Origin of the sequence: Nocardiopsis sp. NPDC006139 (genome assembly GCF_040614155.1) — a bacterium.
Taxonomy (GTDB): domain Bacteria; phylum Actinomycetota; class Actinomycetes; order Streptosporangiales; family Streptosporangiaceae; genus Nocardiopsis; species Nocardiopsis changdeensis.
The window spans coordinates 1-229,812 of record NZ_JBEXTT010000009.1 but is presented as its reverse complement, the minus strand read 5'-3'; the positions used below and the strand labels follow the sequence as shown (position 1 = coordinate 229,812).

The window sequence follows — 229,812 nt, the reverse complement described above, 5'->3', positions numbered from 1 at the left end:
GCCGAGGCCAGGAGGGTCCGTGTTCCGTAGGTCAGCCGTGAGGCGGACGGGGTGAGCACGTGGAGCGTCCGCTGCCGGGCCCAGGTGGCGACGGCGTCGGCGAGCCAGGAGGAGAACGGCACCACCGGCCGGTCCTGGACGACCAGGAGGGCGCGGTCCGCGGAGCGTTCCGCCGCCGGGTGCTCCGTCTCCTCCCACAGTCCGGCGTCGGCCCTCCCCGAGGTCCACACCGCGCCGCCGAGCCGCAGCACCAGGCCGTCGGCGAGGTCGTGCGCCGCCTTCCGTCCCGCCTCGTCGGGGCGGGAGCGGATCTCGACCCACCAGCAGGGGGCGGGCAGGTTCGCGGCGAGGTCGGAGCCGAGGAGGCGGTCGACCTCGTCCCGGTTCTCCACACGGAGCCCGGGCTCGAAGGTGGCCAGGAGGCGGCCGTCGGCGTCCTTGATCTGGAGGAGGTCGGTGTCGTCCCGGTACCTGTGCAGGAACAGCTCGGGGTCGACGCGCCGGAGGGCCCGGGCGACCGCCTGCTCGTCGGGTTCGGCGGCCACCAGGGCGACGACGTCGTAGCTCAACGGCACTCCTCGGGGCTGGGGACGGACCGGCCGTGAGGCGGGCGGGTCACCGTGCGCCGACGAGCATACTCATAACGTTACGAACCGCCCGTTCCGGGTCCGGCGGGCAGGCGGGAGAGGGCGGCTTCTCCGGCGGGACGCCAGGTGGGCTTGCCTCCGGGGAGGCCCCGGTCGCCGGCGCGGCCGATGGCGATGAGGTCGAGGGCGCGCAGCAGCGCCCACCCCCGGGCGCGGCGCACGGTGGCCGGGTCGGCGCGGGCGTACGCGGAGAAGAACGCCGCGTCCGCGCCCGCGGGCAGCAGGAGCCAGGCCGCCGAGAGGTCGGTCGCCGGGTCTCCGGCGCACATGTCGCCGAAGTCGATCACCCCCGCCAGGGTGCCGTCCGCTATGACGGTGTTGGCCGGGTGCAGGTCGCCGTGGATCCACACCGGCGGCCGGTCCCAGGCGGGGGCCGCCAGCGCGTCGTCCCACACCCGGCGGAGCCGGTCGGTGCCGCCGCCGGGGCCCAGGGAGTCCAGGCCCCGCTCGGCCGCCTCGGCGAGGTGCTCCAGGGGGACGCCGCGGTCGGGGCCGAGCGGCGCGTCGTCGGGGGCCCGGCGGTGGAGGGCGGACAGGAAGCCGGCCAGGGCCCCGGCGGCGTGCGGGCCGCGGGTGATCGGCGACCGGTCGCCCGGGCCGCCCGGGACCCAGGCGGCGACGGACCACGTGTCGGGGAAGCGCACGGTGGGCTCGCCGACCCGGACCGGCACCGGCACCGGCAGGGGCAGGCGGGGCGCCAGCAGCGGCAGCCAGCGGTGCTCCTTCCGGAGCAGGGAGGACGCACGCGGCGTGCGCGGCAGGCGCACCGCCAGGCCCTCGCCGAGCCGCCACATCCGGTTGTCCCAGCCGCCGTCGACCAGCTCCAGCTCCAGCCCCGCCAGGTCCGGGTGCTGCTCCTTCAGCAGCCCGCGCACCAGCTCGCCGTCGAGCGTGACGTCCTCCATCGGCCTCCCCTTCGTCGTCGTTCCGCCTGCTCCGTGCGGTGGGCCGGTCGAAGGCCGCGCCCGGAGGGGGCCCTCGAGGATCCGCGTGCGGGCGGGGGCCTCCCGCCCGCCGGGTCCGGGTCCGGGTTCGCGGCGCCGCTCGACGAGTGCCTCGACGGCGGGGCCGCGGGGCCTCCGGGGCCGCTCATGGCGGGCCTGCGACCGGACGGGCACCGGAGCGCGGGTATCCGCATACTCCCGGTCGGCGCCCCGCGCGGCAACCCCCGGCCCGGGCGGTTCCGGGCCTTGTGAAAACGAACAGCGCTCGTTTAATGTGGCCCGACCACCCCCCGAGGAGGCCGCCGTGGGACGACCGCGCACCCCCCTCCTGAGCCCCGAGCGCATCACGCACGCGGCCCTGGAGATCGTCCGCGAGCAGGGCGACTTCACCGTCGCCGGGCTCGCCGCGCACCTGGGCGTGCGGGTCTCCTCGCTCTACAACCACGTCCGCTCCAAGTCCGAGATCATCCAGGCCATCCGCCGCGACCGCCTCCTGCCCGCGCTGGAGCGGCTCCGGGACGAACCCGATCCCCGGCGCCTGCTCGAACTGCTCGTCCTCGACTACTACGACTTCCTCAGCCGGGTCCCGCAGCTCGTCCCGCTGCTCGTCTCCGAGCCGATCCGGCAGCCGGAGATGCTCGCCTACTACGACCTGATCGCCCGCTCGATCGCCCGCATGGGCGTGCCCGAGGACGAGGTCATGCCCGCCCTCGGCCTCCTGGAGGGCTACGTGCTCGGCGCCGCCGTGGACCTGGGCTCGGAGCCCTTCGACCCGCGGGACACGGACGGGGCGCCGCACCTGGGCGCGGCCCTGTCCCACCGGGACGCCGACGACCCGCGCAGGCTCCGCTCCTTCGAGGCCGGCCTCGCGATCGCGCTGCGCGGCCTGGCCGCCGGCGCCCCCTGAGCGGACCCGTCCGCCCCCCATCCCCCGAGGAGACCGCACTTGACGAACATCCTGATCCGCGACGGTGTCCTGTTCTCCGGCGGACGCCTCCTGGAGGCCACCGCCCTGGCCGTCCGGGACGGCCGGATCGCCGCCGTCGGCACCGAGGAGGAGGCCCGCGCCGCGGCCGGTCCCGGCGCCGCGGTGGTCGACGCCGCCGGCGGCCTGGTGACGCCGGGCTTCGCCGACGCCCACGTCCACGCCTGCTTCGGCGGGGTGGAGGCCGCCCGCTGCGACCTCACCGGGGCCGCCACCGCCCGGGACTGCCTGGACGCGATCCGCGCCTACGCCGACGCCCACCCCGACACCCCCGGCGGCTGGGTGCTGGGCGGCGGCTGGGGCATGGCGCTGTTCAGCGGCGGCACCCCCACGCGGGAGCTGCTGGACGCGGTGGTCCCCGACCGGCCCGTGTTCGTCATCAACGCCGACCACCACGGCGCCTGGGCCAACAGCCGCGCCCTCGCCCTGGCCGGGGTCGGCGCCGACACCCCCGACCCCGCCGACGGCCGCATCGAGCGGGACGCCGACGGCACCCCGTCGGGCACCCTGCACGAGGGGGCGATGGACCTGGTCGGACGGGTGGTCCCGCCCACGACGGCGGCGGAGTGCGAGGCCGGTGTGCTGGCCGCCCAGGAGTACCTGCTCTCGCTCGGGGTGACCGCCTGGCACGAGGCGATCGTCGGCGAGTACGCCGGGTACCCCGACATCGCGCCCGCCTACGCCGCCCTGGCCTCCGCAGGAAGCCTGCACGCCCGGGTGACCGGCGCGGTGTGGGTGCCGCGGGGGCTCGCCCCCGACGGCGTGGACGACTTCGTGGCCGGCCTGCGCGCCCGCCGGGACGGGCCGGGTCTGCGCCTGGACACCGCCAAGATCATGGTGGACGGGGTCGCCGAGAACCGCACCGCCGCCCTGCACGACCCCTACCTGTCGCCCTGCGCCTGCGGCGGCCCCGAACGCGGCCTCGCCTACTTCGGCCAGGACCTGCTCGACGCGCTCGTGCCCGCGCTCAACGCCGCCGGGATCGCCGCCCACTTCCACGCGATCGGCGACCGCGCCGTCACCATGGCGCTCGACGCGGTCCGGCGCGTGGCGCCCGGGCACCGCGCCCGGGTGCGCAACCACCTCGCCCACCTCCAGGTCGTCGACCCCCGCGACGTCCCCCGGTTCCGGGAGCTGGGGGTCACGGTCAACATGCAGGCCCTGTGGGCGTGCGTCGAGGAGCAGATGACCGAGCTGACGCTGCCGCTCCTGGGACCCGAACGCGCCCGATGGCAGTACCCCTTCGGCTCGCTCGCCGCCGACGGGGCGGACCTGGCCATGGGCTCGGACTGGCCGGTGTCCACCCCCGACCCCTGGCAGGCGGTCCACGTCGCCGTGAACCGCCGTTCGCCCGGCGACACGGCGTCCCCGCCGCTGGAGGCGGGGGAGGCGCTGACTCTGGCCCTGGCGCTGGAGGCGTACACGGCCGGATCGCACCGGCTGCTCGGGTTCGCCGACTCCGGCCTCCTGGAGGCGGGAAGGGCCGCCGACCTGTGCGTCGCCGACCGGAACCCCTTCGCGGGCCCGCCGGAGGACGTCCACCTCACCCGCAACCGGCTGACCGTCCTGGACGGGCGGATCGTCCACGGCGGCTGAGCGGAGCCCCGGCCCCCGCCCCGGCCCGCCCGTACCCCGCGCCCGGCGCGGCCGGGCGCGGGCCGGGGCGCCGCGGTCGTACAGGACCCGCCGGGTACCGTCCGGGTCCGGCGGAGGATGGGCGCACCCCTCCGGGTCCCCGGGCTCAGGTCCGGTTCTCGGCGCTTCCGGCCAGGATGGGCTGGTCGACCAGCCGGGACAGCACCAGGGTGCTCTTGGTGCGGACCACGAAGGGCTCGGCGCCGATACGCTCGATGACCTCCTCCAGGTGCCGGGTGTCGCGCGCCCGCACCTGGACGATGGCGTCGGCCTCGCCGGTGACCGTGCAGGCCGAGGTGATCTCGGGGTAGGCGGACAGGCCCGTGCGGATCTCCCCGGGGGAGGTGCGCGCCCGGCAGTACAGCTCGATGAACGCCTCGGTGGTCCAGCCGACGGCCTGGGGCTCCACCACGACGGTGAACCCGCGCACCGCGCCGGACTCCACCAGGCGGTCCACCCGCCGCTTGACGGCGGACGGGCTCAGCCCCACCTGGCCGCCGATCTCCGCGAAGCTCATGCGCGCGTCCGCGCCGAGGATCGCGATGATCCGCTCATCGACACGATCAAGACGCATGGTGTCCCTTTGTCCACTTCTGATGCCGGCGGTCACATCGTACCGGCGCGTCCCCAGGTGAGCCGCCGTGTCGTTTCCTATGGTCACTGATGGTGACATGGACAATGCATATGGTCGCAACGCCTGGGCGAGGGAGTGGACACGTGCGAGCACCGTCTCTGACCGTGATGTCGGGGGTCCTCATGGCCTCCCTGGTGGCGGCCCCGGCACCCGCCGCGGCACAGGCCCCCGCCCCGGAGCGGCCCGGGACCACGCGCATCGACCAGAAGGCCCTGCGCTGGGGGCCCTGCGAGGACCTCGACCCCGTGGGCGACGAGACCCTGGAGTGCGCGACGCTCACCGTCCCCATGGCGCACAACGGCCGCGGCCCCGGCGACCCCGTCCGGATCGCCCTGTCCCGGGTGCCCGCCACCGGCGCCGCCGAGCACACCCTGCTGGTCAACCCGGGCGGGCCGGGCAGCGCCGGGCGCCGGTGGGCCTCCTACACGCACCTGCGCATGTCGCCCGAACTGCGCGAGGTCTACGACGTCGTCGCCTTCGACCCGCGCGGCGTGGGCGCCTCCACCCCGAGGATCACCTGCGACCCGGAACACTTCACCCCGCCGCGCCCCGACGGCGTCCCCGCCGACCCCGGGGCCGAGCAGGCGCTGCGGGCCGACGCCGAGGAGTACGCCCGGTCCTGCGCGCAGAACACCGGACCGCTGCTGGACCACATGCGCACCGAGGACATCGCCCACGACATGGACGCCATCCGGGCCGCCCTGGACCTGGAGCGGATCGACTACCTCGGCTACTCCTACGGCAGCTACCTGGGCACCGTCTACTCCGCCCTGTACCCGGACCGGGTGCGCTCGCTCATCCTCGACAGCGTGGTCGACCCCGACACCCCCTGGTACGAGAGCAACCTGCGCCAGAGCCTGGCCCTGGACCGGTCCGCCCGCGACTTCTTCGGCTGGGTCGCCCGCCACGACGCCGCCTACGGCCTGGGCACCGACGCCGACGCGGTCGAGGAGGCGTACTACACGCTGCGCTCGGAGCTGGCCTCCGAGCCCGTCGACGGCGTGGTCGGGCCGACCGAGCTGGAGAGCGCCGTCATCGTCGTCGCCTACAGCGGCGCCTCCTGGCCGACCGTGGCCGCCGCCCTGTCCGACCGCATCGTCGACGGCGACCCCGCCGCCCTGAAGAAGCTCTTCGACACCTACGGGGAGCAGCCCGACGCCGACACCGACACCGGGTACGGCGGCTACCTCGCGGTCCAGTGCACGGACGCCCCCTGGCCCAAGGACTGGGACACCTGGCACCAGGACGCCGAAGGAGTGCACGCGGCCGCGCCCTTCATGGGCTGGCACAACATCTGGTACAACGCTCCGTGCGCCACCTGGGACGCCGAGGTCGAGGAGTGGTTCCAGGTCGGCGACGGCGCCTACGAGCACCCCGCCTACCGGGGCGACGCGCTCATCGTGCACGCCACCGGGGACGGGGCCACCCCCGTGGAGGGCTCCTACTCCCTGCGCGACCGGCTGCCGGGGTCGGCGCTGGTCGTCGAGGAGGGCGGACTCACCCACGGGGTGACGCTCACCGGCAACGTCTGCGTCGACGAGATCGCCCGCGACTACCTGCTGGAGGGCACCCTCCCCGAGCGGACGGGGGGCGAGGGGCCCGACGCCGTCTGCCAGGCCCGGCCCGAGCCGTCCCCGCGCACCGCGCAGAGCGAGCCTTTGGTGGATCGCCCGGGGACGTCCGGGTGAGCGTGGAATAGGCTGGAATCAGCGCGAACGGACCTGATCCCGCGGTCGCGGAGCCGACGGCGGGCGGATGGGGGAGATGCGATGCTGCGGACCTCACCGGTGAGGATTCTCGGCGAACGGGACAGGGAGGCCGTGCGCGCCCTCCTGGACATGGATCCGGTGGGGAACGTGTTCGTCACCTCCCGGCTGATGGCCGCGGGGATCTCCGCGGGCAACGGGACCGAGGTGTGGGGGCACGTCGAGCACGGCCGCCTCACCGCGCTCTGCTACTCCGGGGCCAACCTGGTCCCCGTCAACGCGGGCCCCGCGGCGATCCGCAGCTTCGCCGACCACGCCCGCTGGCGGGGCAGGCGCTGCTCGTCCATCGTCGGCCCGGTCGACGCGGTCAGCGACTTCTGGCAGCAGGTCACCCCCGCCTGGGGGCCGGCCCGCGCCATCCGCGCCAGCCAGCCCGTGCTGGAGATCTCCGGCGAGCCCGCCGTGCCCGCCGACCCGCTGGTGCGCCGGGTCCGGCGCACCGAGCTCGACATCCTCGTACCCGCCTGCGTGGCCATGTTCACCGAGGAGGTCGGCGTCCCGCCGGACTCCGGCGACGGCGGCGCCCTGTACCGCGCCCGCATCGAGGAGCTGGTGCGCACCGGCCGCGCCTTCGCCCGCATCGAGGACGGCCGGGTCGTCTTCAAGGCCGAGGTCGGCGCGGTCACCCCGCAGGCCTGCCAGATCCAGGGCGTGTGGGTCCACCCCGACCTGCGCGGGCAGGGCCACTCGGTGCCGGGCATGGCCGCCGTCGTGCGCCACGCCCTGGCCGAGATCGCGCCGCGGGTCACCCTGTACGTCAACGACTTCAACACCCCGGCCCGGGCCGCCTACCGGCGGGTCGGGTTCCGACAGGTCGGAGAGGTCATGTCGGTGCTCTTCTGACCGGCGGCCGCCGACACCGCCGGGAGAAAGGGACCGCGACGGTGCACGGTGTCTACATAGCGTCCAGCGACGCCGAGGGGGACAAGCGCCCGGTCGCGCTCGGCCTGGCCGAGCTGCTGGCGGGGACCGTCGACACCCTCGGCGTGTTCCGGCCGGTGGTGGGCGCGGGCGAGCGCGACCCGCTGGTCGAGACGGTCCGCCGCAGGTTCGGGGTCGCGGCGCCCTACGAGGAGTGCACCGGCGTGGTCTACGACCGGGTCCGCGACGACCCCGAACAGGCCATGTCCGAGATCGTCGCCGCCTACGGGGCGCTGGCCGCGAAGTGCGCGGCCGTCGTCGTCATCGGCACCGACTACACCGACGTGGCCACCCCCACCGAGTTCGCGTTCAACGCCCGTGTCGCCGCCAACCTGGGCACCCCGGTGCTGCTGGTGCTCTCCGGCCGCGGCCTCTCCGAGGAGCAGGTCCGCGGCGCCGCCGCGGTCGCCGAGGCCGAACTCGCCCGCGAGCACGCCGCCCCCCTGGGCACCGTCGTGGGCCGGGTCGACCCCGACAGGGTCGCGGCGCTGCGCGCCGCCGGGCCCTGGTCGGTGCTGCCCGAGGTGCCGGGCCTCACCGTGCCCACCGTCCGCGACCTGCAACGGGCCTGCGGCGGGCGGCTGCTGTTCGGGGAGGACAAGCGCACCGGCCGCGAGGTGTCGGGCATCCTCGTCGCCGCCATGTCCCTGCCGCACATCCTGGACCGGATGCGCGACGACAGCGCCGTCATCCTCCCCGCCGACCGGGCGGGCGCGGTCCTGCCCGCGCTCATCGCCGCCCACCTGTCCCCGGACTTCCCGGCGATCGCCGGGGTCTTCCTCACCGGCGACACCGACGCCGACATGCCCGAACCCGTCTGGCGGCTGCTCGCCGGGATGCACGTGCGGGTCCCCGTCATCGCCACCGGCCTGGACACCTTCACCGCCGCCACCCTGCTCGCCGACGTCCGCGGCGGCGGCGCGCCCCTGCCCGACCACAAGATCGAGTCCGCGGTGGCCGCCTTCGACTCCGGCGTGGACGGGCCCGCCCTGCTCGAACGCCTCCAGGTGGCCCGCACCGACACCGTCACCCCGCTCATGTTCGAGTCCACCCTGCTCGGCCGGGCCCGCGCCGACCGGCGGCGCATCGTCCTGGCCGAGGGCACCGAGGAGCGGGTGCTGCGCGCCGCCGACCTGGTGCTGCGCCGCGACGTCGCCGACCTCACCCTGCTCGGGGACCCCCGCGAGATCCGGGCCCGCGCCGCGGACCTGGGCCTGGACGTGGCCGCCGCCGACCTGGTCGACCCGGAGGCGTCGCCGCTGCGGGACGAGTTCGCCGCCGAGTACGCCCGGCTGCGCTCCCACAAGGGCGTCACCGAGCAGCTGGCCCGCGACACCGTCGGGGAGGTCTCCTACTTCGGCACCCTCATGGTCCACCTGGGGTACGCCGACGGCATGGTGTCCGGGGCGGTCCACACCACCGCCCAGACCATCCGCCCCTCGTTCGAGATCCTGCGCACCTCGCTGGTGTCCAGCGTGTTCTTCATGTGCCTGGCCGACCGGGTGCTCGTCTACGGCGACTGCGCCGTCGTCCCCGACCCCACCGCCGAACAGCTCGCGGAGATCGCCTCCGCCTCCGCCGACACCGCCGCCCGCTTCGGCGTGGACCCCCGGGTGGCCCTGCTGTCCTACTCCACCGGCGCCTCCGGCAGCGGCGCCGACGTGGACAAGGTGCGCACCGCCACCGACCTGGTCCGCGAACGCCGACCGGACCTGCCGGTGGAGGGCCCCATCCAGTACGACGCGGCCGTCGACCCCGGGGTGGCCCGCACCAAGCTCCCCGACAGCCGGGTGGCCGGGCGCGCCACGGTGTTCGTCGTCCCCGACCTCAACACCGGCAACACCCTGTACAAGGGCGTGCAGCGCAGCGCCGGCGCGGTCGCGGTGGGGCCGGTGCTCCAGGGGCTGCGCCGCCCGGTCAACGACCTCTCCCGGGGCGCGACCGTGCGGGACATCGTCAGCACCGTCGCCATCACCGCCGTCCAGGCCCAGGCCGGGGACTGACGGGGGCCGCCGGACGGCCGCGGAGGTTTCGCACACATCGGTGTCAGAACGGGGTCGGAGGCGGTTTCGCGGCGTCCCGCCACGGTTAGCCTGCAAAGGGCGCCGATCGCGCTTTTCGTCACCGCACCCCGAGAGAGCGCCGATGACCCTGCGCAACCCGACCGGCCGCACCCGCCTGTCCCTGGCCTTCCTCCTGGCCGCCCTGGCCGTGCTGGGGCCGCTCAACATCGACATGTACCTGCCCGCGTTCCCGGAGATCTCCGCCGACCTGGGCGCCGGGGCCTCGCAGGTCCAGCTCAGCCTCACCACCTGCCTCGTCGGGCTGGCGGCCGGCCAGTTCATCGTCGGCCCGCTCAGCGACGCGTACGGCCGCCGCGGGCCGCTGCTGGTCTCCCTGGGCCTCTTCGTGCTGGCGTCCGCCGTGTGCGCGCTGGCCCCGAACATCGCCGTGCTGGTGGCCGGCCGCTTCCTCCAGGGGCTGACCGCCTCGGCCGGGGTGGTGCTCTCCCGCGCGGTCGTGCGCGACGTGTTCGACGGGCACGAGCTCACCCGGTTCTTCGCCCTGCTCATGGTGATCAACGCGGTGGCCCCGCTGGTGGCGCCGGTGGCGGGCGGCGCCCTGCTGTGGCCGGATTTCACCGGGTGGGAGACCGTGTTCTGGGCCCTGGCGCTGCTGGGCGTCGCCATCGTCGCGGTCACCGCCCTGCGCCTGCCCGAGACCCTGCCCCGGGAGCGGCGCACCCCCGGCACGGTCCGGGGCACCCTGCGCAGCATCGGCGGGCTGCTGCGCGACCGCGTGTTCCTGGGGTACGCGCTGGTCACCGGGCTGCTGCACGGCGGCAGCTTCGCCTACGTCGCCGGGACGCCCTTCGTCTACCAGGAGCTGCACGGGGTGTCCCCGCAGGTCTTCGGGGTGCTGTTCGGCATCAACGGGATCGCGATCATCGGCGGCAGCTGGGCGGTGGGCCGGTTCTCGCCGCGCTTCGGCGAACGCCGCCTGCTGGTCACCGCCGTCTCCGTGGCCGTGCTGGCCACCGGGGTGCTGCTGGCCGCGACGGTGTTCCAGGGGCCGCTGATCGCCCTGGTCGTCCCGATCTTCGTCTACATGACCTGCATGGGCATGATCCTCACCGGCTCGTTCGCCCTGGCCATGGAGGGGCAGGAGCGTCGGGCGGGCAGCGCCAGCGCCCTGCTGGGCGCGCTGTCCCCGCTGTTCGGCGCGGTGGTCGCGCCCCTGGTGGGGCTGGACGAGACGACGGCGGTGCCGATGGGCGCCCTGCTGTTCGGCACCTCCGCCGTCGGACTGCTGGTCCTGGTGGCGATGACCTCCCGGCGTCCCCGCGTCCCCGTCGCCGAGGCCTGAGCGGCGGTGCGGGATCCCCCGGAGGTCCGGCGGGCCTTCCGGGACCCCGTCCCGGGCATTGCCAACGTGTTGCATGTCACATGGCTCTCCCTGGGGCCCGCACTGTTTCCTTTGTCTGCATCGGGGAGGACACGTGACGGGGTTTTGTGGCCAATCCCAGGCAGGGTGAAGGCGGGTGTGCTGTTCTGGACTCGGCACACCCTTGTCTAAGGTGAGTGCAGGCGGCGCAACCCGCGCGCCCGACGCGGGTGATTGGAGTGACCGGATGGCTGAGGCGAGGCAACTCCGGGAATACGTGCCCGCGGAGGTACCCGAGAACGCGGAACCCGCCCCCATCGAGGGCGGCGACCTCACCGGCGGCGCCACCGACCACACCGTGTGGAGCTGCGCGGGCAACCTCACCGCCGTCCGCTCCGTCCGCGCCCGCGTACGCGACTTCCTCGCCCGCATGGGCCACTCCGAGACCGTCCTGGACGACGCCGAGCTCGCCGTCAGCGAACTGGCCACCAACGCCCTGCTGCACTCCCGCTCCGGACAGAGCGGCGGGGTCATGACGCTGTTCATCCGCTCCGACGGCTCCCGGCTGCGCGTCGCCATCGCGGACCAGGGGGAGCGCGCGGGGGAGGGCGGCCACACCCGCGAGGACGGCGACGACTTCGGCCGCGGCAAGCTCATCGTCGACAGCTGCGCCACCCGCAGCGGCGAGTACTGGAGTGAGGCCACCCACGTGGCCTGGTTCGAGATCGAGGACCCCCGTCCGGGCCTCCCCCTGGCGGGCGACACCGTCTGAGCCCCGCGGGCGCCGCGCACGGCCCCGGACCCCCGCCCCGAACCCCGTCGGGACGGAGGGCGGCGGCGTCAGGCGGTCAGGCCCGGGGCGGCGATCCGCTCGGGCTCGGGGGCGCAGCGCACCGTCACCCGGCGGCCCTCCGGAGCAGGGCAGTCCGCCCCCGTCATCACACAGGCCCCCGTCCACAGCGCCAGCGCCACCAGCGCGGCCCGCGTGGCCTCCTCACCGCGCTCGTCCACGGCGACCACGTCCTCGGCGGTCAGCGACAGGTGCTCGCGCAGCGCGACGAACCGCGCCATCAGGTCGCTGTGCGGGTACAGCGTCGTCAGCAGTCCCGCCCCGGTCTCCTCATAGCCCAGGATGCCGTTGTCGAACAGCCCCCGCGAAGGGCTGTACCCGGTGCCGTCCGGACTGGGCCGCAGCAGGTCCTCGAAGGGCGTCGTGCCCAGGGCGTCGCCGAACGCGATGACCTGCCGCACCCGCGAGCGCTCGGCCAGCTCCAGCGCCACGGGCGCCAGGTCGGCGCTCACCACCAGCAGGCGGGCGTCGGTCTCGGCCAGGGCCGCGCACTGCACGTCGGTATCGGAGGCGGGGGACAGGGGCAGGGCCCGGCCGCCCACCGCCATCACGGTGTAGGTGGCCAGGAACCGCTCGGGCGAGACCGGGGCCAGCACGCCGACCACGTCGCCCAGGCACAGGCCCCGCTGGCTCAGCCCCGCGGCGGCCCGCTCCACCGTGGCGGCGAAGGTCAGCGCGTCGACGCGCGCCCCCCCGCCGCGGATGCTGCCGCCCAGGCCCGGGCGCAGTCGCAGGCGCTCGCACAGCCCGCCGGTCAGCGAGCCGATGGGGTCGTCCCGGCGCGGCAGGTTGCGCCCCGGTCGTCCGGTTCCAGAAGACAGCCCTACCCCCATGCGTTCCCCCAGTTCACCCTGGTCGCGGCGGTACCGCCATCCGGGCTCGTCACGCCCCCTCCACGTGGCGAGCCCGGCGGCGCCGCACCGGCCGGTCCGAGCGAGGTCCCTCCCCAGGTTCCACCTCGCGCCGGTGCGGGTTCCCACCGGCCCCGGGAGTCCTCCCGGGGCTGACGGTCCGCCGGGATTCCGGGCAGCGCACCCGGGCCGACGGCCGTTCCCGGAGCGCCCGGACCGCGCCACCGAAGTGCCGCGATCGCGTGCGTTCCATGGCTGGAAGCCTAGCGCGTTCACGGTCGGATGCACATGCATATTGCTATGCAGATGCATATGTAGATTCAGTGCCCAGGGGCCGGTACAGGCCCCGTTCGCGGGGGTTTCGGAGGAACCGTCAGTCCCGTCCCCCGTGGCTCTGCATCCACGCCGCGATCTGCGTGCGCGAATGGAAGCCCATCTTTCTGTTGATGTTGGCGATGTGCCGGGCGGCGGTCGCCGGGCTGATGAACAGCGCCCGCGCGATCTCCGGGTTGCTCCGCCCCCTGCTCACCAGCCGGGCCACCTCCAGCTCGCGCCGGGTCAGGCGCTGCTGGGGCGGCGTCTGCGGCGGGGGAGGCGGCGGGGCCGCGGCGGTCCGCGCCGGACGGGCCGCCCGGGCGGGCGTGCGCCGGGGGGCGGGGGACGGGCTGCGCCGGGACGGCGGCCGGCGCCCCTCCTCGGCCAGGCGCTCGGCCTCGCGCACCGCCTCGGCGGTGCTCAGCCCCCGGCCCTCCTCCCAGAGGGAGACCAGGCGCTTGCGGCGCCTGCGGGTCTTCTCCTCGTCGCCGAAGGGCCAGGGTGCCGGGGGTACGGACAGCCCCAGCCGCTCGCGCATCTGCACGGCCGCCCCGGCGATACGGCAGGCGGCGTCGCGCATGCCGACCGCGAACGCCACCCGGGCGATCGCGACCAGCGCCCGGCCGACCTCGGCCCGCTGGCCGGCGGCGTGGCTCAGCAGCAGTCCCTCGCTCAGGTAGTCGCAGGCCTGCTCGACCCGCTCCTGCGCGTACGCCACCCTGCCGATCCCGGCCAGGCAGCGGGCCTCCTCGGCGGAGGCGCCGATCATCCGCTGGGTGTCCAGCGCCTCCCGGTAGCAGCGGTCCGCCGTCACCAGGTCCCCGCCCAGCTCGGCCGCGCGGGCCTGGCCGATGAGGGTGACGCCCACGCCCCAGCGGTGGTCGATCCCGCGCAACAGGGTCAGCGCCGCGTTGTAGTGCTGGTCGGCGGTCTGGTGGTCGCCCTGCTGGGCGGCCAGCGCGCCCCGGGTGCCCAGGGCGATCGCCTCGCCCCACAGGTCGCCGGACTCCCGGCACAGCCGCAGGGCCTCCTCCACCCGAACCGCCGCCCGGTCGGGCACCCGCTCGCGCACCTCCACCAGCGCCAGCAGGTTCAGGGCGGTGCGCACGAACATCTCGTCGCCCGACTCCCGGCACAGCCGCAGCCCCTCCTCGCCCAGGGACAGCGCCAGGGCGTGGTCGCGGCGCACCCGCGCCAGCTGGGCCCGGCCCACCAGGGCGCGCGCCCGTGAGGGGGCCTTCTCGGCGTCCTCCAGGTCCAGGAGGAGGTCCATGAGGTGGGCGCCCTCGGAGTAGTCGTGGTGGCTCACCCAGTGCGCCACCAGGCTCGACGCCAGCCGCAGCCCCGGCTCGGCCCGGCCCTCCCGGTGCGCCCAGCGCAGCAGCGAGCGCAGCGTGTCGAACTCGGCGAGCACCCGGCGCCGCCCGGCGTCGCGCTCGCTCCAGGGCATGGCCCGGCTCGACTCCAACCGCAGGCCCAGGTCCTCGGCCAGCCGGGTCATCCGGTCCAGCAGCCGCTCCCGGAGCAGGCCGTCCTCGCCCGCCTCGGCCAGCCGCTCGGCGGCGAACGCCCGCACCGCCTCGGGCAGCCGGTACCGCAGCCGCCCCTCGAACTCGCCGGTGACGGTGATCAGCGACCGGTCCAGCAGCGACGCCAGCAGGTCCAGGACGTGCTCCCGGGCCAGGCCGTCGCTGGCGCACACCTGCTCGGCCGACTCCAGATCCCAGCCGCGGAACACCGACAGCCGCCGCAGCAGGACCCGCTCCGGCTCGGGCAGGGTCCGGTAGACGAAGTCCAGGACGATCGGCAGCACCTCGCTGCGGGCCACCGCCTGGCCCGGGCCCGGCCGGAACTCGGGCGAGGCCAGGTGGGCGCGCAGCCCCTCGGCGAGGGCGTCCGGCCCGATGCCCGGAGCGCTCCCCCCGAGCACCTCGATGCCCAGCGGCACCCCGCCGGCCAGGTCGCACAGCACCGCCGCCGTCTCCAGGTCCTGCCGGGACGGGTCGAAGCGGGGGTCGCGGATGCGCGCCCGGTCCAGGAACAGCCGCACCGCCTCGGAGTCGGCGGGGTCGGGCGGCGGGCCGTTGCGCGAGGCCACCGGCAGCGCCATGGGCGTCATGCGCCACACCGTCCCGCCCGACAGCCGCACCGGCTCCAGCGCGGTGATCAGGATCGACACCCCCGGGCAGGCGGCCAGCAGGGTCTCGCCGATACCGGTGACCGCGTCAGCCACGGGGTCGCAGGCGTCCAGCACCAGCAGCAGCCGCCGGTCGCGCAGCGCCTCGACCACGGTCGTCGCCAGGGGCTGCCCCGGCTCCTCCACCACGCCCACCGCCTGCGCCACCCGGGCGTGGACCTCCAGCTCGGTGTGCGCGTCGGTGAGGTCGGCGGCCCACACCCCGTCGGGGAAGGACGCGGTGGACTGTTCGGCCACACGCAGGGCCAACCGGGTCTTGCCGATCCCCTCGGTGCCGCACAGCGTCACCGAGCGGCTGGACTCGAGCAGCCGCAGCAGGCTGCTCAGGTCCCGCTCACGGCCCACGAAGCCGGTGCCCGGCCGAGGGAGGTTGTGCCGCGCGGGCGCGGTCGAAGATGCCATGGCCTTCACATGTCAGGGCGGTCGGGGAGGTCCTCACCGTGGTGGGGGTCGCTGGCAAGGGGACGACTTCGTAGAGGGGGTGGTCGGAATCTCTGTCTTAGCGCCTGTACGCGCGGTGTGCAAGTGCGGTCGGAGCGCGCCGGTCCCTTCATGTCCGATCTCGGGAGGAAGCCCAGCCGGTCAGCTGGGTCCGCGAGGAAATCGAGAGTTTTCTGAAGATGTTCGCGATGTGCCGGGCCGCCGTCGCCTGGCTGATCGTCAGCCGCTCGGCGATCTCCCTGTTGGACAGCCCCTGCTCGACCAGTTCGGCGATCTCGCGCTCGCGCGGGGTGAGGGTCACCGGCTCGGCCGGGCGGTCCGAGGAGCGGGGGAAGGCCAGGGCGCGGTCGCGCACCTGCTCCAGCGGCAGCGACCGCCAGGCGTTCCAGGCCTCGGCGGTGCGGACGGGGCCCACCCGCTCCTCGACGGCCGACCGCAGCCGCACGGTCTCGGCCGAGGGCCGGTCCAGGGCCGTCCGCAGGTCGGCGGCCACCCCCGTCAGCGCGGCGGCCCGCTCGGCCTCCTCCTCGGCCAGCGCCAGCTCGCCCAGCGCCTCCAGCGCCCGGGCCACCGCGATGCGCTGCCCGGAGGTGAAGCTCACCCGCAGGCAGGAGGCCAGCGGCTCGCGGGCCTGGAGGATCAGGCCCTGCGCCAGGTAGAGCCGGCCCAGCTCCCGTGAGCAGTGCGCGGTGGCCGGGGCGGCGCCCAGCTCCTCGAACACCGCCAGGGACTCGGAGAACAGGTCGCGGGCCCGCTCGAACTCGTCCTGCTCGGCGGCGATCGACCCCAGCACGTGCAGGCAGCGCGCCACGCTCCACCGGTCGTGCAGCTTCTCGCCCAGCTCGATGCAGTGCCGCAGCAGCTCCACGGCCCTGTCCGGCTCCCCGCGCCGCCGGGCCAGCTGGGCCAGCACGCCCAGCGCGGTGGTCTCGGTGAGCGGGTCGCCGTCCTGCTCGGCCCAGGCCAGGGCGCGCTCGGCGTGCCGGCGCCCCTCGTCCAGGGCGTTGGTGCGCAGCGCCAGCGCCGCCATGGTGGCCAGCGCCGAGGCGGCGGCCCCCGCCTCCCGGCAGGCCCGTGCCGCCTCCAGGGCGCACATGGCCAGGGTGGACACCCGCGGCGCCACGTCCAGGTCCAGCCGCAGCTCGGCCTGGAGCGCCAGCGCGCGGGCCCGCAGCTGCGGCGACTGCCCGTCGGGGTCGGCGGCCAGCACCGACTCCAGGATCCGCCCTCCGGCGGCGGCCTGGTCGCGCACCAGCCAGTAGGGGCGCAGCGCCACGCACACCCGCAGGGCGTCGTCCACCCGGCCGCGCGAGAGCGCCCACCGCACCACCCGGGCGTGGTTCTCCCGGTGGTGGTCGAGCAGGCGGAAGTGGGCCAGCCGCTCCGACCAGCCCATCGGGGACCGGGAGCCCTCGGCCGCCGCCTCCAGGCGGGTGACGCAGAAGTCCAGGTACCGGGACCAGCGCTCGTCCTCGCCGCCCTCCGCGGCCAGGTGCTCGGCGGCGTAGGCGCGCACCGTCTCGGTCAGCCGGTAGTGGGCGGTGCCCTCGATCTCGGAGTCCACCATGATGAGGGACTTGTCCAGCAGCGAGAAGTGCAGCGGCAGGATGTCGGCCGGGTCCACCCCGTCGCCCGCGCACACGTCCTCGGCCGCCTCCAGGTACCAGGTTCCGAACACCGACAGGCGGTGCAGCAGCGCCCGCTCCGGCTCGTTCAGCAGGCCGTGGCTCCACTCCAGGACCGCTCGCAGCGTGCGCTGGCGCGGCGGCAGGTCGCCGGACCCGTCGCTGGTGAGCAGCTGGAACCGGTCGTCCAGGCGGCGCAGGATCTGCTGCACCGACAGCACCCGCACCCGGGCCGCGGCCAGCTCGATGGCCAGCGGCATGCCGTCGAGCAGCCGGCAGATCTCGGCGATGTGGCCGGAGTTCTCGCGGGTCATCTCGAACCCGGAGCGGGCCGCGTGCGCCCGCGTGACGAACAGCCGCACCGACTCGTAGCGCTGGGCGTCGCGCCGGGGCAGCGGCGCCGGGTCGGCGGAGTAGGGGTCGGTGGGCGTGGGCCGGGCGGGGAGGGACAGCGGCGGCACCCGCCAGATGCTCTCCTCGGGAACGTGCAGGGGCTGGCGGCTGGTGGCCAGGATGCGCACCCGCGGGCAGTCGCGCAGCACCGCGCGGCACAGCCGCCCGACCGGGTCCACCGCGTGCTCGCAGGTGTCCAGGAACAGCAGCAGGCTCTGGGTGCGCAGGGCGGTGATGACCGCCTCGGTCGTGGTGCGGCTGTCGTCCTCCACCGCCTGGAGGACCCCGGCCACCGCGCGCAGCACCTGGTCCTCGGTGGTGGCCTCGCTCAGGTCCACGAAGCGCACCCCGTCGGGGAACCGGCGCATCACGCGCTCGGCCAGGTGCAGGGCCAGCCTGGTCTTGCCGATCCCGCCGGTCCCGGTCAGCGTGACCATCCGGGCGGTGCCCAGCAGGCGGCCCAGGTCGACGATGTCGCGTTCACGGCCGACGAAGCGGATGAACTCGCCGGCGGACAGGGGCAGGTTGTGGCGAGGGGGAGACATGGCCTCGATTTGCATAGGACACCGAACGGTCCGCGGCACGGGCCCGTCCGGACCCGGGACCGCGGAGAACAGTCGCACCCAGTGTCGCACTTCTCCCCGCGCCCTGTCCCGGGAATGGCCGCTTCCGGCACGAGCGGTCGGAAACCGCCCATGCCGGTCGCGTTCGCGTCGTGGACCGGCTACTCTGTGCGGTCGCCCGGCGACCAGGACACCGGGTCCGCCGCCGCCTGCTCGCCGCTGCCCATGTCCTTGACCTCGTGGCCGCCGTCCTCGTCGAAGGGCGGGAACCACACGAAGGGGATGCCCTTCTTCGAGGCGTACTGGATCTGCTTGCCGACCTTGGCGGTGGAGTGGAACACCTCGGTGTTGAACCCGCGCGAGCGCAGCAGCTCGCCGACGGCCAGGGCGTCGCGGCGCCGCTCGGCGCCGGGCACCACGACCATCACGTCGGTCGGGCAGATCCGGCCGCCCCCGATGCGCCCCTCGGCGACCAGCTTGGCGAAGATCCGGGTCAGGCCGATGGAGATGCCCACGCCCGGCAGCCTGCGGCGGATGAACTGCCCGGCCAGGTCCTCGTACCGGCCGCCGGCGCAGATGCTGCCGTAGCCGGGGTCGTCGTCGAAGGACGCCTCGTAGACCGTGCCGGTGTAGTAGTCCAGCCCGCGGGCGATCGACAGGTCGGCGACCACCGCGCCCTCGGGCAGGTCGGCCAGGTCGTCCAGGACGAACGACAGCTCCTCCAGGCCCTCCTCCAGCAGCGGGGAGGAGACGCCCAGCCCCCGCACCCTGTCGGGCACGTCCGCGCCGGTGCCGCGGACGCGCGCCAGGGCCAGGCAGGCGTCGGCCTGCTCGGCGCTCAGCCCGCCCCCGGTGAGGATCTCCCGGACGCCGTCGTCGCCGATCTTGTGGAGCTTGTCCACGGCCCGGATGACCATGATCGGGTCCTTGACGCCCAGCCCCTCGTAGAAGCCCTGGAGGACCTTGCGGTTGTTGACGTTGAGCGTCCAGGCCGGGATGTCCAGCCCGCTGAGCACCCGGTGCACGATGCGCGGCAGCTCGGCGTCGAAGTGCAGCGGCACGGAGTCGACGTTGATCACGTCGATGTCGCACTGGGTGAACTCGCGGTAGCGCCCCTCCTGCGGCCGCTCGCCCCGCCACACGCGCTGCATCTGGTAGCGCTTGAACGGGAACGTCAGCTCGTTGAAGTGCTGGGCGACGTACCGGGCGAACGGCACCGTCAGGTCGAAGTGCAGCCCCAGCCGGGCGTCGGAGTCGTCCTTGGGGTCGGACTGGAGGCGGTGCAGGGTGTAGACCTCCTGGGAGGTCTCGCCCTTGGCGGTCAGCACCTCCAGGTTCTCCACGGACGGGGTCTCCACCGACGCGAAGCCGAAGGACTCGAATCCGGCGCGGATATGGTCCAGCCAGCGCTGCTCCACGGACCGGACCTGGGGGGTCCACTCGGGGAAACCGCTGATCGGGGCTGGGCGGACGACGCGCTGATCGGACATGCGGAGTTCTCGGCTCCCTGGAAGTCGTACGTGGAAAGCCCCCGAACGGGGGCGTGACCATCCTACGGCCACAGGGGGTGCGGGCACGGCCGCCACCGGCCCACGTGGACGGTTGTGGGCCGGTGGGGCTCCGGCGGAGGTCGGGCGCGACGGCTCCGACGCCGAAGAGCGGGACGTCGGTTCGCCGGCCGCGCGTCCGTGAACGCCGCCGACGGCTCCCACTGTGCGGTCGGGTGCTCGTGCCAGGAGTCGGTTCCGCGACCGCGTACACCGTGCGGGGGCCCTGCCCTCCACCGTAGACGCCGTGGGCGGTGGCGGACAGGGATCGGCGCGGCCGGAAGCGGCCGAAAGCGGTCGCTCACGATGTCGTAAAGTCCGCCTCCCGGGGTAGAGTTCTGTGCTTGTCTGATCACTCTCGGTTCCCGGAGGGGAGCGGATCGCCATCGGACGCCCCGGGGGGCGCGATGGCGCTTCGCGCTGCCCGGGACCCCGCCCCCGCCGGTGTGAGAAAGCGGACCCGCGCGGCGACTGTGCCCAAAACGCCGTCCGGCACGGCCGTCCGGTGTTAGGTTCCAGGGGCGGCGACCCCGCGCGGTCGGCTGAAGGAACCCGTGAAGGTCCGCGGGGAGGCCGGACCCGGGGGCGTCGCGCCCCTCGCTAGCCCGGGCCGTGCGAGCCGCACCCGTCCGTTCGGACCCGGCACTCTCGCTAGGACTGTGACTGTGATCGATCCAGCCAACACCACGAACGACGTTCAAGCACCCGGCGCGCTGTCCACCAAGATCATCATCGCCGGGGGCTTCGGCGTGGGCAAGACCACGTTCGTCGGCGCCGTCTCGGAGATCCCGCCGGTGCGGACCGAGGCCGCGGTGACCGCCGCCAGCGCCGGGGTGGACGACCTCTCCCACACCCCGGACAAGCAGACCACGACCGTGGCCATGGACTTCGGCCGCATCTCGCTCGACACGGACCTGACCCTGTTCCTGTTCGGGACCCCCGGCCAGCAGCGCTTCTGGTTCATGTGGGACGACCTGGTGCGCGGGGCCCTGGGGGCGGTGATCCTGGCCGACACCCGCCGCCTGGAGGACACGTTCCAGGCCCTGGACTACTTCGAGCGCCAGTACCGGCTGCCGTTCGTCGTGGCCGTCAACGAGTTCGACCCCGAGGCGTCGATGTACACCGCCGACGACCTGCGCGACGCCCTCGACCTCACCCCCGACGTCCCGGTCGTGCGCTGCGACGCCCGCGACCGCAGATCGGTCGTGCGGGTGCTGGTGACCCTCGTCAAGCACGCCATGGCGGTGGAGGCCCGCCAGAGCGGGGGGAGCCGGCTCGTGGTCTGATCCCGGTGCAGACCGGCCGCCGCGTCCGCGCGGCCGGTTCTCGAACGTGCGCGTTCGGGGTCTTGTGGGGTGTGTGTCCGGCGTTACCCTGTGGTGGTGTTCGGACGAATGGCGGAAAGCGTGCGCCGTCTGCTGGGTAAGCCCGGCGCGGTGGATCTGCGGCCTTATACCAAGCTCCTGTCGGCTATCGAGGCCGAGGAGGATGGTCTGCGCGAGCTCGACGACACCGAGCTGACGGACAGGGCCATCGAACTCGGCACCGGCGACCTCCCTTACGGGCGCGACGACCTCGTGTCGCTGTGCGCGGTGGGCCGCGAGGCGGCCCGGCGCGCCCTCGACGAGCGCCCCTTCGACGTCCAGCTGCTGGGCGTCATGTCCCTGCTGGACGGGCACGTGGCCGAGATGGCCACCGGTGAGGGCAAGACCCTGACCGGTGCCCTGGCCGCCGCCGGCTTCGCCCTGCGCGGCCGGCGCGTCCACGTCATGAGCGTCAACGACTACCTGGCCCGTCGTGACGCCGAGTGGATGAAGCCGCTGTACGACATGCTCGGCGTCACCGTCGGGTGGATCACCGAGGACTCCACGACCGAGCAGCGGCGCGCGGCGTACTCCTGCGACGTCACCTACGCCCCGGTCAGCGAGCTGGGCTTCGACGTGCTGCGCGACCGCATGGTCACCGACATCGCCGACCGCGTGGTCCCCGAGCCCCACGTCGCCATCATCGACGAGGCCGACTCCGTGCTCGTCGACGAGGCCCGCGTGCCGCTGGTGCTGGCCGGCGCTGCCGAGCGGGTCGACGCCGACGTGGAGATGGCCGACATCGTGCGCACCCTCAAGCCGCGCATGCACTACGAGATCGACGGCGAGGGCCGCAACGTCCAGCTCACCGACGCCGGGATCGACGCGGTCGAGAAGGCGCTGGGCGGCGTGGACCTGTACGCCGAGGACGAGTCGTCCCTGCTGCCGCAGGTCAACCTGGCGCTGCACGCCCACGTGCTGCTCCAGCGCGACGTCCACTACGTGGTGCGCGACGGCGAGGTCCGGATCATCAACGAGTCCCGCGGCCGCATCGCCCTGCTCCAGCGCTGGCCGGACGGCCTGCAGGCGGCCGTCGAGGCCAAGGAGAAGGTCGCGGTCAGCGAGACCGGCGAGGTGCTGGACTCCATCACCGTCCAGTCGCTGATCCTGCGCTACCCGACCCGGGCCGGGATGACCGGTACCGCTATGGCGGTGGCCGAGCAGCTGCGCGAGTTCTACGAGCTCGAGGTCGCGGTCATCCCCTCCAACAAGCCGAACGTCCGCGAGGACCACGGCACCCACCTCTTCGCCACCCGCGAGGAGAAGGAGGACGCCCTCATCGAGGAGGTCGAGGAGGTGCACGCCACCGGGCGTCCCATCCTCATCGGCACCCAGGACGTCGCCGAGTCCGAGCGGCTGGCCGAGCGGCTGCGCAAGGCCGGCCTGGAGTGCGTGGTCCTCAACGCCAAGAACGACGCCGACGAGGCCGCCATCATCGCGGAGGCGGGCACCCACGGCGCCATCACGGTGTCCACCCAGATGGCCGGCCGCGGCACCGACATCCGCCTGGGCGGCAGCGACATGGCCGACCGCGACCGGGTGGTCGAGGCCGGCGGCCTGTACGTCATGGGCTACGGCCGCTACCCCAGCAGCCGCCTGGACGGCCAGCTGCGCGGCCGCGCCGGGCGCCAGGGCGACCCGGGCGACTCGGTGTTCTTCGTCAGCATGGACGACGACGTGGTGGTCAACAACGCGTCCGAGACCTCCGGGTACTCCACCGACGACCGCGGCGAGATCACCGACCCGGCCTGGCTGTCGATGGTGGACCACGCCCAGCGGGTCGCCGAGGGGCAGCTGCTGGAGGTGCACCGCAACACCTGGCGCTACAACCAGCTCATCGACGTGCAGCGGGACGTGGTCCTGGAGCACCGCGAGCTGGTCCTCACCGGCGACGAGGGCGACCGGCACATCAAGAAGGACCGTCCCGAGAAGCACGCGGAGCTGGTCGAGGAGGTGGGGGAGGAGGCGGTCGCCGACGCGGCGCGGCTCATCACCCTGTACCACCTGGACCGCGGCTGGACCGACCACAACGCGTTCCTGTCGGAGCTGCGCGAGGGCATCCACCTGCGCTTCCTGGGCCGCCGGGACCCGCTGGACGAGTTCAACCGCGACGCGGTGCCGGTGTTCAAGGGCTTCCTGGACGACGCCCGTTCGCGGGCCGCGGAGAGCTTCGAGGAGCTGGAGGTCGAGGACGGCGCCCTGGACGTCTCCGAGGTGGGCGTCAAGCGGCCGTCGATGACGTGGACGTACATGGTCCACGACCACCCGTTCAGCTCGGCCCTGGAGGCCGTGGCGGGCCGTCTCAAGGGATTGATGGGGAACAAGGGGAACAAGTAGTTTCCAGGGGCACGTGTTCCGGGGGACGCGTGTTCCGGGGAGATCTTCCGGGAACGCGTGTTCTCGGGGGTTCGTGCCCCCCGCTTTTCCCTGGTGCGGGTCGGGACTTTGGTCCCGGCCCGCACTTACTTTTGTCGGCTACTCTTCTGAAAAGCCTCCGTGGCGGGGGAATCGCCATGCGGAATTGACCGGTGCGGGTTAACATGGCTGCGTTTTCCAGAGAATCCGAGACGGTTGGGACAGAAACTGCTGTGGTCCACGAAATCGGCGCGCAGGAAAAGATCAGTTACGGACGCAATGACCGCTTCCTCGGCGGCCCCGTGGGCGGCGGCCAGTTCTGGATCGACGAGGACGGCCGGGCGGTCGCCAAGATCGGCGGCCCCAAGGAGTGGCGGCCCACGCCGATGATCGACGTCCGTGTGGGCGACGTGTTCAGTGTCGGCGGCCAGGTGTGGAGGGTCACCGATATCGTCGACGCGGAGTCCCCGTCCGCTTATCTGCTGGCCACGCGCATTAGCTGAGTTCACGCCCGCCGGCGGGCCGGCGGGCACCCCTGTTTGCTTGGGCCGGGAATCGCAACCCCGTGCAACCTTTACGGAAAGGTCGCACAGGGTGACGGTTCCCGGTTTTTCGTATGTGGCATGTTTTCTCCCGGTGAGTGTCCGGTAACGGTGAGCGCCGGTGTCGTCGCAGGTCACGGCGGGTATTTCGGTCGGCGTCGGGGGAATCGAGACGCTCCGGTTATCGGAAGGGGGGTGTCCGTGTTACCGCCGCCTCGTTAACGTCGTTCGGGCAGGGCGCGCCCCGTTCCGGGCCGCCGCGCCCGCCGCCCCGTGGCCGGTCCCAGGGGCTGTCCCCCGCCCCTGGGCCTGGCCTCCCCGCCGTCGGCGGGGGCCTTCTGCTTCCGCCTTCCCGCCCCGTTCCCGCCTCCGGGGACGGCCTTGACCTCGCCCGGGGGAGGGCTCATAACCGGTTCCAGTGCCATCTGGCGGAAGGAAGTCGTTCCCCTGCTGGGGAAGTGCTGCCCTGCGGGGCTTGCATTAGAACGAGTTTCAGTATTACGCTCAGGCCATGCCCGGCCCGGTGAGGGCGTCCGGTGGTTCGGTCACCCGGCGCCAAGGACGGCCGGTGAGGATCGTCGCCCGCCGAGACCGGATCGCGCCCCGGGACCGGCGGGCGGCGGCCGTCTCAGGCCAGTAGGCGCGAGATCTCCTCGAAGGTGGGGCAGGGCCAGGCCAGTCCGCACCCCGCGCACGTGCCGCCCTCCTCCTCGACGGGGTGGTGCAGCCGCAGCAGTTCCGCGCACACCCCCGCCAGGGCCGCCACGTCGTTGCGCGCGTTCGCGTAGAAGGCCACGTCGTTGATCCGGGACAGCGGGCTCTCGGAGCCGCCCCGCGGTATCCCGACCGTGTCGGGCTCCCAGGGGACCGCCCGGGCCGAGCGCTCCCGGATGCCCTCGACGCACCGGAGCAGTAACGCGTGCTCGGTGGCACTCCCTTTCGTCGGCCTGGTGAACGGCATCGCCGATCTCCCCCCAACGGGTGGATGCGCAGATACATCTAGTGACTCAGCGTATACCTATCATCGCGCAATGTCGCGACACGGGGAGGAGTGCACGGGAGCGGGCTGCCCCCAAGGGGAGGGGCAGCCCGCCGGGAAGGGGGTCGGGTACGGGCTAGCCGCAGCCGCCGCCGCAGGCGCACGAACCGCCGCTCTGGCAGCCGCACCCGCAGCCCGAACCGCAGCTGCAGGCGCTCGGGGGAGTGGTCAGGGGGTGGGTCATGATCCCTCCTCGGATCGGTCCGGAGTCCGGTCCACCGCGCCGGGCGGCGCGGTTCCCGACAGATGACGTGCCCGGGGCCGGGCTTTCCCAATCCGGGACGGTGTCCTTGACGAATCCTGACCGACACGCCGGGGCCCCGGCGGCCCGTCCCCACCGGCCCGGGCGAATCCGGGCTCAGGCGAAGAAGCCCGGGGAACGGCTCGGGCGACGCGTCATTCGGTAGAGCCAAACCTGGCCGATGAGCATGACCGGAATGGCGGGGGCCAGCACCGACCACACCAGCACGGCGGTCGTGTCCGGGACCGGGGCCAGCGGCAGGTCTCCCACCACCGCCACCAGCACGCCCGGCACCGCGATCGCCACCGCGGAGGTGTGCCGGGACAGCATCGGGCCGGACAGCCCCGCGGTCGCCGCCAGGGCGGCCGCCAGCACCACCGCCGGGACCACCGCCGCCGCGCCCACTCCGGCGCCCGACAGCGGGGCGGACACGGCGGTGACCAGGGTCCCCGCCAGGGCCGCCAGGGCGATCCGGCGGGTGTCGCGGGCGGCCACGTCCGCGCTCTCGGCGTCGGACTCGCCGACCAGCCGCTCGGCCCCGAAGGCGGCACCCCGCAGCGCGAACAGCAGCACCACGGTCAGCGCGCACGGGACCGTGAACAGGGAGACCCCCGGTTCGCCGGCGACCAGCGACGCCAGGACCCAGCCCCAGGAGAGGGCCAGTGTCCAGCTGCCCGCGACGACGGCGCCGTCCCACAGGGCCGCCCACCCCGGGCCCGGCACCCGCGAGCGCAGCCACAGGCCCGCGTCGCGCACCAGCAGCCCCGCGGCCAGCGCCACCAGCACCGGCCACAGCCGCGCCACCACGTGGTGCTCCACGGACGGGAACAGCCCGGCCAGCACCCCCACCAGGGCCACCAGCCACACCTCGGTGGCCAGGAAGTAGGGGGCGATCGCGGCCACCACCCGGCGCCGCTGGTCGGGGCCGCGCGCCACGCGCGGCATCAGCATGCCCAGCCCCACGTCGGCCCCGGCCAGCACCAGGTAGCCGACGACGAACAGGGCGAGCAGAAGAGAGGACAGGGAGGAAAGGACGTCCGACATGGCACGGCTCCGGTTCAGAACGTGGGGACGGGGGTGGAGGATTCCGCCGGGGCGGCGCCGTCGTCGCGGCGCTCGGCCAGCGGGCCGCCCTCGGGGCCGCGCCGGGCGAACCGCACGAGCAGCCACCAGGTCGTCCCGGCCAGCAGCGCGAACGCCAGCGTGAACAGCCCGAAGGAGGCCGCGGCGGCCGCCGGGGACATCGGCGTCACCGCGTCGGCGGTGGTCAGGTGGTGCACGACGGTCCACGGCTGGCGGTTGGTCTCCCGGAACACCCACCCGCCGACGCTCGCCAGGTAGGGCAGGAAGGGCAGTACGGCCAGCGGGTACAGCGCCCCCCGCAGCCTCCGCGCGCTCTTGGACACACGGGCGATCACCCAGCCCAGCAGCAGCACCGGCCCCAGGAGGAACATCAGGCCCCACATGCCCATCATGAAGACCTCCGCGGCGGTCCCGACGCCGGCGTGCACCCCGCTGCCGGCCGCCTCGATGGCCTCGATCTCCGCCGCGGAGTAGGTCTGGCCGCTGGTGGGCGGGTCCTGCCCGAACAGACCGAACTGCACCCCGCCGAAGCCCGCCACCGGGATCGGCAGCAGGACCATCACCAGCGCCCCGTAGCCGATGCCGCGCGAGAACATCCGCTGCGGGTCGTTTCCGCGCCGCAGGTGGTAGGCGCTCGTCGCGATGATCACCGCCGCGCCCACCAGCAGGGCGCCGGTCACGATGTGCCCGAACGCCATCGTCGCCGCGGGGTTCGTCATCAGCGCCACCGGGTCGGTCAGGTGGGCGACGCCGTCCACCATCTCGAAGCCCACCGGGTTGCGCAGGAACCCGTTGGACACCAGCACCCACCAGGCCGACAGGTACGCCGTCGCGGTGACCACCGCGAAGCACCCCAGGTGCGCCCAGCGGCCCATCCGGTCCCACCCGAAGATCCACAGCCCCAGGAACGTGGACTCGATGAAGAACGCCGTCATCGTCTCCAGGGCCAGCGGCGCCCCGAAGGAGTAGCCGTACATCTCCTGGAGGCCGCTCCAGTTGAGCGCCAGCTGGAGTTCCATGACCAGTCCGGAGAGCACGCCCATGCCGTAGTTGACCAGGTACAGCCCGCCCCAGAAGCGGACCGCGGACATCCGCTCCCGGTCGCCGGACAGGGTCGCCCGCAGCTGGGCGGTGAGGATGTAGGGCGCCAGCCCCAGGGTCAGGGCCACGAACATGAAGTGCGTCGCCGCCGTGAACGCGAACTGGAGCCGCGCCAGGAGGAGGGGATCGTCGAACATCGCAGGGCCTCGTGATCGTCGTCGGGAATCACGAGAAGCATCCGCCGCGGGTCCGGTCCCGGGCATCGTCCGGCGGAGGGCTTTCGCCCGTCTCCCACGGGGGTAGCCGGCCCCGGGGCGCTACTCCCGGGGGGTTACGGGGGTCCCCTAGGGGTTCCGTCCGCTCCAGCCGGGGGTCACCAGCGCCGACTCGTAGGCCAGCACCACCAGCTGCGCCCGGTCCCGCACGCCCAGCTTGACCATGGCCCGGCTGACGTGGGTCTTGGCCGTGGCGGGGCTGAGCACCAGCTCCCGGGCGATCTCCTCGTTGGACAGCCCGCGGCCCACCAGCGCCACCACCTCCCGCTCCCGGTCGGTGAGGCCGTTCAGGCGCGGCGACGGCTCCGCGTTCGCGCGCGGGCGGCTGGTGTAGTCCGAGATCAGCCGCCGGGTGATCCCCGGCGACAGCAGCGCCTCGCCCCGGTGCACCACCCGCACGGCCTGCAACAGGTCGCGCGGCTCGGTGTCCTTGACCAGGAACCCGCTCACCCCCGAGCGCAGCGCCTCGAAGATGTACTCGTCCAGGTCGAACGTGGTCAGGATGATGATCCGGGTCTTCTCCAGGGCGGGCTCGGCGATGATGCGCGCGGCCGCCGCCAGGCCGTCCACCCCGGGCATGCGGATGTCCATGAGGACCACGTCGGGGCGTTCGGCGCGGGCCAGCCGCACCGCCTCCTCGCCGTCGGCGGCCTCGGCGACCACCTGGATGTCGTCCGCGCTGTCCAGGAGGGCGCGGAAGCCGGCCCGCACCAGCGCCTGGTCGTCGGCGAGCAGTACGCGGATCAACGTTCACCCCGTTCGTTCTTCGGAACCCGTGATCGGCAGCCGGGCCCGCACCCGGAATCCTCCACCCTCCAGCGGGCCCGCGTCCACCGTCCCGCCGACCAGGGCGGCCCGCTCGCGCATGCCGCTGATGCCGTTGCCCGCGGCGGGGGAGCCCAGGGTGCCCCGCCCGTTGTCGGCGACCTCCACCACCACCGCGTCGGGGAGGTAGTCGACCAGCACCGTGGCCCGGTCCGCCTCCGCGTGGCGCACCACGTTGGTGAGCGCCTCCTGCACGGTCCGGTAGGCGGCGGAGTCGGTGCCCACCGGCAGCCGCACGGGGGTGCCGGCGACCTTCACCTCCACCGCGATCCCGGCGCCCCGGGCGGCCTCGGCGACCTCGTCGATCCGGTCGACCCCGGCGACGGGGGAGCGCGGCGCGCCCTCGTCGGCCGCCCGCAGCACCCCGAGGATGGCGCGCAGCTCCACCAGCGTGTCCTTGCTGGTCTGCTTGATGGTGGCCAGCGCCTGGGAGGCCCGCTCCGGCTCGCTCTCCATCAGGTACAGGGCGGTGCCGGCCTGCACGTTGATGAGCGAGATGTTGTGCGCGACCGTGTCGTGGACGTCGCGGGCCAGCCGCAGCCGCTCCTCGGAGGCCCGCCGCAGCAGCTCCTCCTCCCGGGTGCGGCCGGCCTCGGCCTCTCGCTCCCGGTCCGCCTTGAGGTACTCCTGCCGCCAGCGCACCACCTCGCCGGCGCACAGCAGCACCAGCACCCACCCGACGATGCCCAGCGCCTCGGGGCGGAACGTCTCGTTGGCCGCCAGTTCGTAGCCGTTCACGGCCAGGAACTGCACGATCCCCAGGGTCCAGCCGAACGTGCGGTACCCCCACCGGACCAGGCTGTAGAGCATGACGGCGGTGCAGGCCATGACCACGCCGTCGGGGAAGCCCAGGGGGTAGTAGACGGTCGCCGCGCTCACCGACACCAGTCCGACGGCGCAGGGGAAGGCGGTGCGCCACAGCAGGGACAGGGAGGCGACCGCGATGAGCGCGTACCCCCACGGCCAGGGGTCGCGCGCACCGGTCGCGGGATCCGTCATCTGGACCACGAACGTGCTGCCCGCCGACAGCAGGAGCAGGCTCAGGGCGATCCAGGTGTCGGTCCGTGCGGGGCGCGGGAGTAGTGCTGTCACACCCTCGACGGTACGGCCCGCACGTAGGGGTTTCCGTCCTCCCCCGGGAGGCGATCGCGGCCCCGCGCCTACTCCCCGCGGAGTACCCCGCCGCCCCGGGCGGCCGGAGGACGGCGGTCAGAAGACGCCGTCGGGCGGTGCGGGGGAGTCGACCGCGCCGGTGTCGCGCACCGGGCCGCGGCCGGAGGCGAACCGGTCCAGCTCCTCGCCGGAGAGCAGCCGGGCCATCTCCGGGTCGCGGTGGGCCCGCCGGGACAGCTCGTCCACCGGCAGAGGCCCGTGGGACGCGGTCAGCACCAGGTTGCCGAACCGGCGGCCGCGCAGCACCCCCGGCTCCGCCGACAGCGCCACGTGCGGCAGCACCTCCCGGACGGTCGCCACCTGGCCGCGGGTGTGCGCCAGCGCGCCGCCGTCGCCCACGTTCACCGCCAGCAGCCCGCCGGGGCGCAGCACCCGGGCGGCCTCGGCGTAGAACTCCACCGACGTCAGCCGGGCCGGGGTGCGGGCCCCCGCGAAGACGTCGGACACGATGAGGTCGGCGCTCGCGTCGTGCCGGGCCGCGATCCACTCCCGGGCGTCGCCGATCCCCACCCGCAGCTGCGCGCGCCGGTCCCAGGGCAGCCGCCGCCGCACCAGCTCCACCAGCGGGGCGTTCACGTCCACCGCCCGCTGGCGCGAACCCGGACGGGTGTGCGCGATGTAGCGGGCCAGGGTGAGCGCCCCGGCGCCCAGGTGCAGGGCGTCGACCGGTTCCCGGGCGGGGGCGACCAGGTCTGCGGCGTGCGCGATCCGCCGCACGTAGGAGAAGTCCAGGTGCCCGGGGTCCGACAGGTCCACGTGCGACTGGGGCGTGCCGTCCACCACCAGGAACCACGATTCGGCCCGGTCGGCGTCGGCCAGCAGCTCCATGCCCGGCGCCCCGACGACCTCGTCGTCTTCCCGTGTCCCGCGTCCGCCCATGTCCCCGTCCCGTCCGTCCCGGTGCGGCCCCCAGCGTAGCCGTCCACAGGTCGGGGAATCGCCGCGCGCTGCGCCCCCCGGTGGCGCTAGCCTGGGGTTCCCCTGATTCTTTCGAGTTGTTCCAACACCCGCGCCCCGGCCGGGGCGCGTTCACCGAGGAGTGGCCGTGCTACTGCGGATGTCGACCCTGTTCCTGCGCACCCTGCGTGAGGACCCGGCGGACGCCGAGGTGCCGAGCCACAAGCTGCTGGTCCGCGGCGGCTACGTGCGCCGCGCCGCCCCCGGCGTCTACTCCTGGCTGCCCCTGGGCAAGATCGTCCTGGAGAACGTCGCCCGCGTGGTGCGCGAGGAGATGAACGCCATGGGCGGCCAGGAGCTGCTGCTGCCCGCGCTGCTGCCCAGGGAGTACTACGAGGCGACCGGCCGCTGGGAGGAGTACGGCGACACCCTCTTCCGCCTCCAGGACCGCAAGGGCGCCGACTACCTGCTCGGCCCCACGCACGAGGAGGTCTTCACCCTCCTGGTCAAGGGCGAGTACTCCTCCTACAAGGACTTCCCGGTCATCCTGTACCAGATCCAGGAGAAGTTCCGCGACGAGGCCCGGCCCCGGGCCGGCGTGCTGCGCGGCCGCGAGTTCCACATGAAGGACTCCTACTCCTTCGACATCGACGACGCCGGGCTCCAGGAGTCCTACGACAAGCACCGGGCCGCCTACATCCGGATCTTCGACCGGCTGGGCCTGGAGTACGTCATCGTCAAGGCCACCTCCGGCGCCATGGGCGGCTCGGCCTCCGAGGAGTTCCTCGCGGTCGCGCCCACCGGCGAGGACACCTTCGTGCGCAGCACGGGGTCGGACTACGCCGCCAACGTCGAGGCGGTCACCACCCCGGCCCCCGCCGCCCTGCCGGTCGAGGGGCTGCCCGAGGCGAAGGTCCACCACACCCCGGACACCGCCACCATCCGCACCCTCGTCGACTTCCTCAACGGTCTCGACCTGGGCCGCGACTTCAGCGAGGCCGACACCCTCAAGAACGTCCTGGTCAAGACCCGCGCCCCGGGCTCGGACGAGTGGGAGCTGCTGGCCGTCGGCCTGCCGGGCGACCGCGAGGTGGACTTCAAGCGCCTGGAGGCCGCCCTGGAGCCCGCCGAGGTGGCGCTGCTGGACGAGGCGGACTTCGCCGCCAACCCGTTCCTGGCCAAGGGCTACATCGGCCCCCGCGCGCTGCTCGACAACAAGGTCCGCTACCTCGTCGACCCGCGCGTGGTCACCGGCACCGCCTGGGTGACCGGCGCCGACCGGACCGACCACCACGTCATCGACCTGGTGGCGGGGCGCGACTTCACCCCGGACGGCGTCATCGACGTCGCCGAGGTCCGCGACGGCGACCCCTCCCCGGACGGGCAGGGCACCCTGTACACCGCGCGGGGCATCGAGATCGGCCACATCTTCCAGCTGGGCCGCAAGTACACCGACGCCTTCCAGGTCGACGCCCTGGGCCCGGACGGAAAGCCCAAGCGCATCACCATGGGCTCCTACGGCATCGGCGTCTCCCGGGTGGTGGCCTCGGTCGTCGAGCAGTCCCACGACGACAAGGGCATCATCTGGCCGCGTGAGATCGCCCCGGCCGACGTGCACGTCATCGGCACCGGCAAGGGCGACCAGATCGAGGAGGCGCTGCGCATCGCCGGCGAGCTGGAGGCCCGCGGGCTGCGCGTGCTGGTGGACGACCGCAAGGGCGTCTCGCCGGGCGTGAAGTTCACCGACGCCGAGCTGCTGGGCGTGCCCACCGCCGTCATCATCGGCCGCGGCCTGGCCGACGGCGTGGTGGAGCTGCGCGACCGCGCCACCGGGGAGCGCGAGGAGGTCGCCCTGGACGCGATCGTCGAGCGCGCCGCGGCCGCCTGCCGCGCCTGACCCGCGCCGGAACGGCCCCGCCCGCAACCCCGGGCGGGGCCGTTCCGTCAGTCCGTGTCCCTGCCCGCCCGGCGCCCCGAGGGCGCGGGAGGGCGGCGGGCGCTAGGCCTCGTCGAAGCCCGGCAGGGCTCCGGGCTCCCCGCCGCGTTCGACCACCCGCACCGCCGCCTCCTGGAGGCCGCGGGCCCCCGCGGTGCGCAGGTCGGTGTCGCGGGCGGCCGACAGCCACGCGTAGGCGCGGGCCGTCGCCTCCTCCAGCCCCAGCAGGAAGGCGTCCAGGGCGGCGTCGTCGCGCGACGCCGGCAGGGGGTAGGTCGCCAGCGCGGGCGCCGGGTCCACACCCGCGGCCACCGACAGGGCGTGCAGTTCGTCACGCAGCGCCTTGTGCACCAGCGCCGCCTCCCCGGCCCGGGTGCGGTAGTCGAGGTCGCCCCCGGCCCCGCCCGCGAACTCGTACCCGTACACCGCCGCGTGCTCGGCGGCCAGGGCCTCCGCCAGGGCCGCGGGGCCGTCGTCGGCCGCCTCGACGGACAGGTCCGCGTCACTCACCGGGCACCGCCACCTTCCATCGCTCTCTCCATCGCCCGGCCGCTCACGCGCGCGCCAGCAGGTGGGCGTGCACGGCCTCGCAGGCCCCGATACCACTGATCAGCTGGGCCAGGCCGGGGTCGGACACCGCCGCCGCCTGGTCGATGCGGGCCGCCGCGGCCGAGGCCTCCAGCACCCGCAGCCCCTCGGCGTCGGGCGCGGTGTCCGGGGCCGGGTCGGTCGGCTCCCCGGACGGGGCCGCCGACTCCTCCGCCGCCGAGTCCTCGGGCAGCGCCGCCGTCAGCGCGTCCACGTGCTCCAGGTGGTGGGCGCGCAACCGCTCCAGCAGGTCGGACGGCCCCGAGCCGGTCTCGATCGCCGCGGCGTAGCGGGCCGCGACCAGCTCCTTCTCCCACAGCAGCGAGCGGACCACGTGCTCGTCGGGGGTCACGTCGGCCGGATACCAGTCGGCCCCGCCGCACCCGCTCAGGCCGACGGCCCCGGCGACCGCCGCCGCCGCGCCCAGGACCGTACGGCGGCTGACCCCGACCTCGCCCACGCGCTCTCCCCTCCGTGCCCGGCCCTTTGCCCCGCACCGCCCTCGGCGCCGGACGCCCGGCCTCTTCGTTCTCGCGCTCCCATCTTTCCACGCCCGGCGCCGGAACCGGTCCCCGTCCACACCCCCTGCGGGACAGGGCCTGCGGGTCCGCCGGGACACACCCCGACGCGCCCCCGCCACGGACGGCGACCTGGAAGGGGTCCGGGTGTGGATACCCTTGCACCACGACCGCCGTCGTACGCGACGCGCGGCCGGTTCGCGTCCCCGAGCGGGAGCGGACCCACCAGTCGAAGACTTACGTACAGAGCTGGACCGCCCCGTACACCGGCCCGAAGGCCGCGCGGGCGGGATTCTCGCCTTGAAGGGGCACACCACATGGGAGCGCAGGCGCGTGAGGAGCGCATCGCCGAGCTGCTGGAACCCGTCCTGGCCGCGGCCGGGCTGGACCTGGAGGCCGTCGAGCTGACACCGGCCGGCAAGCGCCGGGTGCTGCGCGTGGTCGTGGACTCCGAGAACGGGGTGGACCTGGACACCGTCGGTGAGGTCAGCCAGGAGGTCGACACGGCCCTGGAGTCCTCCGACGTCATGGGCGAACTGCCCTACGTCCTGGAGGTCACCTCCCCCGGGGTGGACCGCCCGCTGACCCTGCCCAGGCACTGGCGCCGCTCGCGCGGGCGCCTGGTGCAGGCCACCCTCGCCGAGGGCGGCGGGATCACCGGTCGGGTCACCGAGGCCGACGACGAGGGCGTCACCCTGGACGTCGAGGGTCGTCCCCGCACCTTCACCTACGCCGAGATCGGCAAGGGCAAGGTGCAGGTGGAATTCCGCCGTGCCGCCGACACCGACGCGGCGGACTAGAGGGGGAGCCCCGTGGACATTGACATGAGCGTTCTGCGCAGCCTGGAACGCGAGAAGGACATCTCCGTCGAGCTGGTCGCCCGGGCCATCGAGGACGCGCTGCTGATCGCGTACCACCGGGAAGAGGGCCCCGACAAGAAGGCCAGGGTCGAACTCGACCGCTCCACCGGGCACGTCACCGTGTGGGTGGCCGAGCTGGACGAGGAGGGCGACGTCGTCGGCGAGTCCGACGGCACCCCCACCAACTTCGGCCGCATCGCGACCTCCACCGCCAAGCAGGTCATCCTCCAGCGCCTGCGCGACGCCGAGGACGAGCTGACCCTGGGCGAGTTCGCCGGGCGCGAGCACGACATCGTCTCCGGCATCATCCAGCAGGGCAAGGACCCCCGCAACGTGCTGGTCGACCTGGGCCGGATCGAGGCGGTGCTGCCCCCGCAGGAGCAGGTGCCCACCGAGACCTACACCCACGGCGAGCGCCTGCGCGCCTACGTGGTGCAGGTCCGCAAGGGCCACCGCGGCCCCTCGGTGACCCTCTCGCGCACCCACCCCAACCTGGTGCGCAAGCTCTTCGAGCTGGAGGTCCCCGAGATCGCCGACGGCACCGTGGAGATCGCGGCCATCGCCCGTGAGGCCGGCCACCGCACCAAGATGGCGGTCCGCTCCAACCGGGGCGGCGTCAACGCCAAGGGCGCCTGCATCGGCCCCCTGGGCAGCCGCGTGCGCAATGTCATGGCGGAGCTGCACGGAGAGAAGATCGACATCGTCGACTACTCCGACGACCCCGCGGTGTTCGTCGCCAACGCGCTGTCCCCGGCGCGGGTCAATTCCGTGGAAATCCTCGACATGGCCGCCCGGGTGGCCCGGGTGATCGTTCCCGACTACCAGCAGTCGCTGGCGATCGGCAAGGAGGGCCAGAACGCCCGCCTGGCCGCGCGTCTGACCGGATGGCGCATCGACATCCGCTCCGACGCGGAGGTCCCGCAGGACGCCGACGAGGCGGAGGACGGGACCGGTGCGGGCGGTCGCGGCGCCGCGACGGACGGTTAACGGGTCGCGGTCGTGGCTCGACGCGATATGGTTGCCGAAGACGGTCCCGACCGTCCCACGCGCACGTGTGTGGGGTGCCGGTCGCGGGCAGTCCAATCCGACCTCGTTCGGATGGTGGCCGAGGGCACGGCCGTCATCCCCGACGTTCGGGGTCGACGTCCGGGTCGCGGTGCCTACCTGCACGACGATCGGCGCTGCCTCGAGGCGGCCGAGCGCAGGCGGGTGTGGTCACGCGCCTTTCGGAGGGGACCGGGCGACGGTGGGTGGGACGTTTCACGTGTGGAGGCGCTGTTCGGTGTCACCCCGCACGACCCGCCGGCGGACCCGTCCCGATAGGGTTGGAATGTCCGGGCCGGCCTCCGGGTTGTAGTGACCGAGGTCGGCGTGCAGTGCTGCGCGCTGCACGAGTTGTGTACGGCCCATTGTTGTGTAGCGATGAGGAAGCAGGTCGAGATTGCGATGAGCGCCTGATGAGTACGCAGCGATGAGTACGAGCTAACAACGGTCCGGCACGAGCCCATGTCCCGGACCGAAGCTGAAGGAGAGTAGTGGCGAAGGTCCGGGTGTACGAACTCGCGAAGGAGTTCGGAGTAGAGAGCAAGGCCGTCCTGGCCAAGCTCAACGAGATGGGCGAATTCGTCCGTTCGGCGTCCTCGACGATAGAGGCCCCCGTCGTGCGACGCCTGCAGGAAGCTTTCAACAACGGGAACGACGGCGGCAAGAAGGGCGGGGCTCCCAAGCCCGGCCCGCGCGCCGAGTCCTCCGCGGCCCCCAAGCCGGGGCCCGCGCCCAAGCCGGGCCCCAAGCCGGGTCCGGCCGCCAAGCCCGCCCCGCAGTCCCCGGCCGCGCAGCCCCCGTCCTTCCAGGGCGAGCCCGCGCGTCCGGCGGGCCCCAAGCCTGGCCCCAAGGCCCCGCGCGGCGAGTCCGGCCAGCGTCCCGGCGGTGCTCCGCGCCCCGGACCGCAGGGCCGTCCCGAGGGCGGCGCCCCGCGCGGCGACCGTCCCGAGCGCGGTGAGCGCCCGCAGCGCGGCGACCGCGGTCCGCGTCCCGAGGGCCGCAGCCCCCGTCCGGGCCCGCGCCCGGCCGGTCCGCGCCCCGGCAACAACCCGTTCCAGACCAACGCCTCGGGCATGGGTGCCAAGCCGGCCCCGCGTCCGGGCGGCGGCGCCCCGCGTCCGGGCGGTCCCAGCGGCCAGGGCGGTCCCCGTCCCGGCCCGCGTCCGGGCCCGCAGGGCGACCAGCGCGCTCCCCGCCCCGGCGGCGGCGCTCCGCGTCCGGGTGCTCCCGGCGGGGGCGGTCCCCGTCCCGGCCCGCGTCCGGGCCCGCAGGGCGACCGCGCCCCGCGTCCGGGCGGTGCCGCGGGCGTGCCGCGTCCCGGCGGCGCGGCCGGCGCCCCCCGTCCCGGTGGCGGCGCTCCGCGTCCGGGCGGTCCGCGCCCCAGCCCGATGAACATGCCCTCGTCCCGTCCCGCCCCGGCCGGCGGTGCCGGTCGCGGCGGTGCCGGCGGCGGTCGTCCCGGCCCCGGCGGCCGCGGCCGCGGCGGCGCCCCCGCGGGTGCCGGCGGTCCGCGTCCCGGTGGCGGCGGTGGCGGCGGTCGTCCCGGCGGCGGCGGTGGCTTCGGCGGCCGTCCCGGCGGCGGTGGCCGCGGTCGCGGCGGCGGCACGGCCGGTGCGTTCGGCCGTCCGGGCGGTCGTCCCGGGCGTGCCCGCAAGTCCAAGAAGCAGCGGCGTCAGGAGTTCAACGACCTCCAGGCCCCGTCGTTCGGCGGCGTCAAGATCCCGAGCGGCAACGACCAGGTCATCCGCCTGTCCCGCGGCGCTTCGCTGTCCGACTTCGGCGACAAGATCGACGTCAACCCGGCGTCGCTGGTCCAGGTGCTGATGCACCTGGGCGAGATGGTCACCGCGACCCAGTCCCTGCCGGACGAGACCCTGGTGCTGCTGGGCGAGGAGCTCAAGTACCGCATCGAGGTCGTCAGCCCGGAGGACGAGGACCGCGAGCTGCTGGAGTCCTTCTCCATCGAGTTCGGCGAGGACGACGGCACCGAAGAGGACCTGCGTCCCCGTCCGCCCGTGGTCACCGTCATGGGCCACGTCGACCACGGTAAGACCCGACTGCTGGACACCATCCGCAAGACCAACGTCGTGAGCGGCGAGGCCGGCGGTATCACCCAGCACATCGGTGCCTACCAGGTCGCCACCGAGGTGGACGGCGAAGAGCGCAAGATCACCTTCATCGACACCCCCGGTCACGAGGCGTTCACCGCCATGCGTGCCCGCGGTGCGAAGGTCACCGACATCGCGGTCCTGGTGGTCGCGGCCGACGACGGCGTCAAGCCGCAGACGGCCGAGGCCATCGACCACGCCAAGGCGGCCGAGGTGCCGATCGTGGTGGCGGTCAACAAGATCGACGTCGAGGGCGCCGACCCCCAGCGGGTCCGCGCGCAGCTCACCGAGTACGGCCTGGTGGCCGAGGAGTACGGCGGCGACGTCCAGTTCGTGGACATCTCCGCTCTCCGCGGCACCAACATCGACGCCCTGCTCGAGTCGATCGTGCTGACGTCCGACGCGGCCCTGGACCTCCAGGCCAACCCGGACATGGACGCGCAGGGTCTGGCCATCGAGGCCTACCTGGACCGCGGCCGCGGCTCCACGGCCACGGTGCTGGTCCAGCGCGGCACGCTCAACGTCGGCGACTCGATCGTCTGCGGCGACGCCTACGGCCGCGTCCGCGCCATGCTCGACGAGCACGGCCAGAACGTGCAGAGCGCCGAGCCGTCCCGTCCGGTGCAGGTGCTGGGTCTGACCAACGTTCCCAGCGCCGGCGACAGCTTCCTGGTCGTCAAGGACGACCGGGTGGCCCGCCAGATCGCGCAGCAGCGCGAGGCGCGCGAGCGCTTCGCCCAGCAGGCGCGGTCGGCCCGCCGTGTCACCTTCGAGACCTGGCAGGACCACCTCAAGGAGGGCGAGCGCTCCGAGCTGCTCCTGCTCATCAAGGGTGACATGTCCGGTTCGGTCGAGGCGCTCGAGGAGTCGCTGCTCAAGATCGACGCGGGTGGCGAAGAGGTCAACATCCGGGTCATCGGGCGCGGTGTCGGTGCGATCACGCAGAACGACATCAACCTGGCGGCCTCCGCCGACGCCATCATCATCGGCTTCAACGTTCGGCCCGAGGGCAAGAACAGCGAGCTCGCCGACCGCATGGGCGTCGACATCCGCTACTACTCGGTCATCTACCAGGCCATCGACGAGGTCGAAGCCGCCGTCAAGGGTCTCCTCAAGCCCATCTACGAGGAGGTCAAGCTCGGTTCGGCCGAGATCCGCGAGGTCTTCAAGGTGCCCCGGATCGGCAACATCGCCGGTTCGATCGTCCGCGACGGCATCATCCGCCGCAACTCCAAGGCGCGGCTCATCCGCGACGGGGTCGTCATCTCCGAGAACCTCACGGTGGACTCGCTCCGCCGGTTCAAGGACGACGCGACCGAGGTCCGCGAGGGCTTCGAGTGCGGTATCGGTGTCGGCTACAACGACATCCGTATCGAGGACGTCATCGAGACGTACGAGATGCAGGAGAAGCCCCGCGACTAGGAGTCGCGAGGCCTGATCCACCGGGGCCCCGGACACGAGCTGTCCGGGGCCCCGCCTTTGACGGTTCACAACACCACAGGTGATCACTTGTACGTTGGGGCGCTGACCCTGGACGTCCTTCTGGGCGACGTCCACTCGCTCAAACAGAAGCGTTCGGTGGTGCGGCCGGTCATCGCCGAGCTGCGCCGCAAGTTCTCGGTGTCGGTCTCCGAGGTGGGAGAGCACGACCTGTACCGTCGCGCCAAGATCGGCGTCGCGGTGGTCGCCCCCACGGCGGCCCACGCCCGGGAGCAGATGGACACCTGCGAGCGCTTCGTCGCGGGCCGTCCCGAACTGGAGCTGCTGTCCGCCAGGCAGCGGCTCTTCAACGAAGAGGAAGACTGACCATGGTTGACGCCGCACGCGCGCGCAAGATCGCCGACCGCATCCAGCGCATCGTCGCCGAGATGCTGGACCGACGGATCAAGGACCCGCGCCTGGGATTCGTCACCGTGACCGACGCGCGCATCACCGCCGACCTGCGGGACGCCACGGTGTACTACACGGTGTTCGGCAGCGCCGAGGACCGGGCCGCCTCCGCCGCGGCGCTGGAGAGCGCCAAGGGCCTCATCCGCAGCGAGGTGGGCAGGCAGACCGGCATCCGGCACACGCCGAGCCTGACCTTCGTCATCGATGAGGTGCAGGAGAACGCCCAGCACATCGAGGAGCTGCTGGTCAAGGCGCGGCAGTCGGACGCCGAGGTGGCCCAGCGGGCCACCGGCGCCAGCCCGGCGGGCGAGGCCGACCCCTACAAGGCGCCGCGTGAGGCCGAGGACGACGACGAGGACGAGGAGTAGCCCTCCCGTCCCGTGCCGCGGGGAGACCGCGGCCGGAGACGCCGGCCGGGGACCCTCCGGTCCCCGCCGCACGGGCGGCGGCGCTGCGCCGCCGCCCGTTCCCCTTTCCCGACCCCTTCCCGAGGAGACCGATGGCCGAGAGCGGCGTCGTGGTGATCGACAAACCCGCCGACTGGACCTCGCACGACGTGGTCGCCAAGACCCGCGGGCTGGCCCGGACGCGCCGGGTCGGACACGCGGGCACCCTAGACCCGATGGCCACCGGTGTCCTGGTGCTGGGGATCGAGAAGGGCACCAAGCTCCTGGGCCACCTCACCCTGACGGAGAAGGCGTACGACGCCACCCTCCGGCTGGGGCTCACCACCAACACCGACGACGCCGAGGGCGAGCCGGGGGAGCGGGTGGACGCCTCGGGGGTGGCCGACGAGGCCGTCCACGAGGCGGTGCGGGCGCTCACCGGGGAGATCATGCAGGTCCCGCCGCAGGTCAGCGCGATCAAGGTGGACGGCGTGCGGGCCTACAAGTCGGCGCGGAAGGGTCAGGAGGTCGAGCTGAAGGCCCGCCCGGTCACCGTCTCCGCGTTCGAGGTCACCGGCATCCGCCGGGTGTCCGACGAGGCGGGGACGTTCGTGGACGTGGACGCCTCCGTCGTCTGCTCCAGCGGCACCTACATCCGGTCCCTGGCCCGCGACGCGGGCGCCGCCCTGGGCGTCGGCGGCCACCTGACGGCGCTGCGCCGCACCCGGGTGGGCCCCTACGACCTGGCGCAGGCGCGCACCCTGGACCAGCTTGCGGAGGAGTTCACCCAGGTCCCGCTGGCGGAGGCGGTCGCCGCGGCCTTCCCGTCGCGCGCGCTCACCGAGGAGGAGACCCGGCGGGTGCGGCACGGCAACCGGATCGACCCCACCGACCAGGGGCGGGGGCCCATCGGCCTGTTCGCCCCCGACGGCCGGGTGATCGCGCTGGCGGAGAACCGCCGCGACCACATGAAGCCCCTGGTGGTCTTCGAACCCGCCTAGTCCGTGTTCCTTTGAACCTCCGCTGCGCTTCGGCCCGCCCGTAGCCCACCGCCCTCAACGGACGGCCTAGGGCCGCGGGCTTTCCTCGAGGACCGCTCCTCCGGGGCCTCCCGCCGGGCGCCTCGCGAACCCCCGGCGGCACAGGAGAGCGTTCAAAGAACAGGCATCAGACGGCGGGGGCCTCGGCGAGGAAGCCGGCCAGGGCGGCGGTGAGTTCGGCGGGGCGCTCCACCGAGGGCACGTGCCCGGTGTCGGGCAGCTCCAGCAGCCGGGCGCCGGGGATCCCGGCGTGGTAGAGGTCGGCGACCTCCTGGATCTCGCGCACGTCGGACAGGCCCTTGACGACCAGGGCGGGCACGCCGACCTCGGCGAGCCGCCCGTTGGCCGGCGGGTCGATCCACTGCGGCGTGTTGGCCGGGGAGGACCACAGGCGGGCGAACAGCTCGCGCAGCATCAGCAGGCTCAGGTCCCAGGACTCCGGGGGGAGGTCCTCGGGGGAGCGGCCGGGGCCGGCCACCATGAACCGGGCCTGCGCCTGCGCCATCGCGGCCACGTCCGCGGGGTCGGGTTCGGCGTTCCCGGCCCGGTAGCGGGCCAGCCGCTCGGGCGGGACGGCGGGGCCGACGGCGGCGGCCGCCGCGTCCGTGAACGACTGCGGCCACCGGTGGCCGGACATCCCCGGGCAGACCAGGGCCAGGGCGCCGACCCGGTCGGGCGCGGCCAGCGCGGCGTCCACGGCGTGCGCGCCTCCGTACGACGCGCCCACCAGGGCGGCCCGGTCGATGTCCAGGGCGTCCATGAGGTCGAGCAGGTCGCGGTGGTGCTCCACCGGACCCCCGTGGTCGGCGGAGCCGCCGACCCCGCGCCGGTCGTAGCGCACCACCCGGTGGTCCGCGGCCAGCGCGGCGAACTGGTGGTCCCACATGCGCCGGTCGGCCAAGCCCGCGTGCAGCAGCACCACGGCCGGTCCGTCGCCGGCCTCGTCGTAGGCGAGTCGGGTCGAGCCCGTGTCGATCATCGGCATCCGGGCAGGCTAACGACCCCTTCCGCTCCCTGTCGACCCCCTTCTCCCCACCGCAGAACCCCGGCGCCCCCGCCGCACGGCCCGTCCGGGCACGGGCGCCGCGGGGGGCTCGTGTCGGCGGGCGGGCGGCGGACGTGGCAGGCTTGGGGCGAGGGGGCCGCAGGGCCCTCCGCCTGGCCTCGTGACGAAGGGGAGTCGGACGTGCGGCGATGGGACGGGCCGGAGGGCGTGCCCTCCGGATGGGGGCGGTCCGTGGTGGCCGTCGGTGTCTTCGACGGTGTGCACCGGGGACACCGGGCCCTCCTGGCGACCGCGGTCGAACGGGGCCGGGAGCTGGACCTGCCGGTGGTCGTGGTGACCTTCGACCCGCACCCGGAGGCGGTGCTGCGCGGTGTGACCCCGCCGGTGCTCACGCCGGTGGAGCGGCGGATCGAGCTGCTCGGCGGGTACGGGGCGGACGCCGTGTGCGTCATGCCGTTCACCAAGGACCTTTCGGCGCGCACCCCCGAGGAGTTCGTGCGCGGCCTCCTGGTCGACCGGCTGCACGCCGCGGCCGTGGTGGTGGGCGAGGACTTCCGGTTCGGGCACCGGGCCGCCGGAGACGTGGCCGAGCTGGCCCGCCTGGGCGCGGAGTTCGGCTTCACGGCGGACGGGGTCGCGCTGGTCGCCGACGGGGAGGCCATCACCTCCACCCGGGTGCGCGGCCTGCTGGCCGGCGGCGACGTCGCCGGGGCCGCCGCGCTGCTGGGGCGCCCGCACCGGGTCGAGGGCGAGGTCGTGCACGGCGCCGCGCGCGGCCGCGAGCTGCTGGGCTTCCCCACCGCCAACATGGACCTGCCCCCCCACACCGCCGTCCCGGGCGACGGCGTGTACGCGGGCTGGCTGAGCCGGGTCGAGCCGGTCCCGGGCCGCGAGTCGCGCTGGCCCGCCGCGATCTCGGTGGGCACCAACCCCACCTTCGACGGCGCCGAGCGGACCGTGGAGTCCTACGCCCTGGACCGCGACGACCTGGAGCTGTACGGGGTGCGGATGACCGTGGACTTCACCGAGCGCATCCGCGGCCAGGAGCGGTTCGACCGGCTGGACGACCTCATCGTCGCGATGCGGCGCGACGTCGAGCGCTGCCGCGCCGTCCTGGGGGTCTCCTGAACCGGGGAGACCGCCCCCACGCTGCGTGCACGCCCGCGCCCTCCGTGTTTGCGGTAGGGTGGAGTCGTCCACGTGTGCCCCGCACGAGGTCACGGTAGCGTGACCCGAGGGGGAGCGCGATGTCCTCCCGCCGTCGGCGGGAGCCGCGCGGCACACCCGACGGTGACTGTTCGTACGCGTGGTCACCGCGTCTGACCCCGGTCCCTTCCGGCCGGGTTCGCCCTGCGTACCGAATCATTGAGAAAAGGAACGACGTGTCGATCGACGCCGCCACCAAAGAGAAGATCATCGCCGAGTACGCCACCGGCGAGGGCGACACCGGCTCCCCCGAGGTCCAGGTCGCGCTGCTCACGCACCGCATCACCGAGCTCACCGAGCACCTCAAGGACCACAAGCACGACCACCACAGCCGTCGCGGCCTGCTCCTGATGGTCGGCCGTCGCCGCCGTCTCCTCAAGTACATCGCCAAGCAGGACATCACCCGCTACCGCTCGCTGATCGAGCGCCTGGGCCTGCGCCGCTAGGACGTCGGAGGGAGCGGCTTCGGCCGCTCCCCCTTTCTTAGTAGGGTGTACGTGTCGGCGGTCACCGCCGCACCCGCACGCCAACTGAACAGAGACCACCCGCGCCCATCACTCCCTCGGCCGCAGAGTCGAGGCCGGTCCTCGGTAGTGGCCTCCGGAAGGTCCCGTCACGGGACCCCGTGGGCTTCGATCGATGACCGGCCGTCATCAACTCCGGGGCACGGACGCGGGGAACGAACACACGCGCCGGACCAGCGGGTCCGGTGCATCCCAACGCGAACACGTGTAGTAGGAGGTCGCCCATGGAGGGCGTTTACTCTGCCGAAGCCGTCATCGACAACGGCAAGTTCGGCACCCGTACCATCCGCTTCGAGACCGGTCGCCTGGCCCGCCAGGCCGCCGGTTCGGCGACGGTGTACCTGGACGACGAGACCGTCGTGCTGTCCGCCACCACCGCCTCGAAGCGCCCCAAGGACAACCTCGACTTCTTCCCGCTGACGGTGGACGTCGAGGAGCGCATGTACGCGGCCGGCCGCATCCCCGGCTCGTTCTTCCGGCGCGAGGGCCGTCCCTCCGAGGACGCCATCCTCACCTGCCGCCTGATCGACCGGCCGCTGCGCCCGTCGTTCAAGAAGGGCCTGCGCAACGAGATCCAGATCGTCGAGACGATCCTGGCCCTGCACCCGGACCACCTGTACGACGTCGTGGCCATCAACGCAGCCTCGATGTCCACCCAGATCGCCGGGCTGCCCTTCTCGGGTCCGATCGGCGGCGTGCGCGTCGCCCTGATCGACGGCCAGTGGGTCGGCTTCCCGACGCACTCGGAGCTGGACAACGCCACCTTCGACATGGTGGTCGCCGGCCGCGTCCTGGAGGACGGCGACGTCGCGATCATGATGGTCGAGGCCGAGTCCACGGTCCACACCCTCAAGCTGGTCGCCGAGGGCGCCGTCGGCCCCAACGAGCAGACGGTGGCCGAGGGCCTGGAGGCCGCCAAGCCCTTCATCAAGGTGCTGTGCCGCGCCCAGCAGGCCGTCGCGGACCAGACCAGCCGCGAGGAGGGCGAGTTCCCGATCTTCCTCGACTACGAGGACGACGTGTACTCCGCCGTCGACTCCGCCGTGCGCGAGGACCTGTCCAAGGCGCTGACCATCGCGGACAAGCAGGACCGCGAGGCCGAGCTGGACAAGGTCAAGGCCGCCGCGGCCGAGAAGCTCGCCGAGGACTTCGAGGGCCGCGAGAAGGAGGTCTCGGCCGCCTTCCGCTCGCTCACCAAGAACCTGATGCGCGAGCGCGTCCTGCGCGACAAGGTCCGCATCGACGGCCGCGGCCCCAAGGACATCCGCCCGCTGTCCGCCGAGGTCGGCGTGCTGCCGCGCGTCCACGGCTCGGCGCTCTTCGAGCGCGGTGAGACCCAGATCCTGGGCGTCACCACCCTGAACATGCTGCGCATGGAGCAGACGGTCGACACTCTCAACCCCGAGAAGACCAAGCGCTACATGCACAACTACAACTTCCCGCCCTACTCCACCGGTGAGACCGGCCGGGTGGGCTCGCCCAAGCGGCGCGAGATCGGGCACGGCGCCCTCGCCGAGCGCGCCCTGATCCCGGTCCTGCCCTCGCGCGAGGAGTTCCCGTACGCCATCCGCCAGGTCTCCGAGGCGCTGGGCTCCAACGGCTCCACCTCGATGGGCTCGGTCTGCGCCTCCACCATGGCCCTGCTGTCGGCCGGCGTGCCGCTCAAGGAGATGGTGTCCGGCATCGCCATGGGCCTGATCAGCGAGGGCGACGAGTTCGTCACCCTCACCGACATCCTCGGCGCCGAGGACGCGTTCGGCGACATGGACTTCAAGGTCGCCGGCACCCGTGAGCTCATCACGGCCCTGCAGCTCGACACCAAGCTCGACGGCATCCCCGCCGAGCAGCTGGCGCTCGCGCTCCAGCAGGCCCGCGGCGCGCGCCTGGCGATCCTCGACGTCATGCAGGAGGCCATCGAGCGTCCGGCCGAGATGAGCCCGAACGCTCCGCGCATCCTGACCGTCAAGGTCCCCGTCGACAAGATCGGCGAGGTCATCGGCCCCAAGGGCAAGATGATCAACTCGATCCAGGACGAGACCGGCGCCGAGATCACGATCGAGGACGACGGCACCATCTACATCGGTGCCACCGACGGCCCCTCGGCCGAGGCCGCCCGCGACACGATCAACCAGATCGCCAACCCGACGATGCCCGAGGTCGGCGACCGCTACCTGGGCACCGTCGTCAAGACCACGACGTTCGGCGCGTTCGTGTCGCTGCTGCCCGGCAAGGACGGCCTGCTGCACATCTCGCAGATCCGCAAGCTGCACGGCGGCAAGCGGATCGAGAACCTCGACGACGTGATCAGCATCGGCGAGAAGATCCAGGTCGAGATCCGCGAGATCGACGACCGCGGCAAGCTGTCGCTGGTCCCGGTCGAGGTCGTCGAGGCGGAGGCCGCCCAGGCGGCTCCGGCCGCTCCGGCCGAGGGCGACGCCCCGGCCGAGGCCGAGGACAAGGACGGCGACAACGGCGAGGGCGCCCCGCGCCGGCGCCGCCGCCGCTCGAGCAGCCGCTCCGAGAACACCTGATCCGCTCTGAACACGTGAGGGGGCGGTCGCACCGTGGGTGCGGCCGCCCCCACCGCGTATCCTCGGGCGGTAGGTCCCACGCACACGACGCGAAGAAGAAGGATTCATGAGTTCTGTCCCCATCGCCGCCGAGCAGGAGCCGGGCACGACCGTGACGCTGCTGGAAGCGGACGGCGGCTCCGGCCTGGTGCGCCGGACCGTGCTGCCCGGCGGACTGCGCGTGGTCACCGAGCACATCCCGGGCGGGCGCTCCGCCGCGTTCGGGATCTCGGCGACCACGGGCTCGCGCGACGAGGACGCCGCGCACGCCGGTTCGGCGCACTTCCTGGAGCACCTGCTGTTCAAGGGGACCCGGACCCGGTCGGCGCTGGAGATCTCCGCGCTGCTGGACGGGGTGGGCGCCGACCACAACGCCTACACCACCAAGGAGCACACCTGCTACTACGCGAAGGTGCTCGACCGCGACCTGCCGCTGGCCATCGACGTGGTCGGTGACATGGTCGCCAACTCGGTGCTGGACGAGGGCGAGGTGGAGACCGAGCGCGGCGTGATCCTGGAGGAGATCGCCATGTACGAGGACGAGCCCGCCGACCTGGTGGACGACGTCTACGCGGCGCACTTCTTCGGGGACACCCCGCTGGGGCGGCCGATCCTGGGCACCATCGACACCATCAAGGCGCTGCCCCGGGAGCGGATCGCCGAGCAGTACCGGGACGCCTACGTCCCCTCGGAGCTGATCGTCACGGCGGCCGGGAGCCTGGACCACGACCTGGTGGTGGAGCAGGTCCGGGAGATGTTCGCCGAGCGGCTGGCCGCCGCGGGCGACGCCCGCCCGGCGGGGCCGCGCATCGGCGGCGGCCCGGTCCCCACCTTCGGCGGCCAGGTGGTGCAGTCGCGCGACACCGAGCAGGCGCACATCATCCTGGGGTCGGAGGGCATCATGCGCACCGACCCGCGCTGGCACGCGCTGCGGCTGCTCAGCGCCGCCCTGGGCGGCGGCATGTCCTCGCGCCTGTTCCAGGAGGTGCGCGAGAAGCGCGGCCTGGCCTACGCGGTGCACGCCTACCACACCGGCTACGCCGACACCGGGACCTTCCAGATCTACGCGGGCTGCCTGCCGGAGAAGGCCGACGAGGTCATCGGGGTGTGCCGGGACGAGCTGGCCAAGGTGGCGGCGTCGGGGATCACCGACGAGGAGCTGCGCCGGGCCAAGGGGCAGATCCAGGGCTCCCTGGTGCTGGGCAGCGAGGGCACCAACGCCCGGATGGGCCGCCTGCTGGGGCACGAGCTGAACCACCCGCGCCACTTCTCCATCGACGAGGACCTGGCCCGGTTCGACGCCGTCACCGGCGCCGAGGTCGCAGAGGTCGCCGCCGAGCTGCTGTCGCGCCCGCGGGCGCTCGCGGTCATCGGCCCCTACGACGAGGGCCGCACCTTCTGACCTACCGGCCGGCCGTACGGGCCCGCACCCCGCACCGGGCGGGGCGCGGGCCCGCGGCGCGCCCGGTCAGCCTTCGAGCAGGGTGTCCCCGACGTAGCCGCCCTCGGCACAGCCCGGGGGGACGGCGAACACGGCCGAGCCGACGGCGGTGACCCACTCGTTGAGCAGGTCCAGCTCGTCCAGCCGGCGCTGGATGGGGACGAACTGGCGGACCGGGTCGGCCTGGTAGGAGGCGAACAGCAGCCCCGCCTCCGGGGTCCCGTGGTCGCGCAGGTCGTAGTTGTAGCCGCGCCGGAAGATCCGCTCCTCGGGGTCGTCGGTGCGGGAGCGGCGCACGTGGGCGAAGTCCGCGATCACGGTCAGCCCGGTGGCGTCGGTGGCCGCGAGGTCCACCTCGGCGTGCTCGCCGCCGCCGGTCAGCGGCGCCCCGTCGGCCAGGCGGCGGCCGATGACCGCCTCCCGGGCGGGCCGGTCCAGCTCGTCCCAGGTGTCCAGGTGGGTCTCGATGCGCCGCAGCACCAGCCCGGTGCCCCCGGAGAGCCAGGCCGGTCCGGTCTCCCGCCACACCAGGTGGTCGAAGTCGGCGGTCCCCGGGCGCGGGTTGACCGTCCCGTCCACCTGGCCCATGAGGTTGCGCATGGTGGTGCCGTCGGCCTCGGAGCCGTGGGCGCGCCGGAACCCGCTCTGGGTCCACCGGGGCTCGGTGAAGGCGCGCGCGTCCTTGCCGAGCATCCGCACCGCGTGCGCCACCGTCACCGGGTCGTCGGCGCACACCTGGACGAACAGGTCGGCCTGGCCCCAGCGCGGGTCCAGGTCGTCGTGGTCGAACTCCGGGAGCGGCCGCAGCCAGTCGGGCACGGCGTCCGGGTCCACCCGCTCCACCAGGCCCGGGCCGAACCCGAACGTGACGGTCAGGCCCGCCGGGACGGTCGCCAGCTCGGGTTCGGTGTCGGCCAGGGCCGGCTCGCCCCGGGTCAGGCGGGCGGCGTCGTCGCTGAGCAGCCGCATCAGCCGGCGCACCCCCTCGGCGTCCACGTCCCGGCCCAGGTCGAAGGCGGTGAACGCGGCGTGCGCCTGCGGCGGGGTCTCCACCCCGGCCTGGCGGGGCCCGTGGAAGGGCACGGTCCGCTCCCCGTTGAGGGGGAGCGCGGCGGCCTGCGGCGCGGTCGGCGCGCCGGCCGCCCAGCGGTGGGCCAGCGCTCCGCCGACCGCTCCCGCGCCGGCCGCCGCGCCGCCCAGGAGCAGGCCGCGTCTGCTGACGGTCCGGTCCATCAGTGGTCCCCGCCGTCCCCGTGGTCCCCTCCGCCGTGGCCGCCGCCCTCGTACTCCTCGTTGGCCCCCGCGTACTCCTTCACCGGGGCGGTGAACTCCGCCGTCGACCCGTCGGCGAACTCCACCGTGACGGTGGCCTCCGTGCCCGCTTCCAGGTCCTCCGTGAGGCCCATCAGCATGATGTGGTCGCCGCCGGGCGCCAGGGTGCGGGTGCCCCGGGGCTCCACGGGGAACCCGCCGTCGATCTCGCGCATGGTGGATTCGGCGCCCTCGGTGACGACCTCGTGCAGTTCGACCGTCTCCGCCGCCGGGTGCTCGGCCGCCACGATGACGATCTCCGCGTCGGAGCCGTTGGCCACCTCGCCGAACACGGCGGTCATCCCCTCCTCGGCGGTGACGGCCTTGACCCAGGGGTCGGTGATCGAGAAGGCCTCCGCCTGCTCCGCCGCAGGAGAGGGCGGGGCGGACTCCGCGGCCGCGTCCCGGGGCGTGTCGGCCGGGGTCCCCGTGCCGCAGGCGGTGAGGGCGAGGCCGAGCACGGCCGCGATCGGCAGGGCGCGGGCGGTGCGGGTGTACTGCATCGTTCCTCCGATTCGGGGCCGTACCGGAGACGGCCCTTCCGTAATCGGAGTCGTCGTGCGGGGGCGGGCGGTTCCCGCCGGTTCCGGGCGGCGGCGCCCGGGAGGCGCCGCCGCCCGGCTCAGGAGCCCCGTTTGCGCCTGCGGACGGAGATCGTCTTGGGCGCGGCGGCGTTGGCCGCGCCGCGCACCACCACCTCCAGCAGGCCCTCCCCGTAGGAGGCCTCCACGTCGCGTTCGCTGACCCCCTCGGGCAGGGTGATCTCGCGGCGGAAGGTGCCCATGAACCGCTCCGACGAGTAGTAGACGACCGTCCCCTCCTCGTCGCGCCTGCGCTCCCCGCTGATGGTGAGGACCCCGTGGTTGAAGCTGACGGCGACGTCCTCCTCGTACACCCCGGGCACCTCGCAGCGGACGACCAGGTCCTCGCCGCGGGCGAGGATGTCGGTGGGCGGGCTCCAGGCGTCGGCGTAGCCGCGTTCGCGCAGGCCCGTCTGGCTGGTCTCGATCGACGCCATGGCGTCGGAGACACGGTTCATCTCGGTGATCATGTCCACGACCCCGTGGAAGGGGTTGGTGAACTTCTTCGGTGCCATCGCGGGCCCCTTCTGCTAGCGGCCGCCGGGCGGGCGGTAGGACGGCATCTGGTCCTCGGGTTCGTACACGATCTTGGGCCCGTGCCTGCGGGGCTCGTCCTTGAGCGCCTTGGCCAGCCCCCAGCACATGAACAGCAGGATCACCGCGAACGGGAGCCCGGTGACCACCGCCGCCGCCTGGAGCGCGGAGAGGGCGTCGGCCCCGCCCAGGACCAGCAGGACCAGGGTCACGGCGCCCTCGCTGATGGCCCAGAACGCGCGCTGGGCCTTGAGGGGGTTGGGGTCGCCCCCGTTGGTGAGCGTGTCCACGACGAGGGAGCCGGAGTCGGAGGAGGTGATGAAGAAGACCGCCACCACGATGATCAGCAGGACCGAGATGATCACGCCCGCGACCTGGCCCAGGGGCAGCAGCTCGATGAGCCGGAACGCCCGGTCCTCCTCCGCCAGGGCGTTGAGCCCGCCGCCCTCGAACAGGTCGTAGTACAGGCCGGAGCCGCCGAACACCCCGAACCACAGGACCGAGACGATGACCGGTGCGAACAGCGCGCCGATGACGAACTCCCGGATGGTCCGCCCGTAGGAGACGCGGGCCAGGAAGATGCCGACGAACGGCGCCCAGGAGATCCACCAGCCCCAGTAGAAGATGCTCCACGTGGTGGTCCAGCTCGCGGCCTGCTCGTCCATCAGAGAGCTGGGGAAGGACAGGCTCCACGGGACGAGGTTGTCCAGGTACTCGCCCAGGCCCGTGGTGGTGATGCTGATGATCCACAGCTTGGGCCCGAACAGGAAGACGATCAGCATCAGCGCGATCGCCAGCCACAGGTTGATCACCGACAGGCGGCGGATGCCCTTGTCGATCCCGGCCAGGACGCTGAGCAGGGCGATGCCGGTGATGACGATGATGAGCACGGAGTGGACGAGCGAGTTCGACTCGATGCCGAAGACGTGCTGGATGCCGCCGCCGATCTGGAGGGTGCCCAGGCCCAGCGACGTGGCCAGGCCGAAGATCGTGCCGAAGACCGCGAGGATGTCCACGAGGTTGCCGGGCCAGCCGAACGCACGGTCGCCCAGGAGCGGGTAGAGCGCGGAGGCGGGGCGCAGCGGCAGCCCCTTGCGGAACGTGAAGTAGCCGAGCGAGACGCCCAGGGCGATGTAGATCGCCCAGGGGTGGAAGCTCCAGTGGAAGAAGCTCAGGGCCATGGCCTCGCCGGCGGCCTCGACGTGCGGGGCGCCGTCCTCGCCGGGCAGGAACGCGGCCGTCCGGGGCCAGTGCAGGTGGTGGATGGGCTCGGAGACGCCCCAGAACACCAGGCCGATGCCCATGCCCGTCGTGAAGAGCATGGCGAACCAGGCGACGGTCCCGAACTCGGGCCGGGAGTCGTCCGGGCCCAGCCGGATGTTGCCGTACCTGCTGAACATCAGGAACAGGGCCAGGCCGAGGAAGAACGTGGTGGCGAGCACGTACAGCCACCCCAGCCTGGTCCCGATCCAGTCCCGGGTCGCCGTCGCAGCGTCCAGGAGGGGGTCGGTGAACACGATGCCCAGGACCACGAAGGCGAGGATGACGATCCCGGACACCGCGAAGACCGCGGGGTTGGTGTGCTCTCGGATGTAGGTGCGCAGGGTCGAGATGACGACTCCTCCCCAACCTCGGCGGGGGTCCCCGGGTGGAGTGTCGGCCGGGTGCGAAGCCGGATACGGACTGGTCTGTCGGCATCGTAAGAGCGGTTCCGGGGCGGGGCGGTGAGCCGCGCGGGTGCGGAGGGTCGGTGACGGATCACCGCAGAGGTGGACGGATCCGGAGGAAAGGGGTGCTCAGGGCGCTTCGGCGAGCCCGTCCAGGGTGCGGCCGACCCGGCCCAGCCAGTCGACGATGACGGCCAGTTCGTCGTTGGTGTAGCCCTCGTGCAGCGCGGTCATGGCGGCGCGCATCCCGGGGGCGGTCTCGGGCGCCCGGAGTTCGGCGCTCTCGGTGAGGCGCACGGCGACCTTGCGCCGGTCCTCGGGGTGCCGGGTGCGCTCGACCAGGCCGTGGGCCTCCATCCGGTCGATCACGCCGGTGACCGAGCCGGTGGACAGGCACAGACTGGAGGCGATCTCTCCGGGTGTCATCGTGCCCGCGACCCGCAGCAGCGTGTAGCACTGGAAGTCGGTGGGGTTCATCCCGGAGCGGTCGGCCATCCGGTGCAGGAGCTTGATGAGCCGGACGGCGAGCATCTGCCCGTCGTTCTGGAGGGACCGGTAGTGGCCGAACCTCACCGCGGCCTCGTCGGGCCCGGTGGGGGAGGTGGTCGACACGGTGTCCACGGTTCCTCTCTCCCCGGTGTTCGGACTTCGGTCACTCCGAGTCTACGGCCAACGGAACCCCCGGTTCTTCCACGCGGGGGCCGGGGGAACGAAGGCAATAGCTCGGTTGCCGAGATTCATGTTTTCCGAGATAATTGTCCATGACATGACCCGTCCAGGGGAGGCAGACATCGAACCGGTTCTGAACGGTCCCGGCGCACTCCGAATCCACCACGTCCACGGCGACCCGCGGCCGGCACTCGACCAGGTGCTCCGCGACCACCTGCACCGCCGCCTGCTCGGGGCCGAACGGACCGACCCCGAGTTCGCCGCCGGGGCCGCCGCGCAGACCGCGGCCTTCACGCTGGAGGGCGGCAAGCGGCTGCGCTCCTCGCTGGCCTGGTGGGGCTGGCGCGCCGGCGGCGGCCCGGTGTCCGGCCCCGTCGCCCACCACGCCCTGGTCGCCTGCGCGTCCCTGGAACTGCTCCAGACCTGCGCCCTGGTCCACGACGACGTCATGGACGGTTCCGCGACCCGGCGCGGCGCGCCCTGCGTCCACCGGCGGCACGAGGACGAGCACCGCGAGAACGCCTGGTCGGGGGAGGCGAGGCGCTACGGCGAGTCCCTCGCCGTCCTGGTCGGCGACCTCGCCCTGGCCTGGGCCGACGACATGCTCGCCGAGGCCCTGCCCGGGGTGCCCCGCCCGGAGGCGGGCCGCGCGGTCTGGCGGGAGATCCGCACCGAGATGATCGCCGGACAGTTCCTGGACGTGCGCGGACAGGCGAGGGGGTCCCGTTCGGAGTCCCTCGCGCTGCGCATCGACCGGCTCAAGACCGCCTCCTACACCGTGGAGCGCCCGCTGCACCTGGGGGCCGCCATGGCCGGAGCGCCCCCGGCCGTGGCCGAGGCGCTGCGCTCCTACGGGCGGGACGTCGGCGTCGCCTTCCAGCTCGCCGACGACCTGGCCGGCGCCTACGGCGACAGCGGGTCCACGGGCAAACCCGTCGGCGACGACCTCCTGGAGGGCAAGACCACCCTGCTGCTGGCGCTCGGCACCCGCCTGGCGCGAGAGAGCGGCGACACGGCGGGCCTGGACGTGCTGGAGCGGGTCGGGGCGGGGGCCGACCCGGCGGAGGCCGCCGCCGTGCTGGAGAGCCTGGGCGCCCGGGAGCTGGTCGCCGAGCACTGCCGGGGCCTGGCCGCCCGCGGCGTCTCCCACCTGGACGGGATCGACCTGCCCGAACCGGTGCGCGACGTCCTCGCCGGCCTGGCCGCCCGACTGGGGGAGGCCGCGTGAGCCGCCGCACCGCACCCGGCCGGGGCCGGGTCGTCATCGTCGGCGCGGGGCTGTCCGGCCTGGCCTGCGCCCTGCACCTGCTGGGGGCCGGGCGGGAGGTCACGGTCCTGGAGCGCGACACCCATCCGGGGGGCCGGGCGGGCCGCCTGGACCTGGACGGCTTCCGGATGGACACCGGGCCCACCGTGCTGACCATGCCCGAACTCCTGGACGAGGCCCTGGGGGCGGTCGGCGAGACCACCGCCGACCGCCTCGACCTGGTCCCACTGCACCCCGCCTACCGCGCCGGCTTCGCCGACGGCTCCACCATCGACGTCCACACCGACGCCGACGCCATGGCGGCCGAGGTGGCACGGGCGGCCGGCGAGCGCGAGGCCGACGGCTACCTCCGGCTCCGCGACTGGCTCACCCGCCTCTACCGGGCCGAGATGGGCACCTTCATCGACGCGCAGTTCGACTCGCTGCTGGACCTCGCCCGGCCGGACCTGGTGCGGCTGGCCGCCCTGGGCGGGTTCGGGCGGCTCTCCCGGGCGGTGGGGCGGCACGTGCGCGACGAGCGCCTGCGGCGGATCTTCTCCTTCCAGGCCCTGTACGCGGGCGTGGCGCCGGGGCGGGCCCTGGCCGCCTACGCCGTCATCGCCTACATGGACACCGTGGCGGGCGTGTACTTCCCGCGCGGGGGCATGCGCGCCCTCGGCGACGCCCTGGCGGGCGCGGCGGCCAAGGCCGGGGGAGTGCTCCGCTACGGCGACGCCGTGGCCTCCCTGGAACGCTCCGGCGACCGGGTCACCGCCGCCGTCACGGAGTCGGGTGAGCGCTTCCCCTGCGACCAGGTGGTGGTCACCGCCGACCTGCCCGCGGCGTACCGGCTGCTGGGCGGCGCCCCCCGGCGCCGTATCCCGCTCCGCTACTCGCCGTCCGCCGTGGTCCTGCACCTGGGGGTGGACCGCACCTGGGAACGGCTGGGGCACCACACGATCTCCTTCGGCGGCGCCTGGGAGCGCACCTTCGACGAGATCATCCGCGAGGGGCGGGTGATGGGGGACCCGTCCCTGCTGGTCACCCGGCCCACGCACACCGATCCGTCCCTGGCCCCCGCCGGGCACGAGTCCCTGTACGTGCTGGCGCCCGCGCCCAACCTGGCGGCCGGCGGCATCGACTGGGACGCCGAGGGGCCGCGCTACCGCGACCACCTGGTGTCCACCCTGGAGGAGCGCGGCCTCACCGGCCTGGACGCGGCGGTCCGGACCGAGCACCTGGTCACCCCTGCGGACTGGGCCCGGCGGGGGCTGGCGCACGGCACGCCCTTCTCGCTGTCGCACACCTTCGCCCAGACGGGGCCGTTCCGGCCCCGCAACACCGTCCCCGGCCTGGCCAACGTCGCCCTGGCCGGGTGCGGGACCACGCCCGGGGTCGGCCTGCCGACCGTGCTGATCTCGGGGAAGCTCGCCGCCGCCCGCGTGGTGGAGCGAACGGGGGGACGATGAGGACCGCCACCGCAGAACTCGACGCCGCCGGGATCGCCCCGGAGGACCTGCGCCGCGCCTACCTGCGCTGCCGTGAGCTGCACGCCCGCCACGGGCGCACCTACTTCACCGCCACCCGGGTCCTGCCGCCGGACCGGCGGCCCGGGGTGCACGCCCTGTACGGGTTCGCCCGCTGGGTGGACGACATGGTGGACGAGCCCGGGCCCGGTGCCACGCCCGCCGGGCAGGCGGCCCGGCTGGACGCGGTCGACGCCGACCTGGGCCGGGCGCTGGGCGGCGGCGAGCCCGGCGACCCCGTGCTGCGTGCCCTGGCGCACACCGTGCGGAGGTACCGCCTCCCGGCCGCGCACTTCACCGCGTTCATGCGCTCCATGCGCATGGACCTCACCGTGACGGACTACCGCGACCTCGACCACCTGCGCGAGTACATGTACGGGTCGGCGGCGGTCATCGGCCTCCAGGTTCTGCCCGTGCTGGGCACCGTGGTGCCGCGGGAGGAGGCCGAGCGGCCCGCGGCCGCACTGGGCGAGGCCTTCCAGCTCACCAACTTCCTCCGCGACACCGCGGAGGACTTCGACCGGGGGCGCGTGTACCTGCCGGCCGACGTGCTGGCCGACCACGGGGTGGACCGCGACCTGCTGGCGCACTGCGCCCGCACCCGTCGGCCCGACCCGCGCGCCCGCCGGGCGGTCGCCGCCCTGGTCGAGGTCAATCAGGGGTTCTACCGGGAGGCCGAGCCCGGCATCGCCATGCTCGATCCGGTGGCCCGTCCGTGTGTCGCCACGGCGTTCCGGCTCTACCGCGCCATCCTGGACGAGATCGCCGCCGCCGGCCACGACGTGTGGAGCACCCGCCACCGGGTCTCCGAGGCCCGCAAGATCGCTGCGGCGGTGCCCGCCCTGGCCCGGTCGATGCTCGCCCGGACGGTCCCCCGTCCCCGTCCGGTACCCGAAAGGTAGGCCCGACGTGACCCTGCCCGATCCGACCCCCCGCCGCGTCCCGCTGCGGCGCATGCCCGCCACCGCCTGGACCGCGCAGGACCCGACCTGGCGCGAGGGGTCGCCCGGCGTCATCGCCGCCGCCCTCAAACGGGCGCTGGCACGGCCCTCGGGCAACTGGTACGTGCTGGCCGCCTCCCGCGAGGTCCGCGCCGACCGGCCCTTCGGGCGGGTCGTCGGGGGCGTCGAGCTCGTCGCCTGGCGCACCCCCGACGGCACCGCGCACGTCGCCCCGGGGGCCTGCCCGCACCTGGGCGCCCCCCTGTGCCGCGGGGCCGTCGACGACGGGCGCCTCGTGTGCCGCTGGCACGGGCTGTCCCTGGGCGCGGACGGCTTCCCCGGCTGGAGTCCGTACCCGGCCCACGACGACGGGGTGCTGGTGTGGGTGCGCCTGGACCGCGTGGGCGGCGAGGCGCCGCTGGACGCGCCGGTCGTCCCCGAGCGCCCCCCGCTGGAGAAGGCGGTCAGCGCGGTGGAGAGCCTGGCGGGCCGGTGCGAGCCGGAGGACGTGGTGGCCAACCGGCTCGACCCCTGGCACGGGTCGTGGTTCCACCCCTACAGCTTCGTCGGCCTGCGCGTCACCGAGGTGCCCGAGGGGCCCGACCCCGACCCGGACCGGATGGTCGTCGAGGTGGGGTTCAAGGTGGCGGGCCGCTGGGGGGTGCCGGTGCGGGCGGAGTTCCACTGCCCGGAGCCGCGCACCGTGGTCATGCGCATCATCGAGGGCGAGGGCCTGGGCAGCGTGGTCGAGACGCACGCGACGCCGCTGGGCACGGACGCCCGCGGCGTGCCGCGGACCGCGGTCGTCGAGGCGACCGTGGCCGCCTCGGACCGGCCGGGCTTCCTGCTGGCCCGCCGCCTGTCCGCCCTGGTCCGCCCGGCCGTGCGGGCGGCCGCCCGCCGCCTGTGGCGCGACGACCTCGCCTACGCCGAGCGCCGCTACCTCCTCCGCTCCACCGGCCGCTTCCCCGGCTGACCGGGCGAGGCCCCCCGGGAGAGGCGGGCGAGGGCGCGGGCGGGGGCCAGGCGGCCGCGGCGGGGCACGGTCCACAGGGTGTGGCCGGGCAGGCCCCAGCGGGACAGCAGCGCATTGGCGGCGAGCAGGCCGCCGGCGGCCGCGCGCTCCATGAGCGCGACCGGCAGGCCGGTGCGGACGTGGTCGCCCGCCATCACCAGGAACGGGTCCGGGGTGGCCGTCCCCGGCCGGTCGCGGTACGAGCCCGGCGTGAACAGCGGACAGTCCGCGCGCAGCTCGTGCCGGGCGTCCACCACGCCGGCGGAGGCCAGCTCCGGGTACACCGCGACCGCCTGCTCCCACAGGCGTTCGCGCTCGCGGTCGGGGTCGCAGCCCTCGGGCAGGGCGTAGGCGTGCAGCTCCACCACCGAGCCGCCGGCGCGGTCGGCCCACTCCCGTTCCCCGTCCCGGTACCGCTCCAGGACGCTGATGTTGTCCAGCGTCGGGTACCCGGCCGTGCCCAGGAAGGCGGGCCGGTGCGGCCGCACCGGCCGGTCCAGCCAGTACCGCGACACCAGGAACGGCGGTGCCGACTCCAGCCGGGCGATCCGGGACCGCCAGGCGGCGTCCCCCAGGCCGGGCGACGCGGCGACCAGGGAGCGCGTCCCCGGCACGTCCGCGGCCAGCACCACGGCGTCGAACTCCCCGTGCCCGGGCAGCGCGAAGCGCCGCTGCGAGCCCGGCCCGACGCGCTCGACCGGCACGCCCGTGCGCACCTTGGCGTCCAGCCCGGCCAGGTACCGGACCAGCGGCTCCCACAGCGACTCCGGGAACGGCCCGCGCGGCACGTCGAACACCAGGCCCTCGGCCGAGCCCAGGAAGTACAGGTGGAACATCACCGCCAGCTCCGCCGCGGAGAGGCGGTCGGTCGAGGCGAAGAAGCTGCGCGTGAACACCTCGAACGCCAGGTGCCGCGCCGTCGGCGGGAACCGGATCGCCTCCAGCAGGTCCCGCGCGCTCATGTGGTCGAGCCGCTCGTACACCCCCGGAACGTCCACGTCGAGCAGCTGCAGCGCGGCCGGGACGTTGACCCGGGCCAGGTCGAGCGGCGGGAAGCTCGGGCTGGTGGCGGCCAGCACCAGCGCGTTCCACGGCGGGGTCGCGGGCAGGCCGGAGAAGCGGTCGCGCGGCCCGTCGCGGTGGACCAGCGGGTAGTCGGCCAGGGGGACGAGCGCGTCCAGCGCCGGGTCGGCCCGGCGCAGCAGCCCGCGCAGGTTGTAGTACTGGCGGAAGAAGGCGTGGAAACCGCGGTCCATCGCCGCCCGGGAGCCGTCCGCCAGGGTGGTCTCCCAGCCGCGCAGCCGCCCGCCCGGGGACTCCTCGCGCTCGAACACCGTGACCCGCACGCCGCGCTCGGCCAGCCCGCAGGCCGCCGCCAGCCCGGCGATCCCGCCGCCGACCACCGCGGCCTCGGGCGCCTCCGCGGTGCGCGGGCCGGCCGGCGGCGCGGGCGGGACCTCCTCGGCGAGCCGGTCGCGGACGTCCACCGGGCGGCTCACCGGCCCCCCTCCCGCCGCATGCCCGCGAACGTGTGCGTGATGCCGTACTCCCAGCCCGGCATCGGGGCGGAGGCCACCGACACCAGCCCCGCGCGGCGCATCCGCTCCAGCAGCGCCCGGCGGCCGTCGAAATCCAGGACGCTGCGCCACAGGTACCGGAACAGGGTCCCGTCACCCGAGAGCACCCGTCCGGCGGGGATGATCACGCCCCGGCACACGGCCGTCCACACGGCCCGCGCCACCGCCGAGTCGGCCACGGAGTACTCGTGCAGCACCAGCCGGCCGCCCGGGCGCAGCAGGTCCCGCATCACCTCCAGCGCCCGGTCGGGGTCGGGGCAGTTGCGGATCAGGTACGCCCCGAACACCGCGTCCGCCGGCCCGCCCAGGCGGTCGGCCGCCCACTGCGGTGTCAGCTCCTCGACCCGCGCGTGGTGGAACGACACCGTGTCGGGCCAGTCCTTGGCCCGGGCGGCCGCCAGCATCCCCTCCGAGGCGTCCACGCCGACGATCCGGGCCGTGGGCACGGTGTCGAGCAGGGCCGCCGTGGAGGCCCCGGTCCCGCAGCCCAGGTCCAGGATCCGCGGCTCGGGGGAGAGGGCCCCGGGGTCCAGCCTCCGGGCGGAGAGCCGCAGGTGGGCGTGGTAGCCGGGGCTGCCCGCCACGAGTCTGTCGTAGGCGGCCGAGGCGAGGTCGAACCCCTCCGTGACCGCTCCGTCCTGTTTGGCTCGGGTGGTGTCCACACGTCCTCCGGGTGCGCGCTGGCCTGTGTGCGGCATCCCCGGCAGAGTGGGGGCCATGAACGATCATGACGTGGTGATCGTGGGCGGGGGAGCCGCAGGCCTCACCCTGGCCCACCGCCTGTCGGGCGTCAATCACCCCGACGGGGCCCCCGTGCGTGTCGCCCTGGCGGAGCCCCCGCGCGGGCCGCACACCCCGCCCCCGCGCACCTGGTGCTTCTGGGAGCCCGACGGCGGCGAGTGGGACGGCCTGCTGGCCGCCCGGTGGCGGAACCTGACCGTCGTGGGGCCGGACGGCGACGCCCGCACCGCGCCCGCCGACCCCTTCGTGTACAAGATGCTGCGCTCCGCCGACCTGGAGGCCCGGGTGCGGTCCGGCTTCGGGGACCGGGTGGCGGAGGTGCCCCTGCTGGTGGACGCGGTCCGGGACGGGGCCGACCGCGCCGTGGTGGAGGGGGTGATGCCCGACGGCTCCCCGGCCAGGCTGACCGCCCGGTGGGTGTTCGACTCCCGGCCGCCCCGCCCCCTGCCGACGGGCCGCACCCTGCTGCTCCAGCACTTCCGGGGCTGGTTCGTGCGCACCCCCGCCGACGCCTTCGACCCGGAGGCGGCGGTGCTGATGGACTTCACCCCGCCCCAGCCGGAGAACGCGGTGGCCTTCGCCTACGTGCTCCCGCTGTCGGCGCGCGAAGCGCTGGTGGAGTACACCGAGTTCGGGCCCGCGCCGCTCACCGCCGCCGAGTACGACCGCCGCCTGGCAGACCACTGCGCCCGCATGGGCCTGGCGGGGTTCGAGGTCACCGCCGCCGAGCAGGGCGTCATCCCGATGACCGACGCGCCCTTCCGCACCCGGGCCGGGCGGCGGGTCTTCCGGATCGGCGGGGCGGGCGGGGCCACCCGGCCCTCCACCGGCTACACCTTCAGCGGGGTGCTGCGCCAGACCGCCGCCGTGGCCGCGGCCCTGGAACGCGGGGCCGTGCCGGTCCCCCCGGTCCCGCACCGGCGCCGCCACCTGGCCATGGACGCGGTCCTGCTGCGCGCGCTGGCCACCGGTCGCGTGCGCGGCGCGGACTTCTTCACCCGCCTGCTCGCCCCGGACCGGCTCGGCGACGTGCTGGCCTTCCTCGACGGCGGCACCCGGCTGTCCCGCGAACTGGCGCTGGGCCTGCGCACCCCGGTCGTCCCGATGTCCCTGACCGTGCTGGACCAGCTGGGCCACGCGGTGCGCACCGCGCTCAGCCCGGGTCGAGCGCCAGCACCGCCTCCGGCAGGGAGTTCAGATGGCCGCCCCCGGACCGCGCGGTGAGGGAGCGCCAGCCGCCCCCGGCCGTGTACACCCGGACCGCCTGGGGCGACTCGGACGCGGCCAGCACCGTCGCGCGCAGCGCCGCCAGGTCGGACCGCCCGCCCACATGGGACCAGAGCACCACGGCCCGGGGCGCGGTCCGCCGCACGGTCCGCGCCGCGGCGTCCGCCGGCGTGCAGGCGCCCAGGACCCGGTGCGTCAGGCCGCGTTCGCGCAGGGCGGCGGCCAGCGCCTCGACCGGGAGGCTGTGCGTCTCCTCGGGCCCGCAGGCCAGGACCACCGGCCTCTGCCCCGTCCGCGGCGGGCCGCCGGGCGGGGGGACCCGGCGCAGCGCCGAGGACACGCACCACGACAGCAGGTGCTCCACCTCCACGTAGCGGCGGGTGTCCTCCCACTTGCGGCCCATCCCGTACAGCAGCGGCATGACCAGCCCCTCCCAGGCGGCCACCACGCCCTCGGCGCGCAGCGCGCGCTCGACCAGCGCCTCCACGAGCTCGGAGTCCATGCGCACCGCCGCCCGGGCCACCCCCTGGAGGCGGGACGCCCCGCCCGCCGCGAGCGCGTCCCCACGCGCCCCGGAGTCCCGTCCGTCGCGCGGCGCGGGCACGGACCCGGGCCGGGCGGTGACACCGCCCCCGGCCAGCACGCGTTCGGCCGCGACCGCCGGGGCCAGCCCCTCGCCCACCAGCCGGCACAGCTCCCGCAGCCGGTCCACGTCCTCGGGCGTGTAGCGGCGGTGCCCGCCGGGGCTCCGCTCGCGCGGCCCGATCCCGTACCGGTGGTCCCAGCTGCGCAGGGTGGACGGAGCGACCCCCAGCATCCGGGCGGTCGCACCGGGGGTCAGGGTCTCCGCCATGGCATCCCAACCGTTGCGAAAGCGGCGCGACTTGTCGCACCCGTCCTCGCCACCGACTCTAGCTGCAAGGACGTGGAACGGAGGGGACCCATGGACCTGGACACCTCGCACAACGCCGACCGGCGCCTGGCCGCCGTCCACCGGTTCGGAACGGCGTTCATCGGACTCGTTCTGGTGGGATTCGGCGTGACGAGCCTGTTCGTGCGCCTGCCGCTGTTCGACACCCGGGGGGAGGCCGTGGCCGGCCTGTCCACCAACGGGGCGCTGGGCTTCGTCTCGGTGGCGGTCGGATCGCTGCTCGTGGCCGCGGCCGTGGTGGGCGGCACCTACTCGTCGACGGTCTCCACCCTGGTCGGCGCCGGTTTCGTCGTCAGCGGCCTGGTCAACCTGTACCTCATGAGCACCGACTACAACATCCTCGCGTTCTCCATGCCGAACGTGATCTTCAGCTTCGTGGTCGGCATCCTGATGCTGACCGTGGGCATGTACGGGCGCTTCACCGGCGGCCTGCCCGAGGACAACCCGTACCGGCGCCACCGGGAGCGGCGGCGGAGCCTGCGCCGTGGCACGGCCCCCGCGGGGGCGGCCCGGTGAGCGGGCGCCGGGCGCTGGTCACCGGGGCCACCGGGTACATCGGGGGGCGGCTGGTCCCGCAGCTCCTGGACGCCGGGTTCGAGGTGCGCTGCCTGGCCCGCGACCCCGGCAAGCTGCGCGACCACCCCTGGCGGGACCGGGTGGAGGCGGCCCGCGGCGACGTGGTCTCCGGGGAGGGGCTGACCGAAGCGCTGGAGGGGGCCGACGTCGCCTACTACCTGGTCCACTCCATGTCGGGGAGCCGCGACTTCTCCGGCGACGACGCCCGGGGCGCGCGGAACTTCGCCGAGGCGGCGGCCGGGGCCGGCGTCGGGCGCGTCGTCTACCTGGGCGGCCTGGCGCCGGAGGGGGAGGACCTCTCCGCGCACATGGCCTCCCGCGCCGAGGTCGGCCGCATCCTGCTGGACGGCCCGGTGCCGGCCGCGGTGCTGCGGGCCGCCGTGATCATCGGATCGGGGTCGGCGTCCTTCGAGATGCTGCGGTACCTCACCGAGCGGCTCCCCGTGATGACCACGCCCCGCTGGGTGCGCAGCCGGGTGCAGCCCATCGCGGTGCGCGACGTGCTGCGGCTGCTGGTGGAGGCCGCCGACCTGCCGCCGGAGCAGGACCGCACCTTCGACGTCGGCGGACCCGACGTCCTCACCTACGCGGAGATGATCCAGCGGTTCGCGCGGGCGGCGGGGCTGCGCCCCCGCCTGATCCTGCCGGTCCCGGTGCTCTCGCCGGGGCTGTCGAGCCTGTGGGTCGGACTGGTCACGCCGGTGCCACCCGCCATCGCCCGGCCGCTGGTGGAGTCGCTGCGCCATGACGCGGTGTGCGGCGAGGACGACCTGTCCGGCCTGCTCGGCGACCACGTCCGCATCGGGTTCGACCGCGCGGTGGAGCTGGCGATCCGCCGCACCTCCCAGTCCCGCGTGGACACCCGGTGGACGTCGGCCTCCTGGGCGGGGGCCCCGTCCGACCCGCTGCCCACCGACCCCGACTGGGCGGGGGGCAGCCTGTACACCGACGAGCGGGTGCGGGAGGTGGACGCCCCGCCGGAGGCGGTGTGGCGCGTGGTCGAGGGGATCGGCGGCGAACGGGGCTGGTACTCCTGGCCGCTGGCCTGGGCGGCGCGCGGCTGGATCGACCTCGCCGTGGGCGGGGTGGGCCCGCGCCGGGGCCGCCGCGACCCGGGGCGCCTGCGGGTGGGCGACTCGCTGGACTTCTGGCGGGTGGAGGAGATCGTGCCGGGGGAGCTGCTGCGGCTGCGCGCGGAGATGCGCCTGCCCGGTCCGGCGTGGCTGGAGTTCACCGTCGAGCCCGGCCAGGGGCGCACGGTGCTGCGCCAGCGCGCGCTGTTCCGGCCGCGCGGCCTGTTGGGCCACCTGTACTGGGCCGCGGTGACGCCCTTCCACGGGGTGGTGTTCGGCTCGATGTCGCGGAACATGGCGTGTACGGCCCGCAGCGAGGCGCGCGAGCCCGCGGCCGTGTGACCGCCGGGCCCGCCGCCCGCCCCGCACCGTGCCCGGTGCGGGGCGGGCGTGTGTGGAGGGTGCGGGAACGGCCTGTCCGGCGAGGGTGTAGAGTCGCGTCCAAGAAAGGCTTGAAAAGCGAGATACTTGTTTTCCGTGACTTTTGTCGCGGTGGAGGGGAACACCGGTGAACGAGGAGAGGCGACCGCTACGCCGGTCGCGGTGGTGGGTCGGAGCGGCGCTGCTCATCGTCCTGCTGTGGACCCTGGGCGGCGGGCCGCTGGGCGCCTTCCTGGGCAGGCTCGGCGAGGTGCAGACCAACGACCGGTCCGCCTTCCTGCCGGTGGGGGCGGAGTCCACCGAGGTCGCCCGGATCGCCGAGGACTTCGACCGCGAGGACGCGGTGCCCGCCATCGCCCTGTGGTCCGGGGACGGTGACGTCACCGCAGCGGAGTTGGCGGACATCGCCGCAGTCGGGGAGGAGTTGGCCGAACGGCCGTGGGTCTCCGGCGAGGTGGTCGGCCCCTTCCCCGGAACCGAGGACCCCTCCGTCGCCCAGCTGATCGTGCCGATCGACTCCGGCGAGAAGACCTCCGACGCAGTCGAGGAGCTGCGCGCCGTCCTGGCCGACCACCCCGTCGGCGACCTCACCCCCCAGGTCACCGGTCCGGCGGGCTACGCCGCCGACCTCGCCGCGGCCTTCGGCGGGATCGACTCCACCCTGCTGCTCGTCGCGGTCGCGGCCGTGCTGGTCATCCTCGTCGCCGTCTACCGCTCCCCGCTGCTCCCGGTCCTGGTGATCCTGGCGTCCCTGCTCGCCCTGGGCCTGTCGGGGGCCCTCGTGTACCTGGCCGCCGACGCCGGCCTGGTCAGCCTCAACGGGCAGAGCCAGGGCATCCTGTTCATCCTCGTCGTGGGCGCCTGCACCGACTACGCCCTGCTGCTCGTCGCCCGCTACCGCGAGGAGCTGGCCCTGCACGAACGGGTCCCGACCGCCGTCATGGCCGCCCTGCGCGGCGTCACCGGACCGGTGCTCGCCTCCGCGGGCACCGTCGTCCTGGGCCTGCTCTGCCTGCTCGCCGCCGACCTGGCCTCCACCCGCAGCCTCGGCCCGGTCGTCGCCATCGGCGTCGGCGCGGCCGTCCTCTCGGCGATGACCTTCCTGCCCGCCGCGCTGGCGCTGGCCGGCCGGGCCGCGTTCTGGCCGACCGCGCCGCACCGGCCCACCGCCGAGACCGGCGGCGACACCGACCGCGTCATGGCCGCCCACCCGTTCTGGGGCCGGGTCGCCCGGGCCGTGGCCCGCCGGCCGCGCACGCTGTGGGCGGCCACCACGGTGCTGCTGGCCGCGGCCGCGGTGTTCGCCCCCGCGTTCAGCGCCGAGGGCACCGGCCAGGCAGAGGTGTTCCGCACCGAGGTGGAGGCGGTCACCGCCCAGGAGGTGCTGGACCGGGGCTTCGGCACCGACGCCGCGGCGGCTCCCGCGCTGGTCGTCACGGACGCCGACCATGTGGCCGACGTCGTCGCGGCAGCCGAGGGCTCGCCGTCCGTGGAGTCCGCCGCGCCGGTCACCGAGCCCGGTCCCCCCGGGGCCGGGGCGCCGCCCCTGGAGGAGGACGGGCGCGCCCTGGTCGAGGTGGTCCTCACCGTGGGACCGGAGTCGCCCGAGGCGGTGGACGCCGTGCGCGACCTGCGCGAACACCTGGCCGCGGACGCCCCGGGGGCCGACGCCCTGGTCGGCGGCGTCACCGCCACCGACCTGGACACCCTGGAGACCGCCCAGCGCGACTTCCTCGTGGTGGTGCCGCTGGTCCTGGCCGTGGTCCTGCTCGTGCTGGTCGTCCTGCTGCGCGCGCTGGTCGCCCCGCTGCTGCTCATGGCCGCCAACGTCCTGTCGTTCGCCGCCGCCCTGGGCGTGGGGACCCTGGTCTTCGACCACGTGCTGAAACTGCCGGGAGCCGACCCGGTGGTGCCGCTGTTCGCGTTCGTCTTCCTGGTGGCGCTGGGCATCGACTACAGCATCTTCCTGATGTCGCGGGCCCGGGAGGAGACCCTGGCCCACGGCCACCGCGACGGCGTGCTGCGGGCGCTCACCGTCACCGGCGGGGTCATCACCTCCGCCGGCGTGGTGCTGGCCGCCACCTTCGCGGCGCTGGCCGTCATCCCGCTGCTGTTCCTGCTCCAGCTGGCCTTCCTGGTGGCGTTCGGGGTGCTGGTGGACGCGCTGCTGGTGCGCACCGTGCTGGTGCCCGCCCTGGCACTGGACGTGGGGCCGCGCACCTGGTGGCCGGGGCGGGCCCGCCGCGCCGGGGCCTGAGCCGGCGGGTCACAGGGGGTCGCCCGGCAGGTCCCGGTAGGTGGCGGCCAGCTTGTTGGTGAGCGCGGCCAGCGGCAGCCGCTCCCCGTCGACGGAGGCCACCGGGCGCACCCCCGTGACCGCGTTGGTCACGAACGCCCCGGACATCCGGGCCGCGTCCGCCGCCGACAGCGGCCGGGTGGAGACGGGCACGCCCATGTCCTCGGCGAGCCCGCTCACCAGCCGCGCGGTCACCCCCGGCAGCGCCGGGCCCTGCGGCCACACCAGGCCCTCGCCGTCCAGGAAGCAGATGTTCCAGGTGGGCCCCTCCGACAGCAGCCCGTCCGCTCCGTGGAACAGGGCGTCGTCGTGCCCGTCCAGCTGGGCCGCCCGCCGCTGGCGGATCGGGCCGAACAGGCCGGTGCCCTTCACCTCCGGGGTGTCCCGGGTGTACAGCCGGGTGCCCAGCCGCAGCGGGGGCGGCAGCCGGTCGGGGACGGGGGCGGGGCGGGTGGTGACGAGGATCTGGGGGAAGGTGCGCCCGGCGGGTCTGCCCAGGTCCAGCGCGGGGTCGAAGACGGTCACCCGGATGACGGCGGGGGAGGGGTGCGCGCGGGCGCTGCGCCGCGCGAGCTCGCGCACCCGGGGGATGTCCGGTTCGGTGCCGAACAGCGCCCGGCAGTCCCCGCGCAGCCGGTCCATGTGCAGTTCCAGGCCGCGTACGCGCAGGTCGGCGACGAGCATGGTGGTGAAGTGGCCGTAGCCGTGGAGAGCGAGGGAGCCGAGCTCCCCGGTGGTGGCAGGGCGTCCGTTCAGTTCCATTGCGCGCCCATCATGGCATTTCGGGACCTGTGTCACGTGGCTTTTCCTCCGCCTCGCCCGAAGCGGTGGCGAACCCCCAGGTCAGCGCGATGCCGATCGCCCCGTCAGTCGTCTCCGCCGGCCTCGCGGGCGAGGAACGCGGTGGTCAGCTGCTCCTCCGAGGTGTCCAGGTAGGCCTCCAGTTCGGCGGCGGCGGCCGTGTGGTCGCCGCCGGCGAGCAGGGTGTGGATGCGCCGGTTCCAGTCCAGGTAGGGCGCGTGGAACTCGCGGGGGGCGTCCATCACGTGGAAGACCAGCCGGGTCTCGGCCAGGACCCGGCTCATGAACTCGTCGACCCGGGTACTGCCCGCCAGCCCGGCCAGCGCCTGGTGGAAGTGCATGTTGGCGGTCCCCACCCCCCACCAGTCGCCCGCGTCGCGGGCCGCCTCGCCCTCGTCGACGGCCCGTCCCACCGCCGCCACCGCCTCGGGGTCGGGGTCGGCGGCGCGCTGCACGGCGGTCAGCTCCAGGGAGCGCCGCGCCCTGAACAGGTCGCGGACGTCCTCCGTGGTGGGCAGCGTGACGAACACGCCGCGGTGCATCTGGTGCACCACCAGCCGTTCGCGGACCAGCAGCCGGAACGCCTCGCGCAGGGTGTTGCGGGAGACGCCGAGCTCCTCGCACAGCCGCTCCTCGGACAGGCGCCGGCCGGGCGGGTGGTCGCCGTCGATGACGGCCTCGCGCAGCAGCTCGGCGACCCGCTCGGCCTGGCTGGGCAGCGGCAGCAGCCGTCGGGTCGGCCTGCCGACGCGGTCGTCCGTGGCCGTCACAGGAGCTCCTCGCTGGGAAGGGAACGGTGCCCTCCCATTGTCGCCGATGCCGCGGGGTTCCGGTCGGCGCGTTCTCATGTGAACGCTTCATTGGATGATCCTATGAATAATCGGTCGGCGAGAGCAGAACGTTACATCCCTGACCAGCGGTCTTTGCGGCAAGGCTCTTTACTGGCCTTGTTGGATTGAAGTATTGTTCAACAATCCAACGGCGTGGAGTGGTCCGCGTCACGTCGTATCTCCAGACCGCATCCCCAGGAGAGACCATGGGCGACACGCCCCCCGCACCCGCCAAGGTGCGTCCCCGCCCCGGACGGATCGCGCTGAGCAGCACCCTGCTCGGCGCGATGTTCCTGATGGCCACCAGCGCCATCGGCCCCGGCTTCATCACCCAGACCACTCAGTTCACGGCGCAGCTCGGCGCCACGTTCGCCTTCGCGATCCTCGTCTCGATCCTCGTGGACATCGCCGTCCAGCTGAACATCTGGCGGGTCGTCGGCGTCGCGAACACGCGCGCCCAGGACCTGGCCAACAAGGTCGTCCCCGGCGCCGGCTACCTGCTGGCCGCCCTCATCGTCTTCGGCGGCCTGGTCTTCAACGTCGGCAACCTCGCCGGCACCGGGCTGGGCCTGAACGCCCTGGCCGGGCTCGACCCCCGGATCGGAGCGGTCATCTCCGCGGTCCTGGCCGTCGTCATCCTGGGCGCCAAGAGGCTGGGCGCTGCCCTGGACCGCGTCCTGGTCGTCCTCGGCGTCGCGATGATCGGCCTCACCCTGTACGTCGCGGTCATCTCCCGGCCCCCGGTCGGCGAGGCCCTGCGCCAGGCCGTCCTGCCCGAGCAGCTGGGCACGGACGTCTTCCTGGCCACGGTCACCATCATCGGCGGCACCGTCGGCGGCTACATCACCTACGCCGGGGTCCACCGCCTCATCGAGGCCGGTCAGGGCGGCCCCGAGAACATCGCCGCCATCTCCCGCACCTCCGTGCTGGGCATCATCGTCACCGGCGTGATGCGGGTGCTGCTCTTCCTCGCCATCCTCGGCGTGGTCTCCGGCGGGGTCGAGATCCTCAACTCCGACAACCCGTCGGCCGAGGCCTTCCTCCAGGCCGCCGGAGAGGCGGGCATGCGCCTGTTCGGCGTGATCATGTGGGCGGCCGCGGTCAGCTCCGTGATCGGCGCCTCCTACACCTCGATCTCCTTCGTCTCCACCTTCCACCCGGTGCTGGAGAAGCGGCGCGGCCTCCTTGTCACCGCCTTCATCGGGGTCTCGCTGGCCGTCCTGCTGGTCTCCGGCCAGGCCCCGACCACGCTCCTGGTCCTGGCCGGCGCGCTCAACGGCGTCATCCTGCCGGTCGGCCTGGGCATCATGCTCTGGGTCGCCGCGCGCCGCTCCCGGGACCTGCTCGGCGGCTACAGGTACCCCGTGTGGCTCATCGTCATCGGCGCCCTGGCCTGGGCGCTCACCGCCTACATGGCGGTCAACTCCCTCGGCGGCATCGCCGCCCTCTGGCAGTAGAGAGGAGCACCCGTGTCCCGCATCGACCTCAACTCCGACCTCGGCGAGGGCTTCGGCCGCTGGGAGCTCGGCGACGACCGGGCCCTGCTGTCCATCGTCACCAGCGCCAACGTCGCCTGCGGCTTCCACGCCGGCGACCCCTCGGTGCTGCGCCGCACCACCGCGGACGCCGCCGCCGAGAACGTGGCGGTCGGCGCCCACGTCGGCTACCGCGACCTGGCCGGGTTCGGCCGCCGCTTCATCGACGTCCCGCCCGCCGACCTGACCGCCGACGTCCTGTACCAGATGGGCGCGCTGTCGGCCTTCACCCGCCTGGCCGGCGACCGCATCCGCTACGTCAAGCCGCACGGGGCCCTGTACAACACGATCGTCCACCACGAGCAGCAGGCCGCCGCCGTGGTCGAGGCCGTCCGCGCCTTCGACCCCGGCCTGCCCGTGCTCGGCCTGCCCGGATCGCGGTTCCTGGAGCTGGCGGAGAAGGCCGGACTGCCCACCTACCGGGAGGCGTTCGCCGACCGCGCCTACACCCCCGAGGGCACCCTGGTCTCCCGCCGCGAACCCGGCGCCGTCCTGCACGACCCCGAGGAGATCGCCGAGCGATGCCTGCGCATCGCCCGGCGGGAGCCGGTCACCGCGGTCGACGGGAGTGAGATCCTCATCGAGGCCGACTCCCTGTGCGTCCACGGCGACAGCCCCGGGGCGGTCGCCATCGCCCGTGCCGTCGCCGACCGGCTGCGCGCCGAAGGCGTCACCCCGGCGCCGTTCGCCCGCTGACCGACCGGGGACCCGACCCCGGCCCGAAGGAGAATCCGTGCGCGTACTGACCTGCGCCGACAGCGGTGTGCTGGTGGAGGTCGCCGACCTGTCCGAGGTGATCGCCCTGGGGGCGGCCCTGGAGGCCGCCCCCGTCCCGGGCGTCGCCGACGTCGTCCCGGCGGCGCGGACCGTGCTGCTGCGGCTCGCCCCCGGGGCCGACCCCGGGGCGGTGGCAGCGGCGGTGCGCCGGGTCCCGCTCGCCCCGGCCGGGGAGCGCGCCGAGGGGGAGACCGTGGTCCTGCCGGTGGTCTACGACGGCGAGGACCTCGCCGACGTCGCCCGGCTGACCGGCCTCACCCCGCGCGGAGTGGTCGAGGCGCACACCGCTGCCACCTGGACCGTGGCGTTCTGCGGCTTCGCCCCCGGGTTCGGCTACCTGGTCTGCGACGACGAGCGCCTGCGCGTCCCGCGCCGCGCCGAGTCCCGCACCCGGGTCCCCGCCGGGTCGGTCGCCCTGGCCGGGGAGTTCACCGGCGTGTACCCGCGCAGCTCCCCGGGCGGCTGGCAGTTGCTCGGCCGCACCGGGGAGAAGATCTGGGACCTGCACCGCGACCCGCCCGGCCTGCTGCGCCCGGGCGTGCGCGTCCGCTTCGAGGAGGTGCGGTGAGCGCTCTGGAGATCGTGGCGACCGGGCCGCTGACCACGGTCCAGGACACCGGGCGGTCCGGCCACGCCGCCCTGGGCGTGGGCCGTTCCGGCGCCGCCGACGCCGCCTCCTACGCCCTGGCCAACCGCATGCTCGCCAACCCGGCCGGGGCCGCCGCCCTGGAGGCCACCCTGGGCGGGCTGCGGGTGCGCGCCCGAGGCCCCGTGACGGTCGCCGTCACCGGGGCCGGGGTGCCGCTGCGGGTGGACGGCCGCGGTGCCGCCATGAACACCGTCCTGCGTCTGGCCGACGGCGCCGAACTCGTGATGGGCGCCCCGGCGCGGGGCCTGCGCACCTACCTGGCCGTCCGCGGCGGCGTGGACGTGCCGCCGGTCCTGGGCTCGCGCAGCACCGACGTGCTGGCCGGGCTCGGCCCCGACCTGCCCGCCCCCGGCGACCTGCTGCCGGTCGGCCCGCCGCCCGCCGGGTTCCCCAACGTCGACCTGGCCCCGGTCCCGCCGGTCGGCGGACCGGAGACGACCCTGCGCGTGGTCCCGGGCCCGCGCGACGACTGGTTCACCGGCGACGCCCTCAAGACCCTGCTCACCTGCTCCTACGAGGTCACCTCGCGCAGCGACCGGGTGGGCGCCCGCCTGTCCGGGCCGGCCCTGGAGCGGTCCCGCGACGGCGAGCTGCCCAGCGAGGGCATGGTGCCGGGGTCGCTCCAGGTGCCGCCCACCGGCGAGCCCGTGCTGTTCCTGGCCGACCACCCGGTGACCGGCGGGTATCCGGTGATCGCGGTGGTCCGCGCCGCCAACCTGCCCCTGGCGGCGCAGGCCCGGCCCGGGACCGCGATCCGTTTCACGCTTTAGAAGGAGAGACCGCCGATGGACCCGGCCCAGCTGTCCCCGAAGCAGGCCCGCGAGCTGTTCCGCTCCGGGCTGCGCACGCCCACCTCCGGGTTCAGCCCCGGGTACGCGCAGGCCAACCTCATCGCCCTGCCGCGCGAGGCGGCCTTCGACTTCCTGCTGTTCGCCCAGCGCAACCCCAAGCCGTGCCCGGTCCTGGACGTGACCGAGCCGGGGCAGGTGTCGGCGTCGGTGTTCGACGGCGACCTGCGCACCGACCTGCCCGCCTACCGCGTGTACCGGCACGGCGAGCTGGTGGAGGAGCGCGCCGACGTCACCGACCTGTGGCGGGACGACCTGGTGGCCTTCCTCATCGGGTGCAGCTTCACGTTCGAGACGCCGCTGCTGGAGGCCGGGGTCCCGGTGCGCCACATCGAGGCCGGGACCAACGTCGCGATGTACCGGACGAACCGGGAGTGCCGTCCGGCCGGGCGGTTCCGGGGCCCGCTGGTGGTCTCCATGCGGCCGGTCCCCGCGGACCGGGTGGCCGACGCCGTGCGCATCACCTCCCGCTACCCGGCCGTGCACGGTGCGCCGGTGCACGTGGGCGACCCGGCGGCGCTGGGCATCGCCGACCTGTCCCGGCCCGACTACGGCGACCCGGTGGAGGTCCGGGAGGGGGAGGTCCCGGTGTTCTGGGCCTGCGGGGTGACCCCGCAGGCGGCGGTGGCGGCCTCGGCCCCGGAGTTCGCGATCGGGCACGCTCCGGGGCACATGGCCGTCACCGACGTGAGGGACTCCTACTACCAGGTGCCGTGACGCGGCCGGTCAGGAACGCTCCGCCCCGTCCCGGCCGCCGTCCTCGCCGGGGGAGTCCGGGGAGGAGAGCCGGCGGTCGGGGTCCTGGCCGCCGAGCCGCCGGATCCACCCGCCGAGCCGTCCCGGCCCGGACGGCTCCTGCGGCGTAGCCGGGGACGGCGCCTGCGGGGGAGGCGTCTGCGGGGTCCCGGGCCCCTGGGCCTGGGCCTGCCGGTAGCGGCCGCGCTTGCGGGTGTACCCGGACTGGCTGGCGTAGGCGGTCTTGGCGGCCCGCGAGAGGTCGTCCTCCCGGGCCATCCGCGCCATGTCCCGCAGCTCCACGGCCTGCGCGGCCGCGGGGGCGGGGGCCGCGCCGTACGCCCCGCCCGGGGCGGCCGGACCGCTGAGGAAGTCGGGTGCGTCCAGGTCGTCCAGGTCCCGCCCGGCCTGGTCCAGGAGCCGGGCCGCCTCGGCCCGGTCGCCCCGCCGCAGCGCCTCGCTCGCCCGCTTCTTGGCGGTCTGCGCCTTCTGCAGCGCCTCCTCGGTGCGCACCTCCGGGCGCGGGACCCGGTCCGCGGCCTCGTCGCCCGGCACCACGTTCACGCTGACCGGCAGTGTCGCGTTGTAGGTCGTCAGGGTCTCCGGGTCCACGTAGGTGGCCTCCAGCGTGGTCAGGGTGACCGTCCCCAGCGACGACATCCCCGGCACCTCCAGCCGCAGCAGCAGCCGGCGCTCCTCACCGGAGTGGAAGTCGCCCAGCTCCACCATGACCGACCCGTCCGGCAGGCGGTGCGAGGGCATCTCGCCGACCACGTCCACCGCGCGCACGTGCTCGCCCGCGGGGATCCGCAGCGACACCGCCTGCGCGCTCTTGGCCAGCAGGTACTCCGCCTCCTGGGCGATCAGCCCGCCCGCGGTGTCGGGGTCCTCGGCGAACAGGGCGCTGCCGGTGCCGCCCTCGGCCACCGCGCCCAGCAGGGCCTCGTCGTAGCCCAGCCCGTAGCCGAGCGTGGCCACCGTGACCCCGTGCCCGTAGGCGTCGGCGGCCACCTGGCGCAGCAGGTCGTGGTCGGTGACGCCGTTGTTGGCGTGCCCGTCGGAGACGAGCAGCAGGGTCGCCCCCCGCTCCCCGCCCGCCCGGCGGGCCTCCTGGATGCCGCGCAGCAGGCCGCTGGACAGGTCGGTGCCCCCGCCCGCGCGCAGCGCCCCGACCGCTCTCCGGACGGAGGGCTTGTCGGCCAGGGGGCCGCAGGGCACGACCACACGGGCCTGGGTGTCGAACACGACCAGCCCGAAGTCGTCGGAGGGGTCGAGCCGGTCGATCAGCCCCAGGAGCGCCTGCACCGCCCCGTCGAGGCGGCCGCCGTGCATGGAGCCGCTGGTGTCCAGGACGATCTGGAGGGTGGCCCGGGGGCGCTGGGCGTTCTGTTCGCGTTCGGGCGCGACGATGTCGAGCAGGACGGCCACGGCGTCCTCGGTGTCCAGGGGGACGGCGTCGAAGTCGAGCAGGGCGGACAGGTGCATGTGCGGCTCCCGGGGTCGGCTCCCTCCAGGCTAGGCAGCGGCACCGACATCCGCCCCGCTCCCCGTGGCCGGATCGGGCCACCCCGGGACCCGGTCCCGGGGGCCGGGGCTCACCTTGCCCTCAGCCCCATGCGGCGCAGCTCCAGGGCTGCCAGCCGGTCCAGGGCCGCGGTGTCCCCGGAGCGCCAGGCCCCGGCCGGGTCGGGGTGGACCGCGGCCAGCCGGGCCGGGGCCACGGAGGTCAGGGCGCGCAGCGCCAGCAGGCGGGAGCGGGCCTCCGGGGACAGCTTCCCGGTCCGGCGCACCGAGGTGGCCCGGGCGATCCACCGGGCCCGGGCGGGCAGCCAGGTGGTGGCGACCAGCAGCACCGGCACCGCCGCCACCAGCAGGGGCAGCGTGGTGGCCAGCGAGGCGACCGTCTCGCGGAAGGAGTCGCCGGCGGAGGTCAGGGAGGCGCCGGTCTCGCTCATGTTCGTGAAGGGGACGGCCAGGGTCTCCCCGGCCAGCGGCACCTTGGCGGCCTGCTCGGCGGCGCTGTCCATGTGCTCGCTGAACCCCCGGCCGGTGGCGGCCATGAGCTCGCCGGGCCGGTCCAGCGCGCCGATCATGTCGCGCAGTTCGAGCGCGGCCCGGACCCACAGGTAGACCCACGCGACGGCCAGGGCGTCGGAGGCGAGCTGGAACAGGGCGCGGACCGGGCGGTCGGCGTAGAGCTTCACGGGGTCTCCCAGGGGGTCGGGGGAGCCGGACCTCGTGTCCGGACGCTCATCCGTTACCCGCTCCGACGCACCCGCATGCCGCCGGTTCCCGTGCCGGAGGGGGAATCCGGGGCCGCCGTGACCGAAGGGGCCCGATGCGCCCCGCTTCTCCCGCCGCCGACCGCTCCCGCCGCCGCCCCGAGGGCCGGCCCGCAGCCGGGCGGTCACCCGCGCACGGGCGCCCGCCGGTCCAGGAACCCGCGGACGGCCCCGCCCCACTCCCGCGGGGCCTCCGCGGCGATCAGGTGGCCGGAGTCGATCTCCACCGACTCCGCGCCGGGGATGCCCGCGGCCAGCGCGCGGGACAGCTCCGGGGAGACCAGCCGGTCCAGCGCGGTGGTCACGACCAGCGTCGGCACCGCGATGCCGGGGAGGTCGGCGCGCGTGTCCGCCCGGGCCACCAGGTCCACGTGCTCGGGGGTGCCCGCGGGCACGGAACCGGCCGCGGCGCGCACGGCCTCCTCCAGCTCCCCGGGGGAGAGCGCCTCCAGCGCGGGCGCGCCGAAGGCCACGGAGAGGTTGAAGCGGGCCAGTGTGTCCCGGTCCCCGTCCAGCAGGGACCGCCACACGTCGACGTTCAGCCGCGTCCGGTTGTCGATCCGGGCGAACCCGGCCGTCAGGACCAGTCCGGTCACCCGCCCGGGGTGGCGGGCGGCGGCGCGGACCGCGATCGCGGTGCCCAGGGAGTAGCCCAGAATGGTGAACTCCTCGACCCCCTCCTCCACGGCGGCGGCCACCAGCGAGTCGGCCACCGCGTCCAGGTCCAGGGGGCCGGCTGAGCGCGGGGTTCCCCCCGTCCCCGGCAGGTCCGGGGCGACCACGGTGTGCGTGCGGGTCAGGTCCGCCATCAGGGGGCCGAAGTTCGGTTCGATCCCGCCCCCGCCGCCGTGCGCGAGCAGCAGACCCGGACCGGAACCCTTGACGGTGCGTGCGTAGTGTTCGATCATGCGGCGACGGTAGGCCGTGACACCGGTGTGAACGTCAAGTGAGGAGGGTCACCTCGTGCTGATCGGGGAGCTGTCGGAGCGGACCGGAGTGAGCCGTCGGCTGCTGCGCTACTACGAGGAGCAGGGGCTGCTGGACTCCGCGCGCGCGGCCAACGGGTACCGGACCTACGATCCGGACGCGGTGCGCACGGTGCGCGCCGTCCGCGCCCTGCTCGCCATGGGGCTGAGCACGGAGACCATCGCCTCGGTGCTGCCGTGCGTGCGCGACCCCGAGGCCGACCCCGTCGAGCTGGAGCTGTGCCCCGACCTGGTGGCCACCATCCGGGCGGAGGTCGCCGCCCTGGACGCCCGCATCGAGGAGCTGTCCGGGCGGCGCGGCGCCCTCAGCGCCCAGCTGGCCGGCTGCTGAGGGCCGACCGGCGAACGTGCGCCGCCCCGCACCGGGCCTCGTGAGGCCGGTACGGGGCGGGCGGGGAGCCGGTGCGGCACCGGGGTTCCGGGAGGAGTGCGCGCACCGGGCGCGGTCCGTGGGCCGGGAGTGAGCCGGACCGCGCGGGGTCGGTCGGTCAGCCGCGGGTCCCCACCGGGGCGCGGTCCCCGTCCGCGCCCCCGTCGGAGGGCCGGGTGCCGGAGCCGGCGGCCTCCGCGGTCTCGGCGGCCTCGGCGGTGTCCTCGGCCCTTCCAGCCTCGGACTCCTCGCCGGACCGGTCCTCCTTCTTGTCGGAGGATCCGTCGTCGAAGCTCATGAGGGCGTCCATGTCGATGGAGTTCGGGTTGTCGAGCACGTGCTTCAACCGGTCGCGGTCCAGGCCGCCGGTCCAGCGGGCGATGACCAGGGTGCCCACCGCGTTGCCGGTGAGGTTGGTCAGGGCGCGGGCCTCGGACATGAACCGGTCGATGCCGACGATGAGCGCGATCCCGGCCAGCGGGATGACGTCGCCGAACGCGGCCAGCGAGGCGGCCAGGGTCACCAGTCCGGCGCCGCTGACGCCCGCCGCGCCCTTGCTGGACAGCAGCATGAAGAGCAGCAGGCCGATCTGGGTCCACACGGACACGTCCGAGCCGGTGGCCTGGGCGATGAAGATCGCGCCCATGGTCATGTAGATCGCGGTGCCGTCCAGGTTGAACGAGTACCCGGTCGGGATGGTCAGGCCCACCACGGACTTCTTGACGCCCGCGGCCTCCAGCTTGGTCATCATGCGCGGCAGCACGGACTCGCTGGAGGAGGTGCCCAGGACGATCAGGAGCTCGTCGCGGATCAGGCGCAGCAGCTTGAACAGGCCGAACCCGGCCAGGCGGCTGATGATGCCCAGGACCACGATGACGAACAGCACGCAGGTGACGTAGAAGCTGAGCATGAAGTAGGCGAGGCTGGTCAGCACCTGGCCGCCGTACTCGCCGATGGTGAAGGCCATGCCGCCGAAGGCGCCGATGGGGGCGGCGTACATGACGATCTTGATGACGCCGAACATGATGTGCGACATCGTGTCCAGGGCGCGCACGGCGGCCTCGCCGCGCTTGCCGAGCATGGTCAGCGCGCAGGCGACCAGGATGGCCAGGACCAGCACCTGGATGAGCTGGCCGTCGACGAACGCCGAGAAGAACGAATCGGGGATGGTGTGGAGGACGAAGCCGGAGAAGCCCTCGCCGCTCTCCTCCGCCTTGGCGATGGTGTCGGCCGCGTCGGCCTCGTCGAACGACACGTTCAGGCCCACGCCGGGCCGCATGATGTTCACGGTGACCAGGCCGATGGCCAGGGCGAGAATGGTCGTCGCCGTGAAGTAGACCAGGGTCCGCAGGGCCAGTCCGCCCGCCTTGGCGAGGTTGCCCAGGCCGGCGATGCCGACGACGACGGTACAGAAGATGGTCGGGGCGATGACGACCTTGACGAGCTTGATGAACAGGTCGGCGAGCCACCGCATGTCGGCGGCCCAGGTCGGGAAGAGCAGGCCGACGGCGATGCCGAGCGCGATACCGACGAGCACCCAGAAGTACAGCTGGCGGTAGATGGGCTTCTTGCGCGGGGCGGACGCCCGGTCGGCGTCCTTCCCCGCGGTGGCGGCGCGTCCGAAGCTCGGCATGGCCCCCTCCTCCGAAAGTTCTTGTGCGGCTGGTCACAGGAACTTTCACCGAGAGGCGGGCGGCAGTCGAACTTCAAACGGAAACTTAAGATTTACCTGACATTTGTTCACACACCGTGCCCGCTTACGCCGCTCTTATCCACGCATCGTGACCAAGGGTCGAGATCCGTCACGGACCGTGAGTCCGGCTGCGGGCGCCGCGCCGCCACGGGCCGCTGACCAGGGCCGGAACGGCGGTGGTCGCCCGCCGCCCCGGCCCCCTGCTCCGCCGTGCCGGGCTACCGCCAGGCGTCCGCCGCCTTGCGGGCGTAGTCGGCGAACGGTGTGGCGGGGCGGCCCAGGGCGCGCTCCACCCCGTCGGCGGGTTCGGCGTTGCGGCCGTCCAGGATCTCCTCCAGCAGCCCCACCAGTCCGTGCGCCAGCTCCTCGGGGGCGCCCGCCGCCGCCATCGCCGCGACGAACTCCTCCGGCGGCACCTCCAGGAAGCGGACGTCCCTCCCGGAGACCTCGCCCACCACGCGCACCGCCTCGGCGAACGTGACCGCCTCCGGGCCGGTCAGCTCGTAGGTCGCACCCCCGTGCCCGTCCCCGGCCAGGGAGCGTGCGGCGACCAGCGCGACGTCGTCCAGGTCCACGAACGGCTCGGGGACGTCGGGCACCGGCAGCGGGAGGGCGCCCTCCAGCAGCGGGGGCAGGAAGAAGCTCTCCGAGAAGTCCTGGGCGAACACCGAGCAGCGCAGCACGGTCGTGCCGGGGAACGCCGCGCGGACCATGTCCTCGGCTTCCCGCGCCCCCTTCTCGCCCCGCCCGGACAGCAGCGCCATCCGGCGGACCCCGGCCCGTGCGGCGCGTTCGGCGAAGGCCGCCACCGTTCCGGCGGCGCCGGGGAACGCCAGGTCGGGGTGGTAGCAGAGGTAGACGCCGGTGACCCCGTCCAGAGCGGCGTCCCAGGTGGAGGTGTCGTGCCAGTCGAAGCGCGGCTCCCCGGACCGGGAGGCGACCCGGGTCCGGAACCCGGCCTCGGAGAGGAGGGCGTGGACGCGGCGCCCGGTCATCCCGGTGCCGCCGGTGAGGAGGATGTGCTCGGTGCTCGTGTTCTCGTTCATGGTCCGAGTCCACCAGTCCGGAGCCGGACGGAACATGGTCCGGATACCGGAAGGCATAAGAGAACGTCTGGCATAGGCTCGGGTCATGGATCCGCTCTCCCACCTCCTGGACGGACCCCGGGCCCGGGGCGCCTTCACCCTGCGCGTCGTCATGCGCCCCCCGTGGGGCATCCGGCTGCTGGACCGCTCCGCCCTCACCCTGGCCGTGGTCACCTCCGGGGACGTGTGGGTGGACGTCGGCGACGGCGGCGACCGGGCCACGGCCGGGGACGTGCTCCTCGTGCGCGGGCCCGAGCCCTACACGCTCTCCGACCGGGGCGGGCGCGCCCCCACGATCACCGTCCACCCCGGACAGCGCTGCGTGGCGGCCGACGGCCAGGAGGTGCACCTGAGCATGCTCCACGGCGTCGGGACGTGGGGGAACGACCCCGACGGGCCCGACACCCTGATCGTCGGCGCCTACGAGGACGACAGCGAGGTCGGCCGGCTGGCCCTGTCCGCGCTGCCCCGCCTGGCGGTGCTGCCGGGCGAGCGCGTCGACCCGGCCCTGGTGTCCCTGCTGTCCCGGGAGATCACCAGCGACCGCGTCGCCCAGTCCGGGCTCAACGACCGGCTGCTGGACTGCCTGCTGGTGATGGCCGTCCGCGCCTGGATCGAGGACGCGCCCGACCACGCCCCGAGCTGGCTCAACGCCCGCCACGACCCGGTGGTGGCCCGTGCCCTGGACCTCGTCCACGAACGCCCGGCGGACCCGTGGACCCTCGCGGGCCTGGCCCGCGCCTGCGCCGTCTCGCGCTCCACCCTGGCCGACCGCTTCCAGCGCGCCGTGGGCACCCCGCCCATGACCTACCTGCGCACGTGGCGCCTCACCCTCGCCGGCGACCTCCTCACGGCCCGCCCCGACCTCGGCCTGGAGGCCGTCGCCGCCCGTGTCGGCTACGGCAGCGCCTTCGCCTTCAGCGCCGCCTTCAAGCACCACACCGGACGCAGCCCCTCCCACTACCGCGCCCCGGCCCCCGCCCCCTGACCCGGCCCGGCCCCGGCCGGGCGCGCGGCGGGCCCGCCGGGCTAGGTTGGTGTCCGGGCCCGCCGACCGGGCGGGTCGCACGACCCCATGGGGAGGCGCCTCCGTTGACCGACAGGACCCAGGCCTTCGACCGGCTCACCGACGACTACCGGCGCTTCCGCCCCGGCTATCCCGCGGACATCACCGAACGCCTCCGCGAGCACGTCCTGGCGGGAGGCGGTGAGCCCCGGCTCCTGCTCGACGTCGGCTCCGGAACCGGGATCTCCACCCGGACCCTGCGCCACCTGTTCGGCCCCGGGCCCCGCGTGGTCGGCATCGAACCCGGGCGGGCCATGCGCGGTGCCGCCGCCGACGAGGCCGACGGCCTGGAGTACGCGGACGGCCGCGCCGAGGCGCTCCCCTTCCCGGACGGGTCGGCCTCCCTGGTCCTGGCGGCCCAGGCCGTGCACTGGTTCGACCGGCCCGCGTTCTACGCCGAGGCCGTCCGCGTCCTGGTCCCCGGCGGCACCGTCGCCGTCCTGCACAACGACCGCGACTGGGAGTCCAGCGACTTCGTCGACGCCTACGAGGGCCTGCTGGAGAAGTACGGCGACGACTACCGGCGCGACTACCGGGTGTTCGACACGGTGGGGGAGATGAACGCCGCGGACGGGCTGGCCGACGCGGTCGGGCACTCCACCGCCTGGACCCGGGAGCTCGACCTGGAGAAGCTGCTGGGCAACGCGCTGTCCTCCAGCAAGGTCGCCTCGGTCGTCCGCGCCCTGGGCGAGGACGCCACCCGCGCGGCCATCACGGCCCTGGCCCGCGAGCACTTCCCGGACGGGCGGATCCGCATCCCCTACGTCACCCGCCTCTTCCTCGCCCGCCGCACCTGAGCCCCCGCCCGGCCCCGTCTTTGCCCCGGCCTGGCATTGGCGGGGGCCGCCTCCGGGAAGGGTTCCGCCGATCGGGCCCGACACCCGGGCCCGGCGACGACGGGAGAACGCACACCCATGTCACAGCTCATCGTCCTCGGCGTGGCCGACCGTGAAACCGCCGAGCGCGCCCTGGACATCGCCGCCGACCTCAACAAGCAGCAGCTGCTCCGGCTGGAGGACGCCGCCTACGCCTACAAGGACGACAAGGGGCGCCCCCGCATCCAGCAGACCGTGAGCACCACCGGTATGGGCGCGGCCGGCGGCGCCCTGTGGGGCACCCTCATCGGCCTGATCTTCCTCAACCCGCTGCTCGGCCTGGCCGTCGGCGCGGCCACCGGCGCCGTGGCGGGCAAGCTCACCGACATCGGCATCGACGACGACATGATCAAGCAGATCGGCACCCACCTGGAGGACGGCCGCGCCGCCGTCTTCCTGCTCGCCGACATCACCACCGCCGACCGCGTCATCGACGCGTTCAAGCCGCTCCGGCCCACGGTCATCCAGACCAACCTGTCCAAGGACGACGAGCACGAGCTCGTCGAGGCCCTGCGCGCCTGATCCGCGGCCTCCGGGGACCCGCCGCTGGGCGGCGGGTCCCCGTGTGTTCCGGGTCCACCGGGGGTGCTCCGGCGCGGGTCAGGAGGGGCGCGAGCGCAGGCGGCGCAGCATCCGGGCGTCGCCGAACCCGACGGCGCGCGCCGCGGCCTCCACGGTCTCGCCCGCGCCGATCAGGTGCTCGGCGTGCTCCAGGCGCAGCCCCTGCTGGTAGCGCAGCGGCGTGAGCCCGGTCGCGGCCGTGAACAGCCGGGTCAGCGTCCGCTCGCTCACCCGCGCCGTCGTCGCCAGCTCCGCCAGCGGCAGCGGTTCGCGGAACCGGGCGTCGATGACGTCCTGCACCCGGTGCACCGCGTCCACCAGGTGCCCCCGGTGCCTCAGCATCACCCCTGCCTGCGGTTCGTCCCCGTTGCGGCGGGCGTAGACCACCATCTCCCGGGCGACCGCCGCGGCCGCCGACGGCCCGTGCCGCACGGTGACCAGGTGCAGGGCCAGGTCGATGCCGCTGGCGATGCCCGCCGAGGTGAGCACGCCGCCGTCGGGCACGTACAGCACGTCGGGCACCACCCGGGCGCGCGGGAACCGGCGGGCCAGCAGGTCCTGGAGGCCGTGGTGGGTGGTGCAGCGCCGCCCGTCCAGCAGCCCGGCCTCACCCAGGGCGAAGGCGCCCGAGCACACGCTCGCCACCGTCCCGCCCGCGGCGCGGTGGGCGGACAGCGCGCCGGCCTGCCCGTCGGTCAGCACCCGGTGCGGGACCCGGCCGCCCGCCCGCCACCCCGGGACCACCACCAGGCCGTCGGGGGAGGGCGGCGGGACGTCGGTGCCCACCCGCAGGGCCGGGCCCTGCGCGGTGGCCACCTCCTCGTGCGCCGCGCTGTAGCGCACCTCGTACCCCAGGCCCAGGTCGGCCGCGGTGGAGAACACCTGCGCCGGACCGGCCAGGTCCAACAGGTGCACGCCGGGGACGAGGAGAAAGCTGACGAGGGTCACGATCCGGTCAGTCTACGCCGGTCACCTCGGCGACCGTGGCGATCCGCGCGAACCTTCCCGACAGCGCGTACACGGTGCGGGTGACGACGTCCCCGGTGTCCAGCGTCGCCGGGTCGGCGAGGACCTCCGCCAGCGGCCGCCCCGGCCGCGACCCGGGGGCCGGGATCGGCTCGGTGGCGGTGGCGTCCACCACGAAGGTGACGCCGTACCCCAGGTCGGAGGCGGCCCGGGCGGTGGTCTCGCAGCACTGCTCGGTGCGGATGCCGCAGACCGCCACCTCCGTCACCCCCCGATCGTCGAGGATGCCCTGGAGGCCGGTGCCGCCGAACGCGCTGTGCACGGTCTTGTACAGCACCGGCTCGCCCTCCCGGGGGTCGAGCCCGTCCATGGGCTCGACGAACCCGAGCGCGGGGTCGAAGGGGGTGCCGGTCCCCGGCTCGGTGTGCAGGACCCACACCACCAGGTCGCCGCGCCCCCGGGCGTGCGCCACGAGCCGGGCGGCGTCGTCGGCGACGTCGGGGTTGGAGGAGGCCCGCCAGGTCTCCCGCTGTAGGAAGGACTTCTGGGCGTCGACCACAAGGAGTGCTCTCGTCATGGGCCGATCCTCCCGCGCCGCCACCGCGTCCGGACAGGCACGATCGGGGCCGCCACCGGAACGATCCGGTCAGCCGAGGGGCTTCTTGAACCCCAGGTGCGAGGGCGCGTAGCCGAGGCGCTCGTAGAACCGGTGGGCGTCCTCGCGGGCCCGGTCCGAGGTGAGCTGCACCAGTGCCGCGCCCCGGCCGCGGGCCACCCGCTCCACCCACTCCATGAACGCGGTCCCCAGGCCGGTGCCGCGTTCGCCGCCGTGCACCCGGACCGCCTCCACCTGGACCCGCAGCGCGCCCCGCCGGGACAGCCCGGGGACGAACGTCAGCTGGAGGGTGCCCACCACCCGGTCGCCCCGGCGCAGCACCGCCAGGAACTGGTTCGGGTCGGCGTCGATGTCCTCGAACGCCCGCCGGTACACCTCCGGGTCGTCCAAAGCCTCCCGGGAGGCGCCCAGCCGGTCGTCGGCGAGCAGCCGGACGATCGCCGGGACGTCCTCGAACCGGGCGCGGTCCACGGACACCCCCGGCACCAGCTCCTCCGTCGCGATGTCGCGTCCCATATGCACTCCTTCGTCCGGTTCATCGAAGCGTCCCCACCCTGTCACAGGCCCGATGCCGGCCCCGGGCCCGGACCCCGGCGGACGGGCCGCGCCCGGCCGGGCGGCCGGAAGCGGCGCGGCCCGCACGGTGCGGTCGCCGCGGGCCTCGTTTACAGTCGATCCATGGACGCCGAGCGGTTGGCCGACCTGGCCCGTGCCACCGAGAACACCGATCCGCTGGTCGGGCTGGACGCCACCGTGCGCATGCGCCAGGAGATGGAACGGCTCGAAGCGGTCCTGGTGCGCCGGGCCCGCAACCAGGGGGCCACCTGGGAGCGGATCGCCGACGCCCTGGGGGTGTCCAAGCAGGCGGTCCACAAGAAGTACCGGGGCGGCCTCTTCGGCTGACGGCGGCCGGGCCCGTCAGGCCGGCCGCAGGACCGCCGCGGCGAACCTCTCCATCCGTTCGCCGAACCCCTCCCAGTCCCCGAACCACACCGCCACGGCGTCCGCGCCCTCCCGCTCCAGAGCCCGGTACAGGTCCACGGCCCCGTCGAACCCGGCTTCCCCGCCGTCCCACGCGATCCGGGTCTGCGCCCGCACCGGGCGTTCGGTGAGCTCCCGTAGGCGGTCGCGGCGGCGCGCGAACCCGGCGGCGTCCAGGCCCACCCCCTGCCAGGCGTCGCCCAGGGCCGCGGCCCGCGCCAGGGCGGGCTCGGAGGCGCCGCCCACCGTCACCGGCAGGGGCGACGCCGGGCGGGGCTCGAACACCCCCCGGTCGTAGGAGTGGAACCGGCCCCGGAAGGGGCCCGAGCCCTCGAACAGGTGCCGCAGCAGCCGCAGCGTCTCGTCGGTGCGGGCGCCGCGCGTGGCGAAGTCCGCGCCCACCGCGGCGAACTCCTCCCGGGACCAGCCGACCCCCACCCCCAGCACGAACCGCCCGCCGGACAGGGCGTGCAGCGTCGCCGCCTGCTTGGCCAGGGTGAACGGGTCGCGCATCGCCGCCACCAGCACCGACGTGCCCAGCCGCACCCGCTCGGTGCGGGCGGCCAGGTGGGCCAGCGTCACCAGGGGCTCGTACACGCCGCCGAAGGTGGTCCCGTAGGGGGCGGGCGGGAGCAGGTGGTCCGGCAGCCAGAGGGCGTCCGCACCCAGCTCCTCGGCCCGCCGCGCGAGGTCGGCGAGGACCCGCGGCGGCATGTCCGGGGACTCGTCGGGCAGCACCACCTGGAAGCGGGTCGCGGATGTCGTGCCGGGGGCCTGTTCGCTCATGCGCCGACCGTAGACCGTGCCACCGGTGTGAAGGTCAATCCCGGCCGCGGCGTGCCGTCAGCGGCCGCCGGGAAGGGTCACGGTGACGACCACGGCCCGGTGGTCGCTGCCGGTCACCTCCACCACCTCCAGGTCGGCCACCCCCATGCCCGGGTCCACCAGCACGTGGTCGATGGTCACCGGGGGCAGCGTCCGCCCCAGGACCGGCCAGGTCGGGCGGGTGCCCTCGCCCAGCTCGGCCGCCGCGTCCAGGTAGCCCGAGTCCAGGACCTCGCGCAGGGCCGCGTGGTCCAGGGTGGCGTTGAAGTCCCCGGCCAGGATCCGCCGCACGCCCTCCGGCGGGGGAGCGGTCAGCGCCGCCAGCTCCGTCTCCCAGGCCGCGACGTACTCCGCGTTCAGCGGGGGAGGCGTGTGCACCGACACCACCTCCACCGCCCCGCCGTATCGCGCGCCCGGGACCTCCATGGCGGCGACGGGCATGGCGAACCCGTCCGGCCCGTTCAGCGCGCCCGTGTCGGTGAGCGGCAGCGCCGCGTGCACGGTGCTCCCCTCCACCCCGGCCCCGGAGTGGTCGACGGTGTACGGCAGCAGGTCGTCGAGCCCGGCGGCGGACAGGTCGGCCAGCACCTCCGGGGTGACCTCCTGGAGGGCCAGCACGTCCACCCCGTGCTCGCGGACCAGGCCGACGATCCCGTCGATCCGGGCCCCGCCGCCCAGGACGTTGAAGGTCGCCACCCGCAGTTCGGGCCCGCCCATGTCGGTCACCGCGAAGAACACGGCCGCGCGCGGCACGACCGCCGCCACGAGCACCGCGGCCGCCACGGACAGGACCGCCAGGGACACCCACCGGCGCAGCACCCTCGCCAGGGCGACGGCCAGGACGGCGGCCCCCGCGGCGTAGGGCGTGTAGGCCATGAGCGGCACCAGCGGGAACCCGCATTCCAGGCCCAGCCCGCGCATCAGCGCGAAGGCCGCGAACCCCGCCGCCACCAGACCGACCAGCACGGTCACGGGCCGCGACCCGCGCCGCACGCCCACCGGTGTCCGTTCCGCCATGCGTCCTCCTCCGCTCCGCCGTTGCCGGGGGGTGGGATCCCCGTACAGGGGGGACGGTTGCGACCGGATGCGAACGCGGGGCTCACCAGGAGCGCCCCGCCGCGGACAGCAGCGACAGCACCCCCTCCAGACAGGAGTTCTCCGGTATCCCCGGCCGCCGCACCAGGAACGCCGTGTTGATCGGCGGGTCCTCCGGCTCCAGCAGCGTCACCAGCCGCCCCGCGTCCAGCTCCCCCTGGCACAGGTAGCGCGGCAGCACGCTGACCCCGGCGCCGCCCGCCACCGTGGCCATCACCGCCCGCAGGTCCGGCACGACCACCGCCGCCTTGCAGGTGAGCCGCACTCCGAACACGTGCCGCCAGTACCGGCGCAGGATCGGCAGGCTCTCGTCGTAGGCCACCAGGGGGACCTCGCACAGGGCCGGCGCCCCCTGCCGGGCGATCCGTTCCGGGCCGATGCGATCCGCCCACAGCGGCGCCCCCACCAGCACGAACTCCTCGTCCGCCAAGGGCTCGGCCACCAGCGAGCGCCCGCGCGGCCGTACCGTGGACACCACCAGGTCGTGCCGTCCCGCTCGCAGCTCCTCCAGCAGGTCGTCGGAGAGGCCGTGGCGCACCCGCAGCCGCAGCCCCTCCGACTCCACCAGCGGGGCCAGGGCGGGCAGCACCAGCACCTGGAGCGCCTCCGCCGGCCCGGCCAGCCGCAGCGGCCGGTGCGGGACCGCCGGACCGCCCCCGGCCACCAGCTCCAGCGCGTCCAGGGGCTCGGCGACCCGCGCCGCCAGTTCGTTGGCCTCCGCGGTCGGCGCGACACCCCGCGGCAGCCGCTCGAACAGGGAGTGCCCCAGCCGGCGCTCCAGGGCCCGTATCTGAGTGGTCACGGTCGGCTGTGACAGGCGCAACGCCTGCGCGGCCGCGGTGAAGGACCCCGACCGGTGCACGGCCAGGAACGTCCGCAGCTGCTGGAGATCCAGCGGGGCGGGACCGGTCTCGACGCGGGCGTCCCCGAGGACCGCCGCGGATCCATTGGAATACCTATGGCTCACTTCGGCGATTTTATTGGTCGATCAATACGTGGAGGTACTAGCGTCGGCCACCGGGCCCACCGCCCATCGCGCGGGGCCCGTACCCGTTCCCGCGGCAGTCCGTTCGAGAGGTGCCACCGTGTCCGTCACCAGCAGGGAAGTCCACCTGGTCGCCCGCCCGGTCGGGGAGCCCGTCCCCGGCGACTTCGCGCTCGTCGAGACCACCCTGCCCGACCCCGGCCCCGGGCAGGTCCTGATCCGCAACGAGTGGATCTCCGTCGACCCGTACATGCGCGGCCGGATGAACGACACCAAGTCCTACGTCGCCCCCTACCGCCTCGGCGAGGCCATGGAGGGCGGCGCGGTCGGCACGGTCATCGCCTCCGGGGACGACTCGGTCCCGGTCGGCACCACCGTGCTGCACTCGCTGGGCTGGCGCGACCACGCGCTGGCGCCCGCCGGGGCGGTCCGGGCCGTGGACGCAGGGGCCGCGCCCGCCCAGGCCTACCTCAACGCGCTGGGCATGATCGGCTTCACCGCCTACGTCGGCCTCACCGAGATCGCCCCCGTCCGCGAGGGGGACGTGGTGTTCGTCTCCGGCGCCGCCGGGGCGGTCGGCTCCCTCGCCGGGCAGATCGCCCGCCGCCTGGGCGCCGCCAAGGTCATCGGCTCGGCCGGGGGCCCGGAGAAGAAGCGCCGCCTGGTCGAGGAGTTCGGCTACGACGCCGCCATCGACTACCGCGAGGGCCGGCTGGAGGAGCAGCTCGCCGAGGCCGCCCCCGACGGGATCGACGTCTACTTCGACAACGTCGGCGGCGACCACCTGCGGGCGGCCATCGCCGCCGCGCGCGACCACGCCCGCTTCGCCCTGTGCGGGGCGATCTCCCAGTACAACGCCACCGAGCCGGTGCCCGGGCCGGACAACCTGTTCCTCGCCGTGGGCAAGCGGCTCACCCTGCGCGGCTTCATCGTCGGCGACCACGCCCGCCTCATGGGCGAGTACGCCCGCCGCGCCGCCGGGTGGCTGGCCGACGGCGACCTTCGCGCGGAGGAGACCGTGGTGGACGGCATCGAGAACGCCGTCACCGCCTTCCTGGACATGATGCGCGGCGCCAACACCGGCAAGATGCTGGTCCGGCTGGCCCCTTAGGGCGTGTTCGGGGGATCATTCCGGGGCGCGGCCGCCGGGCCGCCTCTCGCCGCGCCGCCCGTGCTCGGACGGCCTACCCGGGCCCACCTCGCCAGGCGGCTTGTGAGGGATCGCCCGACGACCGCTCCCGGCACCCGGCGCAAGCGCCGGGCCGCACGAAAGCGTCCACCGAACACGCCCTACTCTGCTCCCGCCCCCCGCGCCACACCTTCCTCATCCTCGTGACCCCGGAAAGGGATCCATGCAGTACGTCACCCTCAACAACGGCCTCCGCATGCCGCAGCTCGGCTTCGGTGTCTGGCAGGTCCCCGACGACCAGGCCCAGGCCTCCGTCGAGACCGCCCTGGAAGTCGGCTACCGCAGCATCGACACCGCCCGCATCTACGACAACGAAGCGGGCACCGGCCGGGCCCTGGCCGCCTCCGGGCTGCCCCGCGAGGAGCTGTTCGTCACCACCAAGCTGTGGAACGACGACCAGGGCGCTGACAAGGCCCTCAAGGCGTTCGACGCCAGCCTGGAGCGGCTGGGGCTGGACTACATCGACCTGTACCTGATCCACTGGCCGGTCCCGGCCCAGGACGCCTACGTCGACACCTGGAAGGTGCTGGAGCGCATCGCCGCCGAGGGCCGCGCCAAGGCGGTCGGCGTGTCCAACTTCACCGAGAAGACCCTGGCCCGCCTGCTGGAGAACACCGACCTGGTGCCCGCGGTCAACCAGATCGAGCTGCACCCGTACTTCTCGCAGGAGGCCATGCGCGGGCTCAACGCCTCCCACGGCATCCTCACCGAGGCCTGGAGCCCGCTCGGCCAGGGCAAGGGCCTGCTGGAGGAGCCCGTGCTGGCGGAGATCGGGGCGAAGCACGGCAAGACCGCCGCCCAGGTCGTGCTGCGCTGGCACCTGCAGACCGGCAACATCGTGATCCCCAAGTCGGTGACCCCGTCCCGCATCGCGGAGAACTTCGACGTGTTCGATTTCGCACTGGAGGGCGACGACCTGGACAGGATCGGCGCCCTGGACCGCGACGGCCGCATCGGGCCGGACCCGGACGGGTTCAACGTCGTCTGACCCCGGCGTGCGGAGGGCGCTCCCGGCGGGCGGGGGCGCCCTCCGGCGTTCCCCGCGGCGGTGGCCGGTGCCGGTCACCCCCGGGCCGCGCCCTCCCCGCCACCGCCCGTTCTTCGGGGAGGAAAGGGTCGAAAGCGCTCGGGAACGGACACATTCCGCGCATCGGAGAAGATCGCGGAACGCCTTCCCGCGGCCGCTCCCGCCCCCGAGGTGGCACGGGGCCGACGGGAGGCGTACAGTCCTCTCTTGGCGCGCCGGGCAGCAGACCGGCGAACAGCACTCTCCCTACGCGAAATCCCAGATCCATGACCGTCGTTCCTTCGCGCACCGCGCGTGTCTACCGCTCCGAGAGCGCCGAGCGTTCGGTACACGCCTGGTGCCACAAAGCCCTCAGCCGCTGGCCCGAACTCGGCCCCCTGCCCCCCGTGGACACCCGCATGGGCAGCACCCAGGCGTTCCGGTCCACCGGCGGCCCCGGCACCCCGGTCCTGATCCTGTCCGGCACCAACTTCAACGCCGCCACCACGGTGCCCGCGGCCCGCGCCCTGTCCGCGGACCGCCCCGTGTACCTGGTGGACCTGCCCGGGCAGCCCGGCCTCAGCTGCGGCGAGCGCGTCGGCAAACCGGGGATCGAGGCGTACGGGGCCTGGTTCGACGAGCTCCTGCCGCAGATCACCGACCGGCCGGTCCTCGTGCTCGGCCACTCCCGGGGCGCCGCCATCGCGCTGGCCTCCACTCCGTCGCCGCTGGTCGCCGGGCTGCTGCTGCTCAACCCGGCCGGGCTGACCGCACCCGGGATGACCTCCGAGTCGATGCGGGCCACCCTGCCGTGGATGCTCCGCCCCACCGAGCAGAACAGCGGCCGCCTCGTCGAGTTCCTCAGCGGGCCGCAGACGCCCTGCGAGGAGCACCGCGAGGAGGCCGAGTGGCTCACCCTGCTCGCGCGCAGCTGCCGCACCGGGTCCACGCCCAGCCCGCTGTACGCGGAGCAGATCCGCGCCTGGTCCGACACGCCCGTCGCGGTCGCGACCGGGTCGCACGACCCGTTCTTCTCGCCGGCGCGCCTGCACGGGCCCGCCCGGCGCTTCCTGGACGCCGAGGTCCACACCATCGAGGGCGCCGGCCACCTGTCCCTGTACGAGAACCCCGAGCAGGTCTGCGGGCTGCTGCGCTCGCTCGACGGCGCCTGACGGCCCCGCGCCGACCGCGGGCGGTCCCCGGGAACGACCCCGGAACCGTCCGCGGCCGTGTCCCGGCCCGCATCGGAGGGCCGGAGCGGCAAGACTCTCCGTGAGGAAACCATCACGGGGAGGCGTATATGCTCGACAGGGCGGCGAAAGCCCTCGGTCTCAGGACCGATCCGGTCATCTTCTTCGGCGCGGTCGCGGCGACGGTCCTATTCGTGGTGTGCGCCATCGCCTTCACCGACACGGTGGACGCGGCCTTCGGCGCCGTGTCCGACTGGATCCTCACCCACCTGGGATGGTTCTACATCCTGGGGGTGACCACCTTCCTGGGCTTCCTCGTCTGGATCGCCCTGAGCAGGTACGGCCGCGTCCGGCTCGGCGGCGACGACAGCCGGCCCGACTACAGCGACCCCGTCTGGTTCTGCATGCTCTTCGCCGCCGGTATCGGCAGCATCCTCATGTTCTGGGGAGTGGCGGAGCCCATCAGCCACTTCGCCGCGCCGCCGCTGCGCGACGTGGAACCGGAGTCGGTGCAGGCGGCGAGCGAGGCCATGGGGTTCACCCTCTACCACTTCGGCCTGCACACCTGGACGATCTTCTGCCTTCCGGGGCTCGCCTTCGCCTACTTCGCGTACCGCAAGGGGCTGCCGTTCCGGGTGAGCTCGATCCTGTACCCGTTCCTGGGAAGGCGCACCTTCGGGCCCCTCGGACGCTTCATCGACGCCTTCGCCGTCCTGGGCACGCTCTTCGGGGTCGCCGTCACCATCGGCCTGGGCACCATGCAGATCAACAGCGGGCTGCACACGCTCTTCGGGGTCCCGGAGAACAGGGCCGTCCAGCTCGTCCTGATCGCCTCCGTGACGACCCTCGCGGTGATCTCCGTGGCCACCGGCCTGGACGTCGGCATCAAGTGGCTGTCCACCGCGAACATCGTGATGGCCGTGGGGCTGCTCGTCTTCGTCTTCCTCGCCGGGGCCAGCCTGTACCTCGTCAAGGGGGTCATCGAGACCACCGGCGTGTACCTGTCGTGGCTGGTCCCGCTCTCCTTCTGGAACGACACCTTCGGCGACACGGGGTGGCAGGGGACGTGGACGGTCTTCTACTGGGCGTGGACGATCACCTGGTCGCCGTTCGTGGGGATCTTCGTCGCCCGCATCTCCCGGGGCCGGACCATCCGGGAGTTCGTCCTGGGGGTCCTGGCCGTGCCCACCGCCTTCAGCATCATCTGGTTCGGAGTCTTCGGCCTGTCCGCGTTCGACATCGAGATGAACCAGGGCGGGGAGCTGGTCCGCAACGTCGTGGTGGAGGAGGACATCCCCGGCGCGCTGTTCGCCTTCCTCGCCCACTACCCCCTGCCGACCCTCGTCTCCGCGGTGAGCATCCTCATCGTGGTCGTCTTCTTCACCACCTCCTCGGACTCCGCCTCGCTCGTGGTCGACATGCTGTGCGCGGGCGGGCCCGGGTCGCCCGTCCGCCAGCGGGTGTTCTGGGGTATCACGGAGGGGGTGGTGGCCGCCACCGTGCTCACCGCGAGCGGGGTGGGCGGGCTGGAGGCCCTGCAGCAGACGATCATCGTCTTCGGGCTGCCGTTCTTCGTCCTCACGTTCTTCATGATGGTCGGCCTGGTGCGCAGCCTGCGCCGGGAGCCGGAGAGCGCCTTCCGCAGGCGCCCGCCGCGCGGCGGGGAGCCCGGGGAGGAGAAGAAGGAGGCCGGAACGGACGGGCCCTAGCCGCACGGGCGGGACGCCGCCGGCTCACTCCGGCCAGAAGAAGTCGTCCAGGACCCGGTACAGCTCCAGCAGCCCCGGGTCGACCAGGTCGCGGCCGTAGGCGTCCAGGAAGGCCTCCGCGTCGCGCGGCCCGAACGACGGGTTGAGGTCGCTCAGCATGCTGCCCGTCATGTCCGCCAGGTCCAGGTGGCGGTCGCCCACGCCCACCCGGCCCAGGTCGATGAGGGACCACCCGCCCTCCCCGTCCACCAGGACGTTGGGCAGGCAGTAGTCGCCGTGCAGCAGGACCGGCCCGGACACCGGGATCCGCTCCAGGCGGTCGGCCAGCCCGGCCAGCACCGCCGCCGCCCCCGACGTGCGCCGCCCGCCGCTCCCGGGGACCCGCGGGGTGTGGCCCTGTGCCCGCCAGCCGCGGTCCACGGCGCCCGACGCCACCCGCTCGCGCGCCTGCTCCAGCAGCACGTCCGGGCCCATCGGGAGCGGTAGCCCCGCCACCGGGACGGCGTGCAGGTCGCGCAGAGCCCGGGCCAGCAGGGCGATCAGCTCCGCGCGGTCGTGCCCCGGCTCGTGGGCGCCCCGGCCGGGGAGGTGCTCCATGGTCAGCCAGTACGAGCCCCGCCACCGCCCGGAGTCCAGCAGCCGGGGGACCGGCAGTCGCGTGCCGGCCAGCAGGCGCAGCCGCCGCTCGGTGCCGACCAGCTCGGCCACCAGGTCACGGCGGCCCGCGTCCGCCGACTTGAACACCGCCGTCGGCCGCCCCGCGACGTACAAACGGGCGACCCGGGCCCCGGACAGGCCCACGTCGATCTCCTCGACCCGGTCGGCGGCGACACCCGGCGGCAGTGACATGCCCGGCAGCCTAGCCGGGCGCCCGGCGCCGCCCCACCGGTTTTCCCGCCCGCCGGCCCCGCCTCGCGGCGTCTTACCGCGAATGCGGTCCGCGGGTGTCCGCTCCGCCCGGTGCGGCCCCGGTGGGGGCGGCCCGGCCGGGTGGCCGATGCCGCGTTGTGGCGGGCCGCCGTTGACTCCACGTCCGACCCGGCCGAGCGGCCTGTGGCATTCCCGCCGGTTCTCCTCGACCGCCGGGTCCGTGCAGCGGTGTCCGCTGTGGCCGCCGTCCGCGGGAGCCGCTCCGCGCGGCGCGGTTCCCGACGGGGGTGACATTGCTCGGGTGCCCCGGCCGGGCGGCCGGTGGCGATTCCGCCGGTTCTCCGCTTTCGCCGGGCGGTGCGGCTAGGGTGTGCGGCCCGGGCGGGGGTCCGCGCCGACGGCGGGCAGGATCACCTCGTCGACGACCCGGGCGAGGTGGTCGCGGTCGGGCGCCCGGCCGTGGTCGATCGAGTACTTGAGGACCATCGCCTCCCCGATGTCGGTGGTCACGTCGGTGACCCGGGCCGGGTCGATCCGGCCCTGCTCGGCGTAGTGCATCAGGACGGTGCGGGTGAACCGCCCGCCCCGGGGGCCGAACACCTCGTGGTCGAACCGCTCGTGCAGCACCGGGTCGCGCAGGGACTCGGCGATCACCGCGAACATCGCCTGCCCCAGGGGGGACGAGCTCAGCTCGGTCAGCATCGCCAGCGAGTCGATGAGGTCCCCGCGCAGGTCGTCGGCGCCCGGGGCGGGCCGCTCCTGCGGGAAGTGGCTGTACATCGCGTCCAGCAGGATGTCCGTGGGCAGGGACCAGCGCCGGTACAGGGAGGTCTTGGCGGTGCCCGCCCGGCGGGCGATCCCCTCCATGGACAGCCCGCCCACGCCGTTGTCCGCCGCCTCCAGGATCGCGGCCTCGTGGATGGCGCCGACGAGCTGTTCGCCGCGCCTGCGTGTACGCCGCGGGGAGGACTCCCCGTCCGATGGCGCGGCCGAATCCTCGTTCCGGTTGTCCACAGGGCTTCCCAACTAAGAAACGATGCCGTATCTTAAAAGCGCGTACTGGCTACGTACCCGTATCTTAGCGTCCGACCTTCCCGGAGTGATCCCTATGCCCCCTCCTCGTACCTACGGCGTCCCGCTGACGGGACGGGCCGTGGCCCCCGACCTCGCCCGCGGCGTGATGCTGCTGATCATCGCCGTCGTGCACGCCCACATCCTGTGGCAGATGACCGCCGGGGACCACTCCGCGGGAGTGGCCGACACCGTGACGACGATGGCGCTGATGCTGTTCGCCGAGGCGCGCGGCTACCCGATGTTCGCCGCCCTGTTCGGATACGGGCTGGCCTGGATCCACCTGCGGCGGACGGCCGAAGGCCGGCCCTGGCCACGCGTGCGCTCCCTGGTGCGCAGACGCGGCCGCTGGATGCTGCTCATCGGGGTGCTGCACACCGCGCTGCTCTTCTTCGGCGACATCATCGCCGTCTACGGCCTCATCGCGCTGTGCTTCGCGGGCCTGCTGCACGTCACCGACCGGAGGCTGCTCTCCCACGCGTTCGGCTGGATGGCGGGCGGCTCCCTGATCTACGCGCTGGGCACCACCCTGCCCGAGGCCACCTCCGCCGACGCCGGCGCGTTCGGCCAGGACTACCTGGCGGACGTGGGGATGCGGCTGATGACCTGGCCGGTGATGACCCCGCTGCTGCTGTTGACCTCGGTGTTCCCGTTCGCGATCGGGGTGTGGGCCGCCAGGCGCCGGGTCATGGAGCGGCCGCAGGAGCACCTGGCGCTGCTGCGCCGGACCGCAGGGATCGGCATCCCGCTCGCCGTTCTGGGCGGGCTTCCCCAGGCGCTGGTGTCCGCCGGCCTGTGGGCGCCGCCGTCGACGGCGGTGGAGGGCCTGGGGGCGTGGCTGCACGTGCTCACGGGATACGCGGGCGGGTTCGGCTACGCGGCGCTCATCGCCCTGGTGGCGGTGCGGTTCGGCGAGCGGCAGGGGCCGGTGGTCCGCGCCCTGGTCGCCACCGGGCAGCGGTCGATGACCTGCTACCTGCTGCAGTCGGTGGCCTGGATGACGCTGTTCATGCCGTACACGCTGAACCTGGGCGCCGAGATGTCCGCCACCGCCTCGGTCCTGGTGGGCGTCGCCGTCTGGGCGACGACCGTGGTCCTGGCGGACCTGATGCGGCGCGCCGGGGTGCGGGGGCCGGCCGAGCGGTTCCTGCGGTGGCGGACCTACGGCCCGGAGCGCGAGCAGCCGACCGGCGACCTCGGGGGTCACGGCGACCGACCATCCGCACAGCCGTCGGTGCGCTGAACCGCCACCGCCTCCCGCATCCGGGGTGAAGGCCGTGTCACCCTCCCGGAGCCCGGGCTCCGGGAGGGTGGGAGCATGGCGGGATGGGACGTTCTGACGACATCTTCCTCAAGGACACGGCGTCGCGGCTGGGCGGGCTGACCGGGGTGCGGGCGGTGGCCCTGGGCGGGTCGCGTGCGCAGGGGACGCACCGGGACGACAGCGACTGGGACCTGGCGGTCTACTACCGCGGGGGGTTCGATCCGCGGGAGCTGCGGGACCTCGGCTGGCCCGGTGAGGTATCGGAGGTCGGCGGCTGGGGAGGGGGTGTGTTCAACGGCGGCGCGTGGCTGCGCATCGACGGCCGCCCGGTGGACGTGCACTACCGGGACCTGGACGTGGTGGAGCGGGAGGTCGAGCGGGCGCAGGCCGGCGACTTCGACGTGGAACCCCTGCTGTTCCACCTGGCGGGCATCCCCACCTACCTGGTGGTCGCCGAGCTCGCCCTGGGCCGGACCCTCCTGGGCGAACTGCCCCGGCCGGACTACCCGCAGGCCCTGCGCCGGAACGCGCCGCCCCGCTGGCGCGGGGTCGCCGCGGCCACCCTCGGGTACGCCGAGCACAACCACGCCCCGCAGGGGCGGGTGAGCCAGACCGCGGGCCTCATCGCGCAGGCGGCCGCCCAGACGGCGCACGCGGTGCTGGCCGGGCGCGGCGAGTGGACGACCAACGACAAGGCCCTGCTGGCCAGGGCCGGGTTGGAGGAGATCGACCTGGTCATCGCCGGGATGACCGCCGACCCCCAGGACCTGGTGGCGGCCGTCGCCGAGGCCGGACGGGTCTTCGCCACGGTGTGAGCGAAGACCACGGCACGGCGTCCGCGGCGGTGCCCCCTGGTGAGGGGCGACCGGTCGGCCGATGCCGGCCGACCGGAGGCCCCGGCGGCCGCGCCTACAGGGGCGCGTCCCACACCATGTCGACGACCCCGCTGATGGTGGCGTACCCCGCCCGGGCGAAGGCCGCGGCCATGGGGGTGTTCCCCAGGTCCGTGGCGGCCCGCGCGTACGTCTCGCCGCCCTCCTCGACCAGCACCCGGGTGCCCTCGGCCAGCAGGTCGTCGATGTACCCGTTGCCCCGGTGCTCGGGCAGCACCGCGATGTACCCGATGATCGGGTGCTTGGCGTTGCGGGCGGGCAGCACGAACCCGACCGGTTCCCCGTCGGGCCCGGTGGCGATCCGCCACCAGGACCGCGGCGTGGAGTAGCGCCCGAACTCCTGGGCGAACTCGGCCGAGACGACCTCCTGGGGGGTCATGGTCAGCAGCTCGTGCCGGTGGTGGGCGTCCAGGCTGCCCTGCAGCGCCCGCTCCATCAGCTCCCGCATCTCCTGCTCGTCCCGGATGCCCCGGAAGCGCAGCCGGCCGCCGGGGCGCGGCGCGGAGCCCCGCAGGTCCCACTGGAAGCGGAGCCGCTCCACGAGCAGGGAGCCGCCGGTCTTCTCCACGGCGGCCATCCGCTCGGCCACGGCCCGCCGCTCGTGCGGGTCGGAGCGCCAGTCGGCGGACACGAACCGCAGGAACTCGGGCGGCACCGTCCCCGGAGGGACGGTGGCGGCCACCGCCGTGCGCAGCAGGTGTTCGAGGACGGCCTCCCGGTCCAGGTCGGCGGCCTCGTCGTCGACGTCGAGGACGTCGGTCAGCAGCGGCTCGTCGCCCTGCTTCGCCGCCCAGAAGGACAGCCGGGCCACCGGGCGGTCGCCGGCCAGGGCCAGCCACATCCATTCGGCGCGGCGGCGGCCGTCGGCCAGGTCCTCGGCGAATTCGTCGTTCAACAGGTACGGGAACCGGTTGAACAGAGACAGTTCTTCGGGTCCGGTGATCGGACGGACGGTCAGGTCGGATACTGCAACAGTCAAGGCGACACCTTCGTGTGTGCGCCCGACCGCCCGGGGGCGGGCCGCGTGAGCCCTATCGGTTCCCCCGGGAGGCCACGAGCGCGATGTGCACGGTGGACATGGCCCGGCCTCCTCTCGTTCTCGGACCCCGGTTCACCGTTCGTACCGGGGCGCGTAATTTCTACCGGTCGCGTGCCGGGGCGCGCAACCGCCTTTCACGCGGCCTCCGCCTCCTCGTCGGTCCGCGCGCCCCGCCGCGCGGTGACCGCCCAGGTCACCGTTCCGGCGACCAGCCCCCAGAACGCCGAGCCGATGCCCAGGAACGTGACCCCCGACGCCGTCGCCAGGAACGTCACCAGCGCGGCCTCCCGCGACCGCTCGTCCGACAGCGCCGACGACAGCGACCCCCCGATCGTGCCGAGCAGGCCGAGCCCGGCGATGGCCGCGATCAGCGCCGGGGGCAGCGCCACCAGCAGCGCCGCGACGGTCGCCCCGAACACGCCGACGACCAGGTAGAAGACGCCCGCCCACACCCCGGCGAGGAACCGCCGCTCCCGGTCGGGGTGGGCCTGGGGGCCCGTGCAGATCGCGGCGGTGATCGCCGCCAGGTTCATGCCGAAGCAGCCGAACGGCGCCAGCACCAGGTTGGTCGCCCCGGTCCACCCGATCAGCGGCGAGACCGGCACCCGGTAGCCGTCGTTGCGCAGCACCGCCACCCCGGGCAGGTTCTGCGACGCCATCGTCACCACGAACAGCGGCACCCCCACGCTCACCAGCACCTGCCAGGAGAACTCGGGGACGACCAGCACCGGGACCGCGAGCCGGGGGACCACTCCCGACAGGTCCAGCGTTCCGCCCAGGGCCGCCACGGCGCCCCCGGCGACCAGCGCGGCGGGCACCGCGTACCGCGGCGCCCAGCGGCGGGCCGCCAGGTACACCGCGAACATCGCGGCCACCACGGCGAGGTCGCCCTCCATGCTCGTGAACAGGCCGATCCCGAACTGCAGCAGCACCCCGGCCAGCAGCCCGGCGGCCAACGGCACGGGGATGCGGTCCATGACCTTCTCGAACCAGCCGGTCACCCCGCTCAGCGTGATCAGCGCGGCCGAGAACACGAACGCGCCGACCGCCTGCGCCAGCGTCACACCGTCCAGGCCCACCGCCAGCAGTGCGGCGCCGGGCGTGGACCAGGCGGTGACCACGGGCGCCCGGTAGCGCAGGGACAGGCCCACGCAGGTGACGGCCATGCCCACACCCAGGGCGAGCATCCACGACGCGACCTGCCCGGAGTCGGCCCCGGCGGCCTCCGCGGCGGTGAACACGATGGCCGCGGAACTCGTCACCCCGACCAGCACGGCGACCAGCCCGGCGGTGACGGCGGGCAGGGGGGTGACGGAACCGGCGAACCGGAGCAGAGTCCTCATGGGGGTCCATCCTGGCGAGTCGGCTCCGACGCACCCGCGGCGGGGTGGCCCCATCACCGGATGACATGCCGCCGCCCGCGGAAAACCGGCTGGCCGCGGACGGTCCCGGATGTGAACATGCCTCCATGAGCACCTTCGACGACCTGGTGGCCGAGGCCGCCGACGCACCCGTGGCCGGGTGGGACTTCTCCTGGCTGGACGGCCGCGCCACCGAGCAGCGCCCCTCCTGGGGCTACCACCGCCTGGTGGCCGAACGCATGGCGCGGGCGAGCGCCGCCCTGGACGTGCAGACCGGGGGAGGGGAGCTCCTGGCGGGCGTCCCGCGCAGGCCGCCGCTGACGGTCGCCACCGAGGGGTGGCCGCCCAACGTCGCCCGGGCCACCCGGCTGCTGCACCCCCTGGGCGCGGTGGTGGTCGCCGCGGCCGACACCGATCCCCTGCCGTTCGGGGACGACGCCTTCGACCTGGTGGTCTCCCGCCACCCGGTGGCCGCCAACTGGCCCGAGATCGCCCGGGTGCTCGCCCCGGGCGGCACCTACCTGTCCCAGGAGGTCGGCCCGGCGAGCGTGTTCGAGGTGGTGGAGTTCTTCCTCGGCCCCCAGCCGGAGGAGGTCCGGGCGAACCGCAGCCCCGACCACGCCGGCCGCGCCGCCGAGGCGGCGGGGCTGGAGGTGGTGGACCTGCGGCTGGAGGAGCTGCACACCGAGTTCTTCGACGTCGGCGCGGTGGTCTACTTCCTGCGCAAGGTCGTGTGGATGGTCCCGGACTTCACGGTGGAGAAGTACCTCGACCGGCTGCGCGCCATGCACGACCACATCGAACGCGAGGGCTCCTTCACCGCCACCACGACCCGCTTCCTCATCGAGGCCCGGGCCCCGCGGAGCCCCTGACCGCGAGCCGTTCGCGCAGCCCCCGCCGCAACCGTGCGGAGGCCCCGCGCAGGGCTCCGAGCGCCGCGACCTCACCCGGGTCCGCCCGGGGGTTCCCGGCGAGGGCGAGCGCGGCGCCGTAGGGCCGGGCACCCGCTGTCAGGGATGCGGCGACGGCCCGCAGGACGGCGCCGAGCACCTCGCCGTCGGCCCCGGGGTGCTCGGCCAACAGGCGCAGCAGACGGTGGTCGTTCCACTCGTCCGACCGGGCGTGTGTCAGCAGCGCCAGTGTGTCCGCCGGTGTGCGCGGGTTCTCCGCGAGGGCCTGCCACACGAACGGGTGGGGCGTGGCCGCCAGGCGGCGCAGCTCGGCGGGATCACGGGAGCCGCGCGCCGCCGCCAGGTGGTCGGCGGGGGAGGTGCCCGCGCGGGGCGGGCACCCGGGGTCGGTCACGCCCCGGCCCCCGTCACCCCTCGTCCTTCGCCGAGACGCGCTGGATCACCTCGAAGCCCCACAGTTCGCTGCCGGTCGCGGCGGGACCGCCGTGCCCGTGCCCGTGCCCGTGGCCGTGCCCGGTGCGGCCCGCGTCGGCGGCGGCCTGGGCGTGCCCCTGCCGGAACTCCCGGCTCTTCAGCCAGTTCTCGAAGTCCTCCTGGGACCGCCACCGGGTGTACACCAGGTACTTGTCGGTGCCCTCCACCGGGCGCAGCAGCTGGAACTCCTCGAACCCGGGCTGGCCCTCCACCAGGCCCGCGCGGTCGGCGAACCGCTCCTCCAGCGTGGCCCCGGCACCCTCCGGGACGGTCAGGACGTTGAACTTGACGACGCTCACGCGGCACCTCCACGGTTGTCGGCGATCTGTACGCCCAACCTACGGCCATCCGCCCCCGCCCCCGCGCCGCCCCCGCCGGTGTACGTTGGCCGACGCCCCTGCACCCCGGACCACCGAGGATCTCCATGGCCTTCCACCGTCCCGGCCGCGCCGGGGACCTGCCCCCGCTGCCCGACCTGTGGGCGCGCGCCGCCCTGCTGGCGGCCCTGTCGCCGGGCACGCGGTACACCGCGGCCGAGGACGGAGTCATCCGCTTCGACGACCACGGCGGAAGCCGCTGGGAGCTGGTCCCGGTGGCGGGCGGCCGAGCCGTTCTCACGGGCACGGAACGCTCCTGCGACGAGCACCTCTACATGGGCGTGGACCCGCTGGACGGCGCCCCCGACTGGCTGCCCTGGGCCTGGCTGGCCGACAACGAGGCCGAACGCCCGCCGGGCCTCGCCTACTGGTGGGACGGCGCCGCCTGGGACCGGGCCGCCTACGACGACCGGGTGGAGGACGACGGCCTGTCCCGCCTGCTCGGGGACCTGGCCGACGACGCGGCCGTCCGGGAGAGGATCGCGGCCGGGCTCGGGCTCCCCGCGGGCCCCGCCCCGGAACCGGACGCCCTGGTCGCCGACCTGTCGTCCCGGGCCCGGACCGCCGGAATCACCGGGGAGGTGGTCGAGCGCGCCCTGGCCCTGTACGCCCGTTGCCCCGGGTACCGCGGCGGGCTCGACGCCCCGACGGCCCTGGCCACGGCCGCCCGGCTCGGACTGACCCCCGGGAGCACCCCTCCCGCCCTCCCCGCGGGTTCCGCGGCCCCGGTCCGGACACGCCTGCTGGAGGACTTCGAGGCGATGGTCTCCCTGCGGCTGGGCGACGACCTGCGCCGCTGTGCGGAGATCCCCGGCCGTCCGGCCCCCGGGCCCTCGCCCGCTCTGGACGCCCTGGTCGCCTGGACGCGCGCGAACGCGCCCGGCGGCACCGCCGTCCTCCTCCACGAGCGGATCGGCCGGAACTGGGGCTTCGCCGAAAGCGGCCCCGAGCCCCTGGCCCGGCGCTCGCCGCTCACCGAGCCCATGACCCTGCTCAACGCCCTCTACGAGGCTGAACTCCACCCCGAGCACGGCGGCTGGTGCTTCCTGCGCCTGGAGGTCGCCCCCACCGGGGTCGGCGTGCTCCGGGCGTACGACCACTGGCCCTCCTGGTTCCCCGCCGACGGCCGCGGCTGGGAACCCGCGAGTGCGCAGGCGGCGGGGAGCACGTTCTTGCGGGACCGGGAGCGGCGCGCCCCGGCCTGGCGCCACCCCCTCGACGGCCGGCGCCGGAGGCACGACCTGCCCGACGGACTGGAGACCGCCCCGGGCGGGGCCTGGCTCCCCCTGGCCCCCGGGGAGCGCGAGGCGCTGGAGGCGCAGGTCGCCGCCGCCTTCGCCGAGGGGGCCGCGGGCGCCGGCGTCCGGGGGTTCGCGGTGCTGCTGGGCGGACGCGTCGGGGTGCACGCCGTGGCCGGGGGCGCCCACCGGCTCACTGTTCCCGCCCGTGTTTCCGCGCCCCTGGCGCGACTGCGCCGCGGCATGTACGAACCCGGAACAGGCACGTGGTTCCGCGCCGATGTCACCGTGGAGCCGGACGGGACGTACTCCTTCTCCTACGACCGCGACTCCGAGCCGGGCTTCGGGCGCAGGACCCACGACGGGCACTACGTTCTGGACTTCCGCTGCTTCCCCCGCGCCTTCGAGCACATCCCCGACTGGTGGCGGCGACGGCTCGGGTCGTGAGGGGGCCGGTCACCGCCGGAGGGGCCGGCCCTCCGGCGGAGCGTACGGGTCGTGGTTCCGTCCTGTGGCGTTCTCGTGGTCGCCTGCCGCCTCGCGCCCTGCGTCGCAGCCGATTCTCCGGCGTCCCGCTTTCAACCCGCTTACCGTTCTCCGGAGAGGTCGCGCGGTCCCCCGGAGCGGCGGCACGGCGCGGCGCCCCGGGCGGGCGCCCGGCTCACCGCAGGCCGTGTCTGCGGGCGACCATGCCCAGCACCACCGAGCGCGGCATCAGCCGCCGCAGCGCGAACACCAGCGGCGCGTTGCTGCCCACCGCGTACAGCGGCCGCGGCCGGGCGTCCTCGACCGCCCGCAGGATGGTGCGGGACACCGTCTCCGCGGGGATGCCCGCCGCCTCGTTGGCGTTGAGCGCGGCCAGCATGGTGCGGTAGTCGCCGGTGTAGGGGGAGCCCTCGCGCAGGTACTGGGTGCGCCGCTCGCTGATGCCGGTGTTGATGGAACCGGGCTCCACGGTGGCCACCCCGATCCCGTACGGGGAGACCTCGCGGCGCAGCGCGTCCGCGAACCCCTTGATCGCGGCCTTGGACGCCACGTACGAGGACCGGTGCGCCAGCGGGAAGCTGGCCAGCATCGACCCGACCATGACCACCCGCCCGTACCGGCGGGCGCGCATCCCCGGCAGCAGCAGCTGGGTGAGCCGCACCGCACCGAACACGTTGAGGCGGAACAGCCGCTCCAGGGCGTCCATGGGCAGCTCCTCCAGCGGCCCGCTCTGGCTCTCGCCCGCGTTGTTGACCAGCACGTCCACGTCCCCGGCCGCCGCGGCGCAGGCCGCGATGGAGTCCGCGTCGGTCAGGTCCAGCGCCAGGTACTCCACCCCGGCCACGGGGTCGGCGACCGCCTCGGGCCTGCGGCTCGTCCCGTACACGCGGTAGCCGCGCCGGACCAGGTCGGCGGCGACGGCACGGCCGATGCCGGAGGAGGCGCCGGTGACGAGCGCGGTCCGCCGGGTGGTGTTCTGCATTCGGGGGTCCTTCCGGGGGTGGGACGGGGAGGGTGCGCTCGCGCCGCGCTGGGGGAGATGATCGCACGGCCCCCTCCCGCGGGTCACGGCCGCCCGGTGTCCCAGCGGTGCGGGTCGAACATGGAGACCGGCACCGCGGTCGCACCGTCCCGCGCCAGGTCGGCCAGGGCCGTGCCCACGGCTGAGGCGAACTTGTACCCGTGTCCGGAGAACCCCCCGGCGACCACCAGGCCGGGCAGGTCGCGGTGGCGGCCGATGACGAAGTGCTCGTCGGAGGTCATCGTGTACATGCACGCCGCCATGCGCTCGGGCAGCGGTTCGACACCGCGCAGCCCGGCGGTGAGTTCGCCGAGACGGCGGGCGTCGTCCGCGTCGGGGGCGCGCGGCCCCGCGTCGGGGTCGACGGGCTCGCCCCACTGGGCCCCGGGACGGCGCGGGGCGCCGGGGGCCTCGGCGTGCACGCCGATCTTCACGGTGCGCCCGTCCAGGCTCGGGAAGCCGTACCAGAGGGTGCCGTCGGGCTCGTCGCGGGCGAAGACCGGGCCCGCGGCGTGCGGCGGGGCGTCCCCGGTGAGCCGGAACCAGCCCAGCACCCGGCGCTCCACCCGGATACCGCCGCCGAGCCCGGCCAGGGAGGGCAGCAGGGTCGGCAGCCACGCCCCGGCGGTCACCACCACCCGCCGGGCGCGGATCTCGGTGTCGCCGGCGAACACGCGGGGGCGGTCGGGGTCGGGCTCGATCCGGGTGACGGCGGTGCCGGTCATCACGCGGGCCCCGTGGGCGCGGGCCAGCCGCACCGCGGCCAGGATCGCCGCCTCGGGCAGGACGGCGCCGCCCTCCTCCTCGAAGACGCCCTCCTCACCGGGGCGCACCGCGTGCTGGGGGAAGCGTTCGGCCAGGACGGCGCCGGTCAGGTGTTCCACGGCGAGCCCGTGCCGGACGGCCGCGGCCAGCGAGCCGGCCACCGCCGCGCTGTCGGGGGCGCCCAGCATGAGCGCCCCGGTGCGGTGGACGAGCCGCTCCCCGGAGGCCTCCTCCAGTTCGGCCCAGGCCCGCCAGGCGGCCCGCACGAACGGGACGTACTCCTCGCCCTCCAGGTAGGCGGTGCGGATGATGCGGGACTCGCCGTGGCTGGAGCCGCGGTCGTGGCCGGGGGCGAACCGCTCGATCCCGACGGCGTCGACCCCCTGCCGGGCCAGCCTCCACAGGGTCTGGGCGCCCATCGCTCCCAGACCGACGACGACGGTGTCGGTCTCCACCGGGTTCGCCACGTTCGCCCCTTCCACCTCGGATGGCACCCATCATCCCAGGACCGGACGGAACGGACGCCCGCCCCGGCGAGGAGGCGGGCGTCCTGCGGAGCCGGAGAACGGTCTCCGGGGTGAAAGGGGAAAGGGAAGGGAAGGGGTGCGATCGGGGGTTCGGGAGCGCTCCCAATCGTGCCGTGAGCGGGTTGGTGAAAGGACGGACAATGGCACGCCGCCGGGCCTTCCGCGCCGGTGCCCGGAGGGTTCCGGCGGCGTGCCAGAAAAGTAACCCGCCAATGGTGATATGTAAACACCATATGAACGACTTATTTCAGGAACGCCGTCCCGAATTCCCCGTCGCCGGCTCCGCGTCGGCCGCACCCAGGGGCCGCCAGGCCACCGCCGCCAGCACGCCCACCGCGGCCGCCGCCACCCAGAACGGCGCCAGCAGCCCCAGCGCCTGGGCCAGCACCCCGCCGAGCACCGCGCCCAGCGCCGCCCCGCCCAGATCGGCCCACCGGTACACCCCGGCCGCCCGGCCCAGCAGGCCGTCGGGTGTGACCGACTGCCGCACGGTCACCGCGGCCGTCCCCCACACCACCGCGTGCACGCCGAACAGGGCCATGACCGCCCCGGCCGCCCACGGGCTCGCGACCAGGGCCAGCGCCGCGTAGGTCGCCGCCTCCAGCACCAGCCCCCAGCGCAGCAGGAACGCACGCCCCACCCGGGGCTCCCAGAACCCGTACACCCGCGAGCCCACCACCCCGCCGACCGCGCCGGCCGCGATGAACAGGCCGAACCCGGCCTCCGACAGCCCCAGGTGCTCGCGGGCGTAGAGCACCCAGATCGAGAACGCGCCCACCCCGGTCAGGTTCATGACGAGGATGCAGCCGGTCAGCGTGCGCAGCACCGGGACGCCGCCGACGAACACCAGGCCTTGGAGTGTGTCGGCCCACAGGCCGCCGCCGTTGCGGCGTTCGGGCTCCGGGGCCCGCGGCCGCACCGACAGGCGCAGCACGACCAGCCCGGCCACGGCGTAGGCGAGGGCGTCGAACCCGAACGGCAGCGCCCACAGCACGGCGAACAGCGCCGCGCCCAGCGGCGGCCCCAGCAGCTGGTTGTTGAGCGAGAACGTCAGCGCCAGCCGGGCGTTGGCCCTGCCCAGCAGCTCCTTGGGGACCACCGAGGGGACCAGGGCCCCGTAGGCGGTGTCGGCCAGGGTCTCGCCCACGCCGAGGGCGAACACTGCGGCGTACACCGCCCACAGGTGGGCCCCGCCGGTCAGCACGGCCAGGGCCAGCAGCGCGAGCACCGCGCCCCGGGCCGGGTCGGCGGCGACCAGTACCGACCGCCGGGGGAGCCGGTCGACCAGGGCGCCGGCGAACGGGGAGAACAGCAGGTGCGGCGCGGTCTGCACGGCCGCGGCGCCCGCCACGGCCAGGGGGGAGGGCGCCACGGAGGCGACGAGCAGGGGGCCGGCGGCCAGCAGCGCGCCGTCGCCGAGGTTGGTCAGGGCCGACGCCCACCACAGGAGGGTGAAGTCGCGGCCCAGGGGAGGGCGTCCGGCGCGCGTGCGGCGGAACGGGAACAACGATGACACGGGGACTCCCGGGACACGGAGGGAAGAGGACACGCATGTGCCTTCCGCCCGGCCGTGTCCGGGGACACCGGCCACCGCGAACCGCCGGCGCGCCCCGGACGGGGGCGCCGGTCGCGGCCCAGGGGCCGTCAGCGGCGGGTCGGCTCCCCGGCCGCGGCGGTGCGGAGGGCTCGTCGTCCGGAGTGCTCGTTCATGCGGCCCCTTCCCTCGGGATGTCGTCCCGGCACCCTAACCCCGGCCGGCGCCCGGCGGCGAGGGAATTTCGGGAGCGCTGTGTTTCGGGGCGGATCCGGGGGGTAACAATCGGCGTGGGAGCGCTCCCCGTCGTGCGGCCACCCGGCCGAGACCGACGGAGACGCAATGAACGAGAACACCGCAACGACCACCGCCCGCCCCCGCCTCCCCCTGGCGGCCCGGGCCCTGACGCTGGCGGCACTGCCCCTGCTCGCCCTCACCGCCACGGCCGCGCCCGCCTCCGCGCACGGTTCCGTGGTCGACCCCGCCTCCCGCAACTACGGCTGCTTCGAGCGCTGGGGCGACGACCACCTCAACCCCGACATGGCGCAGGAAGACCCCATGTGCTGGCAGGCGTGGCAGGACAACCCCAACGCCATGTGGAACTGGAACGGGCTGTACCGCGACAACGTCGGCGGAGACCACCGCGGCCAGGTGCCCGACGGCACCCTGTGCAGCGGCGGCAACACCGAGGGCGGCCGCTACGACTCCCTCGACACGCCCGGCGCCTGGAAGACCACCCCGGTGGAGGACGACTTCACCATCCACCTGTACGACCAGGCGTCGCACGGGGCGGACTACTTCCAGGTGTACGTCACCCGCCAGGGCTTCGACCCGACCACGCAGGCCCCCGGCTGGGACGACCTGGAACTGGTCGAGCAGACCGGCCAGTACCCGCCCGGCAACGACTACCTGATCGACGTCAGCACCTCGGGGTACACCGGCCACCACATCGTCTACACGATCTGGAAGGCCTCCCACCAGGACCAGGTGTACTACCTGTGCAGTGACGTGGACTTCGGCTGATCCCCTCGGCCGGAGCGCCCCCGCCCGGGGCGGGCGGCCCGCCGGGTCCCGGAACACCCGGCGGGCCGCCGTCAGGCGCCCAGGTGGCGCAGGATCGCCAGCACACGGCGGTTGTACCCCGGCGTCGCGGCCAGCCCGAACTTCTCGAAGATCGCGTTGGCGTGCTTCTCCACCGCGCTCACCGAGACGAACAGCCGCTCGGCGATCGCCGGGTTGGTGTGCCCCTGCGCCATCAGCTCCAGCACCGCGCGCTCCCGCTCGGTCAGCCCGCCCCCCTCGCCGCCGGCCAGCAGCTGCCGGACGACCTCGGGGTCGAAGGACGCCCCGCCCCCGCCCACCCGCTCCAGCGCGTCGAGGAAGCCGTCCACCTCCATCACCCGGTCCTTGAGCAGGTAGCCGACCCCGCCGGTGTTCTCGGTGAACAGCCGGGTCGCGTACCGCCGCTCCACGTACTGGGACAGCACCAGCACCCCGATCCCCGGGCGCTCCCGGCGCAGCCGCACCGCCGCCCGCAGGCCCTCGTCGGTGTGCGTCGGCGGCATGCGCACGTCCGCCACGACCACGTCGGGCTCCTCCTCGGCGACCGCCGCGAGCAGCGCCTCGGCGTCCCCGACGGAGGCGATCACCCGGTGGCCCTCGTCCTCCAGCAGCCGCACCAGGCCCTCGCGCAGCAGCGCGGAGTCCTCGGCCACGATCACCCGCACGGCAGCACCGCCGTCACGGTCGTCGGCCCGCCGACCGGACTGTCCACGGCCAGGCTCCCGTCCAGCGCGCCCACCCGGCCCGCCAGGCCGGACAGCCCCGTCCCCGACGGGTCGGCCCCGCCCGCCCCGTCATCGCTCACCCGGACCACCAACGCGTTCCCCTCACTCTCGACGTGCACGTCCACCCGGGTCGCCCCGGCGTGCTTGACCGTGTTGGTGACCGCCTCGGCCACCACGAAGTAGGCCGCGGTCTCCACCGCCGGCGGGATCTCCGCCGGAACCCGGCAGGACACCCGGATCGGCAGCTCCGACCGGGCGGCCAGCCCGTCCAGCGCAGCGGCGAGCCCGGACTCGGCCAGCACCGCCGGGTACACCCGCCAGGCGACCTCCTTGAGGTCGCGGATCGCGTTGCCCATCTCCCGGTGGGCCTGTTCCACCAGTTCCCGGCCGCGCGCGGAACCGGGGTCGCGCCGGGCCCGGCCCAGGGCCATGCCCACCAGGACCAGCCGCTGCTGGAGGCCGTCGTGCAGGTCGCGCTCGATCCGGCGGCGCTCCCGGTCCACGGCGGTGACCACCCCGGCCCGGGACGCGGTGAGCTCGGCGACCCGCTCCCGGAGCAGGTCCTGGCGGCTGGGACCCAGCAGCCGGCGCGCGAGCCAGCGCTCGGTGCCCACCAGCCCCACGATCCCCTGCACGCTCAAGTACACCAGGGCCAGCCCGAACGGGACGACCGCCACCGGATTGCCGTCCAGCACCGCCAGGGGGGAGAACGCCAGGTAGACCCCCGACGGCAGGAAGAACCCCAGCACCAGCCCGCCGAACAGCCCCACCGGGCAGCGCACCGCCAGGTACGCCGACACGCGCAGCGGCCCGGGCTCGCCCACGATCTCGATCCCGAACAGGGAGGCCAGGCGCCACCGTTCGACCCGCTCCAACGGCCGCAGCAGCCGGTGCAGCCACCGCCGCCCGGGCCGGGCGGCGGCCAGCGGCAGCAGGACGAGCAGCGGCACCAGCGCCGCGGCCTCCACCACCGCGGACGCCGCGCCCAGGGCGGTGCCCGCCACGGCCCGCGCCCAGACGCGCGCCGACCGGTCCTCGCCGCCCATGGGTCCTCCTCCTCGTCGGTCCTCGCCCCGCGGATGTGCCCGGGGCCCTCCCCGGCGCGGGCACCGGGCCGCAGGGGGTGTCCGCGGAGCACGCCCTAGGACGGTAGCCGCCCCCGGGGCCGCACCGGTACTGCGGGACTCCGCAGTTCGGGCCGCGGCATCCCGTAGAGACCGGGCGGGATCCCCCATGGGAACGGGGGAGCGCGCGGCGTAGCGTTTGCGGAGCCCCGGCCGGGCCGCACCGCACCATCCGAACCGAAGACCCGATCCGAAAGGAGATCCGTGGACTCCGCATCCGTGCGCCGCGCGATCCTGTGGGCGGCCGGGACCCTCCTGTCCGTCTTCGCCATGCAGGCGGCCTGGGACATCGCCCTGCTCGCCTGGCTCTACCCCGTCCTGCTGCTCCGCTCCATCCGCTCGTTCGGCCCCCTCGCCGCGTTCGGCGTCGCCCTGGCCTCCACCGCCGTCTCCACGACGGTCTGGCTGGCCCTGGCCGACCTGCTGTCCCCGCCCTTCCTCCCGATCGCCCTCGTCCTGGCCCTGGTCCACGCCGTCCCCTACACCCTCGACCGGCTCCTGTACCGCCGCGTCGGCCGGTGGGCGAGCGCGGTCTTCCCGGTCGCCGTGGTCACGGTGGAGTTCGCGGTCGCCTCGGTCACGCCCTTCGGCACGATCCAGGGGGTCCTGGGCGCCACCCAGGCCGAGAACACGGCGCTGATCCAGGTGTCCTCACTGACCGGGGTGTACGGGGTGAGCCTCCTGATCGCGTGGACCGCCTCGGCCGCCGCCCTGCTGTGGGAGCGCGGAGCGGCCGACCGGTCCTCCCGGAACGCCTTGGTCGCCGCCGTCTCGGCGGTCGTCCTGGTCACCGCGCTGGGCGGGGTGCGCCTGGTGTTCTCCCCGCTCCCCGACGACACGGTGCGCGTCGCCGGGGTCAGCGCCTCCCAGGCCGCCTGGGAGGAGCTCCGGCCGACCTTCCACGAGTACGACTCCCTGGAGGCCCTGCTCGCCGCCGACCGCGCCGAGATGCGCGAACGCTTCGCCGCCGTCAACGACGACCTGCTCGCCGCCACCGGACGCGAGGCCGAGGCGGGCGCCGAGGTCGTGGTCTGGGCGGAGTCGGCGGCCTTCACCATGGAGTCCGACCGCGACCTGTTGGTGGAGGACATCGCCCGGGTCGCCCGCCGGCACGGCGTGTACGTGAACGCCGGGATGTCGGTCTACACCGAGGAGGCGCCGCACCTGCGCAACCAGATGGTCCTCGTCGACCCCGCCGGGACCGTGCTGTGGACCTATGACAAGAGCCACCCGATCCCGATCCTGGAGCCGTACGAGCCCGGCGACGGCCGGGTGCCCGTGGCGGACACGCCAGCGGGGCGGCTGGCCACGGTCATCTGCTACGACGGGGACTTCCCGGGCACGGTCCGGCAGGCGGGCGCGGCGGGGGCGGACATCCTGCTCGTGGGCGCCAACACCTGGGAGGGGATCAAGGAGATGCACGCGCGCAACGCGGTGTTCCGCGCGGTGGAGAACGGGGTGTCGCTGGTCCGCCAGGCGAGCCGGGGCCGGGCCAACGCGGTGGACCCGCTGGGGCGGACCCTGGCGACGGTGGACTACTACACCACCGATCGGCAGCTCCTGGTGGCCGACGTCCCCCGGGAGGGGGTCCCCACGGTGTACGCGCGCGTGGGGGACGTCTTCGCGTGGCTGTGCGCGGCGGCCCTGCTCGCGCTGGCCGCGGCGGCGGTGCGCGCCCGGTACGCCCCAGGGCCCGCCCGGGCCGCGCGAGGCGGTCCGGAGCGTTCCGGACGGGGATAGCGGGACGCGCCCTGCCCGGCGGGGGTGCCGGGCAGGACGTCGTCAGCCGCCCTCGCCCATGAGGCGGTCACGGGCGGCGTCGGTGACGGCGCCGCCCGGGTCCTCCACGAACCCGCCGACGGCGTCGGCCTGGTCCTGGAAGCCCTGGACGGCCTCGCCCGCCTCGCCGAACGCGGCCTCGCCGTAGCCCTGGGCGGTCTCGGCGGCCCCGCCGAGGACCTCCTCGCCGTAGCCCTGGGCGGCTTCCCCGTAGCCCTGGGCGGTCTCGGCGGCCCCGCCGAGGAGCTCCTCCCCGTACCCCTGGGCGGCCTCGCCGTACCCCTGCGCGGTCTCGCCGAGGCCCTGCGCCGCCTCGCCGTAGCCCTGCGCGGTCTCACCGAACCCCTGGGCGGTCTCCCCGTACCCCTGGACGGTGTCCGTGACCCCCTGGACGGCCTCCTCGGCCGCCCCGCCGAACATGCCCTTGAACCACTCCACGACACTGTCGAACATCGACACGCTCCTTCTCGGTTCTCTGACCCTTACCCGGGCGCCCTACCCCCGCACTGTAAGCCACGGGTAAGGGGCACGAGTGCCGTCTGGGCGAAGCGGCAGGCCCTGTGTCCCAAGGGATGGAGCGCGTCGGTGGCGGCGGTCACACGCGCCGTCCCCGCTCCGGGGGGCCGCCGTCCACCGGCAGCGCCCGGGTGAGGGCGTACAGCCCGGCGGCCGCTCCGGGGTCGAAGGCGGGGCCGGACAGGTCCAGCCGGGTGTTCCGGCGGAACGCGGAGACCGGCTCGGCCGGGGGCGCGTCCAGCAGCCGGGCCAGGTCCGCGGCCGCCGCCTCCGGGGATCTCGCCAGGACCCGGGCCAGCGCCCGGGTGAGCAGCCGTTGCGGCGCGGGCAGCGGGTCGGCCATGCCGGTGCGCACGAACCCGGGGTTGTAGAGGACGTACCGGGTGCGCGCCCCCGGGTGGCGGGCGGGGAAGTCCGCCCCCAGCAGGTCGTTGCAGCGCGAACCCTGCATGGCCGCGCGCATCCCGGTGTACCCCCGGGTGAGCTGGAGGTCGTCCCAGTGCACGCGCCCCGGCAGCCCGCCGGGGCCGGCGATGTTGAGGATCACCGGCGCCTCCCCGCGTTCGAGCAGGTCGACCAGCCCGTGGCCGAGCACGGACCGGCTCAGGTAGGCCAGGGCGAAGGTGGACTCCAGGCCGTCGGCGGTCTCCTCGCGGACGGGGCGGAACCGCTGGGCGCCGAAGACGAGCCCGTCGAGCCGGTCGGTGCGCTCGCGTACACCCGCCAGCGCCGCGTTCATCCCGGCGACGGTGCTCAGGTCGGCGCGCAGGAAGTCGACCCGGTCGCCCGCCCCCGCCTCCCGGGCCTGTTCGAGGAGCGCTCGCCCGCCCGCCTCCCCGCTGGCCAGGGCCAGGACCCGGTCCCCGCGGCGGGCCAGCAGCAGGCCCAGGGCCCGGCCCATCCCGTTGGTCCCTCCGGTGATGGCGTACACCCGCATACCGTTTCCCCGTCCGATCAAGTCATCAGTTGATGACAAAGGCTAGGCGGAGCCGGGTATTAAGTCAACGCTTGATGACTTATGCTGACACGCATGACCACACGACGGCGCCGCGACAAGGCGGCCACCCGCGCGGCCCTGCTCGACGCCGCGCGCCTGCGTTTCTCCCGGCACGGCTTCGACGGCGTCGGCGTCCGGGAGATCGCCGCGGACGCGGGCGTCGACGCCGCGCTGGTCTTCCGCTACTTCGGCTCCAAGCGCGAGCTCTACGCGCAGGCGATGCGGCCCGAGGTCCCCGACGTACCGCACGGAGGACCGGACCGCCCGGCCGGGGAGATCGCCGCCGACCTGCTGCGCGAGGTGGTCCTGGCCGACCGCGGCCCCGCCGGCGAGCACCCCCTGGTGGCGATGCTCCGTTCCTCCGGCCGGGCCGACGTGCGCGAGCAGCTGCGCGTCCGGATCTGCGACGAGCACCTCGCCGGGTTCGCCGAACGGCTGCCGGGGGACGACGCCGCGCTGCGCGCCGAGATGCTCGGCGCCCTCCTGCTGGGGCTGGGGGTCATGCGCTCGGTCGTGGGGTCCCCGGCGCTGACCGATGCAGGACCCGCGCGGATCGAGGAGCTGTTCTCGGCCATGGCCGCCCCGCTGACACGCGATCAGTGACCCGGTGGCGGCGGGGTGAAGGCCATGGTCAGCGCGACGGCCAGCAGGGCGGTCCCGGCGACCACCCCGTACACGGGCCCGTACCCGGTCAGGGCGGACGCGGCGAGCACGGCGCCGGTCACCGCGATCAGCAGCGAGACGCCCAGCGACTCCGCCACCTGCAGCGCCGAGCTGTTGCCCCCCTGCTCCCCGACCGGCGACAGCGCGAGCACCAGCGAGCTCACCTGCGGGTAGGCCAGGCCCATGCCCGTCCCCATCAGCACGCAGCCGAGCACGGTCGCCCAGAGCGGCAGCACCCCGGTCACCAGGCCCAGCGCCGCCACCGGCCCGCACAGCGCCAGCAGCGCCGCCGTGCGCAGCGAGGCGGGCGAACCGGCCGGAGCACCCGAGCGCCCCTGGATCCAGGCGCCCAGCGCCCAGCCGAACGCCCCGATCGCCACCACCGCGCCCGACGCCACGGGGCTGAAGTCCAGCCGGTGCTGGAGGTACAGCGGCAGGTAGATGTCGGTGGCGGCGTTGGCCGCCCCGAGCACGCCCCGGAAGGCGACCAGCCGGGGGATGCCCGCCCGCGCCCGCAGCGTCCCCGCGGGCAGCAGGCGCGCGGCGGCGACCGCCGCGGCGACCGCGCCCACCGCCGTACCCACCACGAGCCAGGGCATCTGCTGCTGCCCGGCCAGGTGCAGGCCCAGCACCGCGGCGGCCGCGACCACCGCCCACAGGCCCCGGCGGCCCACCGGGGACCCCGCGGTGTCCGGGCGCGGGGCCGAGCGGGTCGCCTTCAGCAGCACCGCCAGCGAGAGCGCGGACCCGGCCAGCACCAGGGCGAACACCAGCCGCCAGTGCATCAGCTCCACCAGCGCGCCGGTGACCAGCGGCCCCACGATCGACGGCAGCAGCCAGGCCGCGGTCAGCAGCCCGAACATGCGCGGGCGCAGGTCCTCGGGGACGAACCGGGCGATGACCACGTACAGCACGACCGAGTCGATGCCGCCGCCCACGCCCTGGAGCAGGCGGCCGAGGACGAAGACCGGCATGCCGGGGGCGGCCGCGCACAGCGCGATGCCCACGAGGAACATCGCCGCGCCCGCGACCAGCGGGCGGCGCACCCCGCGCAGGTCGGCCCAGCGGCCGCCGACGGTCATGCCGATGAGCCCGGTGGTGGCGGTCGCGGCGAACGCCAGCGAGTACCACTGCTCCGCGTGCAGGCTCCGTGCGACGACCGGCATCACGGTGGTGACGGCGAAGGCCTCGAAGGCGATGAAGGTCATCAGCCCGAACACCCCGGCCACCACGGGACGGTGGGGAGGCGCCCACAGCCGCGCCCGTCCGGGCGTCCCGGCCTCGGCGGTCACGCCGCCGCCCCGCGGTCCGCCGCGCTCGTCGTCTCCACGTTCCCCTCCTCGCCGGGCACGGGCGCGCCCGGGAGAATTCCACAACCTCAACCCGGGTCGAGGTCAAGCCGTCCGGGGCTCCCGCCGGCCCCGGGAACGCCGGCGGCGCCCCGCCGCGGAGCGGGGCGCCGCCGGGAGCGGCCCGGTCTCAGGCCAGGGCGTCCGCGATGCGGGGGACCAGGGTGTCCACCGCGTAGGGGATCGACAGCACCGAGTTGTAGGTGATGGCGCCGCGCTGCTCGATGGTGGCCACGACCACCGCGTCCTCGCGCACCACGTCCAGGTCGGCGAAGACCGGCGCGGCCTCGACCACGTCGTAGTCCTCGTCGTCGCTCAGGACCAGCAGCACGTCGCCGTCGAGCCACTCGACGTTCTCGGCGGGCACCTCCACGAAGAAGCTCTCGCCGGTGTCCCGCTCGGTGATCTCCTCGGGGATCCGGAAGCCCAGCGACACCAGGAACTGGCCGCGGGCGTCGCCGGGCAGGTACGCGCCGAACTTCCCGTCGTAGGGCAGCACGACCCCGCCGGTCATCTCCGCGAACTCCGGGTGCTCGGCGCGGACCTCCTCCAGCAGGGCGTCGGTCTCGGCGTTGAGCTGCTCGCCCTTCTCCGGGACGCCCATCGCGGCGGCGATGGACGCGGTGGCGTCCTCGCGCGGGACGGCGTAGGCCGCGGTCCCGGCGGGGCGCGCGAGCACGGGGGCGATCTGCGACAGGTTCTCGTAGGCGGCCTCGTCGAACCCGGAGGAGACGCCGATGATGAGGTCGGGCTCCAGAGCGGCGATCTGCTCGAAGTTGGGCTCGGCCTCCGACTCCAGCAGGGTCGTCTCCGCGTCGCCCACCAGGTCGTCGGTCCAGGGCCCCAGCCCGTTCTCGAAGAACGGGTAGCCGGTGTGGCCGACGGGGACCGCGCCCAGGGCCAGCACGGCGTCGGCGTCGGTGACGCCCAGGGTGACGATGCGCTCGGGCGCCTCGGTGACGGTGGTCTCGCCGAACTCGTGCTCGATGGTGACCGGGAAGGCGCCCGCCTCGGCGGCGACCCCGCCGCCGGAGCCGTCGGCGTCCTGGCCGTCGGAGGCGCCGTCCGCGGCGTTGCCGCAGGCGCTGAGCAGGGTCAGGGCGGCCAGGGCGGCGGCGGACGACAGCGCGCGCGCTCGGGCGCGCGGGTTACTGAGCAGGGGAGACACGGGACTCCGTTCACAAGCAGATAAGGCTCGCCTACCCTAAACCCTGGCCTCTCCCGGGTCCGCGCCGGGGGTGCGGCCGGCGGGGCCGCCCGCCCGGACCAGGGTGTCGCCCGCCGGCGTCCGCGTGTAGAACATCCGCCGCCCCACCCGCCACGACCGCACCAGCCCTGCCGCGCGCAGCACCGACAGGTGCTCCGAAACGGTGGCCGGACTCCACCCGTGCGCACGGGCCAGCACCGTGGTCGTCGAGGGTTCGGCGAGCACCGTCAGCAGGCGCGCGCGGGTCCCGCCCAGCAGCCGGGCCAGGGCGTCCCCGGTCGGCGCCGGGGGCTCGGCCTCCCACAGCCGCCCCACCCCGTGCACGGGGTAGAACAGCGTCGGCTGCCAGGGCTCCTCGGTCTTGGCCACCGTCTCCGGCCACATGAACACGCTGGGCATCAGCACCAGGCCCCGGCCGTCCAGCGTGCGCTCGCCCTGGGCCGGGTCGGGCAGGTGCAGCACCCGTCCCCGCCACCGGGCGTCGGGGGCGACGGCGGCGATCACCTCCCGCAGCCCGCCCTCGGCGACGGTGCGGGCGCGCAGCGACACGTCGGCCTCCAGCAGCGCCCGGGCCCGCGGCCAGTGCGGTGCCACCAGCGCCTCCCACGCCCGGCGCACCGCCCGGACGATCCGCTCCAGGGTCGCCTCCGGATCGGCCAGCAGCGGCCCGGTCACCGACTCCGGCAGCGCCCGGCGCGGGTCCAGCAGGCACTGCCGCAGCTCCACCGCCACCTGCTCGGGCGGGGTGGTGAGCAGCGCCTCCAGTTCGTCCTCCAGGTCCGCGGACGGCCTCGGCGGGGGAGGGGTCAGGAAGTCGGGCGTGTACCCGGGGCGCGGCGACAGCAGCGGCAGCGGGTCCAGGCCCAGGTCGGTGCCGTTGCGCTCGCGGATCGCCGCGGGCCACAGCCGGCGCAGCGCGCCCCGGTGCGGCTCGCCGAGCAGCCGCACCGCCGCCGTGGCCTCCCACAGCGGGGAGACCGCGAAGCGGCAGCGCAGCAGGTCGTCATGGCTGAACACCAGCCGTCCGGCCACCGGCGCCTCCCGTGCGCGTCGTCGTTTCGGTCACCGCCGAATCGTTTGAGGCTACCCCGGGCGGGTCCGAACCTGGGGGCATGACATCCCCGACCGAGCCGCGCGCCGCCGCGCGCACCGGATACCTGCGGGTCCTGGCCGTCCCCGAGTTCCGCGTCCTGTTCCTGGCCGAGGTGCTGGCGATCCTGGGCCAGGTCGCCGCGCAGATGACACTGTCCCTCACCGTGTACACGCGCACCGGCTCGCCGCTGCTGTCGGCGCTGGCCTTCGCCATGGGCTTCCTGCCCCACCTGCTGGGCGCGACCCTGCTGTCGGCGCTCACCGACCGGGTCCCCGCCCGCGGGCTCATGGTCCTGACCCAGGGGGCGACCGCTCTGCTCGTGGTCGGCATGGCGGTGCCGGGGACGCCCATCGCGGTGATGCTGCTGCTGATGTTCGCGATGGGCGCGATCGCCCCGCTCTACCAGGGGACCAAGGCGGCGACGGTGGCCGACGTGCTGCCTCCGGAGGGGTTCGCGCTGGGCCGGTCCCTGCTGCGGATGGCGGCGCAGCTCGCGCAGATCTGCGGGTTCGCGTTCGGCGGTGTGCTGTTCGCGGTACTCTCGCCCACCCCGGCACTGCTCGCGGGCGCGGGGCTGCTGCTGGCGTCCTGCCTGCTGCTGCGCCTCGGACTCCCCGCCTTCGGGCCCCGCCGCTCCCCGGAGGCCGCGCCGTCCTCCCCGGTGGCCGATTCGCTGCGCGGCGTCCGCGAGGTCCTGCGCTCCCCGCGCCTGCGCGTCCTGCTGGCCCTGACCTGGTTCCCGCCGGTGCTGGGCGTGGCCGCCGAGGCACTGGCCGCGCCGCTGGCCGACGCCCTGGGCGGCGGGCCCGCCCTGGTCGCGATGCTGCTGTCGGCCACCCCGGTCGGCATGATCGCGGGCACCTTCCTGGCCGGTACCCTGCTGACCGACGCCCAGCGGGTGCGGGCCATCGTCCCGCTCGGGCTGCTCGCCTTCCTGCCGCTGCTCGGCCTGGGCCTGCACCCGGGGCCGGTGGTGCTGCTCGCCCTGCTCGTGCTGTCCGGGGCGGGGTACGGATACGCGCTCGGCGTGGACCGGCTGCTGGTGGCGGCGGTCCCCGAGCACGAGCGCGGCCAGGTCATGACGCTCGTGACCGCGGGGCTGATGATCTTCCAGGGGGCGGGGTTCGCACTGGCGGGGGCGCTCGCCGAGTTCCTGTCGCCGAACACGGTGGTGGTGCTCGCCGCCCTGGCCGGCATCGCCGTCGTCCTCGCCGCCGGGACCCGGGCGGGCCGCCCCTGATCCCGCCCGGGGCCGCCCCCGGTACCCGCGGGGCCGGACACGGGCCGGGGCCCGGTGCGCCGCACCGGGCCCCGTTCGCGTCGGCGTGCGGGGACGCGCTCCCTAGGGCACGTGCCGGGGGTTGCTCACACCGCTCTCGCGGTGGGTCCGGTCCAGCGCGGTCGCGTAGTAGGTGCGGCCGCCGCCCTCGGCGGTGAACACCGCCCGGCCGTCGTCGCCGGCGGGCACGGTCCCGAGCAGGGTGCGCGCGTCGGACACGGCGCAGTCGGGGTCGCGGCCGGGCTGCCCCTCCACCGCGTACACCGCGTAGTAGGCAGGGCGCTCGCCCCGGCCCGGGCGGATGGACAGCTCCACCCCGTCGCCCTGCGCACCGCCGACCACCCGCGGCGCCTGCGGCGCCCGGCCGGGCAGGCCCTCGTGCAGGGGCACCAGCGCCGGGTGGCGGTAGTGCTCCTCGCGGACGATCGCCATCGCCTCCGCCGCGTTGGTCTCCAGCGAGTTCGCGCTGAAGTACACGTCGCCCAGCACCCCCGGGTGGTCCCGGTTGAACTCCAGGTGCCGGGACAGCTCCCGCGGGTCCGACCAGGCGCCCGCGTTCCCGACCTTGTAGGCGGCCTGGCCCACGTAGAGGTGCACGTCGGTGCCCGCCACGACCTGCTCCCACCAGGGCACCAGCACCGCGTAGTCCGCGACCGGCAGGCCGATCTCCCAGTAGATCTGCGGGTTGATGTAGTCCACCCACCCCTCGCGGACCCACCGGCGGCTGTCGGCGAAGACGGCGTCGTAGGACTGGAGGCCGTTGGTGGCCGAGCCCTCCGGGTCGGTGGAGGCGTTGCGCCAGATGCCGAACGGGCTGATGCCGAACTTCACGTGCGGCTTGGCGGCGTGCACCGCCTCGTCCATCTCCCGAACCATGGTGTCGACGTTGTCGCGCCGCCAGTCGTCGATGTCGTCGTGGTCGCCGCCGTACTCGGCGAAGGTGTCGGCGTCGGGGATCTCCTGGCCGGACACCGGATAGGGGTAGAAGTAGTCGTCGAAGTGCACGCCGTCCATGTCGTAGTTCTCGACGGCGTGCATCATCGCCCCGATCACGAACTCCCGGACCTCCGGGATGCCGGGGTCGTAGTAGAGCCGCCCGCCGTAGGCGAAGGTCCAGTCGGGGTTGCGGCGGGCGGGGTGGTCGGCGCTCAGGCGGTCGGGATCGTCGTGCATGGCCACCCGATAGGGGTTGAACCAGCCGTGGAACTCCAGCCCCCGGGCGTGCGCCTCCGCGACGGCGAACTCCAGGGGGTCGTAGCCGGGGTCCCGGCCCTGGGTCCCGGTGAGCCACTGCGACCAGGGCTCGTGGGGGGAGGGCCAGAAGGCGTCGGCGGTGGGCCGGATCTGCACGAACACCGCGTTCAGGCCGTTGTCGACGGCGCGGTCGTACAGGGCGGTCAGCTCGGCCTGCTGCTGCTCGGGGGTGAGCCCGGTGCGGCTGGGCCAGTCGATGTTGTGCACCCCGGCGATCCACTCGGCGCGCATCTGCCGCTTGGGCTCGGCCTGGGGGTCGGCCCGGCACTCGGCGGATCCGGTGCCGGTCGCGGGCGCGGTCAGCGCGGCGGCGGGGAGCGCGGGCAGCAGGGCGGCGACCAGGGTCGCCGCCAGGAGCGCGCCGCATCGGGGGACGGGGGAGGTGGGTCGGGACGGGTGCGCCAACGTGGCTCCTTCCGGGGGCTCTCCTGCGGGTGGGGCCCGACGGATTCCGGGTCGTGTCCTGGCGACGACGGTACGCGACGATGACCCACCCAGTAGAAAACCTTCATGATTTTCCGGTGTGTCGCAAGAGACCTACGCGTTTTTGGTGCGTGAGTGCCGGATGTTCCGTGTGCGCCCTTCGTGGCGCCTCGCCCGGTCCGCCACACTGGGGTGCATGACCGACCCCCTGCGCGCCACCACTCTGAGCCGGGACGGCGCCGACCTGTACGTCCTCGACAGCGGGGGAGACGGGCCGCCGGTGCTCGTCCTGCACGGGCTGGCGGGGAGCGTCCGCGAGTTCGAGCCGACCGCCCGCGCCCTGGCGCCGGACTTCCGGGTGATCCTGGTCGACCAGCGCGGCCACGGCCGCAGCACCCGCCGTCCGGCCGACGTCTCGCGCTCGGCCTTCGTCGCCGACGCCGTCGCGGTCGCCGAACGGGTGGCCCGGGGGCCGGTGCGGCTGGTCGGCCAGTCCATGGGCGCGCACACCGCCCTGCTCACCGCCGCGGCCCGGCCCGACCTCGTCGAGCGGCTGGTGCTGCTGGAGGGCCACCCGGCAGGCGGCGAGGGCCCGGAGGGGGCGGCGCGGATCGGCGCCTTCTTCGCCTCCTGGCCGCTGCCGTTCCCCGACCGGGCGGCGGCCCGCGCCTTCCTCGGTTCGGACGTGCTCTCCCGGGCCTGGGTCGCCGACCTGGCCGAGGGGCCCGACGGGCTGCGCCCCCGGTTCGACGCCGACGTGATGGAGGCGGTCGTCGCCGCCGCCGACGAGCCCCGCTGGGCCGAGTGGGAGGGGGTGGCGGCCCCCACGCTCGCCGTCTTCGCCGACCTGGGCATCTTCTCCGACGCGCAGAAGGACGAGATGATCGCCCGGCGCCCCGCCACCGTCCGCGCCGACCTCGACACCGCCCACGACGCCCACCTGGAGGACCCCGGCGCCTGGTTCTCCCTCCTGCGCGGCTTCCTCTCCGCGCCCTGAGGGGCCCTCCCGGCGCCGGGGCCTGCGGGATGACGAGGCTCACAGGAGGGGAGTGCGCCCCGCGTTGCATGTGCATTCATCGTGATGCATACTTATTGCCATGTCCAAGGTACTCACCTCTCTGCCCGTCGGCGAACGTGTCGGCATCGCCTTCTCCGGGGGGCTCGACACCTCGGTGGCGGTCGCGTGGATGCGCGAGAAGGGCGCCGTCCCGTGCACCTACACCGCCGACATCGGCCAGTACGACGAACCCGACATCGCCTCGGTCCCCGGCCGCGCCCACGACTACGGCGCCGAGATCGCCCGGCTCGTCGACGGACGTGAGGCCCTGGTGGAGGAGGGCCTGGCGGCGCTGGCCTGCGGTGCCTTCCACATCCGCTCCGGCGGCCGCGCCTACTTCAACACCACCCCCCTGGGGCGCGCCGTCACCGGCACCCTGCTGGTGCGCGCCATGCTCGAGGACGGCGTGCAGATCTGGGGCGACGGCTCCACCTACAAGGGCAACGACATCGAGCGGTTCTACCGCTACGGCCTGCTGGCCAACCCCGCCCTGCGCATCTACAAGCCCTGGCTGGACGCCGACTTCGTCAACGAGCTCGGCGGCCGCAAGGAGATGTCCGAGTGGCTCCAGGAGCGGGACCTCCCCTACCGCGACAGCACCGAGAAGGCCTACTCCACCGACGCCAACATCTGGGGCGCCACCCACGAGGCCAAGTCGCTGGAGCACCTGGACACCGGCATCGAGATCGTCGACCCGATCATGGGCGTCCGCTTCTGGGACCCCGCGGTGGAGATCGCCCCCGAGGACGTCACCGTCGGCTTCGAGCAGGGCCGCCCGGTCACCATCAACGGCAAGTCCTTCCCGTCCGCCGTCGACCTGGTCCTGGAGGCCAACGCCATCGGCGGCCGCCACGGCCTGGGCATGTCCGACCAGATCGAGAACCGCATCATCGAGGCCAAGAGCCGCGGCATCTACGAGGCGCCCGGCATGGCCCTGCTGCACGCCGCCTACGAGCGCCTGGTCAACGCGATCCACAACGAGGACACCCTCGCCGCGTACCACACCGAGGGCCGCCGCCTGGGCCGCCTCATGTACGAGGGCCGCTGGCTGGAGCCGCAGGCGCTCATGCTCCGCGAGTCGCTCCAGCGCTGGGTGGGCACCGCCGTCACCGGCGAGGTGACCCTGCGCCTGCGCCGGGGCGAGGACTACTCGATCCTCGACACCACCGGCCCGGCGTTCAGCTACCACCCGGACAAGCTGTCCATGGAGCGCACCGAGGACTCCGCGTTCGGCCCGACCGACCGGATCGGCCAGCTGACCATGCGCAACCTCGACATCGCCGACTCCCGCGCCAAGCTGGAGGAGTACGCCCGGCTCGGCATGGTCGGCACCGGCGAGGCCGCGGTCGTGGGCGCCGCCCAGGCCGCCTCCACCGGCCTCATCGGCGCGATGCCCGAGGGCGGCGCCGAGACGATCGCCTCCCGCGGCCAGGCCCCCGAGGACGAGCTGCTCCTCGACCAGGCCGCCATGGAGTCCGGCACGGACTGACCCCGCGGCGCGCGGCCCCCGGGCCGCGCGCCGCTCCGGGCCCGGGGCTCAGTCCCGCTGGGCGGGGTGCTCCTGCACCAGGCGCATGGACACGTATTCCTTGATGCCGCTGAACCCGGCGTAGGGGGCCCTGCGCCGCCGGTACTCCCGGAACCCGAGCCGCCGGTAGAGCCCCAGCGCGGCCTCGTTGTTCCCGGCGATGTCCTCCAGCACGTACTCGTCGTATCCGGGCAGGGCGAGCAGGTGCAGCAGGACCGCCTTGGCCGCCCCCCGCCCCCGGTGCCGCAGTGACGAGGCCACGAACCCGATCTCGGCCTTGCCCTCCCGCGGTTCCCGCACGGCCCCCTGGAACTGGCTGCGGAACACCCGGTCGGCGATGGTCCCCCGGACCGCGCCCAGGTGCCGCCGCAGGGTCCTCGCGTCGGGTTCGACGCACTCCTCGTCGTCCACGGTGAGCGAGGCCAGTCCCGCCGGCTCGCCGTCGACCAGGGCTACGTAGAACCGCTCCGGCACCAACATGTGCGCGATGGCGTCGGCCAGGACCTCCGGGTCCTTCGAGAAGGCGGCCAGGTCCGGCCCGAACCCGTCCACGAACACCCGCGCGACCTCCCGCCGGCGCGTCTCGCCCAGCGCGTCGGCGCGCACCACCTCGATCATCCCGGCCCTCTCCGCCCCACCTGTCATCGGTGTCCGTCCTCTCATCGGTGTCCGTCCTCCTCGAGCAGCGGGGCCAGTACCACGGCGGCGCTCGGAACGGCGAACCCGTCGCCCACGGCGGAGCGCATCGTCACCAATCCGCCCAGGGTGGCGAAGAAGCAGGTCGCCAGCTCGTCCGCCGGGCCGCGGCGGAACCCGCCCTCCGCCCGGCCGCGCTCGATGAGCTCCACCGTCGCCCGGAGCAGCGCGGTGTTCCCCTCGACCAGGTCCCGGACCGCGGGCGGTGCCCTCTCCGGTCCGCCGTGTCCGGCGGTCCCGTGGGTGAACGCCTGGTTCATGAGCAGGTAGAAGTCCACGAACTCCGCGTCGCCGGCCAGGTCCCGCAGGAACCCCTCGCAGAAGGCGCGCAGCAGCTCCGCGGGGGAGCCGGGGCCGCGCAGCCGTGCGGCGGTGGCGTTCAGCCCGGCCGCGGCCTCTCCGACCAGGTCGCCGTACAGCTCCTCCTTGGTGGCGAAGTGCCGGTAGACCAGGCCGGTGCTCATGCCCGCCTCGGCCGCGATCCTCCGCATGTTCACCGTCGCGTACCCGTGGCGCGCGAAGAGGCGCATCGCCGGTCCCCGGATCCGCTCGCGTGTGGCGGCCCGCATGGCCTCGTTCTGCTCCGGACTGCGCGGCACGGCCCCTCGTCTCCCCGATTTTTCAATGAACAATTGTTCATTCTATTCGGGGCTCTCCAGAGCGCAAGGGCTCCCCCTCCCGGGACCGGGACCCCCGGCCCGGGCGTACGCTGCGGACATGGACGCGCACGCCGACACCCTGGTCGCCAGGCCGAACGTGCCGGGCGTCGTCGAGGTCTTCCACACCCACATGCTCGGGCACGCCTACCCGATGCACACCCACGACACCTGGGCGCTGCTCATCATCGACTCCGGGCTGGTCCGCTACGACCTGGGACGGCACGAGCACGGCGCCCTGGAGCGCACCGTCACCCTGCTGCCCCCGCACGTCCCGCACAACGGCACCCCCGCCTCGGCGCAGGGGCTGCGCAAACGCGTCGTCTACCTGGAACCCGCCCGGATCGGCGCCGACCTGGTGGGCCGCTCCGTCGACCGCCCCGCCCTGGACGACGCGGTGCTGCGGCGGCGCATCCACGCCCTGCACCGGGCCCTGCTCGAACCCGGCGGGGAACTGGAGGCCGAGAGCCGCCTGGCGTTCGTCACCGAACGCCTGCGCGGCCACCTGCTGGGCGACCCCGAGCCCCCGCCGCCCGTCGACCGCTCGGCGCTGGCCGGGCGGCTGCGCGACCTGCTGGACTCCCGGGTGGTGGAGGGGGTCTCGCTCGACGAGGCCGCCGCCGTCCTGCACGCCCACCCCGCGCACCTGGTACGGGCCTTCGGCCGCAGGTTCGGCCTGCCCCCGCACCGCTACCTGGTGGGGCGCCGGGTGGACCTGGCCCGCCGCCTGATCCTCCAGGGGCGGAGCCCGGCCGCCGCTGCCGCCGCGGCCGGGTTCCACGACCAGGCGCACCTGCACCGGCACTTCACGCGCGTCCTGGGGCTGTCCCCGGGCCGCTTCGCCCGGGCGCTGCGCGCGGACCCGGTCAGCGGTGCATCCGGGCGCCCTTGACGACCTTGTCCACGGCGTTCCTCGGCCCGTACACCGCCATCCCGACCAGGTCCAGGGAGTCACGGGCGACCGCCCGCACCGCCGCCCGGTTGTCCCGGTCGTTGCCGGTGGCGAACAGGTCGGAGGTGAACACGGCGACGGCCAGGCCCCGGGACACGGCCCTCGCGTGGGCCCGGGTGAGGACCTCCTTCTCCCCCTCGAACACCAGCACCGGCTGGCGGAACATGGGGAGGTAAACGGTGCCGTCGCCGTCCTCGTAGGGCTCGCCGACCACGTCGGGCTCACGGGTCCCCAGTCCGCTGACCAGGAACGAGGTCACGTTCAGCCGCTGCCATACGGCGAGGTCCCCGCGCAGGAGTACGGCGATCTTGGTGTCGAAGCGCGCGGGCGCGCCGACGGCCTCGGCGCCGGCGTCCGCGGGTCGTCCGGTGTTCTGCATGACCCCCATGCTCGGGTCCGGCCCGCCCCCCGGTCTTGTACGTTCTTCACCTCTGCCGGCCCGGAGGTGGGGCGGGCCCCACCCCGGGGCCTCGCCCCGGCCCCCGTGACCGGACCCCGCCGGTCCGCTTGCATGGCGTACGGACACATCCGGCAGGGGAGAGGCGGAACGGCGTGCTGAGCCTTCGAGGACTGACCAGGACCTACCGGCGCGGGAGCGTCCCCGTGCCCGCCCTGCGCGGGGTCGACGCGGACTTCGGCCCCGGCGGGTTCACCGCGATCATGGGCCCTTCCGGCTCCGGAAAGAGCACCCTCCTGCACTGCGCCGCCGGGCTGGACCGCCCGGACGGGGGACAGGTGCTGCTCGGCGGCCGCGACCTCGCCCGGATGCCGGAACGCGACCTCACCCGGCTGCGCGCGGGGGCGTTCGGGTTCGTGTTCCAGGACTTCAACCTGCTCCCCTCCCTCACCGCCCGGGAGAACGTCGAGCTCACCGCACGCCTGTCCGGGCGGCCCCCGGACGCCTCCCGCCGCGACGCCCTCGCGGACCTGCTGGACCTGCGCGACCGCCTCGACCACCGGCCCGCGGAGCTGTCCGGCGGCCAGTGCCAGCGGGTGGCGCTGCTCCGCGCCCTGGTGCACCGGCCCGACGTGCTGTTCGCCGACGAGCCCACCGGGGCCCTGGACACCCGCTCCGGCGGCCGGGTCCTGGACGCCCTGCGGCACGCGGTCGACCACGACGGGCGCACCGTCGTCATGGTCACCCACGACCCGGCCGCGGCCGCCCGCGCCGACCGTGTGCTGTTCCTGCGGGACGGCCTCATCGTCGACACCCTCACCGCGCCGACCCCGGCGGCGGTCCTGGACCGGATGGGGGCGCGGTGATCCGCTTCGTGCTGCGCGGGCTGCGGGAGCGGTGGCGCACCCTCGCTCTGCCGGTCCTCACCCTGGCGCTGGGCGCCGCGCTGACCACGGCGGCCCTGGTCCTCCAGGCCTCCGCCGAACACGCGGCGGGCACCGTATGGCTGCCCACCGCCGCCCCGGTCGTGGTGGCCGCCGAACCGGCGGACGACCGCCTGGCCGCCACGCCCTCGGCCGAACCCGCCCGCCTGTCCGGGGACGCGGTGGACACCCTGAGTGCTCTGCCGGGGGTGCGCGCGGCCGCCGCCCAGGCGCCCTTCGCCGCCTACGTCATCGCCGACGGCCCGGACGGCGCCGACGATGCGGGCGACGCGGACACCGCGGGAGCCCCGGGCGGGACCGTCCTGGGCGGACAGGCCGACCGGTCCCACGGGTTCGCCTGGGACCCGGGACTGGAAACGGAGAGGGGGCGCGGCCCCGCCCGTGCGGGGGAGGCGGCGGTGGACGCCCGGACCGCCGCCGACGCCGGGATCGGCGTGGGCGACCGGGTGCGCGTCCTCACCGACGGCGGCGTCTCCGAGGCCACCGTCACCGGGGTGGTCGCGGGTCCGCCCGGCGGCCGCGCCGTGTTCTTCGCCGCCACGGCGGGCCCCGCCCCGGAGGAGCCGCGGGCCCCCACCGCGGTGGCCCTGTACCCGGACGACGGCGTGGACGCCGCCGCACTCGCCGCCGCCGTCACCGGACAGGTACCCGGGGTGCGGGTGCTCACCGGGGCGGACCGGAGCACCGCGTTCACCGTCGACCGGACCGACCGCGAACTGTCCACCGGCATGGGCCGCTTCTTCGGCACCACCGCCGTCCTCACCCTGGCCGTCGCCGCGGTCGTCACCACCGGACTGCTCACCACGGCGATGCGCGCCCGCGGCCGGGAGTTCGCGCTGCTGCGCCTGGCCGGCGCCTCCCCGGGGGTCGTCCGCCGCATCGTGTGGGGGGAGGCGCTGGCCCTGGGCGCCGCGGCCGCCGTGCTCGCACCGCCCCTGGGGCTGCTCGGCGCCGCGGCCCTGACCCGGGCCTTCACCGCGACCGGGGTGCTGCCCGCCGGGTTCGAGACCGTGGTCGGCCCCGGGGCGGTCGCGGCCGGCCCCCTGGTGGCACTGGCCGCGTCCCTGGCGGCGGCGGTGCGCCCGGCCCGCGCCGCCGGGCGCACCGCCCCGATCGAGGCGGTGCGGGAGGCCGCCGCCGAGGACCCGGACCGGGTGCGCGGGCGTGTCGTCTGGGGCGCCCTGTCCCTGACCGCCGCCGCCGTGCTGCTCGGGCTCACCGCCGCCACCGCCGGGACCCGGGAGTCGGTACTGGCGGCGTCCGCGGCCGCGATCGCCCTGGTCCCGGCCGCCGCCCTCCTCGTCCCCGTCGGCCTGGCCCGGGCCCTGCACCGCCTGCGGCCGCGCGCCGCGGTGCCCTTCCTCGTCGCACGCGAGGCCGCGGCGGCCCCGCGCCGGGTCACCGGTGTGCTGACCCCCCTACTGGTGACGACCCTGGTCGGACTACTGCTCCTCCTCCAGCCGCCCACCCTGGCCCAGGCCCGCGCCCACTCCTACGGGGACCGCCTGGCCGCCGACCTGGTGGTATCAGGGCCGGTCGGGGTCGGCCTGCCCGCGGGCACGGTCGGGGCGGCCGCCGCCGTCCCGGGGGTCGCCGCGGCGGGCGGGTTCCGCCAGACGGTCGTGATCGGCGAGCGCGTGTCGGCGCCCGCCCACATCGTCACCCCGGAGGCCGTCGGCGACCTCTACCGCCTCGACCCCGAACAGGGGTCGTGGGACCGCTTCGACGACGGCGGTATCGCCCTGAGCGCCGGCCTGGCCGCCGCCGAGGGCTGGGAGGCCGGCGACACCGCCGAACTCCACGGCCCCGACGGGGAACCGGTCCGGGCCCGGGTCGACGTCGTGTACCGGGCCGGCCTGGACTTCCCCGACGTGCTGCTGCCCCGCGCGGCCCTGGCCGAGCGCATGGTCGACCCCCTGGAGAGCGCCGTCCACGTGCGCCTGGAACCCGGCGCAGACCCGGCCGGGACGGCCCGCCTGCTCCGCGAGGCGGTGGCCGACGTGCCCGGGGTCGAGGTCTCCGACCGCGCCGGCCACCTGGCCGACCTGGCGGCGCTCGCCGAGGAGGACGGCTGGATCACCTACCTGATGGTCGCCGTCGTGGCCGGGCTGGCCGGTGTCGGCGCGATCGCCACGCTGGCGGTGTCAGCCTCGGCCCGCGGCCGGGACTTCGCGCTGCTGCGCCTGGCCGGCGCCACCCGCGGCCGGGTGGCGGCGGTGGTCGCGGGCGAGGCGCTGGCGGTGTCGGCCGCGGCCCTGGCGGCGGGGACCGCGGTCGCCCTGGTCGGCCTGGCCGCCATGGCGCACGCGTTCACCGGCGGCTTCGCCCTCCCGGCCGTGCCCCCCGACCGCTACGCCGCCGTCGCCCTGCTGGTCCCGGCCGTGGGCCTGCTCGCGAGCCTGGTCCCCGCCCTGACCGCCCTGCGCGCCCGTCCGCTCCGGGCCGCCGCGGCCTGAGCGCCCGCCGGGGCGGGGCGCCTCTGCCAGAATGCGGGGCAGATGAACGAGCACACGGACTGCCCCCGGTGCGGCGGCGCACCCGCCCCGGACGGCCGCTGCTGGGAGTGCGGCGCCGACCTCTCCGACCTCCTCGGCCACAGCCGGGCCGACGCCGGCGGCGCGGCCGGGTACGGCGAACGCGGCCCCGGCCGCCGGACCAACGCCGACGCCCTGGCCCTGCGCACGGCCGGGGGGTGGACCGTCGGCGCCGTCTGCGACGGCGTCTCCATGGCGCCCCGCGCCGAGCGGGCGGCCCGGATCGCCGCGGAGGTCACCGTCCGGGAACTGGCCCGAGCCCTGGCGGCGGGCGCCATTCCGGAGGACGCGCTCACCGGCGCCACCGCCCGGGCCGGCCGCGCCGTCGCGGCCCTGGCCGCCCCCGGCGGCCCGGACCGGGACCCCCTCGCGGCCGGGTCCCTCGCGCCCTCCTGCACCCAGGTCGCCTGCGTCGTCGGCGAACGCGGCCTGTGGGTGTCCTGGGTCGGCGACAGCCGCGCCTACTGGCTGCCCGACTCCGGCACCGGGATGCTCCTCACCGAGGACGACACCGGCGAGCACGACGCCCTCGTCGCCTGGCTGGGCGCCGACGCCGCCGACCCCGTTCCGCGTGTCCGCAGCCACCGGCCCCCGGGGCCGGGTCGGCTGCTGCTGTGCACCGACGGGCTGTGGCGGCACCTGCCCGCCCCCGACGACCTGCGCGCGGTCGCGGGAGGCGCCGGTCCGCGGGGCGCGGCCACCGCGGCGGACACCGCCCGCGCCCTGGTCCGGCACGTCCTGGGGGCCGGGGGCCGCGACGACGCCACCGCACTGCTCGTCCCCGTGCCGGCGGGGCACCGGTGACGGCCGGGATGTACGAGGTCCTCGTCGAGGGCCCGGTGACCCCGGAGCGGGCGCGCGCGTTGTGCGCCCGACACCTGGGCGTGCCCGTGTACACCGATGAGGAGCTGGCGGCCCTGCCCGCCCTCCCCGAGCGGTACGGGCTCTTCGAGGCCGCTCCGGACCCGGCCGCCGGGGGCACCCTGGTCTCCTGCTCCGTCACCCACGCCCGGCTGCCCGAATGGCGGTTCGCCGCCCGGGTCGCCCGCGGGACCGGATACCGCTGCCGGGTCCCCGACGACACCGCCAACCCCTTCCGGTGGCTGCTGGCCCGGCCCGACGGCCGGGTCCGTCCGGCGCACCTCACGGAGGAAGAGGACGGGACCGTCGCGTTCGGCGTCCACCACCTGTGCTGTTCCGCCTGTGCCCACTGCGCGGCCGAACCCCTCTGCCGCACCTCCCGCCACCCGCCCGACACCCTCCTGGTCGACCTCCCGGGGCATTCCGGCGGCTGAGCGAAGGCACGGGACGGCGCCCCGGTCACCGGATCCGGCGGTACACCAGGTCGAAGTCCTTCTCCCAGCCGCCGTCCCCGTGCGCGATCTCCCAGGCGCCGTCGATGACGTTCCCGTCCGCCGAGAAGGTGCCGGTGAACCGCTGCCGGAAGTCGAGCGGTGAGAAGTCCGCCTCCTCCCGCAGCAGGGTCCACACCCCGTCGGCGAACCCCATCGAGTACAGGCGCACCACGCCCCGGGAGTCGAAGTAGTGCTGCGTGTAGGTCCCCGCCTCCCTCCCCGGCGCGACGACCATCAGGCCGTCGGGCGCCTCGGGTATCGAGACCTCGCTGCGCTGGACCAGGAACCTCCCGTCCAGGTCCCACTCGAACCGGCTGCGCGCCACGACCCGCTCCCCGCCGGGACCGGCCCCGCCGGGGCGCCCGGCGGCGAAGCGGGGCTCCAGGTCCCACTCGCCGATGAAGACGTCCAGGCGCGCCAGCGCCTCCGGCCTGGTTCCTCCTGCTGTTCCCATACCGGTTCCCTTCCCTCTCCGCGGTTCCCCTCCCGCGGCGGCCGCCGCCCGCCGCGGTCCGTCACCCGTACCGACCACCGCCGGCGCCGGAACTCATCGCCCCCGCCCGGCCCCCGCCGTTCCGGAGAACGGCGGGGCCCCGGGAGCCGCTGCTCCCGGGGCCCCGCCACCGCGCGGATCAGGCCGCGGCGTCCTGCTTCTTCTTGCGACGCGCCAGGTAGGCGGCCGCGCCGCCGCCGAGCGCGATCGCCGTACCCGCAGCGATCAGGCCGACGACCGGGCTGCCGGTGCGGGGCAGGGCGTCGGTGGAGCGGTCCACGGGCGCGGAGGGCTTGCCCTCGGAGGCCTCGCCGTCGCCGTCCTCACCGCCGGAACCGCCCTCCTCGGAGCCGTTCCCGTTCTCCCCGCCCTCGGAGCCCTCCTCGCCGCCGCCGTTGTCGACCGTGGGCTCGAAGGGGGAGCCGACCCAGGTCTGCCCCAGCGGGTAGGTGACGGCCAGCCCCTGCTCGGGGAACTCCACGACCATCTCCACGAAGTGCGCGGCACCCCACAGGTACTCGCCCTGGTAGCGGTCCTCCCAGAGGACCTCCTCGGTGGAGAAGGAGATCTCGGCGCCGTACTCGTTCACGGAGAAGGACGTCTCGCCCTCGTCGAACTCGTACACCGGGCCGCCGGTCCAGGACTGCTGGAGCCGCAGCCAGACGCCGGTGAAGTCGGCGTCCAGCACGATGTCGTCACCCGCGGAGACCGGTGTGGCGGTGTCCTCGTCGAGTTCGACGACCGCGGCGACGCCGTCGCCCTCGGTGGCCGGGGCCTCCTCGACGATCCCTTCCTCAGGGGCGCCGGGGGAGGGGGTGACGGCGGGCTCCTCGGTCTCCTCGGGCTCTTCGGTGGCCTCCGGGGAGGGGCTCGGCGCTTCGGTCTCCGGCGCGGGGGACTCGTCCACGCCCTCGGAGTCGGCGGGGGCGGTGGAGTCGTCGACCCCGGCGAGCATCTCCTCGACGTCGGACTCGGTGAGCTGGATGCCCAGCTCCTCGAACCGCACCCACGAGCGGAGGATGTCCTGGTCCACGTCCACCAGGACCGAGGTGATGCCCACGGCCCAGATGTCGCCGTCGTGCAGGTAGTCCCGGACGCCGCCGACATCGCCGCCGCGCGGACCGAAGTGTCCGACCGCTCCGCGGTCGTTGATGGTCGACTCCGCGAACCCGTTCGGGTCCTCGTCGGCGGCGGCGGGGGCGGCCCAGGTCAGGCTCAGGGCCCCCAGGGCGGCGAACACGGCCCCGGCGCGGAGCGCGCGCCGTGCGTTCGGGGTGCTGGTCTTCACGTGTGTCCTCGGGGATGGGATCCGCTGCGGCGGACCGGCCCCTGACCGCGGCTGCCGTCCGGGACGAGCGCGCGGGCGGGGCGATGGGAGATGGGGGAGGGGTGCGCGGGGGCACCCTCTGCCGGGGTACCCGGAAAGGGCTCCGATCGCATGCGAGCCTACGTTCCCAAAGGAACGGAATTCGCAAAGGGGAATCACGAACCGATTGCGATTCATGTGCCCTTTGGGATTTATTCTCGCGATGTGTCCATATCTTCATCTTCCGCCGTAAACCGATTGCGCTCACGGGCGTCGCGCCTTGCGGCGTCGGCGATGCCGGGGGCGCGAGGTGCGGCGGAAGGGTGCTCCGCCGTTCGCCGTTGCGGATTCTCCGGGGGTTCATGTGTCCTTCCGTGTAATCCGCGCCCCGGGGTCGGAGAATGCGTTCCCGGGGTCCCCTTCCGCCCTCCCGCCGTCGTGGGGGCGCCGGCCGCCCTCCGTCGTCCGCGCAGGCCGGAGGGCCCTCCCGGCCGACCCGTGCCCGGCTAAGGTGGATCCATCACATCATTTGACTAGTTCCAGAAAAGGCGGCAGACTGGCGGCCATGCCAACCCCTTCGGATTTCGAGCGCATGCTGCGCGAGTCCGGCCTGCGGGTGACGAGCCCTCGGATGGCAGTGCTGTCCGCCGTGCACGACAACCCGCACGCCGACACGGAGTCGGTCATCGACCTCGTGCGCGGGAACCTCGGCACGGTGTCCGGCCAGGCCGTCTACGACGTGCTCAAGGCGTTGACCGGCGCCGGGCTGCTTCGGCGCATCCAGCCACAGGGCTCCGTGGCCCGTTACGAGACACGGGTCGGGGACAACCACCACCACGTCGTGTGCCGCTCCTGCGGTGCCATAGCCGACGTCGACTGCGCCGTCGGGCACGCACCGTGCCTGACCGCATCGTCCGACCACGGCTTCCGGGTCGACGAGGCCGAGGTCGTCTACTGGGGTGTCTGCCCCGACTGCGCCCGTACACGCGAGTCCTGAAACCAAGAGTTCACCTCTTCCCTGTTCCGGAAGGAAGACGATGTCCGAAAACAACGAGGTAGTCACCCCCACCGCCGAGACCGAGGCGTCCGGCGGCTGCCCCGTCGCGCACGGTCGCGCCCCGCACCCCACCCAGACCGGTGCCAACAGCACCTGGTGGCCCAACCGGCTCAACCTGAAGATCCTCGCCAAGAACCCGGCCGTGGCGAACCCCCTCGGCGAGGGCTTCGACTACGCCGAGGCGTTCAAGGCCCTGGACCTGGACGCCGTGAAGGCGGACATCGCCGAGGTCCTCACCACGTCCCAGGACTGGTGGCCCGCCGACTTCGGCCACTACGGCCCCCTCGTCATCCGCATGTCCTGGCACAGCGCGGGCACCTACCGCCTGTTCGACGGCCGTGGCGGCGGCAGCGCCGGCCAGCAGCGGTTCGCCCCCCTCAACAGCTGGCCCGACAACGCCAACCTGGACAAGGCCCGCCGCCTGCTGTGGCCGGTCAAGAAGAAGTACGGCCAGAACATCTCCTGGGCCGACCTCCTCATCCTCGCGGGCAACGTCGCGCTGGAGTCCATGGGCTTCGAGACCTTCGGCTTCGGCGGCGGCCGCGAGGACGTCTGGGAGGCCGACGAGGACGTCTACTGGGGCCCCGAGACCACCTGGCTCGACGACAAGCGCTACAGCGGCGACCGCGAGCTGGAGAAGCCTCTGGCCGCCGTCCAGATGGGCCTCATCTACGTCAACCCGGAGGGCCCCAACGGCAACCCGGACCCGATCGCCGCGGCCCGCGACATCCGCGACACCTTCGGCCGCATGGGCATGAACGACGAGGAGACCGTCGCCCTCATCGCCGGCGGCCACACCTTCGGCAAGACCCACGGCGCGGGCCCGGCCGACAACGTCGAGGCCGACCCCGAGGCCGCCGGCCTGGAGCAGCAGGGCCTGGGCTGGAAGAACAACTACGGCACCGGCAAGGGCGGCGACACCATCACGTCGGGCCTCGAGGTCACCTGGACCTCCACGCCCGCGCAGTGGAGCCACGGCTTCTTCAAGAACCTGTTCGAGTTCGAGTACGAGCTCACCCAGAGCCCGGCCGGCGCGCACCAGTGGGTCGCCAAGGACGCCGAGGAGATCATCCCCGACGCCCACGACCCGAACAAGAAGCACAAGCCGACCATGCTCACCACCGACCTGTCGCTGCGCTTCGACCCGATCTACGAGCCGATCTCGCGCCGCTTCTACGAGAACCCCGAGGAGTTCGCCGACGCGTTCGCCCGGGCCTGGTACAAGCTGACCCACCGCGACATGGGCCCGAAGTCCCGCTACCTCGGCCCCGAGGTCCCGGAGGAGACCCTGCTCTGGCAGGACCCGCTGCCCGCCCAGGAGGGCGAGGTCATCGGCGAGCCCGAGATCGCGGCCCTCAAGGCGGCCGTCGCCGAGTCCGGCCTGACCGTGTCCCAGCTGGTCAAGACTGCGTGGGCCTCGGCGTCCACCTACCGCGACAGCGACAAGCGCGGCGGTGCCAACGGCGCCCGCGTCCGCCTGGCCCCGCAGATCGACTGGGCGGTCAACAACCCGGTGGAGCTGCGCGAGGTGCTGAGCACCCTCGAGAGCATCGCCGACAAGTTCAACGCCTCCTCCGCGAAGAAGGTGTCGCTCGCCGACCTCATCGTCCTCGCCGGCGGCGTGGGCGTGGAGAAGGCGGCCCAGGCCGCCGGGCAGGACGTCGTCGTGCCGTTCACCCCGGGCCGCGTGGACGCGACCCTGGAGCACACGGACGTCGAGTCCTTCTCCTACCTGCAGCCGGTCGCCGACGGCTTCCGCAACTACTACGGCGAGGGCAACCGCCTCCCCGCCGAGTACCTGCTGATCGACAAGGCGAACCTGCTGGGCCTGAGCGCCCCGGAGACCACCGTCCTGGTCGGCGGCCTGCGCGTGCTGGGCGCCAACTACGACAACTCCGAGGTGGGCGTGTTCACCGACGCGCCGGGCACCCTGACGAACGACTTCTTCGTCAACCTGCTCGACCTGGGGACCACCTGGACCCCGACCGGTGAGAGCTCCGAGACCTCGCAGACGTTCGTCGCCAAGGACGAGTCCGGCGCGGTCAAGTGGACCGGCAGCCGCGTCGACCTGGTGTTCGGCTCCAACTCCGAGCTGCGCGCCCTGGCGGAGGTGTACGCCTCCGACGACGCGAAGAAGAAGTTCGTCGAGGACTTCGTCGCCGCGTGGACCAAGGTGATGGAGCTGGACCGCTTCGACCTGGCCTGATCCGCCACCGGGTCCTGCCCGGAACCGGACCCGGAGCCGGTCCGACCGCCACGGTCGGACCGGCTTCCCCCTTTTCAGGGGCCGGGGCGGCGGAGAGGTGGTGGCCGGGGCGGGGGCGGGCCACCCGTGACGCAGCGTCATGGCCGCGACCGGGGAAATGTCATCCCCGGGCGGTGACGCGGCGCCACTGCCGTGCGGGCGCCGCCGGGGATGGAATGGGGGCATGCCCGGGGGACCGCGGGCGAGGGCGCCCGACGCGGCCGGAGCCGCGCGGGCCCGCGGTCCCCGGGGCACCCGACACCGAGGAGGGACCAGCCATGTCCAGCACCCGTTCCGACCACCCAGGACGGCCGGCTCCGGCCGCCGGCGCCGCCCCGCGGCGCCCCGGCTGGCCCGAGGTCATCGCCGGCCTGGCGGCCCTGACCGCGGCCGGCGTCCTGCTCGTGTTCATTCCGTCCGAACCCCTGGGGCCGGTGGCGTTCGGCCTCGTCGTGGCCGCCTGGTCGGGTGTCGCCGGGCTCTTCGGCTTCGCCGTGGCGGCGGCGCTGCGCATCCGCTCCCTGGCCGCCTTCAACGTCCGCCGCACCACGGCGCGCTGGATGCTCATCGGCGCGGCCTGGGGCCTGGCCGCCCTGCTCCTCAAGGGCGGGCTGATCCTCGCCATCACCGCCCTGACCGGGTACGAGGAGAACCCGCAGGGCATGTACTACGACGCCGCGGGCGGCGGCCTGCCCGCCTTCTTCCTGACCGTCCTGTTCCTGGCGGTGCTGACGCCGATCGGCGAGGAGTTCCTCTTCCGCGGCGTCGTCACCACCGCCCTGCTGCGGTACGGGCCCGTCATCGGGTCCCTGGGCGGCTCGGCGGTCTTCGCCGTGTTCCACGGCGTCAACATCATCCTGCCCGCGGCGTTCGTGGTGGGCCTCGTCGCCGCCGAGGTGATGCGCCGCAGCGGGTCGATCTGGCCCGCCGTGGCCGTCCACTCGGTCAACAACCTCGCCCTGCCGCTGCTGGTGCTCCTGACGGGGACCGCCGGGCCGGCCTGAGCCCCGCTCAGCGGTGCGGCGGGTGGGGAGGCCGCGGCGGGTGCCCCTGCCAGGGGCCCGGCCGGCCGGCCGGGCGGGCCGGGACGGTACTGCTGCTGCGGGTGCCCGTACCCCGGGCCCGCCCACTGCTGCGGATGCGGGGGGTGGTGCGGCCCGGGGTACGGCCGCTGTGCCTGCGCCTGTGCCCGGGCCTGCTCCTGCGCCTGGAGCCGGGCCCTGACCTGCCGGACCCTGGCCCGTGTGACGATCAGCGAGACGGTGACGAGCAACAGGCCGATGGCTCCTCCGGCGAGAGAGCCCAGCCCTCGTTCGACGTCCCCGCCGACCAGCGAGACCAGTCCGAAGACCAGCGCCACCAGGCTCAGGAGGGACAGGACGATCGTACGGATCACATAGTTGGGCGACACGGGGCCTCCGAAACGGGGGGAGTGGGGGGCGGATCCGGGGGACCGCCCTCGCGGGGACGGCCGCTCCGGGAGTGGGATGCCCGCGGTCCCGCCCCGGTTCGCCCCCGCCGCGGTTCCCGAGGTCCCCCGGCCGCCCCGGCGTCATCCGCCGCCCCCCGAGGGCACGTCCGCGGTGGAGGCCCGCCAGAAGTCCGCGTAGCGGCCGCCGCGGCGCAGCAGCCCCTCGTGGTCGCCCTCCTCCACGATCCGGCCGCCGTCCAGGAACACGATGTGGTCGGCGCCGCGGACGGTGCGCAGCCGGTGCGCGACCATCACCACCGTCCGGCCCGCGGACAGGCGCTCGATGCCCTCGTGCACCGCGGCCTCGCCGACCGGGTCCAGCGCGGAGGTCACCTCGTCCAGCAGCACCACCGGCGCGTCCTTCAGCAGCGCCCGCGCGATCGACACCCGCTGGCGCTCCCCGCCCGACAGCAGCGCCCCGCCCTCGCCGACCTCCGTCTCCCAGCCCCGGGGCAGCCGCTCGACCACCTCGTCCAGCCGGGCCGCGGCCGCCGCCGCGCGCACCTCCGCCGCCGTGGCGCCGGGCCGGCCCAGCCGCACGTTCTCCTCGATCGTCCCCGAGAAGAGGTGCACGTCCTGGAAGACCACGGCGATCCGCTCCATCAGCACCTCCGTGGGAACGGACCGCACGTCCACACCCCCCAGCCGCACCGAGCCGCCCTGTACGTCGTGGAACCGGGCCACCAGGTGCAGCAGCGTGCTCTTGCCCGCCCCGGACGGGCCGACGACGGCGAGCCGCCGCCCCTCGGGCACCGACAGGGAGAGGCCGTCGATCACCGTGCGGCCGCCGTACCCGAACTCCACGGACGCGAACTCCAGGTCGTGCCGCTGAGGCCGGACCGGTTCCGCGGGCTCGGGCAGCGGCTCGGTGCGCAGCACCGTGTCGAGCCGTTCCAGCTCGGCCCGCGCGGCGCGCAGCTGCCCGCCCAGGTCCGACAGCGACAGCAGCGGGTCGGCGCAGCGGGCGGCCAGCACCAGGACGGCCAGGAGTTCGGCCGCCCCGATGTCCCCGCCGAGCACCAGGTACGCGCCCAGGGCCAGGACCGCCGTGAACGCCGCCTGCACGGTCAGCGCCAGGCCCACCACGCCGGGCAGCGCCGCCACGAGCGAGCGGCGCGACGCGCGCCGGATCCCGCGCAGCGCCTCGTCCAGCGCCCGGAAGCGCTCGGTGCCCCGGCCTCCCGCACGCAGCACCGGCTGGGCGCCGAGGTACTCGATCACCCACCCCGTGGCCTCGTGGTCCCGCGCCGTACGCTCGGCGTCGGCGGCCGCCGACGCACGCCCCGCCCGGACCTGGACCGCGGCCACGACCGGCACGGCGATCGCGGCGGCCAGCCCCAGCCGCCAGTCGAAGGCGAGCATCACGACGACGATGGTCAGGGGCGTCGCGCAGGCCGTGAGGAACGGCGCCAGCAGGTGCGCGATCACGCCCATCGCCTGGAGCACGCCGCGCCCGGCCAGGCCGGACACCTCCCCGACCCGGTCGCCGGTGTACCAGCCGACGGGCAGCCGGGCCAGATGGTCGCCGAGCCGGTGGTACACCCCCCGCAGCAGCGTGGTCCCGGCCCGGAACCCGGACAGGTCCGCGAGGTAGCGCAGGACCCCGTACCCGGCCACCGCGGCGCCGAACGCCGCCAGCCAGGGCAGGGCCCCGCCGGGGTCGTCGCCGAACAGCGCCCGCAGCACCGGGACCAGCAGGGCACAGGCCAGGCCCTCGGCCACCGCGGCGGCCGTCATCAGCACGACGGTACGCCGTACCGGTCGCGCGTACCCGTCCCCGAGCACGCGCAGCAGCATCCGGATCATCGGGGTTCGTCTCCTCGCACCGCGTCGCCCGCGGCGGTCGATTCTTCGGAGGCGGCCCGGTGGGTCCTCCAGAACGCGGCGAACTCGCCGTCCCGGGCCAGCAGTTCGGCGGGCGCGCCGCGTTCGACGACCTCCCCGTCCCTGAGCATCACGACGGTGTCGGCGTCGGCGATCGTCTCCAACCGGTGGGCGATGACCAGGACCGTCCGCTCTCCTCCGCGCGTGGTCAGGGCCCGGCGCACCGCCCGCTCGGTCAGCGGGTCGGCGAACGCGGTGGCCTCGTCCAGCACCAGGACGGGGGTGTCCGCGAGCAGCGCGCGGGCGATCGCGATCCGCTGCGCCTCACCGCCCGACAGCCCGGCCTCCTCGCCCAGCACCGTCTCGTAGCCGTGCGGCAGGGCCGTGACGCGCTCGTGGACCTCCGCCGCCCGGGCGGCCCGCTCCACCGCCCCGCGGTCGGCCCGCGGCACCGCCAGCGCGATGTTGTCCGCGACCGAGGCGCGCAGCAGGCGCGTGTCCTGGAAGACGAACGACACCTTCCGGTACAGCTCCCGGCCGTCGATCTCCCGCAGGTCGGCACCGCCCAGGCGGACCGAGCCGGAGGTCGGGTCGAAGAACCGCGGCAGCAGCCGGACCAGGGTGGACTTGCCGCTGCCGGACGGCCCGACGACCGCGGTGACCGTCCCCGGTTCGAGCACCAGGTCGATCCCCCGCAGCACCTCGCGGCCGTCCCCGTAGTCGAACCCGACCCCGCTCAGCTCCACCCGGTGGCCCCGGGGCGGGACCGGGTGCGCGGGCTCGGGGAGCGGGGGTACCGCCAGCACCTCCCGGATCCGCCCGACCGCGCGCCGGGCGGCCTGCAGGTCGTCGAACCCGTGGCCCAGGGCCGCCACCGGGGCGGCCAGACCGGGGCCCAGCAGCAGGAAGGGCGGCAGGTCCGCCGGGGCCATCCCGCCCGCCGTGACCAGCACCGTCCCGCCGACCAGCACGGCCAGCAGCACGAACGGCGGCGACAGCACCAGCTGCATGCCCGCGGCGACCACGGAGAGGTTGCGCACCATGCGGAAGAACGAGGCGGTGAAGTCGTCCACGGCCCGCAGGAACCCGCGGTGGGCGCGCTCCTGGCCGCCGAACACCTTGACCACCGAGATGCCCCGGACGAACTCCACGGCGGCGTCCGCGATCCGCCCCTGGGCGGCGTCGAACTCCTCCTGCTCGCGCAGCCGGGCGGGGGTCATCATCAGCGGCACCAGCGCCACCGCCAGCACCACCGGGACCAGGGTGACCAGGGTGAGCCGCCAGTCCACGGTGAACAGGTAGGCCAGCGCCACCAGCGGTACCACGAACGCGGAGACCAGCTCGCCGGGCGCGTGGGCGATGAACGGGTGCACGGCGCTCACGTCCTCACCGACCACCTTGGCCAGTTCGCCGGTCCGGCGCCGGGAGAGCCAGCCGATCGGCGCCCGCCCCAGCCGCTCGGCCAGCCTCCGGCGCAGGGCCAGCTGCAGCCGGACGTCGACCAGGTGCCCGACCCCGGACGAGGCGGCCGTGAACAGCAGGCGGACGAACAGCCCGGCCGCGCCCACCACCACGGCGACCCGGACGCGGTCCGGGTCGGGCGGTCCCGACGCCAGCAGGGCCCGGCCCAGCTCGACCACCGCCAGCAGCGGGGCCAGGCCCGCGAGGGCCCCGACGACCTGGAGGACCACCACGGAGGCGAAGCCGCCCGCGTAGGGGCGCAGCAGCCCGCCGGCGCCCCCGTCCGGCGTGCGGCCCGTGTCCCGCGCCTCGGCGGGCGGGGCGGACCCGGTCGCCGCTCCGGCGGTGTCGGTGGCGGTCATCGCCGCTCCACCCCCGCCCGTCGCGCCGCGGGGTGCAGCCGGCCGTGCAGGAACGCGAGGATCCCGTCCCGCGCGGGACGGGCCTGCCGGACCAGGCCGGGCATGCTGAGGAACCCGTGGACGGCCCCCGGGTAGCGGTCCCGCCGGGCGTCGGTGCCCGCGGAGCGGAGCCGCTCGGCGTAGCGGCCGCCGTGGTCCTCGAGCGGGTCCAGACCGCCGGTCACCACCAGCGCCGGGGGCAGGCCGGACAGGTCCTCGAACTCGAGCGGGGACACCTCCCGCGGGTCCAGCCCCGGCGGCAGGCTCAGCCGGGCGGCGGTGCGGAACTCGGACAGGGAGAACGCGGGCTGCCCCGTGTTGGCGGCGATCGAGGGGTAATCGGCCATGGTCTCCGTCCAGTCCAGGGCGGGGTAGGCCAGCACCTGGGCGTGCACCGCGGGGCCGCCCTCGCGGGAGCGCAGGGCCATGAGCGCGGCGATCGTGCCCCCGGCGCTCTCGCCCAGGACCGCGACGGCCGCCGGGTCGACGCCCCAGGCCCCGGCCTCGTCGAGGATCCGGACGAGCGTGTCGTGGCCGTCCTCGACCGGCAGCGGCAGCGGGTGTTCGGGGGCCAGGCGGTACTCCACCCCCACGACCACCGCCGGACAGCGGGCGGCCAGGTGGCTGTTGAGCCAGTCGTTCTGCGCGGCGGTCCCGGCGATGAAGCCCCCGCCGTGGAACGACAGGACCAGCGGGAGCCCGGGGCCCGCGTCGCGCGGCCGGTGCACGCGCAGGGTCAGGCGGCGGCCGGGGAGGTCCAGGACCCGTTCCGTGATGCGGGTGCGCCGGTGGGGGAGGCCGGTGACCACGCGCATCGCGCGCGAGGCCCGCAGGCGGTTGGTCCGGTGCCGTGCGGCGATCACCTGTTCGTCGGTGAGCGACTCCCAGTCCGTGGTGTTCCTGGCGAGGATGCGGGTGCCCAGAGGGGCCTTTCCGCTCATGGCGTGTCCTCTCGGATCAATTACGCTACTTCCAGTAGCGTAATCGGCAAGATAGCCTGAACCGGTGCAGAAATCCACTCCGGCCGGACGCCCTCGCTCCGATCTGAACGCGACCGTCTTCGCGGCCACACTGCGCTCGGTGCGGGAACTGGGCTACGCGGGCGCCACGATGGACCGCATCGCGGCCGAGGCGGGGGTCGCCAAGACGACGCTCTACCGCCGGTGGCCCTCCAAGGGCGCTCTGATCGTCGACTGCCTGCTCGACGCGATCGGCGTGGTACCGCTGGAGGGGGAGACCCGGGACGCGATGCTGGAGACGGCCGTCCGCTGGGCCGCCGAGAAGATCGGGGAGCCCGGGGTGGGCGCGGCGTTCGCGGGGGTGTTCAGCGAGGCCATCAACGACCCCGCCCTGCGCGAGATCCTGAACACGCGCTTCCAGGCGCCGTACCTGGCCGTGCTCCGGGAGGCGCTGAAGGAGCCGGAACAGCGGATCCTGCTCATCGTCGACGTGATCGCCGGGACGCTGCTGCACCGCCTGGGCATCAGCGGCCGGCCGATGGTCGAGGAGGACGTCGACGCGCTGATCGCGATGGCGCAGGGCCTCCTGCGCTGACCTGCGGCCCTCCCGGCCGCTTACCGGGCCGGAGCGGCTTCGGCGGCATCTCCGGGAGGGGACGCGGCGGTCATCGGGGGCGGCCCCATCGGGGGGCGCGCCCGGCGTGGCCTGGAACGCCTCCCCGGGGGGCGTCCCGGCGGCGTGGAACGGAGCCGGCCCCCGGCGCGGGGGACGCCGCGGTGCGCCGGCGCACCGCTCCCGGTCAGTCGGCGGCGAGGCGGAACCGGTACCACTGCGGCGAGGTCCGGTTCATCGGCCATCCCAGGCCCGCGGGGTCGGCGTCCTCGGCCGAGAGGAGCTCCCAGCCGGGGAACGCGGCCTCGACCTCGGCCCGCGAGACGCCCTCGACCAGGCGCCGGTAGCGGGACGGCCCGAAGGCGAGCATCAGCAGGGTGGCGCCGGGGGCTGCCAGCGCCGTCACGCCCCGCCCCTCGGCGGCCCGCTGCTCCGGGGTCAGGCCCTGGAAGCAGCCGATGTCGAGGAACAGGTCGAACGCCCCCAGGCCGGCCGACGGCAGGTCGGTCACGTCCCCCACGACGTAGGCGACCTCCGCCGGGCCTTTGCTCCGGGCGGCCTCGATCGCGGCCGGCACGAGGTCGACCCCCACCGCCTCCCAGCCGCGCCGGGCCAGTTCGGGGGTGAACTGGCCGCGCCCGCAGCCCAGGTCCAGGGCCCGCCCGGGGCCGCCCGGCCGCTCCTGCGTCTCCCGGTCGATCAGGCCGCTGAGCTGTGCTCCGCCGGCGGCGCCGTAACGTTCCCACGGGGTGAAGCCGAGACGGTACATCCGCGCGTATTTCGTCATGCCCTCACGGTAGAACGGCCTTCCGGTGGGGCGCCGTCACCCCCCGGACGCCGGACCCGCCGCAGGTGGGGGCGCCGCCCTGCCGTCGCCGACGGCCCGGAACAGCCCCGGCTCCACCTCGGCGACCCGCCCCTGCGCCGTCAGCACCTCCAGGTGCTGCACCGCGGTCCGGCGTTCCACCGGGTCCACGTGCGGCCCCTCGACGTGCGGGCGGTAGACCAGCCGGTGCGCGACGATGTCCTCCAGGGTCCGGGGCACGGCGAGGAGGTCCAGCAGAGCGGCACTGCGCCGGTCCACCACCCCGGCGTAGGCGTCGAGCCTGCGCCGGAACTCCCCGGCGCCCTCGACCACGCCCTTGTGGTGCCCGGTGCCGTACCACCGCGCCTCGATCTCCCGGCAGCGGCGCATCGACGCCTCGAAGTCGGCCAGGCTGCTGCCGGCGTCCCCGTAGAAGGGGCCGAACGAGCTCAGGTCGATGTCCGCCACGAACAGGAACCCGTCCGGCTCGACCAGGAAACCGCAGTGGCCCGCGGTGTGGCCGGGCAGGTGCACGACCGTCACGGTGCACCCGCCCAGGTCGAAGACGGCACCGTCCCCGAACCCGGTCGCGTCGGGGCGCTCGCGCACGTGGAACCGTTCCCGGTAGTCCTTCTCGACGGCGGCCGCCGCCTCGGGACCCAGGCCCAGCCCGGCGATCAGCTTCTCGGGGGAACGCACCCCTTCGAGGTCGTGTTCGTGGACGCCGACCGGGGCGCTGTGGTCCGCCAGGCCCGCCATGTGGTCCTCGTGCGCGTGGCTCACCAGGACCAGGTCCGCGGGCGGCGGGGAGCCGACCAGGGAGAGCGACGGGTCGATGAGCACCGTCGACTCCGTGCCGCGCACCAGCAGCGAGTTCGCGTAGGGGTAGGCGCCGCGTTCGGCGCCGACGAGCACCCGGACCCGTCCGTGGTCCACCGCCGTGTACCCCGTGGTGTGCGCGTCCGTCATCTCGGCCCTTCGTCGGAGGAGTCCTCCCCGGCGCGGGAGCCGAAGAAGCGCAGGCCGTCGACGACGGTCCCGTCCTCGATCTCCCGCAGCGTCCACGCGTGCGGGGAGTGGTCGTCGGCGGCGACACCGCCGTGTTCGAGCAGCAGCGCGAGCAGGGGGAGGAGTTCGGCCGCGCCCTCGACGCGCCTGGAGACGTCCACTTGGAGCGCCCAGTCGGGATGGCGGCCGAGCGCGGCGTCGATCCGCGCCACCTCCTCCGGCTCCCAGTCGCGGAACAGCAGGCCGGCCGGCTCGTCGTCGATGTGGGCGTAGAGGACGTCCGGCATGACCCACGTGCCGCCGGACCGGGGCAGGTGCCGGTCGAGCAGGGCGGCGGTCTCCTCCCGTCCGGTGCCGGGGAACACGAACACGGTGCGCATCGCCGCAGTCTAGAAGGTGCCCCCTGCGGAGGACCGGGGCGGGGGTCGGCCCCGGACGGCGGCACGGGGCGGGACCGGTCGGCCACGGCGTGCCCGCCGTGCCGCGCCCCCGTGCGCCGGCGCCGGCGGTGCCGACCCGCCGAGGCGGGCCGGCACCGCCGGCCGTCGGCTCCGCGGTCCGCGACCGCTCAGCCGCGGTCGACCACGATCTGCCCGTCGGGCGCGCTCTGACCGGCCGCGCCGCCGCCGTAGTTGGCCTCGACCCGGGCCCGCTCGGAGGCGTTCGGGTTGGGGTTGGTGCAGCTCACACCACCGGTGGAGCCCGACATCAGCGACGAGCACGGGCCGGGCTTGGCGTCGGGCAGCCCCAGGCTGTGGCCGAGCTCGTGGGCGGCGATGCGCACCGCGTCGTAGCCCTGCGCGGTGCCCTGGCGGCCCATCCAGACGGTGACCTGCCCGCCGGGCCGCACCGGGCCCAGGTGGGCCCGGGGCCAGCCGTCGTCGGCGATGACGCGGATCTCGGCGCGCCGTCCGGCGGGGGCCGGCTCCAGGCGGACGTTGCCGACGCTGGAGTTCCACACGTTCACGGCCGCCGCGACGGCGGAGGTGTACTCCGCGGCCCGGCTGGAGTCGTAGTACAGGACGGTCTGGGCCGCGGGCCGGACCTGATCCGCGGTCGGGGCGTGGACGGGCGCGGCGCCGGCGGGCGCGACGCCCACCAGCGTCATCGCCAGAGCACTCAGGGTGATGAGCAGGGGCGTGAGGATACGTCTCAGCATGCGGGGGCTCCCGGGGGTGAGGGTGCTGAACTGATCGGTGACCCGGTGGGGTCGGGGCGATGCTATGCGTAGCGCCCCGTCCTCACAAGGAGTGCAGAACGACCATTCGCGAACAACGCGCCCCCGCGCCGGGAGCCCCCGCCCTCACCAGGGGACGGCCCCCGCCTCGTCGAAGAACCCGCCGCGCGGCCCGTCGTCGGGCAGGGTGGCGAGCCGGATCGCGATCGCGGCCCCCTGCTCCGGGGTCCGCGAGCCGTTGAACCCCGTGAAGTCCGTGGCCACGTATCCGGGGCAGGCCGCGTTGACGATGATGCCGGTGTCGGCGAACCGGCGGGCGTACTGGACGGTGACGGCGTTGAGCATGGTCTTGGACGGCGCGTACGCCGCCAGCACCGGTCCCGTTCGCAGGGTCAGGGACCCCATGTTGCTCGACATGTTGACGATCCGCGGCGCGTCCGAGCGGCGCAGCAGCGGCAGCATCGCGTTGGTGACCCGGACCACCCCGAACACGTTGGTCTCCAGCACGGTGCGCACGACGTCCAGGTCCAGCGTGGTCGGGTCCTGCCCGCCGCCGTCGGAGCGGCCGGCGATGCCCGCGTTGTTGACGAGTACGTCCAGGCGCCCCGCCTCCTCCTCGACGGCCTCCGCCGCCGCGGCGACACCCTCGTCGGAGGTGACGTCCAGCGCGACCCCGAACGCGTCGACGCCCTCGGAGCGCAGCCGCTCCACCGCCGCCTCGCGCCGCCCCTCGTCGCGCGCCCCCACCGCGACCCGGAACCCGACCTGTCCGAGGCCCCGTGCGATGGCGAGGCCGATTCCCTTGTTCGCGCCGGTGACCAGCGCGGTCTTCGTGTCGTTCACGGGTCCCATCCTCGGGGGGCCGCGAGCCCGGCGTCCAAGACCGAGTGGGTCCACTGTGATACCCGCCGGGTATCGGCCGGTAGTCTGCCGACGTGGACCACCTCGAGACCCGCGAGCTGCGGTACTTCGTCGCCGTCGCCGAAGAGCTGCATTTCGGGCGCGCCGCCGAGCGGCTCGGGATCGCGCAGCCCCCGCTGTCCCGTGCGATCCGCCGGCTCGAACACCGGATCGGCGTCCGGCTCCTCGACCGGGACCGGCGCCGCGTGGAGCTCACCCCGGCGGGCGCGGTGCTGCTCCGGGAGGCCCGGTCGGCCCTCGACGCGGTCGAGGCCGCCGTCCACCGGACACGGCGCGCCGGGGACCCGAAGCGGCCGCTGGTGCTCGCGACCAAGGCCGGCGCCTCCCACGAACTGCTGCGGAGCCTCCTCGACCGGGCGGCCGGCGAGCCCGGTGCCGCGCCGGTCGACGTCCTGCTGTGCGAGGTCGGTGAACAGGCGGGCCTGCTGCGCAGCGGACGCGCCGACGTGGCGCTCATGCACCGTCCGTTCGACGACCTCGCCGGGTTCGACACCGAGGACCTCCACACCGAGGGCCAGGTCGCGATCCTGCCCGCGGACCACCCGCTGGCGTCGCACGAACGGCTCACGCTGGCCCAGGTGCAGGACGTCCCGGGGCTGCCGATCGCCCGGTGGCCGCGGCTCGACGGGTCCTACCCGGACGGGCCCGGGCCGAAGGTGGGCACCCAGGCGCAGCTCGCCCAGCTCGTGGCGCTCGGCAGGACGCTGCTCGTCATCCCCGCCTCCAGCCGCGCCTGGCAGTGGCCAGAACACGTCGCGGTGCCCGTCGTCGACGCCCCGGAGGTCACCACGGTGATCGCCTGGCCGCCCCACAGCCGGTCCCGGGCGGTCGCCGCGCTGGTCCGCACGGCGGCCGGGCTCCACGGCGCCCCCCTGCCCGTGTCCTCGGACTGACCGCACCGGGGCACACCGGGGCCCGGTGGAGCCGGGGCGGGCACGGGGGGCGGGCCGCCGGGCGCCGTTCCCGGCCCCGTGCGACGGCCGGCGGTTCTCCGACACCCGCAGCGCGTTTCTCTCTATCCCGCATAGAATATCTTCTATTCTCGATAGAGAACAGAGTGGGCGCCGAGCCGCCGCGGCACCCCCGGCCGCCCCGCCCGGCCGGACACCGCCCCTTCCCGCCCTGTGCGGAAGGACGGCGCCCGCGCGACGACGTGAGGTGGTACCCATGCCGGAGCGGTTCCGCCGCCCGTCCCCGCCCCGCCGTGCCGCACGCGCCCGGCGCCGGCTCCCCGCCGCGGCGCTGTGCCTGCTCCTGGCCGCCACCGCCTGCGGCAGGCCCGGACCCGCCGACCCGGTCGACGCCCTGCCGCTGGACGGGGAACCGACCCCCGCCCCGGAGGTGGAACCGGGTCGGTTCCCCGGACCCGTGGACGGTTCGGCCGGATGGGCCACGCCCTACTCCTCCGAGCCCAAGGGCTCCGACACCGGGTTCGTCGGCCCCGTGTCCCCGGAGGGCGGGGGCGAACTGCACTTCGTCGGCATGGACGACCGGGGCCGCACCCGCTGGTCCACCGAGCGCAACCCGAGCTGCACGGGGTTCGCCCTCACCCGCACGGGCGGCGGCGACGACCTGGTGGTGCTGCTCGACAGCGACGCGGCACCCGAGCGCGGGCTGCTGGCGACCCGGACCACGGCGGCCGCCCTCGATCCCGAGACCGGGCGCAAGGTGTGGGGGCCCGTGGAGGTGCCCGGTACCTGGGTGGGGCCGGGTCTGGTGTTCGCGCAGGTCGCGCACACCGTCATGAGCGCCGAGACCGGGCCCGCTGTGGCCCTGGCCGCGGACACCGGACGCGTCGCGGCCGACGAACGGCAGGGGGACGCGGTCCTGCACGAGTACCAGGGCACCGTGCTCCTCCACCGCGACGGAGCGCTGCGCGCGGTCGACGCCGGCTCCGGACGGGAACTCTGGGACCACACCGGCCTGGAGGTCCCCGCCGCCCTGGAAGGGGCGGCGGGGGAGGCCGCCGTGTCCTACGGCCCCCGCCCCGTGAGCGACTCCGCGCCGGTGGCCGTGATGGCCTGGGAGCGGGGGGAGGCCGCGGCCTACACCGTCCACGGCCTGGAAGACGGCCGGACGCTGGCGGAGTTCTCCTCGCGGTCCGAGCCCGTACCGGTCGGCGACGAGCACGGGCGCGCCGCGGTCGCGGGCACCTCGGCCCGGTCCGGCGCACCCGTGATCACGGGCTGGGACGGCGCCCCCGGAACCGGCGGCTGGACGGTGGAGGCGGAGGCCGGGGAGCGGCCCGTCCGCATCGTCTCCGGCTACCTGTACACCGAGGCCGGCGGGGAGAACCGCGTCCGCTCCATGGCCGACGGCGCGCTCCTGGACAGCGGTGCGTGGGAGGCGCCCGTGGCCGGGACGGCCGGCGGGGCGGCCGCGATGCCGGTGCCCGGCGGAGGCGGCGCCTACGCCCTGTTCCCGTCACCGGGCGCAGAGCGCGGGCAGGGGGGTGCGTGATCACTATGCTGAGGGGGATTCCGATGTCGACCGGTGGGATGCGGATGCCATGATCGCTGGGCTGGGACCGCTGGAGGCCGCGGTCATGGAGGTGCTCTGGCGCGCGCCCGGACCCCTGCCCGTGCGCGGCGTCCTGGAGGGGCTCACCGACCACGAGGTCGCCTACACCACCGCCTCCACCGTCCTGGAGAACCTGCGCCGCAAGGGCTGGGTCGACCGCGAGCGGACCGGCCGCCTGTGGTTCTACCGCCCCCGGCGCGACCGGTCGACGCACGCGGCCGAGGTGATGCACGAGGCGCTGGCCGACAGCCGCGACTCCGAGGCGACGCTGCTGCGCTTCGTGGACGCCATGCGGCCCGAGGAGGTGCGGGCCCTGCGGGCCCTGCTCGCCGACCTGCCCGACGAGGAGGAGCGGTGACCTGGTCCTTCGCCGCCCTGTGCGCCGTGGCCGCGGTCGGTGTGCGCGGACCCGCGGTACTGCGCCGCACCGCCCGCGACTGCGGCCCGGGACCACGCGCCATGCTGGCTCTGTGGACCGCGGCCACCGCGGCCTGGGTGCTCTCCTGCGCCGCCCTGCTCGGCGTGCTCGCCGCGGAGCTGCTGGGGCCGGCGGTCAAGGGCGTCATCGCCGCGTGTGTGAGCGTCCTCCAGGCACTGGAGCGCAACCACGCCGGATGGGGGATCGGTGCCGGGGCCGTCCTGGTGCTGGCCGCCCTCGCGCGGCTGCTGTGGACCGCCGCCCGCCAGGGGCGCGCGGGGCTGTCCTGGCGCCGGGCCCACCACCGGGACCTGCTCACCGCGGCGCGGCGCCGCCGCCTGTACGGCCACCCCGTGTGGCTGCTCGACACCGCCGAACCGGGCGCCTACTGCGTCCCCGGGACCCGGGGCGGCGTCGTCATCACCAGCGGGGCGCTGGAGGTGCTCACCGCGGCGCAGGCCCGCGCGGTCCTGGCCCACGAGCGGGCCCACCTGCGCGGCCGGCACCACCTGCTGGTCGGCTGGGTCCGGCTCCTGGACCGCGCGTTCCCCGGGGTCCCGCTGTTCCGCGCCGCGGCGCGCGACGTCCCCGAACTCGTGGAGTGGGCCGCCGACGACCGCGCCGTGCGCGCCGTGGGGATGCGCCCCCTGGTCCACGCGCTGGGATCCCTCGCGCGGACCGGGCAGGCCGGGCCGGGCGGGCCGACCGGTGCCGCGCGGACGCTGTCCATCGCGGGCGCGTGCCCGGTCGAGCGCGTCCGCCGCCAGGTCCAGCGCCCCACGGGGTGCCGGATCTGGAGGGGGAGGCTCCGCGCCGGGGCCGCCGCCGTGCTCGTCACGCTCCCCCTGGTGTTCACGGTCGCGTCCGCCCTGGCCGCGGTGCTGATCCCCCACTGCCGCTGCGCAGGCTGACCGCCCCGGACCCGGGGCACTCTGCCGGGCACGGGCGCGCCGGGGGAGCGGTCCGGCACGGCGACCGCGCGTCAGCTTCCGGGCTCCCCCTCGTCGGCCGCCTCCACCAGGCGCCTGAGCGTGCGCACGTCACCGGGGGACATGGCGCCGACGAACCTCAGCAGGGTGCTCCCCGGCCGGTCGCTGCCGGCCAGGGCCCGGTGCATGTCCTGCGCCGCCCGCTCACTGCGGTCCAGCACGGGCCGGTAGAACCAGACCAGCCCCCGCTGCTCGCGGTCGACCCACCCCTTGGCGTGCAGGTTGCCGAGCACGGTGGCCACCGTGGTGTAGGCGGGGCCGTCCCCGCCGAGGTGCCGGGCGACCGCGCGCACCGTCACCGGCCCCTCCGCCTCCCAGACGGATTCCATCACCGCCGACTCCAGAGGTCCCAGCGTCCCGCCGCCCATCGCCCGCGGCCACCCCTTCCCGTGCCCTGTCCGGCCCCGGCCGTCGCGGCGCCCACGGCCAGTATGCGCCGGTCCGGCGGTGGGGCGCGCCCCGCCCGATCTATCTTCCTTAGTAGGTCTACTATGTACGATAGAAACCACATCGGACGGAGGAAGGCCGAGCATGCCCGATGCGCCGAAGAGGGGGACCGGACCCGGGGGGCGTTCCGCGGGGGACGGTGAGACGGGCCGCGGCGGCGAGGGCCGCGGCACCTCCTGGAAGGTGCCGCTGGTCCTGGGGGCGGCCCTGCTCCTGATCGCCGCCGTGATCACCCTGGGGCGCTCCGGGCAGGACACCGGAGCCGAACAGGACCGGGCGGCGGCACCGGACACGGCCGGCGCCCCGTCCGAGCCCACCGGGGCGGACGGGGAGGCACCCGACTCCGCTGCCGCAGCCGGAACCGAGGCGCCCATGGCCCGCAGGCAGCCCGACGACCCCACCGCCCTGGGCGAGGTCGACGCGCCGGTCGTCATGGTCGTCTACTCCGACTACCACTGCCCCTACTGCGGGCGCTGGGTCGAGGAGACCCGGCCCGAACTCATGCACTACGTCGACTCCGGCGACCTGCGCATCGAGTGGCGCGACTTCCCCATCATCACCGACACCTCCGAGGCGGTCGCCCTGGCCTCCCGCGCCGCCGCGGCCCAGGGCGCCTTCTGGGAGTTCCACGAGGCCTACTACGCCATCGACGAGGGGTCCGACCGGCGCGACCCTGAGGCGGCCGTCGCCCGCATCGTCGACGACCTGGGACTGGACCCCGAGCGGTTCGACGAGGACCGCAACGGCGCCGCGGCGGCCGAACTGGTCGGGCGCGACTTCTCCGAGGGCCTGTCGATCGGCGTCACCTCGACCCCGGCCTTCCTCATCAACGGGCAGGCCGTCATGGGCGCCCAGCCGCTGGAGGTGTTCGAGACGGTCATCGACGACTCCCTGGAGGCCGTGGCCGCCCAGGCCGGGGGAGGGGGACGGTGACCGACATCGGGTTCGCCGCCGCCCTGGCCGGGGGAGTGCTCGCCCTGCTCAGCCCGTGCAGCGCCCTCCTGCTGCCCTCCTTCTTCGGCTACGCCTTCCGCGACCCGCGCCGCCTGGTGGCGCGCACGACCGTCTTCTACCTCGGGCTGTGCACCTCCCTGGTGCCCCTGGGGGCGGGGTCGGCACTGGTCGGCCGCCTGGTCTACGGCGAGAGGGAGCTGCTGATCACCGTCGCCGGGTGGCTCGTCATCGCCTTCGGCGTCGCCCAGATCGCGGGCCTGGGCTTCTCGTCCCGGCTGGCGCAGCGCATCCAGGGGCGCCTGGCGGGCAGGAGGGACACGGCGTCGGTCTTCGTCCTGGGCGCGGTGTACGGGTTCGCCGGGTTCTGCTCCGGCCCCATCCTGGGCGCGGTGCTCACCGTCGCCGCCACCGGCGGCACCGTGCGCGGCGCCCTGCTGCTGGCCGCCTACGCCCTGGGCATGGCGGCCCCGCTGTTCCTGCTGGCCCTGCTCTGGGACCGTTACGACCTCGGGTCCCGCCGCTGGCTGCGGGGCCGGACCTTCCGCGTGGGGCCGGTGGAGTTCCACACGACCGCGCTGCTGTCGGGCCTGATGTTCATCGGGGTCGGGGTCCTGTTCCTCGTCTCCGACGGGACCGCGGCCCTGTTCGGCGGCACGGGCCGCCTGGACGAGGCCGCCCACCGCCTCCAGGAGTGGATCTTCGGGATCGGCGGCTCCGGGGCCGACGCGGTCCTGCTGGCGGCGCTGGGGCTGGTGCTCATCGCGGTGGGGCTGCGCGGCCGGTACCGGCGCGGCAGGCGGGAGGAGGACGCCGCCCCGTCCGGCCCGCCCGCGGGAGAGCGGTAGGGGCCGGCCCGCCAGCGCCCGCGGCCGGGTCCCGGGGCCGCTCGGTGCCGGGGCCGCTTCCGGGGGCGCGGCGCGCCGCCCCCGTGCCGCCGGTGCCGGCCCCGGTGCCCGGGGCGCCCGGACCGCCCCCGGGACCGGGATGACACCGGCCGCCGCTGCGGCCCGCCCCACCCCCGCCCCCGCGGACCTTCACCGCACTAGGCGACCGTGCGGATGAGCTTCTTGTTGAGGAACTCCTCCATGCCGGGACGCCCCAGCTCGCGGCCGAAACCCGAGCGCTTGACACCGCCGAAGGGCAGTTCGGCGCCCTCCGCACCGACACCGTTGATGAAGACCATCCCGGTGTCGAGGCGGTCGGCGACGCGCCGCGCCTGCTCGGGGTCGGTGGTGAACACGTACGACCCCAGGCCGTACGGGGTGTCGTTGGCGATCCGTACCGCGTCCTCCTCGTCCGCGGCCGGGAACACCAGGGCGACGGGGCCGAACAGCTCCTGTCGGGCCACGGGGAGGTCGGTGGTGAGACCGGTGAGGAGGGCCGGCGGGTAGTAGGCGCCGTGGGGCTCCTCCGCCCTGACCAGGTGCGCCCCCTGGGCGACGGCGGCGTCGACCTGGCTCCCCAGGGTCCGGGCGGCGGCGGCCGAGGCCAGCGGCGCCCCGGACCACCCGGCCGGCAGCCGGGCGGCGAACCGCTCCACGAACGCGTCGTACAGCTCCGCGACGACCACGAACCGCTTGGCCGCGTTGCACGCCTGGCCGGTGTTGTCGAGGCGGGACGCCACCGCGGCGTCGACGACCGAGTCGAGGTCGTCGGTGGACAGCACGATGAAGGGGTCGGAGCCGCCGAGTTCGAGCACGACCTTCTTCAGGTGCCGCCCCGCGATCTCGGCGACGGCGGAGCCGGCCCGCTCGGAGCCGGTGAGCGAGACCCCCCGCACGCGCGGGTCGGCGATCATCGCGCCCACCTGCTCGTTGGTCGCGTAGACGTTGACGTACGCGCCCTCGGGGAAGCCCGCCCGGGTGAAGAGCTCCTGGAGGAGTTCGGCGGTGTCCGGGCACTGCGGGGCGTGCTTGAGGACGATGGTGTTGCCCGCCGCGAGGTTCGGGGCGGCGAACCGGGCGACCTGGTAGGCGGGGAAGTTCCACGGCATGATGCCCAGGAGGACGCCGAGCGGGGAGCGCCGCAGCACGGCTCCGCCGGGCCCGGAGGTGACGTCGAGCGGCTCGTCGGCGAGGAACTCCTCGGCGTGGTCGGCGTAGTAGTGGTAGATCTCGACGCAGAAGTCGACCTCCTGCCCGGCCTCGGCCAGGGGCTTGCCCATCTCCCGCACGATGCCCGCGGCCAGGGCGGCGCGGTGCTCCGTGTGGAGGTCGCCCAGGCGACGCAGCAGCGCGGCGCGCTCGGCCGCGGCGCCGGTGCGCCCCCACTCCGCGGCCCGGTGGGCACGGGCGAGGGCCGCTTCGATCTCGGCGTCCGTGGCGGCCGGGCGGGTGGTGTGGACCCGGCCGGTGGCGGGGTCGGTGACGGCGTACATGGTCCTCCAAGCGGGTGGGCGTGTGCGGGACGGCGGGGCGGCCCGGGGCGCGGTGGGCCACCGGGTCACGGGGTCACGGTCGCAGGATCGTGCGCAGGCCGGATCCGGCCTCGAGGTCGGCGAACGCGGCCTCGACCTCGGACAGGGGGCGGGTGGCGCCGATGAGGTCGTCCAGCGGCAGCCGCCCCGCCAGGTACAGCCGCGCCAGCTTCGGGATGTCGATCTGGCCGACGCTGGAGCCGTAGTTGCAGCCGAGGATCCGCTTCCCCTGGTCGGCGAGGTCGAACAGGTCGAACGCGCCGGTCGCCCCGGTGGGGGCCATCCCGACGAGGACGGCGGCCCCGCCCGAGGTGAGCATGGCCGGCAGGGTCTCGATCACCCGGGGGCTGCCGATCGCCTCGAACGCGTGGTCCACGCCCCCCAGCTCCCTTCGGCACCAGGCGGCGACGTCGGTCGCGGCCCCGTCCAGGACGTGGGTGGCGCCGAACCGCAGCGCCGCCTCGCGCCGCTCGGGCGACAGGTCGACGGCGATGATGGGATCGGCGCCGACGAGCGCGAGCCCCATGACCACGGACAGGCCGACCCCGCCGGTGCCGATGACCACGGCCGACTCGCCGGGCCGCACCTCGGCGGTGTTGGTGACCGCGCCGATCCCGGTGGTGATGGAACAGCCCAGCAGGGCGCCCACCTCGAAGGGGAGCTCCCGGGGCACCTTCACCGCCGCGGACTCGGGGACGGTGAGGCGGCCGGTGAACGCGCCCAGGCCCAGGTAGGGCCACACCGGGTCGCCGTCGGCGTCGGTGAAGGGCGTGGTCCCGTCGGGCAGGGTGTTCTCGACGGCACGGGTCTCCGTGCACAGCCAGGCCCTGCCGGCCGCGCACTTGCGGCACCGGCGGCAGGGCGCGAACCAGGACAGGACGACGTGGTCGCCCGGTTCCAGGCCGGTCACCCCGGCTCCGGTCCCGGTGACCACGCCCGCCGCCTCGTGGCCCAGGACCAGGGGCCGGTCGGTGGGCCAGTCCCCGTTCACGATGTGCAGGTCCGAGTGGCACACGCCCGCGGCCCGCACCTCGATCTCCACTTCGCCGGGGCCGGCGGGCCGGAGGGCGACCTCACGGGTGTGCATCCCCCGGTCGGGGTCGACGACGACGGCCGGGGAGGGGTGTGACGACATCAGGGCGTCTCCAACTTCTCTTCCTGGTTCTGGTTCTGGTTCGCGGGGAGGCGGGTGTGGGGCTTGGCGATCGCCACGTAGACGAGGCCGACGGCCAGCAGCACGGAGAAGACGAGGACCACGGCCCAGACCTGGACCCAGCTGCCGCCGACCGGCGCGAGCTCGACCCGCGGCCAGGCGATGTTGGTCGCCTCGAAGAGCAGCCAGACCACGGCCAGGACGTTGATCACCAGGCCGGCGCGGCCCAGGTCCACCCGCCCCCGGGAGGGCCGCCAGCGTCCGGTGAGGCGGGCGACGAGCGCCACGACGGCGACCGAGAGGAAGACGAAGTAGAACCCGCCGGAGCCGAAGGCGATCAGGGTCGCCGCCGCGTTGCCGTTCAGGCCGAGCAGCAGGCCGAGGCTGGCGAGGACCGCCGTGACCACGAGCGACACCCACGGGATCTGGCGAGGGCCGACTGTGGCCAGGGTGGCGGAGAAGGGCAGCTGCCGGTCGCGGGCGAACGCGTAGACGGCACGGCCGATGTAGGTCTGGATGGAGATGGCGCAGGCGATGAACGCCAGCAGGACGACGGCGATGAAGGGCTTCTCGCTCCAACCGCCCAGACCCGCGGTGACGGCGGTGAAGACCGGGTCCGCGAGCCGACCGGCGACGGCCTCCTCCGGGTTCGGCAGGGCCAGCGTGACGGCGAGACCGGTGAGCAGGACGGTGAAGGCGACGAACAGGTAGGCGCGGATGAGGGCCCGGGGGACGTTGCGCCGGGGCTGCTCGGTCTCCTCGGCGACCTGGGTGGTGGCGTCGAAGCCGAGGAACGCCCAGCCGGCCACGGCCAGGCAGGTCAGGAATCCGGCCAGGACCGATCCGCCGGAGGCGGCCTGGGCCCCCAGGGTCTCGAAGAGGATGCCGAACCCGTTGTTGTGCGCGAAGACGAGCAGGAACACGCTCACCGCGATGGAGGCGACGCCCTCGGCGACGATGCCCGCGTTGAGGAAGTGCTTGACCGGGTTGACGCCCAGGAGGTTGATCCCCAGCGCCACCGCGATGAAGACCACGCCCAGCAGCACGTGGTGGAGGGGCTCCAGCGGCCCGTCGCTGAAGAGCATGTGCAGCCACGTCGCCCCCAGGTAGGCCACGGTCGTCAGCGAGGCGATGGCCGAGGCGAGGTAGATCCACCCCACCAGCCAGCCCTGGCGCGGACCGGCCAGGCGTCGCACCCACTGGTAGACGCCGCCGGTGACGGGGAACTGGGAGGACAGCTCGACGTAGACGACCGCGACGAGCAGCTGCCCCAGGAAGGCGAGGAGGACCGCCCAGATCCAGGCGGGGCCGGCGAAGACGAACCCGAGCTGCACCACGGCGTAGATGCCCACGACGGGCGAGATGGTGGCGAACCCGATGGCGAACACGGCCCATACGGACAAGCTGCGTCGAAGTTCCTGCCGGTAGCCGTATTCGGCCAGTTCACCGGCATCGGTGCGTGAGTTGTCCACGTTCGTCTCCTGTGAGGGATGCGCGACGGCTCCCGAGGGCCGGCGGCGCCCGGGGAGCGGGGCGCGGTGGGCCGGGCCGGGGAAGGATCCGGTGCCGTCGGCGGTACGGCCGACGGAGCGGGTTCGAGCAGGTCACCCTACGGATCGCGCTTATTGTTCGCGAAGCCAATAAGATACTGGGTGCTTAGCCAATAGCATCTGTGGCATGACGTCAAGCGATCGCAGGAAACGAGTTCGCAAAGCCCCCGAGGAGCGCCGCGACGAGATCGTGGCGGCCGCGGCCCGGACCGGGCTCGTCGAGGGCCTGGAACGCATCACCCTGCGCCGGGTGGCGGACGACCTCGGGGTGCGCCCCGGCCTGGTCGGCCACTACTTCCCCGTGGTCGAGGAGCTCGTGGCCGAAGCCTTCACCAGCGCGGCCCTGGGGGAACTGGACGTCCTGCTCCCGGAGACGCCCGCGGAACCCGCCCCGGGGGAGACGGCGCCGGCGGCGATGCCGATCCTGCGGGACTTCCTGAGCAGGATGTCGGGCCCCGTGTTCGACGACGTCAGCAGGCTCTGGCTCAACGCCCGGCACCTCGCCCGCTACCGGCCCGCCCTGCGCGAGAGGGTCGTGAGCCAGGAACTGCTCTGGTGTCGGCGGGTGGAACAGGTCCTCGCCCTCGGCGTGGAGCAGGGGAGCTTCCGCTGCGACGACCCGTGGGGCGCGGCCGTGCGGATCATGGCCGCCATCGACGGGGCCAACTCCTACATCAACACCAGCGCGCCACAGCGCTCGGAACCCCTGACCGAGATGGTCCGCACCCTCGTGGAAGCCGAACTGGGACTGGGCCGGGACGCCCTCCGCGCCCCGAGCCCGGCCCCGGCCCCGAACACCTGAGCACCGGGCCGGGGGCGCGGCCGCATGGGCGTGCCGGCACTCCCCGGCCCGGCCGGAGCACACACCGGGACGGCGCCACCGGCCGCTCAGTGCTGCGCGGATCCCAGGGCATCGGGGCCGGTGGCACGGTCGGCAGGGGAGCGGCCCGCCCCAGGCCCGCGTTCGGTGCCCACGGCGAACGCTCGACCGGCGATGACGGTGTCCTGTGCCGGGTGCGATGGAGGCCCCCGAGGGATGAGCCGGACCCCTGTTATCCTGCGCTGGTGTCAGCGATCAAACAGTTCCAGGTGACCTTCGACTGCGCGGAACCCGCGCGCCTCGCCGCTTTCTGGTGCGAGGTGCTGGGGTACGTCATACCGCCGGTCCCGGAGGGCTTCGCCACCTGGGAGGAGTACCACCGCTCGCTGCCACCCGAGGACGAGATCTACTTCGCGTGCACCGATCCCTCCGGCGTGGCTCCGCGCCTGCTCTTCCAGCGGGTCCCCGAAAGCAAGGTCGTCAAGAACCGGGTGCATCTCTGTGTGCGGACCGGCGCCGGGCTCGTGGGCGACGAGCGCCTGGCCACCCTCGAGGCCGAATGCGCACGGCTGATGGCTCTGGGCGCGAAGCACGTGCTGACGCAGCGCGCCGACGGCGTCAACGAGTCGTGCATCACGATGCAGGACATCGAAGACAACGAGTTCTGCCTCTCCTGAAGCTCCTCCGAGACGCCAGGTCGAGAGCCGTGCAGATCACGGTGCGCATGCCGATCGATGACACCTCTGATCGGGGGGAAGAGAACCAGCGGCGCCTGGCACGCATCCGCCACGCCATCGAATCGTGAGCTGTTCCTGGTGTCGGTATTCGGGGGCGCCTGACGTCATCCGGCACACCTCAAAGTCGCCATCACACCCGGCACGGAACACTCTCACCTGCCGGAACTGATGCCGAGGAGGCATGATGGCTGACGGGACGCTGTTCTGCGCGCTGCACGGCACCCTGGAACTCCACCCGTGGTACGACCCCGCCACCGCCGACGCCGACCCCTACATCCTGTTCCACGCACGGTCCCAGACCCACCGATGGCTGGCTCCGCCCGACGACGGGAGGCCCGAAGCGGGGCTGTGGGGCATGAACGACGCCGGCCTGGACCCGCTCGATGAGGGCAGCCGGAGGCTGTGGTTCCAGGTCTCCCACCAACCGCCCGCCGTGCCCCGCCGTGCGGTGCCCGCCCAGCAGATGCTGGACTGCGCCGGGGCCGTCGCCGACCGCGTGGGCCGCCTCGGCCTGGAGGCCGCCCAACTCCTCGTCCCCCTCCAGGACCTTCCTCCCGGTCCCGACGAAGGCTCCTACGGCGACCTCGTGAGCGCACTTCCCTGGTTCGCCGAACTGCCCGACCAGGCCCGCACCGCCGTGGTGGTGAGCCTGGCCTCCGGCACCGGCACAGAGGCCGCCGACGCCGCCCCGGCCATGGCGGAGCGGCTACGCGAGATCCGCCAGCAGGTCTTCACCGATATCGCCGCCGCACCCGGCCGGGACGCGGCCCAGGGGTTGACCCCCGGGATCCCCGACTTCGCGGGCGCCGAGCGGGAGCGGGAAGGGCACCGTGCGACCTTCGAGGGACACCTGGCGGAGTGGTCCTATGACGCGATCGGGTGGCTGATGGCCTTCCTCTGCGAGGCCGCGATCGAGCAGGGCGTGCGTGCCCCTGTGGTCGCCACCGTCCGCCTGAGCCCGCGGCCCGGTGAGTGAGCGGGCAGCCCGGCACGGCTGGTTCCGGGGAGGGCTCCCGGTCTGCACCAGGGCCTCGGAAAGCACCCTGTTCTGCACTGAACTCGCAGGAGGCAATGGAGCGTGCCGGGATCGCCTCCCGTCACTCAGTCGGGGTGCGGATGAATCCGACGGGCCACGTTTTGGCTCCGGGCTATGCCCAACCGCGGGTTGGGCATAGCTGCCACCTTCGCGCAGATCTGGGAGGACGGCCACTCCCTACCTCTATGGTGTGGGGCGTCCCTAGACCGGCCGGACGTCGAAGGCGCTAACGCTCGTCTGCGACACTCCACCGACAGCCGCGCGTTGAACACAGCGGAAGCGTGACGCGCTCTGGGCTCGCTAACGACCCTCACTGACCCTAGGCACTGTTTTTTGGAAGTGGGAGCAGAGCGGGTTCGTCCTGGCAGGGTGGCTGAACGTGCCCGGATGCCATGAACTCTCCGACGCCGAGTGGGCCCTGCTCGCCCCGCTCATGCCCGCCGCCTCCGTAAGGGCAAGAAATGGGCTGACCACCGCAAGATCATCAACGCGATCCTGTTCCGCACCCGCACCGGCATTTTCTGGCGGGATCTGCCGGAACGCTACGGGCCCCGGGAGCCCGCCGCCGGACGCCACCGCCGCTGGTGCAACGACGGCACCTGGCAAAGGATCGCCGACCGGCTGCGGATCGACGCCGCTGGCGGCCAAGAGCTCATCGCCGGCATCGATTCGACCACGGTGCGGGCCCATCAGCACTCCGCTGGGGCAGCGAAAAGGGGGACTGGGGCCGGGACGAACCGGACCGGGCCGAAGCACTCGGTCGCTCCCAGGGCGGGCCGGTCACGATCCCGGGCCAGCGCGGGGACAGCCTGATGTTCGAGCCCTTGATGGGTGCTCTGCGGCTGCCTCGCAGCATCTGGCGGCCGCGCATCCGCCCGGACCGGGTGCTGGGAGACCGGGCCTACTCCAGCCGGGCCAACCGGGAGCATCCGAGGCGCCACAAGATCGAAGCGACCATCCCTCAGCCCCGCGACCAACGCGAGCACCGCGAACGCGAGGAGCCGGCGGGCAACAGGCCCCCGGTCTTCGACCGGGCGGCTTACCGGGAGTGCAACACGGTGGAGCGGTGCATCGACCTGCTCGAGCAGAAACGGGCGGTCGCGACCCGCTATGACAGCGGGCTGTGATCTTCGACGGGATCGTGCAGGTCGCCTCGATCTGGATCCGGCTCCGAGACCTCACCCGTTCAAAACAATGCCTAGCCCATCGGATCAGAGGACCCTTAGGAGGGCTGATCATCAGACAGCTAGTTCTTGTAGCTCTGCAGTACCTGCTGGTGCACGGTGTCTAGGTCAGCCCCCAGGTGCGTCAGGAGGTGCGAGGCGGTGCAATCCGGTAGCCGGGTTAGGCCGAGCAGCAGGTGCTCGGTTCCGATGTAGCTGTGCCTGAGTTCGAGAGATGCGCGTATCGTCTCTGACAGGAAGCTCTTGGTTTCAGGGCTGAAAGGGATGTGTCCCGAGGGGCGTTGCTCTCCACAGCCGATTGTTTCCCTGACATGACTTCGCGCCGTTTCGAGATCGACACCGAGCCCATGCAGGACTCCGGAAGCGATGCCCGCGTCTTCGCGGAGCAGTCCGAGCAGCAGGTGCTCGGTTCCGATGTAGTCGTGGTTGAGGTCCCGTGCTTCTTCTTGGGACTGGACCACCACCCGCCGGGCCCGATCGGTGAACCTTTCGAAGGCTCCTTGCTTCTGCTCATTCGAGCGATTCGCTTGGTCGACCATCTTTTGCCTCACCTGTTGGTGTGCTCGGTCCAAGGGGGTTCCGAGGGTGAGCAATGCCTGGGCGGCTGCGCCATCGCTAACTTTGAGTAGGCCGAGTAGTAGGTGCTCGGGGCCGATGAACTCGTGCCCGAACTGGAGGGCCTCGCGGAGGGTCCACTCTAAGCACTCCTTGACTTGAGGGGTGAAGGGGGCGTAGCCGTCCGGACGGCTTTGCCCACGGCCGTTTTTCTTGATCACCTCGGCTAGGACGGTATCGTAGTCGACTCCCACGGATTTCAGGGCGATTGAGGCGACGCCCTTGCTTTCACTGATTAAGCTGAGTAGTAGGTGTTCGGTGCCGGTATGCTCGTGGCCTAGCTCCCTTGCCTTCTCTTGGGACAGTATGAGAACGCGCAGACTTGGACCTGTGAATCTTTCAAGGAAACGCTGACCTTGCTGCTCCTGTTCGTCCGGAGGGGCGACCTTGGAGTCGACTTTGCTCACCTCTGAGGCACGCTGGTACCAGTGCTCGGATTCCTTTTCATCGTTTTTCTTTCCAAATAGATGTCCCAAACTCATCATGGCATCGCGATCACCTGCCTCCGCTGCCTTTCGGTATAGGAACTCGGCTTCGGTGGTATCTCCGTGCTCAGTGAGCAGGTCAGCGAGAGTGATCATGGCCCGGGTGTGGCCGTGTTCGGCCGCGCGCCGGAGCCAGAACTCTGCCTCGTCCTTGTTCCACCATCGCGTGGCCTTCAAAGCGCCGAGCTTGGCCATGGCATCGGCATCGCCTCTCTCGGCTTCTGCGTTCCAGAGCTCTTCCATTTTGTGTTTTTTGAGCGATCTTTGAACGAGTGCACGCAGGCGTGCGGGAAAGAGTAAGAAAATTCTGAATACAAGGTTGCGTCGGGCGTCACCCAAACCTTTTTTGGCTGCCTTTCGATACCACTTTCTTGCCTCTCTGATATTTCCCCTGGCCTCCTCGAGAATCCCGAGTCCCACCAAGGAGCCAGGATCTCCATTTTCAGCTGCACGTCGCCACCAGGCCCCGGCTTTCTCGTACTCGCCCCGCCGCTCGTGCATTCCAGCGAGGCGTTTCATGGCCCGGGTGTCGCCATGGTCGGCCGCGCGATGGAGCCAGGACTGAGCCTCGGTGAACTCGCTCTGGTCCTCAAGCAGGGCACCGAGCTCAGCCATGGCATAGGCATTGCCGCTCATGGCGGCAATGCGGAACCACTGTTCTGCTTCCTCTGCGTCTCCACGTCTGGCTAGAAGTTCACCGAGGTTGAGAACAGCGATCAGGCTTCCGTTTTTTACCGCCTTCCGATACCAGGATTCGGCTTCTGATGATTTTCCTTGCTCTTCTGATAGAACGCCAAGGCTGTTCATCGCACGCGGCTCGTTCTCAGCGGCCGCACGCTGCCACCAGGCCTCGGCCTCGTCTGCAATCCTTCGCTTGTTTAGAAGGGCCCCCAGATAGGACATGGCCTCGCTGTTTCCACTCTCGGCGGATTTGCGCAGCCAGATCTCGGCCTCATCGAGCTCGTCCTGCTCATACAGCAGTACACCGAGACGTCGCATAACTCGGACTTCCCCGTGCTCAGCAGCTTTGCGGAAGAAAATCACAGCCTCAGCATGGTTGCCCCGACCGTCCAGTAGGAAACCGAGATTGCCCATAGCCTTGACACCGCCCATGTCAGCGGCCCGCCGGTACCAGGGTTCCGCCTCCTCTGTTCCTCCCCGGTTGTGGAGTAGGACGCCGAGGTTGGTCATGGCGGCGACAGATCCCGTGTCGATGGCCTTTCGGTACCAGGACTCCGCCTCCTCTGTTTTTCCCTGATCAGAGAGCGCCAGACCGAGGTTGGTCATGGCTCCTATGTGTCCGGCGTCGACGGCTCTCCGGAACCAGGACTCCGCCTCCGAGTGCTCCCCCCGGTCCAAGGCCAGCTGACCGAGACCGTTCACAGAGCCCGGGTGTTCCTTCTCAGCGGCCCTGAGCCACGCCATCTCGGCCACCTCGGACCGATTGCCGTCATAGGCGGCCCACCCGAGAGAGAACAGGGTGTCTGGAGCGGTGACACGGGAGAGAGCGACCTTCCAGAGGTCGGAGGGCACAGGGGTGTCGGTCTCGTCGATGAGGTAGTCGAAGGGGCGCCACAGGTCCTCGTCACCGGAAGCGGCGGGTAGCAGTAGACCACACGTGTTCTCGTGTTCGCGGGTGGCCCAGGCCAGGGCCTCTTCAAAATTCTCCGGGCGCAGCACCGGGGGAAGCGGATAGACCCGGTGGGCGGCCTCCAGTAGAGCAGAGTCTGTGTGCTCCACTCCGATCCGCGCGAGGTCGACCGCAGCGGCCACCACCCGATGGCCACGAGGGTGCCCGCCTTCTCCCCGGGCCAGGTCCTTGTTGGAACGCCAGAGGGAGGCGAGTTGAGGTGCCGACGACAGGTACTCGCTCACACCATGCCCGTGTTCGGCACGCTGGCGGTGGGCGGCGTCCGCCAATGGCTGGTTGCCGCTCTCCGCGGCGCGCTCCAACTCCGCCTCACTCCACTGACGGTCCAGCTCAATCACAGGAACGTTGCGAAGGAGTTCGCGCCCCTCATCCTCTCCGGTCCCGCCTCCATGATCGGCGGAGGGGCTGGGCGAGATGGCATCAAGGTAGGGCTTCTTACGCATGGTGGCCACGACCACCGCCCCTAGTTCGTGGAGCCGGTGAACGACAGCTCGGTTAAGGCCCGTTCCGTATTTGAGATGGCGGTCCAGGTCGTCAAGCCAGACCACCGACCGACCCCCGCTGCGTCCGTGCGCGGCAACGGCATCACAGAGTGCCGACGGGTCACATCCCACCGCTGGGACGAACACGTGTCGATCTCTTAAACGACTGGTCACCGCGTGCCAGGCGGCGCGGCTCTTGCCCGCAGTGGATGGCCCCACCACCAGTACCAGGTCGCCGTGTTCGGCTGCATGGTCGATCCGCTCTTCCAGGTCGGTATCACGGTCGCGTGCCACGTACGGCGACAGCCCCTCCCTGGACCTATGCGCTCCCGCGCGCAGCGCGTCGACCTCTCTCACCGGAGCCGACCACCAGCTGTTGCTGTTTGGCCGAGAGGTCGGTTGCGCATTGGACTCTGCCTCAGATCGCAGAGCCCAGACCCACACGCCTGTTATAGGGAGAGTGAAGGCGCCGATGCCAGCTAGCCAGCCTGTGCGCTCTACCGCCTGCCAGGACCACCCTCCACCCACCCACAGGCCGGTCCCGACCAAAACGCCCAGTAGAAGCGTGGCCAAGGCGGCGTAAATGACCTTCTTCGACCGGCTCATGACCGAACTTTCTTGCAGCGAATCCCGGTGGAGCAAGGGGGATCGAGGGATCGTTGTCGACCTCTTACTCATCCGACCGCGACGCCGGCGGCCCCTGCCCGGATCCACCTCGCTTTGGCCATGTGGCCGATTGTGGCGCGGAAACCCGCGTGGGGTAAGGAGTTTGGGTTGAACCGCCCGTATCCGGCCCGGTGGGGCGGCAGGGTGTGCGGGCCCTGGGGAACCCGCGTGACGGCGTGGGCGCAGTTGTGAGGTGTTGGGGGCGGACACGGGAATGCGCCTACATGGCACAGGAGGGCGAAGTGCTCCGCGAGGTTGGGGTCCACCTGCACTGACTTTGGACGGGGGAGCACGCTTGGAGCACGCAGGGGCCTGGAACACCGCGAGGACCTCTTGCGAGGTCCTCGGAAACCCATCTGAACTGGGGTTTTGTGGCGCACCCGGCAGGATTCGAACCTGCGGCCATCGGATTAGAAGTTAGCTGGTCCGGTGCCGCCACGTGTCATTCTGTGACGTTCCGTCCCACCCCATCCGATTCGCAGTGTCGTCTGCTGACGCCTGATGTCATCCTGTGCTGTTCCAGTCCAAGACGCTGAAGCACGAACGGAGCATGAAACGGTGGCTGACGACGTCCGATGGCACCTTGCGAGGTCCTCACCGATCGGATCAGGATGCCATGTAGTCCAGGGCGAACCTGTCCCCACAGGCCCTGGACGCGATCGCGCCCCGGACCTTCGCCGCCGTCGCGGGCCTGTGCGGTATCGCGCTGTTGGTGATCCATTAGCGGCGCCAGCGCACCACCGAAGCCGACTCTGAACGTGCCGATCGGGTCGCCCAGCGTGAGGTCATCAAGCTGTTCAATGAACGCTTCACCACCGCGTACACCGAATTGGGCAGCGAGCACGCCGCCGTGTGTCTGGGCGCAGTCCAAGCCTTGGCCCACCTGGCAGACGACGCCCCCTCCGAGCAGGAGGTGCAGGTGGTCATCGATGTGCTGTGCGCCTACGTGTGCATTGGCAGCCGAACCTGATTGAGGGCGAGGAAGAGCCTGGCCAGGAGAGCCCACATGGCGCACCTGAACACTGACATTTCCACTGCGTCGCCCACTGTCATGTTCACCGCGTCCAACATGGGTTTTAGTGTTGACTGTTGTTGATGGCCGCGAAGATGTCGGTACCGTCGCCGGTTCCGGTCGACGACCGGCCGAAGGCAGTGCCTTCGGCCGGGCAGCGAGTTTCCAGACCGTCACCGCGATCACGCGAGAGAACGGACGCATGACCAGCCTCAACGAGATGAGCGAGCGCGAGTACTTCGCCAACGTTGGCAAACGGCCAGGGATGTTCGTCGGCCGCCCCTCCTTTCACGCGTTGACCGCCTTCCTGACTGGATACGACGAGAGCTCGGAACGACACGGGACACCCGGACTGGAAGGGTGGCACGAGTGGCTGGTCGCCCGCCGAGGACGGGACTGTAACCACGCATGGCCCGGCCAGGTCCTGCACATCGCCCTTCCCGACGGCTGGGACAATCCCTGGGAGCTACCGCCCGAGCACGAAGCCCGCGCGATCGAGGTCCTCTTCCAACTCCTGAACGAGTTTCTCGCGGATCGTGAGGGCGGGGCCGAGGGGGAACCGGCTCAACGTGCAGATCACTGATATCCCCATGGTCGCAACCCGTTCTGGGGGACGTGAAGGGTGGTGGTCCGGTGACGAACGCCAGTGACGACCACGTGAAGGTCCATTTCCGCTTGGAGATAGAGGAGGACGGCTGGCCGCCCGCGAATGCCGAGAGCCTGTGGGCTGTAGACCTCGGAGGCTGGTCGGTACGGCTGGACAACACACTCTGGTTCGTCCGCGGAGTCGCCAGCGGGGACGTCATCAGGGTGCAACCCGATGACGAAGGTGTCCTGTGGGCCGGGGAAACGGTTCAGGCCTCGCAGAACCGCACCATTCGGCTCATCGTGGTGAAGGACGACGGCTCTGCCGCCGCCCGACAGAGCGTGCGGGAGGCCTTCCACCGCCTCGGTGCGACGGGCGAGGGCATCGAGCGGTTCCGGATGGTGGCCTTGGACGTCCCGCCGCAGGCGGACCTCCCGAAAATCCGCAAGCTGTTGGAGCACGGCGAGACGAAGGAGCGGTGGTACTGGGAAGAGGGATGTGTCACCGCTGCCTGGGGCACCGCTGCGCGAGCGTGAGGACGGCGGTGTAAGGCGGCGCGCGAGGCCTCCTCGCCACCCTGACGGACGCACCGGGAGGAACCACAGGAGTAACTCCCCAGCCGTATGAGGCGGTGGCGGGTGTTTAGTGTGGAGGTTGCTGGAAGCTGTGATGTGTGCCGGGATCGCTTCCCGGTACTCGTGGCGTTTGCGATTGCCTTGGACATTTGTTCCAGGCCAGCAGGCTTGACCATCTCGCACACGAAAGCCCCGGAGACGCTCTGAAAAGGTTTCCGGGGCTGCTTTCCTTTGATCGGTGTGCGCGCTTGCGCTTGACCTCAGCCCGGTGGTGCCGTCCCAGGCAGGTCGGTCGCTTCCGCTCAGGGCTGGTCGGCACGCACCCCGGCCAGCAATCCGGCCCACTGGTCTGCGGGGAATTCCAGGTGGCCCGCGTCCCGGTTCTGGGTGTCACGTACCAGGGCGCCGGTGGCCAGCTCGCGGACCTCCACGCAGTTGCCCCCGGTGTTGCTGTAGGTGCTCTTGTGCCAGTCGGTGTTCATGCGAGTTCCTTCAAGGCTTGGAGGGAGAGCCGGGCGGGAAGTGCGTCGGCCATGGCCCCCGTGACCAGTGCGGCGAGTCGGTCATTGCGGTCGGCGTCGTAGATGACGTTACCGTCCATGTGATCGCTGGAAATAACCATCTCCCCCGAATCCAGACGGAACACCAGCACCGGCGAGGTGACACTCAACAGGATCGACCCCTCCGGGACCAGATGGATGCGGACCCGCCCCTGTTCGACCAGCTCGACCAGGTGGCGCGCCTGCTCGGTGCGCGCGGCTTCGTCGAAGCCGGTGATCCCGTACACGGGGAAGACCGCGGTGATGCGCAGCTCGGGCAGCTGCCCCAGCCGCTGGGTGCGGATCTGCGCCAGGCGCGCAATCTCCGCGTCCGAGGCGGCCGGGTGCCAGGCCCGGAACACCGCCCCCGCGTACAGCGGGCTCTGCAGGTATCCGGGTACCAGGGCGGGGGAGGCGGCCTGGACGTGTCGTGCCCGGGTCTCGATGTTCATGAGCGGTCGGGCCCACTCCGGGGTGGACTTGCCGGACTTGGCCATCCGCCAGGCGGAGATGATCTTGCCCTCGGCGTCCAGGAGCCGGTCCAGCTGCTCGGCGGTCTCCCGGAACGGCAGAGCGTGCCCGCACACCCACCGGGACACCGTCGCGGCCGAACACCCCAGGTGGCCGGCCAGTTGTTGCTGGGTCAGCCCCGCAAGCTCGCGGTAGGTGGTGAGCAGTTCATGAAAGGGGGGTTCGCTCATACGCGTGATGTTACGCGCGGCTCTCTCGTGCTGTCAGGAAGTTACGAGAATGGCACACGTACTGAGGTAATAGACCCTGTTGGGGTCACGCTGGCATCATGGAACTTGAAGACGAACGCGTCATCTATCTGCGGGATCTCCAGAACGCCCTGGACGAGCGGCAGTTGGGCAGCAGGCTGGCCGTCACCGTGTACCAGGGCGAGTTGACCCCGACCCTCTGCTGTGACCCGTACCTGGGTCAGGCCGCCGTGCGGGTTCAGGACGACCAGTACACCTTCCTCGGCCTCACCACACCCCGGGTGCGCGTTCCCGTTACCGACCCGGCGGAGTGCGTCAACCGGCTGGTCAGGGAACGCGCCGGGCGCATCAGTGGGTCGACATGAAGGGGTACGCCCCGAGCGCCCTCGACCTGTCCCGGGGTGCCGAGCGCGGGAACACCACTCTCTTCTCCCGCTCCGGTTCGCGATTCCGGGAGGTGGCCTGATGGCGGCCGTGCCGCTCCCACACCCTGACCGGGAAGCGCTGCCCCCGCCCCGGCGCCTGCACTTGGACGACCCGAACGCCTCGGGTCTGCTGTGCGGACACCACCTCTCCCACCTGCGTCCGGCACGGCGCTGGGCGGCCCAGGCCCTGCGCAGCACACCGTGCGCAGCCCGGCCCCTGGTCGCGGCCCTGGCCGAACTCCACGCGAACGCACTGGCGCACACCGCCTCGGGGCTGCCGGGAGGCCGGGTACGCATAGAGATCGAGCGCCGCCCCGCGCTGTTCCTGCTGAAGGTGACCGACGACGGCCCCCGGCCCGGGACACGGGCCCCGGCCCTGCCGGAAGTGCTCCACCACCCGGAAACAGAGATAGGAACGGGTGCCCTCGCTGAGGGCGGCTACGGGTTGGCGCTGGTCGCCTCCATGGCCCTGTACTGGGACTTCGTCGGAGAGCCGGGCGGGGCTTTGACGGTGCGTGCGGCCTTCGCCCGATCAGGGCGCATTCGTGACCACGATCGGTAGGACCGCATTCCCCAACGGGCTTGAAGGACCTCGCGAGGCAGAGCGACCATCGACCAGCTCGCCGCAGGACACGCGCACCCGAGGGGTGTGGGAAGCCGTGTGCCGGGCGCATCCGGGTGGGAAGCACAGCTCTTGGGTGGTGTACGCCCCCGGAGCCAATGACACCAACCCGGCCCGCACGAACACGCTAAACAACCAACGGAAGACAGGTGCCCCGACCGGTGCTGGAACACCGGACCGGGGCGCGATCGCCACCTGATGCAACCAGGAGGAGACCGTGGAACACCCTACTACCGGCCGCCATCGGCGGTCCTGCCGCAGCATGGCCGGGCGCGTATGGGCGCTGAGTACCGCGCTGCTGGCTACCACTCTGGCCGCACTCTTCAGCCCACGGCCGGCCCCGCTGCCCCGCCGGGTCCCGCGCGCATTGCCCGCGGCGTCGGCCTCCAACAGCGTTCCCGGACGTGACAGGCGAGGTGACGATCTGCTCGCTAACCCTCCCGGCTTCCCCGAACAGCACGCCTGGGTGGCCAGAGCCTCGACCGCCTCGGCCCGTTGGGAGCAGGCCTACCGCGGCCGTTCCGTCCCACTCGGGTCGGAGGACCCGGTGGACGCCGGCCCTGACCTGATCGCCAGGGCCCTGGTGCGCCCCTACCTCGACCTCGCGGCCATTCCTCACCCCCGCCCGGCCGAACCGGACGACTACCCGGCCACACCTTCGGGCATGAAGCCAGAGCCAGTCGAGGGTGAGTTCGCCGAGTTGACCGACCGCATCCGCACCTACCTGGCACTGCGGGGCTGACAAAAACCCGAACAGGCTGGGGGCGTCTTCTCCTGCGGGAGGAGGCGTCCTCCGCTGCGTTCCTGAACTCCTATGGTGCCGTCGCGGGCTTCTCGATCAACGGTCGGGAAGAAGAAACCTGAGGTGATTTCTCGGACCGTCGAAGCGGTCTGAAGGCGTCTCGGCAGCCTCCGAGGGAAACTGATCAGGGTGGGCCGTCGAGCGAGGGGTCGATAACGCCGCCGATAGGTGGGCCGCCTTGAGCGGCCCACCCCTAGCGCGTTATCAGTACAGGTCAACGCCCCTGTGGGTGGGCCTATAGGAATCCAGACTTATACCCAGTAGGCGGGTTCCTTCACATAGGGCGCGCGGCGCCCGGGGGTGTGCGAGGACATTCCCGCCCCCGCATACCCTCCCGGCAGCCGTCTGTCGCCCCGCTCCACCCACCTGTCCTTGTGTGGCTCAAACCCAGACCTTCCAGGACCGGCTCGTCTTGGCTACCCGGACGATGCCCGGGCTGCGCCGCGGGGCCGCCTCGCTCGCCCTGGCGGCGGGCACGGACATGAGGGTGGTCTCCTCTGAGCTGGGCCACGCGACTACGCACTTCACCCAGGACACCTACCAATCGGTCTACCCCGACGTCGCCAAAGCGGCGGCCGAAGCGACCGCTGAGCTGCTGCGCGGGACGCCGGTGTCGGTCGGGTTGCGGATGGGGGAGCACACCAGGAGCGAATCAGCGCCCCGAGCCCTGAGTCCTGTGGCGGGTTCACCCCGCCTGGCCTGGGGCTTCACTGTTGGCGGAGGTGGCCGGCCATCGGATCAAAGGTCTGATCGTTGTGCGTCCTATCCGCCGCAGGATGCGTTGTACAGCCTGGCTCCGGAGTGGGTCTTCGACAGTTTCGTGGCGGCCAGACGAATGCACACCTGCGCGTGATCCTCGACTGCTGGATACTCCATGGTCAGGGTGCTTACACCGGCAACGCTGCCACCGACGTGGAGTTCGGCTGCTTGCGGAACCACTGGTAGTGATCCAGCCATGGTGCCGAACACCAGGGTGTCGGTGCCTTCGGTGTGAATCTCCTCGACGTCCACCCGCCAGTGTTCCCGGGCCGCCCTGAGTAGGCGACGGCTTCGGTCACCGAACCTGGTCAGGGCGGGAGCACGTGCGTGGACGTGATCGGCGATCGCGCAGCACAAACGGACTTGGTCCCGGGTGCGTACGAACCCTGGCCAGGGACGGAACTCCAACGCGTTCGCGATGAGTTCCAGCACGGCCGCTTGCACCCCGCTACATCCCTCTTCCGCGATCTGGAGCAGGATCGGGGCCGCCGGGACGGCAGCGGGCAGGACCGTGCCGCTGTGGTCATGGATGATTCCCCCACCCGCCAGGAGGGATGCAGCCGACGCAGCGTCCATGCGCCCGCGAGCACGTGTGAGACCTCGGAGACCGTCGCGGACCGCTGTCGCACGGTAGTAGTCCGCGGGACCGGGAACGGAATCCCAGTCGAACGCATCGATCACATCGGCTTCTTTCTGCGTGAGGCCAGTCGGGTAAGGGGTTCGGGCTGAATCGGCCGTGCGCGGCTGGTGGGGCGGCAGGGCATGGCCCGGGCCCCGGGCCCACGTGGTGGCATGGGGGCGGGTGCGGGGCTCTGGTGGGCGTATGCGGGGCACGTCGACGACCAGGGTCACAGGGCCACGGGAGGGCAAAGTGCTCGGCGAGGTGGACCCCCACCTGTACTGACCTTGGACTGGGGAGCACGCATGGAGCACTACAGGCCCTGGAACGCGGCGAGGACCTCTTGCGAGGTCCTCGGGGAACCCCTGTGACCTGGGGTTTTGTGGCGCACCCGGCAGGATTCGAACCTGCGGCCATCGGATTAGAAGTCCGGTGCTCTATCCACTGAGCTACGGGTGCTCGGTTCAATTGTGGCCCGCGGTGGCGGGTCGTGACCACGTTGTGACCCAGGGTGTGGTCGGGGTGGCCTGCGACCGGGCGGTCCGCCCGTGTCATGGTGTCCCGGGCAGACATTCTAGGGTATTTGGAAGATCTCGCCCACAGGTGGGCAAAGCCTCATCAACTACGGTGATTCGTGGTTGACACTCGTTACCGCGCGTGTTCCGTCAAACCGGTCGCTATGGGCCCCGTGCACCACGTTACCGGTGATTAACTCCGGGTGTGCTGCACCCCCGCTGGTGTTTCGTGAACTCCTGGCGCCCCGGCGTCAGAAGTGCCACCACTGGCCGATGGGCACGGCCAGCCAGGTCAGGGTGTACATGGGTGTCCTCTGGGGTTGGTCACTCTATGTACATAGATTATTACTCTGAGTAATCAAGTGGGGCGTGCCAGGACCCGGAGTCGCTACCGTGGTGCGGTGCGATCACGAGGAATGGCGGCGGGCTACCTGCTGGACATGCTGGTGCGGGACCCCCGGAGGGGGCATCCCGTGGCGGTGTTCGGCCGGGCCGCGGGGTGGTGGGAGCGGCGTGTGTACCGGGACTCGGCGGTCGCCGGGGCGGTGTTCGCCGCCGGGGCCGTCCTGCCCGCGGTGGGGCTGGGGCGGCTCGCCGAGCGGGGCGGGGAGGCCGCGACCGCCGCGGTCACCTGGGCGGTGCTGGGCGGGACCATGCTGTGCCGGGAGGCGGAGGGCGTGGCCCGGGCCCTGGAGCAGGGGGACGTGGAGCTGGCCCGCGAACTGCTGCCGCGGCTGTGCGGCCGTGATCCGAGCGGGCTGGGGGAGCGGGAGATCGCGCGGGCCGTGGTGGAGTCGGTCGCCGAGAACACCTCCGACGCCGTGGTCGGCCCCCTGGTCTGGGGCGCTCTGGGCGGGGCCGCCGGGCTGGCCGGCTTCCGGGCCGTGAACACGCTGGACGCCATGGTCGGCCACCGGAACGCGCGGTACCGCAGGTTCGGCGCGCCCGCGGCGAGGCTGGACGACCTGGCCGGCTGGGCGCCCGCGCGGCTCACCGCGCTGCTGGCGGTCGCCGCCGCGCCGCTGGTGGGCGGGAACGCGGGGGAGGCGTGGCGGGTGTGGCGCCGCTACGGGGACCGGCACCCGAGCCCGAACGCGGGCCAGTGCGAGGCCGCCTTCGCCGGCGCCCTGGGCGTGTCCCTGGGCGGGGCGAACGTCTACGGGGACCGCGAGGAGCGGCGGCCGCGCATGGGTGAGGGGCCGCCGCCCCGGGTCGCGGACATCCGCCGGGCGGTCCGGCTGTCCCGGGCCGTGGGCGCGGGAGCGCTCGCGGTGGCCGCCCTGTGAACGCCGCCCCGGGGCCCGCCGGGGCCCCGGGGCGGCCGGCCCCGCTCCCTCGGGGGCGGGGCCGGGGTCAGGCCGCGAGGCTGCGGGCGTAGTTGACCTGCTGGTTGATCTGCGCCGACAGGCCGCGGTGCGAGGCCGGGATGGAGGCCGCGTGGTAGTGGCCGTGCCCCTGCACGGTGACCTGGATGTGCCCGCTGGTCTTCTCCTCCTTGACCAGCAGGAAGAGCAGGCCGAGCAGACAGGTCCACCAGAACACGAGGATCGCCACGATGACGGCCCAGACCGGGGTGCTGCGCTCGGTGCGGGTCATGTCGGTGACGGTCCACACCGTCCCCCGGATCGGGAAGCGCCCGCCGGGGGTGATGACGGTGTTCTGGGTGATGGCGATGTCCCCGATGGTGCTGAGCACGGGCTCGTTCGCCCCACCGGGCGTCGGTCCGGCGGGGACGGGGGCGTAGCCGCCGGTGGGGGCCCCGTAGGGCTCGATCGCCCCGTACCCGTCGGCGGGGTTCCAGGCCGACGGGTCGGGCTGCTGCTGGTTCTGCTGCTGCCAGGGGTCGCCGTCGGGGGAAGGGTAAGGGTTCATGGGCCGATTGTGTCAAAGCGCGGGGGCCCGGGGAACGCGATCCCGGGCACGACCTCGGCCGGGAGGGCTTCGGGGCCGTGGCCGGATGTGGCCACTCCCGCGGTGTCGGGGACCGTTCGTGACGGTGTCCGTTCGCTGTGTGCCGGGACGTTCCCGCTGGATGTGGCGTGGGTCACTCTAAACATGCCACTTCTCGCGGGCGCGCGGCGGGGGAGGGGGCGGGTCCGGGCATCAAACGTGAAACTCTTTCGCGATTTACTTACCCGTACGTAACATGCCGCTGAACCATCGCCCGCACCCCCAGGTGGTGACAGCACATGCCCCCTTCTCCCCCCTCGCTCGCAAGGCGGCTGCGCGCCGGTGCCTCCGGTGTCGCCCTGGCGGTCGCGGCCGCCACCGTCTCGGCGCTCCCCGCGGCACCCGCCCTGGCCGAACCCCTCCCCGACTACTGCGCGCCCGAGGGGTGCCACGACATCCTCCCGCCGGGCCAGAACGGCAGCGCGACCCTCGTCGAGATCCTCGGGCACCAGGCCTTCGGGACCCGGCCCCGGTTCTCCTCCAGCCAGCTGGACATGTACGACGACCTCGTCCACTACTACGACGGCCTCACCGAGGAGAGCCTGGACGACTTCTTCCTCGACGCCACCTTCGGTGTGGCCGAGGGCGACGTGGGCCGCAGGTACCAGCCGCGGTCCGACGTCACGATCACCCGCGACCGGCACCACGGCATCCCCCACATCGAGGGGAGCACCCGTGAGGGCACGATGTTCGGCGCCGGGTACGCGGCCGCCGAGGACCGGCTCTTCCTCATGGACGTGCTGCGCCGCGTCGGCCGCGGCGAGCTCACCTCCTTCGCCGGCGGCGCCGAGGGCAACCGCGGCCTGGAACAGGACCTGTGGCGCAACGCCCCCTACACCGAGGAGGACAAGCAGGCCCAGGTCGACCGGGTCGCCGCCAGCGGTGAGCACGGGGAGCAGGCCCTGGCCGACGTCGGGGACTACCTCGACGGCGTCAACACCTACATCGAGCAGGCCGACGAGGGCCGCTACTTCCCCGGCGAGTACGTGCTGACCGGGCACAAGAACGCCATCACCAACGCCGGCGAGATCGAGCCCTTCACCGTCACCGACGTCGTCGGCATCGCCTCCATGGTCGGCGGCATCTTCGGCGGCGGCGGTGGCGGCGAGGTCCAGGCCGCCATCGTCCTGGCCAACTTCCAGGACCGCTACGGCGCCGAGGAGGGCCTGGCCCTGTGGCAGGACTGGCGCATGGAGAACGATCCCGAGGCCGTGGTCAGCGTCCCGGGCGAGTTCCCCTACAGCGGGCCCCCGGAGGACCCCGTCGGCGAGGTCCGGCCCGACCCGGGCTCGGTGGAGTACTACGACATCGTCCACGACGAGCACGGCTCCGCGGCCTCCGGGCAGGCGGCGGAGTCCGCCGAACCCCTCGCCGCGGCCACGGAGGCGCCCGACGGGGGCGAGGAGGTCACCGTCGAGGACCTCAGCGAGGAGCAGCAGGACGAGCTCGACGCCATGGTGGAGGAGGGCGACCTCTCCGCCGCCGAGGGCGTGTTCAACGAGGGCGTGCTGCCCGAGGGCCTGCTCGACCCGCACGGCATGTCCAACGCCCTGCTGGTCTCCGGCGAGCACACCGAGAGCGGCAACCCGGTGGCCGTCATGGGTCCGCAGACCGCCTATTTCTCGCCCCAGCTGCTCCTGCTCCAGGAACTCCAGGGGCCGGGGATCAGCGCCCGCGGCGCCTCCTTCGCCGGGGTGAGCTTCTACGTCCAGATGGGCCGCGGCGTCGACTACGCCTGGAGCGCCACCTCGGCCGGCCAGGACCTCACCGACACCTTCGCCGTCCACCTGTGCGAGACCGACGGCTCCGAGCCCACCAAGGCCTCGCGCGCCTACATCGACTCCTCCGGGGACTGCACCCCCTTCGAGGAGCTGAGCGTCACCAACGAGTGGGCCCCCACCGTGGCCGACGGCACCCCGGCGGGCGGCTACACGCTCACCTCGCTGCGGTCCGAGTACGGGCTGGTGCAGTCGTTCGCGACGGTGGACGGCACCCCGGTCGCGTTCACCTCGCTGCGCTCCACCTACATGCACGAGGTGGACTCCATCATCGGGTTCCAGCGCTTCAACGACCCCGACGAGATCACCTCGGCGGAGACGTTCATCGACGCCGCAGAGGACATCGGATACGCCTTCAACTGGCACTACGTGGACGACGAGGACATCGCGTTCGTCAACTCCGGCGCCAACCCGGAACGGAACCCGGGCACCAACCCCAACCTGCCCATCGACGCCTACTCGGACGCGGGCTGGTCCGGCTGGGACCCGGACGGCAACACCGCCTCCTACATCCCCAAGAGCGAGCACCCGCAGGCGGTCGACCCCGACTACATCGTCAACTGGAACAACAAGCCCGCGCACGGGTACACCTCGGGCTGGGCCACCGGCTCGGTGCACCGCGGCGACCTGCTCGACACCCGCGTCTCCTCGCTGATCGACGGCGGGCACAGGTTCACCACCGCGAGCCTGACGCAGGTGATGATGGAGGCCGGCACCACCGACCTGCGCGCCCAGGAGGTGCTGCCGCTGCTGCTGGAGGTCATCGGCTCCGAGGAGGTCGACGACCCCGCCCTGGCGTCGGCGGTCGAGGGCCTGCGGCAGTGGAACGAGGCGGGGTCCCAGCGCCGCGAGCCCTTCCGGGACGCGGGCTACTACTCCTACGCCGACTCCATCCGGATCCTGGACGCCTGGTGGCCGCTCTTGGTCCGGGCCCAGTTCGAGCCCGAGCTGGGCGAGGACCTGTACACCGAGCTGACCAGGGCGGCGCAGATCGACGAGTCGCCCTCGGGCAACATCGGCGGCGGCACCCCCGGCAGCGTCAACCAGGGCCAGCCCCACCGCGGCTCCGCCTTCCAGTACGGGTGGTGGTCGTACGTGGACAAGGACCTGCGCACCGTGCTGGGCCAGGACGTCGAGGGACCGCTCGGCGACGGGGCCTACTGCGGCGACGGGGACCTGGCCGAGTGCCGCACGGTCCTGCTCGACACCCTCGCGGAGGCCGTGGCCACCCCGGCGGGCGAGGTCTACCCGGGTGACGGCCACTGCGCGGTCGGCGCCCAGGTGTGCGCGGACACGGTGATCCACCAGTCGGTGGGCGGCATCAACATGTGGCCGATCGCCTGGCAGAACCGGCCCACCTACCAGCTCGTCTACCAGTTCTCCGGCGGACGGTAGCGACGGGCGGCACGGCCCCCGGCGGCCCTGAGCGGGTGCCTCCGGGGGCCGTGCCGTGCCCGGGTGCACCTTGTACCCGAGCGGCGGACCGGTGCGCGGAAGGCCTCGCCGGGCCCCGCCGGGCTCCCGACCGGAACCCCGGCCGAAAGCCCCGCCGCCGGACCCCGGACACGGGGCGCCCGCCCCGGCGAGGGGCCCGCGGGACCCGCGCCGCGGGCCCCGCCGCCGGGACCGCCCGGTGCGGACCGGTGCCGCCCGGGGCCGACCGGAATCAGAGGACGAAATCCCCGTACTCGTAAGCGAATCGTGTGGTTCGTCGGCTCTGGGTGGGTAGCAAAGGAATACCCGGAACAAGAACGGGAGGGTGGTACATGGACGCCTGGTTGGTCTGGCTGGTCCTCGCCGTCGTCCTGGGGATCATCGAGATCGTCACCCTCACCTTCGTCCTGGGACTCCTCGGCGCGGCGGCCCTGGTCGCCGCCCTGCTCGGCGCCGTCGGACTCCCGGTCCCGGTGCAGATCATCGGGTTCGTCGGAGCCTCGGCCGCCGGGATCTACCTGCTGCGGCCGATCATGCGCCGCCAGCTCGCCCGCGGGCCCGTGGTGCGCTCGGGCGTCGAGGGGCTGGTGGGGCGCAGCGCCGTGGTGCTCCAGCCCGTGGACCGTGACAAGGGACTGATCAAGCTCTCCGGAGAAGAGTGGTCGGCGCGCAGCATCGACGAGGACCTGGTGATCCCCGTGGGAGCGCACGTCGACGTGATGGAGATCGACGGCGCCACCGCCGTGGTCTACCCGCGCGAGGCCCTTCCCTGAGCCGGCCGCCCGGCCGCCGGGGAGGGCGGGCGGGCCGGGGCCGCGCGCACCGCCGCAGACACGAACCGAAGTCAGGTGCCGAACATGTTGGATGCCCTACCGCTCATCATCCTCGCCGTCCTCTGCGTCGCCCTCGCCATGTCGGCGATCCGCATCGTTCCCCAGGCCAGGGCGTACAACATCGAACGCTTCGGCCGCTACACCAGGACGCTCGGGCCCGGCCTGAACTTCCTCATCCCGGGGGTCGACCGCGTCAACACCAGGTTCGACCTGCGCGAGCACGTGTTCACCTCGCGCCCCCAGCCGGTCATCACCGAGGACAACCTGGTCGTCAACATCGACACCGTCCTCTACTACCAGATCACCGAACCCAAGGCCGCCGCCTACGAGGTCGCCAACTACATCCAGGCCATCGACCAGCTCACGGTCACGACCCTGCGCAACGTGATCGGCTCGATGGACCTGGAGCGCACGCTCACCTCCCGCGAGGAGATCAACACCCGCCTGCGCGGCGTCCTGGACGACACCACCGGCAAGTGGGGCATCCGCGTCAACCGGGTGGAGATCAAGGCCATCGACCCGCCGCCCACCATCAAGGAGGCGATGGAGAAGCAGATGCGGGCCGACCGCGACAAGCGCGCGGCCATCCTGCACGCCGAAGGCGAGCGCCAGGCCCGCATCCTCAAGGCGGAGGGCGCCCGCCAGCAGGCGATCCTGGAGGCGCAGGGCGACCAGCAGGCGGCGATCCTGCGGGCCGACGGCGAGGCGCAGGCGGTGGAGCGGGTCTTCCAGGCGGTGCACGCCAACAACGCCGACGCCAAGCTGCTCGCCTACAAGTACCTGGAGACCCTGCCGCAGCTGGCCAACGGGGAGGGGAACACGTTCTGGGTCATCCCGGGCGAGTTCACCGAGGCGGTCAAGAACGTCAGCCACGCCTTCGCGGGGGAGGCGGTCCGCTCGCGCCCCTCCACGGAGAAGGACGAGGACGCCGGGGTGAACGGGCCGGCCCGGATCGCCGGGCCCGAGCCGGGCGAGCCGTCCGCGTCGGAGCGGGCCGCCGTGGACGCCGCGGAGGCGGCCAGGCAGGCGGTGGAGGACGCCCGCGACGACGTGCGCCGCGCCGGGGTGGCCGGTGTGCGCGGTCCCGAGGCGGCTCCGCGCCCGCGCGAGGAGGGGTAGCCCGGACGGGCCGGAACGGCCGCGGTCCCGTTCCCGGGACCGCGGCCGCGCCGCGCGGCCCGTCCGGGGCCGACCGGGGTCAGACCAGGACGAGCTTGCCGGTGGTCCGGCGCGAGGCCAGGTCGGCCTGGGCCCTGCCCGCGTCGGCCAGCGGGTACCGGCCGCCGATCCGCACGTCCAGGCGGCCCGCGCCCACCAGGGAGAACAGGTCCCCGGCCCGCCACAGCAGCTCCGCGCGGTCGGCCACGAAGTGGGCCAGCGAGGGCCGGGTCAGGTACACCGAGCCGGCGGCGTTGAGCCGCTGCGGGTCCACCGGGTCCACCGCTCCCGAGGACTGCCCGAACAGCGCCAGCACACCGCGCGGGCGCAGCGACGCCAGGCTCGCGTCGAAGGTGTCGCGGCCCACGCCGTCGTAGACGGCCGCCACGCCCGCTCCGCCGGTGAGGTCGCGCACCGCCTCGGCCACCGGGACCTCGGTGTAGCGGACGACCTCGTCGGCGCCGGCCGCGCGGGCGATGCGCTCCTTCTCCTCGGAGGAGACGGTGCCGATCACGCGGGCGCCCCGCTCCTTGGCCAGCTGGGTGACGAGCAGGCCGGTGCCGCCCGCCGCGGCGTGCACCAGGACGGTCTCGTCCCCGGCCACCGGGTGCACCGAGTTCACCAGGTAATGGGCGGTCATGCCCTGGAGCAGCAGGGCCGCCGCCTGCTCCGGGGACACCTCCTCGGGCACCGGCACCACGAGGGACGCCTTGACCACGGCGCGGTCGGCGTAGGCGCCCGGCGCCATCGCCCACCCCACCCGCTGCCCGACGGACAGGTCCCCGACGCCCTCGCCGACGGCGGCCACCGTGCCGGCGGCCTCCATGCCCGGGACGAAGGGCAGCGGGACGTCGTACTGGCCGCTGCGCTGGTAGATGTCGATGAAGTTGACCCCGCGGGCCTCCACGTCGATGAGGACCTCACCGGGACCGGGTACGGGGTCGACGACCTCGGAGACGCGCAGGACCTCGGGTCCGCCGGTCTCCTCCAGGACGATGGCGCGCATGCTTCCACTCCTTGCCGAATGCGAATGCCCGGCATCATGCCAGGCCGTCCGGGGCGGCGCCACGGCGGCACCCGCCCCGGGGCGCGCTCACTCCTGCGCGAGGATCTCGTGCACCGAGAAATCGGTGTAGAGCACCGCCATCGGCTGGTGGCCGGGGCCCGACCGGGTCATCATCCCGATCCGCCGGCGGTCCTCGACATCCTCGGCCTCCGCGGGCAGCGGGTCGGAGTCGACGGCGCTCACCGCGTGCTCGCCGTTCACCCACAGGGCCAGCTCCATGCGCGCCTCGCCGCCCTCGTCCTCGACGTACTCGCAGGCGAAGGCGAGCGTGTTGACCACGACCTCGTCCCGGTCGAACTCGTACGGGGACCCGGGGTCGTACCCGTCCGTCCTGGCGCTCTCCTCGAACAGCGGGTAGGGCTCGAACCCCTGGACCTCGTTGGTGCGTTCGAGGACCTGGTCGCCCTCCTCCTCGCTCATCCGCCGGATCTCGGCCTGCTGCCCGTCGTAGCGCACCGCGGCCTCGTACTGGGTGCGGTACTCCTCACCGGAGGTGTCCCAGCAGCGGACGCCGAAGGTCGCCTGCTCGGGCCCCTCGATCACGTAGGCACTGGCGGTGACCAGCACCCGGTCGGGCATGTCGTCCTCGCGGTCCAACGGCACGACCAGGCCCCGGCTCGGGTCGTCGCCCGAGGGCTCGGGGTGCCGGAGGAGCATGCCGCGGCGCTCCTCCCAGTACAGGGCGCCGTCCTCGACCTCCTCGGCGTCGTAGAAATAGGTGTTCCACGCGGGGTTGAAGGCGAAGTCGGTGTTGTAGATCGAGACGATCTCGTTGTCCTCCTCCGAGGGGGGCCGGGGCTCCAGGTTGGACAGGACCACCGGGCCGATCCCGGCGATCAGCACGAGAGCGCCCGCACCCGCCCCGAGGGCGAGCAGCAGTCGGCGCCTGCGCCGTGCGCCGTCGCCCGCGCCGCCGCCGTCGGCCTCGCCGTTCACACCGGCGTTCGGCGGCACCGGGGCGCCGGGGCCGCCCGGACCCGACGGGAAGCCCTGGGCGGGCTGCCCGTGCGGCGGCGGGGCGTATCCGGCGGGCATCCGGTGGGTGGCGGGGGGCTGGGGCCCGGAGGGCCCGTGGTGCGCCCGCTCGTGGAGGGTGGGCGGCACCTGGCCGCCGGGGCCCTGGTGGGCGGCGGAGGGGGGCAGTTCGCGGCCCGGGTGGTAGGGCAGGGTCGGGTTCGCGCCGGTGCCGCCCCCGTAGTGGACCTGCCCCTGCGGGAAGGGGGTGGTGGCCCCCTCGGGCGGGGTCTGCCCGTGCGGCGGGGTGGCCGGTGCGGGCGGGGCCCCCGGGACGGGGGCGCCGGTCGGCACCTCCCAGGAGTCGCTGATGCTGCGCCGCACCTCGGCCTCGGCCGGTGCGTCCTGGCCGGTCAGGCGGGCCAGGATCTGCTGTGAGGTGGGCCGCCGGGACGGGTCCTTGTCCAGGGCGGCGGCCACCAGGTCGTACAGGCCCGGGTCCAGGCCCTCCAGCCGGGGCGGGGCCGACGTGATGTTGTGCAGCACGGCGGGCACGGAGACGGCGTCGAACGGCGCCTCCCCGATCCCCGCGAAGGCCACCAGGCAGCCCCAGGCGAAGATGTCGGCTGCGGCCGTGGGCCGCTCGCCCATCAGCAGTTCCGGGGCCATGTACGAGGGGGTGCCCATCAGCTGGCTGGACCGGGTGACCCCGCCGGAGTCCTCCAGGGCGCGGGCGATCCCGAAGTCGATCACCTTGGGGCCCACCGGGGACAGCAGCACGTTGCCGGGCTTGAGGTCGCGGTGGATCACCCCCGACCCGTGGATGGCGGTGAGCGCGGCGGCCACGCCCATGGCCAGGCCGTCCAGGGTGCCCCCGGTCATCGGGCCGCCCTGGCGGACCGCCTCGTCCAGGTTCGGCCCCGGGACGTACTCGGAGACGATGAACAGGGTGTCGCCCTCCAGGCGGGCGTCGATCACCCCCGCCGTGGAGAACCGGGCCACCCGGCGGGCCGACTCCACCTCTCGGGCGAACCGCAGCCTGAACGACTCGTCGTCGGCGAGGTCGGGGTGGATGAGCTTGACGGCGACGGGCCGGCCGGAGGCGTCCTCCGCCAGGTAGACGGTGCCCATGCCGCCACGGCCCAGGCGCGCGGTGATCCGGTAGCCACCGAGTTCACGGGGGTCGCCCGCGCGCAGGGGTTTGCCGCTCTGGTGGCCGTTCGACGTCACGTGGAGGGTCCTCGCATGGATCGGGGATGGGGTGGTGCAAGCGTATCGACGGCGACACGCCGTGCGGTTCCGAACGGGGGGAGCCCGCGTCCGGACGCGCACGCCGGAGGGGGTGCCGCACACCGGTCACATGAGGTGATGCCGACCTTCGCGAAACAGTTCCACGGGTCCGCCGATTTCGCTACTGTGGGAACACTTGTTCGAACATCTGTCCGTATCTTCCCCGCGGGCGGGCGCATCCGGGGCCGGAGGGGTCGATGCCGAGGGGAAGTGTCGTGGGAAGGTACTACGGGACAGAGGTGACGGTCGTGGAGGACGCGGGCCGGCCGGCCCGGTTCACCTGGAACGGCAGGGTCTACGGCGTGCGCCGGATCATGGAGCACTGGGTCACGCCGCAGGACGGGTGGCGGGCCTCGCGCGGCCCCCTGACGCCCCGGAGCGAGCACTGGCGGCTGGAGGCCGGCGCCGCCGGATCCGAGGGGGTGTACGAACTGCGCCACGACACCGCCACCGGGACCTGGTCGCTGTCCCGGGTGTGGGGGTGAGGCGGGGCGTGCGCCGTGCCGGGGCTCAGGGTGCCGGGGTCCGGTCCCGGAGGTCGGCGGGGAGCAGCCCGTACACGGCCAGGTCGGCGCGGCGGCCCCCGTGCAGGGGCATGGCGCCGCGCTCCACGCCCTCCAGGGTGAACCCGGCCTTCTCGGCCACCCGGCGCGAGGCGGTGTTCCGTGTCGCCGCCTTGATCTCCAGCCGCTGGAACCCCTGGTCCAGGGCCCAGCGGGACACCGCCACCACCGCCTCGGTGATGTGGCCCCGGCCGCGCTCGCCGGGGGCCGCCCAGTAGCCGATCTCGCTGTTCATCGCCTGCCACATCACGCGGACCAGCCCCACCGCGCCCACCAGCCGGCCGCCGTCCCTCAGCGTGACCGCCCACTGCTGGCCCTCGCCGCCGGTGCGCATCCCCGGGGCGATCTCCCGGCACCACTGCTCGGCGTCCGCGCGCGTGTAGGGGGCGTCGGGGCGGGGGAGCGGGAGCCATGCCTGCAGGCCCGGGTCGCTGCAGGAGGCGTACACGTCGTCGATGTCGTCCTCGATGAAGGCGCGCAGGCGCAGGCGCTCGGTCTCCAGGACGACGGAGGGCAGGACCGGGCGCGGTGGGCGCAGGGCGGTCATGGGGAACTCCCGGGTTCGCAGGACTCGGTCCCACAAGCGTAGACACGCCTCGCGACCGGCCCCGCCGACCCCGACGGACCCGTGCGGTCGGCGCCGGAGCGCCGACCGCGGCGGATCAGACCGGGCCGCGTGCGACGCGGTCGCGGATCGCGGTGTCGAACACCTCGGCGAAGGCGTTGCCCGGGCACTCGGTGGACAGCCAGTCGCGGTGCCGGCCCAGTGCCGGGCCGGGGGTGACGGCCCCGGTGGCGGGGTTGGTGTAGTCGATCCGGGCGCGGGGGTCCACCCCGGTCACCGCGCACAGCAGGCGCAGTACGCGGACCAGCGAGTCCTGGGCGGCCGGGGTGGGCAGGGCGTCGGTGAAGTCCCCGAGCAGGCACACGCCGATGTTGCCGTGGTTGACGCCGAAGGCGTGCCCGGCGGTGACCGAACGCGCCCGGCCGGGCAGCGGGAGACCGGAGAAGACGGGGACGCCGTCCTCGCCGGAGTGGCGCCCCTCGTACACCCCGCCCTCGGGGTCGATGAGCAGGTGGTAGCCGATGTCGCCCCAGGCCTGCTCCACCGCGTGCAGGTAGTACACGGCGCGCACGTCGGCGGAGTGGTCGCCGGTGGTCGCCATGGCGGTGTGGTGCACGGTGATCGCCTGCACCGGGTGGAAGACCGCGGGCCACAGGTCGTTCCCCTCGCCGTCGAACCTCCAGGACTCGTCGGCGCCCCACCCGGCGCGCGTGCGCAGGCGCAGGGCGGGCGGGCCCGCGGGCCGGCCGTCCCCGGCGGACAGGGTGGTCCGCTCGGGCCCGCCGACGCGCAGGCCCTCGCCGTCGAACAGGTTCACGGCGGCGGTGTCCCCCTCGATGTCGGCCTCGTACCCGGTGGCGCCCTCGGGGGCGCGGACCAGGGCCGAGCCGACCGGGGCGTCGTCGTCGCGCCCCTCGGCGTGCAGGTGGAGGGGCTCCCAGGCGCCGGTGCCGGAGGGGGTGTGGAAGCGGATGGCGCCGCGGGCGCCGGGGCGGCCGGTCACCGTGACCACGTCGAACGGCCGCCCGGTGCGGACGGGGGTGCCCGCGGGGGCGGTCTCGGCCAGGACGCGGGGGACGGTACCGTCCCCGGCGGCCAGAGCGGCTCGCGGTGCCGCGACACCGCCCAGCGCGGCCAGTCCGGCCGCGGCGGTGGCACCGGTGAGGAACGTGCGTCGTCGCATACGGGTCGTCTCCTTGGGGTGAGCGATGGGGACCCGGGGGCAGGGAGCCCTGACACTCTCGCACATGACCGACCACGGTGGGTGACGGACGGCGGACGGAGGCGGGGGAGCCTGGCCGGATCCGGCCGCGCCGCTCCGCGGCTCCGGGCGCCGGCGGCCGGCCCCGCGTTCCGCCGATCCGGCCCCGGCCGGTCGCGCGCCCCCTTCCGGAACCCGCCTCCACCTGGGAGGACAGGGGGATATGCGGACACCGTCCGCGCGCCTTCAGGGTGACTCTGGCACAGTTGACGGTGATGTGCGGGGCTTGGGGAGAGGGGGTCGAGAGGCGATCCGCCCAAGGCCCGGGGGACCCGTGCGAGCGGTACGCCGCCGCAGACTACGCTTACCGGTCGAACACCGGGACGAGCAGTGGGAACGGGCAGTCGACACACCTTCACGGGGGGCGATCATGACCGAGGACGACCGAGAGGACTCCCGCCGCGGCGGCGCGGGCGGCGAGGACCCCCGCGGCCGGACCGCCGGGGCGCCCGGCTTCGGGCCGCTCGGCGGCCTGCTCGACGGCCTGCCCGAGAGCGGCCGCGGCACCAGGCCCCGGCGGCCGGCGGCGGCCAACCCGTTCCGGCGGCCCGACCCGGCTCCCGCCGCCCGCCCCGAGCGGTCCCCGGCGGCCCCACCGCCCCCGGCCCCCGCCGCGCCGCCGCCCGAGCCGGAGGACCGGGCCGAGCCCGCCGCCCGGGCACCCGAACCCGGACCGCCCGCCGACCCCGCCCCGACCCCGCCGGCCCGGCCCAACGTGATCCCCTTCCGGAACACGCCCGAGCCCGACCCCCGGGCCGAGCACCCGCCACAGGACCGGACCGGGGCCGCCGCGCCGCCGGAACGCGCCGACCACCCGGCGGCCACCGCCGCCGGGACACCAGCGGACACCACCCCCGCGACCACCGAAGCAGAACAGAGCATGCACGCACACGAAGCGGCCGCCCCCCACGCCGAGCCGCACCCGGCACAGCCGCCGCGCCCCGCCGCGGTCCGACCCGCACCGGCGCCGGCCTCCCCGGCACCGGCCCCCGCGGAGCCGGCCGCCCCGGCGGAACGCACCGACCACGCCTACGACGAGGCCGCGCGCGCCGCCGTCTACCGGGCCATCCACGACCGGCGCGACGTGCGCACCGGGTTCCTCCCCGACCCCGTCGACCACGAGGTGCTCACCCGCGTCCTGGAGGCCGCCCACCGGGCGCCCAGCATCGGCCACTCCCAGCCCTGGGACTTCGTGGTCATCGAGGACCCCGGCCTGCGCGGCCGCGTCCTGGACCTGGCCCGGCGCGAACGCGACGAGTACGCCCACGCCCTTCCCAGCACCCGCGCCCGCGCCTTCTCCGGGCTCAAGGTCGAGGCCGTGGCCGAGGCCCCGCTCAACATCGCGGTCACCGTCGACCCCGCCCGCGGCCTGCGGCACACCCCCGGCCGCCACGCCCGGCCCATGAGCGCCTCCTACGCCGCCGCCCTGGCCGTGGAGAACCTGTGGCTGGCCGCCCGCGCCGAAGGCCTCGGCGTGGGCTGGGTCGGCTTCGCCGACGAACGCGACGTCGCCCGCGCCCTCGACCTCCCCTCCCACCTCGAAGTCGTCGCCTACCTCTGCCTGGGCCACGTCGAGGAGTTCCCCACCGAACCCGAGCTCGGCCTCTCCGGCTGGGCGAAGGGACGCCCCCTGTCCTGGGCGGTGCACCACGACCGCTACGGTCGCCGCGGTCTGCCCGGCCAGGAGCCCACGACCCTGCTGGAGGAGACCATCGCCGCCATCGGAGTCCTGAACACCCGCGCGGTGGAGGAGGCCCGGGACCGGCAGGACAGGATGACCAAGCCGCCGGGCTCCCTCGGGATCCTGGAAGAGGTGTCCGTCCGCCTGGCCGGGCTCGCCGGGGAGTGCCCCCCGCCCATCCCCGAGCCCGCGGCCGTCGCCGTGTTCGCCGGGGACCACGGCGTCCACGCCCAGGGGGTGACCGCCTGGCCGCAGGAGGTCACCGAGCAGATGGTGCACAACTTCCTCAACGGCGGGGCCGTCGTCAACGCGTTCGCCGCACAGGTCGGGGCGGAGGTCACCGTGGTCGACGTCGGCGTGGTCGGCGACCTGCCGCACGCCGCCGGGCTGCTGTCGCGCAAGGTCGCCCGCGGCACCGCCGACATCACCCAGGGCCCCGCCATGACCCGCGACCAGGCCATGCAGGCCCTGGAGAGCGGCATCGAGGTGGCCCGCGACCTGGTCACCGCGGGCAACCGCTGCCTGGTCACCGGCGACATGGGCATCGCCAACACCACCCCCTCGGCCGCCCTCATCTGCGCCTTCACCGGCGCCGCCGCGGAGGAGGCCACCGGCCGCGGCACCGGGGTGGACGACGCGATGTTCGAGAACAAGGTCGACGTGGTCCGCCGCGCCCTGGCGGCCAACCCCGTGGACCCGGCCGACCCCATCGGCACCCTGGCCGCCCTGGGCGGGTTCGAGCACGCGGCGCTGGCCGGGTTCATCCTCGGCGGCGCGGCCATGCGCGTCCCGGTGCTGCTCGACGGCGTCATCGCCGGATCGGCCGCCCTGGCCGCCGCGGCGATCTCCGGCGACTCCACCGGCGCGTACTTCGCCGGCCACCGCTCCAGCGAGCCCGGCCACGCCCTGGTGCTGGAGCACCTGGGGCTGCGCCCGCTGGTGGACCTGGAGATGCGCCTGGGCGAGGGGTCGGGCGCGCTGCTGGCCCTGCCGCTCCTCCAGGGCGCGGCCCGGGCCCTGCGCGACGTCGCCACCTTCGACGACGCCGGGGTCTCCTCCGCGCACTGACCCGCCGGGCGCCGCGCGCCGGGCCCTCCCGGCCGCCACGGCCGCCCGCACCCTTTCCGGGTGCGGGCGGTCTCACATTCTCCACAGGGCCTGCTTCATCTCCCTGTAATACCGTTTTGACAAGGTAATTTGGAGCAATCGCCGACCATACCCGGCGGGCGCCCGGGCCCCGTGCCCGGTGACGGCCCCCGCCGGTGCCCCGCCGCCGTCGCCGGGGTCCGCCGGAACCGACGACCGAAGGGGTGCGCCCCGTGACCTATCTCCTCGGCCTGCGCCTGCACGACCGTGACGTCCTCGTCATCGGCGGCGGCCGCGTCGCCCAACGCCGTGTTCCCGTCCTGCTCCAGGCGGGCGCCCGGGTCACCGTGGTGTCCCCGGCCGTCTCCGCCGCGCTGGAGGACCTCGCCGCCGCCGGGCGCATCACCTGGACCGCCCGCGCCTACGAGCCCGGCGACGTCGCCGGGCCCGGCGCGCCCGCCCACTGGCTGGTCCACGCCGCCACCGACGACCCGCGGGTCAACGCCGCGGTCGCGGCCGAGGCCGAGGCCGCCCGCATCTGGTGCGTGCGCGCCGACGACCGGCACGCCTCCGCGGCCTGGACCCCGGCCAGCGGCCAGGAGGGCGGCATCACCGTCGGCGTCGTCGCCTCCGGCGACCCGCGGCGCTCCGCCGGACTGCGCGACGCCATCGTCGACGGCCTGGCCGACGGGACCCTGGACGCCCGCCGCGGGCGCGAGCGCCTCACCGGCGTCGCCCTGGTCGGCGGCGGTCCCGGTGATCCCGGTCTGATCACGGTTCGGGGCCGGCAGCTGCTCTCCCAGGCCGACGTCGTGGTGGTGGACCGGCTCGCCCCCACCTCGCTGCTGGACCGGCTCCCCGCCGACGTGGAGATCGTCGACGCCGCCAAGATCCCCTACGGCCGCTCCATGCTCCAGGAGGAGATCAACCGGATCCTCGTCGACCGCGCCCGGCAGGGGAAGTTCGTGGTCCGCCTCAAGGGCGGCGACTCCTTCCTCTTCGGCCGCGGGGGAGAGGAGGCCGCGGCCTGCGCCGCCGCCGGGATCCCCGTCATCGCCGTCCCCGGCGTCACGAGCGCGCTCGCCGCCCCCGCCGCCGCCGGGATCCCCGCCACCCACCGCGGCGTCTCCCAGGACCTCCACATCGTCTCCGCCCACGTCGCCCCCGGCGACCCCCGGTCCACCGTGGACTGGGCCGCGCTGGCGCGCTCGACCGGTACCGTCGTTGCCCTCATGGGGGTGGAGCGCCTGGCCGCGATCACCGACGCGCTCGTCTCCCACGGGCGCTCCCCGGACACCCCGGCCGCCGTCGTCCAGGAGGCGACCCTGCCCGGGCAGAGGACGGTCACGGGTACGCTGGCCACCATCGCCGATTCGGCCGCCAGGGCCGGAGTGCGGCCCCCCGCGGTGGTGATCATCGGGGAAGTGGTCCAAACAGCGCGGGAACTTGACATACTGCACACGGGGAACCAGTTCGAGACCCATCGACTGGCGGCCGGGCGCGATCTCCCATGACACCCCCCGATGGCGTCGCCCGCCCGGTGGGACGCCAGCACCGTTGAGGAGGGCATACCGATCATGACCCGGCCGTCGGCCGCGCCGGACACCACCGGTTCCGGTCCCGCGGGCCGGTTCGGTACCGGACCGGCCGCCACCTCCGACCAGCCCGCCCAGGGCTCCGGACCGCTGCCCGGGGAGGACCCCCGGGCCATCAACGAGGCCCGGCGGGGGCCCACCGTCCCCGTTGCGGCCGGACCCGCCAAACACCGAGCCCCCGTCCCGGAGGACGACCGCTTCGAACAGGTCCTGGAGTCCCTGCGCAGGCAGATCCGGGACCTGAGGTTCGCCGACGACCTCCCCGGGGCCGAGGAGGGGCGCGTCCTGCAGGCCGACGTGCTCGCCCAGCTCTCCGACTACGTGCTGCCCCGGGTGCGCCGCCCCGACATCCCGCTGCTCATCGCGGTCGCGGGGTCCACCGGCGCGGGCAAGTCCACCCTGGTCAACAGCCTGGTCGGCGAGCAGGTCACCACCACCGGCGTACGCAGGCCCACCACCAACAGCCCGGTCCTGGCGTGCAACCCCGCCGACGTGGACTGGTTCAGCGAGGCCTCCTTCATCCCGTCGCTGCCGCGCGTGCGCCAGCAGGGCCTGGCGATGCCCGGCAAGGACGGCATGCTCGTCCTGGCCGCCACCGAGGCCATGCCCCCCGGCGTGGCCCTGCTCGACACCCCCGACGTCGACTCCGCGGTGGCCGCCCACCACGAGTTCGCGGCCAAGTTCCTCGACGCCGCCGACCTGTGGGTGTTCGTCACCACCAGCAGCCGCTACGCCGACGCCCGCGTGTGGGAGTTCCTCCAGGTCGCCCGCGACCGCGACACCTCCATGGCGGTCGTGCTGTCCCGGGTGCCGCGCAAGGGGCGCCGCAGGCTCCTGGACCACTTCGGCGCCATGCTGGAGGCCAACGGGCTGGGCTCGGCGGCCCGGTTCGCCATCCCCGAGACCGACCAGATCCGGGGCGAGCGCTTCACCTCCAACGTCGCCGACCACATCCGCGACTTCCTCGCCGACGTGGCGGGCGAGGCCGAGCAGCGCGACCGCGTGTCCCGGCGCACCTTCATCGGGGTCATCGACAGCTTCCGCACCCGGGTGCCCGAGCTGGCCCGCCAGGTGGAGACCCAGATCGAGGCCGGCCGTGTCATGGCCACCGCCGTGGACACCGCCTACGCCGACTCCCGGGCGCGCATCGGCAGCGGGCTCGGCGACGGCTCCCTGCTGCGCGGCTCGCTGATCGCCCGCTGGCAGGAGGTCGCCGCCAGCGGCGAGCTCGCCCGCAGCCTGCGCCCGCGCGGCCGGCGCACCCGCAGGGCGGGTCGGGCCGAGCAGGCCGAGCGCGGACAGCGGGTGGCCGCCCTGGAGCGAGCCGTCCGCGACGCCGTCGAGGCCCTCGTCGTGTCCTCCTGCGAACGCGCCTCCGAGGAGGTCGAAAGCGTCTGGCGGGGGGTCCCCGGCGGCGCCGACCTGGCCGCCCGGGCCCTCGACCAGCCCGGCACCGGCCTGCTGGTCCAGCAGATCCGCCACGAGATCGGCGAGTGGCAGCGCGACATCGCCGAGATGACGGGGGAGGCCGGGGCCACCAAGCGCTCCGTCGCCCGCCTGGTCACCTTCGACCGGGACATCGTCACCCTGATCCTCATCATCGACCTGCTCGGCTACGAGCGGTCCAGCTCCGGGGGCGGCGCGCACGCCGCGGAACCCCCCGGCCCGTCACCGCAACGCCTGCTCAAGGGGTTGTTCGGCGCGCAGTCGCTGCGCAGCATCGGCGCGAAGGCGCGGGAGAACCTCATCGCCCGCATCAACGGCCTGCTCGACCGCGAACGGGTTCCGTTCGACACCGCACTGGCGTCGGCGGGGATCCCCTCCGAGGACGCCGCCGTCCAGCTCTACCAGGCCACGTACAACCTTGAGATAGCACGATGACGACTCAGTGGAACCCCGCGCAGGCGCACGGGGACACCGACGCCGCCCCCGACGGGGACGCACCGGCACCCGCGGACAACGGGCCCTGGCGCGGCTACACCGTGCCGGTACCCGAGCACCCGGACCACGCCCGCCACGGAGGGGAGGCGGAGGAGCCCGCGCACGACGGGATCTCCGCCTACCCCGACGACGTGCCGGCCGCCCCGGGCGAGCCCGCCGGAGAGGCGCCCCGGGCCCCCGGGGACGCCGGTGACACCGCGCCGGGGGGCGAGGGGGCACGGACCCAGCGCCGCAGCGGCCGCCACGCGCGCCACGCGGCCCCGCGCCCCGGGGCCGACCGGCCGGAGAAGGCCGACGACACGGGTCGCGGGCCGCAGGCGCAGGCCGCCGACGAGGACCCCGACGGCCTGGCCGGATGGGTCGGCAGCCTCGCCGAGGCCGCCGACGACACGCGCATCGCCGGACGCAGCGCCGGCACCGGGGCCTTCGCCGCCGTTCCCGCCACGGGCCGCCGCGCCCGGGTGGAACGCGCCGCCCGGGGCGCTTCGGAGGAGGACGCGACCGGGGACGGGGGGACCGCCCCCGAGGCGGCCCCGGACCGGGCCGCCCCGCGGACGGGTCCCGCCGCACCGGCCGCCGACGACGGCCCCTGGGTGCCCGAACCCTCCGCCCGCCCGGACCGGGACGCGGAACCCGCCGCGGCCGGTGCCGGCGACGAGGAGCCGGAGCCGCTGCCCCGCCGCGTGCCCGGGCCCTCCGCGGTCTCCGGGTCCTTCCGGGCCGTGGACCCCGACGCGGCCGAGCCCGTGGGCGCCGACCCCGACGAGGAGTACCGGCCCACCACCCACGACTCCTGGCAGCACACCAGGAACACCACCCGCGCCGAGCTGGTCGAGCGGCTCGACGCCCTGTCCACCCTCGCCGAACTCGGCCAGGGCGACCTCCCGCAGGAGATCACCGCCCGCTCCGCGCAGCTGCTCGACCACGCCGGGGCCCGCCTGCGGCTGTCCGCCGAGCACACCGTCGTCGCCCTCGCGGGCGGCACCGGGAGCGGAAAGTCGTCCCTGTTCAACGCCCTGTGCGGGCTGGAGCTGTCGCAGACCGGCATCACCCGGCCCACCACCTCGCAGGCGCACGCCTGCGTGTGGGGCCACGAGGGCGCCGACGCACTGCTGAGCTGGCTCGGGGTGCCCACACGCCTGCGCCACTCGCGCAGCAGCGTCCTGGACTCGGGCAGCTCCGAGCTGACCGGGCTGGTCCTGCTCGACCTGCCCGACCACGACTCGGTGCGCAGCATGCACACCGCCGAGGCCGACCGGCTCATCGGCTCCGTCGACCTGCTCGTGTGGGTGCTCGACCCGCAGAAGTACGCCGACGCCGCCGTCCACCACCGCTACCTGGCCAAGATGGCCGGGCACGGCGCGGTCACCGTCGCGGTGCTCAACCAGGTGGACAAGGTCGAACCCGACGAGCTCAAGGAGCTCCTCACCGACCTGCGCCGCCTGCTGGAGTCGGAGTCCGGCGTGCACCCCCGGGTACTGACCACCTCCACCCTCACCGGGCAGGGGATCCGGGACCTGCGCGAGTTCCTCGCCGAGACGGTGCGCGAGCGGCGCGCCCTCGTCGACCGGCTCGTCGCCGACTTGGACCAGGTCGTGGCCCCCTACGCCGAGTACATCGGCGAGGCGGAGGTCCCCGAGAACGTCCCCGCCGAGGTGCGCTCGCGCGTCCAGGAGGGACTGGCCCGGGCGGCCGCCGTCACGGCCGTCGCCGACGCGGTCGAGGCCAACGACGTCCGCCGCGGGCGGCGCCGGGTGGGCTGGCCGGTCGCCCGCAGGGCGGCCCGCCTGCGCAAGGACCCGCTGGCCGCGGTCCAGCTCGACTTCCTGCGCAAGGACGGCGGCCAGGTGCTGGGCGGCCCGGTGGACGCCCATGAGGCCGAACTGGAGACGGTCCTCTCCGACGCGGCCGACACCGTCTCCGAGGACATGCCCGCGCCGTGGCGGCGCCGGATGCGCGCCGCCGCCCGGTCGGCGGTGACCGAGCTGTCCGCCGAGCTGGGCGGGGCCGTGGCGTCAGCCGTGGGCGACCCCGACCAGAGCCCGTCGTGGTGGCGGATGGCGCGGTCGGTGCAGTTCGCGCTGCTGGCCGTGGCCGGGGTCGGGCTCGCCTGGGCGCTCGTGGCGCTGGTGAGCCGGCTGGGCGGAGGGCTCACCGGGATCGCGATGTTCGACGACGTGGTGTTCGTGGCCTACGCGTCGGCCCTGGTCGTCGCCGCCCTCGCGGTGGGGTGGCTGACCGGCGTCGGCTGCGGGAACCTCGTGGAGGTGGCCGCGGTGCAGCGCCGGGAGGACGTGGAACGGGCGGCCCAGGCCAGGGTGCGGGAGATCGCCGCGGCGCGTGTGGTGGAGCCGATGGAGGCCGAACTCGCGCGCTACCGGGCGTTCCGCGCCGCGTACGAGGTCGCGGCACCGGCAGAGGAGTGAGAACGGCGGCGGCCTCCCCGGGAGGCCGCCGCCGCAGGCGGTGAGGCCCGGACGCGGATGAATCTGACACCATCCGCGCCCGGGCCTCGGTGCTGGGAAGTTCAGACCCAGGAGTAGCCACTGTCGGCCATTTGTCCTAACTCCTTCTGCGTGGGCTCACGCGCATGCCCGAGGCGGTAGAGCATCGAGTGCGTGGCTCTCTCGAATCCGGGACGGTCTTCGGATCCTAGAGCAGAATGCCCTATTTTTCGTGTTCTATCCACCCTCTTTGGTACTCGATCTCAGTGGCCCGCGCGTGAGAGATCACGTACACTGAGCAATTAATTTATTACTCAAAGTAATGTAAAGTGTTGGGGTGCCGACTTGTGCGGGGCGGAGGGTCACCACTTGGGAACACATCTATCCAGAAGTGGTGGCCGGGTGGCACGGTAGGGGAACGCCGCGTGAGGTTCCACCGTCCTACGAGGGTCCCCGGGAGTCGACGGGGCGTAATGGACGCCGTGATGAAAGGGGTGGCCGTGGTCAGGGGCGAGGGGAGGACACAGGAGTGAACGTCTCGGAGAGGCGCAAGGTGCCGCCCGGCCGTCCCGTTCCGTACCAGGCGCGTTGGCCGTTCCTCCAAGAACCCGTCGGGCTCATCGTCTACATGTCCCTGGTGATGCTGGCCGCGCTCTTCCTGTGCGGACTGGCCTTCGCGGTGACCGTCTTCTCCGTATCCGACCTCATCGTCCTCGTCGTCTTCGCGATCGGCGCGGCCGTCTGCGTCGAAGGCAGTAGAAGGCTGGAGACACAGCAGCACGCGGGGGGCAACCGCGACCTGCTGGGCGCGTGGTGGTTCCCCATCGTGCTGCTGCTGCCCCCCGTCTACTCGTTCCTCATCCCGATCCCGATCTACCTCCTGGTCCAGAGGCGCATACGGCAGACGCTGATGTACCGGCGGATCTTCAACATGGTGACCGTCGGCCTGTTCGGTTTCCTCGTCTCGGTCGCGTGGCACTGGCTGGTCAGCGGCGACCTGATGGAAGGGCTGCGCGGCTCCGGTGACGTGTCCCGGTGGCTGGCGACCGTTCCCGGTCTCGCGGCGGCCCTGGTGGGCTGTGCCATGTTCACGGTCCTCAACACGCTGATCGTCGCCCTGGCCATCCGGATCAGCATGCGGGGCAAGAGGAAACTGCCGCCCCTGTGGGACCGGGAGGCGGTCATGATCGACGCCGTCGAGATCAGCATGGGCATCGTCGTCGCGATCCTGTGCAACATCTCCCTCTTCCTGGTGCCCATCGCGCTGCCGCCGATCCTGCTGCTCCAGCGGAGCCTGCTCTACCAGCAGTTGCAGAACGCGGCGCGGACCGACCCCAAGACCGGGCTGCTCAACGCGCCCACCTGGGAGCAGGAGGCCTCGATCGAGATCGCCAGGGCCCGTGCCGCCCGCCACCGGTCGGCGGTCCTGATCATCGACATCGACCACTTCAAGCGGGTCAACGACACCCACGGGCACCTCTTCGGGGACCAGGTGCTCATGGGGGTGGCGACCACGATCTCCCACCACCTGCGCCAGTCCGACCTGCTCGGGCGGTTCGGCGGCGAGGAGTTCGTGGTGCTCCTTCCGGGCTCCGACGTCAACGAGGCCTGGCACGCCGCCGAACGGCTGCGCGTGGAGGTGGGCTGCATGGAGATCGAGGTGGACAAGGTCAAGGTCGCCGTCACCGTGTCGGTCGGCTTGGCCGTGGTCGGGGAGCACGGGAACGACCTGGTGGAGCTGCTCACCGCCGCCGACCTGGCGCTGTACCGGGCCAAGGAGACCGGGCGCAACCGGGTGTGCCTGCCGGACGGCCGGGAGGACGGCCGGGGCCCCGAGCCGCACGGGGGCGTCGGGACACAGGCGGTCCCGGAGAGCCCGCAGGGCATCGCGGACGCCTGACGGGCGGCGGGCTCCCGCGCGGTCGGGGTTTTCCACAGGCGGCCGAAGGCCATTGCGCGCGGCCTCCCGGTCACGCACCGTGAATATATGCACTTCGACCAGGATCGTTCCGCCCAGCACCCCGCGTCCGACGACCCCCGGCCCCCGCTCCCGCGCCGCCGCATCCCCGATCCCCGACCGCCCGCCGACGACCTCCCGACCGCGTCCGCCCCGAATCCTGGGCGCGAGGGTCTTTTCCCGCCCGCGCCGAAACCGTCCCGTTCCGGTCTGTCCGCTGATGGCTCCGCTCTGAGCCCGTGGCGTGGAGGTCTCTTTCCGTTCGGGCCGAAAGCGTTCCCTGCCGTGCCCGGTGACGCATCGCCTCCGGCCTCGGATGTGTGGCGGGACGGCCCCTTCCCGTTCGGGGCGAAGCCGCCGCGCTCCGGGCCGGACGCCGGCCGCGGGGCGGGGACGCGGCCCGGCGGCGCCGACCGGCCGACCGGGCCGGAGCGCGGCGGCGACCGCCCGCCGCCGTCCGTCCGGCAGGGCGACACGGACCCGCCGGGGGAGGGACGGGAGGACGGGGTCCCGGGGGATCCCCCGGCCACAGATCCCGAGGGCGGCCCTCCGGACCCGGGCGCGCGGGGGGAGCGGCCGCCGGGCGCCGTCCGGCGGGGGAGCGCGGTGGAGGGGGTGCCGGTGGGCGGGCGCTTGGCGTTGCGCAACCCCCTGGACATCATCGCCGGGATGCCCTACCTGGTGGGGGAGCCGCCCGACCCCGGGATCGTGGTGCTGGCGGCCAAGGGGGTCGGCGTGTACGCCGCGTTCTGCGGGGCGCTGGACGGGGCGCACGGGCACCTGTCGCCCATGGAGCGGGCGAGGCCGCCGGTCGACCTGGCCCTCGCCGAGGGCTGCAGCGGGCTGCTCATCGTGGCCTACGGCGCGGCCGAGAGGGTCACGCCCTACGTCGACGCCCTGATGCTCACGGCGCGTGAACGCGGGGTGAACATCATCGACGCCCTGCGCGTCACCGGCGGGCGCTACTGGTCCTACACCTGCGCGTCCCCCACCTGCTGTCCGCCCGAGGGCACCGTCGTCGACGTCGACGGCTCGCCGGTGCCCGCCGGGGCCGTCCTGCGCGGCATCGCCCCCGTCCGGCCGCCCCGCGTCCCGCCCGCCGAGCTCCGGCGCGTCCGTGCCCTGCTGGCCCCCGTCGGCGGGCCCGAACGGGCGGCGGTGGGAGCCGCCGCGGAGGCGTTCGCCCTCCGGGTGCGGGCGCTGCCGGAGGACACCCGGATCGCCCGGGGCACGGCGGCGGTCCGGGCGGCCGCCGACGCAGAGGGGCTCCCCGGACGCGAGGACACCGCCCGGCTGGGCGTCCACCTCGGGCACCTCCGGGTCCGGGACCGGGCCTGGTCGGCCATCACCGCGGACACCGCCCCGCGCCACCGCGACCTGTGGGCCCACCTGGTCCGGCACCTGCCCGACCGGTGGCGGGCCGCCCCCGCCGCGCTCACCGCGGTCGCCGCCTGGCAGCAGGGGGACGACGTGCTCGCCATGGCCGCCGTGGAGACCGCACTGGCGGCCGACCCCGGCTACTCCATGGCGGTGCTCATGGGGCGGGCCCTGGCCTGGGGGCTCCCGGTGGAGCGGTGGCGCGATTCCACGGGGGAGTGACGACCGCTCGGACGGCCCCCGCGATGGCGGGGGCACGACCCGCGACGCCCTAGGCTTGGAGGCATGCCGGAGTACATCTACACCATGAACAACGTGCGCAAGGCGCACGGCGACAAGGTCGTCCTGGACAACGTTTCGGGGTCGTTCCTGCCCGGAGCCAAGATCGGCGTCGTGGGCCCCAACGGTGCGGGTAAGTCGACGCTTCTGAAGATCATGGCCGGCATCGAGCAGCCGTCCAACGGCGAGGCGCGCCTCATGCCCGGGTTCACGGTCGGCCTGCTCGCCCAGGAGCCCCACCTCGACGCGAGCAAGACCGTCCTGGAGAACGTCGAGGACGGCGTCGCCGAGACCAAGGCGATGCTGACCCGCTTCAACGAGATCGCCGAGCAGATGGCGACGGACTACTCCGACGACCTGCTCGAAGAGATGGGCAAGCTGCAGGAGCAGCTCGACCACCGCAACGCCTGGGACCTGGACAGCCAGCTGGCCCAGGCGATGGACGCGCTGCGCTGCCCGCCCGGGGACGCCGACGTCAGCCGGCTCTCCGGCGGCGAGAAGCGCCGCGTCGCCCTGTGCAAGCTGCTGCTCGAGCAGCCCGACCTGCTGCTCCTCGACGAGCCCACCAACCACCTCGACGCCGAGAGCGTGAACTGGCTGGAGCAGCACCTGGCCAAGTACCCGGGCACGATCATCGCGATCACCCACGACCGGTACTTCCTCGACCACGTGGCCACCTGGATCCTGGAGCTGGACCGCGGCCAGTTCTACCCCTACGAGGGCAACTACTCCACCTACCTGGAGACCAAGCAGAGCCGCCTGAAGGTCGAGGGCCAGAAGGACGCCAAGCGCGCCAAGCGCCTCAAGGACGAGCTGGAGTGGGTCCGCTCCAACGCCAAGGCCCGCCAGACCAAGAGCAAGGCCCGCCTCCAGCGCTACGAGGAGATGGCGGCCGAGGCGGACAAGACCCGCAAGCTGGACTTCGAGGAGATCCAGATCCCGCCGGGTCCGCGCCTGGGCACCACCGTGGTCGAGGTCAAGAACCTCACCAAGGGCTTCGGCGACCGCGTCCTCATCGAGGACCTCAGCTTCTCGCTGCCGCCCAACGGCATCGTCGGTGTCATCGGCCCCAACGGTGTCGGCAAGACCACCCTGTTCAAGATGATCGTCGGTGAGGAGACCCCGGACCAGGGCTCCATCAACGTCGGCGACACCGTCGAGATCTCCTACGTCGACCAGTACCGGGGCCGCATCGACGACTCCAAGAACGTCTGGGAGACCATCTCCGACGGGGAGACCTTCATCCAGGTCGGCAAGGTCGAGATCCCCAGCCGCGCGTACGTCGCCGCGTTCGGCTTCAAGGGCTCCGACCAGCAGAAGAAGTCCGGCGTCCTGTCCGGCGGTGAGCGCAACCGCGTCAACCTGGCGCTCACCCTCAAGCAGGGCGGCAACCTGCTGCTCCTGGACGAGCCCACCAACGACCTCGACGTCGAGACCCTCGGCTCGCTGGAGAACGCCCTCCTGGACTTCCCCGGCTGCGCCGTGATCACCTCCCACGACCGCTGGTTCCTGGACCGCGTCGCCACGCACATCCTGGCCTGGGAGGGCGACGCGAACTGGTTCTGGTTCGAGGGCAACTTCGAGTCCTACGAGAAGAACAAGATCGAGCGCCTGGGCCCGGACGCCGCGCGTCCGCACGCGGTCACCCACCGCAAGCTCACCCGCGACTAGCCCGCGGGCGGAGCCCTCGAGCCGGGGTCGCCGGACCGGTGACGGTCCGGCGGCCCCGGCCTTTATTCCGGGGCCGTACGGCCCTCGGAACGGGGGCGGAACGTGGCATACCCTAGGGGCGATGACTTCCGCGCGCGATGACCACAGGAGCCCGGGCGAGGAGCCCGTGCACATGACGTTCTACGAGGCCGTGGGCGGTGAGGAGACCTTCACCCGCCTGGTCCGCCGCTTCTACGAGGGCGTGGCCGACGACCCCGTCCTGCGGCCCATGTACCCCGAGGAGGACCTGGGGCCCGCCGAGGAGCGGCTGCGGCTGTTCCTCATCCAGTACTGGGGCGGCCCGCGCACCTACAACGAGCAGCGCGGCCACCCGCGGCTGCGCATGCGCCACGTCCCCTTCCGGATCGGGGCCGCCGAACGCGACCTGTGGCTCCGGCACATGCGTGCCGCCGTCGACTCCCTGGACCTGCACGAGGTGCTGGAGCGGCAGCTGTGGGAGTACATGGTCATGGCGGCGCACAGCATGGTGAACGTTCCGGAGGAGGCGCCCCGCCCGGCGGTCGCCGACCCCACCCGGGTCTCCGTGTCCTCCGAGGGCGGCGACGAGGACGACGACGGCGAGACCGTCACCATCTCCCTGAAGTAGCACCGGGGGCTCCCCGGGGCGCCACCGGCCGATTCCGGACACCGCCCGCGCGGACGCCCGGCGGCCGGTCTATCTTCTGGGGATGCACAACGACTCCTCCGGACGTCCGCCCGCGGGCGGGCCCCCCATCACCGGCGCCCCTGGGGCGGGCGGGCCGCCCCGTCCCGGTGCGGCCCCCGTCCGCCCCGTGCCGCCGTACCCCCCGCGGCGCTCCCGGGTCGGTTTGATCCTGCTCGCGGTCGGCGGGGTGCTGCTGCTCCTGGTGGCGGGCGGCGGCGTGGGCGCCGCCTACGCCCTGGGGTGGCTCGCACCCGAGCCCCCCTACGCGTCCGCGCCGCAGGCCTGCGAACTGGTCGACCCCGGCGTCCAGGAGCGGATCGCCCCGGGCCGGGGGCTGGAGCAGCAGGACGACGACCTCTTCACGATGCCCACCAGCCACTGCCTGGTGGCGGACACGGCCGCGGGGGACGGTTCCCTCGACTTCACCCTGGCCGCTCAGGTGTTCACCAACGACCCCGACGGCCTGGTCCGCGACACCGGACAGGAGCGCGCGGCCGAGGAGTTCGGGATCAACTACGTCGACCGGCTGGGCCTGGTCCCGACCACCGACGGCAACGGCCTCCCGGCGTACACCGTCTTCCAGGAGGACGCGTACGGCCGGACGGCGCACGCGGCCGCGCACGTGGAGAACCTGATCGTCCACGTCACCGTGTTCGGCGGCGACCCCGAGGACGCGTCGGCGGACCACGAGGCGTTGGCCCTGGAACTGCTCACCCGCGCCCTCGAACAGGCGGGTCCGCCCGCAGCCTGACCGCGTCCCCGCGGGGGCGCGGACGGCGGCCGGACGCCCCGGTCAGATGTACCGGGCCAGGAAGGCGCGCTCGACGCCGTTGAGGCGTCGGGCGCGCTGCGTGGGCACGTCGAAGCCCACGAGCACGGTCCGGGCGCGCAGGTACACGCGCTCGTCGTCGAGGATCTCGTAGGCCAGCGAGAAGCTGGCGTTGCGCACCTCGGTCACCCACAGCTCCACCCGCACCGGCTCCGAGCGCGGCAGCAGCGGCGCCACGTAGTCGGCCTCCTGGCGGGCCACCACCATGGCGCCGAACACCTCCTCGCCCTCGACCGCTCCGCTGAAGCGCAGGAACGAGATGCGGGCGTCCTCCAGGTAGGTCAGCATCCGGACGTTGTTGACGTGGTGCTGCGGGTCGAGGTCGGCGTAGCGGACCTGCGCCAGGTGTACGTGGCGGCGCGGCCCGGTCTCCGTTCCGGTGCCCGCGGCCTCCTCGGTCTGTGTCACGTCCGTGTCCTCTCGTGGCTCTGCGCGGGTGGGCCCGGTACCGATTCTCCCAGCAGGGGGCGCGCGGGCACACGGCCGGGCGCCCGGGAGGCCTGTGTCCTTGCTCTCCCGACGACGAGAGCGGTCCCACCCCGGAGCACGGCCGGGCGGCGTGCCCCGCGGCCGGGCCGCGGGGCACGCCGGGCCGGGGTCAGCCCGCGTCCAGGCCCAGGTGGTGGGCGAGGAACCCCAGCTGGTCGGCGTTCAGCTCCACGCTGCGGCTCACCGAGCGGGTGCTGTGCCCCACCTCCGCCTCCCGGCGCAGCAGCACCGGGCGCTCGTCGACCGGGGCCGAGGTCGCCCACTGCAGCTGCGCGCACAGCTTGCGGGCGTGCAGCGGGTCCACCCGCGTGTCGTTGTCGAACACCGTGAAGAGGACGGCCGGGTACCGGGTGCCCTCCCGCACGTTGTGGTACGGGGAGTAGCCCAGCAGCCACCCCAGCTGCTCGGGGTCGTCGGCGCTGCCGTACTCCACGCTCCACAGCCGGCCCAGCCCGAACCGCTCGTAGCGGACCATGTCCAGCAGCGGGGCCGAGCACACCGCGGCCGCGAACAGGTCCGGCCGCTGGGTGACCATCGCCCCGACCAGCAGGCCGCCGTTGCTGCCGCCCATGACCGCCAGGTGGTCGGTGTCGGTGACCCCGGTGGCGATGAGGTGCTCGGCCGCGGCGGCGCAGTCGTCGAACACGTTCTGCTTGTCGGCGAGCATGCCGCCGCGGTGCCACTCCTCGCCCTCCTCCAAGCCGCCGCGCAGCCCGGCCACGGCGTACACGCCGCCGGCGCGCACCCAGGACAGGGCGGTGGCCGAGTAGCCGGGGGTGAGGGAGATCCGGAAGCCGCCGTACCCGTACAGGATGGTCGGCCGCGGGCCCTCGGCCGGGGCGGCGGGCGCCATCACCAGCATCCGGACGGTCGTGCCGTCCTTCGAGGTGTAGGCGACCTGCTCCACCCGCACGTCGGGCACGGTGACGGTGCCGGGGGCGCTCTCCCACAGGTCCACCGCGCCGGTGCCGGCGTCGTAGCGGTACACCGCGGACGGGGTGGTGCTGTCGGTGTAGCCGAACCAGGCCTCGTGGCCGCCCTCGGGGCGTTCCAGCAGGCCGCCGATGCTCCCCAGGCCGGGCAGCGGCAGCGCGCCCAGCAGCTCGCCGGTGGCCAGGTCGTGCCGGGTCACCTCGCCGACCGCGTGCCGGGACCAGGAGACCAGCAGCTCGGGGCGCTCCAGCCCGGGGCCGTCCAGGATCGCGTAGTCCTCCAGCACGGCGTCGTCGGCCTCGGCCACGAGCGTGCGCCAGTTCTCGTACCCGGGCGCCCCGGGGTCGGCCACGCACAGGCGCCCGCGCGGGGCGTCCCGGTCGGTGAACAGGTACAGCAGGCCGTCCCGGCCCACCCGCGCGGACAGCGACGCGGCGGCGTCCTCCTGGACGCTCACCCAGGCGGGCGCCTCGTGCGGGCTCCGGGTCAGGTCGGCCAGCCACAGGTCGGTGTGCGAGGAGGTGCCCTTGGCGGCGTCGAGCACCAGCCAGCGGCCGTCCCGGCTCACCCATACGCCGAAGTACTCGGTCTTGTCGCGGCCCTCGCCGAAGATCAGCACGTCCTCGTCGGCGGGGGTGCCCAGCCGGTGCAGGTAGACGCGCCGGTGGTAGTCCTGCTCCCCGTCGGGGACCTGCTCGGGGGGCAGCTTGCGCACGTAGTAGAAGGCCGACGAGTCCGGCAGCCACGCGACGGGCGTGTACCGGGCCCGGTCGATGGGCCCGTCGACGATCTCGCCGGTGTCCACGTCCATGACCCGCAGGACGGACTCCTCGTTCCCGCCCTCGGACAGCTGGTAGGCGAGCAGCCGCCCGGACGGGTCCGCCTTCCACGCGTCCAGCGTGGTCAGACCGGTGGGGTCGAGCGCACCGGGGTCCAGCAGGACCCGCTCGGGGCCGTCGCCGTCCCGCACGTACAGGACGGGGTGCTCCTGGTCGGCGGTCCGGCGCCCGGAGAAGCGGCGCTCCCCGCGCCACACGGGGGCGCCCACACTGCCGGCGCCCATCAGTTCGCGGACGTGCGCGGCGAACAGGTCCCGGCCGGGCAGGTGCGCGCCGAGTTCGGAGAACAGGGTGTCCTGGGCGGCCGCCCATTCCTTGGCCGGGGCGGATTCGGGGTCTTCGAGCCACCGGTAGGGATCGGCGACGGGACGGCCGTGCAGGGTTTCGACGAGGTCGAGGCGCTCGGCCGTGGGATAGCGGTGTTCAGGCATGCTTCGCACTCTATCCACCGCTATCTCACTCGCGATCGGTATGGGAAGGGAACATGGAACGTGGTTTCGGTGACTCGCATTATGACCAGGAATAGCGATAACAGCGGGTTCACGACTCGGGCGGGGGAAATTGGGGTGGCGCCGGAGCCTCCCCACCACGCACACTGAATGCGGGACGCAACTCGGCGGGACCACCGGGAGGTCCGTGTGGCAAGGCGTACAGAGCCACCGATCACGGGATCGGTGCACAGGGAGGTCTCCTGGCTGGCCGAACGGCTGGCCGGGGAAGAGACACGGTCGTCGCACGCGACGGCCGAGGTGTCGCGATGAGCGGCGCGCGCAGCAGGGAGGGCGGTCCAACCGCCCGCCGGCACGTGCTGCTTCTCAACGCGAGTTTCGAACCACTCACGACATTGCCGCTGCGCAGGGCGATCCTGCTCGTGCTGCGGGAGAAGGCGGAGGTCGTCCACCGCGACGACGCAGGGGCGGTGCTCCACTCGGCGACGCACTCGTACGAGGTGCCGTCGGTGATCCGGCTCAGGCGCTACATCAGCGTCCCCTACAGCCGCAGGGTCCCCCTCACCCGGGTGGCGCTGATGCGCCGCGACCGGCACACCTGCGGCTACTGCGGCAAGAAGGCGGAGACCATCGACCACGTCATCCCGCGCAGCCGCGGCGGCGCGCACGTGTGGGAGAACGTGGTGGCGGCCTGCAAGCCGTGCAACCACCGCAAGGCCGACAAGTTCCTGGACGAACTCGGCTGGGAGCTGCACGTCACCCCCAAGGTGCCCAAGGGTCCGCACTGGCGGCTGATCAACGGGGACCTGCACGGCGACCCGCAGTGGGAGCCCTACATGGCTCACCTGGCCGCCTGACGGCCCTGAACGCCCCGGCCGCGGGGACAGCGCGTCCCGCCCCCGCGCCGCACCGCCGCCCCCGGCGCGCCCTCCACGGGCCGCCGGGGGCGGCTCTTCGCGCCCGCCCCGTCCCGGCGGGGCGCCGGCCGTATTCTGGGGGCATGCCCAGATACGACTTCCGGTGCCGCGAGTGCGGCGACACCTTCGAACTCTCCCGTCCGATGGCCGAGTCCGGGGACCCGGCCGCCTGCCCGCAGGGGCACGGGGACACGGTGCGGCTGCTGTCCACGGTGGCCGTCGGCGGGCTGGCCCCGGCGCCCGCCTCCAACGGCGGCGGTGGCTGCTGCGGGGGCGGCTGCTGCGGCTGACCGCGTGCGGTCCACGACCGGAGGGGCGGCCCGCCAGGGCCGCCCCTCCGGCCGTTCCGGGAGCGGGCCGGGCCGGTGTCGACGGCCGGAAACCGCCGGTCCGGGAGGTACGGACTCTGCTGCAATGGGGCCCGCATCCCAGTGGACCCCTAGCGGACGGAACCCGTGTCGATGACGACCCCTCTCGCCCCCGGCCCTCCCGCGGCGCCGGAGCGCCCGCCCCTGCTCTCCTGGCTCGCCGTGCTCTCGGTGACGCTGGGGATCTTCGCGATCGTCACCACCGAGATCCTGCCGATCGGGCTGCTGACCTCGATCGGCGCGGACTTCACCGTCTCCGACGGGGTGGCCGGGCTGATGATGACCATGCCCGGCCTGCTGGCCGCGGTCTCGGCGCCCCTGGTCACCACGCTCACCGGGGGCGTGGACCGCCGGGCCATGCTGGCGGTGTTCGTCCTCCTGCTGGCGGCGGCCAACATCATGACCGCGCTCGCGTCGAGTTACTGGCCGGTGCTGCTCGCGCGGGTGATGGTCGGCGTCACCATCGGCGGCTTCTGGTCCATCGGGGCGGGGCTGGCCGGCCGCCTGGTCCCCGCCGCCCGGACGGCCCGGGCGACCGCGGTGATCTTCTCGGCGGTGCCCCTGGGGTCCGTGCTCGGGGTCCCCCTGGGGACCCTGGTCGGCGACGCGGCGGGGTGGCGGACCGCTTTCGCGGCCCTGGCGGTCCTGAGCCTGGGGGTCCTCGTCCTGCTGCTCGCGGTGGTCCCGCCGCTGCCGGCCGAGGAGCCGACCCGCGCGGGAGCGCTGGCCGACGCGCTCGGCGGGAGCGGCACCCGGGCCGCCCTGGTGCTGACGTTCCTCGTGGTCTTCGCCCACTTCGCCGCCTACACCTACATCACGCCGTTCCTGGAGCAGGTGACCGGGGCGGGGCCCGGGCTCGTCACGGTCCACCTGCTCGCCTACGGTGCGGCGGGGGTCGCCGGGAACTTCCTGGGCGGCGCGGCCGCGGCGCGGCGCCCCGGTGCCGCCTTCGCGGGGGCGGCCCTGCTGATCGCCGCCGCCACCCTCCTGCTCCCGGTCCTGGGCGGGGGCGCGGCGGGCTCGCTGGCCCTGCTGGTGCTGTGGGGCGCCGCCTACGGAGCCGTGCCGGTCTGCTCCCAGACCCTCTTCGCCCGGGCCGTGCCCGGCTCGCCCGAGGTCTCCGCGGTGCTCTTCACCGCCTCGTTCCAGGCGACGCTCTCCCTGGGCGCGCTGGCCGGGGGAGCGGTGGTGGACCGGTCCTCGCCCCCGGCGGTCATGGTGCTCGCCGGCGCGGCCGCGCTCCTGGCGGTGGCGGCCGTCCTCCTGGGCCGCCTCGGGCGGGCCGGGAGGACGTGAGCGCGGCGAGGGGCCGGACCCGCACCGGGTCCGGCCCCTCGCTCCGCGGTCAGCGCTCGATCTGGGACACGTCGCGGGCCGCGCCGGTGGAGGCCGAGGTGGCCATCGCGGCGTAGGCGCGCAGGGCGGCGGTCACCGGCCGCTGCCGGTCGCGGGGCTGGAACCGGCCCAGCTCCTTGAGCAGGCGCTCGCGGCGGGTGTTCAGCTCCTCCTCGGACACCTCCAGCACGAGGCCCCGGTTGGGGATGTCGATGCTGATGATGTCGCCGTCCTCGACCAGGGCGATGTCACCGCCCGCGGCCGCCTCCGGGGAGGCGTGGCCGATGGACAGCCCCGAGGTGCCGCCGGAGAAGCGCCCGTCGGTGATGAGCGCGCAGGCCTTGCCCAGGCCGCGCCCCTTGAGGAAGCTCGTCGGGTACAGCATCTCCTGCATGCCCGGGCCGCCCTTGGGGCCCTCGTAGCGGATGACCACCACGTCGCCCGGCTCGACCCGCTTGCCGAGGATGCCGTCCACGGCGTCCTCCTGCGACTCGAACACCTTGGCCGGGCCGGAGAAGGTCCACAGCTCCTCCTCCACGCCCGCGGTCTTGACGATCGCGCCGTCCGGGGCGAGGTTGCCGAACAGCACGGCCAGGCCGCCGTCCTTGGTGTAGGCGTGCTCCACGGAGCGGATGCAGCCCTTCTCCCGGTCGGTGTCCAGGCTGTCCCAGCGGGTGCTCTGCGAGTACGCCCGGGTGCTGCGCACCCCGCCGGGGGCGGCGTGGAACAGCTCCACGGCCTCGGGCAGGACGCCGTCGGAGGTGATGTCCCACTCGGCGAGGTACTCGCCGACGGTCTTGCCGTGCACGGTGGGCAGCGAGGTGTCCAGCAGCCCGCCGCGGGCCAGCTCGCCCAGGATGGCGGGGATGCCGCCCGCCCGGTGGACGTCCTCGATGTGGTACTTCTCGGTGTTCGGCGCGACCTTGCACAGGCACGGAACCCGGCGCGAGACCGCGTCGATGTCGGTGAGGCCGAAGTCCACGCCCGCCTCGGTGGCGGCGGCCAGCAGGTGCAGGATCGTGTTGGTGGACCCGCCCATGGCCACGTCCAGGGCCATGGCGTTGCCGAACGCGGCCGGGGTGGCGATGGACAGCGGCAGCACCGAGTCGTCGTCCTGCTCGTAGTACCGCCGGGCGGCCTCCACGACCAGGCGCCCGGCGTCCTCGTACAGGGCCCGGCGCGCGGTGTGGGTGGCCAGGACGGTGCCGTTGCCGGGCAGCGCCAGGCCGATGGCCTCGGTGAGGCAGTTCATCGAGTTGGCGGTGAACATGCCCGAGCACGAACCGCAGGTCGGGCAGGCGTTCTCCTCCAGCTCGTCCAGCTCGGCCTGGGACACGCTCTCGTCGGCCGCGGCGATCATGGGGTTGATCAGGTCGAGCTTCTTGACGGTGGTGGCGGTGCCGTTCACCACGGTCACCTTGCCCGCCTCCATCGGCCCGCCGGAGACGAACACGGTGGGGATGTTCAGGCGCAGCGCGGCCAGCAGCATGCCCGGGGTGATCTTGTCGCAGTTGGACACGCACACCAGGGCGTCGGCGCAGTGCGCGTTGACCATGTACTCCACGGCGTCGGCGATCAGCTCGCGGCTGGGCAGCGAGTACAGCATCCCGCCGTGGCCCATGGCGATGCCGTCGTCGACGGCGATGGTGTTGAACTCGCGGGGGACGCCGCCGGCGGCGCGCACGGAGTCGGCGACGACGTCGGCGACCTCGCGCAGGTGCACGTGCCCGGGGACGAACTGGGTGAAGCTGTTGGCCACGGCCACGATGGGCTTGCCGAAGTCCTCGCTCTGTACGCCGGTGGCGCGCATGAGGGCGCGCGCTCCCGCCATGTTCCGGCCGTGGGTGACGGTGCGTGAGCGTAGGGGTGGCATGGCGCGGACTCCCATCGATACGGGTGTTTCCCCACGATGGTAGTCCCCTTTCGGCGCGCTCGCGGTCTCAGGGGGAAAGACGTGCGGTCCGCATGCCGAGACGGGCGGTGGATCGCCCCTGTTCCCGTCCGGGGCTCCGGCCGGCCCCGGGTGTACGTGAGGCCCGGCGACCACGGCGTTGTGGTCCGGCCGGGCCTGTGGGTCCGTACGTCACGGGCGCGGCGGCAGAGCCCGCTCGGCCGCCCTGTAGATGTCCTCGATCTCCTGCTCGGTCAGGCGGTCCCGGCCGGTGCGCAGCCACTTGCGGACCTTGGTGCCGGAGATGATGTCCACGCCCCGCAGCCGGTGGCTGTCCCAGGGCATGCCGGGCCCGTAGATGGCCAGGGAGGCGCGCACCTTGATCTCGCGGCCGAGCTCCTTGCTGATGAGCTCCTCCGCGCGCTTGGCCTCCTCCAGCGCCTCGTCGATGCGCTGGTTCTTGTTGAAGCGCCCGTGGTAGAGCTGTTCGAGCTTGTTGCGCAGCGGCAACCGCTTGTCCCAGGACTCGGAGTCGATGGCGAACGCACCGCGCCGGCCCACGATGAAGTGGTCGATCTGGCCGTTGCCGCCGGGCACCGAGCGGGCGTGCAGGACCTTGTACCCGAGCTGCTTCATGACCTTGAGCTGGACCTCGGTCTTGCGCTGCGCGGCCGAGGGCTTGCGCCAGCGGGGGATCTCGGACTCGCGCCGGGACTGGTACAGCGAGATGCCGACCATGGCGCCGATCCCCAGAGTCGCGCCGATGCGCCAGTCGGAGGTGATGAGACCGCAGGCGATCCCGACGACGACGGCCACGGCTCCGCGCACGGCCCATTTGCGGGCCGCGCCCTTCTCGCGAAGGGCGCTGTAAAGCACCCTTGTGGTCGAAATGCTCTTCTGCTTCTTTTGGTTGGGGAAGAAGAGGCTTTCGGGCCCTTCCGGCTCCGGCCTCTGGGACGACGGGTTCACTCTGGTTGCCGATTCCACGTCGGACAGGTTAGTTCCACTCATATCCGAGTCCTAGTGCATTACTTCTCACACTTTCCCTCCTTGTTCTGTGGCTCACAGGAGGATTCGGGTCGCAGGGGGCGGGGAATGATTGGTTTTCTGTCGACCTCTCCAGAGAACTTGGGTTCCACCTCTCGTGGTGCCCGTTGGCGTGCCCGCTAATCTGGGTCGGTATGACCCAGATGCATGACCTTCCGGCCCACCGCCTCGCCGCGATGGTCCGCAGTCGTGAACTGTCCCCTCGTGAGATCACAGAGCACGTTCTGGTCCGGACCGAGCGCCATGACCCCGGCTATGGGGCCTACATTACGGTCATAGCGGAAAAAGCTTTGGAACAGGCCCAATATGCCGAGAAACGTGTGATGAGCGACACGCCGGAGAGCCTGCCCCCACTGCTCGGGGTCCCCGTCCCCATCAAGGACCTCGACCTCCTCGCCGGGGTCCGGGCCACCTACGGCTCCCGTGTCCTGGCCGACAACACCGCCCCCATCGACTCCGACACCGTCGCCCGGCTGCGCGCCGCCGGGGCCGTCTTCCCCGGCAAGACCAACACCCCCGAGTTCGGGTCCAGCTGCTACACCGAGAACGACGTCGCCCCGCCCGCCCGCAACCCCTGGAACCCGGAGCTGTCCCCGGGCGGCTCCAGCGGCGGCGCCGCGGTGGCCGTGGCCGCCGGGCTGGCCCCGGTCGCGCACGCGAGCGACGGCGGCGGGTCCATCCGCATCCCGGCCTCGGTCTGCGGGCTCTTCGGCCTCAAGCCCACGCGGGGCCGCATCTCCGGCGCCCCGGTCAAGCCCGACCTCGTCGGCCTGTCCACCAGCGGCCCCCTCACCCGCCACGTCGCCGACGCCGCGCTGATGCTCGACACCATGTCCGGGAGCCGCCCCGGCGACTACTACACGGCCCCGCCGCTGCCGCCCGGCGAGACGTTCGCCGACCACGTCCGGCGCGAGCCGGGACGGCTGCGCATCGGCCACTACGCCCACACCGGCTCGGCCGGGCTGCCCGTCCACCCCGACGTGCTGGCCGCCCACGAGTCCACCCTGCGCCTGCTCGCCGACCTGGGCCACGAGGTCGAGGAGATCCCCGAGCCCGGTGACGCCCACTTCGGCGGCACCTTCAGCGACGACTTCGCCGTCATCTGGGCCGCCATGGCCTCGGCCACGCCGGTCCCGGCCGAGCGCGAGCCCGAACTCGGGGAGCTCAACCGCTGGCTGCGCGAACGCGCCCGGGCCCTCCCGGTCCCCGAGTACATCGCCGCCTGCGCCCGCCTCCAGCGCGGCGTCCGCTCGTGGATGGCCGCCACCGAGCCCTACGACGCGGTGGTCACCCCGGTGCTGGCGCAGCCCCCGGTGCCCGTCGGGTACTTCGCCGGGGACGGCCCGGAGGAGGAGTTCCGGCGGATGACCGCGTTCACCCCGTTCACGTCGGTCTTCAACGTCACCGGTCAGCCGTCCATGAGCGTGCCCCTGCACCACGCCCCCGACGGCGCGCCCATCGGCTCCATGGTCACCGGCCGGATGGGCGGCGAACCGCTGCTGCTCTCCCTGGCGGCGCAGCTGGAGCGGGCACGGCCCTGGACCGACCGGGTCCCCCCGGTCTGGCACGACTGAGCGCGGACGGCCGGCCCCCGGCCGCGGGTCAGTCCGCCGGCCGCCCGGCCGGGGACCCGGGGGCCGCGCCCGGGCCCGACTCCGCCACGGGGGCGACCAGTCCGGCCGCGCCCGCCGGCGGCGCGGCCTCGGCGATCCCGGAGACCTCCGCCGGGACCGTGTCCGCGGCCCCGCCGTCGGACGCCTCGTCCGGGGCCTGGGGGACGAACGCGCTCAGCAGCGCCGCCACCGTCACCAGCACGGTCGCTCCGAGCACTCCGCCCGTGATCCCCATGAGGTCGATCAGCGCGCCCGCCAGCGGACCGGCGACCGCGCCGCCCGTGCCCAGGGCCGTGGCCATCCACCCGAACGCCTCGGCCCGCCGGTCGGCGGGGGCCAGGTCGCCCAGCCGCCCCATCGTGGCGGCCAGCGTCGGCGCGATCGCCAGGCCCGACAGGAACAGCAGCGGTGTGACCCACAGCGGGGTGGACAGCTCCACCAGCGGCGGCGTGAACGGGAGCAGCACCGCCACGCCCGCCGCAGAGGCGAACGAGCGCCGCACCAGCCGGGGCCTGCCCCGCAGGCCGCCCGCGATCGCGCCGCCCACCAGCGAGCCCAGCGCCCACACCGACGCCAGCACCATCACCAGGTGCGGGGCGTCCAGTTCGTTGGCCCAGGCCACGATGGCCATGTCCACGCCCATGATCCCGCTGACCATCAGCAGGCACATCACGAACAGCACCACCAGGGCGGGCCGGCGCAGCAGGCTGCGCCGCGGCCCGGTCGGCTCCGGCGCCGTCCCGGCCTCCACGGGGGCCGGTCCGGTCACCCCGGCCCGGCGCAGCGCCAGGGCGAAGCCCAGCGCGCCCAGCAGGCCCAGCACGGCGAGCATCACCAGCGCCCAGCGCGCTCCGGCGAAGGCCACGACACCGGCGGTCAGGATGGGGCAGAAGACGAACAGCAGCTCCTGCGTGGTGGCCTCGGCCGCGTAGATCGCCTGCCGCTCCGGGCCGCGGGTGAGCCGCGGCCACAGGGCCCGCACGATCTGGTTCGCGGGGGTGCCGAACAGGCCGGTCCCGAGCGCCAGCGGGATGGACACCCACCACAGCGATCCCGGCAGCCACGTCAGTGCCAGCAGGCCCACCGTGAACACCACACCGCACACCAGCACCAGCCGGTCGGTGCCGCCCTTGTCCGCCATCCGCCCGCGCAGCGGCCCCACCAGCGCCATCCCCAGCGTGAACGCGCCCGCCACCAGGCCCGCCAGCGAGTAGGAGCCGGTCCAGTCGACCACCAGGAAGGTGACCGCGATCATCAGACCCGGGGTGTAGAAGCGCGCGGTCAGGGACCAGGCCAGCAGGGACAGCACATGGGGGACGGCGAAGAGCCGGCGATAGTTGGCGAGCACACTCCAAGATTATGCAGAGAGTGCAGGTCGGGGGCCATCCGATTATCGATACGACCGGTGTCATGGCCCTGCGCTCTACGGCGTGTCACCCCCGCCCGCCGGGCCGGGGCCCGCGACGCGCCCGGCCGCGCCCGGAATGATCGCCGCTTTCCCCCACGGGACGGTTGTTACCGGGCGTCCACCGGCCGGTACCGGCCCGTCCTTGCGGTGTACGGAGTCCCCGTTAGGGCATGATCGGTTTCTGTGAGGGACGTTCAGCTGGCCCGTGTGGCCGAGCAGTACGGTGTCGCGACGAGCTACGAGGACTGGCGGGGGCGCAGGGTCCCGGTCGACCCCGACGTCATCCGCCATGTCCTGGCCGCACTGGGCGCCGACCCGGACCGGGAGCCGCCGGACCGGGAGCCCGACCTGCTCCCTCCCGCGGTCGTCCTGCGCGAGGGCAAGGCGCCCGACCCGGTGCTCCCCGAGGGGGTGCACAGCACCGTCGAGACCGCCGACGGCTCCCTGCTGCCCTTCGACCAGGGCCTGCCCCTGGGCGTCCACACACTGCGCGTCACCCACCGCGGCACGGAGCACGACGCGCCCCTGCTGGTGGTCCCCGACCGGATCGACCCCACCGCCCTGCGCGAGAACCCGCGCCTGTGGGGGGTCATGACCCAGCTCTACAGCGTCCGCTCCCGGGCCTCCTGGGGCATCGGCGACCTGCGCGACCTCGCCGAGATCTCGGACTGGAGCGCCCGCGACCTGGGCGCCGACTTCGTCCTCATCAACCCGGTGCACGCCACCGAGCCCGTCGCCCCGGTGGAGCCCTCCCCGTACCTGCCGGTCAGCCGCCGCTACGCGAGCCCCCTGTACATCCGCATCGAGGACGTCCCGGAGTACTCCCGGCTGGACCCCGCCCAGCGCGAGGGCATCCAGCGCCTGGCCCGGCCGCTGCGCGAACGGGGCCGCACGGCGGACCTGCTCGACCGCGACGCCGTCTGGGAGGCCAAGCGGGCCGCCCTGGAGATCCTCTTCCAGGTGCCCCGGGCACCGGGCCGCGAGGCCGCGCTGCGCACCTACCTCGAACGCGAGGGCCGCCCCCTGGTGGAGTTCGCCACCTGGTCGGCGCTGGCGGAGGAGTACGGCCCCGACCACCGGACCTGGCCCGCGCACCTGCGCGACGTCACCGACGACGCCGTGGGCCGGGCCGCCCTGGACCGCTGGCCCCTGGTGGAGTTCCACCGCTGGCTCCAGTGGGTCCTGGACGAGCAGCTCGCCCAGGCCCAGACCACCGCACGCATGGGCGGCATGGGCACGGGCGTCGTGCACGACCTCGCCATCGGCGTGCAGGCGGGCGGCGCCGACGCCTGGATGTTCGGCGACGCCCTCGTCCAGGGACTGCACGTGGGCGCCCCGCCCGACGAGTTCAACAGCCTGGGCCAGGACTGGGGGCAGCCGCCCTGGCACCCGCGCCGCCTGGCCGAACGCGGCTACGGGCCGCTGCGCCAGATCCTGGGCCAGGCCCTGCGCCACTCCGGAGGGGTGCGCATCGACCACATCATGGGCCTGTTCCGCCTGTGGTGCGTGCCCGAGGGCGCCTCCGCCGACCAGGGCACCTACGTCTCCTTCGACCACGAGGGCACCGTCGGCGCCCTGCTGCTGGCCGCGCGCCGGGCCGACGCCGTCGTCATCGGCGAGGACCTGGGCACCGTCGAGCCCTGGGTGCGCGACCACCTGTCCGACCGCGGCATCCTGGGCACCTCGGTGCTCTGGTTCGAGCAGGGGGCCGACGGCTCCCCGCGCCCGCCCGGCGACTGGCGCACCGACTGCCTGGCCACGGTCGCCACCCACGACCTGCCCCCGGTGGCGTCGTTCCTGTCCGCCGAGCACGTCGAGCTGCGCGACCGGCTGGGGCTGCTGTCCCGGCCGGTGGAGGAGGAGCGGGCCGACGCCGAGGCCCGGGTGGAGCGCTGGCGGGCCCTGCTCGTGGAGCTGGGGCTGCTGGAGGAGGACGCCGACCCGCTGGCCGACCCGGCCGCCGTGGTCACCGCCATGCACGCCTACCTCATGGCGACCCCGGCCCGGATGGTGGGGGTGGCGCTCACCGACGTGGTGGGGGAGCGGCGCATGCAGAACCAGCCGGGCACCAGCACCGAGTACCCGAACTGGCGGATCCCGCTGACCAACGGCGAGGGCGAGCCAGTCCTGGTGGACGAGCTGCTCGCGGACCCGCGCATGGTGTCGCGCATCCGCCGCACCCTGGGCCCGCTCGGCGACGGGCGCGGCCGCACCCTGTAGCGCCCGGCCCGCGGGGCTCCGGATACGGGACGGGCCCGGGGAGGACGTCCCCGGGCCCGTCGCCTCCGTCGCGTCGACGCGGCTAGCGGGCCTCGCCGGCGGCGATGTCCACGGCGCGGGCCTTCAGCGCCCGCTCCACCCCGGCGCGCCCCTCCACCAGCAGGCGCCGCAGGGCGGGGGCGGGGGAGTTCTCGGCGATGTAGGCGTCGGTGCGCTCGATCGTCGCCTCCTCCACGAGGCCGCCCGGGTACATGAACTCGGCGAAGGTCTGCGCGAACTCGCCGGTCCACTTCTCCCAGGCCGGGGCCAGCTGCGCGAAGTACTTCTCCACGTAGGGCCGGTACAGGTCGGCCTGGCCCGGCTCCACGAAGCCCAGCAGCACCGACCGGAACTCGGCGTTGGCCAGCTCCTCGCCCACGATGCGGTCCCAGGCCGCGGCCTTGGCCGCCGCGGTCGGGATCGCCGCCCGCGCGCCGGCGGCGTGCCGCTGCCCGGCGGCCGTCGCGTCGTTCTTCAGCTCGGCGTCGATCTCCTCCTCGCCCGCCTTGCCGGTGGCCACCAGGCGGCGCAGCAGGGTCCACCGCAGCTCGGTGTCCACCACCAGGCCGTCCACGGTGATCGCGCCGTCCAGCAGCCCCCGGAGCAGGGACAGGTGGGCGTCGCCGACCGCGCTGGAGGCCAGCGCGTTGACGTAGGCCAGCTGCAGGTCGCCGCCGGGCTCGGCGGTCGTCAGCAGCTCGCGCAGGCGCTCCGACAGCTTCTCGAAGCCGAACGGGCGCCACGCCGGGTCGGCGTAGTTGTGCAGGGCGGAGACGGCCTGGCGCAGCAGCGTCTGGGCGACCATGACGTCGTCCACGCCGTCGATGCCGGAGATGACCAGGTCCACGTAGTCGCGGGCGGGCATCTCGCCGTCGCGGGTCATGTCCCAGGCGGCGCCGAAGGCCAGCGCGCGGGGCAGGGACTCCCGGATGCTCCCGATGCCGTCCACGACCGTGGCCAGGGACCGCTCGTCCAGCCGGATCTTGGTGAAGGTCAGGTCGTCGTCGTTGATGAGGACCAGGTCGGGGCGGGCCTTGCCGACCAGCTCCGGCACCTCGGTGCGGGCGCCGCTGACGTCCAGCTCCACCCGGTCGCGGCGCACGATGCCGTCCCCGGTGCGGTCGTACAGGCCGATCGCCAGCCGGTGCGAGCGCAGCGTCGGGTGCTCGGGGGCCGCTTCCTGGATCACCGCGAACGAGGTGAAGTCCCCGTTCGCGTCCACCTCGAAGTCCGGGCGCATCGTGTTGACGCCGGTGGTCTCCAGCCACTCGCGCGACCAGCCCGACAGGTCCCGGCCGGAGGCCGCCTCCAGGTGCTTGAGCAGGTCCTTCAGCTCGGTGTTGCCGAAGGCGAACTCCTGGAAGTAGGCGCGCACGCCCGCGAAGAACGCGTCCACGCCCACGTACGCCGCCAGCTGCTTGAGCACCGAGGCGCCCTTGGCGTAGGTGATGCCGTCGAAGTTCACCTCGACCGCCTGGATGTCGACCATGTCGGCGGCGATCGGGTGGGTGGAGGGCAGCTGGTCCTGGCGCAGCGCCCAGGACTTCTCCACGTTCGCGAACGTGGTCCAGGCGTCCGTCCACTTGGTGGCGTTGGCCTGGCAGTACACGCTGGCGTAGGTGGCGAAGGACTCGTTCAGCCACAGGTCGTCCCACCAGCGCATGGTGACCAGGTCGCCGAACCACATGTGCGCCATCTCGTGCAGGATCGTCTCGGCGCGCCGCTCGTAGCGGGCGTCGGTCACCCGGGAGCGGAAGACGTAGTCCTCCAGGAACGTGACGGCGCCCGCGTTCTCCATGGCGCCCGCGTTGAACTCCGGCACGAACAGCTGGTCGTACTTGCCGAAGGCGTAGCGGACCCCGAACAGGCCGTGGAAGAAGTCGAAGCCCTGCCTGGTGACCTCGAACAGGGCCTCGGAGTCCAGGTGCTCGGCCAGCGAGGCCCGGCAGAAGAGGCCCAGGTCGATGCCGTCGTGGGTGTCGCGCACCTCGTGGTACGGGCCGGCGACCAGCGCCGTGATGTAGGTGGACATGCGCTTCGTGGCGGGGAAGTGCCAGCGCACCCGCTCCTCGCCGGCCGCCTCGCGCGTCACGTCGGGCGCGCTGTTGGAGACCACGGTCCACGACGGCGGCGCGAACACGGTCAGCTCGAACGTCGCCTTCAGGTCCGGCTGGTCGAAGCACGCGAACATGCGGTGCGCGTCGGCGGTCTCGAACTGGGTGTACAGGTACACCGAGTCGTCCACCGGGTCCACGAACCGGTGCAGGCCCTCGCCGGTGCGCATGTAGGCGGCGTCGGCCACCACGGTCAGCTCGTTGTCGGCGGCCACCTCCGGCAGCGTCAGGCGCTCGCCGTCGAACAGCCCGGCCGGGTCGAGCTCCGCCCCGTTCAGCGTCGCCGACAGCACCCGGGGCGCCGCCAGCTCCACGAACGTCCGCGCACCCGGCTCCGAAGAGGAGAAGCGGACCACGGTGGTGGACCGGAAGGTCTCGTCCCCGGTGGTGAGGTCGAGTGTCACCTCGTAGGAGTCGACGCTCAGAATGCGCGCCCGCTCCCGAGCCTCGTCCCGGGTCAGGTTCCCTGCCACGCCACGCTCCCTCCACGGCCGCCGTCGTCGCCGGCCGGATCGCTTCACCGGGGACGACGGCGCGGGCCGGGGGAACTCCTCTGGGCGGGGCGTCGTCGGGGCCGGTGGATCGGTTGTCGATTCGGCTCCGATCCTGCCACGCACGGGGTCGGAATGCGCAACCGAAATCGAAGGTTGTAGCGCTACGTCGACCCCTGCGGGGCGCCGCCCCGACTCTTTGCGAGGAGCACTCCATGACGCAGACCGCCGCGGACGCGGGCGAGCAGGACATCGCCTACGCGGACATGTGGTTCGATCCGGCCTGCCCCTGGGCCTGGATCACCTCCCGTTGGCTGCTGGAGGTCGAGAAGGTCCGGCCGGTGCGGGTGCGCTGGCACGTGATGAGCCTGGGCGTCCTCAACGAGGGCCGCGACCTCCCCGAGGACTACCGCGAGCTGCTGGACCGGTCCTGGTCCGCGGTGCGCGTGTGCATCGCCGCCGAGCAGCGCTTCGGGGCCGAGGTCCTGGGCGCCCTGTACACCGCTCTGGGCACCCGCTTCCACAACAACGACGAGCCCCGCACCGACGAGACGATCCGCGCCGCCCTGGCCGACGCGGGCCTGCCCGGGAACCTGGCGGAGGCCGGCGGGTCCACCGAGTACGACGAGGCCCTGCGCGCCTCCCACGCCGAGGCCATGAAGCTGGTCGGCGAGGACGTGGGCACACCCGTCGTCCAGGTCGAGGACGTCGCGTTCTTCGGCCCGGTCATCACCCCCATCCCCCGTGGGGAGGAGGCGGGGAGGCTCTGGGACGGCGTCCGCCTGGTCGCCGGCACCGAGGGCTTCTTCGAGCTCAAGCGCACCCGCACCCGCGGCCCGGTCTTCGACTGACGCGGGAGCGCGGCGGAACGGCACGTCGGCGCGCCGCGCCCGGTCCCCGGGCGCGGCGCGATCCGGGGTGCGCGCGGGTGCACACTGGAGGGGGCCGCGGCGGCGGCCGCCCACGACGACGGAAGGACCGGCCGTGCCCGAACCCGACGACGAACGCAGGGTCGAGTTCCTCGACGACCTCGACGTCCTGCCCGACACCACCTCCGACGAGGGCGCGCTGGGCTGGGGCGACGACGTCTCCGACGACTCCACCGACCGCCTGATCGCCGAGCGCCCCCCGCACTGGGACTGAGGGCCCCGCGGCCGGGGGCTCCGCGCCGGCGCCGGGGGACCGGGCCCGGCCCGGCCGTCATCGGCGGGTCCACCGGTCGTGCCTCCCGCACTGGCCGACCGAATCCGGTTCTGCGACAGTGGGGGCATGCGATCCCTCTACATCGACGGCGCCTGGCGCGACTCCGCCTCCGACGAGGCCCTGGACGTGATCGACCCGGCGACCGAGCAGGTCATCGACACCGTTCCGGCCGGGGACCCCAAGGACGTCGACGCCGCGGTCGCGGCCGCGGCGGCCGCCCTCCCGGCCTGGTCGGCCCTGGCCCCCGGCCGCCGCGTCACCCACCTCGCCCACGCGCTGGACCTCTTCAACGAGCGCATCGACGACATCGCCGCCCTGCTCACCCGCGACATGGGCGCGCCGGTCAAGTTCTCCCGCAGCGTGCAGGCGGGCCTGCCCGCGCTCATGTTCCGGACCTACATCGACCTGGTCGAGGAGACCGGCGAGCGCTACTTCGAGGGCGAGAAGCTGGGCAACTCGCTCATCGTCCGCGAGCCGGTCGGCGTGGTGGGCGCCATCACGCCGTGGAACTACCCGCTGCACCAGATCGTGCTCAAGGTCGTGCCCGCCCTGCTGGCGGGCAACACGGTCGTCCTCAAGCCCAGCGAGGTCGCCCCGCTGAGCGCCTACGCCCTGGCCGAGGTGTTCCACGACGCGGGCCTGCCCGCGGGCGTGTTCAACCTGGTCTCGGGCACCGGCCCGGTCGTCGGCGAGGCCATCGCCGCCCACCCGGGCGTCGACATGGTCTCGTTCACCGGCTCCACCCGCGCGGGCGTGCGCGTCTCCCAGGTGGCCGCCGAGACCGTCAAGCGGGTCGCCCTGGAGCTGGGCGGCAAGTCGCCCAACGTGATCCTGCCCGACGCCGACCTCACCGCCGCCGTCAAGCGCGGCGTCGCCGACGTCATGCGCAACACCGGCCAGAGCTGCAACGCCCTCACCCGCATGCTCGTCCACCGCGACTCCTACGAGGAGGCCGTCGCCCTGGCCGCGCAGGCCGCCGCCAAATACGTCCCGGGCGACCCCAAGGAGGAGTCCACCCGGCTGGGCCCGCTGGTCTCCGCGGCCCAGCTCGACAAGGTCCGCTCCTACATCGAGCTCGGCGTCCGGGAGGGCGCCCGCCTGGTCGCCGGCGGCCCCGAGCCCGTCGAGGGGCCGGGCTACCACGTGCGCCCCACGGTCTTCGCCGACGTCGGCAACGACATGCGCATCGCCCGGGAGGAGATCTTCGGGCCGGTCCTGGTCCTCATCCCCTACGACACCGAGGAGGAGGCCGTGGCCATCGCCAACGACACCGACTACGGCCTCAGCGCCGCGGTGTGGTCGGGCGACCCCGAACGCGGCCTGGCGGTCGCCCGCCGCCTGCGGGCCGGGCAGGTGGAGCTCAACGGCGGCGCGCTCAACCCCCGCGCCCCCTTCGGCGGCTACAAGCGCTCCGGCAACGGGCGCGAGTGGGGACTCCCCGGCCTGGAGGAGTTCTGCGAGATCAAGGCCGTGCAGATGTGACCGGCCGATGTGTCAGGACTCACGGGCCGGAACGGTTCATACCAGGAATCGGCCCCGGTGAGAATCGCGTTGAGGGGTGTGGAAAAATTCCGACTGGTCATCCCTGGTCGAACCCAATCGAGGTGTGAGTTGAGCAACAAGCCCGCGGTCTCCAAGGCAGGACCCCTCGGCAAGGACATCAAGATGATCGTGATCAGCAACGTGATCGCGATCGCCTCCATGGCCCTCTTCGCCGTGCTGGGTCTGAGCGTCGCGGCCGCCGCAGGCGCCGCCTGACCCTCGGTCACAGACGCGTCCGACGCCCCGCCCGTCCCCTCGACGGGCGGGGCGTCGTGCATCCCCGCCCCGGCGACCTGCGACACTGTGTCCGTGCGTGTTTACCTTGGATCAGATCATGCGGGCTACGAGCTCAAAGAACACCTCGTCTCCTGGCTGAAGGAGCGCGGCCACGAGGTCGTCGACGCCGGGCCCTTCGCCTACGACGCGGTGGACGACTACCCGCCCTTCGTCCTGCGCGCCGCCGAGGGCGTCGCCGCCGACCCCGGTGCGCTGGGCATCGTCATCGGCGGCTCAGGCAACGGCGAGCAGATCGCCGCGAACAAGGTCGCGGGCGTCCGCGCCGCCCTGGCCTGGAGCGAGGACACCGCCCGGCTGGCGCGCGAGCACAACGACGCCAACGTGCTCGGCATCGGCGGCCGGATGCACACCCTGGACGAGGCCACGCGCTTCGTCGAGGTCTTCCTGGCCACGCCCTACAGCGACGAGGAGCGGCACACCCGCCGCATCGCGATGCTGAGCGCCTACGAGGAGACCGGCGAGCTCCCGCCCCTGCCCTGAGGACCCCTCCCGGCCCCGCCGGGAACCGAGCGCCCCCGCCCGTGAACCCGGGCGGGGGCGTCCGCGTACGGGGCCCCGGGAACGGGTTTGGGCTGATCCCAAACCCTCGATTATGGGGGAGAACACCGACGGATGCACGTGCCAGTCGGACATCCCCCGCGCTACAGTTCGTGCACAGCGGCTCGGTTCCGTCCCGGCCGCCGCCCGGCGGTGCCCTCGGCCCGCCGCCACGACCGCGGGCGGGTCCCCACACCGCCCTCAGCCCGTCGCACGTCCCGAGCCGGGGACGGCGCCGGAGCCCCGCCGGACCGCCACGGTCGCGGCACGGGCCACCCGAGCCGACCGAGACCGAACCCCCACGGGCGGGCGCGCCCGCACAGAGGATTGATGAAGCCCACACCGAACGCCAAGGCCGCCCGACTGCTGCGCACCACCGCGCAGCGGATCGTCGCGGTCCTCCGGCGCAAGGTGCTCTTCCGCTACCGGCTCGTCCTGATCACCCTGGTCACCCTGGCCGTCGGCATCGGCGTCGGCGCCGTCTGGGGCCCGGCCGGGTGGTTCCCGCCCAGCTCCACCATCCTCACCGTCCTGGCCGGCGGCCTGCTGCTCAAGCGCAAGAGCCTGGCGGCCCTGCTCGCCGTGGTCGCGGCCGTCCTGGTCTTCGTCGCCTTCATGCTCGACTTCGGGCAGGTCGGCCCCGGGCTGCTGGTCACCATCGGCGTCACCGCGGTGCTGTCCTACCTGCTGTCGGGCGTGCGCGAACGCCTGGGCGTGCAGGGCCTGAGCGGCGAGATGATGCTCCTCGACCTGCGCGACCGGCTGCGCCAGCAGGGCCGGCTGCCCGGGCTGCCGTCCGGCTGGGGCCGCACCGCCGTCCTGCGCCAGGCCGGGGGCTCCTCCTTCGGCGGCGACTTCGTCGTCTCCGACCGCGACGGCGACCGGCTGGACATCGCCGTGGTCGACGTCTCCGGCAAGGGCGTCGACGCCGGGACCCGCGCCCTGATGCTCTCGGGCGCCTTCAGCGGGCTCATCGGCGCGGTGCCCACCAAGGACTTCCTCGCCCACTGCAACGACTACCTCATGCGCACCGGCGGCGGTGAGGGATTCGTCACCGCCGTCCACCTCAGTGTGGACCTGTCCACCGGCGAGTACAGCATCGCCTCCGCCGGGCACCCGCCCGCGGTCCACTACGACGCCGGTACCGGCTCCTGGACCACCACCGAGGCCAAGGGCGTGGTCCTGGGCGTCATCCCGGAGATGACCTACACCTCGGTCCGCGGCCGCCTGCGGCCCGGCGACGCCCTCATGCTCTACACGGACGGCCTCATCGAGACCCCCGGCGAGGACCTCGACGCCGGCATCGACCGCCTGCTCGGCGCGGCCGAGACCCTGGTGACCAGGGGTTTCTCGACCGGTGCCGGGAAGATGGTCGACGCCCTCAGCAAGGACAAGAACGACGACTGCGCCCTGGTCGTCCTCTGGCGCGACTGACCCCCGGCGACACCCCCGGACGGGGCGGCGGACCCGTGCGCGGCCCCCGGACGGGTAAGGTTCGGGGTGCTCCCCGTCCCGCGTACGGCGGCCGTCCCCGTACACGTCCCCGGATACCCGTGCGCGCCCTCCCCATCCCCGGCGCCGACTCCGCGCGGTCCACCACACCAGTGACGACGGGACCCGGAGCCGTCATACGCAACCGGTGTCGCCCGCGGCCGTGCCCTGCGGGCGGAGGAGAACGCGAGGGGGTGCTTCGCATGTCAGAAGGCGAGCGCGCTGAAGAACTCACCGAACTGGTCGAGAACAACGACCTGACGGGAATCCGGCTCTGGTTGGCCGAACATAGGCCCTACGAGATCGCCGACGAGCTCGCCCGCATGGCGGGCAGGCAGGCGATCATCCCCTTCCGGCTCCTGGACAAGGACCGCGAGCTGGAGGTCTTCGAGGAACTCGACCCCGGCCAGCAGCAGGCCATCCTCCTGGGCCTGCGCGACAGCGCCTTCCACGAGCTCCTGGAGGAGATGGACCCCGACGACCGGGCCCGCCTCATCGGGGAGGCCCCGGCCAAGATCGCCACCCGCGCCCTGGCCGGCCTCAGCCCCGCGGAGCGCCGGATGACGGCGGCGCTGCTGGGCTACCCCGAGGACGCCGTCGGCCGGTTCATGACGCCCGAGACGGTCGTCCTGCACCGCGACCTCACCGTGGGCCGCGCCCTGGAGATCGTCCGTGCCAAAGGAGCCGACGCCGAGACCATCTACACGCTCCCCGTGGTCACCGACGGCCGCCGCCTGGTCGGCACCGTAACCCTGGGCGACCTGGTCGTCAACGACGACGCCCGGCTGCTCAAGGACATCGTGGACGTCCTGGCCCCGCAGGTGCGGGCCACCCACCCGGCCGAGGACGCCGCCCGCCTGATGCAGGAGGCCAATCTGGTCTCCCTGCCGGTGGTCGACTCCGAGGACCGGTTCGTGGGCCTGCTGACCTTCGACGACGCCCTGGAGCTCATCGAGGCGGCGGACTCCGAGGACATGGCCCGCCAGTCCGGTGCCAGCCCCGTCGGCGACCACTACGTCAGCGTCGGGGTGCTGCGCCTGGTCGGAGCCCGCTCGGTGTGGCTCATGCTGCTCATCGTGGCCGCCACCCTCACCGTCAACGTGATGCAGGTCTTCGAGGCCACCCTGGAGGAGGTCACGGCGCTGGCGGTGTTCGTGCCGATGCTCATCGGCACCGGCGGCAACGTCGGCGCCCAGTCCGCCACCGCGATCGTGCGCGCCCTGGCCGTCGGCGAGGTGCGGGTCCGAGACCTGCCCCAGGTCATCTGGAAGGAGGCCCGGGTCGGGCTGCTGCTCGGCGTGATGCTGGCCGGCCTGGCGCTGGCCATCGGCGCCCTGCTGGTCGGGTTCCAGGTCGCCGTGGTGGTGGCCTGCTCGGTCATCGCCATCTGCACCTGGGCGGCGATCATCGGCTCGTCGATGCCGCTGCTGGCCCGCAAGGTGGGCGTGGACCCGGCCGTGGTGTCCTCGCCGATGGTGGCGACCCTGGTGGACGCCACCGGCCTGATCATCTACTTCTCGGTCGCTCGGCTCATCCTGCACATATGACACGGGGGCATAACCGGCGTGACACCGGGTATCGCCTTGGGTGCAGGACGGACCTGAGGGGGGAATCCATGTCCGGTGCCGGAGATGCGTTCGACAAACTGAGGAAGGCCGTCGACGACAACGCCGACAAGGTCGAGGGGCTGGTCGGCAAGGCCGCGAACGCCGCCAAGAAGGCGACCGGCGGCGCCCATGACGACAAGATCGACAAGGGGGCCGACGCCGCCACCGACTACCTGCGCAAGCGTGCCCGGGAGAACAGGGAGCGGTAACACGGTTCGGCGGGGCGGGACCGGGCGTCCACAATATGGAGATGCCCGATCCCGCCCCGACCCGTTTCCAGGTCGTCCTGGCCCGAGTCCGCGTCCCCCTCATGTGGGCCGCGGGCGCCGCTCTGCTCGCCGGGTACGCCGGCCTGTCGTGGTGGGCGGGCTGGTCCCTGTTCGCCGTCGCGCTGGCCGTGTACTTGCGCCTGGGCACCGTCCGCTGCGCCCCGCGGGTGCTGCGGCCCCCGGTGCGGGGGCGCTGGATGGCGCTGACGAGCCCGGTGGACGCGGTCCCCAGCCAGGGGACCCACGCCTACGGGCAGACCCACGCCCTGGGGCTGGTCGCCGAGGACGGGACCCGGCCCGACATCGGGTGGCGGCCGCTGAGCCGCCCCCCGGAGGACTTCCCCGCGTTCGGGAGGCCCGTCTACGCGCCCGCCGACGGGGTCGTGGTCGCCGTGCACGACCGGAGCCGCGACCACCGCAGCCGCAACTCCTGGCCGTGGCTGCTGGGCTCGGTCCTGGAGAACACGCTGCGCGAGCTGCGCGGCCCGGCGGGCCTGCTGGGCAACCACGTGGTCATCGACGTCGGCGGCGCGTACGTGCTGCTGGGCCACCTGCGGAAGGGCTCCGTCGGGGTCCGCCGAGGGGACCGGGTGGCGGCGGGCGCCCTGATCGCCCGCTGCGGCAACTCGGGGGCGTGCACCGAGCCGCAGCTTCGGATGCAGCTGATGGACCACCGGTGGCCGCTGGTGGCGGCGGGGCTGCCGTTCCTGTGGGAGGCGGGCTGGGACGGGGGGTCCGACACCGCGGGGCTTCCCGAGACCTGGCGGCCGTTCGACGTCCCCGCTGGTCAGAGCGGTCCGGAGGCGGGTTACCCTGAGGCTGATGAGGTAAGGCGAACCTAAGGTTCGGGTGAGGAGGACGGTGTGGGCGAGATCGACGGGCGGCCCTGCCGGCTCACGGTCTGCCGCGGCTGCTGCTGCGGGACGAAGAAGAAGGTCCCGGGCGTCGACCACAAGGCCCAGCTCGCCCGCCTGTCCGCCATCGACGACCACGCCGGCCGCACCGTCCCGGTCCGCACCAGCAAGTGCCTGGGCATCTGCTTCCAGGCCAACGTGGTGGTCGTGCAGCCCTCCCAGAAGGGCCACGCCGCCGGGGGGCGGCCCGTGTGGCTCGGGGAGATGACCGAGGACGGGCTCCTCGACGCCCTCGACGACTGGATCTTCGAGGGCGGCCCGGGCCTGGCCCCGCTCCCCGACGTCCTGGCCGGCCACGTCACCTCCAAGGACGCCAAGAAGCCCAAGAAGCGCAAGCGGCCCAAGAAGGCCAAGGCCATGGAGAAGGAGCGCAGGAAGGCGAAGGAGCGCAAGGCCGAGAAGGCCTCCCGCCGGCCCGGGAAGAAGGGCAAGGGGGAGAAGGACGGGAAGAAGAAGGGCCGGAAGAAGGACGAGCGCCGCAAGAAGAAGTAGCGCGGCGCCCGCCCCCGGGTCCCGTCAGTGGTCCTGCGGCGCGAACTGGGTCCGGTACAGCGCCGTGTACAGGCCGCCCCGGCCCAGCAGCTCCTCGTGGGTGCCCCGCTCCAGGATCCGCCCGTCCTCCAGGACCAGGATCTGGTCGGCCTCGCGCACCGTCGCCAGCCGGTGCGCGATCACCAGGGAGGTGCGCCCGGACAGGGCCTCGGCCAGCGCCTCCTGCACCGCCGCCTCCGACTCCGAGTCCAGGTGCGCGGTGGCCTCGTCCAGCACCACCACCGACGGCGAGCGCAGCAGCAGCCGGGCGATCGCCAGACGCTGCTTCTCGCCGCCCGACAGCCGGTAGCCGCGGTCGCCCACCATCGTGTCCAGCCCGTCGGGCAGCTGCTCCAGCAGCGGGCCCAGCCGCGCCATCCGCAGCGCCGCCTCCATCTCCTCGTCGGTGGCGTCGGGCTTGGCATAGCGCAGGTTCGCGCCCACCGTGTCGTGGAACAGCTGGGCGTCCTGGGTGACCACTCCCACGGCCTCGCGCAGCGAGTCGGAGGTGGCCTCGCGCAGGTCCAGCCCGCCGACGCGCACCGCACCCTCGGTCGGGTCGTACAGCCGCGACACCAGGTGCGTCAGCGTCGTCTTGCCCGCGCCGGAGGGGCCCACCAGGGCCACCATCGTCCCGGGCTCGGCCCGCAGCGACACCCCGCTCAGCACCTGGGTGTCGTCGGAGCCGCGCCCCTGCGGGTTCAGTTCCAGCGACGCCACCGAGGTCTCCTCGGCGCCCGGGTAGCGGAACGACACGTTGTCGAACTCCACCCCCACCGGGCCCCGCGGGATCGGCCTGGCGTCCGGGGACTCCTTGATCGCGGGGTCCAGGTCCAGGATCTCGAAGACCCGGTCGAACGACACCAGCGCGGTCATGATCTCCACGTGCACGTTGGACAGGCTCGTCACCGGCCCGTACAGGCGCACCATCAGCGTGGTCAGCGCCACCAGGGTGCCGACCTCGAACGCGCCGTCCACGGCCAGCAGGCCCCCGACGCCGTAGACCATCGCGGTGGCCAGCGCGGTGACGGTGCCCAGCATCGTGAACAGCAGGCCGCCGAACACGGCCTGGCGCACGCCCAGGTCGCGCACCCGGCCGGCCCGGCGGGCGAACCCGTCGGCCTCGTCCCGCGGGCGGCCGTACAGCTTGACCAGCATGGCGCCGCCGACGTTGAACCGCTCCGTCATCAGGGAGCTCATGTCGGCGTTGGTGTCCATGGCGTCCCGCGAGATGTGCGCCAGCCTGCGGCCGATCAGCTTGGCGGGGATGAGGAACAGCGGTACCAGCGCCAGCGCCAGCAGGGTCACCTGCCAGGACAGCGCCAGCATGGTGATGATCACGGCGGTGGCGCTCACCAGGTTGGACACCACCGACTGCAGGACCGAGGTGATCGCCCGCTGGGCGCCGACCACGTCGGTGTTCAGCCGGCTGATCAGCGAGCCGGTCTGGGTGCGGGTGAAGAACGCCAGCGGCATCTTCTGCACGTGGGTGAAGACCTGCGTGCGCAGCAGGTAGATGACGCCCTCGCCGATGCGGGCGGACAGCCACCGGCCGGTCAGCGCGAGCGCGCCCTCCAGCAGGGCCAGGCCGCCCGCGGCGGCGGCCAGGCCGATCACCAGGGGGCGGTTCCCCGCGACGATGCCCCGGTCGATGATCGCCTTGAGCAGCAGCGGGTTGGCCACCACGATGGCGGCGCCGACCGACGTCACGAGCAGGAACAGAAGTATCGCCCGCCAGTGGGGGCGGGCGTAGGAGATGATGCGACGGGTGATGCCGGGGGGCAGTGCCTGCCCCCGGGCGCTTCCGTCGTTGACCAGGGCCCTGTAGGAGGGCCGACCGGACATCATGGTCATACGGGCCTCGATTCGCGTTACGCGTGGGTCAACAACCGTCCGCGCCCACCGCTTCCCGAGGCGTCCGGGGTGCTCAGAGGGCTCGGGCGAGCCTGCCCAGCGCCGCGGTGGTGGAGCGGCCGGGGGTGAAGGGCAGCTCCCAGGCGAGGGCGTCCAGCGCCTCGGCGCCCAGGATCTTGGCGCGGGTGTAGCGGTCTCCGGCGGTGAAGGCCAGGGCCGCCGGGGCCAGCGGCCGCAGGACCTCGGCGTAGGCCGACCAGTCGGCCACCCCGGGGGGGCCGTCGATGATGAAGGAGCCGGCCACGCAGCCCAGGGCGGCGATGGTCTCGGCGCGCTCCTCGGCCGGGTTGACCGGGCGTCCGGGCCCCTTCCAGGCGCGGACGCGCTCGTCGCACTCGATGCCGACGACCAGGGGCAGGCCGCGGTCGGCGATGGCTTGGAGGAAGCGGATGTGGCCGACGTGCAGGACGTCGAAGACCCCGGTGACGACGGCGGGGCGCTCCAGCCCCTCCGGCCGCTCGAACCAGCGTGTGCTCAGCGCAGTACCCGTGCCCGTGTCCGCCATCCAGTCACCCGATCCTCACAGGGGTGCCCGTGTCCGGTCTCGTCGGCGACCCCGCCCGAAAGGTCAACGTACCCGGTCGGGCCGGGTATTCCGCCTCCGGGCCCGAACGGTGTTCGGCCCTGTGGGGGAGTTCACCCGGACCGGTCCGCTGGGGCCGCGCACGACGGCGGGGGCCGGTGCTCGCGCACCGGCCCCCGCAGTGTGAAGAGCGGGCGACGAGAATCGAACTCGCATGACCAGCTTGGAAGGCTGGGGTTCTACCATTGAACTACGCCCGCGTGGCGCCGGAGCCTTCGAGTTTCCTCTAGACTCGTTGAGCCGACGGGGACAAGACTACAGTCTCCGCAGCGTTGGTCGCACACCCCTTTCCCGGGTCCGTGCGGGCGGCGTGTTCGGTCCGTGCCGGGAACCCGGAGCCGAACACGGTGTTCGGGGAGCAGGCGCACGGGGTGTGGCGCAGCTTGGTTAGCGCGCATGCTTTGGGAGCATGAGGCCGCGGGTTCGAATCCCGCCACCCCGACGAAACCGGCCACGGCGGCGGCTCCGGCCGTGCGCGGTGGCCCCCTGCGCATCTGCCCTAGACTTGGTGCGATCAGCAGGAAACTGTAAGTCCCAGCCCGTCGCAGGGCACCCCGTCGCCGGAGATCGTCAGATCGGGCGGGGGTGCACGCGTGCATTCGCCGTTGTGTGGTGCGCCTGCGGGCCGACGCGGACACCAGCCGGCAAACCTAGGAGTACCGCCCCGTGAAGACCGTTGTCGAGGAGCTGAGCCCGACCCGGGTCAAGCTGACCATCGAGGTGCCCTTCGAGGAGCTCGATCACGCTTTCGACGTGACCTACAAGTCGCTCGCGAAGCAGGTTCGGATCAAGGGCTTCCGCCCGGGCAAGGCGCCGGCGCGACTGATCGACCGTTACGTCGGTCGCGGCGCTGTGATCAGCGAAGCGGTCAACCACGCCGTTCCCGAGCTCTACAACGAGGCCATCCAGAAGGAGGAGATCTTCGCGCTCGGCCAGCCCGACGTGGAGGTCACCAAGCTGGAGGACAACGACGAGCTCGCCTTCACGGCCGAGGTCGACGTCCGCCCCAAGTTCGAGGTCGCCGACTACAAGGGGATCGAGGTGACCGTCGACAGCGCCGAGGTCACCGAGGAGCAGATCGACGAGCAGCTCGGCTTCCTGCGCGAGCGCTTCTCGACCCTGGTCGGCGCCGAGCGCCCGGTCGAGGACGGGGACCACGTCTCCATCGACCTGTCCGCCGCCATCGACGGTGAGAAGCTCGAGGACGTCGCCGTGAGCGGCTACTCCTACGAGGTCGGCACCAACACCATGCTGGAGGGCCTCGACGAGACCCTGCGCGGCATGGAGGCCGGTGCCGAGGCCACCTTCACCACCACCCTGGTGGGCGGCGAGCACGAGGGCAAGGAGGCGGACGTCACCGTCACCGTGCACAGCGTCAAGGTGAAGGAGCTGCCCGAGCTGGACGACGAGTTCGCCCAGCTGGCCAGCGAGTTCGACACCATCGACGAGCTGCGCGGGGACGTGCGCAAGCGCATGACCGAGGTGCGCCGCCTCCAGCAGCTGTCCTCCGCCCGTGACAAGGCCCTGGAGAAGCTGATCGAGTCGATCGAGCTGCCGCTGCCCGACGCGGTCGTCGACGAGGAGATCCAGCGCCGCCGCGAGAGCCTGGAGCAGCAGCTCGCGCAGAGCGGCCTCACCAAGGAGGCCTACCTCGAGTCGCAGGAGAAGACCGAGGAGGAGTTCGAGGAGGAGCTGACCACCGGCGCCCGCTCCGCGGTCAAGGCCGGGTTCATCCTCGACCAGCTGGCCATCCAGGAGGACCTGAGCGCCGACCAGGGCGAGCTCAGCCAGTACGTGTTCGAGCAGGCCCAGCGCATGGGCGTCAGCCCGGACCAGCTGGCCCAGCACCTGGTGCAGTCCAACCAGATCCGCGTCGCCTTCACCGAGGTCGTCCGCGGCAAGGCCATGGACCTGGTGCTGTCCTCCGCGAAGGTCACCGACGAGGACGGCAACGTCATCGAGCAGGAGACCGCCGAGGAGAAGTCGGCCAAGGCCGCCGCCGAGGCCGCTGCCGCGGCCGAGGGCCTGGAGGTCCTGGAGGACGCCGAGGAGGCCCCCGCGGCCGAGGCGACCGAGGACGCCAAGGACACCGAGGCCAAGGCCGACGAGGCCAAGTAGCCCCGGCCGCCGCGCCGAGCGCTCACGGGCCCCGCACGACCCTCCCGGGTCGGGCGGGGCCCGCCGCTTTCCCCGGGCCGCGCCGACCGGGCTCCGAGGGGGTTCGGGCGGTGCGGTGCGGCACCGGAGCGCCCGTTATTCCCGCTCCCGACCGCGTTCTTGTTCGCCTTCGGGAGAACAGGGCCTGCCGGGCTTGCGTCACCCTGCGCTCAAAGCGAACAGGCACGGTATCCGTGCAACCCCGGTGTCGGTCGGCGTTAGTGTCGCTGTATCGCAACCGTTTCGATTCCGGAGCAGGTGACGAGAGTGCCGCCGATCTTTGATGAGTCCTCGCGATTCGACGCTCGTACGTCGGAGCCGCAGTTTTCCCCTTTTCTTGAGCAGACGCCTCAGCGCCTGTTGCGCCAGCGAATCGTTTTCCTCGGCCAGCAGGTCGACGACGAGATCGCCAACCGCCTGGTGGGCGAGCTCCTGCTGCTGTCCGCGGAGGACCGCCAGCGGGACATCACCCTGTACATCAACTCGCCCGGCGGTTCCGTGACCGCGGGCATGGCGATCTACGACGTGATGCAGTACATCCCCAACGACGTCCGCACCGTGGGCATCGGCATGGCCGCCTCGATGGGCCAGATGCTCCTGTGCGCCGGTGCCCCCGGCAAGCGCTACGCGCTGCCGCACACCCGGGTCATGATGCACCAGCCGTCCGGCGGCATCGGGGGCACCGCCTCCGACATCCGCATCCTCGCGGACCAGCTGCTGTACGTGAAGAAGATGTTCATCGAGAAGATCTCCGAGCACACCGGTCAGACGGTCGAGCAGATCGAGAAGGACGCCGACCGCGACCGCTGGTTCACCGCGCAGGAGGCCAAGGACTACGGCTTCATCGACGAGGTCCTGGAGGGCACGCTCGACGTGGCCCAGGATCGCGGCTAGCGATCGGTCGGTGATCGGAACCGTCGGGTCCCGGAGCACCCGGGACCGGCACGGTGACCCCGCCCGACCCGGCGGTGCCGGGATCGGCGTAGTGCGTGGAAGCGTGGAAGGCGTGAAATGACCGAGTTCAATCCCTTTATCGGCGGCACGGCCCCGATGTCTCCCCAGGGCCGCTACGTCCTGCCGTCCTACGTGGAGCGGACGTCCTACGGCGTCAAGGAGATGAATCCGTACAACAAGCTCTTCGAGGAGCGGATCATCTTCGTCGGCGTGCAGATCGACGACACGTCGGCCAACGACCTGATGGCGCAGCTCATCACGCTGGAGCAGCTCGACTCCGAGCGCGACATCCAGATGTACATCAACTCGCCCGGCGGGTCGTTCACCTCGCTCATGGCGATCTACGACACCATGCAGTTCGTCCGCCCGGACATCCAGACGGTGTGCATCGGCCAGGCCGCCTCCGCCGCGGCGATCCTGCTGGCCGGCGGGACCAAGGGCAAGCGGGGCGCGCTGCCCAACGCCCGCATCCTGATCCACCAGCCCGCCACCGAGGGCATGCACGGCCAGGCCAGCGACATCGAGATCCAGGCCAACGAGATCACCCGGATCCGCACCCAGCTGGAGACCACCCTGGCGCGGCACACGGGCCGCACGCCCGAGCAGGTGTCCAAGGACATCGAGCGCGACAAGATCCTCACGGCCGAGGAGGCCAAGGATTACGGCATCATCGACTTCGTGCTCCCTTACCGCAAGGCCTCCCTGAACAAGTAGACCCTGCGGGCACAGGTCGAGAAGGCGTCGACCGGACCGGCCGCCAACCCGCCCGGAAGGGCCCGGTGGTGAAGCCGGTCCGGTTTTTCGCTTAGTCTGGCGAAAGAGCGACACACGGATCGCCCGTCCGTGAACGGACGGGTGCGGGGTATCGGACCCCGCACCGCCGCGGTACGCGGCATCGGCGGCCTTAGTTTCGAGGAGTGGCTGGGTGGCACGCATCGGCGACGGCGGGGACCTGCTGAAGTGCTCGTTCTGCGGCAAGAGCCAGAAGCAGGTGAAGAAGCTCATCGCCGGCCCCGGCGTCTACATCTGCGATGAGTGCATCGACCTCTGCAACGAGATCATCGAGGAGGAGCTCGCCGACTCCACCGAGCTCTCCTGGGATGCGTTGCCCAAGCCGCGGGAGATCTACGAGTTCCTGGATTCGTATGTGATCGGGCAGGAGCAGGCGAAGAAGGCGTTGTCGGTGG

At 73.7% G+C, this 229,812-nt stretch carries 199 protein-coding genes, 3 tRNA genes and 2 pseudogenes (1 of these 204 only partly in view); 113 read left to right on the top strand and 91 right to left on the bottom strand.

The window, feature by feature from the left end:
* Together ABZ249_RS14835 and ABZ249_RS14830 are read right to left on the bottom strand one after the other, a co-directional pair.
* Positions 1–569, bottom strand: the start of a protein-coding gene (locus ABZ249_RS14835; RefSeq protein ID WP_355262347.1) for a DUF6177 family protein. It extends 847 nt beyond the left edge of the window; only the first 569 of its 1,416 coding nucleotides appear in the window; its start codon is at positions 567–569; the stop codon falls past the left edge of the window.
* Positions 570–646: 77 nt separating this feature from the next.
* Positions 647–1,552: an aminoglycoside phosphotransferase family protein gene (locus ABZ249_RS14830; RefSeq protein WP_355262344.1), complete on the bottom strand. Its 906-nt coding sequence runs from the start codon at positions 1,550–1,552 to the stop codon at positions 647–649.
* Between the two features lie 343 nt (positions 1,553–1,895).
* Here ABZ249_RS14830 and ABZ249_RS14825 point away from each other — a divergent pair, with 343 nt between their 5' ends.
* Both ABZ249_RS14825 and ABZ249_RS14820 read left to right on the top strand, forming a co-directional pair.
* A complete protein-coding gene (locus ABZ249_RS14825) occupies positions 1,896–2,498 on the top strand; it encodes a TetR/AcrR family transcriptional regulator (protein ID WP_355262342.1) in 603 nt (200 codons plus the stop codon).
* A gap of 39 nt (positions 2,499–2,537) precedes the next feature.
* Complete coding sequence (locus tag ABZ249_RS14820; protein ID WP_355262339.1) at positions 2,538–4,172, top strand: amidohydrolase; 1,635 nt, start codon at positions 2,538–2,540, stop codon at positions 4,170–4,172.
* Between the two features lie 145 nt (positions 4,173–4,317).
* On the opposite strand, the gene ABZ249_RS14815 is transcribed toward ABZ249_RS14820, so the two are convergent.
* Positions 4,318–4,785, bottom strand: a complete 468-nt coding sequence (locus tag ABZ249_RS14815) for an Lrp/AsnC family transcriptional regulator (RefSeq protein WP_220559375.1) — start codon at positions 4,783–4,785, stop codon at positions 4,318–4,320.
* 167 nt (positions 4,786–4,952) lie between these two features.
* Here ABZ249_RS14815 and ABZ249_RS14810 point away from each other — a divergent pair, with 167 nt between their 5' ends.
* The 5 genes from ABZ249_RS14810 to ABZ249_RS14790 all read left to right on the top strand — a co-directional run bounded on the left by ABZ249_RS14810 (position 4,953) and on the right by ABZ249_RS14790 (position 11,688).
* Positions 4,953–6,533: an alpha/beta fold hydrolase gene (locus ABZ249_RS14810; RefSeq protein ID WP_355262456.1), complete on the top strand. Its 1,581-nt coding sequence runs from the start codon at positions 4,953–4,955 to the stop codon at positions 6,531–6,533.
* Positions 6,534–6,614: 81 nt separating this feature from the next.
* A complete protein-coding gene (locus ABZ249_RS14805) occupies positions 6,615–7,454 on the top strand; it encodes a GNAT family N-acetyltransferase (RefSeq protein WP_220559376.1) in 840 nt (279 codons plus the stop codon).
* Positions 7,455–7,495: 41 nt separating this feature from the next.
* Positions 7,496–9,535, top strand: coding sequence for a phosphate acetyltransferase (gene pta, locus ABZ249_RS14800; RefSeq protein WP_355262335.1), 2,040 nt, complete (start codon positions 7,496–7,498; stop codon positions 9,533–9,535).
* A 142-nt stretch (positions 9,536–9,677) separates the two neighbouring features.
* Positions 9,678–10,898 (top strand): multidrug effflux MFS transporter, encoded by a 1,221-nt coding sequence (locus tag ABZ249_RS14795; protein WP_355262332.1) that lies wholly within the window; start codon positions 9,678–9,680, stop codon positions 10,896–10,898.
* 265 nt (positions 10,899–11,163) lie between these two features.
* Positions 11,164–11,688, top strand: a complete 525-nt coding sequence (locus ABZ249_RS14790) for an ATP-binding protein (RefSeq protein ID WP_355262329.1) — start codon at positions 11,164–11,166, stop codon at positions 11,686–11,688.
* 68 nt (positions 11,689–11,756) lie between these two features.
* Here ABZ249_RS14790 and ABZ249_RS14785 read toward each other — a convergent pair whose 3' ends face one another.
* The 4 genes from ABZ249_RS14785 to hisS all read right to left on the bottom strand — a co-directional run bounded on the left by ABZ249_RS14785 (position 11,757) and on the right by hisS (position 19,641).
* Entirely contained in the window at positions 11,757–12,599 is an 843-nt protein-coding gene (locus ABZ249_RS14785; RefSeq protein WP_220559380.1) for an AMP-binding protein, read from the bottom strand.
* A 391-nt stretch (positions 12,600–12,990) separates the two neighbouring features.
* Positions 12,991–15,531, bottom strand: coding sequence for a LuxR C-terminal-related transcriptional regulator (locus ABZ249_RS14780; RefSeq protein WP_355262326.1), 2,541 nt, complete (start codon positions 15,529–15,531; stop codon positions 12,991–12,993).
* A 148-nt stretch (positions 15,532–15,679) separates the two neighbouring features.
* A complete protein-coding gene (locus tag ABZ249_RS14775) occupies positions 15,680–18,133 on the bottom strand; it encodes a LuxR C-terminal-related transcriptional regulator (protein ID WP_355262323.1) in 2,454 nt (817 codons plus the stop codon).
* Positions 18,134–18,312: 179 nt separating this feature from the next.
* Positions 18,313–19,641, bottom strand: coding sequence for a histidine--tRNA ligase (hisS, locus tag ABZ249_RS14770; RefSeq protein ID WP_355262320.1), 1,329 nt, complete (start codon positions 19,639–19,641; stop codon positions 18,313–18,315).
* 722 nt (positions 19,642–20,363) lie between these two features.
* Here hisS and ABZ249_RS14765 point away from each other — a divergent pair.
* The 3 genes from ABZ249_RS14765 (at position 20,364) to ABZ249_RS14755 (ending at position 23,920) form a co-directional block, all read left to right on the top strand.
* Positions 20,364–20,984 carry an ATP/GTP-binding protein gene (locus ABZ249_RS14765; RefSeq protein ID WP_220559385.1) on the top strand — a complete coding sequence of 207 codons (621 nt, stop codon included), beginning with the start codon at positions 20,364–20,366 and terminating at the stop codon, positions 20,982–20,984.
* Between the two features lie 108 nt (positions 20,985–21,092).
* Complete coding sequence (secA2, locus tag ABZ249_RS14760; protein WP_355262453.1) at positions 21,093–23,399, top strand: accessory Sec system translocase SecA2; 2,307 nt, start codon at positions 21,093–21,095, stop codon at positions 23,397–23,399.
* Between the two features lie 251 nt (positions 23,400–23,650).
* Entirely contained in the window at positions 23,651–23,920 is a 270-nt protein-coding gene (locus tag ABZ249_RS14755; RefSeq protein ID WP_220559386.1) for a DUF6406 domain-containing protein, read from the top strand.
* Positions 23,921–24,587: 667 nt separating this feature from the next.
* Here ABZ249_RS14755 and ABZ249_RS14750 read toward each other — a convergent pair.
* The 6 genes from ABZ249_RS14750 to ABZ249_RS14725 form a co-directional block, all read right to left on the bottom strand.
* Complete coding sequence (locus ABZ249_RS14750) at positions 24,588–24,920, bottom strand: hypothetical protein (protein ID WP_220559387.1); 333 nt, start codon at positions 24,918–24,920, stop codon at positions 24,588–24,590.
* 436 nt (positions 24,921–25,356) lie between these two features.
* The gene (locus ABZ249_RS14745; protein ID WP_355262315.1) at positions 25,357–26,283 is read right to left on the bottom strand and encodes a cytochrome d ubiquinol oxidase subunit II; all 927 of its coding nucleotides are present in this window, start codon (positions 26,281–26,283) and stop codon (positions 25,357–25,359) included.
* Between the two features lie 14 nt (positions 26,284–26,297).
* Entirely contained in the window at positions 26,298–27,560 is a 1,263-nt protein-coding gene (locus ABZ249_RS14740) for a cytochrome ubiquinol oxidase subunit I (RefSeq protein ID WP_355262312.1), read from the bottom strand.
* A 147-nt stretch (positions 27,561–27,707) separates the two neighbouring features.
* Positions 27,708–28,385 (bottom strand): response regulator transcription factor, encoded by a 678-nt coding sequence (locus tag ABZ249_RS14735; RefSeq protein WP_355262309.1) that lies wholly within the window; start codon positions 28,383–28,385, stop codon positions 27,708–27,710.
* 3 nt (positions 28,386–28,388) lie between these two features.
* Entirely contained in the window at positions 28,389–29,555 is a 1,167-nt protein-coding gene (locus tag ABZ249_RS14730; protein ID WP_355262306.1) for a sensor histidine kinase, read from the bottom strand.
* Positions 29,556–29,672: 117 nt separating this feature from the next.
* Positions 29,673–30,515, bottom strand: coding sequence for a fused MFS/spermidine synthase (locus tag ABZ249_RS14725; protein WP_355262303.1), 843 nt, complete (start codon positions 30,513–30,515; stop codon positions 29,673–29,675).
* A gap of 178 nt (positions 30,516–30,693) precedes the next feature.
* Here ABZ249_RS14725 and ABZ249_RS14720 point away from each other — a divergent pair, with 178 nt between their 5' ends.
* Complete coding sequence (locus ABZ249_RS14720; RefSeq protein WP_355262450.1) at positions 30,694–32,430, top strand: proline--tRNA ligase; 1,737 nt, start codon at positions 30,694–30,696, stop codon at positions 32,428–32,430.
* 102 nt (positions 32,431–32,532) lie between these two features.
* Here the strand turns inward: ABZ249_RS14720 and ABZ249_RS14715 are convergent, their stop codons facing one another.
* Together ABZ249_RS14715 and ABZ249_RS14710 are read right to left on the bottom strand one after the other, a co-directional pair.
* Positions 32,533–32,979: a DUF4439 domain-containing protein gene (locus ABZ249_RS14715; RefSeq protein WP_355262300.1), complete on the bottom strand. Its 447-nt coding sequence runs from the start codon at positions 32,977–32,979 to the stop codon at positions 32,533–32,535.
* Positions 32,980–33,022: 43 nt separating this feature from the next.
* Positions 33,023–33,517, bottom strand: coding sequence for a ferritin-like domain-containing protein (locus ABZ249_RS14710; RefSeq protein WP_355262297.1), 495 nt, complete (start codon positions 33,515–33,517; stop codon positions 33,023–33,025).
* A 375-nt stretch (positions 33,518–33,892) separates the two neighbouring features.
* On the opposite strand from ABZ249_RS14710, the gene rimP reads away from it, so the two are divergent.
* The 7 genes from rimP to truB all read left to right on the top strand — a co-directional run bounded on the left by rimP (position 33,893) and on the right by truB (position 40,864).
* The gene (gene rimP / locus ABZ249_RS14705) at positions 33,893–34,375 is read left to right on the top strand and encodes a ribosome maturation factor RimP (RefSeq protein ID WP_355262294.1); all 483 of its coding nucleotides are present in this window, start codon (positions 33,893–33,895) and stop codon (positions 34,373–34,375) included.
* 24 nt (positions 34,376–34,399) lie between these two features.
* A complete protein-coding gene (nusA, locus tag ABZ249_RS14700) occupies positions 34,400–35,422 on the top strand; it encodes a transcription termination factor NusA (RefSeq protein WP_220559396.1) in 1,023 nt (340 codons plus the stop codon).
* Between the two features lie 27 nt (positions 35,423–35,449).
* Positions 35,450–35,758, top strand: a complete 309-nt coding sequence (locus tag ABZ249_RS14695) for a DUF448 domain-containing protein (RefSeq protein WP_220559397.1) — start codon at positions 35,450–35,452, stop codon at positions 35,756–35,758.
* Positions 35,759–35,970: 212 nt separating this feature from the next.
* Positions 35,971–39,009, top strand: coding sequence for a translation initiation factor IF-2 (gene infB, locus ABZ249_RS14690; protein ID WP_355262289.1), 3,039 nt, complete (start codon positions 35,971–35,973; stop codon positions 39,007–39,009).
* An 87-nt stretch (positions 39,010–39,096) separates the two neighbouring features.
* A complete protein-coding gene (locus ABZ249_RS14685) occupies positions 39,097–39,393 on the top strand; it encodes a DUF503 domain-containing protein (protein ID WP_220559399.1) in 297 nt (98 codons plus the stop codon).
* Positions 39,394–39,395: 2 nt separating this feature from the next.
* A complete protein-coding gene (gene rbfA / locus ABZ249_RS14680; RefSeq protein ID WP_355262285.1) occupies positions 39,396–39,845 on the top strand; it encodes a 30S ribosome-binding factor RbfA in 450 nt (149 codons plus the stop codon).
* A 131-nt stretch (positions 39,846–39,976) separates the two neighbouring features.
* The gene (truB, locus tag ABZ249_RS14675; RefSeq protein WP_355262282.1) at positions 39,977–40,864 is read left to right on the top strand and encodes a tRNA pseudouridine(55) synthase TruB; all 888 of its coding nucleotides are present in this window, start codon (positions 39,977–39,979) and stop codon (positions 40,862–40,864) included.
* A 166-nt stretch (positions 40,865–41,030) separates the two neighbouring features.
* On the opposite strand, the gene ABZ249_RS14670 is transcribed toward truB, so the two are convergent.
* Complete coding sequence (locus ABZ249_RS14670; RefSeq protein WP_355262280.1) at positions 41,031–41,888, bottom strand: alpha/beta hydrolase; 858 nt, start codon at positions 41,886–41,888, stop codon at positions 41,031–41,033.
* Between the two features lie 201 nt (positions 41,889–42,089).
* Between ABZ249_RS14670 and ABZ249_RS14665 the strand changes: the two genes are divergently transcribed.
* The 4 genes from ABZ249_RS14665 to ABZ249_RS14650 all read left to right on the top strand — a co-directional run bounded on the left by ABZ249_RS14665 (position 42,090) and on the right by ABZ249_RS14650 (position 47,611).
* On the top strand, positions 42,090–43,037 hold the full coding sequence (locus ABZ249_RS14665; RefSeq protein WP_355262277.1) for a bifunctional riboflavin kinase/FAD synthetase: 948 nt from the start codon (positions 42,090–42,092) through the stop codon (positions 43,035–43,037).
* 254 nt (positions 43,038–43,291) lie between these two features.
* A complete protein-coding gene (gene rpsO / locus ABZ249_RS14660; protein WP_220559404.1) occupies positions 43,292–43,561 on the top strand; it encodes a 30S ribosomal protein S15 in 270 nt (89 codons plus the stop codon).
* A 302-nt stretch (positions 43,562–43,863) separates the two neighbouring features.
* Positions 43,864–46,170 (top strand): polyribonucleotide nucleotidyltransferase, encoded by a 2,307-nt coding sequence (locus ABZ249_RS14655; RefSeq protein ID WP_220559405.1) that lies wholly within the window; start codon positions 43,864–43,866, stop codon positions 46,168–46,170.
* A 106-nt stretch (positions 46,171–46,276) separates the two neighbouring features.
* On the top strand, positions 46,277–47,611 hold the full coding sequence (locus ABZ249_RS14650) for a pitrilysin family protein (RefSeq protein ID WP_355262272.1): 1,335 nt from the start codon (positions 46,277–46,279) through the stop codon (positions 47,609–47,611).
* Positions 47,612–47,677: 66 nt separating this feature from the next.
* Here the strand turns inward: ABZ249_RS14650 and ABZ249_RS14645 are convergent, their stop codons facing one another.
* The 5 genes from ABZ249_RS14645 to ABZ249_RS14625 all read right to left on the bottom strand — a co-directional run bounded on the left by ABZ249_RS14645 (position 47,678) and on the right by ABZ249_RS14625 (position 52,274).
* A complete protein-coding gene (locus tag ABZ249_RS14645; RefSeq protein WP_355262269.1) occupies positions 47,678–48,883 on the bottom strand; it encodes a Dyp-type peroxidase in 1,206 nt (401 codons plus the stop codon).
* Positions 48,883–49,464 carry a copper chaperone PCu(A)C gene (locus tag ABZ249_RS14640; protein WP_355262266.1) on the bottom strand — a complete coding sequence of 194 codons (582 nt, stop codon included), beginning with the start codon at positions 49,462–49,464 and terminating at the stop codon, positions 48,883–48,885. Before ABZ249_RS14640 ends, ABZ249_RS14645 begins: the two co-directional genes overlap by 1 nt.
* Before the next feature lie 119 nt (positions 49,465–49,583).
* A complete protein-coding gene (locus tag ABZ249_RS14635; RefSeq protein WP_355262263.1) occupies positions 49,584–50,057 on the bottom strand; it encodes an Hsp20/alpha crystallin family protein in 474 nt (157 codons plus the stop codon).
* A gap of 15 nt (positions 50,058–50,072) precedes the next feature.
* Positions 50,073–51,635, bottom strand: coding sequence for a BCCT family transporter (locus ABZ249_RS14630; protein WP_355262260.1), 1,563 nt, complete (start codon positions 51,633–51,635; stop codon positions 50,073–50,075).
* Between the two features lie 237 nt (positions 51,636–51,872).
* Positions 51,873–52,274 carry a MarR family transcriptional regulator gene (locus ABZ249_RS14625; RefSeq protein ID WP_220565578.1) on the bottom strand — a complete coding sequence of 134 codons (402 nt, stop codon included), beginning with the start codon at positions 52,272–52,274 and terminating at the stop codon, positions 51,873–51,875.
* Positions 52,275–52,509: 235 nt separating this feature from the next.
* Here ABZ249_RS14625 and ABZ249_RS14620 point away from each other — a divergent pair, with 235 nt between their 5' ends.
* The 4 genes from ABZ249_RS14620 to ABZ249_RS14605 are packed head-to-tail and all read left to right on the top strand — an operon-like array spanning position 52,510 to position 57,101.
* Positions 52,510–53,640, top strand: a complete 1,131-nt coding sequence (locus tag ABZ249_RS14620) for a polyprenyl synthetase family protein (protein ID WP_355262256.1) — start codon at positions 52,510–52,512, stop codon at positions 53,638–53,640.
* Positions 53,637–55,127 carry a phytoene desaturase family protein gene (gene crtI / locus ABZ249_RS14615; protein ID WP_355262253.1) on the top strand — a complete coding sequence of 497 codons (1,491 nt, stop codon included), beginning with the start codon at positions 53,637–53,639 and terminating at the stop codon, positions 55,125–55,127. The genes ABZ249_RS14620 and crtI overlap by 4 nt, the downstream gene beginning before the upstream one ends.
* Entirely contained in the window at positions 55,124–56,086 is a 963-nt protein-coding gene (locus tag ABZ249_RS14610; protein ID WP_355262250.1) for a phytoene/squalene synthase family protein, read from the top strand. Before crtI ends, ABZ249_RS14610 begins: the two co-directional genes overlap by 4 nt.
* A 7-nt stretch (positions 56,087–56,093) precedes the next feature.
* On the top strand, positions 56,094–57,101 hold the full coding sequence (locus ABZ249_RS14605) for a DUF5914 domain-containing protein (protein WP_355262247.1): 1,008 nt from the start codon (positions 56,094–56,096) through the stop codon (positions 57,099–57,101).
* Here ABZ249_RS14605 and ABZ249_RS14600 read toward each other — a convergent pair.
* Both ABZ249_RS14600 and ABZ249_RS14595 read right to left on the bottom strand, forming a co-directional pair.
* A complete protein-coding gene (locus ABZ249_RS14600) occupies positions 57,065–58,639 on the bottom strand; it encodes an FAD-dependent oxidoreductase (RefSeq protein ID WP_355262244.1) in 1,575 nt (524 codons plus the stop codon). The two genes, ABZ249_RS14605 and ABZ249_RS14600, sit on opposite strands and share 37 nt — an antisense overlap.
* Positions 58,636–59,379, bottom strand: coding sequence for a class I SAM-dependent methyltransferase (locus tag ABZ249_RS14595; protein ID WP_355262241.1), 744 nt, complete (start codon positions 59,377–59,379; stop codon positions 58,636–58,638). The genes ABZ249_RS14600 and ABZ249_RS14595 overlap by 4 nt, the downstream gene beginning before the upstream one ends.
* Positions 59,380–59,434: 55 nt before the next feature.
* On the opposite strand from ABZ249_RS14595, the gene ABZ249_RS14590 reads away from it, so the two are divergent.
* Positions 59,435–60,682 carry a lycopene cyclase family protein gene (locus tag ABZ249_RS14590; RefSeq protein ID WP_355262238.1) on the top strand — a complete coding sequence of 416 codons (1,248 nt, stop codon included), beginning with the start codon at positions 59,435–59,437 and terminating at the stop codon, positions 60,680–60,682.
* Here ABZ249_RS14590 and ABZ249_RS14585 read toward each other — a convergent pair.
* Positions 60,612–61,538: a MerR family transcriptional regulator gene (locus tag ABZ249_RS14585; RefSeq protein ID WP_355262235.1), complete on the bottom strand. Its 927-nt coding sequence runs from the start codon at positions 61,536–61,538 to the stop codon at positions 60,612–60,614. The two genes, ABZ249_RS14590 and ABZ249_RS14585, sit on opposite strands and share 71 nt — an antisense overlap.
* Positions 61,539–61,628: 90 nt before the next feature.
* Here ABZ249_RS14585 and ABZ249_RS14580 point away from each other — a divergent pair, with 90 nt between their 5' ends.
* The 3 genes from ABZ249_RS14580 (at position 61,629) to ABZ249_RS14570 (ending at position 65,903) form a co-directional block, all read left to right on the top strand.
* The gene (locus ABZ249_RS14580; protein ID WP_355262233.1) at positions 61,629–62,132 is read left to right on the top strand and encodes a DUF4383 domain-containing protein; all 504 of its coding nucleotides are present in this window, start codon (positions 61,629–61,631) and stop codon (positions 62,130–62,132) included.
* Positions 62,129–63,607, top strand: a complete 1,479-nt coding sequence (locus ABZ249_RS14575; protein WP_355262230.1) for an SDR family oxidoreductase — start codon at positions 62,129–62,131, stop codon at positions 63,605–63,607. The genes ABZ249_RS14580 and ABZ249_RS14575 overlap by 4 nt, the downstream gene beginning before the upstream one ends.
* Positions 63,608–63,773: 166 nt before the next feature.
* Positions 63,774–65,903, top strand: coding sequence for an MMPL family transporter (locus ABZ249_RS14570; protein ID WP_355262227.1), 2,130 nt, complete (start codon positions 63,774–63,776; stop codon positions 65,901–65,903).
* Between the two features lie 9 nt (positions 65,904–65,912).
* Here the strand turns inward: ABZ249_RS14570 and ABZ249_RS14565 are convergent, their stop codons facing one another.
* Both ABZ249_RS14565 and ABZ249_RS14560 read right to left on the bottom strand, forming a co-directional pair.
* Entirely contained in the window at positions 65,913–66,704 is a 792-nt protein-coding gene (locus ABZ249_RS14565; protein WP_355262224.1) for an aminotransferase class IV, read from the bottom strand.
* A 104-nt stretch (positions 66,705–66,808) separates the two neighbouring features.
* On the bottom strand, positions 66,809–67,513 hold the full coding sequence (locus ABZ249_RS14560) for a GntR family transcriptional regulator (RefSeq protein WP_355262221.1): 705 nt from the start codon (positions 67,511–67,513) through the stop codon (positions 66,809–66,811).
* 266 nt (positions 67,514–67,779) lie between these two features.
* Here ABZ249_RS14560 and ABZ249_RS14555 point away from each other — a divergent pair, with 266 nt between their 5' ends.
* The 5 genes from ABZ249_RS14555 to ABZ249_RS14535 are packed head-to-tail and all read left to right on the top strand — an operon-like array spanning position 67,780 to position 72,099.
* Positions 67,780–69,030 (top strand): NRAMP family divalent metal transporter, encoded by a 1,251-nt coding sequence (locus ABZ249_RS14555; protein ID WP_355262218.1) that lies wholly within the window; start codon positions 67,780–67,782, stop codon positions 69,028–69,030.
* A 12-nt stretch (positions 69,031–69,042) separates the two neighbouring features.
* Positions 69,043–69,804: a 5-oxoprolinase subunit PxpA gene (locus ABZ249_RS14550; protein ID WP_220559427.1), complete on the top strand. Its 762-nt coding sequence runs from the start codon at positions 69,043–69,045 to the stop codon at positions 69,802–69,804.
* Between the two features lie 37 nt (positions 69,805–69,841).
* Entirely contained in the window at positions 69,842–70,453 is a 612-nt protein-coding gene (locus ABZ249_RS14545) for an allophanate hydrolase subunit 1 (RefSeq protein WP_220559429.1), read from the top strand.
* On the top strand, positions 70,450–71,304 hold the full coding sequence (locus ABZ249_RS14540) for a biotin-dependent carboxyltransferase family protein (RefSeq protein WP_355262214.1): 855 nt from the start codon (positions 70,450–70,452) through the stop codon (positions 71,302–71,304). The genes ABZ249_RS14545 and ABZ249_RS14540 overlap by 4 nt, the downstream gene beginning before the upstream one ends.
* A gap of 15 nt (positions 71,305–71,319) precedes the next feature.
* Positions 71,320–72,099, top strand: a complete 780-nt coding sequence (locus tag ABZ249_RS14535) for a putative hydro-lyase (protein ID WP_355262211.1) — start codon at positions 71,320–71,322, stop codon at positions 72,097–72,099.
* Between the two features lie 9 nt (positions 72,100–72,108).
* Here ABZ249_RS14535 and ABZ249_RS14530 read toward each other — a convergent pair whose 3' ends face one another.
* The 3 genes from ABZ249_RS14530 to ABZ249_RS14520 all read right to left on the bottom strand — a co-directional run bounded on the left by ABZ249_RS14530 (position 72,109) and on the right by ABZ249_RS14520 (position 75,307).
* Complete coding sequence (locus ABZ249_RS14530; RefSeq protein ID WP_355262208.1) at positions 72,109–73,602, bottom strand: VWA domain-containing protein; 1,494 nt, start codon at positions 73,600–73,602, stop codon at positions 72,109–72,111.
* 110 nt (positions 73,603–73,712) lie between these two features.
* Entirely contained in the window at positions 73,713–74,321 is a 609-nt protein-coding gene (locus ABZ249_RS14525; RefSeq protein ID WP_355262205.1) for a hypothetical protein, read from the bottom strand.
* Between the two features lie 203 nt (positions 74,322–74,524).
* Entirely contained in the window at positions 74,525–75,307 is a 783-nt protein-coding gene (locus ABZ249_RS14520; protein ID WP_355262202.1) for an alpha/beta fold hydrolase, read from the bottom strand.
* A 55-nt stretch (positions 75,308–75,362) separates the two neighbouring features.
* Between ABZ249_RS14520 and ABZ249_RS14515 the strand changes: the two genes are divergently transcribed.
* A complete protein-coding gene (locus tag ABZ249_RS14515; RefSeq protein WP_220559435.1) occupies positions 75,363–75,716 on the top strand; it encodes a MerR family transcriptional regulator in 354 nt (117 codons plus the stop codon).
* 157 nt (positions 75,717–75,873) lie between these two features.
* Here the strand turns inward: ABZ249_RS14515 and dctA are convergent, their stop codons facing one another.
* Positions 75,874–77,388 carry a C4-dicarboxylate transporter DctA gene (dctA, locus tag ABZ249_RS14510; RefSeq protein WP_355262198.1) on the bottom strand — a complete coding sequence of 505 codons (1,515 nt, stop codon included), beginning with the start codon at positions 77,386–77,388 and terminating at the stop codon, positions 75,874–75,876.
* 278 nt (positions 77,389–77,666) lie between these two features.
* Positions 77,667–78,494: an NmrA family transcriptional regulator gene (locus ABZ249_RS14505; protein WP_355262195.1), complete on the bottom strand. Its 828-nt coding sequence runs from the start codon at positions 78,492–78,494 to the stop codon at positions 77,667–77,669.
* Positions 78,495–78,579: 85 nt separating this feature from the next.
* Here ABZ249_RS14505 and ABZ249_RS14500 point away from each other — a divergent pair, with 85 nt between their 5' ends.
* The 3 genes from ABZ249_RS14500 (at position 78,580) to ABZ249_RS14490 (ending at position 80,996) form a co-directional block, all read left to right on the top strand.
* Complete coding sequence (locus ABZ249_RS14500) at positions 78,580–79,521, top strand: AraC family transcriptional regulator (protein ID WP_355262193.1); 942 nt, start codon at positions 78,580–78,582, stop codon at positions 79,519–79,521.
* Positions 79,522–79,625: 104 nt separating this feature from the next.
* Entirely contained in the window at positions 79,626–80,396 is a 771-nt protein-coding gene (locus tag ABZ249_RS14495; RefSeq protein ID WP_355262190.1) for a class I SAM-dependent methyltransferase, read from the top strand.
* Between the two features lie 117 nt (positions 80,397–80,513).
* Positions 80,514–80,996: a DUF1269 domain-containing protein gene (locus ABZ249_RS14490; RefSeq protein WP_355262187.1), complete on the top strand. Its 483-nt coding sequence runs from the start codon at positions 80,514–80,516 to the stop codon at positions 80,994–80,996.
* 78 nt (positions 80,997–81,074) lie between these two features.
* On the opposite strand, the gene ABZ249_RS14485 is transcribed toward ABZ249_RS14490, so the two are convergent.
* From ABZ249_RS14485 to ABZ249_RS14475, 3 genes are all read right to left on the bottom strand, one after another.
* On the bottom strand, positions 81,075–81,983 hold the full coding sequence (locus ABZ249_RS14485; RefSeq protein WP_355262184.1) for a DJ-1/PfpI family protein: 909 nt from the start codon (positions 81,981–81,983) through the stop codon (positions 81,075–81,077).
* A gap of 7 nt (positions 81,984–81,990) precedes the next feature.
* A complete protein-coding gene (locus ABZ249_RS14480; protein WP_355262181.1) occupies positions 81,991–82,578 on the bottom strand; it encodes an isochorismatase family protein in 588 nt (195 codons plus the stop codon).
* Positions 82,579–82,647: 69 nt separating this feature from the next.
* A complete protein-coding gene (locus tag ABZ249_RS14475) occupies positions 82,648–83,133 on the bottom strand; it encodes a GNAT family N-acetyltransferase (protein WP_355262178.1) in 486 nt (161 codons plus the stop codon).
* A 162-nt stretch (positions 83,134–83,295) separates the two neighbouring features.
* Here ABZ249_RS14475 and ABZ249_RS14470 point away from each other — a divergent pair, with 162 nt between their 5' ends.
* Entirely contained in the window at positions 83,296–83,520 is a 225-nt protein-coding gene (locus ABZ249_RS14470) for a helix-turn-helix domain-containing protein (RefSeq protein WP_220559445.1), read from the top strand.
* 15 nt (positions 83,521–83,535) lie between these two features.
* On the opposite strand, the gene ABZ249_RS14465 is transcribed toward ABZ249_RS14470, so the two are convergent.
* The 3 genes from ABZ249_RS14465 to ABZ249_RS14455 all read right to left on the bottom strand — a co-directional run bounded on the left by ABZ249_RS14465 (position 83,536) and on the right by ABZ249_RS14455 (position 86,413).
* Positions 83,536–84,384: a TIGR03619 family F420-dependent LLM class oxidoreductase gene (locus ABZ249_RS14465; RefSeq protein WP_355262173.1), complete on the bottom strand. Its 849-nt coding sequence runs from the start codon at positions 84,382–84,384 to the stop codon at positions 83,536–83,538.
* A gap of 57 nt (positions 84,385–84,441) precedes the next feature.
* Complete coding sequence (locus tag ABZ249_RS14460; RefSeq protein WP_355262170.1) at positions 84,442–85,440, bottom strand: endonuclease/exonuclease/phosphatase family protein; 999 nt, start codon at positions 85,438–85,440, stop codon at positions 84,442–84,444.
* Positions 85,441–85,522: 82 nt separating this feature from the next.
* A complete protein-coding gene (locus tag ABZ249_RS14455; RefSeq protein ID WP_355262447.1) occupies positions 85,523–86,413 on the bottom strand; it encodes a LysR family transcriptional regulator in 891 nt (296 codons plus the stop codon).
* 190 nt (positions 86,414–86,603) lie between these two features.
* Between ABZ249_RS14455 and ABZ249_RS14450 the strand changes: the two genes are divergently transcribed.
* The 4 genes from ABZ249_RS14450 (at position 86,604) to ABZ249_RS14435 (ending at position 91,597) form a co-directional block, all read left to right on the top strand.
* On the top strand, positions 86,604–87,614 hold the full coding sequence (locus ABZ249_RS14450; RefSeq protein WP_355262167.1) for an NADP-dependent oxidoreductase: 1,011 nt from the start codon (positions 86,604–86,606) through the stop codon (positions 87,612–87,614).
* A gap of 241 nt (positions 87,615–87,855) precedes the next feature.
* Positions 87,856–88,680 carry an aldo/keto reductase gene (locus ABZ249_RS14445; RefSeq protein WP_355262164.1) on the top strand — a complete coding sequence of 275 codons (825 nt, stop codon included), beginning with the start codon at positions 87,856–87,858 and terminating at the stop codon, positions 88,678–88,680.
* A 305-nt stretch (positions 88,681–88,985) separates the two neighbouring features.
* Entirely contained in the window at positions 88,986–89,870 is an 885-nt protein-coding gene (locus tag ABZ249_RS14440; RefSeq protein WP_355262161.1) for an alpha/beta hydrolase, read from the top strand.
* A gap of 128 nt (positions 89,871–89,998) precedes the next feature.
* A complete protein-coding gene (locus tag ABZ249_RS14435) occupies positions 89,999–91,597 on the top strand; it encodes a BCCT family transporter (RefSeq protein ID WP_355262158.1) in 1,599 nt (532 codons plus the stop codon).
* A gap of 24 nt (positions 91,598–91,621) precedes the next feature.
* Here ABZ249_RS14435 and ABZ249_RS14430 read toward each other — a convergent pair whose 3' ends face one another.
* Together ABZ249_RS14430 and ABZ249_RS14425 are read right to left on the bottom strand one after the other, a co-directional pair.
* Positions 91,622–92,446, bottom strand: a complete 825-nt coding sequence (locus ABZ249_RS14430) for an aminoglycoside 3'-phosphotransferase (protein ID WP_355262155.1) — start codon at positions 92,444–92,446, stop codon at positions 91,622–91,624.
* A 384-nt stretch (positions 92,447–92,830) separates the two neighbouring features.
* Positions 92,831–93,481: a TetR/AcrR family transcriptional regulator gene (locus ABZ249_RS14425; protein WP_355262152.1), complete on the bottom strand. Its 651-nt coding sequence runs from the start codon at positions 93,479–93,481 to the stop codon at positions 92,831–92,833.
* 94 nt (positions 93,482–93,575) lie between these two features.
* Here ABZ249_RS14425 and ABZ249_RS14420 point away from each other — a divergent pair, with 94 nt between their 5' ends.
* The gene (locus ABZ249_RS14420) at positions 93,576–94,781 is read left to right on the top strand and encodes a DUF418 domain-containing protein (protein WP_355262149.1); all 1,206 of its coding nucleotides are present in this window, start codon (positions 93,576–93,578) and stop codon (positions 94,779–94,781) included.
* A gap of 83 nt (positions 94,782–94,864) precedes the next feature.
* Complete coding sequence (locus tag ABZ249_RS14415; protein ID WP_355262146.1) at positions 94,865–95,617, top strand: nucleotidyltransferase domain-containing protein; 753 nt, start codon at positions 94,865–94,867, stop codon at positions 95,615–95,617.
* A gap of 94 nt (positions 95,618–95,711) precedes the next feature.
* On the opposite strand, the gene ABZ249_RS14410 is transcribed toward ABZ249_RS14415, so the two are convergent.
* Together ABZ249_RS14410 and ABZ249_RS14405 are read right to left on the bottom strand one after the other, a co-directional pair.
* On the bottom strand, positions 95,712–96,674 hold the full coding sequence (locus ABZ249_RS14410; RefSeq protein WP_355262143.1) for a GNAT family N-acetyltransferase: 963 nt from the start codon (positions 96,672–96,674) through the stop codon (positions 95,712–95,714).
* Positions 96,675–96,868: 194 nt separating this feature from the next.
* Positions 96,869–98,077, bottom strand: coding sequence for a benzoate/H(+) symporter BenE family transporter (locus ABZ249_RS14405; RefSeq protein ID WP_220559458.1), 1,209 nt, complete (start codon positions 98,075–98,077; stop codon positions 96,869–96,871).
* A 125-nt stretch (positions 98,078–98,202) separates the two neighbouring features.
* Between ABZ249_RS14405 and ABZ249_RS14400 the strand changes: the two genes are divergently transcribed.
* On the top strand, positions 98,203–98,967 hold the full coding sequence (locus tag ABZ249_RS14400; protein WP_355262140.1) for a methyltransferase domain-containing protein: 765 nt from the start codon (positions 98,203–98,205) through the stop codon (positions 98,965–98,967).
* On the opposite strand, the gene ABZ249_RS14395 is transcribed toward ABZ249_RS14400, so the two are convergent.
* Entirely contained in the window at positions 98,936–99,400 is a 465-nt protein-coding gene (locus ABZ249_RS14395; protein WP_355262137.1) for a hypothetical protein, read from the bottom strand. The two genes, ABZ249_RS14400 and ABZ249_RS14395, sit on opposite strands and share 32 nt — an antisense overlap.
* 13 nt (positions 99,401–99,413) lie before the next feature.
* Positions 99,414–99,779, bottom strand: coding sequence for an antibiotic biosynthesis monooxygenase (locus ABZ249_RS14390; protein WP_355262134.1), 366 nt, complete (start codon positions 99,777–99,779; stop codon positions 99,414–99,416).
* A 125-nt stretch (positions 99,780–99,904) separates the two neighbouring features.
* Here ABZ249_RS14390 and ABZ249_RS14385 point away from each other — a divergent pair, with 125 nt between their 5' ends.
* Positions 99,905–101,542, top strand: a complete 1,638-nt coding sequence (locus ABZ249_RS14385) for a hypothetical protein (RefSeq protein WP_355262131.1) — start codon at positions 99,905–99,907, stop codon at positions 101,540–101,542.
* Between the two features lie 214 nt (positions 101,543–101,756).
* Here ABZ249_RS14385 and ABZ249_RS14380 read toward each other — a convergent pair whose 3' ends face one another.
* The 3 genes from ABZ249_RS14380 to ABZ249_RS14370 all read right to left on the bottom strand — a co-directional run bounded on the left by ABZ249_RS14380 (position 101,757) and on the right by ABZ249_RS14370 (position 105,410).
* Entirely contained in the window at positions 101,757–102,563 is an 807-nt protein-coding gene (locus ABZ249_RS14380; RefSeq protein WP_355262128.1) for an SDR family NAD(P)-dependent oxidoreductase, read from the bottom strand.
* A gap of 83 nt (positions 102,564–102,646) precedes the next feature.
* Positions 102,647–103,834 (bottom strand): N-methyl-L-tryptophan oxidase, encoded by a 1,188-nt coding sequence (gene solA, locus ABZ249_RS14375; RefSeq protein WP_355262125.1) that lies wholly within the window; start codon positions 103,832–103,834, stop codon positions 102,647–102,649.
* 307 nt (positions 103,835–104,141) lie between these two features.
* Positions 104,142–105,410: an MFS transporter gene (locus ABZ249_RS14370; RefSeq protein WP_355262121.1), complete on the bottom strand. Its 1,269-nt coding sequence runs from the start codon at positions 105,408–105,410 to the stop codon at positions 104,142–104,144.
* A 360-nt stretch (positions 105,411–105,770) separates the two neighbouring features.
* Between ABZ249_RS14370 and ABZ249_RS14365 the strand changes: the two genes are divergently transcribed.
* Entirely contained in the window at positions 105,771–106,451 is a 681-nt protein-coding gene (locus ABZ249_RS14365) for a lytic polysaccharide monooxygenase auxiliary activity family 9 protein (protein ID WP_355262118.1), read from the top strand.
* A gap of 71 nt (positions 106,452–106,522) precedes the next feature.
* Here the strand turns inward: ABZ249_RS14365 and ABZ249_RS14360 are convergent, their stop codons facing one another.
* Together ABZ249_RS14360 and ABZ249_RS14355 are read right to left on the bottom strand one after the other, a co-directional pair.
* Positions 106,523–107,155, bottom strand: a complete 633-nt coding sequence (locus tag ABZ249_RS14360; RefSeq protein ID WP_355262115.1) for a response regulator transcription factor — start codon at positions 107,153–107,155, stop codon at positions 106,523–106,525.
* Positions 107,146–108,261, bottom strand: coding sequence for a histidine kinase (locus ABZ249_RS14355; protein WP_355262112.1), 1,116 nt, complete (start codon positions 108,259–108,261; stop codon positions 107,146–107,148). The genes ABZ249_RS14360 and ABZ249_RS14355 overlap by 10 nt, the downstream gene beginning before the upstream one ends.
* A 282-nt stretch (positions 108,262–108,543) precedes the next feature.
* On the opposite strand from ABZ249_RS14355, the gene ABZ249_RS14350 reads away from it, so the two are divergent.
* Positions 108,544–110,079, top strand: a complete 1,536-nt coding sequence (locus ABZ249_RS14350) for a nitrilase-related carbon-nitrogen hydrolase (protein ID WP_355262109.1) — start codon at positions 108,544–108,546, stop codon at positions 110,077–110,079.
* A gap of 42 nt (positions 110,080–110,121) precedes the next feature.
* On the opposite strand, the gene ABZ249_RS14345 is transcribed toward ABZ249_RS14350, so the two are convergent.
* Together ABZ249_RS14345 and ABZ249_RS14340 are read right to left on the bottom strand one after the other, a co-directional pair.
* Positions 110,122–110,571, bottom strand: a complete 450-nt coding sequence (locus tag ABZ249_RS14345) for a hypothetical protein (protein WP_355262106.1) — start codon at positions 110,569–110,571, stop codon at positions 110,122–110,124.
* 142 nt (positions 110,572–110,713) lie between these two features.
* On the bottom strand, positions 110,714–111,571 hold the full coding sequence (locus tag ABZ249_RS14340; protein ID WP_355262103.1) for an SDR family NAD(P)-dependent oxidoreductase: 858 nt from the start codon (positions 111,569–111,571) through the stop codon (positions 110,714–110,716).
* A gap of 93 nt (positions 111,572–111,664) precedes the next feature.
* On the opposite strand from ABZ249_RS14340, the gene ABZ249_RS14335 reads away from it, so the two are divergent.
* Positions 111,665–112,234 carry a TetR family transcriptional regulator gene (locus tag ABZ249_RS14335; protein ID WP_355262100.1) on the top strand — a complete coding sequence of 190 codons (570 nt, stop codon included), beginning with the start codon at positions 111,665–111,667 and terminating at the stop codon, positions 112,232–112,234.
* Here the strand turns inward: ABZ249_RS14335 and ABZ249_RS14330 are convergent.
* The 3 genes from ABZ249_RS14330 to ABZ249_RS14320 form a co-directional block, all read right to left on the bottom strand.
* On the bottom strand, positions 112,228–113,586 hold the full coding sequence (locus ABZ249_RS14330) for an MFS transporter (protein WP_355262097.1): 1,359 nt from the start codon (positions 113,584–113,586) through the stop codon (positions 112,228–112,230). The genes ABZ249_RS14335 and ABZ249_RS14330 overlap by 7 nt on opposite strands.
* Before the next feature lie 187 nt (positions 113,587–113,773).
* Complete coding sequence (locus tag ABZ249_RS14325; protein ID WP_255646365.1) at positions 113,774–114,811, bottom strand: iron-siderophore ABC transporter substrate-binding protein; 1,038 nt, start codon at positions 114,809–114,811, stop codon at positions 113,774–113,776.
* 36 nt (positions 114,812–114,847) lie between these two features.
* Positions 114,848–115,882 (bottom strand): DUF5937 family protein, encoded by a 1,035-nt coding sequence (locus ABZ249_RS14320; protein ID WP_355262093.1) that lies wholly within the window; start codon positions 115,880–115,882, stop codon positions 114,848–114,850.
* An 80-nt stretch (positions 115,883–115,962) separates the two neighbouring features.
* Here ABZ249_RS14320 and ABZ249_RS14315 point away from each other — a divergent pair, with 80 nt between their 5' ends.
* Entirely contained in the window at positions 115,963–117,183 is a 1,221-nt protein-coding gene (locus ABZ249_RS14315) for an MFS transporter (protein WP_355262091.1), read from the top strand.
* Positions 117,184–117,285: 102 nt separating this feature from the next.
* Here ABZ249_RS14315 and ABZ249_RS14310 read toward each other — a convergent pair whose 3' ends face one another.
* Complete coding sequence (locus ABZ249_RS14310; RefSeq protein ID WP_355262088.1) at positions 117,286–118,881, bottom strand: family 10 glycosylhydrolase; 1,596 nt, start codon at positions 118,879–118,881, stop codon at positions 117,286–117,288.
* Between the two features lie 214 nt (positions 118,882–119,095).
* On the opposite strand from ABZ249_RS14310, the gene ABZ249_RS14305 reads away from it, so the two are divergent.
* Both ABZ249_RS14305 and argG read left to right on the top strand, forming a co-directional pair.
* Complete coding sequence (locus ABZ249_RS14305; protein ID WP_355262085.1) at positions 119,096–119,896, top strand: alpha/beta hydrolase; 801 nt, start codon at positions 119,096–119,098, stop codon at positions 119,894–119,896.
* A gap of 100 nt (positions 119,897–119,996) precedes the next feature.
* Entirely contained in the window at positions 119,997–121,445 is a 1,449-nt protein-coding gene (gene argG, locus ABZ249_RS14300; protein WP_355262082.1) for an argininosuccinate synthase, read from the top strand.
* Positions 121,446–121,493: 48 nt separating this feature from the next.
* On the opposite strand, the gene ABZ249_RS14295 is transcribed toward argG, so the two are convergent.
* Positions 121,494–122,129 carry a GNAT family N-acetyltransferase gene (locus ABZ249_RS14295; RefSeq protein ID WP_220559476.1) on the bottom strand — a complete coding sequence of 212 codons (636 nt, stop codon included), beginning with the start codon at positions 122,127–122,129 and terminating at the stop codon, positions 121,494–121,496.
* A gap of 14 nt (positions 122,130–122,143) precedes the next feature.
* On the bottom strand, positions 122,144–122,779 hold the full coding sequence (locus ABZ249_RS14290; RefSeq protein ID WP_355262078.1) for a helix-turn-helix domain-containing protein: 636 nt from the start codon (positions 122,777–122,779) through the stop codon (positions 122,144–122,146).
* A gap of 118 nt (positions 122,780–122,897) precedes the next feature.
* On the opposite strand from ABZ249_RS14290, the gene ABZ249_RS14285 reads away from it, so the two are divergent.
* The gene (locus ABZ249_RS14285; protein WP_220559477.1) at positions 122,898–123,728 is read left to right on the top strand and encodes an AraC family transcriptional regulator; all 831 of its coding nucleotides are present in this window, start codon (positions 122,898–122,900) and stop codon (positions 123,726–123,728) included.
* Here the strand turns inward: ABZ249_RS14285 and ABZ249_RS14280 are convergent.
* Positions 123,703–124,167: a DUF2000 domain-containing protein gene (locus ABZ249_RS14280; RefSeq protein ID WP_220559478.1), complete on the bottom strand. Its 465-nt coding sequence runs from the start codon at positions 124,165–124,167 to the stop codon at positions 123,703–123,705. The genes ABZ249_RS14285 and ABZ249_RS14280 overlap by 26 nt on opposite strands.
* A gap of 173 nt (positions 124,168–124,340) precedes the next feature.
* Between ABZ249_RS14280 and ABZ249_RS14275 the strand changes: the two genes are divergently transcribed.
* Genes ABZ249_RS14275 through ABZ249_RS14260 form a run of 4 tightly spaced genes read left to right on the top strand, consistent with a single transcriptional unit; the run spans position 124,341 to position 128,958 of the window.
* Positions 124,341–125,051: an ABC transporter ATP-binding protein gene (locus tag ABZ249_RS14275; RefSeq protein ID WP_355262074.1), complete on the top strand. Its 711-nt coding sequence runs from the start codon at positions 124,341–124,343 to the stop codon at positions 125,049–125,051.
* Positions 125,048–127,585 carry an FtsX-like permease family protein gene (locus ABZ249_RS14270; protein WP_355262071.1) on the top strand — a complete coding sequence of 846 codons (2,538 nt, stop codon included), beginning with the start codon at positions 125,048–125,050 and terminating at the stop codon, positions 127,583–127,585. The genes ABZ249_RS14275 and ABZ249_RS14270 overlap by 4 nt, the downstream gene beginning before the upstream one ends.
* Positions 127,586–127,627: 42 nt before the next feature.
* Entirely contained in the window at positions 127,628–128,467 is an 840-nt protein-coding gene (locus ABZ249_RS14265) for a protein phosphatase 2C domain-containing protein (RefSeq protein WP_355262068.1), read from the top strand.
* Entirely contained in the window at positions 128,464–128,958 is a 495-nt protein-coding gene (locus ABZ249_RS14260) for a hypothetical protein (protein WP_355262065.1), read from the top strand. Before ABZ249_RS14265 ends, ABZ249_RS14260 begins: the two co-directional genes overlap by 4 nt.
* A 25-nt stretch (positions 128,959–128,983) precedes the next feature.
* On the opposite strand, the gene ABZ249_RS14255 is transcribed toward ABZ249_RS14260, so the two are convergent.
* On the bottom strand, positions 128,984–129,472 hold the full coding sequence (locus tag ABZ249_RS14255) for a hypothetical protein (RefSeq protein ID WP_355262063.1): 489 nt from the start codon (positions 129,470–129,472) through the stop codon (positions 128,984–128,986).
* A 178-nt stretch (positions 129,473–129,650) separates the two neighbouring features.
* A complete protein-coding gene (locus tag ABZ249_RS14250; RefSeq protein WP_355262060.1) occupies positions 129,651–130,799 on the bottom strand; it encodes an LPXTG cell wall anchor domain-containing protein in 1,149 nt (382 codons plus the stop codon).
* 583 nt (positions 130,800–131,382) lie between these two features.
* Here ABZ249_RS14250 and ABZ249_RS14245 point away from each other — a divergent pair.
* The 3 genes from ABZ249_RS14245 (at position 131,383) to ABZ249_RS14235 (ending at position 135,123) form a co-directional block, all read left to right on the top strand.
* A complete protein-coding gene (locus ABZ249_RS14245; RefSeq protein WP_220559484.1) occupies positions 131,383–131,814 on the top strand; it encodes a Fur family transcriptional regulator in 432 nt (143 codons plus the stop codon).
* 40 nt (positions 131,815–131,854) lie between these two features.
* Entirely contained in the window at positions 131,855–134,080 is a 2,226-nt protein-coding gene (katG, locus tag ABZ249_RS14240; RefSeq protein WP_355262057.1) for a catalase/peroxidase HPI, read from the top strand.
* 317 nt (positions 134,081–134,397) lie between these two features.
* On the top strand, positions 134,398–135,123 hold the full coding sequence (locus ABZ249_RS14235) for a CPBP family intramembrane glutamic endopeptidase (protein WP_355262054.1): 726 nt from the start codon (positions 134,398–134,400) through the stop codon (positions 135,121–135,123).
* A 548-nt stretch (positions 135,124–135,671) separates the two neighbouring features.
* On the opposite strand, the gene ABZ249_RS14230 is transcribed toward ABZ249_RS14235, so the two are convergent.
* Genes ABZ249_RS14230 through ABZ249_RS14220 form a run of 3 tightly spaced genes read right to left on the bottom strand, consistent with a single transcriptional unit; the run spans position 135,672 to position 140,217 of the window.
* On the bottom strand, positions 135,672–137,396 hold the full coding sequence (locus ABZ249_RS14230) for an ABC transporter ATP-binding protein (RefSeq protein WP_355262051.1): 1,725 nt from the start codon (positions 137,394–137,396) through the stop codon (positions 135,672–135,674).
* Positions 137,393–139,237 carry an ABC transporter ATP-binding protein gene (locus ABZ249_RS14225; protein ID WP_355262048.1) on the bottom strand — a complete coding sequence of 615 codons (1,845 nt, stop codon included), beginning with the start codon at positions 139,235–139,237 and terminating at the stop codon, positions 137,393–137,395. Before ABZ249_RS14225 ends, ABZ249_RS14230 begins: the two co-directional genes overlap by 4 nt.
* Positions 139,234–140,217, bottom strand: coding sequence for an alpha/beta hydrolase (locus ABZ249_RS14220; RefSeq protein WP_355262045.1), 984 nt, complete (start codon positions 140,215–140,217; stop codon positions 139,234–139,236). Before ABZ249_RS14220 ends, ABZ249_RS14225 begins: the two co-directional genes overlap by 4 nt.
* A gap of 64 nt (positions 140,218–140,281) precedes the next feature.
* Between ABZ249_RS14220 and ABZ249_RS14215 the strand changes: the two genes are divergently transcribed.
* Entirely contained in the window at positions 140,282–140,830 is a 549-nt protein-coding gene (locus ABZ249_RS14215; protein WP_355262042.1) for a TetR/AcrR family transcriptional regulator, read from the top strand.
* A 205-nt stretch (positions 140,831–141,035) separates the two neighbouring features.
* On the opposite strand, the gene ABZ249_RS14210 is transcribed toward ABZ249_RS14215, so the two are convergent.
* From ABZ249_RS14210 to ABZ249_RS14190, 5 genes are all read right to left on the bottom strand, one after another.
* A complete protein-coding gene (locus ABZ249_RS14210) occupies positions 141,036–141,635 on the bottom strand; it encodes a class I SAM-dependent methyltransferase (protein ID WP_355262039.1) in 600 nt (199 codons plus the stop codon).
* 36 nt (positions 141,636–141,671) lie between these two features.
* Complete coding sequence (locus tag ABZ249_RS14205) at positions 141,672–142,622, bottom strand: MBL fold metallo-hydrolase (protein WP_355262036.1); 951 nt, start codon at positions 142,620–142,622, stop codon at positions 141,672–141,674.
* Positions 142,619–143,041 carry a hypothetical protein gene (locus ABZ249_RS14200; protein ID WP_355262033.1) on the bottom strand — a complete coding sequence of 141 codons (423 nt, stop codon included), beginning with the start codon at positions 143,039–143,041 and terminating at the stop codon, positions 142,619–142,621. The genes ABZ249_RS14205 and ABZ249_RS14200 overlap by 4 nt, the downstream gene beginning before the upstream one ends.
* 188 nt (positions 143,042–143,229) lie before the next feature.
* Complete coding sequence (locus ABZ249_RS14195; protein ID WP_355262030.1) at positions 143,230–143,820, bottom strand: snapalysin family zinc-dependent metalloprotease; 591 nt, start codon at positions 143,818–143,820, stop codon at positions 143,230–143,232.
* Positions 143,821–143,964: 144 nt separating this feature from the next.
* Complete coding sequence (locus tag ABZ249_RS14190) at positions 143,965–144,690, bottom strand: SDR family oxidoreductase (RefSeq protein ID WP_355262027.1); 726 nt, start codon at positions 144,688–144,690, stop codon at positions 143,965–143,967.
* 83 nt (positions 144,691–144,773) lie between these two features.
* Between ABZ249_RS14190 and ABZ249_RS14185 the strand changes: the two genes are divergently transcribed.
* The 4 genes from ABZ249_RS14185 (at position 144,774) to ABZ249_RS14170 (ending at position 148,608) form a co-directional block, all read left to right on the top strand.
* Positions 144,774–145,652 (top strand): LysR family transcriptional regulator, encoded by an 879-nt coding sequence (locus ABZ249_RS14185; RefSeq protein WP_355262024.1) that lies wholly within the window; start codon positions 144,774–144,776, stop codon positions 145,650–145,652.
* A gap of 274 nt (positions 145,653–145,926) precedes the next feature.
* Complete coding sequence (locus tag ABZ249_RS14180) at positions 145,927–147,219, top strand: pyrrolo-quinoline quinone (protein ID WP_355262021.1); 1,293 nt, start codon at positions 145,927–145,929, stop codon at positions 147,217–147,219.
* 49 nt (positions 147,220–147,268) lie between these two features.
* Positions 147,269–147,637: a BlaI/MecI/CopY family transcriptional regulator gene (locus tag ABZ249_RS14175; protein ID WP_355262018.1), complete on the top strand. Its 369-nt coding sequence runs from the start codon at positions 147,269–147,271 to the stop codon at positions 147,635–147,637.
* Positions 147,634–148,608, top strand: a complete 975-nt coding sequence (locus tag ABZ249_RS14170) for a M56 family metallopeptidase (RefSeq protein WP_355262015.1) — start codon at positions 147,634–147,636, stop codon at positions 148,606–148,608. The genes ABZ249_RS14175 and ABZ249_RS14170 overlap by 4 nt, the downstream gene beginning before the upstream one ends.
* A gap of 71 nt (positions 148,609–148,679) precedes the next feature.
* On the opposite strand, the gene ABZ249_RS14165 is transcribed toward ABZ249_RS14170, so the two are convergent.
* Complete coding sequence (locus ABZ249_RS14165) at positions 148,680–149,054, bottom strand: BlaI/MecI/CopY family transcriptional regulator (protein ID WP_355262012.1); 375 nt, start codon at positions 149,052–149,054, stop codon at positions 148,680–148,682.
* A gap of 163 nt (positions 149,055–149,217) precedes the next feature.
* On the opposite strand from ABZ249_RS14165, the gene ABZ249_RS14160 reads away from it, so the two are divergent.
* Both ABZ249_RS14160 and ABZ249_RS14155 read left to right on the top strand, forming a co-directional pair.
* Complete coding sequence (locus tag ABZ249_RS14160) at positions 149,218–150,066, top strand: DsbA family protein (RefSeq protein WP_355262009.1); 849 nt, start codon at positions 149,218–149,220, stop codon at positions 150,064–150,066.
* A complete protein-coding gene (locus tag ABZ249_RS14155) occupies positions 150,063–150,932 on the top strand; it encodes a cytochrome c biogenesis protein CcdA (RefSeq protein ID WP_355262006.1) in 870 nt (289 codons plus the stop codon). Before ABZ249_RS14160 ends, ABZ249_RS14155 begins: the two co-directional genes overlap by 4 nt.
* 197 nt (positions 150,933–151,129) lie before the next feature.
* On the opposite strand, the gene ABZ249_RS14150 is transcribed toward ABZ249_RS14155, so the two are convergent.
* From ABZ249_RS14150 to ABZ249_RS14140, 3 genes are all read right to left on the bottom strand, one after another.
* Positions 151,130–152,464: an aldehyde dehydrogenase family protein gene (locus ABZ249_RS14150; protein ID WP_355262003.1), complete on the bottom strand. Its 1,335-nt coding sequence runs from the start codon at positions 152,462–152,464 to the stop codon at positions 151,130–151,132.
* Positions 152,465–152,537: 73 nt separating this feature from the next.
* Positions 152,538–153,638, bottom strand: coding sequence for a Zn-dependent alcohol dehydrogenase (locus ABZ249_RS14145; RefSeq protein WP_355262000.1), 1,101 nt, complete (start codon positions 153,636–153,638; stop codon positions 152,538–152,540).
* Positions 153,638–155,128, bottom strand: coding sequence for an APC family permease (locus ABZ249_RS14140; RefSeq protein WP_220559512.1), 1,491 nt, complete (start codon positions 155,126–155,128; stop codon positions 153,638–153,640). Before ABZ249_RS14140 ends, ABZ249_RS14145 begins: the two co-directional genes overlap by 1 nt.
* 205 nt (positions 155,129–155,333) lie before the next feature.
* Between ABZ249_RS14140 and ABZ249_RS14135 the strand changes: the two genes are divergently transcribed.
* From ABZ249_RS14135 to ABZ249_RS14120, 4 genes and pseudogenes are all read left to right on the top strand, one after another.
* Positions 155,334–156,008 carry a TetR family transcriptional regulator C-terminal domain-containing protein gene (locus tag ABZ249_RS14135; protein ID WP_355261996.1) on the top strand — a complete coding sequence of 225 codons (675 nt, stop codon included), beginning with the start codon at positions 155,334–155,336 and terminating at the stop codon, positions 156,006–156,008.
* A gap of 263 nt (positions 156,009–156,271) precedes the next feature.
* On the top strand, positions 156,272–156,703 hold the full coding sequence (locus ABZ249_RS14130; protein ID WP_355261993.1) for a VOC family protein: 432 nt from the start codon (positions 156,272–156,274) through the stop codon (positions 156,701–156,703).
* 244 nt (positions 156,704–156,947) lie between these two features.
* Positions 156,948–157,739 carry a hypothetical protein gene (locus ABZ249_RS14125; protein ID WP_355261990.1) on the top strand — a complete coding sequence of 264 codons (792 nt, stop codon included), beginning with the start codon at positions 156,948–156,950 and terminating at the stop codon, positions 157,737–157,739.
* 493 nt (positions 157,740–158,232) lie between these two features.
* Positions 158,233–158,973, top strand: a pseudogene (locus ABZ249_RS14120) (IS5 family transposase); the annotation flags it as partial.
* Positions 158,974–159,045: 72 nt separating this feature from the next.
* Here ABZ249_RS14120 and ABZ249_RS14115 read toward each other — a convergent pair.
* Complete coding sequence (locus ABZ249_RS14115) at positions 159,046–162,282, bottom strand: Clp protease N-terminal domain-containing protein (protein ID WP_355261987.1); 3,237 nt, start codon at positions 162,280–162,282, stop codon at positions 159,046–159,048.
* Positions 162,283–163,324: 1,042 nt separating this feature from the next.
* A complete protein-coding gene (locus ABZ249_RS14110; RefSeq protein ID WP_355261984.1) occupies positions 163,325–163,726 on the bottom strand; it encodes a hypothetical protein in 402 nt (133 codons plus the stop codon).
* Between the two features lie 235 nt (positions 163,727–163,961).
* Here ABZ249_RS14110 and ABZ249_RS14105 point away from each other — a divergent pair, with 235 nt between their 5' ends.
* Positions 163,962–164,477, top strand: a complete 516-nt coding sequence (locus ABZ249_RS14105; RefSeq protein WP_355261981.1) for a hypothetical protein — start codon at positions 163,962–163,964, stop codon at positions 164,475–164,477.
* 50 nt (positions 164,478–164,527) lie between these two features.
* Entirely contained in the window at positions 164,528–165,016 is a 489-nt protein-coding gene (locus ABZ249_RS14100) for a DUF4265 domain-containing protein (protein ID WP_355261978.1), read from the top strand.
* Between the two features lie 341 nt (positions 165,017–165,357).
* Here the strand turns inward: ABZ249_RS14100 and ABZ249_RS14095 are convergent, their stop codons facing one another.
* Both ABZ249_RS14095 and ABZ249_RS14090 read right to left on the bottom strand, forming a co-directional pair.
* Positions 165,358–165,537, bottom strand: coding sequence for a DUF397 domain-containing protein (locus tag ABZ249_RS14095; RefSeq protein ID WP_355261975.1), 180 nt, complete (start codon positions 165,535–165,537; stop codon positions 165,358–165,360).
* Entirely contained in the window at positions 165,534–166,295 is a 762-nt protein-coding gene (locus ABZ249_RS14090; RefSeq protein ID WP_355261973.1) for a Scr1 family TA system antitoxin-like transcriptional regulator, read from the bottom strand. The genes ABZ249_RS14095 and ABZ249_RS14090 overlap by 4 nt, the downstream gene beginning before the upstream one ends.
* Positions 166,296–166,393: 98 nt before the next feature.
* On the opposite strand from ABZ249_RS14090, the gene ABZ249_RS14085 reads away from it, so the two are divergent.
* From ABZ249_RS14085 to ABZ249_RS14070, 4 genes and pseudogenes are all read left to right on the top strand, one after another.
* Positions 166,394–166,678 (top strand): hypothetical protein, encoded by a 285-nt coding sequence (locus tag ABZ249_RS14085; RefSeq protein ID WP_355261970.1) that lies wholly within the window; start codon positions 166,394–166,396, stop codon positions 166,676–166,678.
* Positions 166,679–166,778: 100 nt separating this feature from the next.
* Positions 166,779–167,300 (top strand): ATP-binding protein, encoded by a 522-nt coding sequence (locus ABZ249_RS14080; protein WP_355261967.1) that lies wholly within the window; start codon positions 166,779–166,781, stop codon positions 167,298–167,300.
* A gap of 607 nt (positions 167,301–167,907) precedes the next feature.
* Positions 167,908–168,102, top strand: coding sequence for a hypothetical protein (locus ABZ249_RS14075; RefSeq protein WP_355261964.1), 195 nt, complete (start codon positions 167,908–167,910; stop codon positions 168,100–168,102).
* Positions 168,103–168,586: 484 nt separating this feature from the next.
* A pseudogene (locus ABZ249_RS14070) lies at positions 168,587–168,766 on the top strand (site-specific integrase); the annotation flags it as partial.
* 158 nt (positions 168,767–168,924) lie between these two features.
* Here ABZ249_RS14070 and ABZ249_RS14065 read toward each other — a convergent pair.
* Entirely contained in the window at positions 168,925–169,602 is a 678-nt protein-coding gene (locus ABZ249_RS14065) for a hypothetical protein (RefSeq protein WP_355262458.1), read from the bottom strand.
* Between the two features lie 321 nt (positions 169,603–169,923).
* Positions 169,924–169,999 (bottom strand) — tRNA-Arg (locus ABZ249_RS14060).
* A gap of 457 nt (positions 170,000–170,456) precedes the next feature.
* On the opposite strand from ABZ249_RS14060, the gene ABZ249_RS14055 reads away from it, so the two are divergent.
* A complete protein-coding gene (locus ABZ249_RS14055; protein WP_355261961.1) occupies positions 170,457–171,341 on the top strand; it encodes a cobalamin biosynthesis protein in 885 nt (294 codons plus the stop codon).
* 67 nt (positions 171,342–171,408) lie between these two features.
* Here the strand turns inward: ABZ249_RS14055 and ABZ249_RS14050 are convergent, their stop codons facing one another.
* Positions 171,409–171,927 (bottom strand): hypothetical protein, encoded by a 519-nt coding sequence (locus ABZ249_RS14050; protein ID WP_220559575.1) that lies wholly within the window; start codon positions 171,925–171,927, stop codon positions 171,409–171,411.
* 317 nt (positions 171,928–172,244) lie between these two features.
* Between ABZ249_RS14050 and ABZ249_RS14045 the strand changes: the two genes are divergently transcribed.
* From ABZ249_RS14045 to ABZ249_RS14035, 3 genes are all read left to right on the top strand, one after another.
* A complete protein-coding gene (locus tag ABZ249_RS14045) occupies positions 172,245–175,178 on the top strand; it encodes a penicillin acylase family protein (RefSeq protein ID WP_355261957.1) in 2,934 nt (977 codons plus the stop codon).
* Positions 175,179–175,549: 371 nt separating this feature from the next.
* A complete protein-coding gene (locus ABZ249_RS14040) occupies positions 175,550–175,990 on the top strand; it encodes an NfeD family protein (RefSeq protein WP_355261954.1) in 441 nt (146 codons plus the stop codon).
* Positions 175,991–176,074: 84 nt separating this feature from the next.
* On the top strand, positions 176,075–177,169 hold the full coding sequence (locus ABZ249_RS14035) for an SPFH domain-containing protein (protein WP_355261951.1): 1,095 nt from the start codon (positions 176,075–176,077) through the stop codon (positions 177,167–177,169).
* A gap of 79 nt (positions 177,170–177,248) precedes the next feature.
* Here ABZ249_RS14035 and ABZ249_RS14030 read toward each other — a convergent pair whose 3' ends face one another.
* Together ABZ249_RS14030 and ABZ249_RS14025 are read right to left on the bottom strand one after the other, a co-directional pair.
* Positions 177,249–178,214, bottom strand: a complete 966-nt coding sequence (locus tag ABZ249_RS14030) for a quinone oxidoreductase (RefSeq protein ID WP_355261948.1) — start codon at positions 178,212–178,214, stop codon at positions 177,249–177,251.
* An 87-nt stretch (positions 178,215–178,301) separates the two neighbouring features.
* Positions 178,302–180,458 (bottom strand): serine/threonine-protein kinase, encoded by a 2,157-nt coding sequence (locus tag ABZ249_RS14025; protein ID WP_355261945.1) that lies wholly within the window; start codon positions 180,456–180,458, stop codon positions 178,302–178,304.
* Positions 180,459–180,715: 257 nt separating this feature from the next.
* On the opposite strand from ABZ249_RS14025, the gene ABZ249_RS14020 reads away from it, so the two are divergent.
* A complete protein-coding gene (locus tag ABZ249_RS14020; RefSeq protein WP_220559582.1) occupies positions 180,716–181,003 on the top strand; it encodes a DUF6504 family protein in 288 nt (95 codons plus the stop codon).
* Positions 181,004–181,028: 25 nt separating this feature from the next.
* Here the strand turns inward: ABZ249_RS14020 and ABZ249_RS14015 are convergent, their stop codons facing one another.
* Positions 181,029–181,628 carry a GNAT family protein gene (locus tag ABZ249_RS14015; RefSeq protein WP_355261942.1) on the bottom strand — a complete coding sequence of 200 codons (600 nt, stop codon included), beginning with the start codon at positions 181,626–181,628 and terminating at the stop codon, positions 181,029–181,031.
* A gap of 115 nt (positions 181,629–181,743) precedes the next feature.
* Positions 181,744–182,829, bottom strand: a complete 1,086-nt coding sequence (locus tag ABZ249_RS14010) for a peptidoglycan recognition family protein (RefSeq protein WP_355261939.1) — start codon at positions 182,827–182,829, stop codon at positions 181,744–181,746.
* A gap of 448 nt (positions 182,830–183,277) precedes the next feature.
* On the opposite strand from ABZ249_RS14010, the gene cobT reads away from it, so the two are divergent.
* From cobT to ABZ249_RS13965, 9 genes are all read left to right on the top strand, one after another.
* Complete coding sequence (gene cobT, locus ABZ249_RS14005; protein ID WP_355261936.1) at positions 183,278–185,656, top strand: nicotinate-nucleotide--dimethylbenzimidazole phosphoribosyltransferase; 2,379 nt, start codon at positions 183,278–183,280, stop codon at positions 185,654–185,656.
* Positions 185,657–185,907: 251 nt separating this feature from the next.
* On the top strand, positions 185,908–187,188 hold the full coding sequence (gene cobA / locus ABZ249_RS14000) for a uroporphyrinogen-III C-methyltransferase (protein ID WP_355261933.1): 1,281 nt from the start codon (positions 185,908–185,910) through the stop codon (positions 187,186–187,188).
* A 63-nt stretch (positions 187,189–187,251) separates the two neighbouring features.
* Positions 187,252–189,150 (top strand): dynamin family protein, encoded by a 1,899-nt coding sequence (locus tag ABZ249_RS13995; RefSeq protein WP_355261930.1) that lies wholly within the window; start codon positions 187,252–187,254, stop codon positions 189,148–189,150.
* A complete protein-coding gene (locus ABZ249_RS13990) occupies positions 189,147–191,636 on the top strand; it encodes a GTPase (RefSeq protein ID WP_355261927.1) in 2,490 nt (829 codons plus the stop codon). Before ABZ249_RS13995 ends, ABZ249_RS13990 begins: the two co-directional genes overlap by 4 nt.
* Positions 191,637–192,183: 547 nt before the next feature.
* A complete protein-coding gene (locus ABZ249_RS13985; protein WP_355261924.1) occupies positions 192,184–193,554 on the top strand; it encodes a GGDEF domain-containing protein in 1,371 nt (456 codons plus the stop codon).
* A gap of 678 nt (positions 193,555–194,232) precedes the next feature.
* Positions 194,233–195,210, top strand: a complete 978-nt coding sequence (locus tag ABZ249_RS13980; RefSeq protein ID WP_355261921.1) for a DUF4192 domain-containing protein — start codon at positions 194,233–194,235, stop codon at positions 195,208–195,210.
* Between the two features lie 63 nt (positions 195,211–195,273).
* The gene (gene ettA, locus ABZ249_RS13975) at positions 195,274–196,938 is read left to right on the top strand and encodes an energy-dependent translational throttle protein EttA (protein ID WP_355261918.1); all 1,665 of its coding nucleotides are present in this window, start codon (positions 195,274–195,276) and stop codon (positions 196,936–196,938) included.
* Positions 196,939–197,059: 121 nt separating this feature from the next.
* Positions 197,060–197,584: a globin gene (locus tag ABZ249_RS13970; RefSeq protein ID WP_255646390.1), complete on the top strand. Its 525-nt coding sequence runs from the start codon at positions 197,060–197,062 to the stop codon at positions 197,582–197,584.
* Between the two features lie 223 nt (positions 197,585–197,807).
* Positions 197,808–198,395 (top strand): hypothetical protein, encoded by a 588-nt coding sequence (locus ABZ249_RS13965; protein WP_355261915.1) that lies wholly within the window; start codon positions 197,808–197,810, stop codon positions 198,393–198,395.
* A 42-nt stretch (positions 198,396–198,437) separates the two neighbouring features.
* On the opposite strand, the gene ABZ249_RS13960 is transcribed toward ABZ249_RS13965, so the two are convergent.
* Positions 198,438–198,881 (bottom strand): thioesterase family protein, encoded by a 444-nt coding sequence (locus ABZ249_RS13960; RefSeq protein ID WP_355261912.1) that lies wholly within the window; start codon positions 198,879–198,881, stop codon positions 198,438–198,440.
* A gap of 190 nt (positions 198,882–199,071) precedes the next feature.
* Entirely contained in the window at positions 199,072–201,165 is a 2,094-nt protein-coding gene (locus tag ABZ249_RS13955; RefSeq protein ID WP_355261909.1) for a prolyl oligopeptidase family serine peptidase, read from the bottom strand.
* 374 nt (positions 201,166–201,539) lie between these two features.
* On the opposite strand from ABZ249_RS13955, the gene ABZ249_RS13950 reads away from it, so the two are divergent.
* The 3 genes from ABZ249_RS13950 (at position 201,540) to ABZ249_RS13940 (ending at position 203,764) form a co-directional block, all read left to right on the top strand.
* Complete coding sequence (locus tag ABZ249_RS13950) at positions 201,540–202,040, top strand: HNH endonuclease (RefSeq protein WP_220559594.1); 501 nt, start codon at positions 201,540–201,542, stop codon at positions 202,038–202,040.
* Between the two features lie 143 nt (positions 202,041–202,183).
* Complete coding sequence (locus ABZ249_RS13945; RefSeq protein WP_220559595.1) at positions 202,184–202,390, top strand: zinc ribbon domain-containing protein; 207 nt, start codon at positions 202,184–202,186, stop codon at positions 202,388–202,390.
* Positions 202,391–202,561: 171 nt separating this feature from the next.
* The gene (locus ABZ249_RS13940; RefSeq protein ID WP_355261906.1) at positions 202,562–203,764 is read left to right on the top strand and encodes an MFS transporter; all 1,203 of its coding nucleotides are present in this window, start codon (positions 202,562–202,564) and stop codon (positions 203,762–203,764) included.
* 49 nt (positions 203,765–203,813) lie between these two features.
* On the opposite strand, the gene ilvD is transcribed toward ABZ249_RS13940, so the two are convergent.
* Together ilvD and ABZ249_RS13930 are read right to left on the bottom strand one after the other, a co-directional pair.
* On the bottom strand, positions 203,814–205,676 hold the full coding sequence (ilvD, locus tag ABZ249_RS13935) for a dihydroxy-acid dehydratase (protein WP_355261903.1): 1,863 nt from the start codon (positions 205,674–205,676) through the stop codon (positions 203,814–203,816).
* A gap of 210 nt (positions 205,677–205,886) precedes the next feature.
* Positions 205,887–206,705 carry a nuclease-related domain-containing protein gene (locus ABZ249_RS13930; RefSeq protein WP_220559598.1) on the bottom strand — a complete coding sequence of 273 codons (819 nt, stop codon included), beginning with the start codon at positions 206,703–206,705 and terminating at the stop codon, positions 205,887–205,889.
* A 170-nt stretch (positions 206,706–206,875) separates the two neighbouring features.
* On the opposite strand from ABZ249_RS13930, the gene ABZ249_RS13925 reads away from it, so the two are divergent.
* A complete protein-coding gene (locus tag ABZ249_RS13925) occupies positions 206,876–208,315 on the top strand; it encodes an amidase (protein WP_355261900.1) in 1,440 nt (479 codons plus the stop codon).
* Positions 208,316–208,343: 28 nt separating this feature from the next.
* On the opposite strand, the gene ABZ249_RS13920 is transcribed toward ABZ249_RS13925, so the two are convergent.
* Entirely contained in the window at positions 208,344–209,702 is a 1,359-nt protein-coding gene (locus tag ABZ249_RS13920) for an MFS transporter (protein WP_355261897.1), read from the bottom strand.
* Between the two features lie 243 nt (positions 209,703–209,945).
* On the opposite strand from ABZ249_RS13920, the gene malQ reads away from it, so the two are divergent.
* Complete coding sequence (gene malQ, locus ABZ249_RS13915) at positions 209,946–211,982, top strand: 4-alpha-glucanotransferase (RefSeq protein ID WP_355261895.1); 2,037 nt, start codon at positions 209,946–209,948, stop codon at positions 211,980–211,982.
* Between the two features lie 82 nt (positions 211,983–212,064).
* On the opposite strand, the gene pepN is transcribed toward malQ, so the two are convergent.
* Complete coding sequence (gene pepN, locus ABZ249_RS13910; protein ID WP_355261892.1) at positions 212,065–214,608, bottom strand: aminopeptidase N; 2,544 nt, start codon at positions 214,606–214,608, stop codon at positions 212,065–212,067.
* Between the two features lie 233 nt (positions 214,609–214,841).
* On the opposite strand from pepN, the gene ABZ249_RS13905 reads away from it, so the two are divergent.
* The 10 genes from ABZ249_RS13905 to ABZ249_RS13860 all read left to right on the top strand — a co-directional run bounded on the left by ABZ249_RS13905 (position 214,842) and on the right by ABZ249_RS13860 (position 222,978).
* Positions 214,842–215,477, top strand: coding sequence for a DsbA family protein (locus ABZ249_RS13905; RefSeq protein WP_355261889.1), 636 nt, complete (start codon positions 214,842–214,844; stop codon positions 215,475–215,477).
* Between the two features lie 133 nt (positions 215,478–215,610).
* A complete protein-coding gene (locus ABZ249_RS13900; RefSeq protein ID WP_355261886.1) occupies positions 215,611–215,769 on the top strand; it encodes a hypothetical protein in 159 nt (52 codons plus the stop codon).
* A gap of 126 nt (positions 215,770–215,895) precedes the next feature.
* Complete coding sequence (locus tag ABZ249_RS13895; protein WP_220559606.1) at positions 215,896–217,311, top strand: aldehyde dehydrogenase family protein; 1,416 nt, start codon at positions 215,896–215,898, stop codon at positions 217,309–217,311.
* Positions 217,312–217,440: 129 nt separating this feature from the next.
* The gene (locus ABZ249_RS13890; protein ID WP_220559607.1) at positions 217,441–217,587 is read left to right on the top strand and encodes a hypothetical protein; all 147 of its coding nucleotides are present in this window, start codon (positions 217,441–217,443) and stop codon (positions 217,585–217,587) included.
* Positions 217,588–217,680: 93 nt separating this feature from the next.
* Positions 217,681–218,148, top strand: coding sequence for a ribose-5-phosphate isomerase (locus ABZ249_RS13885; protein WP_220559608.1), 468 nt, complete (start codon positions 217,681–217,683; stop codon positions 218,146–218,148).
* Positions 218,149–218,535: 387 nt separating this feature from the next.
* Positions 218,536–219,639: a PP2C family protein-serine/threonine phosphatase gene (locus ABZ249_RS13880; protein ID WP_355261881.1), complete on the top strand. Its 1,104-nt coding sequence runs from the start codon at positions 218,536–218,538 to the stop codon at positions 219,637–219,639.
* A 260-nt stretch (positions 219,640–219,899) separates the two neighbouring features.
* Positions 219,900–221,243 (top strand): magnesium transporter, encoded by a 1,344-nt coding sequence (gene mgtE / locus ABZ249_RS13875; RefSeq protein ID WP_355261878.1) that lies wholly within the window; start codon positions 219,900–219,902, stop codon positions 221,241–221,243.
* Positions 221,244–221,311: 68 nt separating this feature from the next.
* On the top strand, positions 221,312–221,512 hold the full coding sequence (locus ABZ249_RS13870; RefSeq protein WP_355261875.1) for an antitoxin: 201 nt from the start codon (positions 221,312–221,314) through the stop codon (positions 221,510–221,512).
* Between the two features lie 41 nt (positions 221,513–221,553).
* Positions 221,554–222,414, top strand: coding sequence for a M23 family metallopeptidase (locus tag ABZ249_RS13865; RefSeq protein WP_355261872.1), 861 nt, complete (start codon positions 221,554–221,556; stop codon positions 222,412–222,414).
* A 21-nt stretch (positions 222,415–222,435) separates the two neighbouring features.
* On the top strand, positions 222,436–222,978 hold the full coding sequence (locus ABZ249_RS13860; RefSeq protein ID WP_355261869.1) for a (2Fe-2S) ferredoxin domain-containing protein: 543 nt from the start codon (positions 222,436–222,438) through the stop codon (positions 222,976–222,978).
* Between the two features lie 24 nt (positions 222,979–223,002).
* Here the strand turns inward: ABZ249_RS13860 and ABZ249_RS13855 are convergent, their stop codons facing one another.
* The 3 genes from ABZ249_RS13855 to ABZ249_RS13845 form a co-directional block, all read right to left on the bottom strand.
* Complete coding sequence (locus ABZ249_RS13855; RefSeq protein WP_355262444.1) at positions 223,003–224,865, bottom strand: ABC transporter ATP-binding protein; 1,863 nt, start codon at positions 224,863–224,865, stop codon at positions 223,003–223,005.
* A 79-nt stretch (positions 224,866–224,944) separates the two neighbouring features.
* Positions 224,945–225,436: an adenylyltransferase/cytidyltransferase family protein gene (locus ABZ249_RS13850; protein ID WP_355261866.1), complete on the bottom strand. Its 492-nt coding sequence runs from the start codon at positions 225,434–225,436 to the stop codon at positions 224,945–224,947.
* 207 nt (positions 225,437–225,643) lie between these two features.
* A tRNA-Gly gene (locus tag ABZ249_RS13845) sits at positions 225,644–225,714 on the bottom strand.
* A gap of 167 nt (positions 225,715–225,881) precedes the next feature.
* On the opposite strand from ABZ249_RS13845, the gene ABZ249_RS13840 reads away from it, so the two are divergent.
* From ABZ249_RS13840 to ABZ249_RS13820, 5 genes are all read left to right on the top strand, one after another.
* Positions 225,882–225,956, top strand: a tRNA-Pro gene (locus ABZ249_RS13840).
* Between the two features lie 224 nt (positions 225,957–226,180).
* The gene (gene tig / locus ABZ249_RS13835) at positions 226,181–227,632 is read left to right on the top strand and encodes a trigger factor (protein ID WP_355261863.1); all 1,452 of its coding nucleotides are present in this window, start codon (positions 226,181–226,183) and stop codon (positions 227,630–227,632) included.
* A gap of 306 nt (positions 227,633–227,938) precedes the next feature.
* Positions 227,939–228,565, top strand: coding sequence for an ATP-dependent Clp protease proteolytic subunit (locus ABZ249_RS13830; RefSeq protein ID WP_220559617.1), 627 nt, complete (start codon positions 227,939–227,941; stop codon positions 228,563–228,565).
* Positions 228,566–228,682: 117 nt separating this feature from the next.
* On the top strand, positions 228,683–229,339 hold the full coding sequence (locus ABZ249_RS13825) for an ATP-dependent Clp protease proteolytic subunit (RefSeq protein WP_220559618.1): 657 nt from the start codon (positions 228,683–228,685) through the stop codon (positions 229,337–229,339).
* 211 nt (positions 229,340–229,550) lie between these two features.
* A partial coding sequence (locus ABZ249_RS13820; protein ID WP_355261858.1) for a ClpX C4-type zinc finger protein occupies positions 229,551–229,812 on the top strand: 262 nt, incomplete at its 3' end.

Coding starts and splice junctions, on each gene's coding strand:
- ABZ249_RS14830 (WP_355262344.1), bottom strand. CDS start 1,552: ATGGAGGACGTCACGCTCGACGGCGAGCTGGTGCGCGGGCTGCTGAAG.
- ABZ249_RS14815 (WP_220559375.1), bottom strand. CDS start 4,785: ATGCGTCTTGATCGTGTCGATGAGCGGATCATCGCGATCCTCGGCGCG.
- ABZ249_RS14810 (WP_355262456.1), top strand. CDS start 4,953: ATGTCGGGGGTCCTCATGGCCTCCCTGGTGGCGGCCCCGGCACCCGCC.
- ABZ249_RS14805 (WP_220559376.1), top strand. CDS start 6,615: ATGCTGCGGACCTCACCGGTGAGGATTCTCGGCGAACGGGACAGGGAG.
- ABZ249_RS14795 (WP_355262332.1), top strand. CDS start 9,678: ATGACCCTGCGCAACCCGACCGGCCGCACCCGCCTGTCCCTGGCCTTC.
- ABZ249_RS14790 (WP_355262329.1), top strand. CDS start 11,164: ATGGCTGAGGCGAGGCAACTCCGGGAATACGTGCCCGCGGAGGTACCC.
- ABZ249_RS14785 (WP_220559380.1), bottom strand. CDS start 12,599: ATGGGGGTAGGGCTGTCTTCTGGAACCGGACGACCGGGGCGCAACCTG.
- ABZ249_RS14780 (WP_355262326.1), bottom strand. CDS start 15,531: ATGGCATCTTCGACCGCGCCCGCGCGGCACAACCTCCCTCGGCCGGGC.
- ABZ249_RS14775 (WP_355262323.1), bottom strand. CDS start 18,133: ATGTCTCCCCCTCGCCACAACCTGCCCCTGTCCGCCGGCGAGTTCATC.
- hisS (WP_355262320.1), bottom strand. CDS start 19,641: ATGTCCGATCAGCGCGTCGTCCGCCCAGCCCCGATCAGCGGTTTCCCC.
- secA2 (WP_355262453.1), top strand. CDS start 21,093: ATGGCGGAAAGCGTGCGCCGTCTGCTGGGTAAGCCCGGCGCGGTGGAT.
- ABZ249_RS14750 (WP_220559387.1), bottom strand. CDS start 24,920: ATGCCGTTCACCAGGCCGACGAAAGGGAGTGCCACCGAGCACGCGTTA.
- ABZ249_RS14745 (WP_355262315.1), bottom strand. CDS start 26,283: ATGTCGGACGTCCTTTCCTCCCTGTCCTCTCTTCTGCTCGCCCTGTTC.
- ABZ249_RS14740 (WP_355262312.1), bottom strand. CDS start 27,560: ATGTTCGACGATCCCCTCCTCCTGGCGCGGCTCCAGTTCGCGTTCACG.
- ABZ249_RS14725 (WP_355262303.1), bottom strand. CDS start 30,515: ATGGGCGGACGCGGGACACGGGAAGACGACGAGGTCGTCGGGGCGCCG.
- ABZ249_RS14720 (WP_355262450.1), top strand. CDS start 30,694: ATGTCGACCCTGTTCCTGCGCACCCTGCGTGAGGACCCGGCGGACGCC.
- rimP (WP_355262294.1), top strand. CDS start 33,893: ATGGGAGCGCAGGCGCGTGAGGAGCGCATCGCCGAGCTGCTGGAACCC.
- nusA (WP_220559396.1), top strand. CDS start 34,400: ATGAGCGTTCTGCGCAGCCTGGAACGCGAGAAGGACATCTCCGTCGAG.
- ABZ249_RS14695 (WP_220559397.1), top strand. CDS start 35,450: ATGGTTGCCGAAGACGGTCCCGACCGTCCCACGCGCACGTGTGTGGGG.
- rbfA (WP_355262285.1), top strand. CDS start 39,396: ATGGTTGACGCCGCACGCGCGCGCAAGATCGCCGACCGCATCCAGCGC.
- truB (WP_355262282.1), top strand. CDS start 39,977: ATGGCCGAGAGCGGCGTCGTGGTGATCGACAAACCCGCCGACTGGACC.
- ABZ249_RS14670 (WP_355262280.1), bottom strand. CDS start 41,888: ATGCCGATGATCGACACGGGCTCGACCCGACTCGCCTACGACGAGGCC.
- ABZ249_RS14655 (WP_220559405.1), top strand. CDS start 43,864: ATGGAGGGCGTTTACTCTGCCGAAGCCGTCATCGACAACGGCAAGTTC.
- ABZ249_RS14650 (WP_355262272.1), top strand. CDS start 46,277: ATGAGTTCTGTCCCCATCGCCGCCGAGCAGGAGCCGGGCACGACCGTG.
- ABZ249_RS14645 (WP_355262269.1), bottom strand. CDS start 48,883: ATGGACCGGACCGTCAGCAGACGCGGCCTGCTCCTGGGCGGCGCGGCG.
- ABZ249_RS14640 (WP_355262266.1), bottom strand. CDS start 49,464: ATGCAGTACACCCGCACCGCCCGCGCCCTGCCGATCGCGGCCGTGCTC.
- ABZ249_RS14635 (WP_355262263.1), bottom strand. CDS start 50,057: ATGGCACCGAAGAAGTTCACCAACCCCTTCCACGGGGTCGTGGACATG.
- ABZ249_RS14625 (WP_220565578.1), bottom strand. CDS start 52,274: ATGCTCGCCGTCCGGCTCATCAAGCTCCTGCACCGGATGGCCGACCGC.
- ABZ249_RS14620 (WP_355262256.1), top strand. CDS start 52,510: ATGACCCGTCCAGGGGAGGCAGACATCGAACCGGTTCTGAACGGTCCC.
- ABZ249_RS14610 (WP_355262250.1), top strand. CDS start 55,124: ATGAGGACCGCCACCGCAGAACTCGACGCCGCCGGGATCGCCCCGGAG.
- ABZ249_RS14590 (WP_355262238.1), top strand. CDS start 59,435: ATGAACGATCATGACGTGGTGATCGTGGGCGGGGGAGCCGCAGGCCTC.
- ABZ249_RS14585 (WP_355262235.1), bottom strand. CDS start 61,538: ATGGCGGAGACCCTGACCCCCGGTGCGACCGCCCGGATGCTGGGGGTC.
- ABZ249_RS14580 (WP_355262233.1), top strand. CDS start 61,629: ATGGACCTGGACACCTCGCACAACGCCGACCGGCGCCTGGCCGCCGTC.
- ABZ249_RS14565 (WP_355262224.1), bottom strand. CDS start 66,704: ATGGAACTGAACGGACGCCCTGCCACCACCGGGGAGCTCGGCTCCCTC.
- ABZ249_RS14555 (WP_355262218.1), top strand. CDS start 67,780: ATGGGCGACACGCCCCCCGCACCCGCCAAGGTGCGTCCCCGCCCCGGA.
- ABZ249_RS14535 (WP_355262211.1), top strand. CDS start 71,320: ATGGACCCGGCCCAGCTGTCCCCGAAGCAGGCCCGCGAGCTGTTCCGC.
- ABZ249_RS14530 (WP_355262208.1), bottom strand. CDS start 73,602: ATGCACCTGTCCGCCCTGCTCGACTTCGACGCCGTCCCCCTGGACACC.
- ABZ249_RS14520 (WP_355262202.1), bottom strand. CDS start 75,307: ATGATCGAACACTACGCACGCACCGTCAAGGGTTCCGGTCCGGGTCTG.
- dctA (WP_355262198.1), bottom strand. CDS start 77,388: ATGCCGAGCTTCGGACGCGCCGCCACCGCGGGGAAGGACGCCGACCGG.
- ABZ249_RS14505 (WP_355262195.1), bottom strand. CDS start 78,494: ATGAACGAGAACACGAGCACCGAGCACATCCTCCTCACCGGCGGCACC.
- ABZ249_RS14500 (WP_355262193.1), top strand. CDS start 78,580: ATGGATCCGCTCTCCCACCTCCTGGACGGACCCCGGGCCCGGGGCGCC.
- ABZ249_RS14490 (WP_355262187.1), top strand. CDS start 80,514: ATGTCACAGCTCATCGTCCTCGGCGTGGCCGACCGTGAAACCGCCGAG.
- ABZ249_RS14480 (WP_355262181.1), bottom strand. CDS start 82,578: ATGACGAGAGCACTCCTTGTGGTCGACGCCCAGAAGTCCTTCCTACAG.
- ABZ249_RS14475 (WP_355262178.1), bottom strand. CDS start 83,133: ATGGGACGCGACATCGCGACGGAGGAGCTGGTGCCGGGGGTGTCCGTG.
- ABZ249_RS14470 (WP_220559445.1), top strand. CDS start 83,296: ATGGACGCCGAGCGGTTGGCCGACCTGGCCCGTGCCACCGAGAACACC.
- ABZ249_RS14465 (WP_355262173.1), bottom strand. CDS start 84,384: ATGAGCGAACAGGCCCCCGGCACGACATCCGCGACCCGCTTCCAGGTG.
- ABZ249_RS14460 (WP_355262170.1), bottom strand. CDS start 85,440: ATGGCGGAACGGACACCGGTGGGCGTGCGGCGCGGGTCGCGGCCCGTG.
- ABZ249_RS14445 (WP_355262164.1), top strand. CDS start 87,856: ATGCAGTACGTCACCCTCAACAACGGCCTCCGCATGCCGCAGCTCGGC.
- ABZ249_RS14440 (WP_355262161.1), top strand. CDS start 88,986: ATGACCGTCGTTCCTTCGCGCACCGCGCGTGTCTACCGCTCCGAGAGC.
- ABZ249_RS14435 (WP_355262158.1), top strand. CDS start 89,999: ATGCTCGACAGGGCGGCGAAAGCCCTCGGTCTCAGGACCGATCCGGTC.
- ABZ249_RS14430 (WP_355262155.1), bottom strand. CDS start 92,446: ATGTCACTGCCGCCGGGTGTCGCCGCCGACCGGGTCGAGGAGATCGAC.
- ABZ249_RS14420 (WP_355262149.1), top strand. CDS start 93,576: ATGCCCCCTCCTCGTACCTACGGCGTCCCGCTGACGGGACGGGCCGTG.
- ABZ249_RS14415 (WP_355262146.1), top strand. CDS start 94,865: ATGGGACGTTCTGACGACATCTTCCTCAAGGACACGGCGTCGCGGCTG.
- ABZ249_RS14405 (WP_220559458.1), bottom strand. CDS start 98,077: ATGAGGACTCTGCTCCGGTTCGCCGGTTCCGTCACCCCCCTGCCCGCC.
- ABZ249_RS14400 (WP_355262140.1), top strand. CDS start 98,203: ATGAGCACCTTCGACGACCTGGTGGCCGAGGCCGCCGACGCACCCGTG.
- ABZ249_RS14385 (WP_355262131.1), top strand. CDS start 99,905: ATGGCCTTCCACCGTCCCGGCCGCGCCGGGGACCTGCCCCCGCTGCCC.
- ABZ249_RS14380 (WP_355262128.1), bottom strand. CDS start 102,563: ATGCAGAACACCACCCGGCGGACCGCGCTCGTCACCGGCGCCTCCTCC.
- ABZ249_RS14365 (WP_355262118.1), top strand. CDS start 105,771: ATGAACGAGAACACCGCAACGACCACCGCCCGCCCCCGCCTCCCCCTG.
- ABZ249_RS14355 (WP_355262112.1), bottom strand. CDS start 108,261: ATGGGCGGCGAGGACCGGTCGGCGCGCGTCTGGGCGCGGGCCGTGGCG.
- ABZ249_RS14345 (WP_355262106.1), bottom strand. CDS start 110,571: ATGTTCGACAGTGTCGTGGAGTGGTTCAAGGGCATGTTCGGCGGGGCG.
- ABZ249_RS14340 (WP_355262103.1), bottom strand. CDS start 111,571: ATGCGGGTGTACGCCATCACCGGAGGGACCAACGGGATGGGCCGGGCC.
- ABZ249_RS14335 (WP_355262100.1), top strand. CDS start 111,665: ATGACCACACGACGGCGCCGCGACAAGGCGGCCACCCGCGCGGCCCTG.
- ABZ249_RS14315 (WP_355262091.1), top strand. CDS start 115,963: ATGACATCCCCGACCGAGCCGCGCGCCGCCGCGCGCACCGGATACCTG.
- ABZ249_RS14305 (WP_355262085.1), top strand. CDS start 119,096: ATGACCGACCCCCTGCGCGCCACCACTCTGAGCCGGGACGGCGCCGAC.
- argG (WP_355262082.1), top strand. CDS start 119,997: ATGTCCAAGGTACTCACCTCTCTGCCCGTCGGCGAACGTGTCGGCATC.
- ABZ249_RS14295 (WP_220559476.1), bottom strand. CDS start 122,129: ATGACAGGTGGGGCGGAGAGGGCCGGGATGATCGAGGTGGTGCGCGCC.
- ABZ249_RS14285 (WP_220559477.1), top strand. CDS start 122,898: ATGGACGCGCACGCCGACACCCTGGTCGCCAGGCCGAACGTGCCGGGC.
- ABZ249_RS14280 (WP_220559478.1), bottom strand. CDS start 124,167: ATGCAGAACACCGGACGACCCGCGGACGCCGGCGCCGAGGCCGTCGGC.
- ABZ249_RS14265 (WP_355262068.1), top strand. CDS start 127,628: ATGAACGAGCACACGGACTGCCCCCGGTGCGGCGGCGCACCCGCCCCG.
- ABZ249_RS14255 (WP_355262063.1), bottom strand. CDS start 129,472: ATGGGAACAGCAGGAGGAACCAGGCCGGAGGCGCTGGCGCGCCTGGAC.
- ABZ249_RS14245 (WP_220559484.1), top strand. CDS start 131,383: ATGCCAACCCCTTCGGATTTCGAGCGCATGCTGCGCGAGTCCGGCCTG.
- katG (WP_355262057.1), top strand. CDS start 131,855: ATGTCCGAAAACAACGAGGTAGTCACCCCCACCGCCGAGACCGAGGCG.
- ABZ249_RS14235 (WP_355262054.1), top strand. CDS start 134,398: ATGTCCAGCACCCGTTCCGACCACCCAGGACGGCCGGCTCCGGCCGCC.
- ABZ249_RS14230 (WP_355262051.1), bottom strand. CDS start 137,396: ATGATCCGGATGCTGCTGCGCGTGCTCGGGGACGGGTACGCGCGACCG.
- ABZ249_RS14225 (WP_355262048.1), bottom strand. CDS start 139,237: ATGACCGCCACCGACACCGCCGGAGCGGCGACCGGGTCCGCCCCGCCC.
- ABZ249_RS14220 (WP_355262045.1), bottom strand. CDS start 140,217: ATGAGCGGAAAGGCCCCTCTGGGCACCCGCATCCTCGCCAGGAACACC.
- ABZ249_RS14210 (WP_355262039.1), bottom strand. CDS start 141,635: ATGACGAAATACGCGCGGATGTACCGTCTCGGCTTCACCCCGTGGGAA.
- ABZ249_RS14205 (WP_355262036.1), bottom strand. CDS start 142,622: ATGACGGACGCGCACACCACGGGGTACACGGCGGTGGACCACGGACGG.
- ABZ249_RS14200 (WP_355262033.1), bottom strand. CDS start 143,041: ATGCGCACCGTGTTCGTGTTCCCCGGCACCGGACGGGAGGAGACCGCC.
- ABZ249_RS14195 (WP_355262030.1), bottom strand. CDS start 143,820: ATGCTGAGACGTATCCTCACGCCCCTGCTCATCACCCTGAGTGCTCTG.
- ABZ249_RS14190 (WP_355262027.1), bottom strand. CDS start 144,690: ATGGGACCCGTGAACGACACGAAGACCGCGCTGGTCACCGGCGCGAAC.
- ABZ249_RS14180 (WP_355262021.1), top strand. CDS start 145,927: ATGCCGGAGCGGTTCCGCCGCCCGTCCCCGCCCCGCCGTGCCGCACGC.
- ABZ249_RS14175 (WP_355262018.1), top strand. CDS start 147,269: ATGATCGCTGGGCTGGGACCGCTGGAGGCCGCGGTCATGGAGGTGCTC.
- ABZ249_RS14165 (WP_355262012.1), bottom strand. CDS start 149,054: ATGGGCGGCGGGACGCTGGGACCTCTGGAGTCGGCGGTGATGGAATCC.
- ABZ249_RS14160 (WP_355262009.1), top strand. CDS start 149,218: ATGCCCGATGCGCCGAAGAGGGGGACCGGACCCGGGGGGCGTTCCGCG.
- ABZ249_RS14150 (WP_355262003.1), bottom strand. CDS start 152,464: ATGTACGCCGTCACCGACCCCGCCACCGGCCGGGTCCACACCACCCGC.
- ABZ249_RS14145 (WP_355262000.1), bottom strand. CDS start 153,638: ATGTCGTCACACCCCTCCCCGGCCGTCGTCGTCGACCCCGACCGGGGG.
- ABZ249_RS14135 (WP_355261996.1), top strand. CDS start 155,334: ATGACGTCAAGCGATCGCAGGAAACGAGTTCGCAAAGCCCCCGAGGAG.
- ABZ249_RS14125 (WP_355261990.1), top strand. CDS start 156,948: ATGGCTGACGGGACGCTGTTCTGCGCGCTGCACGGCACCCTGGAACTC.
- ABZ249_RS14095 (WP_355261975.1), bottom strand. CDS start 165,537: ATGAACACCGACTGGCACAAGAGCACCTACAGCAACACCGGGGGCAAC.
- ABZ249_RS14090 (WP_355261973.1), bottom strand. CDS start 166,295: ATGAGCGAACCCCCCTTTCATGAACTGCTCACCACCTACCGCGAGCTT.
- ABZ249_RS14085 (WP_355261970.1), top strand. CDS start 166,394: ATGGAACTTGAAGACGAACGCGTCATCTATCTGCGGGATCTCCAGAAC.
- ABZ249_RS14080 (WP_355261967.1), top strand. CDS start 166,779: ATGGCGGCCGTGCCGCTCCCACACCCTGACCGGGAAGCGCTGCCCCCG.
- ABZ249_RS14050 (WP_220559575.1), bottom strand. CDS start 171,927: ATGAACCCTTACCCTTCCCCCGACGGCGACCCCTGGCAGCAGCAGAAC.
- ABZ249_RS14045 (WP_355261957.1), top strand. CDS start 172,245: ATGCCCCCTTCTCCCCCCTCGCTCGCAAGGCGGCTGCGCGCCGGTGCC.
- ABZ249_RS14040 (WP_355261954.1), top strand. CDS start 175,550: ATGGACGCCTGGTTGGTCTGGCTGGTCCTCGCCGTCGTCCTGGGGATC.
- ABZ249_RS14035 (WP_355261951.1), top strand. CDS start 176,075: ATGTTGGATGCCCTACCGCTCATCATCCTCGCCGTCCTCTGCGTCGCC.
- ABZ249_RS14030 (WP_355261948.1), bottom strand. CDS start 178,214: ATGCGCGCCATCGTCCTGGAGGAGACCGGCGGACCCGAGGTCCTGCGC.
- ABZ249_RS14020 (WP_220559582.1), top strand. CDS start 180,716: ATGCCGAGGGGAAGTGTCGTGGGAAGGTACTACGGGACAGAGGTGACG.
- ABZ249_RS14015 (WP_355261942.1), bottom strand. CDS start 181,628: ATGACCGCCCTGCGCCCACCGCGCCCGGTCCTGCCCTCCGTCGTCCTG.
- ABZ249_RS14010 (WP_355261939.1), bottom strand. CDS start 182,829: ATGCGACGACGCACGTTCCTCACCGGTGCCACCGCCGCGGCCGGACTG.
- cobT (WP_355261936.1), top strand. CDS start 183,278: ATGACCGAGGACGACCGAGAGGACTCCCGCCGCGGCGGCGCGGGCGGC.
- ABZ249_RS13995 (WP_355261930.1), top strand. CDS start 187,252: ATGACCCGGCCGTCGGCCGCGCCGGACACCACCGGTTCCGGTCCCGCG.
- ABZ249_RS13990 (WP_355261927.1), top strand. CDS start 189,147: ATGACGACTCAGTGGAACCCCGCGCAGGCGCACGGGGACACCGACGCC.
- ettA (WP_355261918.1), top strand. CDS start 195,274: ATGCCGGAGTACATCTACACCATGAACAACGTGCGCAAGGCGCACGGC.
- ABZ249_RS13970 (WP_255646390.1), top strand. CDS start 197,060: ATGACTTCCGCGCGCGATGACCACAGGAGCCCGGGCGAGGAGCCCGTG.
- ABZ249_RS13955 (WP_355261909.1), bottom strand. CDS start 201,165: ATGCCTGAACACCGCTATCCCACGGCCGAGCGCCTCGACCTCGTCGAA.
- ABZ249_RS13945 (WP_220559595.1), top strand. CDS start 202,184: ATGCCCAGATACGACTTCCGGTGCCGCGAGTGCGGCGACACCTTCGAA.
- ABZ249_RS13940 (WP_355261906.1), top strand. CDS start 202,562: ATGACGACCCCTCTCGCCCCCGGCCCTCCCGCGGCGCCGGAGCGCCCG.
- ilvD (WP_355261903.1), bottom strand. CDS start 205,676: ATGCCACCCCTACGCTCACGCACCGTCACCCACGGCCGGAACATGGCG.
- ABZ249_RS13930 (WP_220559598.1), bottom strand. CDS start 206,705: ATGAGTGGAACTAACCTGTCCGACGTGGAATCGGCAACCAGAGTGAAC.
- ABZ249_RS13925 (WP_355261900.1), top strand. CDS start 206,876: ATGACCCAGATGCATGACCTTCCGGCCCACCGCCTCGCCGCGATGGTC.
- ABZ249_RS13905 (WP_355261889.1), top strand. CDS start 214,842: ATGACGCAGACCGCCGCGGACGCGGGCGAGCAGGACATCGCCTACGCG.
- ABZ249_RS13895 (WP_220559606.1), top strand. CDS start 215,896: ATGCGATCCCTCTACATCGACGGCGCCTGGCGCGACTCCGCCTCCGAC.
- ABZ249_RS13880 (WP_355261881.1), top strand. CDS start 218,536: ATGAAGCCCACACCGAACGCCAAGGCCGCCCGACTGCTGCGCACCACC.
- mgtE (WP_355261878.1), top strand. CDS start 219,900: ATGTCAGAAGGCGAGCGCGCTGAAGAACTCACCGAACTGGTCGAGAAC.
- ABZ249_RS13870 (WP_355261875.1), top strand. CDS start 221,312: ATGTCCGGTGCCGGAGATGCGTTCGACAAACTGAGGAAGGCCGTCGAC.
- ABZ249_RS13865 (WP_355261872.1), top strand. CDS start 221,554: ATGCCCGATCCCGCCCCGACCCGTTTCCAGGTCGTCCTGGCCCGAGTC.
- ABZ249_RS13855 (WP_355262444.1), bottom strand. CDS start 224,865: ATGATGTCCGGTCGGCCCTCCTACAGGGCCCTGGTCAACGACGGAAGC.
- ABZ249_RS13850 (WP_355261866.1), bottom strand. CDS start 225,436: ATGGCGGACACGGGCACGGGTACTGCGCTGAGCACACGCTGGTTCGAG.
- ABZ249_RS13825 (WP_220559618.1), top strand. CDS start 228,683: ATGACCGAGTTCAATCCCTTTATCGGCGGCACGGCCCCGATGTCTCCC.